A 224,619-nucleotide genomic window follows, 5' to 3' on the forward strand; every position below is an offset into this window, starting at 1 on the left:
CCCAAGGGTATGGCTGTTCGCCATTTAAAGTGGTACGCGAGCTGGGTTTAGAACGTCGTGAGACAGTTCGGTCCCTATCTGCCGTGGACGTTTGAGATTTGAGAGGGGCTGCTCCTAGTACGAGAGGACCGGAGTGGACGAACCTCTGGTGTTCCGGTTGTCACGCCAGTGGCATTGCCGGGTAGCTATGTTCGGAAGAGATAACCGCTGAAAGCATCTAAGCGGGAAACTTGCCTCAAGATGAGATCTCACTGGGATCTTGAATCCCCTAAAGGGCCGTCGAAGACTACGACGTTGATAGGTTGGGTGTGTAAGCGCTGTGAGGCGTTGAGCTAACCAATACTAATTGCCCGTGAGGCTTGACCATATAACACCCAAGCAATTTGCTAGCGCAGATTGCGGTGGTGAAGACGAAACAACCGAAAGTTCGCAACATCACAAATATCGCATATCCGAATTCGCTGGGCTGTCCATCTGGACATTCTGGCAACAGAATTTCTTGACGACCATAGAGCATTGGAACCACCTGATCCCATCCCGAACTCAGCAGTGAAACGATGCATCGCCGATGGTAGTGTGGGGTTTCCCCATGTGAGAGTAGGTCATCGTCAAGATTCATTTCGCAAAACCCCTATCTGCGCATGCAGGTAGGGGTTTTGTCTTTATGGTGCAAAAAATCCCAAGCATACGCCGCCCCTGTGGGAGCGGGTTCACCCGCGAACACCGGCATAGCCGGTGCCATCCACCACGTCGCCCGCTTCACGGCGGTTCGACACCTCGACTCGCCCGCCCAACAGGGGCCCGCGTAGCTCCGAAGGCAATCATGAAATGTGCGTCATTTATGCCTGACGAATCACAGGTCAATGCTACGCTCGCGGAAATACTCAGCACGGATACCCATCATGGAAATGAACTGGCACCAGGCCCTGCAAGAGAGCCTGAGCTGGCTGGCAATCGCTTCGTTCATCACCCTTGTCTGCTTCACAGCAGCCGCCACACTGGCCGTACGTTGTACGCGCTGGGGTAGCCAGTTCTGGCAGCTTGCCGGGCCTTATTTCAGTTTCAGGCGCAGTTGGCGGCCGTTACTGGTGTTCGCCCTGCTGCTGGTTCTGACGCTATTCTCGGTGCGTCTGAACGTGCTGTTCTCATTCTGGTACAACGGCTTCTACAGCGCCTTGCAGGGCCTTGACCAAGCGGCCTTCTGGTACCTGCTCGGTGTCTTTGCAGTATTGGCCACCATCCATGTACTGCGTTCGCTGTTCACCTTCTATGTAAGCCAGGCGTTCAGCATCCAATGGCGAGTATGGCTGACCGAGCGCCTGACCCACGACTGGATGCACGGCGATGCCTACTACCGTGGCCAGTTCCTCGCCGAGCCCGTGGACAACCCTGACCAACGTATCGAACTGGACGTCAACGCCTTTGTCAGCAACTCGGTGACCCTCGCCCTGGGCGCAGTCAGTGCGCTGGTTTCGCTGGTGGCGTTCACCGGCATCCTCTGGGGGCTGTCGGCGCCGCTGGCCGTTGCCGGCGTGGAGATTCCCCGGGCTATGGTGTTTGCCGTGTACCTTTACGTCATCGTTGCCACCTGGATCGCCTTCCGCCTCGGACGACCGCTGATCCGCCTGAACTTCCTCAACGAAAAGCTCACCGCCAACTTCCGTTACGCGCTGATGCGTCTGCGCGAAAATGCCGAGAACATCGCTTTCTACCAGGGCGCGCAGGTCGAGCGGGGCACGTTGCTGGGTCGCTTTGGTGCCTTGATCGTGAATGCCTGGGCGCTGGTGTTCCGGAACCTGAAATTCAGCGGTTTCAACCTGGGCGTGAGCCAGGTCGCAGTGGTGTTCCCCTTCATTCTGCAGGCACCGCGCTTCTTCAGCGGGGCGATCAAGCTGGGCGACGTCATGCAGACCTCCCAGGCCTTTGGCCAGGTGCAGGATTCGTTGTCGTTCTTCCGCGAGTCGTATGATGCGTTTGCCCAGTACCGGGCCACCCTCGACCGTCTGACCGGCTTCCTCGATGCCAATGAGCAGGCGAGCGCTTTGCCGCGCGTCATCACCGAGGACCAGGAGCATGCCTTGGCGATCAGCCGCCTGCAGGTGCTGCGCCCGGACGGGCATGCCCTTATCACCGACCTGGACCTTGACCTGCATGCCGGCCAGGCGCTGTTGATCAAGGGGCCGTCGGGCAGCGGTAAAACCACGCTGCTGCGTGCGCTGGCGGGACTCTGGCCGTACGCCGAGGGTGAGGTCAGGCGCCCGCTTGGCCACCAGGCGCTGTTCCTGTCGCAGCGGCCGTACCTGCCGCTGGGCGATCTGCGCACCGTCATCGCCTACCCGGCGGCCAGCAAGCCTGAGGATGAATCGCGGATGCAACAGGCCTTGCGCCAGGTCAACCTGGCCCACTTGGTCGAGCGACTGGAAGTCAGCTGTGACTGGTCACACATTCTCTCGGTCGGTGAGCAGCAGCGCCTCGCATTTGCCCGGGTGCTGTTCAACCGGCCACAGGTGGTGTTCCTTGACGAGTCCACTTCGGCCATGGACGAAGGGCTCGAGCATGCCCTGTATTCGCTGTTGCGTACGGAAATGCCGGGCGCGTTGCTGGTCAGTGTCGGGCACCGCAGTACACTGGCAGGTTTCCATACCCACCGGCTGGAGGTGGATGGACATGGCGGCTGGTCGCTACTGGAGCAGCAGCCAGCGCTGGCCTAGTTCGGATTGCCGGTGATCGGGCCCGATCTGAGCAATACGACCCCGATCAGGGTGCCGCCGGCACACGCTGCGCCAAGCAGGAATGTCGCCTTGAAGCCGACCCCGTCCCACAACAGCCCGGCCACCACGCTCGCCACCAGCAGCGCCATGCCGGTCAGCAGGTTGAACAGGCCGAAGGCTGTACCGCGCAGCGCCGCGGGGGCGCTGTCGGCGATCATGGCGGCAAAGATGCCTTGGCTGAAGCCCAGGTGCAGGCCCCAGGCAGCCACCCCCATGGCCAGCCCGGTCCAGCCCGGCAGCAGGGCCAGCAGCAGGTCGGCGGCGACCAGCAGCCCCAGCCCGGTCATCAGCACGCCGCGGCGGCCTACGCGGTCCGACAGCACCCCCGCGGGGTAGGCCGACAGCGAGTAGGCCAGGGCCATGAGCACCAGCACTGCCGGCGCCCACAGCGGCGCCAGGCCCATGTCCTGGGCGCGCAGCAGCAGAAACGCCTCGCTGAAGCGGGCGAGGGTGAACAGCGTGGCCAGGCCGATTAGCCGCCAGTAGGACGGGCCCAGGCGTGCCAATTCGTGCAGGGCCAGCGGTGAGCGCACCGGCCGGGTGGTGGCCGGCGTTTCAGGTTCGCGCACGAAGGCGATGAGGATGTACACCGCCACGAACGCCGGAAGCACCGCCACCCAGAACACCGTCTGGAAATGGCTCGCGGTCAGCCACATCAGCACGATCGCCAGCAACGGCCCAAGGACGGCGCCCACGGTATCCAGCGCCTGGCGCAGGCCGAAGGCTGTACCACGTAGTTCGGCGGGCGTGACATCGGCCACCAGTGCATCGCGCGGCGCCCCACGAATGCCTTTGCCGACCCGGTCGACGAAGCGTGCTGCGGTCAACCACCCCAGCCCGGAGGCCATGGGGAACACCGGCTTGGTCAACGCACCCAGGCCATAGCCCAGCACCGTAAGCAGCTTGCGCTTGCCCAGCCGGTCGCTGAGGGCGCCAGAAAACACCTTGGTGATCGAAGCGGTCGCTTCGGCAATACCTTCGATAAAGCCCACCGCCACTACCGAGGTGCCAAGCACGGTGACCATGTACAGCGGCAGCAGGGCGTGAATCATTTCCGAGGAAATGTCCATGAACATCGATACGAAGCCCAGCGCCCAGACGCTGCGGGGGATCTTCGACAGGGACCTGGTGGCGTTCATGGCGTGGCTTTCTTCGTGGCTGCGCATCAAGAGGCTCGGCAGAGGTGCTACGTTCGAAACTGTAGGAGCCGTCACGCAAGATGCAAATCGGACAGGTATATGCAAGCAACAGCGCGAATAGTCGGGCTGCGCCGGCAACGCTGTCGTGTCAGCAAAGTTCCGGTACAAACATGTAAACTTCGTAAATAAGATTTAAACACAATTGCGAATCACTATATTTACCATCCCTGTTGGCCACCAAACTGTGTTTGCGAGGCCGGTGGGCGAGGGCTCCCGGTCTCCGCCAGGGATGTGCCGTTTCGCTCATGAATCGCAGGAGATGTACCCATGCAGTGCAAGACTTCACCCAACAGCCTGGCCCTGGCGTTTGTCGCGCTGGCGTCACCGGCCATGGTGGCCACCGTGGCCCAGGCCGAAGAACAGCGTACGGGTGAGGTGCTGGAGATGCCGGTCGCCGACAACGCGCTGGTGATCCAGGACACCCTGGTCACCGCCGAGCGCGAGGCACGCCAGGCCTTGGGTACGTCGATCATCACCGCCGAAGACATCAAGCGCCACCCGCCGGCCAATGACCTGTCCGAAATCATCCGCCGCGAGCCCGGGGTCAACCTGACCGGCAACAGCGCCAGCGGCGCGCGTGGCAACAACCGGCAGATCGACCTGCGCGGCATGGGCCCGGAAAACACCCTGATCCTCATAGACGGCAAGCCATCCAGCGCACGCAATGCCGTGCGCTATGGCTGGAACGGCGACCGCGATACCCGCGGTGAAACCAACTGGGTTCCGGCAGAAGCGGTCGAGCGCATCGAGATCCTGCGTGGGCCGGCGGCCGCACGTTACGGTTCCGGCGCCATGGGCGGGGTGGTCAATATCATCACCAAACGGCCCACCGATGAACTCAAGGGCAGCGTCAGCCTGTACACCCAGCTGCCGGAAGACAGCGCCGAGGGCGCCAGCCGCCGGGCCAACTTCAACCTGGGCGGCGGCCTGACCGACAACCTCGGCTTCCGCCTGTACGGCGGCCTGGCCAAGACCGATGCCGACGACCTGGACATCAATGCCGGGCATGCCACCAGTGCGCTGGTGGCGGGCCGCGAAGGCGTACGCAACAAGGACATCAATGGCCTGCTGAGCTGGAAGCTGAACGACGAGCACCGCTTCGAGGCCAGTGCCGGCTACAGCCGCCAGGGCAATATCTTTGCCGGCGACACCATGAACAGCAACGGCGGTGGTGACGTCGAGTTCGTGTCCAGCTTGTACGGCCACGAAACCAATGTGATGCAGCGCAGTACCTACGACCTGACCCACCTGGGCGATTTCACCTGGGGTACCAGCAAGACCGTGCTGGCCTACGAGTACGTGCGCAACTGGCGTCTGAACGAGGGCCTGGCAGGCCGTACCGAAGGTGCTCCCAATGCTGAAGGCGCCGCCATGTCTCGCCTGCGCAACACGCGCCTGAGCAGCGAAGTGAACCTGCCATTCGCCATGGGCAGCACCGAGCATGTGCTGACCCTGGGCGGCGAGTACCTGTACGAAACGCTCAATGATCAGGGCTCGCTGCGCCCACAAAGCTCGGACCCCACGGGTAATGACGGGCTCGTCGGTTTCGACCGCAGCAGCTCGAAGACGACCGCCCGCAGCTATGCGCTGTTCGTCGAGGACAACATCATTGTCGGCGACACCACCATTACCCCGGGCCTGCGTTTCGACCACCACGAAACCTTCGGCGACAACTTAAGTCCCAGCCTGAACCTGTCGCACAAGCTGACCGAAGCACTGTCGGTCAAAGGCGGTATCGCGCGCGCCTACAAGACCCCGAACCTGTACCAGTCCAACCCCAACTACTTGTTGTACAGCCGCGGCAATGGTTGCAGCGTGCAGCAGACCAACAACGGTGGCTGTTACCTGCAGGGCAACGCCGACCTCAAGCCCGAGATCAGCGTCAACAAGGAAATCGGCCTGATGTACGACCGGGGTACCTGGCGCACCAGTGCCACGTACTTTCGCAACGACTACAAGAACAAGATCGTCGGTGATACCGATGTGTTGTACACCATCGGCACCGGCAGCCGCGTGACCCAGTGGGACAACGCCGGCAAGGCGCGGGTGGAGGGTATCGAAGGCAACCTGTTCATCGAGCTGACCCCGGCCCTGGACTGGAACACCAACCTGACCTGGATGCTCGACAACGACAACCGCGAGACCGGAGAGCCGCTGTCGGTGATCCCGGAATACACCGTCAACACCACCCTCGACTGGCGCGCCACCGAGAAGCTGTCGTTCCAGGTGGCGGGTACCTACTTCGGCAAGCAGAAGTCGCCGACCTTCAACGACCGCACCCAGCAAAGCTACGACAAGGCCGCGCAACAGGATGTGGAAGCCTACGGCCTGGTGGACGTGAGCGCCGGGTACAAGTTCAACGCCAACTACGACGTGCGGGTGGGGGTGAACAACGTGTTCGACAAGCAGATCCTGCGTGGTGGCAACGCCAGTACTTCGGGCGCCAATACCTATAACCAGCCAGGCAGGGCGGTGTTCGCTGCGCTGAATATCACCTTCTGACATCGGGGTGCTGTACGGCCCATTCACCGATAAACCGGGGAACACTGGCGCAGGCGGTGCCATATTTGTTGCGGCAAAAAGTGCCGCAGCATGCTAAACCTTGCGCCTCAACCCGCCATGAGAAAAAACCGGTGAAAGCCGTCCGCCTGACGCTGATCTGCCATGCCCTGACCCAAGCCCAGAAGTCCGGGCGACTGCACCATGCCGAAGACGGCATTCTTCCACTGGGCCAACAGCCTTTCGCCGACCTGTCCGGTGTGCCGGTGCTGACTGCACCAGAGCGGCGAGCCTGCGAGACAGCGGCGTGGTTTTCTGGGCCGGTGCAGGTCGAGCCGGCATTGGCCGATTGCGACCTGGGGCGTTGGCAAGGGCTGACACTGAAGCAACTGCAGGCCGAGCAATCGCAGGCGTTGACCGAATGGCTTCAGGACCCGGCCAGTGATGTTCACGGCGGCGAGTCGTTCGCCGTGCTTTGCCAGCGCATCGCCGCCTGGCTGGCGGCCTTCGACAGGCCTGGTGAATGGCTGGCAGTTACCCACCCGATGGTGATGCGCGCCGTGCTTGTACAAGTACTTTGCTGCCCGATGAGCGCCAGCCAGCGAGTCGACGTGTTGCCCCTGTCGCGCCTGGAGCTGAGCTTTACCGGGCAATGGCGTCTGCGCCTGGGCTGAAGGTCAGAACGCCAGCTTGTAGCCAATCAGCAACAGCATCGCCGCCAGGCACGGGCGCAGCACGCGGTCGGAAATCCGCCCGGTGAGGTGGCTGCCCAGGTAGATGCCTGGCAGCGAGCCCAGCAGCAGGTAACCCAGCAGCGACCAGTCCATGTTGCCCATCCCCGCATGGCCCAGCCCTGCCACCAGGGTCAGCGGCACGGCGTGGGCGATTTCGGTACCGACCAGGCGGCGGGTGACCAGGAACGGGTACAGCAGGAACAGCGCCACGGTACCCAGTGCGCCAGCGCCGATGGAAGTAAGGGTGACCATCACCCCCAGCACCACGCCGGTAAGCACGGTAAGGGTATTCAGGCTGCGGTCGCTGAGGTGATAGTGGTCACCGGCATGGCGGCTGGCGAAGGCCTGCAGACGCGATTTGAACAGGATGGCCAGCGCGGTCAGGATCAGGACCACCGCCAGGCCTTGCTTGATGACGGCGTTGAGCGCCGATGTGTCGGTGTGCAGGGTGCTGAGGAACCACAGGGTCAGTGCCGCGGCGGGCACGCTACCCAGGCTGAGCAGGCCGGTGATCTTCCAGTCGACGTTCTTGTTGCGCGCATGCACCCAGACGCCACTGGCCTTGGTGATGGCGGCATAGAGCAGGTCGGTACCGACGGCCGTTGCCGGGCTGATGCCGAACCACAACAGGATCGGGGTCATCAGCGAGCCGCCACCGACGCCGGTCATGCCGACGATGAAACCCACGACCAGGCCTGCAATGGTGAAACCGAAAGAACCTACATCCATACGCTACTCGACCGCCCAACTTTGCCCGTTATCGGATGCAGCCAGCATATAGATTTTTTTATAGCCAAATAGACTTGTTCGTTATTAGGTTATAACCAGGTGCTGCCTGCCAGGGCCCTATCAAGCCGGCTCCCACACCGACGCATCAACCTCAAGGCCTGTGCAGTACCTGTGGGAGCTGGCTTGCCGGCGATAGGCCTTGGCAGGCAGCACCGGGTCAGCGATCAGTCATCACCACCATCACATGCGCATCTGCGCCATCGTCACTTTCCGACAGGTAGATATGTCCCACCTGGCTGTCGAAATACGCCGTCTCCTGCGGCCCGATGCTCACCGCTTCCCCGGTTTCGAACTCGATACGAACGCGCCCGCTCAGTACCAGTGCGAACTCTTGGCCCGGGTGGCGGATAAAATCGTCGAACTGGCCACGTTCACGGGCAATGATGCGGGCATAGGCGGGTGTCATGCGCCGCTCAGGGAAGTCGCCGGCAATTGGGTGATAGTCATAGGTGCCGGTCGAGTAGCCCGCCGCCGCTGGCAGTGAATCGACCACCACCGTCACCGGCACTGGTGCGGTTACCGTGCCGCTGGCGCGCAACAGCTGGGCAATGTCGACGTTCAGCGCCCGGGCGGCGGCGGCGAGTTTTTCGTAGCTGACCGAGACCTGCGCCAGCTCCATCTTTGACAAGGTGGACAGCGGGACGCCACTGGCTTCGGACAATTGCTTGAGTGTCATCTGACGCGCCTTGCGCACCTGGCGCAGGCGCTGGCCGACTACGGCACGGTCCAGCAAGGGTAGGGCAGCGGGCATTCGGGGGTCTCGGCATGCGGCGTTGGTCGGGCATCTTACCTTGGACCCTTGCGTATTCGTAAATTCTCATATATTAGAATTCTCATATATGAAAATTCCCTGGCAGGAGCGTGCATGATCCCGATCTACGACACCCTCATCATCGGCGCGGGCATCGCTGGTGCATCCCTCGGTTATCGCCTGGCCGGCCGGCAGAAGGTGCTGCTGCTCGAGCGCGAGGCGCAGCCTGGCTACCATTCCACCGGGCGTTCGGCAGCCATGTTCATGGAGGCCTACGGCACTCCGCAGATACAGGCGCTGACCCGTGCCAGCCGGGCCTTCTACGAAGCACCACCGCAAGGGTTCTGCGAGCACCCGCTGCTGGAACCGCGCGGCTGCCTGTACGTCGCCAGCCTGGAACAGCGCACGCTGCTCGAGCAGACCCACGCACAGAACCTGGCCAACGGCACCGAAGTCAGCCTGCTCGACCGCGACGCAGCCCTGGCCCTGGTACCGAGCCTGCGTGCCGAGAACCTGGCCGGCGCGGTGCTTGAAGCGGGCGCAATGGACCTGGACGTACATGCCCTGCACCAGGGCTTCTTGCGCGGCTATCGCGCCGCTGGCGGTGAACTGCGCTGTAACGCCGAGCTGATCCAGGCCTGGTACCTGGATGACCTGTGGCAGGTGCAGCTGGGCGATGGCAGCCGGGTACAGACGCGCCAGCTGGTAAATGCTGCTGGCGCTTGGGCCGACCGAGTGGCCGAGCAGTGCGGGGTGGCGCGCATCGGCCTGCAACCCTGCCGGCGCAGTGCCTTCACTTTCCCAGGCCCGGCAGACCAGGATTTCGCCCGCTGGCCGGCGGTGATCGGCGTAGACGAAAGCTTCTACTTCAAGCCCGACGCCGGCCAGCTGTTGGGGTCGCCGGCCAATGCCGACCCGGTCGAACCCCAGGACGCCGCGCCCGAGGAGCTCGACGTGGCTTTGGGCATCTACAACATCGAAGCCATGACCACCCTCTCGATTCGCCGGCCGAGCCACACCTGGGCCGGGCTGCGCTCGTTCGTCGCCGACGGCGACCTGGTGATCGGTTTCGATGTGCACGCGCCAGCGTTCTTCTGGCTGGCGGCACAAGGTGGCTATGGCATCCAGTCGGCTGCGGGCGCCTCGCGCCTGGCTGCCGACCTGCTGCTGGGCCTGCCCCTGTGTCCCGGCCTTGTCAGCCAGGGGGTGGTGCCCGAGCGCCTGTCCCCGGCCCGTTTCCAGCAACCCTGAAAGGAGCATCCCATGAGCAATGATATCCAGCGTTTTCCCAGCAGCCTGCCGTTCCCGTTCTCCCGTGCGGTGAAAGCCGGCGGCTTCCTGTTCCTTTCCGGCCAGGTGCCGATGAGTGCTGGCGGCGAAGTGGTGCGCGGTGACATCCAGACCCAGACCCGCGCCGCCTGCGAGCGCATCTCCGAAAGCCTGGCTGCCTGCGGCGCGCGTTTCGACCAGGTAGTCAAGGCCACGGTGTGGCTCTCGGACATGAGCCACTTCGGCGGCTTCAACGAGGTGTACAAGGAATTCTTCGGCGCAGCGCTACCGGTGCGCTCGACCGTGGCCTCGGCATTGGCGCTGGGGGTGGATGTGGAGATCGAAGTGCAGGCGTTCGTCGGCGACGCCTGAGCGGGCAGAAATCTGCGCATGAACAACTGTCTTGCGCAAAACCTGGAAGATTGCCTGGCCCTGTGGGAGCGGGTTCACCCGCGAAAACCGGCGTAGCCGGTGCCATGCAGCGCGGTGCCTTCTTCGCGGGTGAACCCGCTCCCACAGGACCAGCGCTGCATTCAAGGACGGTGGATTACCTGTAGGAGCGGCGGACTGACTTGCCCGCCAAAAAGCAAAACAACAATAAATCCAGAGGTTCACATGCAAGAGCAGCTGAAGATTGCCGGCGCGTTTGTCGGCGTGATCGTGGGGGCGGGGTTCGCTTCGGGGCGGGAACTGTTGTTGTTCTTTGTCGATTTCGGTGTGTGGGGGCTGGTCGGTGCGCTGGTCAGCGCAGCCTTGTTCACCTTCCTCGGCATGGCCCTGGCGGGGCTGGGCAATCGCCAGCAGGCAACCTCGCACAAGGATGTGATCCAGGCCATCTGCGGCCGTCACCTGGGCTTGTTCGTCGACTGGCTGATCACCTTCTTCATGTTTGCCGTCACCGTGGTCATGCTGGCCGGAGGTGGTGCCTTGCTGGAGCAGCAGTTCGGCATCCCGGCGCTGACCGGCAGCGTGCTGGTGACGTTGGTGGTGGTGGGCATCGTATGCCTGGATGTGCGCAGGGTGATCCTCGCTATTGGTGCCATCACGCCGTTGCTGATCCTGGTGGCCTCGGCGATTGCGTTGTACGCCGTGTTCAGCCGGGAACAGAGCTTCGCCCAGCTCGACCAGCTGGCCAGCCAGCAACAGGCGGGCGCTCGTCACTGGCTGCTGGGGGCGTTCCTGTACGTGTCGTACAACATCGTTGCCGGCGCGCCGATCCTGGCCATCCTGGGTGGGTCGGCCAAGGGCGAGAGAACCGCTGTATGGGGTGGGCTGCTTGGTGGCGCTGCATTGGGTGGGCTGATGCTGGTGATGAGTGCCGGGCTGTTGTCGCGCCTGGACAGCGTGGCTGACCTGCCGATGCCGATGCTGTCGATCGCCAACGAAGTATCGCCACTGCTGGGGCTGGTGATGTGCCTGATTATCTTCGGCATGATCGTCAACACTGCGGTGGGTACGTTGTTCTCGTTTCTCTCGCGGCTGATGCCGGCGGGTACGGTGAGGTTTCGCTGGGGCTCGGTGGTGACCGGCGTGGCGGCGTTCGGATGCAGCCTGGTGGGGTTCATCAGCCTGGTGGGTGAGGTGTACCCACTGTTCGGCTACCTGGGCTTCGTGCTGATGGCGGCGGTGCTGCTGGCCTGGGTCCGGCGGAGCAAAGTGGTTAAAGCGGTGGTGGCGTAGGGGGCTGCTGCGCAGCCCGATCGCGACACAAGGCCGCTCCCACAAGGATCGCATGGCACCTGTGGGAGCGGCCTTGCGTCGCGATTGGGGCGCAGAGCGCCCCCCAGGGCCATCAGATCCTGAAGCTGCCTACCAGCTGCTTCAGGCGCCCGGCCTGCTGGGCCAGTTGGTCACAATGGCGCAGGGTCTCGTTGAGGTTCTCCACACCTTGCTGGTTCAGGGCGTTGATCTGGGTGATGTCCAGGTTGAGGCTCTCGACCACGGCGGTCTGTTCTTCGGTAGCGGTAGCCACCGACTGGTTCATGCCATCGATCTCGCCAATACGCTGGGTCACGCTGGCCAGGCGCTCGCCGGCCTGGTTGGCCACCTGCACGGTCTGCTCGCTGGAAACCTGGCTGGTGTTCATGGTGTGCACCGCTTCGCGCGAGCCTACCTGCAGGCTGGTGATCATGCGGTGGATTTCTTCCGCCGATTCCTGGGTGCGGTGCGCCAGGTTGCGTACCTCGTCGGCCACCACGGCAAAGCCACGGCCGGCCTCACCGGCACGCGCCGCTTCGATGGCGGCGTTCAGCGCCAGCAGGTTGGTCTGCTGCGAGATGCCCTTGATCACGTCGAGGATCTTGCCGATTTCGTCGGTGCTGGCGTTGAGCGTTTCGATTTGCGCGCAGGACTCGCTGATGCGCTGCGACAGGGCGGTCATGGCACTGATCGCTTCTTCGACCACTTCACGGCCACCGTGGGCCTGCTCGCTGGCACCGCTGGCATGCTGCGAGGCATCGGCGGCGTTGCGGGCGATTTCCTGGGTGGCAGCACCCAGCTCGTTGATCGCTGCGGCCACGCTGTTGGTGCGCATGCTTTGCTCTTCGGAACCGATGATCGAGGCATTGGAGGCATTGACCACCTTCTCCGACAGGTCGTGCACCAGGCGGGTTGCCGAGGACACTTCGCTGATCGAGGCATGAATGCGCTCGACGAAGCGGTTGAACGATGTGGCCAGTTCGCCGAACTCGTCCTTGTTCTGCACGGTCAGGCGGCGGGTAAGGTCACCTTCGCCCTCGGCGATGTCGCGCATGGCGCGGCCCATGGTGGTCAGCGGGCTCATCAGTATCGGGATCAGCAGGCCGAGCAGGCCGGCGATGGCAGCCACCGCAATCAGCATCGCGATGATCGCCGAGGTGCGGAACTGGCTGAGCGCAGCGTAGGCCTTGTCCTTGTCGATCGACAGGCCGATGTACCACTGTGCCGAAGGCAGGCCGGCCACCGGGGCGAAGGAAATGATGCGGTCCTGGCCATTGAGGGTGACATCCTGCATGCCGGCGGCGACTCGCAGGTTGCTGCCGGGGTAGATGTCCTTGAGGTTCTTCATCACTTGGTCTTTGTCGGGGCTGACGATCACCTGGCCGTTGCTGTCGGCCAGGAAGGCGTGGCCGATGCCGCCGAAATCGACTGAGTTGATGATCTCGACCAGGGTGTCGAGGGTGACGTCACCGCCGACCACGCCGATCAGCTCGCCATTGTTCTTGCTTTTCACTGGCGTGGCGATGGTTACCATCAGGCCGCCGACAGCCCCCTGGTACGGGGCAGTCAGCACGGTCTGCCCGGCGCTGGTCGCGGCGCCGTACCACGGGCGCTGACGTGGGTCGTAACCGGCGGGCATCTGCGCATTGGGGCGCTGGGTGAACGCACCGGTGGCCTGGCCCAGGTAAGTGAACAGAAAATTACGCGTATAGGATGGCTGCTCGATCAGTCCTTCCAGGGTATCGCCAGCGCCTTGCTGGGCGATGTCCTGGGCCAGGTTTTCCAGCACCAGGATGCGCCCGCTCATCCAGTTCTGCACACTACTGGCGGTCAGTGCGCCCGACTGCTGCACCGAAGCTTCGATGTTCTGGCGGATGGTATTGCGTTGCAGGTAGTCGTTGTAGAGCGTGAACAGGGCAAATGCCAGGACCACGACACCGCAGGCGCTGAGCAGGATCTTGTGGCGAAATTTCAGGTTCATGTTTCGAGACCTTGGGCCAATGAGGGGAGGGCGCAGTGCGCTCATGACGCATTGCGGAACCTATCGTTCGGGATATCGGCTCAAGGGTTAAAAGATTGAAGTGCTTACAGAAATTTCTTACGGTCATTTCGACGGACGGTATTCACTGGCTACACAACTGCTCGATCAACAGGCGTGCAGCCTGCTGCAACGGTTGTTGCTTGCGCCAGAAGATGTGTACCGGCAACTGCAGCTCGTTGCGGGTGTTGCGAAAATCCAGGCGCACCAGGCGCCCGCTGGCCAGCAGTGGCGCGACCCTCGACAGCGGCAAGTCGCCCCAGCCCAGGCCGGCCTCGACCATCTGCAGGGCGAGGTCGAAGCTGTCGGTTGACCAGTGCGTGGCGCCTATCAACGGGCGTGGGTCTGTCACCGGAAGGTCATGGCTACGCACCAGGATCTGGCGCACTCGGGTCAGGTCTTCGAGGTAGTGGATACGCCCCTCGCGCAAGGCCGGGTGAGCGGGGGACAGTGTGGCCACCAGCGATTCCATGCCGATGTGCTGGAAGCCGCGACGGGCATCGACCTGCAACCCGGCAAAAGCCACGCAGAGGTCGGCGCGGCCACTGTCCAGCAGGTGTACGGCCTCTTCCTGCGGGGCGCTGAGCAGGGCGATGTCCAGCAGCGGGTGCCGCTCACCCAGGTGAGCGATGGCCGCCAGCAGCGGGCGGTGGTCGATGTCCGGCACCACGGCCAGGGTCAGGCTGCTCTCCAGCCCCTGGGACAGTTCCAGGGCATGCACCTGCAGCAGCCCCAGTTGTTCGGCGATCAACCGGGCATGAGGTTCCAGCGCCTTGGCCTCGGCGGTGGGGCGGACTTCCCGTGGGCCGCGCTCGAACAGGGTGTAGCCCAGTTCGGCCTCGAGGTTGCCGATGGCCATGCTCACGGCCGAAGGCACCCGCTGCAGGGCCCGCGCAGCGGCGGAAAACGAACCGCGGTCGAGCACGGCGAGAAACAGCTGGATATTGTCGCTGGAAAAGTTCATGGCAGCCTCCTGTCAGAAGATCTGACAGCTGCTGACTTTTGCTGTCAAGCACGATGAAGCATGATCGCGCCCCATCGCTTTGTCATTGGAGGTAATCCCGGGTGCAGGGACTCAAACGCAAACTCGTCTACGTGACTTTCTATGAACTGATCGGGCTGTGCATGTCGACCCTCGGGCTGGCCTACCTGTCGGACACCCACGCATCGCATACCGGGCCTCTGGCGGTGATGATCACTACCATCGCCATGCTCTGGAACCTGATCTACAACACCCTGTTCGAGTGGTGGGAAAGCCGCCAGGCCAAGCGCGGGCGCAGTGTGGCACGGCGGGTGGCGCATGCCATCGGCTTCCAGCTGACCCTGGTGGTGTACCTGATCCCGCTGATTGCCTGGTGGCTGGACATGACATTGCTGGAGGCGTTGCTGGTGGACATGGCGTTTATCGTGCTGGTGCCGTGCTACACCTTTGCCTACAACTGGGCGTTCGACCGGATCTTTGGCTTGCCCAGCTCAGCCTTGGCAGCAGCCTGATTCAACCTGTTCCGGCCTTTTCGCAGCACAAGGCTGCTCCTACAGCGACCGCACAACCTTCAGGCGGGAGCGGTCCCTGTAGGAGCAGCCTTGTGCTGCGAAAAGGCCGACACAGTCAACCACTACGGCGGCAGGCGAATGATCAAAGGCTCCTGCTGCTGCTTCACCTGCTGCTCAACCGGTTGTTCCTCCGTCCTCGGTGCACTGGCCAGCAAGCTGTCCTCGACCTGCCCCGACAGGTAGTACACCCCCGACATGGCCCCGCTCTGGCGGTTCTCCATCAGCTCCTGCCATTCCTGGTTCAGCGCCACGTTGAGGATCACCCGCAACTGCTCGACCATCTGCGGGTGTTCGCGGTCATGGGTCATGACCCCATAGCCGGCCGCCGCAATAGAAATCATCGCCCCCGCCACTTTGCCCACTGCCGACGCCACGGCACTGGCGATGCCGCGCGGAGCCAGGGTGGCGCCGAGCTTTTCGCTGGCCTGGTTGGCCACCGAGTTCAGCCCGACATCGGTCTTGCCCGGGCCTTTGCTGGCCTGCTGGTGCAGATGCTGGCGCATGGCTTGCCAGGCAGGTTGCTGGGCCAGCGACTTGGCCCGCAGCAGCTGGTAAAGGCTGGCATTGCGCGCATCCGGTGGCCCCAGGGCGATGGCGGGAATGCGGTTGAGGCGTTGGCTGAACTGCTCGGGGGGAGCGTTGTAGCGGCTGATGATGGCCGGCAGCTGCTGGCCGAGCAGTTGCAGGTACAGCTCGCTGGCGCGGTCGCGAATGCCTTCGGGGTTGATCTGCTCGGCCACCGGTTCGATCACCCGCTTGTGGTACTGCTCCTGCAGGTACAGCGCCAGGCGCTTTTCCGCCGGCTCCCGGCCTTCACCGCTGTCGATCTTGTACCAGGCCACCTTGAGGGTCAGCCACTGCTGGGTCCAGTAGCCGGTAAACCAAGGGATGAAGTCGCTTTCGGTACGCTGCTGTACCTGTTCCTTCCACACCCGCATGGAACGGCGTGCATAGTCGTTGGCCGAGCTGCCGGCGCCGACCGAGGCTTCGATCAGTTCCTGGTCGATGCGTTGCCAGGTGGCGGTGGTGAGCACCACCGGTGGCGGCGGGACAGGTGGGGGCTTGCCTGCGCAACCGGCCAAGGCCAGCAGCAGGCACAGTAGCAGGAGGGCTCGAGTGCTCACGCAACCGCCTCCCTGATAGAGGCTGGGGTGGTTCTCGGAGTATAGGGTGGGGAGTGAAGGGCTGCCGTGCAGCCTATCGGCGGTTCAGGATCAACGCAGATTTCTGCGTGAACGCGGTCCCTGTGGGAGCGGCCCTTTCGCGACACAAGGCCGCTCCCACAGGGACCGCGTTCACCAGAAAGAGCGTGGGTCATTCCAGATCGAGCTTTTCTTCCAGGCGGTCGAGGTGCTTGTGCATCAGGCCCAGCGCCGCCTCGGCATCGCCATGCTCCACGGCATCGATGATCGCCGCATGTTCCTCCCACGCGCAGTGGTCGCAGCATGGCGACTCGTAGCGGGCGATGATCAGCGAGGTCATCGGCACCAGGCCGTTGAGGAACCGTGCCAGTGGCGCATTGGCGGCCACCTGCGCCAGTTTCAGGTGAAACTCGCCGCCCAGGCGGATCGCCGCACAACGCTCGCCGTTTTCATGGTGCTGGCGCTCGCGCTCCACCAGTTGCCGCAGCTGGCGAACCTGTACCGGCCGGGCGCGTTGCGCGGCCAGGGTGATCAGCGTGGTTTCGGCCAGGCGCCGGGCGCTGAGCACCTGGCGTGCCTGCTCCGGGTCGGGCACGGCCAGATGCGCAGTGTGGCTGGGGCGCTGCACCACCACCTGCTGGTCGGACAGGCGCCCGAGCACACGGCGGATCACTGTACGGCTGACACCAAAGGCATGGCCCAGCGCCTGTTCGGGCAACAGGCTGCCAGGTGGCAGGCGCTGTTCGAGGATGGCATCGAACAGCCGCGGGTAGATCTGCTCGGCCGACAGGCGGGTTTCGCCGGCCGCGAGCAGGGCCGGCAAGTGAGGGGCGGCGTTCATGGTCGCTCTCCTGGGGTCATGGATGCGGGTGTTCGTCCGGGATGTTCAACGGGATGCCCATGCGCAACCCTTCGGCCAGGATGTGCTGGCGCATCTGGGCACTGGCCTGGGCGCTGCTGCGCTCACGTATGGCGCGCACCACCGCTTCGTTTTCCTTCAGCCGCGCGGCCAGGTGCTCTGGCGAATTGCGCAGCATGTCGGCGCTCTGCTTGAGGGCATTGCCGGTCTGTTGCACCACGCTCTGGAAGATCGGGTTGGTGGTCAGGGCGAACAGCGCTTCATGGAAGGCGATGTAGGCCCTGACTCCGGCTTCGCTGTCATCGGCCTCCAGCGCTTCACGCATGTCCATCAGGGTAAGGCGCAGCTGGCCGATGTCCTGACTGTTGGCCGACTGTGCCACCAGGCCGACGATGAAAGGCTCAAGGGTGTAGCGCAGCTCCAGCACGTCGGCCAGGCTGGCTGCGGCGCTGGTGTCCAGGCCCGGTTCCTGGGTGGCGGCGTCGACATCCAGTACCAGCACACCCTTGCCTGGCAGCGAACGCACCAGGCCCAAGGTTTCCAGCACGGTCACCGCTTCGCGCAGGCTGGGGCGGCTGATGCCCAGTTGTTCGGCCAGTTCGCGCTGGCCTGGCAGCATGTCGCCGGTACGCCATTGGCCTCGGGCCAGGGCCTGGCGCAGTTTTTCCACCACTGAGTTGACGACGGTAGATGAGCTGATCACGGTTCGCTCCTGGAAGGGCCGGCGTCAGTGCCGGCCACGTTCGCTCAAAATTCCTGTTGATGGGGGTTGGGCTGCTTGCGTGGGGTGGGGGCGAAACCGGGCTTGCCGTCGAGCACGTTGTGCGCACGTTCCAGGTCGATGTCCTTCTCCCAGCGTGCGATGGCCACGGTGGCCACGCAGTTGCCGATCAGGTTGGTCAGCGCTCGGCCGATGCCCATGAACCAGTCCACCGCCAGTACCAGTACCAGGCCGACCACCGGGATCGCCGGCACGGCGGTCAGGGTAGCGGCGAGGATGACCAGCGCCGAGCCTGGGATGCCGTGAGCGCCCTTGGAAGTCACCAGCGATACCAGCAGGATGGTCAGCAGGTCGGTCATTGCCAGTGGCGTGCCGGTGGCGTTGGCGATGAACACGATGGCCAGGGTCAGGTAGATGGAGAAGCCATCGAGGTTGAACGAATAACCGGTGGGGATCACCAGGCCGACGGTGGAGCTGCCGATGCCCAGGTGCTCGAGCTTGCGCATGATCTGTGGCAGTACGGCGTCGGACGAGGCGGTGCCCAGCACGATGGTCAGTTCTTCACGCAGGTACTTGATCAGCGGCAGCAGCTTCAGCCCCGACAGGCGCATGACCGTGCCCAGCACGATCAGTACAAATCCGGCACAGGTCAGGTAGAACAGCGCCACCAGCCCGCCCAGGTGCTGCAGCGATTCCAGGCCGTACTTGCTGGTGGTGAAGGCGATGGCACCGAACACGCCGATCGGTGCCAGGCGCACGATCATGCCCATGATGCGGAAGATCACGTGGCTCAGTTCGTTGATCAGCCGCGAGATGCCGGCTGCCGAGTCACCCACCAGGTTCAGCGCGCTGCCGAACAGTACCGAGAACAGCAGCACCTGGAGGATGTTGTTGTCGGCAAAGGCGCCGATCACCGAGGTGGGGATCAGGTCCATGAAGAACGCCGTGGCGCCGTGGATGTGCTGGCCGCGCTCGGCCAGGCTGCTGGCGTCGGCGCTGGACAGTTGGTCCAGGTGGATGTTGGCGCCGCTGCCGATGCCGCTGGTGAAGGCGAACACCAGGCCGATCACCAGCGCCAGGGTGGTCAGTATCTCGAAGTAGATCACCGACTTCAGGCCGATGCGCCCGACCTTTTTCAGGTCGCCGGCGCCCGAGATACCGCTGACCACCACGCAGAACACGATCAGGCCGATGAGCATCTTGATCAGCTTGATGAAGCCGTCGCCAAGGGGTTTGAGTTGCAGGGAAAGGTCGGGGAAGCTGAGACCGCAGGCGATGCCGAGGGCAAGGCCGAGCACGACTTGAAGGAAGATCGAACGCGAGCACCATTTGAGCATGGGAGGGATCTCTGATCGGTGTCCTTGCTTCGGTAGCCGCACGGGGCGAAAGAGCGCAGGACTTAATTATTGTGGTCTTACCGGTTTGTTCAGCGCGAAGCCATGAAAGCGCGAAAAATCCGACATTGCAAGGATTTTTGGCCTTACCGGTCTGACCAGTTGTGGGGCAATCCAGCGTCTCTGGCTCTAATTCGGTGCATCTGGTTGGGTCGAGCCGCAGTGCGGCCGTTCACAGGTGAATCGCAGCGGGGAACCGCGTGCGCACATGAATCAGATCAGGCTTTGGCCAGTGCCTCGTGCAACATTGCAATCAGCTTGCCAAGCGCCATGCCGACCTCGATATTTTCGATAACGCTATGATTCGTAGGGTTTATTTGCATTCCTTGGCTGACCTCGTAGAATCCGCGCCCGACCGGGAAGTCACCAAAGGGTCGATTGCAGGGGTTCATCCTGATAATCGCCTCGCAAGCAGGCTCCCGGCGTTTGAATGAATGGAGTCTCATAGTGCGTCTCAACCTTCCGGTCACCCCGGTAGAGCAACGTTTTCCCCCCGATCAGCGATTGATTTCTGCTACCGACACCAGCAGCCTGATCACCTACTGCAACCCCGAATTCGCCGCCATCAGCGGTTACAGCGAGGCAGAGCTGATCGGCAGCCCACACAACCTGGTACGCCACCCGGACATGCCGCCGGCGGTGTACCAGTTGATGTGGAATTACCTGAAGGCCGGCAAGAGCTGGATGGGCATCGTCAAGAACCGCTGCCGCAACGGCGATTACTATTGGGTCAACGCCTACGTCACGCCTATTCTCGAAGCCGGGCGGGTGGTGGGCTATGAATCGGTACGGGTGTGCCCGACGCGTGAGCAGGTGGCCCGTGCCGAGGCCCTGTATGCGCGCATGCGCAACGGTCAGGCTGTGTTGCCCTGGTCACGGCGCGCGACCATGCTGGCGCGTGACCTGGCCGTACCGCTCGTGGGCGGGGGGCTGGCTTTGGGGGCCAACAATCTGTGGCCCGGCCTGGTCGCGCAGGGGCTGACCCTGGGGCTGTTCCTGGCCTATGGCCTGTTGGCACGCAATGCCGTTGGGCGGCAGATGGAGCGCATAGTGCAAGGCGCAGACGGCACCTTCGCCGACCCGATCGCCGCCTTGACCTACAGCGACCTGCCCGGTGCTGGCGGACAAATGCAATTGATGCTGATCAGCGAGGAGGCGCGGCTGAAAACCGCGCTGACCCGGTTAAGTGACTTGGCGGCCCAGATGGCCGTGGCTGCACATGATGCCGGGGCGTTGTCGCGCAGCACCGAGGCGGCATTGCTGGAGCAGCGTGCGGAAACCGACCTGAGCGCCACTGCCATGAACCAGATGGCCGCTTCCATCGGTGAGGTTGCCAACCATGTGCAACTGACTGCTGCCGAAGCCCACACTGCGCACCTGCTGGCCGAGCAGGGCAGCCTGGTGGCCGACGCCAGCGGAGCTGCAATCCGCACCTTGGCCGGTACCGTGGCCCAGATCAACCAGGCGGTCAGCCACCTGGCTGGTCAGACCGGTGCAATCGCCGAAGCCACCGGGATGATCCGCGGCATCGCCGAGCAGACCAACCTGCTGGCGCTAAATGCCGCCATCGAGGCGGCCCGTGCCGGCGAGCAAGGCCGTGGCTTCGCCGTGGTCGCCGATGAAGTGCGGGCACTGGCCGACAAGACCCGGCAGTCGACACTGCACATCCAGGCTATCATCGATGCTCTGCGCAGTGGCGCAGAGGAGGCCGTGGCGATTGCCAGCCAGGGCATCGACGGTGCCGAGCAGGGCGTTGCCCAGGTGCAGGAAGCGCGGCAGGCGTTGCGTGGCATTCGTGATGCGGTGCAGCGCATCAGTGACATGAGCCAGCAGATGGCTACGGCTTCGCAGCAGCAGGCGGCCGTCGCCGAAGACGTCTCGAGGCAGATCAATGGTGTGGCCGGCATAGCCCAGCACAGCGCACACAGCGCCAACGCCGCAGCCTCTCGCGGCGCCGAACTGGAAGAGGTGTGCGCCGGATTGCGTGCTCTTGTGGAGCGCTTCAACCGTTAAGGCAGGATGCTTTATGGATGACAACTATCGTGCAGCCGTTGACGCGGCTGCGATCTTTTCCGAAACCGACCTGCGTGGAACCATCACTTACGTCAACCAGCAGTTCTGCAGCATCTCGGGCTACAGCCGCGAGGAGCTGCTGGGCGCCAACCACCGCATCCTCAACTCCGGCCTGCACGAGCCGGAGTTCTTCGTCGGCATGTGGCGGGCGCTGGCCGCCGGCCGGGTGTGGAAGGGCGAGATCTGCAACCGCGCCAGGGACGGCTCGCTGTACTGGGTCGACAGCACCATGGTGCCACTGGTCGACCCGCTCACCGGAGAGGTGCGCAAGTACGTGTCGATCCGTTTCGACGTCACCGAGAAGCGCCAGCTGCTGCATACCTTGCAATGGCGTGTGGGCCATGACGTGCTAACCGGCCTGCCCAACCGCGCTTACCTGTCCGACCTGCTGAACCAGGCCCTGGCCTACTCGCGCCGTGAAGACATTCCGCTGGCTGTGTGCATGCTCGACCTGGATGGCTTCAAGGCAGTCAACGACGGCTACGGGCATGCCATGGGCGACCTGCTGTTGGTCGAGGTGGCGCGGCGCCTGAAGCACATCCTGCGCGATGGCGACGCAGTGGCCCGGTTGTCGGGGGACGAATTCGTGCTGATCCTGCGCAACGTCGAAGACCGCCAGTTGCATGCTGCGCTGCGCCGGGTGCTGCGGGCACTGGCGGCGCCTTATGTGGTACGCGAGCAGCGCCTGTCGCTCAGCGCCAGTATCGGCGTGACCCTGTACCCGCAGGACGACGAAGACGCCGACACCTTGGTGCGCCATGCCGACCAGGCCATGTATGTGGCCAAGCAGCGTGGGCGCAACCGCTATCACCTGTTCGACGTGACACAGGAACAGGAACTCAAGGCTACCCACCAGACCGTGGCGCGGGTGCGCCGGGCCCTGCACAACGGCGAGCTGTGCCTGTATTACCAGCCCAAGGTCAACCTGCGCAGCGGCCAGGTGCTGGGCTTCGAGGGCTTGCTGCGCTGGCAGCGGCCAGGCCGCGGGCTGGTGCCGCCTGGTGATTTCCTGCCGGCGGTGGAGCAGACCGACCTGATCGTGGAAATCGGCGAATGGGTGCTCGACCAGGCGCTGAACCAGTTGCAGGCATGGCAACGTCAGGGGCAGCCCTGGTCACTGAGCGTGAACATCGCCGCGCGGCATTTGCAGCGTGGTGACTTTGTCGAGCGCCTGCAGCAGTTGCTGGCGGCGCACCCGGAGGTGGACCCGGCGCGGCTGGACCTGGAAATCGTCGAGTCGGTGGCCATCGATAACCTGCAGCATGTCAGCTGCTGTCTCGATGCCTGCCGCGCACTGGGTGTGCGCTTCTCCCTGGACGACTTTGGCACTGGCTATTCGTCGCTGAGCTACCTGAAGCGCTTGCCGACACAGACGATCAAGATCGATCAGTCATTTGTGCGCGACATCCTGCATGACCAGGACGACCTGGCGCTGACCGAAGCGGTGATCGGCCTGGCCCGGGCGTTTGGCCGCGAGGTGATTGCCGAAGGGCTGGAGAGCGTCGAGCACGGCCGCGTGCTGATGGGCCTGGGCTGCGAACTGGCACAGGGTTACTGCATCGCCCGGCCGATGCCGGCCAGTGCGGTGCAAGCCTGGGCGCAGGCCTACCGGCAGCCGGAACAATGGCGTGACCCTTGATGCCGCGTCAGCGGGCCATTGGCTTGACCTCGGCCAGCACCGGGTGCGCCACCAGCTTGTCGATGTGCAGGGCGTCGTCGTTCATCCAGCTTTCGCTGAGCAGCCGGTAGTGTTCCATGTCGTGGCAACGCAGGCGCAGGCTGTAGTCGAAGTGGCCGCTGATCAGCTGGCACTCGTGCACTTCCGGGCAGTTGCGCAGGGTGGCTTCGAAGGCCTTCTGCGCGGCCCGCCCGCTTTGGTTGGACAGGGCGACCAGCACCAGCAGCGACACCCCGGGCGCGACCTTCTGCAGGTCGATGATCGCCCCGTAGCCGCGGATCACGCCACGGCGCTCCAGCTTGCGTACACGCTCCAGGCAGGGGCGCGGGGTGAGGTGGACGAGGCTGGAGAGTTTTTCGAAAGTGATGCGGCCGTCATGGCGCAGGATGTCGATGATCGCTTCGTCGATGCGGTCGAGGGGGGGGGCGTTGGCGTCCTTGGTGTCCATGCGCTTGGGCTTCTTTCAGAAGAGGGCATGGGACAGGTTAGGCGGTAAAGGGGGACGCTGCGCGGCCCCAGCATCTATCAGGCGCAGACAGAACCAGCCTTGGGCACCGCCCGCAACTCCACCACCTGCGGCTGCAACAGCCCATACAAATCCTTCGGATTTTCCAACACCGGCACCAGCCCGATGTCCGTGCCGATACCCAGTGCCTGCGCTGTATCCAGCACATAGCGCAATGCCGAGTAATCCTCCAGGGCAAACCCTACCGAGTCGAACAGCGTCACCTGTTCGGTGCGCTCACGCCCCTTGGCTTCCCCGGCGACCACACGCCAGAACTCGGTCACTGGCGAGTCTGCAGGCATCTGCTGGATCTCGCCTTCCACCCGGCTTTGCGGTTCGTACTCGACGATCACCCGGGCCCGCTCCACAATCGCCCGATGCAGCTCGGTCTTGCCCGGGCAGTCCCCCCCCACGGCATTCAGGTGCATGCCCGGCTCGATCATCTCCGGGGTGAGGATGGTGGCGCAGGCCTTGTCGGCGGTTACCGTGGTGACGATATCGGCCCCGCGCACCGCTTCGGCCACGGAGCTGGCGATGCTCAGCTTGAGGCCGGGGCGGTTGGCCAGGTTGGCGACCAGCTTGGCCGAGGCAGCCGGGTCGATGTCATACAGGCGGATTTCATCGATGCCCAGCAGGGCATTGAAGGCGATGGCCTGGAACTCGCTCTGCGAGCCATTGCCGATCAATGCCATGCTGCGGCTGTCTTCGCGCGCCAGGTAGCGGGCGGCCAGGGCCGAGGTGGCGGCGGTGCGAATGGCGGTGGTCAGGGTCATTTCGCTGAGCAGCAACGGTGCACCGGTATCGACGCTGGCCAGGGCGCCAAAGGCCATCACCGTGAGCAGGCCATGGCGAGTATTCTTCGGATGGCCGTTGACGTACTTGAAGGCGTAGCGGCAGGCGTCCGAGATTGGCATCAGCTCGATCACGCCGTCCGCTGAATGGTTGCCACCCGGGCGCATTTTTCGAAGGCGGGCCAGCGCAGGTAGTCCTGGCGGATGTACTCGGCCATTTCCAGCAGGCACGTGGGCAGGCCTTTGCGGTTGACCAGGCGGGCCAGGTCTTGCACATCGATATAACGGGTCATGAGGGGTCTCCCTGCGGTCGACGCTTCCAGAGTGGGCTCTGGTTTCATTGTGCGGCGGGTGGGGAGGCAAAGCTGGCTGTAATGGGCTGTGGCGGCAGCGGCTTTGGCTGATTTCGCTGCGCTGGCAGCCGAATCGGCTGTGGCTGGGCCGGCCCTATCGCCGGCAAGCCGGCTCCCACAGGGATATCACAGGCCTTGAGAGCGGCGCTGCAGGAGATAGCCCAGCCCTTTGGGCCGCACTGTCGCACAGATAACTGAATTCGCAAGCGATCCTCGTACCCTGTGGGAGCGGCTTTAGCCGCGAAGCATCCAACGCGGTGCATGGCACCGGCTGCGCCGGTGTTCGCGGCTAAAGCCGCTCCCACAGGGTCCCTGCTAATTCAATGAGTTATGTGCAGTTCTATGAGAGCTGGCTTGCCGGCGATGGGGCCAGTACAGGCCAGGGCAATCATCGCTCACGCAGCCGCTTGTACAGCGTGGTGCGGCTGATCCCGAGCCCGCGCGCCACCGCCGAGAGGTTGCCATTGGCTTGTTCCACCAGCTCGCGCAGGTCCGCCTCTTCGGTCGCAATCGGCACAGGCTCAGGCACAGGTACCTGCGCCTCGGCGAGAAAACCCGCAGGCAGGTGTTCCAGGCCAACCGGCTCATTACCCGCCAAGGCCAGCGCCACCTGCAGCACACTCACCAGTTCACGCATATTCCCCGGCCAGGGGTGCCGGTCTAGCAGCTCGATAATGGCCGCAGGCAGCCGCGCAGGCTGCCCGGGGTCACGGTAGCGCGCATGCACCTGCTCGATCAGCTGCCGGCGGTCATTGCGCTCGCGCAGCGGCGGCAAAACCACTGCCAGCCCGGCGATGCGGTAATACAGGTCCTGGCGAAAGCGCCCGGCGCGCACTTCTTCGGCCAGGTCGCGGTTGCTCGCCGACACCACGCGAATATCCACCGCCACCGGTTTGCCGCTGCCCAATGGCTGGATACTGCGCGTCTGCAGCACGCGCAGCAGGCGGGCCTGGGTGGGCAACGGCATGTCGCCAATTTCGTCGAGGAACAGGATGCCGTGGTGGGCCTTGCGAATTAGCCCCGGGTTGCCCTTCTGATGGGCGCCGGTGAACGCGCCCTTGTCGTAGCCGAACAGCTCCGACTCAACCAGCTCTGCGGGGATCGCCGCGCAGTTGACGGCTATGAGCGGCTGGCTGGCGCGGCTGCTGGCCCGGTGCAGGGTATCGACGAATACCTCCTTGCCTACGCCGGTTTCGCCCTGCACCAGCACGGGGATGTCCTTTTCCAGCAGCAGGCCGGCCTGCGCCAGGGCCTTCTCCAGGCGTGGCTCGGCGCTGATGGCGGCAGGGCGGGCGGGGGCCCCGCGCGGCGGCTGCCACTGGCAATGAAAGCGGTTGCGCCCGGTGGCTTGCAGGGCGAAGGGCTGTTGCCGGGGATGGCTGAGCAGTTGTTGCAGGGGCAACTGGAACAGTTGCTCGATGTTCTGCTGCAGCGGGTTGCCCCCGAGCAAGGTGTCGGCCCGGTGATTGGCGGCCAGCACCTGCCCCTGCTCATCGAACACCAGCAGGCCGGCCCAGGGGCTGTCGAGGTTGTCGGAGGCGCTGTTGAAGATCAGTTGCGCGTGCTGGTCGGCATGCTTGGCGAGGATCAGGCGGTTCTCCAGGCTCTGGCCCATCATGCGTACCAGGCCCAAGGTCTGGCTGGCGGGCAGGTAGCCGTCGCTGGCCACATCGAGCACCCCGACCAGCTGCCGTTCGGCGTCGAACAGCGGCGCGGCGGCGCTGGACATATAGCGGTTCTGGCGCAGGAAGTGCTCGTCCTGGCCAACATGAATCGCCTCGGCGCAGACCAGTGCGGTGCCCAGCGCATTGGTGCCGACACCGCGCTCGTGCCAGTGGGCCCCGGCGCTGAAACCATGCTGCTGGCGCGGCTCGATGAACCGCCGCGAGCCCCAGCTGTCGAGCAGGCAACCGCTGGCATCGGCCAGCATCACCAGGTAGCTGGCATTGCCCAGCAGGTGGGCATATTGCGGCAGCACCGCTTCGCGGGTCAGGCGCAGCAGGGCCTGGCGCCGCTCCAGCAGGGCGCTCAGCTCGGCGCGGGTCAGGCAGTCGAAGTCCGGGGCGTGTTGGGGTTGCAGGCCGTGGTCGCGGCAGCGGGCCCAGGAGGCCTGGATCAGTTGGGCATGGGGCGAAGCGGATGCGGCCATGGGCCTGTCCTGTGTGATTGTTGTCATGGGGCCGACCGCTGTTCAGTGTCGTGCACGGTTGTTCAATGTCAAACCGGCAAGTGTTCAGTTGTTCAGTGCTTGTGTTCAGTTGTGAACCTGCGATTGACCGGTGTTGCCGGCCAGGCCCCGGGCCAGACGGTTGCGGCGCATCTGGCACGAAACTGGCTGTGCCCGGCAGACAAAAACCACAAGAAGGCCACGCCATGTCCCTGGTGCTGGAACAGGTCAGTCGCAGCGTCGACAACCAGGCCTGGATCGTCGATGCCTCACTGCGTTTCGAACCCGGCTCGTTCAACGTGCTGCTGGGCCGCACCCTGGCCGGCAAGACCAGCCTGATGCGGCTGATGGCCGGGCTCGATCGCCCGGACCGGGGGCGGGTGCTGATGGATGGCCAGGACGTGACTGGCGTGCCGGTGCGCCAACGCAATGTGTCGATGGTGTATCAGCAGTTCATCAATTACCCGACCCTCAGCGTGTACGAGAACATTGCGTCACCGCTGCGCCAGGCACGCATGGACGAGCCCCAGATTCGCCGACGGGTGCAGGAAACCGCCGAGATGCTGCGCATCGAAGCCTACCTGCAGCGCCTGCCGCTGGAGCTGTCCGGTGGCCAGCAGCAACGCACGGCAATGGCCCGGGCGCTGGTCAAGGATGCCTCGCTGATCCTGTTCGACGAGCCGCTGGTCAACCTCGACTACAAGCTGCGCGAGGGCCTGCGTCAGGAGCTGCGCGAGCTGTTCGCGGCGCGCCACTGCATTGCCGTGTATGCCACCACCGAGCCCAACGAGGCGCTGGCTCTGGGCGGCACCACCACCCTGGTGCATGAGGGCCGTATCGTCCAGAGCGGGCCTACCGCCGAGGTCTACCAGCGCCCGGGCAGCGTGCTGGCTGCCGAGCTGTTTTCCGAGCCGCCGATCAACCTGGTGCCTGGCCGTATCAGCGGCAACGACGTGTGCCTGGCCCAGGCCGTGCACTTCGCCCGCAACGCCGACTTGCAGCCGCTTGCCGAGGGTGACTACCGCTTTGGCGTGCGGCCCAGCCACATCAGCCTGGTGCCGGCGCACGACGACGACCTGGAATTGTCGGTGCTGGTGGAACTGGCCGAGATCAGTGGTTCAGAGACCTTCCTGCATGTACGCAACGAACACTGGCGCATGATCCTGCACCTGCCAGGGGTACACGAATACCAGGTGGACACGCCGATCCGCGTGTTCATCCCCACCCACAAGCTGTTCGTGTTCGACAGTACCGGGGCGCTAGTGCAGGCCCCGGGGCTGCGCCAGGCAAGGAGAGGTTGATGGCCGAGATCCGCCTGCGCCAACTGGCGCACAGCTACAGCCGCCAGCCCGCCAGCGAGGCGGACTATGCCCTGCACGCGCTGGAGCATGTGTGGGAGCAGGGCGGTGCCTACGCCTTGCTCGGGCCGTCGGGCTGCGGCAAGTCGACCTTGCTCAACATCATCTCCGGGCTGCTGACTCCTTCCCACGGCGAGGTGCTGTTCGACGGCAAGCCGGTCAACCAGCTGTCACCGCAGGCGCGCAACATTGCCCAGGTGTTCCAGTTCCCGGTGGTTTACGACACCATGACGGTGTTCGACAACCTGGCGTTTCCCTTGCGCAACCAAGGGTTGGACGAAGCCCGGGTGCAGGCCCGGGTGGAAGAGATTGCCGAGGTGCTCGACCTGTCGGCCGTGCTGCGCAAGAAGGCGCGCAACCTCAGTGCCGACGAAAAGCAGAAGGTCTCCATGGGCCGTGGCCTGGTGCGCGATGACGTGTCGGCGATCCTGTTCGACGAGCCGCTGACGGTGATCGACCCGCACCTGAAGTGGAAGCTGCGGCGCAAGCTCAAGCAGATCCACGAGCAGTTCAACATCACCATGATCTACGTCACCCACGACCAGTTGGAGGCCTCGACGTTCGCCGACAAGATCGCGGTGATGCACGGCGGGCGCATCGTCCAGTTCGGCACCCCGCGCGAACTGTTCGAGCGGCCGCGGCATACCTTCGTCGGTTACTTCATCGGCAGCCCGGGGATGAACCTGATCGAGGTGCGCGCCGAAGCGGACGGGGTGGCGTTCGGCGATATTCACCTGGTGCTGCCCGGGCAAATGCGAGAGCACCTGCGAGAGCGCCTGGCGGTCACAGGCGGTGGTCGCCTGCAGCTGGGCATCCGCCCGGAATTCGTGCAGCTGTGGGAGAGCCCGTTCGATGATGCCTACCCGGCACGGGTGCTGGACGTCGAGGACCTGGGCACCTACCGCATCGTCACCCTCGAGCTGGGAGGTGTCGCGCTCAAGGCGCGCCTGGGCGAGGACCGTCCGCTGCCGGTGGCCCAGGCCTGGGTCAGCCTGCCGGCGCAGTGGCTGATGCTGTACCTCGACGATGTGCTGCTGGAGGCCGGGCCATGAACAAGGTGCCGAACAACAAGGCCTGGTGGCTGGTGCTGCCGGTGTTCCTGCTGGTGGCATTCAGTGCGGTGGTGCCGATGATGACGGTGGTCAACTACTCGGTGCAGGACATCTTCGACCAGTCCAACCGCTACTTCGTCGGCGCCGACTGGTACCGTCAGGTGCTGCGCGACCCGGCGCTGCACGATGCGCTGCTGCGTCAGTTCATCTATTCCGCCTGCGTGCTACTGATCGAGATCCCGCTGGGCATCGCCATTGCCCTGACCATGCCGACCAAGGGGCGCATGGCCTCGGTGTGCCTGATCGTCATGGCCATCCCGTTGCTGATCCCTTGGAACGTGGTCGGCACCATCTGGCAGATTTTCGGCCGGGCCGACATCGGCCTGCTCGGCGCCACCCTGGCCAAGCTCGGGGTCAGCTACAACTACGCTGGCGACCCGTTCGACGCTTGGCTGACCGTGCTGGTGATGGACGTGTGGCACTGGACATCGCTGGTGGCGTTGCTCTGTTACTCGGGGCTGCGCGCCATCCCCGACGTGTACTACCAGGCCGCTCGCATCGACCGTGCCTCGGGCTGGGCGGTGTTTCGCCATATCCAGTTGCCCAAGCTGAAGAACGTGCTGCTGATCGCGGTGATGCTGCGCTTCATGGACAGCTTCATGATCTACACCGAGCCCTTCGTGCTGACCGGTGGCGGGCCCGGCAATGCCACCACCTTCCTCAGCCAGACCCTCACGCGCATGGCCGTGGGGCAGTTCGACCTGGGCCCGGCGGCGGCGTTCTCGCTGGTGTACTTCCTGATCATCCTGCTGGTTTCCTGGCTGTTCTACACAGCCATGACCCATGCCGACAAGGACTAGGCCATGAGCACGCGCAAATCGCTGGCCCTGCTGCTGTACTTCTTCTTCCTGCTGGTGCCGATCTACTGGCTGCTGAACATGTCGTTCAAGAGCAACACCGAGATACTCGGCGGCCTGACCCTGTGGCCACAGGCGTTCACCCTCGACAACTACCGGGTGATCTTCACCGATGCCAGCTGGTACAGCGGCTACATCAATTCGCTGTACTACGTGTGCCTGAACACGCTGATTTCGCTGCTGGTGGCGCTGCCAGCGGCATATGCCTTCTCGCGTTACCGCTTCCTCGGTGACCGGCACCTGTTCTTTTGGCTGCTGACCAACCGCATGGCGCCACCGGCGGTGTTCCTGCTGCCGTTCTTCCAGCTGTATTCGTCGATCGGCCTGTTCGATACCCATATCGCCGTGGCCCTGGCCCACTGCCTGTTCAACGTGCCGCTGGCAGTGTGGATCCTCGAGGGGTTCATGTCTGGTGTGCCGAAGGAGATCGACGAAACGGCCTATATCGACGGCTACAGCTTCCCACGCTTCTTCGTGAAGATCTTCATTCCGCTGATTGGCTCCGGCATCGGCGTGACGGCGTTTTTCTGTTTCATGTTCTCCTGGGTGGAGCTGCTGCTGGCGCGCACCCTCACCTCGGTGAATGCCAAGCCGATCGCCGCGGTGATGACCCGTACCGTGTCTGCCTCGGGCATAGATTGGGGGGTACTGGCGGCGGCGGGGGTACTGACCATCTTGCCGGGCATGCTGGTGATCTGGTTCGTGCGCAACCATGTGGCCAAGGGCTTCGCCCTGGGCCGGGTGTGAGGAGGGCAAGGCATGGAGTGGATGGCCTGGACCTTGCCGACGGCGCTGTTCTTCGCCGCCGTCGGCGTGCTGCTGCTGGGCATGACCCTGCTCGAACTGCGCCGCCCCTGCGTGGAGCGACGCGGCTTCCTGCCGCTGGTCACCAGCCGTGGCGACCGTTTATTCATCGGCCTGCTGGCCAGCGCCTACCTGCATTTGCTGGTGGTTGGCGTCAGCGAGTGGCCATTGTGGGTGGCCTCGCTGCTTTCGCTGGCGTGGCTGGTGGTGGTGCTGCGCTGGGGCTGAGCGAGCGGCCCTGTGGGATAACTGAAACGGGAGATCACAATGTTCGACAACAAGTACAACAGGCGACATTTGACCCTGGCCGCGTTGCTGGTACTGGCCAGCGTGCAGGGCACAGCCTGGGCCGACCAGTACGAGGATGCGGCAAGGAAGTGGCTCGGCAGTGAGTTCAAGCCTTCGACCCTTACCCCTGAACAGCAGTTGGCCGAGTTGAAGTGGTTCATCAAGGCTGCCGAACCGTTCCGTGGCATGAAGATCAACGTGGTGTCGGAAACCATCACCACCCATGAATACGAGTCCAAGGTGCTGGCCAAGGCCTTCAGCGAGATCACCGGTATACAGCTGACCCACGACCTGCTGCAGGAAGGCGACGTGGTGGAAAAGCTGCAGACACAGATGCAGTCGGACAAGAACATCTATGACGGCTGGGTCAACGACTCCGACCTGATCGGTACGCACTTTCGCTACGGCAAGGTGGAATCGATCACCGACCTGATGGCCAACGAAGGCAAGGACTACACCTCGCCGACCCTGGACCTGAAGGACTTCATCGGCATTTCCTTCACCACCGCGCCGGATGGCAAGGTCTACCAACTGCCGGACCAGCAGTTCGCCAACCTCTACTGGTTCCGTGCCGACTGGTTCGAGCGGCCCGAACTGAAGGCCAGGTTCAAGGAAAAATACGGCTACGAACTTGGTGTGCCGGTGAACTGGTCAGCCTACGAGGACATTGCCAGGTTCTTTACCGAAGACGTCAAGGAAATCGACGGTAAACGCGTCTATGGCCACATGGACTACGGCAAGAAAGACCCGTCACTGGGCTGGCGCTTCACCGATGCCTGGTTCTCCATGGCGGGTGGCGGCGACAAAGGTTTGCCTAATGGTCTGCCGGTGGACGAATGGGGCATTCGCGTGGAGGACTGCCACCCGGTGGGGTCCAGCGTGACCCGTGGCGGCGACACCAACGGCCCGGCTGCCGTGTATGCCACGCAGAAATACGTGGACTGGATGCGTGCCTATGCGCCCAAGGAAGCCCAGGGCATGACCTTCTCCGAAGCCGGCCCGGTGCCGGCCCAGGGCAACATCGCCCAGCAGATCTTCTGGTACACCGCGTTTACCGCCGACATGACCAAGCCCGGTCTGCCGGTGGTGAATGCCGACGGCACGCCGAAGTGGCGCATGGCGCCTTCACCGAAGGGGCCGTACTGGGAGGAGGGGATGAAGCTGGGCTACCAGGACACCGGTTCGTGGACCTTCTTCAAGTCCACCCCCGAGAAGCAACGCCTGGCTGCGTGGCTGTATGCCCAGTTCGTCACCTCCAAGACCGTGTCGCTGAAAAAGACCATCGTCGGCCTCACGCCGATTCGCGAATCGGACATCAACTCCCAGGCCATGACCGAGCTGGCGCCCAAGCTGGGCGGGCTGGTGGAGTTCTACCGCAGCCCGGCACGGGTACAGTGGACACCGACCGGCACCAACGTGCCGGACTACCCGCGGTTGGCGCAGCTGTGGTGGAGCCACATCGCCGAAGTGGCCAGTGGCGAGAAGACCCCGCAGGAAGCGCTGGACGGCCTGGCCCGCGATCAGGACCGGATGATGGAGCGCTTGCAGCGGTCCAACGCCCAGGCCACCTGTGCACCGAAGCTGAACCCGGAGAAGGATGCCCAATACTGGTTCGACCAGCCTGGGGCGCCGAAACCGAAACTGGCCAACGAAAAGCCCAAGGGCGAGACAGTCAGCTACAACGAACTGCTGAAGTCGTGGGAGGCGGCCAGGAAGTGATCGGCTGAGTAACGCGCCGGCTTCTTCGCGGGTAAACCCGCTCCCACAGAGATATCGCCATCTTCTGGGACGGCGCGCAACCTGTGGGAGCGGGTTCACCCGCGAAGAGGCCGGTGAAGCCAATGCATTGATCACGGGCAAAAAAAACGGCACCTGCCAGAGGTGCCGTTTTCATATCACGCGGTATTACTTGTGCAGCTCTTCCGCCGCATACAGCGTGTTCTCCAGCAGGCATGCGCGGGTCATCGGCCCGACGCCGCCCGGCACCGGCGTGATCCAGCCGGCGCGCGGCAGGGCGGTCTCGTAGACCACGTCGCCGACCAGCTTGCCGTCTTCCTGGCGGTTGATGCCCACGTCGATAACGATGGCACCTTCCTTGATCCATTCACCCTTGACCAGGCCAGGCTTGCCGGCGGCCACTACCACCAGGTCGGCGCGGCCGACATGGCCGGCGAGGTCCTTGGTGAAGCGGTGGCAGACGGTCACGGTGCAGCCGGCCAGCAGCAGCTCCATGGCCATCGGGCGACCAACGATGTTGGACGCGCCGACGATGACCGCGTTCATGCCGTACAGGTCCTGGCCGGTGCTTTCCAGCAGGGTCATGATGCCCTTCGGTGTGCACGGGCGCAGCAGCGGGATGCGCTGGGCCAGACGACCGATGTTGTACGGGTGGAAGCCATCCACGTCCTTGTCCGGGCGGATGCGCTCGAGCAGCAGCGAGGCGTCCAGGTGCGCCGGCAGCGGCAACTGCAGCAGGATACCGTCGACGGCCGGATCGTCATTGAGGCGGTCGATCAGCTCGGTCAGGGCCTGCTGCGTGGTTTCGCTGGGCAGGTCGAACGCCTGCGAAATGAAGCCGACCTCTTCGCAGTCCTTGCGCTTGTGCGAGACATAGACTTGGGAGGCGGGGTCGGTGCCGACCAGGATCACCGCCAGGCCCGGCGTACGCAGGCCTTGCTGGCGACGCTCCACGACACGTTGAGCGATCTGCTGGCGCAGGCTGGCGGCGATCGCCTTGCCATCGATTAGGTGTGCAGTCATAGACGCGTGATTAACCATCGAGAAGGAAACAATTAAAGAGGGCGCATTCTCGCACGACATGGGCCAAGGGCAAAGGCGGGTGGTCGGGCAAATCCCCTAAGCCCTTAAATAATTTAAATTTTTTTGAGAAAGGTGTTGACGACTTTCAGGCTCGCCTATAAGATTCGCCGCACTTGTCGGGCACAGCCTAGCACTGGTTGGCGAAGTCGGGCAGAATGAGTGGTTTAGCAGTTAGCTGTTAAAGGTCTCGTTCGGTTAGGCTTCAAGCTTAAGCGCCCGTAGCTCAGCTGGATAGAGCATCCGCCTTCTAAGCGGATGGTCGCAGGTTCGAGTCCTGCCGGGTGCGCCATTTAGGCAGCTTTGGCAAGCAAGTAGGCTGTAATGCAATATGGTGGGCGTAGCTCAGTTGGTAGAGCGCTGGATTGTGATTCCAGTTGTCGTGGGTTCGATTCCCATCGTCCACCCCATATTCTTCAAAGGCGCCTCGATAGCATCTGGCGCCTTTGTTTTAAGCGTTACGCGGACGTGGTGAAATTGGTAGACACACTGGATTTAGGTTCCAGCGGCGCAAGCTGTAAGAGTTCGAGTCTCTTCGTCCGCACCATGCATCTGTAAGGTTGTACCGCAACATCGCAAGACCGCAATATGGTGGGCGTAGCTCAGTTGGTAGAGCGCTGGATTGTGATTCCAGTTGTCGTGGGTTCGATTCCCATCGTCCACCCCATATTTCTTCGAAGGCGCCTTGATCGTGAGATCGGGCGCCTTTTTGTTTTTGCTCTGTGTGTATGGTTTGAAGGTTCTAGCGCCTGTGAGATCGAGCGGCGCTGACAATTTCATGGCGAATCACCTCTCGGTCAAATCGCATCCCGGCCCTTGCAATCCTCTGGTGACACCCCAATAAAAGCTGTTAGATTTCAGCCGGTTGAAACGCCGGCCCATTTGGCCGGCAGAGGAACAGCCCGATGATCGCAAAAGAAGCCCGTCAGGCACTGGCGCTACAGCGCTTTGCCGAGGCCAACCCGCAGCTGCTAGAAGAGATCCGTGAGCTGGATGCGCGCGAGCAGGCCCAGCAGATCGAGTGGGCGTTCGAGGATGCGGCCGAGGAGCAGGGTATCCAGCCTTGGGAGTTGGCCCTGCAACTGATCGCCGAAACCCCCGAGCAACTGCAGGCCATGCGCCTGGAGACGCACCGTGAGGTGGCCGAGGCGCTGGGGATGGAGTGGGAGGAGTACTGCAAGTTCAACGAAATCGAACCTGAATAAAGGAAGCGAATTCGTTGGTGGCAGTTGTTTGACAAGGTATTTCGGCTGCAGGTCGCCTGGTGGCGTCGTGCGGCCCCATTGAAGCAGGCCCGGCGCTATGTCGTGCGGGCCGTGAAAGTTAATCGACCGGCGTGGTTTCCCGTCGTCCCGAGTGGGGTGACTTCTGCTGCGCGACTCACTAGAATGCTTGCCCTTGATTCTGGAGTCGGGCTAACGCCGGCTAACGTCTGTGCAACGAGGAATATCCATGCAAGTTTCTGTTGAAAACACTTCCGCTCTCGAGCGTCGCATGACCATCGCCGTTCCGGCCGAGCGCGTCGAGAACGAAGTCAACAAGCGTCTGCAACAGACTGCCAAGCGCGCCAAGGTTGCCGGCTTCCGCCCAGGCAAAGTGCCGATGAGCGTGATTCGTCAGCGTTTCGAAGCCGATGCCCGTCAAGAGGCGTTCGGTGACCTCGTCCAGGCTTCCTTCTACGAAGCCATCGTCGAGCAGAAGCTGAACCCGGCTGGCGCCCCTGCGGTAGAGCCGAAGTCCTTCGAAAAGGGCAAGGACCTGGAGTTCGTCGCCATCTTCGAAGTGTTCCCGGAGTTCACCGTTGGCGGCCTCGAGTCGATCAACGTCGAGCGCCTGAGCGCCGAAGTGGCTGATGCCGACCTGGACAACATGCTGGAAGTGCTGCGCAAGCAGAACACCCGCTTCGAGGCCGTCGAGCGCGCCGCGCAGAACGACGACCAGGTCAACATCGACTTCGTCGGCAAGGTCGACGGTGAAGTGTTCGCCGGTGGTTCGGCCAAGGGCACCCAGCTGGTACTGGGCTCCGGCCGCATGATCCCAGGCTTCGAAGACGGCCTGGTTGGCGCCAAGGCTGGCGAAGAGCGCGTTGTGAACGTGACCTTCCCAGAGGACTACCAGAACCTGGACCTGGCTGGCAAAGCCGCCGAGTTCACCATCACCGTCAACAGCGTTGCCGCTCCTGTGCTGCCAGAGCTGAACGAAGAGTTCTTCGCCCAGTTCGGCATCAAGGAATCGACCCTGGAAGGCTTCCGCACCGAAGTTCGCAAGAACATGGAGCGTGAACTGCGCCAGGCCATCAAGGCCAAGGTGAAGAACCAGGTCATGGACGGTCTGCTGGCTGCCAACCCGATCGAAGTGCCGAAAGCCCTGCTGGAAAACGAAGTCAACCGTCTGCGCGTGCAGGCTGTTCAGCAGTTCGGTGGCAACATCAAGCCTGAGCAACTGCCGGCCGAGCTGTTCGAAGAACAAGCCAAGCGCCGTGTGGTCCTGGGCCTGATCGTGGCCGAAGTGGTCAAGCAGTTCGAGCTGAAGCCGGACGAAGGCAAGGTTCGCGAAATGATCGAAGAAATGGCTTCGGCTTACCAAGAGCCTGAGCAGGTCATCGCCTGGTACTACAAGAACGACCAGCAACTGAACGAAGTCCGTTCGGTTGTGCTGGAAGAACAAGTTGTAGATACTGTTCTGCAGAAAGCGACTGTGACCGACAAGTCGGTCTCGTACGAAGATGCCGTTAAACCAGCACAGGCTCCAGCCGCCGCTGAGTAACAGGCTTCTCTCGTAGGAAACCCCCACAAGCCAGCCTTCGAGCTGGCTTGTGCGTATTCAAGCCATGACTATTTGGGAGTGAGCGCAGGACATGTCCCGCAATTCTTATATTCAGCAGAGCTCTGACATCCAGGCCGCAGGCGGTCTGGTCCCGATGGTTATCGAGCAGTCCGCCCGTGGCGAACGCGCTTACGACATCTACTCGCGCCTGTTGAAGGAGCGTGTGATCTTCCTGGTTGGCCCGGTAGAGGACTACATGGCCAACCTCGTCGTTGCGCAACTGCTGTTCCTTGAAGCGGAAAACCCGGACAAGGATATCCATCTGTACATCAACTCGCCGGGCGGTTCCGTCACCGCCGGCATGTCGATCTACGACACCATGCAGTTCATCAAGCCGGACGTCTCGACCATCTGCATCGGCCAGGCCTGCAGCATGGGCGCCTTCCTGCTGGCTGCTGGTGCCAAGGGCAAGCGTCACTGCCTGCCTAACTCGCGCGTGATGATCCACCAGCCGCTGGGCGGCTTCCAGGGTCAGGCCACCGATATCGAGATCCACGCCCAGGAAATCCTCAATATCAAGGCCCGCCTGAACGAGCTGCTGGCCTACCACACCGGCCAGGATCTCGAGACCATCAAGCGCGACACTGAACGTGACAACTTCATGAGCGCCTCGCGCGCGGCCGAGTACGGCCTGATCGACTCGGTCTACGACAAGCGGCAACTGGCCTCCTGAACCGGGGTGCCAGAGCAGGTAGGCGCGGAAAGCGCCTACCTGCGGACTTGAAAAAGCCCGCAATTGCCTTCATCTTGTGTTGCAAGCCTACCGGATTGGATCGATCGAATGACTGACACCCGTAACGGCGAGGACAGCGGCAAATTGCTTTATTGCTCCTTCTGCGGCAAAAGCCAGCACGAAGTGCGCAAACTGATTGCCGGGCCCTCGGTATTTATCTGCGACGAGTGCGTCGACCTGTGCAACGACATCATCCGTGAGGAGGTGCAGGAAGCCCAGGCCGAGAGCAGCGCGCACAAATTGCCTTCGCCGAAAGAAATCAGCGGTATCCTGGACCAGTACGTCATTGGTCAGGAACGCGCGAAGAAGGTGCTTGCCGTAGCGGTGTACAACCACTACAAGCGCCTGAACCAGCGTGACAAGAAGGGTGACGAAGTCGAACTCGGCAAGAGCAACATCCTGCTCATCGGGCCAACCGGCTCGGGCAAGACCCTGCTCGCCGAAACCCTTGCACGCCTGTTGAACGTACCGTTCACCATTGCTGACGCCACCACCCTGACCGAAGCAGGTTACGTGGGTGAGGACGTCGAGAACATCATCCAGAAGCTGTTGCAGAAGTGCGACTACGACGTGGAAAAGGCCCAGATGGGCATCGTCTACATCGACGAGATCGACAAGATTTCGCGCAAGTCGGACAACCCGTCCATCACCCGTGACGTATCGGGCGAGGGCGTGCAGCAGGCACTGCTGAAGCTGATCGAAGGCACCGTGGCCTCGGTTCCGCCGCAAGGCGGCCGCAAGCACCCGCAACAGGAATTCCTGCAGGTCGATACCCGCAACATCCTGTTCATCTGCGGTGGTGCCTTCTCGGGCTTGGAAAAGGTCATCCAGAACCGCTCCACCAAGGGTGGCATCGGTTTTGGCGCCGAAGTACGCAGCAAGGAAGAGGGCAAGAAGGTTGGCGAGTCCCTGCGTGAGGTCGAGCCGGACGATCTGGTCAAGTTTGGCCTGATCCCGGAATTCGTCGGCCGCCTGCCGGTGCTGGCAACCCTCGACGAGCTGGACGAGGCCGCGCTGATGCAGATCCTCACCGAGCCGAAGAACGCCCTGACCAAGCAGTATGCCAAGCTGTTCGAGATGGAAAACGTCGACCTCGAGTTCCGAAGCGATGCGCTCAAGGCCGTGGCGCGCAAGGCGCTGGAGCGCAAGACCGGCGCCCGTGGCCTGCGTTCGATCCTCGAAGGCGTTTTGCTCGACACCATGTACGAGATTCCTTCGAAGAAGGATGTCAGCAAGGTGGTGATCGACGAGAGCGTCATCGATGGCACTTCGCAGCCGCTGATGATCTACGAAAACAGCGAGCCGCAAGCCAAGGCCGCGCCGGACGCCTGATCCAGGTAATGGCCGGTTGATGGTTGCAAGCAAGAAGGGGCCTACGGGCCCCTTTCTGCTTTTCCTGCGCTAGCGCTTGTAATTTCCCAAGCCTGCCCCCACATTAGGTCCAAGCATCATTTCCACCGGTTTCCGGCCATAAGGCCGCTGTAGAGGCGAAATCATGAAGACCACCCTCGACTTGCCTCTTTTGCCATTGCGCGATGTCGTTGTTTACCCGCACATGGTCATCCCGCTGTTCGTGGGGCGCGAAAAATCCATTGAAGCCCTTGAGGCGGCGATGACGGGCGAAAAGCAGATTCTTCTGCTGGCCCAGAAAAACCCGGCCGACGATGACCCGGGCGAGGATGCACTGTACCGCGTAGGTACCGTTGCCACCGTGCTGCAATTGCTGAAACTGCCCGATGGCACCGTCAAGGTGCTGGTCGAGGGCGAGCAGCGCGGTGCTGTGGAGCGTTTCAGTGAAGTGGAAGGGCACATCCGTGCCGAAGTTTCCCTGATCGACGAAGCCGACGCCGCCGAGCGCGAGTCGGAAGTGTTCGTGCGCACGCTGCTGTCGCAGTTCGAGCAATACGTGCAACTGGGCAAGAAAGTCCCAGCCGAAGTGCTGTCGTCGCTGAACAGCATCGAAGAGCCAGGGCGCCTGGTCGACACCATGGCCGCACACATGGCCCTGAAGATCGAGCAGAAACAGGAAATTCTCGAAATCGTCGACCTGCCGACCCGTGTCGAGCACGTACTGGCGCTGCTGGATGCCGAAATCGACCTGCTGCAGGTCGAAAAGCGCATTCGCGGTCGGGTCAAGAAGCAGATGGAGCGCAGCCAGCGCGAGTACTACCTGAATGAGCAGATGAAGGCCATTCAGAAGGAACTCGGTGATGGCGACGAAGGCCACAACGAAGTCGAAGAGCTGAAAAAGCGCATCGAAGCCGCTGGCCTGCCCAAGGATGCACTGGCCAAGGCCCAGGCCGAGCTGAACAAGCTCAAGCAGATGTCGCCGATGTCGGCCGAGGCCACTGTGGTCCGTTCCTATCTCGACTGGCTGGTGCAGGTGCCGTGGAAGGCCCAGAGCAAGGTGCGTCTGGACCTGGCCAAGGCCGAGGAAATCCTCGATGCCGACCACTACGGCCTGGAAGAGGTCAAGGAACGCATCCTCGAGTACCTTGCCGTGCAAAAGCGCGTCAAGAAGATCCGCGGGCCGGTACTGTGCCTGGTCGGCCCACCCGGCGTCGGCAAGACCTCGCTGGCCGAGTCGATCGCCGCTGCCACCAACCGCAAGTTCGTGCGCATGGCCCTGGGTGGTGTGCGTGACGAGGCCGAAATCCGTGGTCACCGCCGTACCTACATCGGTTCCATGCCTGGCCGCCTGATCCAGAAGATGACCAAGGTGGGGGTGCGCAACCCGCTGTTCCTGCTGGACGAAATCGACAAGATGGGCAGCGACATGCGTGGCGACCCGGCCTCGGCACTGCTCGAAGTGCTCGATCCGGAGCAGAACCACAACTTCAACGACCACTACCTGGAGGTCGATTACGACCTCTCGGACGTGATGTTCCTGTGCACCTCGAACTCGATGAACATCCCGCCGGCGCTGCTCGACCGGATGGAAGTCATCCGCCTGCCGGGCTACACCGAGGACGAGAAGATCAACATCGCGGTCAAGTACCTGGTGCCCAAGCAGGTCAAGGCCAACGGCTTGAAGAAGGACGAGCTGGAAGTCGATGTCTCGGCGATCCGCGACATCATCCGCTTCTATACCCGCGAAGCCGGTGTGCGCGGCCTGGAACGGCAAATCGCCAAAGTCTGCCGCAAGGTGGTCAAGGAACATACCGGGCAGAAGCAGGTCAAGGTCAAGGTAGCCAGCGAGCAGCTGGAGCACCTGCTGGGCGTGCGCAAGTTCCGCTACGGCCTGGCCGAGCAGCAGGACCAGATCGGCCAGGTTACCGGCCTGGCCTGGACCCAGGTGGGCGGCGAACTGCTGACCATCGAAGCCGTGGTCATTCCCGGCAAGGGCCAGCTGATCAAGACCGGCTCGCTGGGCGACGTCATGGTCGAGTCGATCACCGCCGCGCAGACCGTGGTGCGCAGCCGTGCCCGCAGCCTGGGTATCGCCGCCGACTTCCACGAGAAGCACGACGTGCATATCCACATGCCTGAAGGCGCCACGCCGAAGGATGGCCCAAGTGCTGGTATCGGCATGTGCACCGCGCTGGTGTCGGCGCTGACGCAGATTCCGGTACGTGCCGATGTGGCCATGACCGGTGAAATCACCCTGCGTGGCCAGGTGCTGGCCATTGGCGGGTTGAAGGAAAAATTGCTGGCGGCACACCGTGGCGGGATCAAGACGGTGATCATTCCCGAGGAGAATGTTCGCGATCTGAAGGAGATTCCGGAAAATATCAAACAGGATCTGCAGATCAAACCAGTCAAATGGATTGACGAAGTCCTGCAAATTGCGCTGCAATACGCCCCGGAGCCCTTGCCAGATGTGGCTCCGGAGATTGTCGCGAAAGATGAAAAGCGCGACGGCGATGCCAAGGAAAGAATTAGCACGCACTAGTAGTTTTTGGCTGGGGGGCTTTCCTTGACAGTTTTTTCGGGGCCTTGCTATAAAGCGGCACGCTATTGTCATCAGGCCACCCAGCGCAGGTTTCATAAGCTTTTCATTACATACTTAGAAACAAACTCAATAGAGAAATAAGGGGACTTAGAGTGAACAAGTCGGAACTGATTGACGCTATCGCCGCATCTGCTGACATCCCGAAAGCTGTAGCCGGCCGTGCGCTGGACGCAGTCATCGAATCCGTCACCGGCGCCCTGAAGCAAGGTGACGATGTGGTACTGGTTGGCTTCGGTACCTTCTCGGTCAAGGAGCGTGCAGAGCGCACCGGCCGCAACCCGCAAACCGGTAACGCGATCAAGATCGCTGCCGCCAAGGTTCCAGGCTTCAAGGCTGGCAAAGGCCTGAAAGACGCCGTCAACTAAGTCGTCTCTTTCAGCCGGACCCGGCTTGGCCAGGTCCGAGCACGGTGATGGCGGGGCGCAAACGTTCCCGCCTGACACGTTTGCTAAGAAAAGGCGCATCCTCGGATGCGCCTTTCTTTTATCAGGTTTCTACCCACGCTCCGCGGTTGTCGACGCAGTGGTACAACCGTTTCTGGGGGACGCATGCTGCAAAATATCAGGGACAATTCACAAGGTTGGATTGCCAAGACCATCATCGGCCTTATCGTCGTGTTGATGGCGTTGACCGGTTTCGAAGCCATTTTCCAGGCCGCCACCCATAGCCAGGACGCCGCCAAGGTGAACGGCCAGACCATCAGCCAGAACGAGCTGAGCCAGGCGGCCGACATGCAGCGCCGTCAGCTGATGCAACAGTTGGGCAAGGATTTCGACCCGGCGCTGCTGGATGACAAATTGCTGCGCGAAGAGGCACTGAAGGGGCTGATCAGCCGCAAGCTGCTGCTGCAAGGCGCCGAAGATGCCAAATTCGCCTTCTCCGAGGCCGCACTGGATCAGGTGATCCTGCAGACGCCGGAGTTTCAGGTGGACGGCAAATTCAGTGCCGACCGTTTCGACCAGGTCATTCGCCAGATGGGCTATGGCCGCATGCAGTTCCGCGACATGCTCGCCGAGGAAATGCTCATCGGCCAACTGCGCACCGGCTTGGCCGGCAGCAGCTTCGTGACCGACCAGCAGGTCGATGCCTTTGCCCGCCTCGAGAAGCAGACCCGTGACTTCGCTTCCCTGACCTTCAAGGCCGACCCGGCCGCGGTCAAGGTCAGCGATGAAGAGGTCAAGGCGCACTACGACCAGCACGCCAAGGAGTTCATGTCGCCAGACCAGGTGGTGATCGACTACATCGAGCTGAAGAAGTCGGCGTTCTTCGATCAGGTCAAGGTGACCGACGAAGAGCTCAAGGCCCAGTACGAGAAGGAAATCGCCAACCTCGCCGAGCAGCGTCATGCCGCGCACATCCTCATCGAGGTCAACGACAAGGTCACCGACGCCCAGGCCAAGGCCCGCGCCGAAGAGATCGAGCAACGCCTGGCCAAGGGCGAAGACTTTGCCGCGCTGGCCAAGGAGTTCTCCCAGGACCCGGGTTCGGCCAATAGCGGCGGTGACCTTGGCTTCGCCGGCCCGGGTGTTTACGACCCGGCGTTCGAGGATGCGCTGTACAAGCTGCAGGACGGCCAGGTCTCGGCGCCGGTTCGCACCGAGTTCGGCTACCACCTGATCAAGCTGCTGGGCGTGCAGGCGCCGGAAGTGCCGAGCTTCGCCAGCCTGAAGGACAAGCTGACCCGTGACCTGAAGATCCCTCTGGTCGAGCAGCGTTACGTAGATGCCAGCAAGCAGCTGCAGGATGCTGCCTACGAAGCTTCGGACCTGGCCCAGCCGGCCCAGGACCTGAACCTGAAGGTGCAAACCTCCGCAGCCTTCGGCCGCGAGGGTGGCGAAGGCATCACTGCCAACCGTTCGGTAGTGCAGGCCGCATTCTCCGAAGAAGTGCTGGAGGAGGGTGCCAACAGCACCGCCATCGAGCTCGACCCGGAAACCACCGTGGTGCTGCGCGTCAAGGAGCACCGCAAGCCTGAGCAGCTGCCGCTGGAAGCCGTGGCCAAGAACATCAGCGAGCACCTGGCCAAGGAGAAGGCAACTGCCGAGCTCAAGGCCAAGGCGGACAAGCTGATTGCCGGCCTGCGTGACGGTTCCATCGCAGCGGGCAGTGTGCACGAAGGGCAGGGCTGGAAGGCCTATGAAGCAGTTACCCGCGGCGAGGACGGTATCGACCCGGCCGAGCTGCAGGCGCTGTTCCGCCTGGGCAAGCCACAGGCCAAGGACAAGCCGGTTTATGGCAGCGTCGTGCTGCGTGACGGTAGCCTGGTGGTACTGCAGCTCAAGGGTGTCAACGAAGGCGCTGCTGCCACCGATGAAGAGAAGCAGCAGATCCGCCGCTACCTCGCGTCGCGTGCTGGCCAGCAGGACTTCGCGGCATACCGCAAGCAGCTGGAAGCCAAGGCGGATATCACCCGTTACTAAGGTGATGGATGCATGAACGAACAGGCCGCCCAGTGCGGCCTGTTTCGTTTCTGTTGTCTGTGCCGGCCTCTTCGCGGGTAAACCCGCTCCCACAGGTCCAACACAGGTTTCAAGTACTGTGGTGAACCTGTGGGAGCGGGTTTACCCGCGAAGAGGCCGGCACCAGCAGCGCAGGGTCTAGCGTTTCACCCCTTCATGGATATCCAGCGTATCCCGCGCAATCTCCCGCCCCAGGGCAATCAGCTCCGGCGCCTTGTAGAACTCGAAAAACCGGCACACTCGTTTGGGCACGTTGATCAGCACATCCGGTGGATAGCCTGCGATCTTGTACTGTGCCAACGAGGTCTGCATGACCTCGAAGCTCTGGTTGATCAAGTCCAGCAGCGAAGCGGGCCCCACGTTGTCGATGATGAACGAGCCGGTCGCAGACTTTGGCGCACCCTCGCGCTCCGGTGCCGCCGCCGGTTGCTGGCCTTCCGGGTTGGCGGCATCGGCCAGCCACGGGTTAGGCGGCGCCAGCCCTTCGGCGACGATTTCCTGCTCGATACGTATCAGCTCCTCCGCCGGCTTGCGCCGGAACGGCAAGCGCGAACCCAGCGAACTGAGTAGCGCATCGAAACGCATCTTGAACGCCGCTGGGCGTTCGATCACCGGTAGCTGGTACTGCTTCTGGTTGGTGGCATTGAGGTTGACCGCGATGATCAGGTCGCAGTGGCTGGACACCACCGGCACGATCGGCAGCGGGTTGAGGATGCCGCCGTCGACCAGCATGCGGTTGCCTTGCATCACCGGGGTGAACAGACTGGGGATGGCTGCCGAGGCGCGCATGGCCTGGTGCAGGCAGCCCTCCTGGAACCAGATTTCCTGCTGGTTGGTGAGGTCGGCTGCAACCGCGGTGTAGGGGATGCGCAATTGCTCGATGTTGATCTCGCCGACGATCTTGCGGATTTGCCCGAACACCTTGTCGCCGCGAATTGCGCCGAGGCGAAAGCTGACATCGACCAGGCGCAACACATCCAGGTAGTCCAGGCTCTCGATCCATTTGCGGTAGTCTTCCAGCTTGCCCGCGGCGTAGATGCCGCCGATTACCGCACCCATCGAGCAGCCGGCGATACAGGCAATGTCGTAGCCGCGGCGCTCGATTTCCTCGATCACGCCGATGTGTGCATACCCCCGGGCTCCACCCGATCCCAGTACCAGTGCCACGCGTTTGCTCATGAACATTCCCCGGCCAGTGCAACCATGGTCCTACAATGCACCCATCGCCACCTGTGCTTCAATGTGCATCGTGCTGAGCTACTGTAATAAAACTGGCTGGGCCAAGCTGGCTGGGCAGGGCACTTTTCAGCTGCCGGGGCGTCGAACAGCCAATGTTTTTTCCATTGAGGTATTACCGATGAAAGCCTGGATCTGCCTTCCACTGATCGCCTTGGCCCTTGCTGGCTGCGCGGGCAAGACGGCCTACCGCGAGAGTTGCGCAACCCAACTGGATGCCGCCTGGAAGGAGCTGGACCTGGCCAAGGCCGAAGGCTTTGCCGGTGCCGTGAGCTACTCCAAGGCCTTGTCGCTGCTGACCGGTGCCAAGACCCAACAGCAGTTCGAAGGTTACGAAAGTTGTACCAGAAAAGCCGAAAAGGCCCGTTTCTACATTCGTGAGTCTCGCGCCGGGCGCTGACCAAGGAGCGTCTTTCAATGTCTGCCATGCTCGATCATGTGGTTGCCCAGATAGTGGCCTTGCAGGTGCGCCTGCTGGCCTGCCGCGAGCGCCTGGCTGCCGATACCGACAGCGAGGCCTTGCATGACCTGCGCACCACCCTGCGGCGCCTGCGCAGCCTGCTGCGGCCGCTGCGAGGGCTGCCGGGGGTGGAGCAGCTGGAGGAGGCCGCCACGTCGTTGGGTACCCTCACCACGCCGTTGCGCGACCGTGAGGTGCTGGCGGCCGAACTGATTGGGCATGGTTTTGCCGAGGCCGGGCAGCGGCGCCTGGAAGGGCGTGCCAGGACATTCGCCAGTGTTGCCGCCAGCCCCGAGCTGACGCGGGTGCTGGCGATTGTCGACGCGTTTCCGCTGTTCATGCGTGCAGCCGGTCGCGAGGGCCTGGTCAAGGCGCTGGAAAAGCGCATCGACAAACGCCTGGGCAAGCAGTGGCGCAAGTTGTACCAGGCACTGCAGGACCCGGCCCACGACCGCCACCGCCTGCGTTTGCTGATCAAGCGTGCGCGCTATGGCGATGAGGCCTATCCGCAGCTCGACCATGCGGGCAAGCAGTTGCGGCGCTTGCTGAAGCAGGCCCAGGGCGATTTGGGTGACTGGCATGATCGCCTGCAATGGCTGCTGCAGGCGCGCGAGCATGCCGACCTGGCGCCGTGCAGGGTCGCCTGGGAGCAGGAATTGCATGAGGCCGAGCGCCATTCGGATGCGACGCTGGATGCACTGCAGCAGGCGTTGGCGCGGCGAAAGCCCGAAAAATGACCGAAATGCGGGCTGATCGGCATGGGTTTGCTGGCTAGGATGGGCAGACCTTGTTCGCAGCAGGCAGGAGCCGGCCAATGAATTTCAACCAACTGCTCGACGCCGTGCGGGCCAACCCCGAAGCTGTATGTGTCCCGCCAAGCTGGGCCCAGGGGCGCGCCGCCTTTGGCGGGCTGATGGCGGCCATGGTGTATGAAGCCATGCGCCAGAAAATCTCCGATGACCGCCCCGTGCGTTCTTTGGCCATCAGCTTTGTGGCGCCAGCCGCGGCAGATGTGCCAATCCGCTTCGATGTAGAGGTGCTGCGTGAAGGCAAGGCTGTCAGCACCTTGCTGGGCCGTGCCGTTCAAGACGGCCAGGTAGTGACGCTGGTGCAGGGCAATTTCGGTGCAGGGCGGCCGTCGGTGGTCGATGTGCCAGCCTTGCCGGCCGAGGAAATGAAAGCGCTCGACGATGCAGCTCCCGAGCTACCCCATATCAAAGGCGTTACTCCTGAGTTCATGCAGCATGTGGCCTTGCGCTGGGCGGTGGGTGGATTGCCGTTCAGTGGCAATCAGTCGCGGCAAATGGGCGGCTGGGTACGTTTGCGCGGGGTGGCCGAAGAACCGGTCAACGAGGCGCACCTGCTGGCGCTGGTCGATGCCTGGCCACCAAGCCTGATGCCGTTTCTCAAGCAGCCGGCTGCCGGCAGCACGTTGACCTGGACCATCGAATTCATGCAGCCCAGGGCGCAGCTGTCGACCCTGGACTGGTGCCGTTATTGCGTGGAAACCGAGCATGCGCGGGATGGTTATGGGCATGCCGCCGCCGCGTTGAGGACGGCGCAGGGCGAGTTGCTGGCCTTGAGCCGGCAGACGGTTACCGTGTTTGCCTGACCGAGCCTGGGAGCGCGTTGCGCTCCGATCGCGACACAGGGCCGCTCCCACAGGATCGCGTAAATTTCAGGACATGTGCGGTTCTTGTGCGAGCGGCCTTGCGTCGCGATTGGGCTGCAGAGCAGCCCCAATGGCATCAGCGACGATGCTTGTGTCGTTCCCGCCAGGCCTTCCACCAGGCCCCGCTCAGCAAGAAGCGCGGAAAGGTGATGAACTGCTCGGTCAGCAGGCGTTGCACGGCATCCTTGCGGTTGGCGAAGGGTTCCGGTTGCTCTGCTTCCAGTCGATGGCCCTGGCGCTGCAGGCCCAGGCCGGCGATCAAGGCAATGATGCCAACGGCAATCTGGCCCAGGTCCAGGCCGAACAGGCCGGACAGAATCAGCAACGTGCCAAGGATGAACAAAGGCACGGCGATCAGGTGCAGCACCAGGTTGGTCGGGTGGCGGTGGTTGTGGTGGTAGCCGCGCCATTGCCAGGCGGGCAGGTTGGGCAGGCGTTTGCTCATGGGCATTTCCTCTCGGTCATGCCCAAAGCTTAGTGCGCCCCCCAGGCGGGGGCCAATCGAGGCTGGCTATGGTGACTATAGCTTGAGCTGGCCAATGGCCTTGTTCAGTTCACCGGCCAGGGTTGCCAGTTCGCTGCTGGTGGTTGCCGAGCCCACGGTCTGTTGCACGGTCTGTTCGGTGACATCGCGGATACTCACCACGGCGCGGTTCATTTCCTCGGCCACCTGGCTTTGCTGCTCGGCTGCCACGGCAATCTGGGTGTTGCTTTCGCGCATCTGCGCCACGGCACCGGTAATTTCGGCCAGTGCCTCGCCGGCCTCCTGGGCCTGGCGGACGCAGTCGTCGGCCTTGTACGAGCTCTCCTGCATGAATTCCACTGCATCCCGGGTGCCCGACTGCAGAGCCGAAACCATGGTGGTGATCTCGTCGGTGGAGTTTTGTACGCGCTTGGCCAGGTTGCGCACTTCATCGGCCACCACGGCAAAGCCGCGGCCCAGGTCGCCGGCGCGTGCTGCTTCGATGGCGGCATTGAGCGCCAGCAGGTTGGTCTGCTCGGCGATGCTGTGGATCACACTGACCACGCCATTGATCTTCTGACTGTCTTCGGCCAGTTGACGAATCATCTCGGCAGTTTGCTGCACGCCGCTGGACAGCCCGGAGATCGAGTCCTGTACCCGGCTGACCACCTCCTGGCCGCTACCGGCCAGGGCGTCGGCTGTTTGTGACAGGTCACGGGTGGCGCCGGCATGCTGGGCGATGTGGTGCACCGTTGCCGACATTTCGTTGATGGCGGTAGCGGCCTGGTCGGTCTCGCTCTGCTGGCCGAGCATGCCGTGGCGCACGTCGCTCATGCTCGCGGCCAGGCGCGCGGCACCGGAGTCCAGTTGCGCAGCGGTGTGGGCGACAGTACTGACCACGCGGTGGTAGGTCGCCTGCATGGCATTGAAGGCCCCGGCCATCTGGCCGACCTCGTCACCACAGGCCAACGGTACGCGGGCCGACAGGTCGCCGGTCTTTTCCACGTGCAGCATCACATCCTTGAGGGTGTTGAGCTGGCTGAGCAGGAAGCGGATCAGCAACTGCGAGGCGCCGAGCATGGCCAGCATCAGGATCAGTACGCATACCGCGTAGTTGCTGAATCGGTCGAAGAACACCTGGCGCAGGCTTGGCGACTGGGCCAGCACGGCCATTTGCTGATCACCGTTGCGCAGTACCTGCGCGCCCTGTAGCGGGTTGTTGCCCAAGAGCCGGGCGGCAGGCAGTTCGACCCAGCCTTGGGCATTGCGCAGGGCCTCCAGGGGTTCGCCCGCGAAGGTGGGCGTTTGCCCGGGCGACCAGCTGATGACGTTGGCCGGGCGGGGTAGCGGCTGGCCGGCCGGCCAGGCAGCAAGCAGTTGCGCCTGCGCGGCCGCCTGGGCCTGCGCGGCCTCGGCGCGGGCGCGCTGCTCCAGGTGCACGGCATAGAGCACCAGCAGCAAGGTCGTGACAAAGGCCACCGCGTTGACGGCCCAGAACTTGTACTTCAGGGAAACATTGCTAAGCCAGGCACCCATGGGCAGGTCTTCTCTGAGTTGAGCGGGAACAATATTGGCAAGGTGCCATCATTGTGCCTGCGCAAGCCAGGGCCTTTCTTGATGTGTATCAAGAAAATTCCGCCGCAAGTTCTGCCGCGCTTTTGTAGGAGCGGCCTTGTGTCGCGATAGGGGTGCGAAGCGCCCCCAGGTTTTCAGCTTCAGCGGATAGATTGCCGGGGCCGCGTTGCGGCCCTTTCGCGACACAAGGCCGCTCCTACAGGAGAACGCGTCGGGTTCAGGGGAGTTGGAAAAACGCCCGCGCCGTTGCCGTGGTATGTGCCGCCGTGTGTTCGGTCGACTCGCCCCGGTGCAAGGCCACTTCACGCAACACCTCCAGCAGGAACGCTGGTTCGTTGCGCCCGTTCTTCGGCTTGGGCCGCAGGCTGCGGGGCAGCAGGTAAGGCGCATCGCTCTCCAGCATCAGCCGCCCCTCGGCAATGTTGCCCACCAGCGGGTGCAGGTGGGTGCCACGGCGTTCGTCGCAGATCCAGCCGGTAATGCCGATGTGCAGGTCCATGTCCAGGTAGGCGAACAGCGCGTCGCGCTCGCCGGTAAAACAGTGCACTACTGCGCCGGCCAGGTGGTCGCGGTAATCCTTGAGGATCGCCAGCAGGCGTTCGCTGGCGTCGCGTTCGTGCAGGAACACCGGCAGACGCAGCTCGGCAGCCAGTGCCAGTTGTGCCTCCAGGGCTTTTTCCTGCAGCGGGCGAGGGGAGAAGTCGCGGTTGAAGTCCAGGCCGCATTCGCCCACGGCGCGCACGCGTGTTTCATTCAGCAACTGGCGCAACTGGCGCTCGCTGCCGGCATCCCAGGTTTTGGCATCATGAGGGTGTACGCCTGCCGTGGCGAACAGGTGCGCGCCGTTCGCATCCAGTTGCTGGCACAGTTCCAGCGCCTGTTCGCTGACCGCCAGGCTGGTGCCCGTCAGCACCATCTGCGTGACCCCGGCCTCAAGGGCGCGCTCGACGATTGCCGCCTGCTGGTCGTGGAAACTGCTGTTGGTCAGGTTGACGCCGATATCGATCAGTTGCATGGTGCTACCTCGTGCCGCGGGGCGGCCAGCATAGCAAAAACCTTGTTTTTCTGAAAAAGCCAAGAACTTCATGCTGTTGCCGTGGTCTTTTGCCGTCATTTCTCTTGGCGGCACAACCCACGGATGCCGCCCACCGACAACGGACACGTTTTCGCATGCAGCGATGCTGGCTTATTCTCCTGCTGACACTTGGGCTGACCCTGACCGGGCCTGCCCATGCGCGCGCGCCGGGGCCGCAGCAGAACATCGCGCCTGCCAAGGTCCGTGACCTGCAACAGATTCGCACCAGCCAGGTGCTGCGGGTGCTGGTCAACCAGAGCCGCAACAGCTCCGGTGAGGTCAAGGGCGAGCCGGTCGGTATCGAATACTACCGCCTGCGTGCCCTGGAGCATTACCTCAATGCCCGCGCCGACGATGGCCAGGAGATCCAGCTAAAGCTGATCCCGCGGGCCAAGGAGCAGTTGCTGGGCGCACTGGCCCGTGGCGAGGGCGACCTGGCCGCGCCGGGCGAGCTGCTCGACCCCGCCGTGGTGCGCGGGGTCAGCATCAGCGCACCAGTGCTCGACCAGGTGCCGCTGCTGCTGGTGGGGCGCAAGGGCGAGCGCAGTTTCAGCCATGTCGAGCAGTTGTCCGGGCGTACCGTGGCCCTGACCAGCGCCAGCGCGGCCGGCCCTTTGATCCAGCAGGTCAACCAGCAGCTGGCGCTGCGCAAGCGCGCGCCGATCAAGGTGGAGTGGGTCGACTCGACCTTGGCGGTGGAGGATGTGCTGGAAATGGTCCAGGCCGGCATCTATCACCTGACCGTGGTCGAGCAGCCGATCGCCCGGCGCTGGGCCCGGGTGATGCCGCGCCTGAGGCTGGACAGCCGCGTAAAACTGGGGGCGCCGCAAGCCATGCGTTGGTATGTGGGGCGCGATGCGCCGCAGTTGCTGGCCACAGTCGATCGCTTTCTGCAGGGCTACCGGGCGCCGGACAACCAGGACGCCGCGTTCGAGCGCATCTACCGCCGCCAGTACCGGGTGCACGACCCATTGGCCAGCAAGAATCGCCAGCGCCTGACCGCGCTGCGGGGGGTGCTGCAGAAACACGGCGAGGCGCAGCAGATCGACTGGCTCAACCTGGCCGCGCTGGCCTTCAAGGAGTCGACGCTCAACCCGGCAGCGCGCGGCACCGGAGGGGCCCATGGCCTGATGCAGATCACCCCTTCGGCGGCGCAGCGCGTGGGGGTGAGCAACACCGCCTCGGTGGATGGCAATGTCCAGGCCAGCGCCCGTTACCTGGCGCTGATCCGGCGCAAGTTCTTTGCCAGCGCCAAGATCAACGAGCGCGAGCGCATGGCCTTCGTCCTGGCGGCCTACAACCTGGGGCCCGAGCGGGTCCAGGCCATGCGTGCGGAGGCGCGGCGTCGCGGGCTGAATGGCGACCAGTGGTTCTTCCAGACCGAACGCATTGCCATGGAGCAGGTGGGCATGGGGCCAGTCAACTTCGTCAACAGCGTCAACAAGTACTTTGTAGCGTTCAATCGGGAACGTGCTGCGCTGGAGCGTGTGGCTAAACGCTAACAAATCGATATTGTCGATTGTTATGTTGGGTTTTTTGCGATTTTCATATCTATCGAATCGATTATGATGGCGCCCATCCCAACACAACTTTCCCGCTTCAAGGAGTCTTCGACGAGAACAACGCTACCCTCAACGCTCTGTTCTCCACCCGCGCCGGCGCTGGCCTGAGCGTCATCCGTATCCTGGTCGGCATCATCTTCATTGCGCATGGTGCGCAGAAACTGTTCGGCATGTTCGGCGGCTATGGCCTGGAAGGCACCGGCCAGTGGATGGAGAGCATCGGCCTGGCCCCGGGTTACCTGATGGCCCTGCTGTCCGGTAGTGCCGAGTTCTTCGGCGGCCTGGCCCTGGTGATCGGCCTGCTGGCCCGCCCGGCGGCCCTGGTGCTGGCGGTGACCCTGGTGGTGGCGATCCTCTCGGTGCACATCGGCAACGGCCTGTTCATGTCCAACAACGGCTATGAGTTCGGCCTGGCCCTGCTGGCTGGCACCGTTGCGGTGCTGATCGAAGGCGCTGGCCGCTTCTCGCTGGACCGCCTGATCGCCCGCTGATACACCGCAAATGCCAAGATACAAGCCTCAGGCCGATCACTTTCGGCTTGAGGCTTGTATCTTGCCGCTTGTAGCTCTAGCATACCGTCTGCGCCGATTTAAACAGCTACTTGCGGGGCGCAGGAAAGCCCCTCTCCGGGTCATCCGAAATACCGCTAAAGCGCTGGTTCGGTGACGCCTCCCACCGCTGCCCAGCGGGATTCGCGAGGCGGAGAGAAGCTCCATGAGTTGCCCACGTACCAGTGTCTGTTTGAGCCCCTTGCCTGCCAGCCAGGCGTCCCGCACACCGCGCATCCTGCTCGGCGGCCAGCATCAACCCACTCTTTTGCGTCACCTTGAAGGCCTGTCCAGGCGCAAGGGCCAGGCGCGTGCCTTTCTGATCCAGTTCGCCGACACCGGCTGCCACCTCGCGCAGTATGGCAATGACCGTTTCGACCTGGCCGTGATCCAGGCCCCGGCGCCGGACGAGGCCGCCGATATCATCGGCCACCTCACCCGTATCGCGCGCCAAGGCCTGATTACCCGCCGCTGAGGAGCGCGCTGTTGAGTACCAATATCATCACCACGGAAGGCTATGAGGCGCTGAAGAAAGAACTGGACCACCTGTGGCGGGTGTACCGCCCCGAGATTACCCAGAAGGTTACCTGGGCGGCCTCGCTGGGCGACCGCAGCGAGAATGCCGACTACCAGTACAACAAGAAGCTGCTGCGCGAGATCGACCGTCGGGTGCGTTATCTGCGCAAGCGTCTTGAAGATGTGAAGGTGGTGGCCTACTCGCCGCAGCAGGAGGGCAAGGTGTTTTTCGGTGCCTGGGTGGAGATTGAGAACGACGAGGGCGAGACCATGAAGTTTCGCATTGTCGGGTATGACGAGATCTATGGGCGCAATGACTACATCTCGATCGACTCGCCCATGGCTCGCGCCTTGCTGAAGAAGGAGGAGGGTGATGAGGTGGTGGTGCACACGCCTACCGGTGAAGCGACCTGGTATGTAAACAGCATCAGCTACGGGCAATGAGTCGATTTTGACTGTGCCGGCCTCTTCGCGGGCTTGCCCGCTCCCACAGGGTTACCACAGCATTTGACCGTTGTGTCGGACCTGTGGGAGCGGGTTTACCCGCGAAGAGGCCGGCACAGGCTGTCATCAACTCTCGCGTAAAACCGCCAGCGGGCTGGCATTCAACGCCCGCCGCGTCCCCAGCACCCCTGCACCACCTACCAGCAGCGCCCCTGCCAGCGGCAACAGCAGCAACCACACATGCGGGCTCCATTGCAGGTCGAAGGCATAGCGGTACAGCACCAAGGTAATCAGCTCACACCCGACCGCCGCCAGCAAGCCGCTGGCCGCACCCAGCAAGCCGAACTCGATCCGCCGCGCCTTGACCAGCAATGGCCGCGCCGCGCCCAGCGCACGCAGCAAGGCGCCCTGGCGGATACGCTCGTCCAGCGTCGCCTGCAAGCCAGCGAACAGCACCGCCAACCCAGCTGCCAGCACGAACAGCAACACATACTCGACCGCCAGGGTCACCTGGGCGAGGATGCTGCGCAGCTGATCGAGCAAGGCGTCCACCTGCAGGATGGTCACTGCCGGGAATGCCCGTGACAGCGCCACCACATCCAGGTCATGGCCCGGTGCCAGATAGAAGCTGGTCAGGTAGGTGGTCGGAAGCCCCTGCAGCGTGCCGGGTTGGAAGATCATGTAGAAGTTCGGCTGGAAGCTGTCCCAGTGCACGCTGCGCAGGCTGCTGACCCGTGCCTGGCGTTGCTGGCCGCCGATGTCGAAGGTTAGCAGGTCACCCAGTTGCAGCTTCAGGCTGTTGGCCAGTTCCGCCTCCACCGACACACCGGGGATTTCATCTTCGGCGGGCAACGCCTGCCACCAGTTGCCGCCTGTCAGTGCGTTGCCTTCGGGCAGCTCGGCCGCCCACGTCAGGCTGAGGTCGCGCTGAACGGCGCGCTCACCTGCCGAGTCCTTGCTGACCACCTGCTGCACCGGTTGCTCGTTGATTTTTACCAGGCGGCCGGGTGTCACCGGGTACAGCGGCGCCGAGGTGGCATTGACCTGCTGCAGGTGTTGGGCGAAGGGCTCACGATCATCCGGCAGGATGTTCAGGGCGAAATGGTTGGGTGCATCCTTGGGCAACTGCGCTTGCCAGGTGTCGAGCAGTTCCGCGCGCAGCAGCGCGACCAGGGCCATGGCCAGCAGGATCAGGCCGAAGGCCAGGGCCTGGCCGGCAGCGGCCATGGGGTGGCGCAGCAGTTGGCCCAGCCCCAGTCGCCAGGTCAGTGGTGCCCCGGCCAGCAATTGGCGCAGGCTGCGCAAACCGAGCAGCAGCAGGCCGCCGAGCAGCAGCGCGGCGACCAGGCCGCCACCGAGCAGGGCGAAGGTGAGCAGCAGGTCGAGGCTCAGGCGCCACATGATCAGGCCCAGGGCGAACAGGGCCGCACCGTACACCAGCCAGCTGCTGGGCGGTATCGGCAGCAGGTCGCGGCGCAGCACGCGAAGCGGCGGTACCTGGCCCAGCGCGGCAATTGGCGGCAGGGCGAAACCGGCCAGGGCTACCAGCCCGGTAGCGATGCCGGCCAGGGCTGGGACGATGCCGCCTGCAGGCACCACGCTTGGCAACAGGCCATGCAGCAGGCGGAACAGGCCCAGTTGCGCCAGCCAGCCGAGCAGGGCGCCGGCCAGCGCGGCGACCAGGCCGAGCATGGCCAACTGCAGGCAGTACAGGCCCAGTGCCTGGCGGCGCGAAAGGCCCAGGCAGCGCAGCAGGGCGCTGGCGTCCAGGCGGCGTGCGGCATAGCGGCTGGCCGACAGGGCCACGGCAACGCCTGCCAGCAGCACCGCCACCAGGCTGGCCATGTTCAGGTAGCGCTCGGCCTTGCCCAGCGCGCCGCCGACCTGCTGGTTGCCATCGCGGGTGTCGCGCAGGCGCTGGTTGGCGGCCAGGTCCTTTTTCAGTGCCCCGCGGTACTGGGCCAGCGCTTCGGCACCGCCGCGCCACAGGTCGCGGTAGGTGACCCGGCTGCCCGGCTGGATCACGCCGGTGGCTTGCAGGTCGGCCAGGTTCATCATTACCCGTGGGGTAAGGCTGTAGAAGTTGTTGGCGCGGTCCGGTTCGTAGGTCAGTACGCGGCTCATGCGCAGCGTCTTCATGCCCACGTCGATGCTGTCGCCAACCTTCAGCCCCAATGCCGCCAAAAGGCGTGGTTCGACCCATGCTTCGCCAGGTGCCGGGCCGCCGCCCGGGGTTTCTGTGGCATAGGGCTGCGCAGCACTGCGCACTTGCCCGCGCAATGGGTAGGCACCGTCGGCAGCCTTGACGCTGGACAGCTGGATGCCGTTGTCGCCGCCGACCACGCTGGTGAACTCGACGACCTGGGCGTGGCGCAGGCCCAGTGCCTTGCCGGCCTCGATCTGCTGGTCGCGGGCCGGGGCGCTGCCCTGCAGCACCAGGTCGGCACCAAGGAACTCGCTGGCGCGCAGTTGCATGGCGCCGTTGAGGCGGGCACCGAAATAGCCGATGGCAGTGCTGGCCGCGACCGCCACCAGCAGGGCGAAGAACAGCACGCGCACTTCGCTTGCGCGAATGTCGCGCAGCAGCTGGCGCAGGGCCAGGCCGCACAGGCGGGACAGCGGCATGTGGGTCATCAGGCCTCCGCCGGGGCCACCAGGCGGCCCGCATCCAGGCGAATCTGGCGGCGGCAGCGCCGGGCCAGGCGTTCGTCATGGGTAACCAGCACCAGGGTGGTGCCGCGCTCCTTGTTCAGTTCGAACAGCAAGTCGCTGATGCGCTCGCCGGTGTGGCTGTCGAGATTGCCGGTGGGTTCGTCGGCAAACAGCACTGCCGGTTGCGCGGCGAAGGCGCGGGCGATGGCCACCCGTTGTTGTTCGCCGCCCGAAAGCTGGCGCGGAGTGTGGCTCAGGCGCTTGCCCAGACCGACCCGTTCGAGCAGGGTGCGCGCGTGTTCGCGGGCATCGCGGCGGCCATCCAGCTCCAGCGGCAGCATGACGTTCTCCAGGGCATTGAGGCTGTCGAGCAACTGGAACGACTGGAACACGAAACCCACATGTTCGGCGCGCACCCGCGCGCGCTGGTCTTCATCCAGCGGCCCCAGGTCGTGGCCAGCAAGGATGACCTTGCCGGCACTGGGCTGGTCGAGGCCGGCGAGCAGGCCAAGCAGGGTCGACTTGCCCGAACCCGAGGCGCCGACGATTGCCAGGCTGTCGCCTTGGGCCAGGTCGAGGGACAGGGCGTGCAGGATGGTCAGGTCACCTTCCGCGCTGGGGACCACTTTGCTAAGGTTCTGCGCAACGAGAATGCTGGGGCCCATGGAGAATCCGATGCGAGTGTGGTGGTTGAGTGCCGGTCTGGCCCTGTATTGCCTGGCCCAGAGCGCGGCGGCGGGAACACTGCTGGTTGTCGGCGATAGTATCAGCGCCGGTTTTGGCCTGGATACCCGCCAGGGCTGGGTTTCCCTGTTGCAGACCCGCCTGCGGGACGAAGGTTTCGACGACAAGGTGGTCAATGCATCGATCAGCGGCGACACCAGTGCAGGTGGCCAGGCGCGGCTGCCGGCGCTGCTTGCAGCGCACAAGCCGAGCCTGGTGGTACTGGAACTGGGCGGCAATGATGGCCTGCGTGGGCAGCCGCCAGCGCAATTGCAACAAAATCTTGCCTCGATGATCGAGAGCTCGCGCAATGCCGGTGCCAAGGTGGTGCTGCTGGGCATGCGCCTGCCACCCAATTATGGCGTGCGCTACACCACCGCCTTCGCCCAGGTGTATGAACAGCTGGCGGCAGAAAAACAGGTCCCGCTGGTGCCGTTTTTCCTCGAGGGGGTAGGGGGCGTGCCTGAGTTGATGCAGGCGGATGGCATTCACCCGGCCCAGGCTGCCCAGCAGCGCCTGCTGGAAAATGCCTGGCCGGCGATAAAACCCTTGCTGTGACGCTTTAAACGGCGCCGGCTTTCGGCTAATGTTGCGCCCCCCGTTTCGAGTGCCACCGATGCCGCGCCCTGCCTGGTCCCTGTATGCCTACCAACTGATCGAGCCTGATGAGCAGCTCGACCTGTTCGCCTGCCAGGAAATCCGCGTCCACCTCGTGGCCCGCCAGCTGGAGCTGGGCGTACCGGCCGACCGCACCTTGTGCGGTGGCCTGCTGCCGGCGCAACCGCGCTGGTCGGGGGTGCCGCGCTCGATCTACCGCGACGGTCGCCTGTGCGACCTGTGCCGCGCCATCCTCGATGCCCAGCGGCGCGGCATGCGCCCGGTGTGGCCGGAGCTGCAGGGCGGCTGAACGCCGCACCTTTCATCATCTGAAACGCTTGCATGGCGCCAATGCCTCCCGCTTGCATCGGCGCGGGTGTACAATCGATTCTCTTGACCCACCTTTCGAAGGATTTACCGGATGTTGCCGCGCTTTCCTGCCGTCACCCGTAGCCTGTCCCTGGCCGCCCTGCTGGTAGCAGGCCCCGCTGCTGCGCTGGAGCTGCCCCTGCCACCACCCGGTGAAGACATCATCGGCCAGGTGCATGTGATCAAGGCAAAGTACGAGGACACGTTTGCCGATATCGGCACTGCCAACGACCTCGGCTATCTGGAAATGATCGCCGCCAACCCGGGCGTGGACCCATGGCTGCCAGGTGCCGGCACCGAGATCATCCTGCCGACCCGCTACATCCTGCCGCCTGGCCCGCGTGAGGGCATCGTCATCAACCTGGCCGAATACCGTATGTACTACTTCCCGAAAGGGCAGAACGTGGTGCATACATTCCCGCTGGGCATCGGTCGTGAAGGCTGGGGTTCGCCGATCGCCAATACCAAGATCACCGCCAAGACGCCAAACCCGACCTGGACCCCGCCAGCGTCCATCCGTGCCGAGCACGCGGCTGACGGCGACATCCTGCCGAGCGTGGTGCCGGCCGGCCCGGACAACCCGCTGGGGCCGTTCAAGTTCACCCTCGGCGTGCCGGGCTACCTGATCCACGGTTCGAACAAGAAGTTCGGCATTGGCATGCGTACCAGCCACGGTTGCTTCCGCATGCTCAACAACAACGTGCTGGAACTGTCGAAGATGGTGCCGGTGGGTACGCCGGTGCGCATCATCAACGAGCCCTACAAGTTCGGTATCAGTGGTGGCAAGGTCTATCTGGAGGCGCACACGCCGCTGGACGACCAGGGTAATCCGTCGGTGGTCGATAAACACACTGCTGTTATCAATGCCTTGCTCAAGCGAGAAGATCTGGCCAATAACCTACGCATGAACTGGGACATGGTGCGTGATGTGGTGGCCGCGGAAGATGGCATGCCGGTGGAAATTGCCGTACCGACCGAAAACCAGGGTGGTGCGCCGATGGTTTCGAGCATTCCGCCCGAACTGCAGTAAGGTAATTGCGACACACCCGGGCCTGCCTTAGTGCAGGCCTTTTCGTTTCTGCCTGGCGCGTTTGCCTTGTGCGCAGGCAATAAAAAAGCCGACCCACAAGTGGGTCGGCTTCATAACAATCCGTGAGGATTATTACTTGCGGCTGGCTTTGTCCAGCATACGCAGAGCGCGCTCGTTGGCTTCGTCAGCGGTCTGCTGAGCCTTCTGAGCGGCTGCCAGTGCGTCGTCAGCCTTACGGTAGGCTTCGTCAGCACGAGCTTGAGCGCGAGCTGCTGCGTCTTCAGTCGCAGTCAGACGAGCTTCGGTTTCTTTGGATACGCTGCTGCAACCGGTAGCCAGAACTGCGGCCAGAGCCAGAGCAGAGAATTTCAGAACGTTGTTCATCGTGTTCCCCTTCAAGGACTTTCTATTAAATAGCCATCTCTCGGAAAAGAGAAACTGGCCGGCGTACATAGTACCCATTACTTGTAGTAAGTAAACTGACTAAGCGCAAGAACTGCAAAAAAAATGTTGCTTGACGCCTTTCCGACAAGATTTGCGACACGCCCGTGAAAAAAACGTGCAGGCTTCGCAAGCGACTGTGGTACAGGAACTTTTTTGTTGAACTAAGGGTGACTCTAACTGTCTGCCAGCGTCTTAAGCCCTAGTACATCCGGTTGCAGCAGGGCGCGCCGTCAAGAATGGCATTTGGCCGCATTTTCGCCATTTTTAACCGCCACCACCTTGAGCAATCCCGCCTGCGACGCCTACTATCTTGTGAGTGCCAGAAGATCCGAACGATTGCAATCGTCCAGTGGTCGAAGTGGGCAACAGGTGGCGTAGAGGATTCTGTGCCGGATAAACCACCATCGGTTAAGGTATGGGTCTGCCGAGAAGACCTGCGAGGAGTAGTGATGAGCGAAGCGCTGACCATCCATCATGACCAGGCCGGTCATCAGTTCGAGACCAGCGTGGACGGTCATCGTGCCTATCTGACGTACATGGATCTGGGCAAACAGACGCTGGACATCTATCGCACCTTCGTACCCAACGCCCTGCGCGGCCGCGGGATTGCTGCCGCCCTGACCGAGCGGGCCCTGGAGTATGCTGAGCAGATGGGCTACACGGTGATTCCGTCCTGCTCGTACGTGGAACGCTACATGGAGCGCCAGCAGCGGCATTCGAGCAAGGTCTGATTCTGTAAAAAAAGCGGGGCCGCTTCGCGCCCCATTCGCGGCACAAGGCCGCTCCTACAGGAAATCGCATAACCCTGTAGGAGCGGCCTTGTGCCGCGAATGGGGCGCGAAGCGGCCCCGCTCTTTTATTGCATCAGCCGCGCTTACGCTGCGGCAGCACATCCTTAAGCTTGGCACGCATGCTGCGCAGGGTCTTCTCGGTAGCCGACCAGTCGATGCAGGCATCGGTAATCGACACGCCATACTGCAGCTCGTCCAGGTTCTTCGGAATCGACTGGCAGCCCCAGTTCAGGTGGCTCTCGACCATCAGGCCGATGATCGACTGGTTGCCCTCGAGGATCTGGTTGGCGACGTTCTCCATCACCAGTGGTTGCAGGGCCGGGTCCTTGTTGGAGTTGGCGTGGCTGCAGTCGACCATGATATTGGCCTTGATCTTGGCCTTGGCCAGGTCCTGTTCGCAGAGGGCGACGCTGACCGAGTCGTAGTTCGGCTTGCCGTTGCCGCCGCGCAGTACCACGTGGCCGTACGGGTTGCCCTTGGTGGTGACGATCGACACGCCGCCTTCCTGGTTGATGCCGAGGAAGCGGTGTGGCTTGGATACCGACTGCAGGGCGTTGATGGCAACGGTCAGGCCGCCGTCTGTGCCGTTCTTGAAACCGACTGCCGAGGAGAGGCCCGAAGCCATCTCGCGGTGGGTCTGCGATTCGGTGGTACGGGCGCCGATGGCCGACCAGCTGATCAGGTCCTGCAGGTACTGCGGAGAAATAGGATCGAGCGCTTCGGTGGCGGTCGGCAGGCCCATTTCGGCCAGGTCCAGCAGCAGCTTGCGGCCGATGTGCAGGCCATCCTGGATCTTGAACGAGTCATCCAGGTATGGGTCGTTGATCAGGCCTTTCCAGCCGACGGTGGTACGCGGTTTTTCGAAATACACGCGCATGACCAGGTACAGCGTGTCGGACACTTCCTCGGCCAGCACTTTCAGGCGCTCGGCGTACTCGTGGGCGGCCTTGATGTCGTGGATCGAGCAAGGGCCGACCACGACGAACAGGCGATGGTCCTTGCCGTCGAGAATATTGCGCACCACTTCACGGCCGGCAGTCACGGTCTGCAGGGCCTTGGCGCTGAGGGGGATTTCCTTCTTGAGCTGATCGGGTGTGATCAGGGTCTCGTTGGAGGCAACGTTCAAGTCATCGATCGGTAAATCAGCCATCGTGTTACTCGTCAGGTCACGGGTGCCGGCCGCCAACTATCCCCGTGCGGCCCAGCAGCAAGAATAATCGCAGCGGGGAGCCGAACCTTAGCGCGTTACAGGTGGCGCGACAATGGGCAGGGCCCAGTCCGTGTGGGGTTTTTCCGAGATGGCAGGTGTTTGCCGAGCATGGGCTGCCCAGCGCCGCGCAACCTGTGTAAAAAGAGGGCTGACTTTTACCAGGAGATCGGCATGCATCCGCACACACCACGTATCGGCATCATCGGCAGTGGCGCCATCGGCGGCTTCTATGGGTTGATGCTGGCCCGGGCCGGCTTCGATGTGCATTTTCTTTTGCGCAGCGAGTACGAGGTTGTCCGCGAGCAGGGGCTGGCCCTGGACAGTGCCGTGCATGGCAACTTGCAGATGAAGGTGCAGGCCTATGCCAGTGCCACCGACATGCCGCCCTGCGACTGGCTGCTGGTGGGGACCAAGGCCACCAGCAATGACCAGTTGGCGCCGCTGATCGTGCAGGCGGCTGCACCGGGCGCCAAGGTGGTGCTGTTGCAGAACGGTCTGGGCGTGGAGGAGCAGTTGCGTCCGGCCTTGCGCAGCGACATGCACCTGCTCGGCGGCCTGTGTTTCATCTGCGTCAACCGCCAGGCACCCGGCGTGATCCGCCACCAGGCCCTGGGCGCGGTCAACCTTGGCTACCACAGCGGGCCGGCCAACGATGGCGGTGCCGCGCTGGTCAATGAGGGGGCTGAGCTGTTCCGGGCTGCGGGCATCGACTCGCAGGCCATGCCCGACCTGGCCCAGGCACGCTGGCAGAAGCTGGTATGGAACGTGCCCTATAACGGCCTGTCGGTGCTGCTCGGTGCCAGCACCACGCCGTTGATGGCCGACAGTAATGGCCGTGCCCTGATCCAGGCCTTGATGGCGGAGGTAGTACAAGGCGCGGCGGCATGTGGCCATGTGTTGCCCGAGGGATATGCCGAGCACCTGTTCCAGGTGACCGAGCGCATGCCCGACTACTGGCCCAGCATGTACCACGACCATGTCCACAAGCGCCCGCTGGAGCTGCAGGCCATCTATGCCGAGCCGTTGGCACAGGCGCGTGCGGCAGGCTGCCACTTGCCGCGCATGGAGATGCTGTATCAGGCGCTGGCTTTCATAGACCGGGGCGAACAGCCCCGCTGAGGGTGGCTCTGGCCCCGTCGGGGCGCTCCAGCCCGCATTGGCAGCGCGCCGGACGGCAAAGCGTGCGTCCGGCGCGCTGCTAAGCTGAAGCTTGCTCTGCCGCAGCGGCAGTCGAGGAGGTCGAATGATCCACTCCATGCTGTATGCCACCGACCTCGGTGTCTACGCCCCTTTTGTCATGCAACACGCGCTGGCGCTGGCGCGCACATTTGGCGCCGAGTTGTATGTGATCCATGCGGTGGAGCCCATGGGCCAGTTCGCTGAATCTCTCCTGCAGAGCTACCTCGATGAACAGACGCTCGACCAGTTGCACAGCCAGGGGGTGAATACGGTGATGGCCAATATCGAGCAGCGTGTGCTGGAAAACTTTCGCGACGAACTTGGCGAGGAGGCTGACCTGGCAGTGATCAAGGCAGTGCGGGTACGTCAGGGCGACCCAGCGCAGGTGATCCTCGACCAGGCACAGCGGCTGAGCGTCGATCTGCTGATTTTCGGTAGCCACAGTACCGGCGCCGGCGTGGATGTGCCATTGGGGCGCACGGCGGTACGGCTGCTGCAGCTGTCGCCGGTACCGGTATACATGGTGCCGCTGGCGCAGCATTTGGGGCGTAGGAAAGCATGAAGATGGCCGTAGGCCATTTCGGGGTGGTATGTAACAAAATAGTTCTAGATTTATTTCCAGAACCACTAATATAGTTATATATCGTCGCCGCCTGCTGCCGCGGACTCATCGCTGAACCGAGGGAAACCTATGAAGCTTCAACAACTGCGCTACATCTGGGAAGTGGCGCATCATGACCTCAACGTCTCCGCGACGGCGCAGAGCCTGTATACCTCCCAGCCAGGTATCAGCAAGCAGATCCGCCTGCTCGAGGATGAGCTGGGTGTTGAAGTCTTTGCCCGCAGCGGCAAGCACCTGACCCGCGTTACCCCGGCGGGTGAGCGCATCATCAATACCGCCGGCGAAATCCTGCGCAAGGTCGAAAGCATCAAGCAGATTGCCCAGGAGTTCTCCAACGAGAAGAAAGGCACGCTGTCCATCGCCACCACCCACACCCAGGCGCGTTATGCCTTGCCGCCGGTGATCAGCAACTTCATCAAGCAGTACCCGGAAGTGTCCTTGCACATGCACCAGGGTTCGCCCATGCAGATTGCCGAAATGGCCGCGGACGGTACGGTCGACTTTGCCATCGCCACCGAGGCGCTGGAGCTGTTCGGCGACCTGATCATGATGCCGTGCTACAAGTGGAATCGCTGCGTGGTGGTGCCGCAGGGCCATCCGTTGACCAAGCTGCCAAAGCTTACCCTGGAAGCGGTCGCCGAATACCCGATCGTTACCTACGTGTTCGGTTTCACCGGGCGTTCGAAGCTGGACGAAGCGTTCAACCACCGCGGCCTCACGCCGAAAGTGGTGTTTACCGCGGCTGACGCCGACGTGATCAAAACTTATGTGCGCCTGGGGCTGGGCGTGGGGATCGTCGCCAAGATGGCGGTGGACACCAAACTCGACAGCGACCTGGTGGCCCTGGATGCCAGCGAGCTGTTCGAAGCCAGCATTACCAAGATCGGCTTCCGCCGCGGCACTTTCCTGCGTGGCTTCATGTGCGACTTCATCGAGAAGTTCGCCCCGCACCTGACCCGTGAAGTGATGGCCAAGGCCATCCAGTGCCACAACAAGCAGGAGCTGGAAGACCTGTTCGAAGGCGTCGAGCTGCCGGTGCACTGATTCGGAATTGCAGGGGCCTCACGGCCCCTGTGGGAGCGGGTTTACCCGCGAAGAAGGCGACGCGGTGTATGACACCGGCTTCGCCGGTGTTCGCGGCGGTTCGACGCCTCGATGAACCCGCTCCCACAACGGCCCAGCTGTTTATGCCTTGCTGATCAGGTTGCCCGCGTGCAACCCACATTCCTTCTGTGTCGACTCTTCCCACCACCAGCGCCCTTCGCGCTCATGCTGGTTTGGCAGCACCGGGCGGGTGCAGGGCTCGCAGCCAATGCTGATGAAGCCGCGCTCGTGCAGGCTGTTGTACGGCAGCTCCAGCATGCGGATATAACCCCACACTTCCTCGCTGGTCATCTGTGCCAGTGGGTTGAACTTGTACAGGGTGCGCTCGGGGGTGGAGAAGGCGCTGTCGATTTCCACTGCCGCCACCTGGCTGCGGGTACCCGGGCTCTGGTCGCGGCGCTGGCCGGTGGCCCAGGCGCTCACGGTGGCCAGCTTGCGACGCAGCGGCTCGATCTTGCGGATACCGCAGCACTCGCCGTGGCCGTCCTTGTAGAAGCTGAACAGGCCCTTTTCCTTGACGAACGGGTCGAGCTTGGCGCGGTCGGGGCTGAGGATTTCGATTGGCAGGTCGTACTGCTCGCGGACCTGATCGATGAACCGGTAAGTCTCCGGGTGCAGGCGGCCGGTATCGAGGCTGAACACCTTGACCTGCTTGTTCAGCTTCCAGGCCATGTCCACCAGCACCACGTCCTCGGCGCCGCTGAAGGAGATCCACAGGTCATCACCGAAGTGCTCGAAGGCAAGCTTGAGGATGTCCTGCGGGGACTTGTTGGCATAGGTCGCGGCCAGGGCGGCGACGTCGAAGGGTTGGCTCATCAGGCGGTTTCCATCTTGGCTGTGGCGCTGTGCGCTCGTAGTGAGGTGATGGTAACAAAAAATGCCGGGTTAGGCGGGCTTGCAGTCGGTGGCGCCTGCTCCCACAGGTACAGCGCACATCTGCCAGTTGTGGGAGCGGGCGAGCCCCCGAAGCAGGCGCCGCCGATCACAAGCCCTGCAAGGTCTCCATCAACACCCGCACCTTGGCAATCGACTCTTCATATTCGGCCTGCCACTCGGAGTCGGCCACCACCGCGCCGCCGCCCCAGCAACTGACTTGTCCGCCCTTGACCAGCAGGCTGCGAATGGCAATCGAGCTGTCCATCTCGCCGCGCACATCCACGTAGAGCAGTGAGCCGCAGTACAGCGCCCGGCGTGCCGGCTCCAGTTCGTCGATGATCTGCATGGCGCGGATCTTCGGCGCGCCGGTGATCGAGCCGCCGGGGAAGCTGTCGCCAATCAGGTCCAGGGCGTCCTTGTCGCTGGCCAGCCGGCCGGTGATGCTGCTGACCAGGTGGTGCACGTTGGGGTAGCTCTCCAGGCTGAACAGCTCCGGTACCTTCACCGAGCCGATCTCGCAGGTACGCCCCAGGTCGTTGCGCAGCAGGTCGACGATCATCAGGTTTTCCGAGCGATCCTTGGGGCTGTGCAGCAGCTCCTCGGCATTGCGCATGTCTTCTGCCGGGTTGCTGGCGCGCGGGCGGGTGCCCTTGATCGGCCGGGTTTCCACCTGGCGCTGGCTGACGCGGATGAAGCGTTCGGGCGAAAAGCTCAGCAGGGCGCTGCCGTCGGCCAGTTGCTGGTAGCCGGAGAAGGGGGTGGGGCAGGCTTTGCGCAGGGCCTGGTAAGCGTGCCACGGGTCGCCCTGGCAGGGCGCGCGGAAGCGCTGGGTAAGGTTGATCTGGTAGCAGTCGCCGGCCTGGATGTAGCGCTGCACCTGGTCAAAGGCGGCCTTGTACTGCTCGGGCTGCAGGTCGCCGGTCATCGGCGCGAGTAGCTGGAAGCTGCCGCTTTGCGCGTTGTCGACACCTTCGAACAGGGCGATCAGGCGTTCCCGTTCGCTGCCCGGCAGGCTCGGGTGGAACACCAGTTGGCTGGTCGCGCACTGGTGGTCGGTCACCAGCGCCCAGGCATACAGGCCCAGTTGCGCGTCTGGCAGGCCAAGGTCGTCCACGGCCAGGCTGGGCAGGTGTTCCAGGCGGCGGCCGAAGTCATAGCTCAGGTAGCCGATCAGGCCGCCAGCAAACGGCAGCTGCTCGCTGCCTGCGGGCAACTGCGCATGGCCCAGTCGTGCCAGGCCGGCGCGCAGGCGCTGGAGGAAGGTGCGGCCATCTTCGTCGGGCTGCGCTTGCAGGTGTTGCAGCGGCCAGGCGCTGAGCAGGTCGAAGCGCCCGCGTTCGGCGCCGGGTCGGGCGCTATCCAGCAGGATGGCACCGGGGGCCTGGCGCAGGCGGGCGAAATAGGCGGCAGGGTCGGGCTGGTAGGGCAGGGGGTGGAGCGTACAGGTCGGCATCAGTGTGGACGGCGATGTAAAAGCGAGGAGGGCGATTGTAGACCTGTGCAGGAAATGCGCCTAGCTTTGTGGCGACATTCAAGCACTGGGTTTCGCCCTTGGGGCCCTATCGCGACACAAGGCCGCTCCTAAAGGAGATCGGAGCGGCCTTGTGTCGCGATGGGCTGCGCAGCAGCCCCGGCGATTTCAGCGCGGATGCACGTGCCCGAACAAACCTTGCGATACCCGCACGCGCTGTTCGGCATCTTCGCTGATGCCATCCTTGGCCAGCGCTTCCAAGTGCGCCTCGATGGCGTGGGTGCGCTGGGTCAGGCCGCAGTCGTTGGCGATCTGGATGTTCAGGCCGGGGCGAGCGTTGAGCTCGAGAATCAGCGGCCCCTTGTCCTGGTCCAGCACCATGTCGACACCGATGTAGCCCAGGCCGCACAGCTCGTAGCAGCCGGCGGCCAGCTTCATGAAGCCGTCCCAGTTCGGCAGTTGCACGCCATCCACCGCGTTGGTGGTGTCCGGGTGCTTGCTGATGATGTTGTTCAGCCAGGTGCCGCGCAAGGTCACGCCGGTAGCCAGGTCGACACCCACGCCGATGGCGCCCTGGTGCAGGTTGGCCTTGCCGCCGGACTGGCGGGTCGGCAGGCGCAGCATGGCCATCACCGGGTAGCCCATCAGCACGATGATGCGGATGTCCGGCACGCCCTCGTAGCTGATGCTCTTGAAGATCTGGTCGGGGGTGACCCGGTACTCGATCAGCGCACGGTCGCGGTGCCCGCCCAGCGAGTACAGGCCGGTGAGGATGCTCGAGATCTGGTGCTCGATCTCCTCGTGGCTGATGATCTTGCCGGACACCGTGCGGTAGCGGTCCTCGAAGCGGTCGGCGATCACCAGGATGCCGTCACCGCCAGCGCCCTGCGCCGGCTTGATGACGAAATCGTTGCGGCCGCCGATGATCTGGTCGAGCTTCTCGATCTCTTTCTCGGTCTCGATGATGCCGTACATTTCCGGCACATGGATGCCGGCCGCCAGGGCGCGCTCCTTGGTGATGATCTTGTCGTCGACGATCGGGTACAGGTGGCGCTTGTTGTACTTCAGCACGTAGTCCGCGTTGCGCCGGTTGATACCCATGATGCCCCGGGCCTCCAGGGCTTTCCACGTCTTGATCAGGCCAAACATCAGGCGTCAGCCTTCTTCAGGAATGCCTTGAAGCGCACGAGCTCGGTCAGGCGGTAGCCGCGGTAGCGACCCATTGCCAGCATGAAGCCCACCAGGATCAACAGCACGGCCGGGAAGGTGAACACGAAGTACACCAGCTCCGGCACCATCATCAACAGGTGCGCCAGGGAAGCGGCGAACAGGGTGCCGATGGCCACTTTCATGGCATGACCGCCGCCACGCTCTTCCCAGGTGATCGACAGGCGCTCGATGGTCATGGTCAGGATCACCATCGGGAACAGCGCTACCGACAGCCCGCGCTCCAGGCCCAGCTTGTGGCTGAACAGGCTGATGGCGGCAATCAGTACCACGACGAAGGTCAGGACCACAGACAGGCGTGGCAGCATCTGCAGCTTCAGGTGTTCCAGGTACGAGCGCAGCGACAGGCCCAGGGCGGTGATTACCGTGAACAGCACGATACCGAAGCCCAGCTGGGTCTCGCGGAAGGCCAGGGCGATCAGTACCGGGGTGAAGGTACCCAGGGTCTGCAGGCCGACCAGGTTGCGCAGCACCAGGATCACCAGCACACCGATCGGGATCATCACCATGATCATGAAGGTTTGCTGGGTCTGCAGCGGCAGGCCGTACAGCGAATATTCGAGGAAATCGGCGTCGGTATTCTCGTCGGTCAGCTTGGCCAGGCGGATGGCGTTCATCTCGCTGTTGTTCATGCTGAAGGTAACGTTGGCCTTCTTGCCGCCATCGACGGTGATCAGGTTGTCGTCACCCGTCCACCACAGCAGGCGATCGCTGGGCAGGCCCTGCTCGCCGGTGTCGGGGTTGAAGTACAGCCAGTCGGTACCGTTGAAGCTGCGCAGCCACAGTTCCGGCGTTTGCGGGGTGTCGGCCACCAGGCGGATGGTGTGCACCTTCTCCATCGGTACGTGGGCGATCGACAGCAGCAGGTCGATGACCTGGGCCTTCTTCATGGCCGAGGTGTCGCCGGCCAGCAGCAGCTTGACGTTGTCGTCGTTGAGGTTGTTGACCCGCTTGATGGTCTCGCTGACGAAGGTCTCGACGTCGGCCGAGTGCTGGCGGATCGGCGCCATCAGGGCCTCGGCGGCGATCTTCTCGGGGCCTTCCACTGCCAGGCTGTCACGGAAGGTCGGGCCTTTGACCGTGGTCTTCTCGTTGCTGTAGCGCTTGGTCAGCACCAGGCGGTAGTAGAGGGTCTGGTTGCCGCTGGCGCGGCGGGCCGACCAGGTGACCTTGCGGTTGCCGTCGGCACGGTTGACGCTCACCCCGTAGTTGTTGGAGATGAAGCTCTCGTTGAGGCTGACGTAGTCGCGGTTCAGCGGTGGCACGAACATCTGCACCTTGACCGGGTCCTTGGTGCTGGCCACGAACTCGACCTTGGCGTCGATATTCCACAGGTCGTCGGTTTCATCCTCGGTTACCGGGATGCCGAGTACGAAGATCTGATAAGCCGTGACCGCCACGCCCAACAGCACCAGCACGGTGATCAGGACTTTCAGATGGAGGGTAAGAGAGCGCATCGGGATTACTCTGCTTTGGGAGCGTCGGTGGCACAGGCAGGTTTGCCGGCCGCGTATTTAAGGCTTGGGTCGACCAGCGCGTCGAAGTGCTTGAGCGCCTCGGAGCCGATCAGCAGCGGGAACTGGAAGGCGCTGCGGTCGGTGAGGTTGACTTCGATGGTGCGCATGGCCTGGCCCATGCAGATTTCAAGTTCGATGACCGGGCGCGCGGTGTAGGCCTTGCCCGATTCGGCATCATAGTCGCCGGCCCGGCGCTTGATCTTGCTTACGCGTGCCAGCGGGCGTTCGATGGGGTGCGAATGGGCGGCGTCGATGGCCAGGTAGAAGCGCACCCAGCTTTCGCCGTTGCGCTTGAAGCGCTTGATATCGCGGGCGCTGAGCGACGCGGTCTTGGCGCCGGTGTCGAGCTTGGCGGCCACTTCCAGGTCCAGGTCGCCCAGGCGTGCATATTCGTTGAGACCGTACACGGTCTTGCCTGCGGCCTGGCCAAGGGCCGGCAGCAGGGTGAGGCAGAGCAGCAATGATGCGGGTGTAAGTCTCATATTCCTGGCGCGGTGCAGTGCAAGGTTCGGGGCTGTTTTCAAAGCCATGTTCAGAGCCGTGTTCAGGGCAAGGCGACTGGCAGCGACTGCGCAAGCTTCCTCGTTAATCTGTCAACAGCATGAATGGATGACAGACAGGCTATCCATACTCCATCGGAGGCGCGGCATTCTATCACGCCGGCGCCTTGACGCCAGCGGTGCGCGATCTGACAGCACCGGGTTGGCATTAGTTCGTTCTTAGACGATTGTCGACAATATTGATTTTGTCTTTGACTGCTTCGGTCTAATTCGCTAATTTCTGGCAAAGAGATTTTCAAGGTGTCGACAATATGCAGGACCTATCCACCCCCAGCCCGGTGCTGACAGACGAAACGGAAACCTTGTCCGAAAACGTCTTCCGGCGCATCCAGGCGGCCATCGTCAAGGGCGATATCGCCCCCGGCAGCAAGATTTCCGAGCCGGAGCTGGCGCGTACCTATGGCATCAGCCGCGGGCCGCTGCGCGAGGCCATCCACCGCCTCGAAGGCCAGCGCCTGCTGGTGCGCGTGCCGCATGTGGGGGCGCGGGTGGTGTCGCTCAATCATGCCGAACTGATCGAGCTGTACGAAATTCGCGAATCGCTGGAAGGCATGGCTTGCCGCCTGGCCGCCGAACGCATGAGCCAGGCCGACATCGACGAACTGCGCCGGGTGCTCGACACCCACGAGCGCGATGCCGCGTTCCAGGCCGGCCTGGGCTATTACCAGCAGGAAGGCGACTACGACTTTCATTACCGGATCATCCAGGGCAGCGGTAACCAGACCCTGGTCAAGATGCTCTGCGGCGAGCTGTACCAGCTGGTGCGCATGTACCGCATCCAGTTCTCCGCCACGCCCAACCGGCCGCGCCAGGCCTTTGCCGAACACCACCGCATTCTCGATGCCATCGCCGACCGTGACGGCGAGCTGGCCGAACTCCTGATGCGCCGCCACATCGGCGCGTCCAAGCGCAATATCGAGCGTCACTATCTGGACGCCCACAACAACAGCCCACGAGGTGAGAAATGACTGTGAAGAGCACCCCCGGTCAGCGTTTCCGCGACGCCGTTGCCGCTGAACATCCGCTGCAGGTGGTTGGCGCCATCAACGCCAACCATGCCCTGCTGGCCAAGCGCGCCGGCTTCAAGGCCATCTACCTGTCCGGTGGCGGCGTCGCCGCCGGTTCGCTGGGCCTGCCGGACCTGGGCATCAGCGGCCTGGACGATGTACTCACCGATGTGCGCCGCATCACCGACGTGTGCGACCTGCCGCTGCTGGTGGATGTCGACACCGGTTTCGGTGCCTCTGCCTTCAACGTCGCCCGTACCGTGCGCTCGATGAGCAAGTTCGGCGCTGCCGCCATCCATATCGAGGACCAGGTTGGCGCCAAGCGCTGCGGCCACCGCCCGAACAAGGAAATCGTCAGCCAGCAGGAAATGGTCGACCGCATCAAGGCCGCAGTCGATGCCCGTACCGATGACAGCTTCGTGATCATGGCGCGTACCGATGCCCTGGCCGTCGAGGGCCTGAACGCCGCCCTGGACCGCGCCGCCGCCTGCGTCGAGGCCGGTGCCGACATGATCTTCCCGGAAGCCATCACCGAGCTGCAGATGTACAAGACCTTCGCCGACCGGGTGAAGGCACCGATCCTGGCCAATATCACCGAATTCGGCGCCACGCCGCTGTACACCACCGAGGAGCTGGCCTCGGTCGACGTGTCGCTGGTGCTGTACCCGCTGTCGGCGTTCCGCGCCATGAACAAGGCAGCCGAGAACGTGTACACCGCGCTGCGCCGCGACGGCACGCAGAAGAACGTGATCGACACCATGCAGACCCGCATGGAGCTCTACGATGCCATTGGTTACCACGCCTTCGAGCAGAGCCTCGATGCGCTGTTTGCCCAGAAGAAGGGCTGAAGGTCAAAGATTTGCGTTAGAGCGGCTGGCCTCTTTGCGGCGGCACCCGCTCCCACAGGGACCCCACAGGCATAGAGTGCCACACCGTCCCTGTAGGAGCGGGCTTGCCCGCGAAGAGGCCGGCACAGGCAAAACTGACTAGCCAGCTAGATTTCCATAACAAGTTCAAGAAAGGAGAAACACCATGGCCGAAGCAAAAGTACTCAGTGGCGCAGGCCTGCGCGGTCAGGTGGCCGGCCAGACCGCGCTGTCGACCGTGGGCCAGGCCGGTGCCGGGCTGACCTACCGCGGTTACGATGTGCGTGACCTGGCAGCCGGTGCCGAATTCGAGGAAGTCGCCTACCTGCTGCTGTGCGGCGAGCTGCCGAGCAAAGCCGAACTGGCCGACTACAAGCGCAAGCTCAAGGGCCTGCGTGACCTGCCGCAAGCCCTGAAGGAAGTGCTCGAGCGCATCCCGCGTGACGCCCACCCGATGGACGTGATGCGCACAGGTTGCTCGGTGCTGGGTACCCTGGAGCCCGAACTGACCTTCGAGGCCCAGCGTGACAAGACCGACCGCCTGCTGGCACTGTTCCCGGCGGTGATGTGCTACTGGTATCGCTTCACCCACGATGGCGTGCGTATCGACTGCACCAGCGACGAAGACACCCTCGGTGGCCACTTCCTGCACCTGCTGCACGGCAAGAAGCCGAGCGAGCTGCACGTCAAGGTCATGAACGTGTCGCTGATCCTCTACGCCGAGCACGAGTTCAACGCCTCGACCTTCACCGCTCGCGTCTGTGCCTCGACGCTGTCCGACCTGTACTCCTGCGTCACCGCTGCCATCGGCTCGCTGCGCGGCCCGCTGCACGGCGGTGCCAACGAGGCGGCGATGGAATTGATCGAGCGCTTCCAGAGCCCGCAGGAAGCCACTGCCGAGCTGCTGCGCATGCTCGAGCGCAAGGACAAGATCATGGGCTTTGGCCATGCCATCTACAAAGAGTCCGACCCGCGCAACGAGGTGATCAAGGGCTGGTCGAAACAGCTCGCCGACGAAGTCGGTGACAAGGTGCTGTACCCGGTCTCCGAAGCCATCGACAAGACCATGTGGGAGCAGAAGCGCCTGTTCCCCAACGCCGACTTCTACCATGCCTCGGCGTACCACTTCATGGGCATCCCGACCAAGCTGTTCACCCCGATCTTCGTCTGCTCGCGCCTGACCGGCTGGGCGGCGCACGTCTTCGAACAGCGCGCCAACAACCGCATCATCCGCCCGAGCGCCGAGTATGTCGGCGTCGAGCAGCGCCAGTTCGTGCCGATCGAGCAGCGCTGAGTCATAGATCGCTGGGGCTGCTGCGCAGCCCTTTCGCGACACAAGGCCGCTCCCACAGGGACGGCGCAGTACCTGTGGGAGCGGCCTTGTGTCGCGAAAGGGGCGCGTAGCGCCCCCAAGGCCTGAGCCGCACCTGCCCCCGAATACCGTGACCGAGCCTGATAACGATATGAACACTGCATTCCGCAAGCACCTGCCAGGCACCGACCTGGACTACTTCGATGCCCGCGCGGCGGTCGAGGCCATCAAGCCCGGCGCCTACGATGGCCTGCCTTACACCTCTCGCGTACTCGCCGAGAACCTGGTGCGCCGCTGCGACCCGGCTACTCTCGACGCCTCGCTGGGCCAGCTGATCGAGCGCAAGCGCGACCTCGACTTCCCGTGGTTCCCGGCCCGCGTGGTGTGCCACGACATTCTCGGCCAGACTGCACTGGTCGACCTCGCCGGCCTGCGTGACGCCATTGCCGACAAAGGCGGCGACCCGGCCCAGGTCAACCCTGTGGTGCCGGTGCAGCTGATCGTCGACCACTCGCTGGCCGTCGAGTGCGGTGGTTTCGACCCGCAGGCCTTCGAAAAGAACCGCGCCATCGAAGACCGCCGCAACGAAGACCGCTTCCACTTCATCAACTGGACCAAGAAGGCGTTCAAGAACGTCGACGTGATCCAGCCGGGCAACGGCATCATGCACCAGATCAACCTGGAGAAGATGTCGCCGGTGATCCACAACGACCGTGGCGTGGCCTACCCGGACACCTGCGTCGGCACCGACAGCCACACCCCGCATGTCGACGCCCTGGGCGTGATCGCCATCGGCGTGGGTGGCCTGGAGGCCGAGAACGTGATGCTCGGCCGTGCCTCGTGGATGCGCCTGCCGGAAATCGTCGGCGTCGAGCTGACCGGCAAGCTGGCGCCGAACATCACCGCCACCGACCTGGTGCTGGCCCTGACCGAATTCCTGCGCAAGCAGAAAGTCGTCGGCGCCTACCTGGAGTTCCACGGCGAGGGTGCACGTGCCCTGACCCTGGGCGACCGCGCCACCATTTCCAACATGGCCCCGGAATATGGCGCCACTGCGGCGATGTTCGCCATCGACCAGCAGACCATCGACTACCTGCGCCTGACCGGCCGCGAAGAGCAACAGGTCAAACTGGTGGAAACCTATGCCAAGGCCACCGGCCTGTGGGCCGACAGCCTGGGCGGTGCAGTCTACGAGCGCACCCTGAGCTTCGACCTGTCGAGCGTGGTGCGCAACATGGCCGGCCCGTCCAACCCGCATGCCCGCGTCGCCACCAGCGACCTGGCGGCCAAAGGCATCGCCGGCAGCTGGGAAGAAGTGCCAGGGCAGATGCCAGATGGCGCGGTGATCATTGCCGCCATCACCAGCTGCACCAACACCAGCAACCCGCGCAACGTGATTGCCGCAGGCCTGCTGGCGCGCAATGCCAACAAACTGGGGCTGGCCCGCAAGCCGTGGGTCAAGTCGTCTCTGGCGCCTGGTTCCAAGGCCGTGCAGCTGTACCTGGAAGAAGCCGGGCTGGAGAAGGAGCTGGAACAGCTCGGCTTTGGTATCGTCGCCTTCGCCTGCACCACCTGCAACGGCATGTCCGGCGCCCTGGACCCGGTGATCCAGCAAGAAATCATCGACCGTGACCTGTACGCCACCGCCGTGCTGTCGGGCAACCGCAACTTCGACGGGCGCATCCACCCGTATGCCAAGCAGGCGTTCCTCGCTTCGCCGCCACTGGTGGTGGCCTACGCCATCGCCGGTACCATTCGCTTCGACATCGAGAAGGATGTACTGGGCGTGGTCGATGGCAAGGAAATCCGCCTCAAGGATATCTGGCCCAGCGACGAAGAAATCGACGCGGTGGTACGTGCTGCGGTCAAGCCGGAGCAGTTCCGCAAGGTGTACATCCCGATGTTCGCCATCGAGGAAGACCGTGGGCCGAAGGTGGCGCCGTTGTATGACTGGCGTCCGATGAGCACCTACATCCGCCGCCCACCGTACTGGGAGGGTGCCTTGGCCGGTGAACGGACCCTGCGCGGCATGCGCCCGCTGGCAGTGCTGCCGGACAACATCACCACCGACCACCTGTCGCCGTCCAACGCCATCATGCTCGACAGCGCTGCCGGCGAGTACCTGGCGAAGATGGGCCTGCCGGAGGAGGACTTCAACTCTTACGCTACCCACCGTGGCGACCACCTGACCGCCCAGCGCGCCACCTTTGCCAACCCCAAGCTGTTCAACGAAATGGTGCGCAAGGAAGACGGCAGCGTGAAGCAGGGCTCGCTGGCGCGTATCGAGCCGGAAGGCAAGGTCACCCGCATGTGGGAGGCGATCGAGACCTACATGGAGCGCAAGCAGCCGCTGATCATCGTCGCCGGTGCCGACTACGGCCAGGGTTCGTCCCGTGACTGGGCGGCCAAGGGTGTGCGCCTGGCCGGTGTCGAGGCGATCGTCGCCGAAGGCTTCGAGCGTATTCACCGTACCAACCTGGTGGGCATGGGCGTGCTGCCGCTGGAGTTCAAGCCGGGCACCGACCGCAAGACCCTCGGCCTGGATGGCAGCGAGACCTATGACGTGCTGGGCGCGCGTACGCCGCGGGCGACGCTGACCCTGGTGGTTACCCGCGCCAACGGCGAGCGCCTGGAGGTGCCGGTGACCTGCCGCCTGGACACCGCCGAGGAAGTGTCGATTTACGAGGCCGGCGGGGTGCTGCAACGCTTCGCCCAGGACTTCCTCGAAGCGACCGCCTAATCAAGAGCAGCGCGGTCCTCTGTGGGAGCGGGTTTACCCGCGAATGCGTCAGCAGATACAACATTGTTTTCTGATCGGACGCTTTCGCGGGTGAGCCCGCTCCCACAGGGGGTGCGCAAGACAGGAATTGAACATGGCTCATGTACCGCAAGTAAAAATCCCCGCCACCTACATCCGTGGCGGCACCAGCAAAGGCGTGTTCTTCCGCCTGCAAGACCTGCCCGAGCAGGCGCAGATCCCCGGCCCGGCCCGCGACGCACTGCTGCTGCGGGTGATCGGCAGCCCCGACCCTTACGGCAAGCAGATCGACGGCATGGGCGGTGCCACTTCGAGCACCAGCAAGACCGTGATTCTGTCGCAGAGCATCAAGCCTGAGCACGACGTCGACTATCTGTTCGGCCAGGTCAGCATCGACAAGGCCTTCGTCGACTGGAGCGGTAACTGCGGCAACCTCTCCGCCGCGGTCGGTTCGTTCGCCATCAGCAGCGGCCTGGTCGACCCGGCACGCATTCCGCGCAATGGCATCGCCACCGTGCGCATCTGGCAGGCCAACATCGGCAAGACCATCATCGCCCATGTGCCGATCACCGAAGGTGAAGTACAGGAAACCGGCGACTTCGAGCTGGACGGGGTGACCTTCCCGGCCGCCGAGGTGCAGCTGGAATTCCTCGATCCGGCGGCCGACGAAGATGGCGACGGCGGGGCGATGTTCCCCACCGGCAACCTGGTCGATGACCTCGAGGTGCCGGGTGTCGGTACGTTCAAGGCGACCCTGATCAATGCCGGCATCCCGACCATCTTCGTCAATGCGGCGGATATCGGCTACACCGGCACCGAACTGCAGGACGCCATCAACGGTGACTCGCAGGCGCTGCTGCGCTTCGAGACGATTCGCGCCCATGGCGCCGTGCGCATGGGCCTGATCGACAACGTCGACCAGGCTGCCGGGCGTCAGCACACGCCGAAAGTGGCTTTCGTCGCGCCGCCGAGCACCTACACTGCGTCCAGTGGCAAAGCGGTGCAGGCAGGTGATATCGACCTGCTGGTACGGGCCTTGTCGATGGGCAAGCTGCACCATGCAATGATGGGGACGGCCGCGGTGGCCATCGGTACCGCGGCGGCCATTCCGGGCACGTTGGTCAACCTCGCCGCAGGCGGGGGCGAGCGCAGCGCCGTGCGTTTCGGCCACCCCTCGGGCACCCTGCGGGTGGGGGCCGAGGCGCGCCAGGTGAATGGTGAATGGACAGTGACCAAGGCAATCATGAGCCGCAGTGCTCGCGTGCTGATGGAGGGCTGGGTTCGCGTGCCTGGCGATAGCTTCTAACGCACCACTGGCGCTCGGCTTTAGTTCGTTGGGGCCGCTTTGCGCCCCTTCGCGGGCAAGCCCGCTCCTACACGGTTTGCGCGGTACCTGTAGGAGCGGCCTTGTGTCGCGAAGGGCTGCAAAGCAGCCCCGGCAATTCTGAAGGGAGCTGGATATGAGCGCCAACGTAGACCTCAACGCCCGCCCGGACTACGACCGGGTGCTGCAAACCCTCGCCGATTACGCCCTCACGTATCGGGTCGAATCCGCCGAAGCCCTGGATACCGCGCGCAACTGCCTGATGGATACCCTCGGCTGCGGCCTGCTGGCTCTGCGCTTCCCCGAATGCACCAAGTTGCTAGGCCCCCAGGTGGAAGGCACCCTGGTGCCCAACGGCGCCCGCGTGCCCGGCACCGCCTACCGCCTCGACCCGGTCAAGGCTGCCTGGGACATCGGCTGCACGGTTCGCTGGCTGGACTATAACGATACCTGGCTGGCCGCCGAATGGGCCCACCCGTCGGACAACCTCGGCGGCATCCTGGCCGTTGCCGATCACCTGTCGCAGAAGCGCGTGGCCGCAGGTGAAGCGCCACTGCTGATGCGCGATGTGCTCGAAGCCATGGTCATGGCTCACGAGATCCAGGGCGTGCTGGCGCTGGAAAACGCCTTCAACCGCGTTGGCCTCGACCATGTGATTCTGGTCAAGGTAGCCTCCACCGCCGTGTGCGCCAGGCTGATGGGGGCCAACCGTGAGCAGATGCTGAGCGCCTTGTCCCACGCGTTCGTCGATGGCCAGGCGCTGCGTACCTACCGCCATGCGCCCAACGCTGGTTCGCGCAAATCGTGGGCCGCCGGGGATGCTTCCAGCCGTGGCGTGCGCTTGGCCGACATTGCCCTGCGTGGCGAGATGGGCGTGCCTGGCGTGCTCACCGCGCCGCAGTGGGGCTTCTACGATGTGCTGTTCAGCCACACCAACAAGGACCTGGCGCTCAAGCCGTCCGAGCAGCAAGAGCTGCGCCTGCCGCAAGCCCTGGGTAGCTACGTGATGGAAAACGTGCTGTTCAAGGTCAGTTTCCCTGCCGAGTTCCACGCCCAGACCGCCTGTGAGGCTGCGGTAACATTGCATCCGCTGGTACGTAACCGCCTGCACGAGATCGACCGTATCGTCATTACCACTCAGGAGTCGGCGATCCGCATCATTTCCAAGAGCGGCTCGCTGGCCAATGCCGCCGACCGCGACCACTGCCTGCAGTACATGGTGGCAGTGCCACTGATTTTCGGGCATCTGGTGGCCGAGCATTACGAAGACGCCTTCCATGCCAACCACCCAAGCATCGACCGCCTGCGTGAAAAGATGGAGGTGGTGGAAGACCCGCGCTTCAGCCGTGAGTACCTGGAGCCGGACAAGCGCTCGATCGCCAATGCGCTGCAAGTGTTCTTCAAGGATGGCAGCAGTACCGAGCAGGTGGTGGTGGAGTACCCGATCGGGCATCGCCGGCGGCGAGGGGAGGGCATACCGTTGCTGGAGGCCAAGTTCAGGGACAACCTGGCGACGCGCTTTGCGCGGCAGCGGTGTGGGGAGATCGTGGATGTGTGCAAGGACCAGCAGAAGCTGGAGCAGATGGCGGTGCACAGGTTTGTCGACCTGTTCGTGATCTGAGGTTGCCTGTGCTGGCCTCTTCGCGGCTAAAGCCGCTCCCACAAGGTCTTGCGCAGCCCTCGAAAACTGTGGGGGCCATGTGGGAGCGGCTTTAGCCGCGAAGAGGCCGGTACAGGTGGAAACAAGAAAGCCCCGACATTTCTGCCGGGGCTTTCTTTTACGTCTTACAACTCAGCTTATGCCTGAACCACCGGGATCTTGGCGTTGGCTGCCGCTTCGCGGAACTCGGCGATCTGGTCGAAGCTCAGGTAGCGGTAAACGTCGGCAGCCATGCTGTCGATGTCCTTCGCGTACTGCATGTACTCTTCGACGGTCGGCAGCTTGCCGATGATCGAAGCGACAGCAGCCAGCTCGGCCGATGCCAGGTACACGTTGGTGGCGTCGCCCAGACGGTTCGGGAAGTTACGGGTCGAGGTGGAGACCACGGTCGAACCGGTCTGCACACGTGCCTGGTTACCCATGCACAGCGAGCAGCCTGGCATTTCCATGCGCGCGCCAGCCTTGCCGTAGATGCCGTAGTAGCCTTCTTCGGTCAGCTGGTGAGCGTCCATCTTGGTTGGCGGAGCCAGCCACAGACGGGTCGGGATACCGCCCTTGACCTTGTCCAGCAGCTTGCCGGCAGCGCGGAAGTGGCCGATGTTGGTCATGCACGAGCCGATGAACACTTCGTCGATCTTCTCGCCCTGTACCGAAGACAGCAGGCGGGCATCGTCCGGGTCGTTCGGTGCACAGAGCACAGGCTCTTTCACTTCGGCCAGGTCGATTTCGATGATCTCGGCGTACTCGGCATCAGCGTCGGCCGACAGCAGCTCAGGCTTGGCCAGCCAGGCTTCCATGGCCTGGGCGCGGCGCTCCAGGGTGCGGGCATCGCCGTAGCCTTCGCCGATCATCCAGCGCAGCAGGGTGATGTTGGACTGCAGGTACTCGGCGATGGCCTTCTCTGGCAGCTTGATGGTGCAACCGGCAGCGGAACGCTCGGCCGAGGCGTCGGACAGCTCGAAGGCTTGCTCGACGGTCAGCTCGTTCAGGCCTTCGATCTCGAGGATGCGGCCGGAGAAGATGTTCTTCTTGCCCTTCTTCTCGACGGTCAGCAGGCCCTTCTGGATGGCGTAGTAAGGGATGGCGTGGACCAGGTCACGCAGGGTGATGCCTGGCTGCAGTTTGCCCTTGAAGCGCACCAGCACGGATTCTGGCATGTCCAGCGGCATGACGCCGGTGGCGGCGGCGAAGGCCACCAGGCCGGAACCGGCCGGGAACGAGATGCCGATCGGGAAGCGGGTGTGCGAGTCGCCACCGGTACCCACGGTGTCAGGCATCAGCATGCGGTTCAGCCAGCTGTGGATGATGCCGTCGCCCGGGCGCAGCGACACGCCGCCACGGGTGCGGATGAAGTCTGGCAGGGTGTGGTGGGTGGTGACGTCGATCGGCTTCGGATAGGCCGCGGTGTGGCAGAACGACTGCATCACCAGGTCAGCGGAGAAGCCCAGGCACGCCAGGTCCTTCAGCTCGTCGCGGGTCATCGGGCCAGTGGTGTCCTGGGAACCGACGGTGGTCATCTTCGGCTCGCAGTAGGCACCTGGGCGCACGCCCTGGCCTTCCGGCAGGCCGCAGGCACGGCCGACCATTTTCTGTGCCAGGGTGAAGCCCTTGCCCGAATCGGCAGGCTGCTCCGGCTTCTTGAACAGGTCGGAGGCGCCCAGGCCCAGTTCGGCACGGGCCTTCTCGGTCAGGCCACGGCCGACGATCAGCGGGATACGGCCGCCAGCGCGGACTTCATCCAGCAGCACTTCGGTTTTCAGCTCGAAGGTGGTGACCAGTTCGTCGCTGCCGTTACGGCGCACTTCGCCCTTGAACGGGTAAACGTCGATGACGTCGCCCATGGCCAGGTTGGTGCAGTCGAATTCGATCGGCAGGGCGCCGGCGTCTTCCATGGTGTTGTAGAAGATCGGGGCGATCTTGGTACCGAAGCAGAAACCACCGGCGCGCTTGTTCGGTACGTACGGAATGTCGTCGCCGAAGAACCACAGCACCGAGTTGGTGGCGGATTTGCGCGAAGAACCGGTACCGACCACGTCACCGACGTAGGCAACCGGGTAACCCTTGGCCTTGACCGCTTCGATCTGGGCCAGCGGGCCGACCGAACCAGGCTGCTGCGGCTCGATGCCGTCGCGGGCCATCTTCAGCATGGCCAGTGCGTGCAGCGGGATGTCAGGGCGCGACCAGGCGTCCGGGGCAGGGGACAGGTCGTCGGTGTTGGTTTCGCCAGGGACCTTGAACACGGTCAGGGTGTACTTGTCGGCGATGGCCGGACGCGAGGTGAACCACTCGCCGGCAGCCCAGGATTCCAGCACGGCCTTGGCGTGAACGTTGCCGGCCTTGGCTTTTTCGGCCACGTCGTGGAAGGCATCGAACATCAGCAGGGTGTGCTTGAGCTGTTCGGCCGCGACGGCGCCCAGTTCGGCGTCATCCAGCAGTGCGACCAGCGTTTCGATGTTGTAGCCGCCCTGCATGGTGCCCAGCAGTTCGGTGGCGTGCTTGCGGTCGATCAGAGGCGACTTGGCTTCGCCTTTGGCGACGGCGGAGAGGAAAGCGGCCTTGACATAGGCAGCTTCGTCGACCCCTGGCGGTACGCGGTGGGTGATCAGGTCTACGAGGAAGGCTTCTTCGCCGGCCGGCGGGTTTTTCAGCAGCTCGACCAGGCCTGCAGTTTGTTCGGCGTTCAGCGGCTGGGGCACGATACCCAGGGCGGCACGCTCTTCGATGTGTTTGCGGTAGGCTTCAAGCACAGTTATTTCCCTCATCAGTGGTCCCTAAAGGGGGTCCGGGACGCTCATCCAGCATTCAATGCACCCATGCGCTGCCACGGCTTTGTGGGCCGCCCAGCCAGAGTCGCAAAGAATCCTTACAGAAGCTGCTTTCAAAGTTTTACGCCTGCAGAACGGGGAGCTGATGAGGGCTGGCACGGGCATGCGAGGGATGCATGGCCCGGGCCAACACCGTTCTACCGGATGAACTGTGCTCGTGACGCTTTGAAAACAGCTTCCAACGGACATTGTTGCCTTTGAAAAGGCGGGATGATTCTACGGCAAAAAAAGCCCGAAGGTAAGGCGGCGAAGATGACTTTAACGAGTGACCCTGGTTAGACAAAGGGCTAACATGGGTTCGTGTTCCATCGCCAAGCTGTTGTTTTTCATGTCCAACAAGTCCATCAAGACCCCTTGTGTCGGCCTGTGCTCCACGGTTTACGGAGACACGGTTTGCCGTGGCTGCAAGCGGTTTCACCACGAAGTGATCAGCTGGAACGGCTACGACGATGCGCAGAAGCGCGCCGTGTGGCTGCGCCTGGAGCAGCTGCTGGTGCAGGTGATGATGGCCAAGCTGGAGGTGTTCGACAAAGGCCTGCTGCGCCAGCAACTGGAGCAGCGTTCCATCCGCTTTGTCGAGCAGCAGTCGGAATATTGCTGGGCGTACCAGCTGATTGCCCGCGGGGCGCGGATGATCCGTGACCTGGAAGCCTACGGCATGGTGCTGTTGCCGGAATTTCGCGACTGGGAGCTGCCGCAGTTGCGCGACGCCATCGACCGCGAGTTCTTCCTGCTGTCCGAGGCGCATTACCAGCGCTACATCGCCCCCGGTTTCCTGCGCGATGCCTTGGAGGCGGGGCAGGGCTGAAGCTTTATTGGTGAAGCTGCCGGCCTCTTCGCGGGCACGCCCGCTCCCACAGGTGTATCACAGACCTCGAGAACGGTGGGCATCCTGTGGGAGCGGGCATGCCCGCGAATGGGCTGGTGCGTTTACCAAATCAGTCGCCGGTATATTCGCAACCGCTGGTGCAGGTTTCGTGGATGCGCACCTTCGACAGTTCCGGCAGCAGCGGCTTGACCTGGTCCCAGATCCACTTGGCGATCACTTCGCTGGTGGGGTTTTCCAGGCCCGGGATGTCGTTCAGGTAGTTGTGGTCCAGTTGCTCGTAGATCGGCTTGAAGATCGCCTTGATCTCGGCGAAGTCGCGGATCCAGCCGGTGTGCGGGTCGAGCGGGCCGGTCAGGTGCAGGCCGACCTTGAACGAGTGGCCGTGCAGGCGACCGCATTTGTGCCCGGCAGGGACGTGCGGCAGGCGGTGGGCCGACTCGAATGTAAATTCTTTAAAAATTTCCACGCTGTCATAACTCTGTGTGAATCAAGAATGCGCGCAGTCTACCAGCATGGCCGCTACAAGGCTTGCAGGCGTTCATGCAACCGCCCGGTGGCAATCAGCTCCAGCAGCTCGTCGCCCAGCCGCTGGCTCTCGGCAATGGCCTTGTACCAGTAGCGCTTGCGGCCAGGCGCATCGCCCATGAAACGCTTGAAGTCATTGCGGTCGGGCAGCTTGCCGTAGGGCAGGGCCGCCAGGTACTGCGGCGAGGGCGTCATCAGCAGCACGTTCTGCAGGCGCGTGGCATCGCCCTTGCGCCAGGGCAGGGCCTTGTCGAACCAGCCGGGTACGACCTTGTCGGTGAAGTGCGGGTACAGCACCAGGTCGTCGCCGCGGTAGGGCAGGTCGAGGTGGTAGTCGAGCAGGCCGCCGTCGCGGTAGGTGCCTGCACCTGCACCAGGGATGTCTTTCACGCCTTCCATGACCATGGGGATGGAGCCCGAGGCAAGCAGGGCATGGCGCAGGTTGGCCAGGTCCAGCGGCAGGCAGCGCGAGGGGAAGTCGGTCAGTGCGTCGAGCGGCGGCGTGGCGCGGCCGTCGTGCAGGATGACGCGCTCGAAGTGCCGTGCCAGGCGCGAGCGGCCGAGCAGGTTGCTGGCGATCACCGAACCCAGGCCGAGGCCCAGGCGGCCCCGATGGTCGTGGGCGAGCTGGCCATGGCTCTTCACCACCAGGATGTTCAGGCGATAGTGCGGGTTGGCCAGCAACTGGCTGTCGCGGCCTTGCAGCAGGTCATCGAGCATGTGTTGGCAACTGCGGCTGATTTCGGCCGGGGTGACGCCCTTGGTGAAATCCTGCTCGGTGTACAGTTCGCCCAGGCGACGGATGCCTGCGACCGGGTCGTCGAGGCAGGCACTGGCAAAGCGCCAGGCGCCGATCGAGGCGCCGATCAGCGCACGTTGGCGTGGTGCCGACGGCAGCCACTCACCGAACAGCGCCAGGTCCAGGCCCTGGATGCCCAGCGGCTTCGGCCCGCCAGCCGCACCCGGCAGCACACCGACATCGGCCGCCTGCAGGCCGCGCTCGCGGACCTGCCGCAGGGCGCGTTGGCCGGCCTTGAAGGTGAGGGCGGGGTATTTGATGTGAATGGCGTTCATGGCGGATCTCTTGGGCAGCAGGCGGTCATTATAAGGCTTCATGCGAATACCCTGTGGGAGAGGGTTCACCCGCGAAGCATGCAACATGGTGTATGGCACCGGCTGCGCCGGTGTTCGCGGGCAAGCCCGCTCCCACAGGGACCGCGCAGGATTCGGTGATCGCGAGACAGCAGCCTGACCTGCGCTATCATGGCGCCAGTTGTTTTCAGGTTGAATTAAGGACCGGTGGTTAATCTTAACCCCGTAGACAACTTGCACAGTTCTCAGGAGAGAAGAACGATGAAACGCATGACTGCCCTGTTCACCGTAGCCGCCGCCCTTGCCCTGGGCGCCCATTCCGCCATCGCCAAGGATGTGCAGCCCGACGAAGTGGTCAAGCTGGTCAATGCCAAGACCGTCAAGTCGCTGGACGAACTCAAGGCCGCCGCCGTGGCCAAGCACCCGGGTGCCACCGTCACCGACTCGGAACTTGAAGATGAGTACGGTCGCTACGTCTACAAGGTCGAGCTGCGCGACACGCAGAACGTCGAATGGGACGTGGCGCTGGACGCCAAGACCGGTGAAGTGCTGAAGGACGAGCGGGACAACTGATGATCCACCTACTGCGGCCGGCGCGCTACTTCGCGCTGGCGCTGCTGGCCGTCTGTTCCCTGGCCGTTGCCCGTGACCTTGATCAGGACGAAGCCCTGGAACTGCGCCAGAAGGGCATCATCCTGCCGCTCGAGCATCTGTTGGAGACCGCCCTGGGGCGTCACCCCGGGGCGCGCCTGCTGGAGGCCGAGCTGGAAGAAGACGACAATCGCTACGAATACGAAGTCGAGTTGCTGACAGCTGAAGGCGTGGTGCGCGAGATCAAACTCGATGCCAGCAGCGGTGCCCTGCTAAAAGACGAGGAAGACGACTGAATGCGCCTGTTGCTTGTCGAGGACAATGTACCGTTGGCCGATGAACTTACCGCAGGCCTGCAGCGCCAGGGCTACGCCGTGGATTGGCTGGCCGATGGCCGCGACGCGGTGTATCAGGGCCAGAGCGAACCCTACGACCTGATCATCCTGGACCTTGGCCTGCCGGGCCTGCCGGGCCTGGAAGTGCTGGCCCAGTGGCGTGCCGCCGGCCTGGCCACGCCGGTGTTGATCCTTACTGCCCGTGGCTCGTGGGCCGAGCGTATCGAAGGGCTGAAGGCCGGGGCGGATGACTACCTGAGCAAACCCTTCCACCCCGAAGAACTGCAGCTGCGCATCCAGGCGTTGTTGCGCCGTGCCCGTGGCCTGGCCAACCAGCCAACGCTGGAAGCGGCCGGCCTGCACCTGGACGAAAGCCGGCAGTGCGTGAACCGTGACGGCGTGGATATCCAGCTGACCGCCGCCGAGTTCCGCCTGCTGCGCTACTTCATGCTGCATCCGCAGCAGATCCTGTCCAAGAGCCACCTGGCCGAGCACCTCTACGACGGTGAAACCGAGCGCGACTCCAACGTGCTGGAAGTGCACGTCAACCACTTGCGACGCAAGCTGGGCCGCAGCGTCATCGAGACCCGCCGCGGGCAGGGCTACATCTACGCCGGGAGCGCCGCGTGAAGTCGATCCAGGCGCGCCTGAGCCTGGGCCTGGTGGCGGTGCTGGTGGTGGTCGGCCTGGTGCTGGCGCAGCTGACCCTGTGGTTGTTCGAGGTCGGCCTGCAGCGCTACCTGGAGAATGGCCTGCGCAAGGAAAGCGAAAACCTGCTGGTGGCCCTGGTGCGCGGGCCTTCGGGTCTGCAGCTGGATGAGCGGCGTATCTCGGCCGCCTACCAGCGGCCGTTTTCCGGCTATTACTTCCGCATCGATTTCGATAAAGGCACCTGGCGTTCCCGGTCGCTGTGGGATCTGGACATGCCCAAACCCGCCGCGCCGGGCCTTTCCGACAGCCACGAACTCGGCCCGGAAGGCCAGCAACTGCTTGCCCTGCGTGCCGACTACCGGCGCCTGGGCCAGGACATCTCGATCAGCGTGGCACAGGATTATTCACCGGTACGCGAAGGTTTCCGGCGCCTGCAGCAGATCGGCCTGGGCATGGGCCTGGTAGCGCTGATCCTGGTGCTGGTGTTGCAGCGCATCACCGTGACCCGCTCGCTGCGGCCGCTGGAGCGGGCACGCCAGCAGATCGCCCAGTTGCAGCAGGGCCAGCGCTCGCAGCTGGATGCCGAAGTGCCCAGCGAACTGGCGCCGCTGGTGGGGCAGATCAACCACCTGCTGAGCCATACCGAAGACAGCCTGCGCCGCTCGCGCAATGCCCTGGGCAACCTGGGCCATGCATTGAAGACGCCGCTGGCGGTTTTGCTGAGCCTGGCCTCCAGCGAGCGCCTGAAAGACCTGCCGGATGTTCGCGCGCAGATGCGCGAGCAACTGGAGCAGATTCAGCAGCGCCTGGCGCGTGAGCTGAACCGTGCGCGCCTGGCGGGGGATGCGCTGCCTGGCGCGCAGTTCGACTGCGACGTCGAACTGCCGGGGTTGCTGGGGACGCTGGGCATGATCCATGGCGAGGGCCTGCTGCTGGCCAGGGATGTGCCGCCCGGGCTGCTGCTGCCGTGGGACCGCGAGGACTTCCTGGAACTGCTCGGCAACCTGCTGGACAACGCCTGCAAGTGGGCCGACAGCGAGGTGCGGCTGGGTATCGCGCCGAGTGCCGATGGCTACCAGGTGTGGGTCGATGATGATGGCCCCGGTATCCCCGAGGGCCAGCGGCAGCAGGTGCTGGAGCGCGGCTCGCGGCTGGACGAGCAGGTAGACGGGCACGGGCTGGGGTTGGGCATCGTGCGCGATATCGTCGAGGCCTGGGGCGGGCGCCTGGCGCTGCTGGATAGCCCGTTGGGCGGGCTGCGGGTGAGCATCGACTTGCCGCGCAAGGCTCGGTAATACCAGGGCCCTGTGGGAGCGGGTTTACCCGCGAACACCGGCGAAGCCGGTGCCATGCACCGTGTCGCATTCTTCGCGGGTGAACCCGCTCCCACAAGTTGCGCGGCGCGCTTGAGGAATTTGCTGGCCATATCACCACTGCAAAAAAATTGCAGTACAGCCGCATTTTTTTGAATTAGCCCAATCTCACCCCACCCGGCAAAATTCCCCCACGAAACCTTGCGGTTTCCATCTCTCCACGGACGGAGCCCCTTGTGCTATTGCAACCGCAATACGAGGCCCAGGCCACCTCGGCTGGGCTTTCTTTTTAACCAGAAAAACTACAGATTCCGATTACCTACATGCCTGCCTCGCGTTTCGAAAGTCGTTTGCAGCGGCTGTTGCCAGCGCCCCTGAATATTCCCCCCAAAGAATGGTTGCGTGCCGGTATCGGCGCGTTGTTCGGCCTGTTCCTCGCCGGCTGGCTGACCAGCATGGCCTACGGCCCCAGCATTGCCTTGCACCTGCTCGGCCCGCTGGCGGCTTCGGCCGTGCTGGTGTTCGCCGTGCACTCCGGCCCGTTGGCCCAGCCCTGGCCTGTACTGGGCAGCTACGCCTTGGCCGGTGCGGTCGGCCTGGCCATGCGCCAGGGCTTCGGCCCGCAGCTGTGGGTTGCCGCTGCAGCCCTGGGTATCTCGATTCTGGTGATGTGCCTGCTGCGCTGCCTGCACCCGCCAGGCGGCGGGGTGGCGGTGAGCGCGGTGCTGGCCGACCCCGGGCTTACCGCCATGGGCGACCACCTGCTGGAGCCGGTGCTGCTCAACGCGCTGATCCTGGTAGCGGTGGCGATCCTCTACAACCACCTCACCGGCGTGCGCTACCCGAAAGGCGCGGTGCCGCGCAAGGACCTGCACCACACCCATGACCCGCTGCCCAGCGAGCGGGTCGGCATCCGTGGGGAAGACCTGGACCAGGCTCTGGAAGAACTGGGCGAGTTCGTCGATGTCACCCGTGACGAACTGGAGCGCATCATCCTGGCCACCGAGCAACACGCCCTGCAGCGCAGCCTCGGCGGCATCACCGCGGCCTCGGTGATGTCCCGCGACGTGCAGTTCGCCACGCCCGACACCACTCTGGAGCAGGCCTGGAAACTGCTGGCCAGCCACCACCTGAAAACCCTGCCGGTACTGCAGCAGGGCAAGTTGGTGGGAATAGTCAGCCTCAGCGACCTGGTCGGCCCGGCCATGCAGCGTGGCCGCTTCAGTTGGCGCGGGTTGTTCGGCCGCAAGGCGGTGCGCATGGAGCAGGTGATGAGCCGCCGGGTAATCAGCGTCAGCAGCCAGCACCCGCTGGAGCGCTTGCTGCCATTGCTGTGCGAACAGGGCCTGCATTGCCTGCCAGTGCTCGATGCCGACCAGTTGGTGGGGGTGATCACCCAGACCGACCTGATCGCCGGCCTCAAGCGCCAGCTGCTCAGCAACGCCGAGGTTTCAGATAAGCGGGTCCCAGCGTTGTGACCAGTCGCTGGCGCCGGCGGCTACCAGCCGGCGCAGGATGGCAAAGGCCTGTTGCAGGGCTTCGCTGTCGCGCTTGCGCGGGTACACCAGGAAGGTCGGGTAGGTGAATTCCGGCGCCTGCGGTACCCGCTCGAACACCCCGCTGTCCAGATAGGCCTGCACTACCCGCGTGCGGAAGTAGCCACTGCCGCCCTGGTCGAGTATGAACTGCAAGGCCAGCGGGCCCAGGTTGAAACTCAGCGCCGGGCGCGCGCAGTCGGGCAGGGCGGCATCGTGCTGGCGACGGAAGGCTTCGCCCCAGTCGATATAGATGTACGGGTCTGGCTGGGCGACCCGGCGCACACGGATCAGCTTTTCCTCCATCAGCTGCTCCACCTGCAGGCCCGGGCCGTAGGTCGGCTGGTAGACCAGCGCGGCATCCAGCAGGCCCATCTCGACCTTGCGCAGCAGCGATTCGCCGTCGCTCACCTCGCTGCGGATGGCATGGCTGGGCAGCTCGCGGTGCAGGGCACTGACCCAGTCGAGCAGCATCGGGTTGCCCAGGCTCACCTCAGCGCCCACGTGCAGCACTTGCTGGCAGCCTTCGGGCAGCGGCAGGTCGCGACGCGCCGCTTCCCAGGTTTGCACCATCTGGTTGGCATAACTGACGAATGCCTCGCCGTCGCTGGTCAGGCTGGCGCCGTTGCGGCTGCGCACGAACAGCTGGCAGCCCAGTTGCTGCTCCAGGCGCTGCACTCGCGCGGTGATCGCCGTTTGTGACACGAACAGGCGTTCGGCGGCGGCGACCAGGCTGCCGCAACGCACGATTTCCAGAAAGGTACGGGCCTGATCGATGTCCATGAGCTGCTCGGTGGCTGAAGGGGTGGCCTATTCTAGAGGCTTTGCACCGTTATGGGGCGTTTTTGCGTTGTCTGCAAATTTGCAGGTCGGTTGTGACTTTAGTCCCATGGCGGCGCGGGTGTAGCGGTCCATACTCAAGTTTCGCCCTTCAATAACAACAAGTACCGGGTTTCTTTCGATATGAGCTACCAGCACAGCTACGCCCATTCCATTTCCGACCCTGCCGCTTTCTGGGCGGAGCAGGCCGCGCACCTGGCCTGGCACCGCAAGCCGGCCCTCACGCTGCAAGAAAATGCCGACGGTACCCACCGCTGGTTTGCCGATGGCCGCCTGAACAGCTGCTACCTGGCCCTCGATCACCAGATCGAGCAGGGCCGTGGCGAGCAGCTGGCGCTGATTTACGACTCGCCGGTGACCGGTGTGCAACAGGCCTACACCTACCACCAACTGCGTGACGAGGTGGCGCGCCTGGCCGGTTTGTTACGCCAGTTGGGGGTGAACAAGGGCGATGGCGTGATCATCTACATGCCCATGGTGCCGCAGGCGGCCATGGCCATGCTGGCCTGCGCGCGGATTGGCGCAGTGCACTCGGTGGTGTTCGGTGGCTTTGCCGCCAACGAACTGGCCTTGCGCATCGACGATGCCCGGCCGACGCTGCTGCTGACGGCGTCCTGCGGGCTGGAGTTCGACCGGGTGATCGAATACAAGCCGCTGGTCGATCGTGCCCTGCAACTGGCCCGCCACCAGCCGCGCAACGTGCTGGTGCTGCAGCGCCCGCAGGCGCGTGCCCAGCTGCAGCCAGGCCGCGACCTGGACTGGCAGGCGGCATTGGCCAAAGCCGAGCCGGTGCCACCGGTGGAACTGGATGCGGGTGATCCGCTTTACATCATGTACACCTCTGGCACCACCGGCAAACCCAAGGGCATCGTGCGGGAAAACGGCGGCAATGCCGTCGCGCTGTGCTACGCCATGCGCCATATCTACGGCATGCAGGCCGGCGATGTGTGGTGGGGCATATCCGACGTGGGCTGGGTGGTTGGCCATTCGCTGATCGTCTATGGGCCGCTGATGAGCGGCTGCACCACGGTGTTCTACGAAGGCAAGCCGATCCGCACCCCGGATGCCTCGGCCTACTGGCGGGTGGTGGAGCAATACAAGGTCAACGCATTGTTCTGCGCCCCTACGGCCATGCGCGCCATCCGCAAGGAAGACCCTGAGGGCGAGCTGATCCGCAAGCACGACCTGAGCTCGCTGCGCCAGTTGTTCCTGGCTGGCGAGAAACTGGATTCCAGCACCCACGAATGGCTGGAACGGGTCAGTGGCAAGCCGGTGCACGACCATTGGTGGCAGACCGAGACCGGCTGGCCGGTCACCGCGCCCTGCGTAGGGCTGGAAGGCAGTGCGGCGAAGCCCGGGTCGAGCAACCGGGCGGTGCCGGGCTATCACGTGCGCGTGCTGGATGACGAGGGCAACCTGCTGGGGCCGAACCACCAGGGCTCGATCGTCATCTCCCTGCCATTGCCGCCCGGGTGCAGCCAGACGCTTTGGGGCGACCACGAGCGTTACCTGCAGGCTTACCTGCGGACTTACCCGGGGTATTACCACACGGGTGACGGTGGCTACCTGGACGATGACGGCTTCGTCTACATCATGGGGCGCACCGATGACGTGATCAACGTGTCCGGGCACCGGCTGTCCACCGGCGAGATGGAAGACCTGGTGGCACGCCACCCGGCGGTGGCCGAGTGCGCGGTGATTGGCGTGCATGACGAGATCAAGGGGCAGGTGCCGTTGGCGCTGGTGGTGCTCAAGGACGGCGAGGGCATTGCCGAGGCGCAGTTGCTGGTGGACCTGGTGGGCAGCGTGCGCGAGGAGATTGGCGCGTTGGCGTGTTTCAACCGGGTGCGGTTGGTGAAGCGACTGCCCAAGACCCGCTCCGGGAAGATTCTGCGGGCGGTGCTGCGCAAGATTGCCGACGGGCAGGACTATGTGCCGCCTTCGACCCTGGATGACCCGGCGGTGCTGGGGGAGATCGAGGCGGTGCTGGCGGATTTGCCCAGGGCTGGCTGAGGGTTTGACCTTGCTGGCCTCTTCGCGGGTAAACCCGCTCCTACAGAACTGTGCAATACCTGTGGGAGCGGGCGTGCCCGCGAAGAGGCCGGCCCGGGCAAAGCAGTTCTAGGGTCCTACCTGATGCAGCTGCCCCAACCGGCTGCGCGTACGCATCAGGTCGGCAAGCGGCCCGCCCAGGCTTTCTTCCAGTGGCCGCTTGCCGATCACCAGCACCTGCCGGTCCTGGTCATACAGCACATCCACCAGGTTGACGAAGCGCTGCTGCGCCGCCAGGGAACATTCCGACAAGTCATCCAGCCCATCGATGATCCACTCATCGAATTGCCCGGCCAGCACCAGGTAGTCGATCACTGCCGTGGCCTTTTCGCACAGGTCGTCAAAGCCCAGCACCACCCGCCGGCCGTCCACCGCCAGTGCGCGCAGCGGGCGCTTGTTCACTTCCAGCATCACCGGCTGCGGCTCGGGCACATTCAGCGCCTGGCGCTGCGCTGCATTGCCCGGCCAGACATAGTGGCCCCGGGTAAAGCGCTGATGTTCGCGGTTGGCCGGCAGGCTGCGGAAATCGGTATCGCCCCCCACTTCCAGCACTTCCATCGCGCTGTTGATCAGGCGGATCACCGGCAGGAAGCGCTCGTGGTACAGCGGGTTGGGCAGCAGCCCTTCGGGTGCATAGTTGGACGTCACCAGCAGGAATACGCCACGGCTGAACAACGCATTGAACAGCCGCGTGAGCAGCATGGCATCGCCAATGTCGTGCACATGGAATTCGTCGAAGCACAGCACCTGGCAATCACCCACCAGCTCGTCGAGGGTCGCGCCCAGTGCATCATCCAGCGCCCGGTGGCGGTGCATGCCCTGGTGCAGGCGCGCGAAGAAGTCATGGAAGTGCAGGCGCAGCTTGGCCTGCACCGGCACGGCCTGGAAAAAACCGTCGAGCAGCCAACTCTTGCCACGGCCCACCGAACCGTACAGGTACAGGCTGCGTGGCTGGCCTTGTTCGAGCTGCGCCAGCTGTTCGGCCATGCAGTGGATTACCCGGAGTTGGCCGTCGCTGAGTTGGTAACCGCGGCTGTGCGCCTTGTCCTCGAACCAGCCGAGCAATTCGCTCTGGTTGGCGGCGGCGCCGCGCAGGCGTTGGCCAAGCTGGCGTAGCGGGGTAGGGATCCAGGCAGGCAAAAGCAAAGCTCCTTGGGCGATGGCAGGGCAGGGTGCAGCTTGCCCGAGGGCAGCCATTTTGACTAATACAGAAAGTGCGCGGCAATCATCGCCTGACGAGATAGGTTCGCCATGCAGGCGTACAGTAAAGGCTGGAACCGGTGCGAGGAGGGGCGAGCATGCACGCCGACTTTGATCTGCAGCGCTTCGTAGAGGCGCAGAACCCTGTGTATGACCAGGTGATGCAGGAGCTGCAGGCCGGGCGCAAGCGCAGCCACTGGATGTGGTACGTGTTTCCCCAGCTCGATGGCCTGGGCCACAGCGCCATGGCCGAACGCTATGCGCTGGCCGGTATCGACGAAGCCCGTGCCTACCTGGCTCATCCGCTGCTCGGCCCGCGCCTGCAAGCGTGCGTGACTGCGCTGCTGCAGCACCATGACAAGAGTGCCCGTGAAATGCTCGGCAGCCCTGACTACCTCAAGCTGCGCTCGTGCCTGACCCTGTTCGCCCAGGCCGCGCCCGGCAACCCGTTGTTCCAGCTGGCGCTGGTGCAGTTCTACGACGGTGAGCCGGACGCCCTGACGCTGGCCATGTTGCAGGGTTAGTTCAGGCCTTTTGCTCCAGTTGGCGCTCGATCATGTACTTCACTGCCAGCCGACGTTCTTTAAGGCGGCGCAGGTCTTCATCCTCGAAGTTGCCCGCCGAAATCGACTCGGCGGCCAGCACCTGGTTGTCGATGTCCATGTATTCGTCCAGCAGACGGTCCAGTGCCTTGTCCTGCTGTCGGCGCTGCTGGACGATTTCGCGCGGGTAGTGCAAGTCCTGGTAAAGATCATGGGAGACAGGCATGGGGTCCTCCTTGGTCAATGCAGATGGCTCATCTGATTGGAAGGGAGGAATGCGATTGTGTTGAAGCCAAGCGGGCGGAAAGCGACGGATGGTCGCCTCGCCAACCGCGAAAATGACTAACTCGCTGTTTTTTGGTAATTTTTTTTCATCAGGGGGTTCACAGACCGAAAGTTTGTTGTTAAAGTGCCGCGCATTCCAAGACAACAACCCAGTTGTCACTCAGTTGGAATTGTCAGAGCAGCAGATGCTGCATCCGATACAGGGGCGTCGCCAAGCGGTAAGGCAGCAGGTTTTGATCCTGCCATGCGTTGGTTCGAATCCAGCCGCCCCTGCCATTTTCTTGCTTCAACGTATCTCGGTCCGGTGCTTGGAAATACAAGCGCTGGGCTTTGTCGTTTCCACAGGTTTTGCCGAAGGCTCTGTTCGGTCACCTGGCCGTTCCAAGCATCTCGTTCAGCAAGCGGGCCAGTTCATCGGCCTTTACCGGCTTCTGGATCACCAGGCTGCCCGGCAACTCCAGTCCCTGCAACTCTGCATAACCGGTAAGAAGCACCACCGGCAGGTGCGGGTAGCGCTCGCGCGCCGCCAGGGCCAGTTGCGCACCGTTGAACTCGGGCATGGCGAAATCGCTCAGTAGCAGGTCGATCTGCTCATCCAGCAAGGCCAAAGCCTGTTCGCCACTGTGCGCCTGGCGTACCTGGTAGCCGTACTGGCGCAACACATCACCAAGCATGTCGCGTACCAGATGGTCGTCATCCACCAGCAGCACGGTGCGATTACAACCGCTTTCGCTAGTCGAGTGGCTGAGCAGCGACGGCATCGGTTCGTTGACGGCTTCACCCTTGACTGCCGGCAGATACACGGCCACCTGCGTACCACGCCCCGGCGTGGTGTCGATGCGCACGCCACCCCCGGACTGTTTGGCGAAGCCGAATACCTGGGCCAGGCCCAGGCCCGAACCCTTGCCGATATCCTTGGTGGTGAAGAACGGTTCGAACACCTTGGCCAACACCTCTTCGCTCATGCCGCAGCCGGTATCGCGGATACTCAGCATCACGTACTCGCCAGGGTCCGGGTCTTCCGGGCGCTGTGGACGTGCGTCGATCCGGGTGTTGCGGGTCGACAGCGTCAGCTGGCCACCGTCGGGCATGGCATCGCGGGCATTGATCGCCAGGTTGAGAATGATCATTTCGGTCTGGGTCGGGTCGGTCAAGGCCTGCCACAGGGTTGGTTCCAGGTCCAGGCGCACCGAGACATTGCCGCCCAAGGTGCGGCGCAGCAACTCTTCCAGCCCGGCCAGGGTGCGGTTGAGGTTCAGCGCCACCGGCTCCAGGCGCTGGCGGCGGGAGAAAGCCAGCAACTGCGAGGTCAGCTTGGCGCCGCGCTCGCCGGCTTCGCGGATGTGCTTGAGCCGCGCACTGGCCTTTTCCAGGTCGGCTTTGGCCAGGTCGCGCTCAAGGAAGCTGGCGCCGGTGAGGATTACCGTCAGCAGGTTGTTGAAGTCGTGAGCCACACCGGCGGTCAGCTGGCCGACCGCTTCCAAGCGCTGCATCTGCTGCAGCGCGGCCTCGATGCGTTCGCGTTCGGCGATCTGCTCGCGCAGGCGGGCGTTGGCTTCGGCCAGGCCCAGGGCGGCCTCGCGCTCGCTGGTGATGTCGCGTGCCACCACATACAGCAGGGTGTCTTCCGGCACCACCACCCAAGACAACCAGCGCTGCAGACCACCGGCATCCAGGATACGCCCGACAAAGCGGGCGCTGGTGCGACCATGGGCGAGGGCGGCCAGTTCGGTGAGCATCAGTTCCTGGTCATGCTCGGGCAGCAGGTGCAGCAAGGACGACTGGCTCAGACGTTCGCGGGACAAGCCCAGGCTGGCTTCCCAGGCGGGGTTCAGCGCGACTGGGGTCAGGTCCTTGTTGAGCACGGCCAGCAAGTCTTGCGACAGCTCCCAGGCACGGTCGCGTTCGCGGGTGCGGCGCTCGACCCTTTCCCCCAGCATTTCGTTGAGCTGGCGCAGTGCCTGGGTGGCCAGGCGTTGGGTGTGGATGTCCTGCAACACCCCGGAAAAGCGCACGCACTGGTCGTTGACGAACCGGCTCTGGCCGCTGCTGAGCAACCAGCGCGGTTCCAGGCCGTCGGGTTGGGCGATGCGGAATTCGACCCGATACAGGCCGCCACCTTCCGGGCACATGGCCTGTTCCACCGCCTCGCGCACCTGCGGCAGGTCGTCGGGGTAGATGCCGGCGTAAAACACCTCGAGGCTCATTTCAGTATCGGTGGGTAGACCGAACAGGGTCTTGCAGCGGTCATCCCACAACAACAGGCCTTCCTGCGGGCGCATGTCCCATGTGCCCATGCCGGCAGCGTCGATGGCAATGCGTGCACGTGCCTCGACGTCTGCCAGGGCCTCTTCGGCGCGGCGCCGGCGCTGGCGCTCCTGCACTTCGGTCAGGGCCCGGCGCACGGCCTTGGGCAGTAGCGGCAGGTTCTTCTTCAGCACATAGTCGGTGGCGCCCAGGCGGATCATTTCCACCGCATGTTCTTCGCCATAGATACCAGACAGGAAAATGAACGGAATGTCGGGTGCCAGGCGCTGGGCGATGGCCAGCACATCGGTGCCGGACGAGCCCGGCAGCACGCAGTCGCACAAGATCAGGTCGTAGTGGGCCTCGCTCAGGGCTTGCTCGACACCGGCATGGTCGAACACCAGCTGCGCCTGCACCTGCAACCCGCTACGTTCCAGGCGCATCAGGGTCAGCTCGGCGTCCATCGAGTTGTCTTCGACCATCAGCAGTTTCAGCGGCGTTGGCTGCATCGTCGCGGCCACCTTAGATGCTGCCACGCCGGTTCAGGCGCAGCGAGCCGGGTGGGGGTTCGTTGAGTACCGCCCAGAACACCCCCAGGTCGGAAATGGCGGCGACGAATTCCTTGAACTCCACCGGCTTGACCACGTACGCGTTCACCCCCAGCTCGTAGGCGCGCAGCAGGTCGGGCTCCTCGCGCGAGGACGTCAGCATCACCGTCGGGATGCTGCGCAGCTCGGCGGTGGCGCGCACTTCCTTCAGCACCTCCAGGCCGTCGACCTTTGGCAGTTTCAGGTCCAGCAGCAACACGGCGGGGTTGCCATCGTCACGTTCGGCATAGGTATTGCGCCGTAGCAGGTAGTCGAGTGCCTCGGCACCGTCACGCAGCACGATGACCTCGTTGGCCAACTGGCTGCGTTCCAGCGCCAGGAGCGTCAGCTCCAGGTCCCGTGGGTTGTCTTCGACCAGCAGGATGGGTTTGAGCATGATGGTAGCGGTGCCTCAAGTGGTCGCGGGGTGGCGCGGGAGGGTGAAGTGGAAGGTAGCACCCTGGCCAACCTTGCCATGGGCCCAGACCCGACCGTCATGGCGTTCGATGATGCGACGAACACTGGCCAGGCCGATCCCTGTGCCTTCGAAGTCTTCCATGCGGTGCAGGCGCTGGAACACGCCGAACAGTTTGTTGGCGTAGGCCATGTCGAAGCCCACGCCGTTGTCGCGAATGCAGATCTCGGTTTCGCCCGGGTGTTGCACGGCGCTGATGCCGATGCGCGCCGGGGTGCGCCCACGTGTGTATTTGATGGCGTTGGCCAGCAGGTTGTGCAAGGCCATGTTGATGAACGCCGGGTCACCGACCACCTTGGGCAGTTGGGCGATGTCCCAGACAATTTCGCGGTTTTGGTAGTCGGGCGCCAGTTCGCTGCGAATGGCCTCGACCAGGGCGTTGAGGTCGACCTCGGACAGGCGCAGGGCAGAGCGGCCCATTTGCGAGAAGTTGAGCAGGTTGTCGACCAGGCTTCCGGCAAAATGCGCGGCTTCCTCGATGTGTTGCAGAAAGCGCCTGCCGCGCTCGCTGAGGCCCTGGCCCTCGATTTCGCCGAGCAGTTCGGAGTAGCCGGCAATATGGCGCAGGGGGGCGCGCAGGTCATGGGACACGCTGTAGGAAAACGCTTCGAGCTCCTTGTTCGAGCGACGCAGTTCGCCAGCCAGCTGCGCCAGTTCCTCGGCCTTGCGCAGGACAATCCCCAGCACTGCCGTGCGCAGCTCCTGCACGCCTTCGATGACCAGCGGGTGCCAGGGTTCGCAGTAGCCGCGCAGTTTTTCCTGCCAGCTATCGAAACTGTGCCGCGGGTCGAGGTTGCCCTGCGGCCCGACCTGTTTGTTCGGCTGCCCGGCCCAGTTCACCGTGCGCACCTGCTCGGGACGGAACCACAGCAGGTAGTGCGAGTGGATCTGCGAAATGGCCACTGCCAGCACACCGCCTGCATGGGCCGCGAGCTCGGGCAGTTCATCGATGTCGCGGCACAGGTTGTCGCTGTGGAACACGCTCTCTTCGCCACGCTGGGAGAGCCAGTGCACCAGGGCGTTTACCTGCGCGGCCGGAGGGGTCTTGCCGATCAGGTCGCAACGTTCGGCGGAAATGACCGCGGCACCTTGGGCGCCTGCGAAGGCCAGCAGTACTTCGGGCAAGTCGCGCAGGCCGTCGCCGACACTGTCATGGTCGGCCATGGACGAGATCATGCGCACGATGTGCTGGCGCAGCTCGAGCAACTGGCGAGTGTTGGCGTGGGACTCGCGCGATTCGATCTGCAGCGACAGCACACTGGCCAGCAGTTCGCAGGCGGTACGGGTGCGCAAGTCCACCGGGCGCGGCTGTTCGTGGTGGCAGGACACCAGGCCCCAGAGTTTCCCGTCGACCACGATCGACAGCGACATCGATGCCAGGGTACCCATGTTGCGCATGTACTGCAGGTGCACTGGCGACACGCTGCGCAGCGCGGCAAAGCTCAGGTCCAGCGGCTTGCCGGTGCGTGGGTTGGCAGCGGGCAGCAACGGCGAGGCCTGGTAGTTGGCGTCCTCGATCACGCGGATGCGGTTGATTCGGTACAGCTCGCGCGCCTGGCGCGGTATGTCCGAAGCGGGGAAACACAGGCCCAGGTAGCTCGGGTAGCCCGGGTCGGCCACCTCGGCCAGCACCTGGCCGTTGCCTTCGGCATCGAAGCGATAGGCCTTGACCCTGCCAAAGCCGGTGATGCGCTTGAGCTGCAGCACTGCTTGCTGCAGCAGTTCCTCGAGGCTGCCGGCCTGGTGCAGGCGGCCTACGAAGCTGCGCACCAGCGGGTAGTAGTCGCCTTGCCCGACAAGATCGGCCGGCAGGCGAGGGGGTTCGAATTCGGCGATCAGCACCTGGTCGTGACGATGGACCAGCAGGTGCAGGTTGCCACTATATGGAGCGTCCTGGCGCAGGTGCACATCGCTGATGTGGAACGGAAAGACCTCGTCCTGCGGCAGGCGGGCCAGGTGCAGGCGCAAGTCGAAGGCACCGCTGACCAGCTCGGCGAACTCGCGACCTATCAGTTCACTGGCCGGTATGCCCAGCCAATGCTCGACATTTTCACTGGCCTGGAGTACCCGCATGTCGGTTTCGTCCAGCACCAGCAGAAAACCGTGGGGCTGGATGCTGCCAGGTAGCTGGATCGGCTCCTGGGCGCAGCGCTCGAGGGCTTGGGTGAGCGTGCTGTCTGCAATCATCTATGAAAACGCTCCTGTCGTGTCCTTCCATGCATGCCGCATGAGTCTAGGCAGGATGAAGGGAATACACCTTAACAGAATACCCGCCGGGATAACGGCCCTTGGCCATTTGAGGAGAATGCCGGCGATGCGTTCTGTGTCGTGTGGTTTTTTTTTCAGGTGGTAGCGCTTTTTGGCTAATACAAAAAAATGGCTCGATGCCAGTACCGTGATGTCACGTCGCTGCTACGCTCAGGTCAGCAGACATCGACAAGGATAATAAGGTGACGGAGCGCTACCTGGCCGCCCTGTTGGGCCTTATGTTGAGCAGCAGCGCAATGGCGGCGGACTTCCTGGTGGAAGTGCGGGTGCTGGTGCAGCGTGGCTGCATGCTGGTCAACCAGCCCCGCGATGCTGGGGCGCAGGCGCTTGGGCGCATCGACCTGGGCGCTGCTGCACGGCTGGATGGCCCTGGTGCGCCGCTCACCGGCGCGCTGCTGAGCCAGCGCCCGCCACGCCTGGAATGCAATCCCCACACCCCCTATCAGGTCCGCGTCGATGGTGGGCAGCATGGCGGCGTCGGCGAGTTGCGCTTTCTGGCCAGTGACGATGACACGGCCCGGCTCATACCTTATCGCCTCTACCGCGACGCTGCCTGGCGCGAGCCGCTGGCGGTGAATGTGGCGCATTCGGCGCGGGTGCCGGACAGCGGTTCGGTCGAGCTGCCGTTGTATGCACGGATCGACAAGCTGGCCTGGGTACCGCCTGCAGGCCTGTACGCCGACCTGCTCAAAGTCACCGTCACCTGGTAGGGATGCAACCATGCTCAAGGACGCGACGCCATGAACCGCACCTCGATCCTGCTGCTTTCCCTGGGCCCGCTGCTGGTGCCCGGTGGTGCCGCGCATGGCACCAGCACCGGTTTCATCCAGGCGCGGCTGGTGATCAGCAGTGCTTGCCAGATCAGCAGCAACGAGACGCAACCGGCAACGGTGGGTAACCCCGGCGTGATGGACTTCGGCGAGCGCGGACCGAACTGGGACCAGCCGCTGCGCAGCCGGGTTGATGATGTGAGCGGCGAAGGCAGCCTGCAGATCAGTTGTACGCCCGAGGTGCGGGCGTTCAACGTGCGCATCAACGGCGGCCTGAATGGCAGTGACGGCATACGGCGGCTGAGCAACGGCCGCGAGCTGATCCCCTACCAACTGGCGATCGACCCAGGTGGTAACAGCCGCTACGGCATCGGCCAGGCGCGTGCCTTCACCATCAGCAGTACCCGGCAGATACCGATCCCCATCTACGGTGTGGTAGTGGCGCAACCGCGTGCGCTGCCAGCCGGCCTGTACCGTGACACCCTGAGGGTGACCCTGGACTGGTAACGACACAAGGAGACTTCGATGCGAACGAACCTTTCACGCTGCATCCTCGCCGGTCTGGGGCTGATGCTGACTTACCAGGCGCAGGCCGCCACCACCGGGACTATCGAGTCGACGCTGACCTTGACCGCAGCGTGTCAGGTCAACGGCAGCTCAGCCTCCTCGGGGGCCGACTTCGGTACCTTGGACTTCGGCACTCACGATGCCTTGTTCAACACCGCCGACGGCCAGGTAATCGGCGGCGGCGGTGGGGCGATCAGCATTCTCTGTTCGGCTGGCACGGTACCAGTCATCCGCGTGGGTGCAGGTTCCCACGATGGCCAGTCGGCCGGGGGCAGCCGTGCGCTGGCGGATGGCGTCGGCAACTTCGTGCCGTACGACTTCTACACCGATGCCGGGCGTACGCAGGTGTTGGCCATCAACGGCACCATCACCTTGCCGCTCAGCAGTGGTGTGGCCCAGACCGTCAACCTGTATGGCCAGGCGCGCGGCAAGGTCGGCCTGCCGGCGGGGGAGTACACCGACACAGTGTCCGTCGAGCTGTCGTTCTGAACCATGCGCAGCTGGCTGGCGGGCGGCATGAGCGTCCTTGGCGTGCTGCTGGCCGCGCCCCTGGATGCGGCGACCACCAGCAGCTTCCTGGTGACGGCGCAGATCGTCGCCGGGTGCCTGGTGGTGGGCGGCGTGACCAGCTACGGGACGCTCGACTACGGATCGCAGTCGGCACTGGCCACCGGAACTCTCGGCACCTCGTTGGGCGGTACCACGGTGACCTTCCAGTGCACCCCGGGCGTGGCCTTGAGCATGAGCGTGGATGGCGGGCAGAACAGTGCCAGTGGCACACGCAACCTCAAACGCACGGGCGGCACGCAGGTGCTGGCCTACCAGTTGTACCGGGACGCGGCGTACAGCCAGAGCCTGGGGATCGGCCAGAGCGTGGCCGTGAGCTATACCGACCCGACGGCGATCAAGCTGCCGGTGTACGGGCGGGTTCAGCTGACCGGCATGATGCCGGCGGGGACTTACACCGATGTGGTGCAAGTGACGGTGACCTGGTGAATGCATCGGCACTAATGACCAGTATCCAAGGAGAGCTTCATGGGGGCAGGCGCGAAGTGGGCGCGAGGATTGATCGGAGTATCGTGGCTGGCGAGCCTGCCAGCCTGGGCGGCCACCTCGGTGCTGATCTGGCCGATCGACCCGGTATTGGAGGCTGACCAGAAGGCTGGCGCACTGTGGCTGGAAAACCGCGGAACCGCACCGGCCAACCTGCAGGTGCGGGTGTTCGCCTGGCGCCAAGGTGACTACCAGGAACAGTACCAGGCACAGCGCGAGATCATTGGCAGCCCGCCGGTGGCCAACGTCGCCCCCGGGCAGAAGCAATTGATCCGCCTGACCCGCACCGGCCCCTCGCCAGTCGGCCAGGAGCAGGCCTACCGCATCATCATCGACGAAATCCCGCCCGCCATCCCGGTCGACAAGGCCGAGCCCGGCACCACCGCGGCGATCCGCCTGCAGATGCGCTACTCGGTACCCCTGTTCGTCTACGGCGAAGGCCTGTGGGGCAAGGCAGGCCCTGAGGGCAAGGGCAATGCCGAGGGCGTCGGCAAGCCGCAACTCAGCTGGCGCGCAGTGACCGTGCAGGGCAAGCCGTACGTGGAACTGCGCAACACCGGCCCGGTGCATGCACGCCTGACTGATGTGGTGGTGCAGCAGGGCAGCCAGAGCAAACCACTGGCCGATGGCTTGCTGGGTTATGTGCTGCCGGGGGCCAGCATGCGCTGGCCGGCACCGTTGGCACCGAGTGCCGGGAGTGTGCTGAAGGGGAGGGTAAACGGCCAGAGCAGCGCGGACGCCATCCGCCAAAGCCAATGAGCCTGCGCCTGAATGCCGCGCAGAGGCCGTGGAGAATCCGGCAATGGTTGGACACCGTGTGTGAGGTGGCTGACCCACCGTTGTTGCCTGGGGCTCGCCCTGGTCGGCCCAGGCCTGGTGCTGGCCGACGACCTGCCGCCACCACCCACGGAGATGTCTGCCATCGCCGATGCCACGTTGTACCTCGAGTTGCTGGTGAACCAGGTGCCCAGGGCTGAGCTGGTGCCGGTGCAGCAGCGCGCCGGGCAGTTGTACCTGGACAGCGAGGTGTTGCGGGCGGCCGGCGTCTCGCTGCCAGGCAACCCGCAGGGCGAGGTGGCCCTGGAGGCCATCGTGGGGATGCATGCCGACTACGACAGCCAGAACCAGCGCCTGCTGCTGCAAGTGCCGCCGGCCTGGCTGCCCGACCAGCAACTGGGCGACCGCAACCTGTACCCGGCCAGCGATGCACGCAGCAGTTTCGGCGCCTTGTTCAACTACGACCTGTACCTGAACGACACCGATGACGGCGGCAGCTACCTGGCGGCCTGGAACGAACTGCGCCTGTTCGACAGCTGGGGAACGTTCTCCAGCAGCGGGCAGTGGCGCCAGTCGTTCAATGGTGCGCCGACCGACGATATGCGCCAAGGCTTCTTGCGCTACGACACCACCTGGCGCTTCACCGACGAGCAGCGCCTGCTGACCTACGAAGCTGGTGACCTGGTAACCGGGGCCTTGCCCTGGACCAGCTCGGTGCGGGTCGGTGGCCTGCAGTTGTCGCGCGATTTCGCTGTACGCCCTGACCTGGTCACCTATCCGCTGCCGGCGTTCTCCGGTGAAGCGGCGGTACCGACCTCGCTGGACCTGTTCATCAATGGCTACAAATCCAGCACCAGCGAATTGCAGCCGGGTCCCTACACCTTGACCAACGTGCCGTTCATCAACGGCGCCGGGGAGGCGGTGGTGGTCACCACCGATGCCCTTGGCCGGCAGGTGTCGACCACCTTGCCGTTCTACGTCACCAGCAGCCTGCTGCAGCAGGGCCTGGCGGATTATTCGGTAGCGGCCGGCAGCCTGCGGCGTGACTACGGGGTGCGCGATTTTGCCTACGGCCCCGGGGTTGCTTCGGCCAGCCTGCGCTACGGGGTCAGCGACGTCTTCACCCTGGAGACCCATGCCGAAAGCGCCGAATCGCTGATGCTGGGAGGCCTGGGTGGCAACATGCGGCTGGGCAACTTCGGCGTGCTAAATGCGGCGCTGGCGCAGAGCCGGTTCGACGGCGACAAGGGCCACCAGGTCGCCCTCGGCTACCAGTACAACAGCCAGCGCATCGGCTTCAGCTACCAGCGCCTGCAACGCCATGGCGACTATGCCGACCTGACCCGGGTCGACAGCCGGGACATACAGCTGAGCCAGCGCAGCGAGCAGGTCACGCTGAGCCTGAACCTGAACGAATACGGCAACATCGGCGCCGGCTATTTCGATGTGCGCGCCGGCGACGGCACACGTACCCGGCTGATCAACCTGAGCTACAGCAGGCCGCTGTGGGGCAACAGCAGCGTTTATCTGTCGGCCAACCGTGAAGTGGGGGACAGCCAGTGGGCAGTGCAGGCGCAACTGGTGATCCCGTTCGACCTGCACGGCACCCTGGCCCTGGGCATGGAGCGCAGCCAGCAAGGCGAAACCCTGCAGCGGGTCAACTACAGCCGCGCGACGCCGGTGGGGGGTGGTGTCGGTTACAACCTGGGCTACGCCGCCGGTAGCGAGCGCGATGCCTACCGCCAGGCCGATGTCACCTGGCGCCTGCAGTCGGTGCAGTTGCAGGCCGGTTTGTATGGCAGCAGTGGAGAGATGACCCGCTGGGCCGACGCCAGTGGCTCGCTGGTTTGGATGGATGCTGGGCTGTTCGCTGCCAACCGTATCGACGATGCCTTCGTGTTAGTCAGCACCAGTGGTTACGCCGACGTGCCGGTGCGCTATGAAAACCAGGAGGTCGGCCGTACCGATGCCGATGGTCACCTGCTGGTGCCGTACAGCAGCGGTTACTACCGCGGCAAGTACGAGATCGACCCCATGGGCTTGCCGCCGGACATCCTCGCGCCGGAAGTGGAACAGCGGGTGGCGGTGCGCCGGGGCAGCGGCTACTTGCTGGAGTTTCCGCTCAGGCGCGTGCTGGCGGCCAGCCTCGAACTGGTGGACGCCGAACAGCAGGTACTCAAGCTGGGCAGCCGTGTCACCCATGCAGAAAGTGGCAGCCAGGCGGTGGTCGGTTGGGATGGCCTGGTTTATCTGGAGAACCTGACGCCGCATAACCGACTGCTGGTTGAGTTGCAGGGGGGCGGGCATTGCCAGGTGGCGTTCGACCTGCCTGAGTCGCAAGGTTCGATCCCGTTGATTGGCCCGTTGGTGTGCAAGTGAAGGCCTGCTGGCGTGGTTTGTGGGCATGCGCCTTGTTGTTGTGGGCGGGCTCGGCCTGGGCCAAGTGCACGTCAGTGTTGACTGCGCCGGCGGCGTTTGGTTCGCTCAACTCGACTCAGGTACGTGGCACGGTCCAGACAGCTTCCAGCACCAACTCGGGCCTGCAATGCAACGGTTCGGTGATCAGCGTGCTCAGTAGCACCGACTCCTTCAAGATCAAGATCACCTCCACCACCAGCGGCCTGGTAGGGCCTACCGGGGATGTGATCCCCTACACCCTCTATGCCGACGCCACAACCAACTATCCGATCACCCGTGGCACCCCCTTCGAATTCAGGACCACCGGCATCCTCGACTTGCTCGGGTTGCTCAACGGTACACCGAAGAATGTGCCTATCTACATGCGCACGCAGGTGGGCAGCAACGTATCGGCGGGGCTATATCAGGAAATCCTCGATGTCGAGTGGACCTGGGACTATTGCGACGGGATTGGTGTTGGCGGGCTTTGCATAGGGCGAGACAAGGGCTCCGGTACCAGGACCCTGCTGGTAAGCATGACGGTGACCAACGACTGCCAGATCACCACGCCCAGCATCAACTTCGCCAGCGCGCCGGTGGTGGCGGGGTTCGGCACGGTGAGCCAGAGCCTGAGCGTGTCGTGCACCAAGGGCAGCAACTACACGGTGGGCCTGGATGACGGGCAGAACGTGGCCAATGGTCGACGGCGGATGAAGTCTTCGGCCAACAACTACCTGGCCTATGACATTTTCAAGGGCGCCGGTGCGGTGCGCTGGGGTTCGACAGGGGCTGCGCGGCGGGCCAGTGCCGATGCCGATGTGAACCCCGGCACGGGGACCGGCACCGGTAGCCAGGTGTTCAACTACAACGCCAAGGTCTACACCGACCAGGCTACACCCCCGGCTGCGACCTATACCGACAGCGTGATTCTGGATGTGCAGTTCTGAGCGCAGGGACCTTGTGGGAGCGGCGGTCCGCGTAACCTGTGGGAGCGGCTTTAGCCGCGAAGAATCCAACGCGGTGCATGGCACCGGCTACGCCGGTGTTCGCGGCTAAAGCCGCTCCCACAGGGGCCCTGCTAATTCCATGAGTCATGTGCAGTCCTGTGAGAGCCGACTTGCCGGCGATGGGCCGTTTCAGTCAGCGCAAATCGCCAACCATCTTCGCCAAGGTCTCAAGCACCGCCCCGGCCAACGCCTTCGAGCGCGCCCCCGACCACCCGGTGACGGCATCCGGCGCGTCGTCATGGTCCTTGAACGGCATTTCCAGGGTCAGTGACAGGCAGTCATGCGCCATCCCCACCGCATTGCAGGCCAGCGTCGTGTTGGCTTGCCCCGGTTCGTCGCGGGTATAGCCATGCACGGTCTGGAAGTCGCGGGTCAGGCTGCACAGGGTGCTGCGGAACTGCTCCTCCAGTTTGGCCAGACGCGGCGTGTAGCCCGGGTTGCCCTCGCAGGCCGCGGTGAACACATGGGGAATCTCTTCGTCGCCATGCACGTCGATGAACGCATCCACGCCGTGTTGCTTCATCTGTGCCTGGGCGAAGAAGACCTCGGGGCTGAGCTCGACGCTGGCGTCCTGCCAGGCACGGTTGAGGTCCTTGCCCTTGAAGTTGGTGCGCAGGTGGCCGAGGAAGGCACCGTCGGGGTTCATGTTGGGGATCAGGTACAGGTCGGCCTTGGTCAGCAACTGCCGGATCACCTCGTCGTTGGCCTGCAGGCGGTCGATCACGCCCTCCATGAACCATTCGGCCATGTGTTCACCCGGGTGTTGCTGGGCAATCAGCCACAGCTTGCGCTTGCCTGCGGCACCATCACCGGCACGCAGCAGGGGAATGTCGCGACCCTGTACGCTGCGGCCACTGGCGAGCAATTCCACCCCCGGCAGTTGCCGTGCACGTTCGATCAGCTGGTTGTGACGAGCGCGCGGGTAGGGCTCGAAGTAGGCGAACCAGATGTGCGGCTGTTCGGCCTTTATCTCGAACGACAGCGCCGTGCCGTCGAACTGGCTGGGGACGCGGAACCAGGTTTGCTGGTCGTAGGAGGCCACGGCGTTGTAGCCGCTCCAGGCGTTCTTGTAGGAGGAACCGGAGGCATTGTCGAGGCTGAAGCGATGGACCTGGCCTGGCGTCAGCCCGCTGACCTTGAAGTGGAACCACTGGTAGTGGCCGCTGTGGGTGTCCGGGCGGATGGCCAGGTGCACCTGGGCCGGGTTGCTGGCATCCAGCACCTGGATGTTGCCGGAGTCGAAATCGCAGTCGATCTGCAGGGGGGACAGCGTCACGGTCATGTGCCGGGCTCCTTCTGGGGGCTTTGTTGTGAGGGTACTGTACACGGCTTGACAGGGTTGCTGTGCGAGATCAGGCGACGCGGGGCGATCTCATATGTTTCCTACAGGCTATTTGAAGAACTGACTCGGCGTGATACCGAACTGGCGCTTGAACATGCTGGCAAAGGCACTGGGGCTGTCATACCCCAGCGTCCCCGCCACATCGATGATCCGCTCGCCCAGGGCGATCAGCTCCAGTGCCTGCATCAACCGCGCCTGCTGGCGCCACTGGCCGAAGGTCATGCCGGTTTCCTTGCGGAACAGGCGCTGGATGGTCTTTTCGTCCACTCCCAGCTGCTGGCCCCAGTCGGCCACGGTGGCGTTATCGTCAGGCCGCTCGTGCAGCGCGGAGCAGATCGCCTGCAGGCGCTTGTCGCCGGGCTGCGACAGCTTCAGCGGCAAGGTCGGCAGCACGCAGATCTCGTCGAGGATCAGGCGCATCACCCGGGCTTCACGCGAGTCTTCGGCAAACGGCGCGGTAAAGCCTACGGAGGCCTTGATCAGTTCGCTGAGCAACGGCGAGATGCTGATCGCCTTGCTCTGCAGGGGCAACTGCACTGCCGCGTCGGCGCGCACGAACACACTGCGCATCTTCACCTCGCCCACGCAGCGTATCGCGTGCACCTGGCCGCAAGGCATCCATACGCCGCGGCTGGGAGGCACGGTCCAGCGTTCGTTACCGGACTCGACGATCATCAGGCCTTTGGTGGCATAGATCAGTTGATGCTTGGCATGGCTGTGGGGCTCGATGAACCAGTCGGTCGGGTAGTCCGTCGCACGGCTGCCCACCTCCCAGCTCCACTCATCCACCTCCACCAGCAATTCGTGCTGCGGCTTCAGCATTTCGACCTCTTGTACGGGCAGCCTGGCACGCCCACTTTAACAGCAGCGGCTGGGGCGGGCTTGCGAGCGGGTTGCCGGCAGCAGCGCGGTGGCCAGCCCCAGCAGCGGCAGGAACGAGATGATCTGGTACACCCACTCGATGCCATGCCGGTCGGCCAGTTCGCCAAGCCCGGCGGCGCCGATGCCGCTGATACCGAACATCAACCCGAACATCACCCCCGACACCATGCCGACCCGGCCCGGCACGGCCTCCTGGGCATACACCACCAGGGCGGCGAAGGCCGAGGACATCACCAGGCCGATGGCCACCGCCAGTACCGCCGTCCAGGCCAGGTTGGCGTAGGGCAGGGCGAGGGCGAAGGGCGCCACGCCGAGGAACGAGACCCAGATCACCGCCTTGCGCCCGATACGGTCACCCACCGGGCCACCAGCGAAGGTGCCCAGGGCCACGGCCGCGAGGAACACGAACAGGTACAGCTGGCTGTGCTGCACGCTCAGGCCGAAATGCTCGATCAGGTAGAAGGTGAAATAGTTGGTGAACGAGGCGATGTAGACGAACTTGGCGAACATCAGCACGGCGATGACCGCCACGGCGCGCCACATGGCGCCACGCGACAGGCCGGAGGCCTGCTGGCCGGCGAAGGTCTTGAGCCGGGTCTGGCCGTGACGCACGGTCCAGCCGGTCACCCGCAGCAGCACGAATACCGCCAGCGCGGCCGCCAGCATGAACCAGGCGATGGCCGGCTGGCCGTGCGGAATGACGATGGCAGCGGTCAACAGCGGGCCGAGGGCCGAGCCAGTGTTGCCACCGACCTGGAAGGTCGATTGCGCGGTGCCAAAGCGCCCACCGGAGGCCATCCTGGCCAGTCGCGAGGCTTCGGGGTGGAAGGTCGCCGAGCCCACGCCGACCACCGCGGCAGCCACCAGCAGCATTTCATAACTGCTGGCGAAGGCGAGCAGGGCGATGCCCACCAGCGTCACCAGCATACCGGCCGGCAGCAGGTAGGGCTGCGGGCGCTTGTCGGTGTACAGGCCGACCCAGGGTTGCAGCAAGGACGCGGTCACCTGGTAGATGAGGGCGATCCAGCCGATCTGGGCAAAGCTGAGTGCGAAATCGCTCTTGAGCATCGGGTAGATGGACGGCAGCACGGCCTGGATCAGGTCGTTGAGCAGGTGGGCGAATGCCGCAGCGCCGACGATGCGGACCAGAAAGCCCTGGGGTTGGTCGGCAGGTGTGGTGGCGGCCATGGAGGCGGTGGAGGTCGTCATGGGCGATCTTCTTCTGGCGAAAGGGAACAAGGCATTTGCCGAAGAAGGGTAGCCAGTGCCCGGTTTGCCTGTCTCACGCCGAACAGGCAGCCACTGTCGCGTTTCGGACATCCCGGGCCTGACGCCCTGAATTCGCAGGCGGTCCGCGTACCCTGTGGGAGCGGGTTCACCCGCGAAGAATCCAGCGCGGTGCATGGCACCGGCTGCGCCGGTGTTCGCGGCTAAAGCCGCTCCCACAGGGTCCCTGCTGACACTTGGCCGCCCTCGAATTCATCGTTCGTGCCGCGCCACCCAGCGCAGCAATGCTGCAATCGGTACGCTGCGGTGAGCCTCGTGTCGGTAGGGCTTGCCCTCGGCGGTAAAGCGTTCGCGATAGCGGCTCAGCACCAGGCTCCGGCCATCGGCCGAAACCCGGGCCTCCAGTTCATGCAGCAACAGCGGTTGCCGGGCAGCGCCTTCCAGGCGCCTGAACAGCAGCATGGCGCCTTGGGCATCATTCTTCATGGGCACCCCCTGCGCAATTCACTGGCCAGGTGCCCGGCTCGCCGGCCTTGCCTTCTGCCACCCGGTTGCTGCGCCGCTGCGCGGTGTAGTCACGCATCGCAACGTAGTAGTCAGGCCAGGTGCGCAGCAGGTCGGTCAGCGGCAGTGCTTCGGCCCGTGCATCGACGATGCCGCCGGCCGTGGCTACGTTGCCCATGGTTTCGACGGTATCGCTGTTGCCGCCAAACGGGTCCAGTGCCAGGCCCAGCAGCGTGCCTGTGGCATCACGCAGGTTGTGGGTGCCCAGCAGCGGCAGCTCGACGATGGGGCCAGAGGCGATGTTCCACACCCCGAAAGTCTGGCCAAAGTCCGAGCGATGCTGGCTCAGCCCCATCTTGCCAGACACGTCGACCAGCCCTGCCACACCCAGGGTGGTGTTGAAGATGAAGCGGGAGAGGCTGGTCATCGCCCGTTCGCCGTTGCCCTGCAGCAGGTCGTTGACGAACACCTTCGGCTCACCGAAGTTGCTGGCGAAGTTGTGCATGCCCTGCTGGGCAAAATCGGGCAGCGCGGTGTAGCCCCGTGCGACGGGGGCCAGCAGATAGTCGTCGACCGTGCGGTTGAAGGCGAATACGGCGCGGTTGGCGGGCTCCGCCGGGTCACTGACCTGATAGGCGACATTGCCGCAGGCCGCCGTGGCCGGTGCGCGTTGGCTGCAGCCTCCCGCCGCAAGCAGCGACAAGGCCAGCGCGGCTGAGCGCGCTGAGCGGGAGGCGGATGATGAACGGGACATAGATACATTCCTGGCAAGAACTGGCAGCGATGCTGCGCAGTTTTCTTTGCCTGGTAATGTCCGGATTGTCTCGGCGTCGACACTTTGTTTCCGGGTTGAAATATATGACGGCTACGTGGGGATGGCCTTAAAGTACGGCTTGATAACCTTGTTTTGCGGTGCTTTTTTGTGAGCCATTTGCTGATAGTCGACGATGATGTCGAGGTGCTCGACCTGCTGCAGAAGTTTCTCTGCCAACATGGCTACGAGGTTGATGTGGCCAGGGATGGCAAGGCGCTGTGGCAGGCCGTCGAGCGGCGGGTGCCGGACCTGGTCATCCTGGATGTGATGCTGCCTGGCGACAGTGGCCTGGTGTTGTGCCAGCGCCTGCTGGCCGAGCACAAGGTGGCAGTGATCATGCTCACCGCCATGGGCGAGTTGAGTGACCGGGTGGTTGGCCTGGAGCTGGGGGCAGACGACTACCTGACGAAGCCGTTCGCCGCCCGTGAACTGCTGGCCCGGGTGAGGGCAGTGCTGCGCCGTGCCGGCGAAGCGGCCGGGAGCGCGGCGGGCCATGCCTGCGCGACCCTGGAGTTTGCCGGCTGGCGGCTGGATGTGGTGCGGCGCGAGCTGCGTTCGCCGGACAACGTCATGATCCCCTTGTCCAACGGTGAGTTCGAGCTGCTGCTGGTGTTCGCCGAACATCCGCGGCGGGTGCTCAGCCGCCAGCAGTTGCTGGACATGGCCCGTGGCGATGCCTACGACGCCTATGATCGCAGTATCGACGTCCAGGTCAGCCGGCTGCGCCGCAAGCTTGAAACCGACAACGGCAACGAGCCCTTGATCCGTACCCTGCGCAACGCCGGTTACCTGTTCACGCCCACGGTCGCGAAGCGATGAAGCTGCTCGCCTGGGTTCGCCAGGCCCTGCCACGGCCCAGGATCACCATTGCCCGCTGGATCGCGCTGACCACCCTGACGGCGATGCTGTTCCTGTTGCTGCTCAAGGGGCTGTTCAGCCTGTTGCTGAGTGTCTGGGCGCAGCCACCGCTGCTGGAGAGCGGGGTGATCGAGAAGGTTGCAGCGGTCACTCGCATCCTCGACGTCGCGCCCATGGCGCAGCGCGCCAACATCGCCAGTGCGGCGGGCGACGGCTCATACTCCGTGCGCTGGCTGCGCCGCCATGACGAAGCGGGCGTACCCGTGCTGGTCGATGCCGAGTTCAGCGAGGGCACGCCTATCCTGCGCGCATTGCTCAAGCGCCCGGATGCCAGGGTCGAGGCCTTCGCACCGTCCGACATGCCGGAGTACGCACCTGAGCGTGGTTATGCGCTGATGATCGAGCTGACCGACAAGTCCTGGGTGCTGTTCCGTGCCACCAACCGTAGCTGGGGCCTGGACGAACTGCCGCGCAACCTGATCATCCTCGGGCTGATGCTGGTTTCCAGCCTTGTCGTCGCGCTGCTGGCCACCCGCTACCTGGCCAAGCCGCTGGAGCGCTTTGCCGAAGGTGCGCGGCGTTTTGGCAAGGACTTCAACGCCCCGCCCATTCCGGTGGTTGGCCCGCACGACCTGCGTCAGACCATTCTTGCGTTCAATGCCACCCAGGCGCAGCTCAAGCATTTTCTCAACGACCGCACCCAGATGCTCGCGGCCATCTCCCATGACCTGCGTGCACCGCTGACGCGCATGCGCTTGCGCGCCGAGTTCATCGACGATGCCCAGCTACAGGCCAAGTTGTTCAAGGACGTCGACGAGATGCAGGCGATGGTCGATGCGGCGTTGGGGTTCTTCCGTGATGACGCGCGGCTGGAACAGACGACCGTATTCGATCTGGGCGAGCTGCTGCTGACCGTTGTGGACGACTTCAAGGACGCGGGGGTCGAGGTCGGCCTCAGCGGGCCGCGTCGCTGTGTGTATACGGGGCGGCCGGTGGGTATCAAGCGGGTGCTGGTCAACTTGATCGACAATGCAGCGAAATACGGCTGCGAGCCCACGGTGGTGTTGGCGGTAAACGCCAGGCAGATCGAGATTACCGTGCAGGATCGCGGGCCGGGCATCGCGCCGGAGCTGCACGAGCAGGTATTCGCGCCGTTCTACCGTATCGAAGGTTCACGCAACCGCAATACCGGTGGCGTGGGGCTGGGCCTGCCCGCAGCACGTGCCATCGTGCTGGAGCAGGGGGGCAGCATGTCCCTGGGCAACCGCCCGGGTGGCGGGCTGGAAGTCAGGATCATGCTGCCGCAGGGCTGATCAGAGCCCCAGTTCGCTGAGCCCGGGGTGATCATCCGGGCGCCGGCCCAGCGGCCAGTGGAACTTGCGCTCGGCTTCACTGATAGGGTGCTCGTTGATGCTCGAATGGCGGTTCTGCATCAACCCGTCCTCGGCAAACTCCCAGTTCTCATTGCCATAGGCGCGGTACCACTGGCCACTGTCGTCGTGGTACTCGTAGGCATAGCGCACGGCAATGCGGTTGCCGGTGAAGGCCCAAAGCTCCTTGATCAGGCGGTACTCCAGTTCATGGTTCCATTTACGCGTCAGGAACGCCTCGACCTCGGCACGACCGCGCGGGAACTCGGCGCGGTTGCGCCACACGGTGTCGATGGTATAGGCAAGCGCGACCTTGGCCGGGTCGCGGCTGTTCCAGCCATCCTCGGCCAGGCGGACCTTTTCGATGGCGCTTTCGCGGGTGAAGGGCGGCAGGGGTGGGCGGGACATCGCGATACTCCTCAGTTCGATTGGCTGGTAGGAGAGTAGTAGCCGCTGGCCGAATAGAGAATGGGTGTGCCTGGCACATCATAATTGCAGTGCGTGGAACAATGAAGACCGCCGGAGATGGGGCAAGGGGGCTCTATCAGGCTGTGTCGGCTGGTACTCCACCTGCCGGTCACCACTGGCCACGCCCAGCAGCAGGCGGTTACCACTGAGGCACTGCACGCTGTTGGCCGATTTCAGGGTCAGCAGCGGTTCGCGAATCGGCAGCACCACGGCGGCCGTGCCAAGCAGGATGTCGCGGGTTACCCCGGCCAGGTAGCCGAGGTAGGCAAACACCTCGAACACCTGGGCGGCATCGCCGAACGACGGATCGTACAGCGGCACATCGCGGACCCACAGGGCGCGGTAGCCCAGGCGATCGGCCAGTTGTGCCAGTTCTGCGTGGCGGGCCAGGTCCGGCTCGCCGAACTGGCGGCCATCGCGGCGCCGCGCCTGGTCGCCGGCGGGCGTCCAGTCGTGGTCCAGCGGCGCTTCCAGGCCGATGCTGAAGCCGCCAGCGGTCAGGCGTTCGAGGGGCGTGGTCATGGCATCAATCCCAGATTGGCGCCAGTCCGTCAGGGCTGACTTCACGGCCGTTGCGCTCGAGCTTGGCGATGCGTGCCATGTCGTCAGCGTCCAGCTTCAGGTCACGTGCGAGCAGGTTGCTGGCCAGGTTTTCCCGCTTGGTCGACGACGGGATCACCGCGTAGCCCAGCTGCAGGGCCCAGGCCAGGGCAACCTGGGCCACGGTGGCCTTGTGCTTGGCGGCGATGTCGGCCAGTACCGGGTCTTTCAGCACCTTGCCGTAGGCCAGGGTCATGTACGAGGTGACGGTGACGCCTTGTTCCTTGAGGAACGCGGTCAGCTTGCTGTTCTGCAGGTACGGGCTGAGTTCGATCTGGTTGGTGGCGATTTCGCCTTCGCCAACCACTTCGATGGCCTGGCGGGTCAGTTCGATGTTGAAGTTGGACACACCGATCTGGCGGGCCAGGCCCAGCTTCTTGGCTTCGGCCAGGGCGGCCATGTACTCGGGCAGCGCAACGCCGTTGCCTGGGGCCGGCCAGTGGATCAGCAGCAGGTCGACGTAGTCGGTACGCAGTTTTTGCAGGCTGTCGCGCAGGCTGGGGACCAGCTTGTCGGCGGCGTAGTTTTCGACCCAGATCTTGGTGGTGATGAACAGCTCGCCGCGCTTGACGCCGCTTTCGGCGATGGCCTGGCCGACGTCGGCTTCGTTCTTGTAGATCTGCGCGGTGTCGATGACGCGGTAGCCAAGTTCCAGGGCCGACTTGACCGAATCGATGACGGCTTGGCCGGTTAGGCGAAAGGTGCCGAGGCCGAAGGATGGAACGCTCATGGATCTGCTCCTGGTGAGTGAGGGGGTGAGCCGAATCGAGCCTGGTCGCTCGGGTTCGATCGCTCTTCGTGTGGGGAGCAGTGTGCGGCTTTGAGGGGGATTGATTAAGGTGGGGCGGGGCCAAGGTCATTTGACTGGGAGGCAAGAATAGGTCGCTGTGCCGTGACTGTTGCTGGGGGAATGCAGGGTAAACCTGTACCGGCCTCTTCGCGGGTGAACCCGCTCCCACAGGGACCGCGCCGCACTCAAGAACGGTGCAGTACCTGTGGGAGCGGGTTCACCCGCGAAGAGGCCGGTACAGGAAAACGAAACGGCCCGCCATATAGGCGGGCCGTCTGGCATTGCAAGGTGACGATCAGCGGCGGCGGAACAGCGGCAGCGGCTCGTCGGTGGCGGCCTGGTAGGTCACCGAGAAGTCCTTCAGGCTTTGCAGCGCGTCTTCCGGGTCCTTGTCGGCGCGGATGGCGAACGCGTCAAAGCCGCAACGGGCCATGAAGAACAGTTGGTCGCGCAGCACGTCGCCGATGGCGCGCAGTTCGCCCTTGAACTTGTAGCGGTCACGCAGCAGGCGCGCATTGGAGTAGTTGCGCCCGTCGGTGAACGCCGGGAAGTTCAGTGCGATGACCTGGAAGTGCTGCACGTCTTCGCCGATTTCTTCGGCTTCTTCGTCACTGTCCAGCCATATGCCCAGCCCACCGTCACGGGCTTTGAGCGCATGGGCATGGTCGCGCCACATCTGCAGCGGGACGATGTAGTCGTCGCAGTTGGTCAGCTCGTCAAAGGACGTTTCCTTGGGCAGCAGATGCCAGGTTTCGTCGACGATCTGGTTGTTCTTAATGATTCGCTGCATAGACGCGTTCCTTGAAGGGGTCGATGCCGATACGCTGGTAGGTGTCGATGAAACGCTCTTCCTCGGTACGTTGCTCGACGTACACGGCGATCAGCTTCTCGATCACATCGGCCATGTCATCCTGGGCAAAGGACGGGCCGAGAATCTTGCCAAGGCTCGCGCCACGCGCGGCATTGCCGCCCAGCGACACCTGGTAGAACTCCTCACCCTTCTTGTCCACGCCGAGGATGCCGATGTGGCCCACGTGGTGGTGGCCGCAGGCGTTCATGCAGCCGGAGATGTTCAGGTCGATCTCGCCGATGTCGAACAGGTAGTCCAGGTCGTCGAAGCGGCGCTGGATGGATTCGGCAATCGGGATCGACTTGGCGTTGGCCAGCGAGCAGTAGTCACCGCCCGGGCAGCAGATGATGTCGGTCAGCAGGCCGATGTTCGGGGTAGCGAAGCCGTTTTCGCGCAGCTCCAGCCACAGGGCATGCAGCTGACGCTGCTCGACGTCGGCAAGAATGATGTTCTGCTCGTGCGACGTGCGCAGGAAACCGAAGCTGTAGCGCTCTGCCAGGTCGGCCACGGCGTCGAGCTGCTTGTCGGTCACATCGCCCGGGGCAACGCCGGTGGGCTTCAGCGACAGGGTCACGGCCACGTAGCCAGGGCGCTTGTGGGCGCGGGTGTTGCGCGAGCGCCAGCGGGCGAAGCCTGGGTACTCGGCGTCCTGCGCGGCGTAGTCGACGTTGTCCAGGGCCAGGTAGGCCGGGTCGACGAAGTGGCGCGATACACGCTGCACTTCGGCTTCGGTCAGGGTGGTGCTGCCGCCGCGCAGGTGGACCATTTCGGCCTCGACCTTCTCGGCGAACACTTCCGGGGTAAGGGCCTTGACCAGGATCTTGATCCGCGCCTTGTACTTGTTGTCACGGCGACCGTAACGGTTGTACACGCGCAGGATGGCGTCAAGGTAGCTGATCAGGTCCTGCCACGGCAGGAACTCGTTGATGAACGAGCCCACCACCGGGGTACGGCCCAGGCCGCCACCGACCAGCACACGGAAGCCCAGCTCGCCAGCGGCATTGCGCACCGGCTCCAGGCCGATGTCGTGCACTTCGATGGCGGCGCGGTCTTCCTGCGAGCCGTTGATGGCAATCTTGAACTTGCGCGGCAGGTAGGCGAATTCCGGGTGGAAGGTGGTCCACTGACGGACGATTTCGCACCACGGGCGCGGATCGACGATTTCGTCTGCGGCCACACCGGCGAACTGGTCGGTGGTGGTGTTGCGCAGGCAGTTGCCGCTGGTCTGGATCGCGTGCATCTGCACGGTGGCCAGTTCGGCGAGGATGTCCGGGATGTCCTCCAGGGCCGGCCAGTTGAACTGCACGTTCTGGCGGGTGGAGATGTGGGCGTAGCCCTTGTCGTAGTCGCGGGCGATCCTGGCCAGGGTGCGGACCTGGGTGGCGTTCAGCTGGCCGTACGGCACGGCGACGCGCAGCATCGGCGCGAAACGTTGGATGTAAAGGCCGTTCTGCAGGCGCAGAGGGCGGAATTCTTCTTCGCTCAGCTCACCGGCCAGATAGCGGCGGGTCTGATCACGGAACTGCTTGACGCGGTCCTCGATGATCCGCTGATCGTACTCGTCGTATACGTACATAAAAGTCCTGTCTCAGGCATGCAGCTATTCGCGCGCACGGCCGCGCACTCCGCTTCGGAGCCGGGGAACGATAGCAGGTTGCGTTTATGCGCTAAAGTGATGTTTTTGCATATGAAAAGAACCAAATGGACTATGTGAGACTGACTGCCATTTGTGCGCTGGGCGTGGCTTGGCGTTTATAATCCGGCGTTTGCTTCGCAGGGATGTCAGCCCATGCTCAAGGCGTTGTGCCAAAGCTTGTGTCTTGCCTTGCCGCTGGCGGCAAGTGCGCAACCGGCTTCGGTGGTTTTCCTCAACCCGGGGCTGTCCACCGAGACGTTCTGGACCAGTTATACCCGCTTCATGCAGGCCGCCGCGGATGAGCTGGGCATGACCCTGCGCGTGGAGTACAGCGAACGCCGCGCCGACCTGGCGCTGACCCAGGCCAGGGCGATTCTGGGCGGACCGCAGCGGCCGGATTACCTGGTCCTGGTCAATGAGCGGTACGTGGCGCCGGAGATCATCCGGCTGTCGCGTGGCACCGGCGTCAAACTGTTCCTGGTCAACAACGGCCTGACTGCCAGCCAGGCCCGTAGCATCGAGGCCCAGCCGGGCAAGTATGCCGAGCTGCTGGGCACCTTGACGGCCAACGACGAGCAAGCGGGTTTTGAGATGTTGCACCAGATGGTCGCGCAATTGCCCCGCGACAGTGGGCCGGTGGACCTGCTGGCGTTTGCCGGGGTCAAGACCACCCCGGCCTCGCAGCTGCGCGAGGAGGGCATGCGCCGCGCCCTGGCCGACTTCCCCCAGGTGCGTCTGCGCCAGGTGGTATATGGTGGTTGGAGCCGCCAGCGCGCCTACGAGCAGGCGCAGCAACTGGTGGAGCGCTACCCGGCCACCCGCCTGGTATGGTCGGCCAACGACGAAATGGCCTTTGGTGCCATGCAGGCGTTCGAAGAGGCAGGGCGAAAGCCGGGGCGCGATGTGCTGTTCAGCGCCATCAACAGCTCGGCCGAGGCCCTGCGTGCACGTATCGACGGGCGTCTTAGCGTGCTGATGGGCGGGCATTTTACCCTCGGCGGCTGGGCCATGGTGATGCTGCACGATGATGCCCAGGGGCTGGCGGTGAACCGCGACGGCCTGCGCGAGCATCGCATCCCGGTGTTGCAGTCGATTGACCAGGCCAAGGCAACCCGTTGGCTGAAACTACTGGAACGGCCCGACTACGGTATCGATTTCCAGCATTACAGTGCCGAAGGGCGGCCGCCCGACTATAAGTACCCATTTCTGACATCACCGATCAATTATTGAAAGACCCTGCTTGAGGGAAGGGCATTGCTCGTCTTAACTGCTGGTGGTGAAGTGCATTCCCATAACCACTACAAGAGGCAATGCAATGGGAAACTCAACAAAGGTCCGCAAAGCTGACAGCAGCGTCGATGCCTGGGCGATCCTCTGCCTGATCGTTCTGGTGGTGGTCACTGCCGTGTATTGGGTCAGCCACCAGTAGACTTGTATTCAAGACCGTGATGCAGCCAGAGCGCCTGCGGGAGGGAGTCCCGCAGGCGTTTTTGCTAGCGCGCAAGGTGCAGGGCCAATTGCACCAGGCCGATCAGTATGGCAATGAACACCAGGGTGAACAGCGTCCCCAGCGCAATGAAATGGCTGGCCTTGCCGTGGGTGAAGTCGCGGGCGCGGTTCTTGCCGCTTTGCACGCCGAAGGCGGCAGCGAGGATGCTGTGCAGCATCTGCCAGAAGGTAGGGGGCTTGCCCTGGCTGGAATCGTCCATGGTGGCTCCTGAGGAAATCAGAGGCAATCAGGGACAGTGTAGGTGGCTATTGGGGCTGCTGTGCAGCCCATTGCGACACAAGGCCGCTCCTACAAAGGATTGCATTCTCCTGTAGGAGCGGCCTTGTGTCGCGATGGGCCGCAAAGCGGCCCCAAGGGTCTTAGCTGTCGTAACCCAGGTTAGGCGCCAACCAGCGCTCGCTGACGCTCACATCCTGGCCCTTGCGCGCGCTGTAGCGCTCGATCTGGTCCTTGTCGACCTTGCCCACCGCAAAGTACTGCGCCTGCGGGTGGGCAAAGTACCAGCCGCTGACCGCCGCCGCCGGGAACATCGCAAAGTGGTCGGTGAGGAACACGCCGCTCGGCCCGGTCTCACCGATGGCAGTGCCATCAAGCAGGCGGAACAGGGTTTCCTTCTCGGTGTGGTCCGGGCAGGCCGGGTAGCCGGGGGCCGGGCGAATACCGCGGTACTGCTCCTTGATCAGCGCCTCGTTGTCGAGGTGTTCGTCGCGGGCATAACCCCAGTGCTCTTTACGCACCTGCTCGTGCAGCCATTCGGCACAGGCCTCGGCCAGGCGGTCGGCCAGGGCCTTGACCATGATCGAACTGTAGTCGTCGCCCTTGTCCTGGTAGGCCTTGGCCACTTCCTCGGCACCGATGCCGGCGGTAGTGATGAAACCGCCCACGTAGTCGGTAACGCCACTGGCCTTCGGCGCGACGAAGTCGGCCAGCGACCAGTTGGGCTTGCCGTCCGGCTTGATGGTCTGCTGGCGCAGGTGGTGCAGGGTAGCCAGGGCCTGGCCGTCCTCGCCGTACACTTCGATATCGTCATCGGCTACCTGGTTGGCCGGCCAGAAGCCGAACACTGCGCGGGCGCTGATGAGTTTTTCGTCGATCAGTTTGTCGAGCATCTCGCGGGCATCTTTGTAAAGCGCCGTCGCCGCTTCGCCGACCACTTCGTCGGTGAGGATGCGCGGGAACTTGCCGGCCAGGTCCCAGGAGATGAAGAACGGGGTCCAGTCGATGTACTCGGCCAGCGTGCGCAGGTCGATGTCTTCCAGCACCTTGACGCCGGTGAAGGAGGGCACCGCTGGCTGGTAGCCAGCCCAGTCGTACTGCGGCTTGGCGGCGATAGCCTGGGCGTAGCTCAGGCGCTCGGTGCGGGCACTGCGGTTGGCGGTGCGCTCGCGTACTTCTTCGTATTCCTGGCGGGTCTTCTCGACGAAGCCGGCTTTCAGCTCCTTGGACAGCAACTGGGTGGCAACACCTACCGCGCGCGAGGCGTCGGTGACGTAGACCACGGCGTCGTTGCTGTACTTGGGCTCGATCTTGACTGCGGTGTGCGCCTTGGAGGTGGTGGCGCCGCCGATCATCAGCGGCAACTGGAAGCCCTGGCGCTGCATTTCGCGGGCCACGTGGACCATCTCGTCCAGCGACGGCGTGATCAGGCCGGACAGGCCGATGATGTCGCACTTCTCGTCGCGGGCGGTTTGCAGGATCTTCTCGGCCGGCACCATCACGCCGAGGTCGACGATGTCGTAGCCGTTGCAGCCCAGCACCACGCCGACGATGTTCTTGCCGATGTCGTGCACGTCGCCTTTTACTGTGGCCATCAGGATCTTGCCCTTGGCTTCCGGCTTGTCGCCTTTCTCGGCTTCGATGAACGGAATCAGGTGCGCTACCGCCTGTTTCATCACGCGGGCCGACTTGACCACCTGGGGCAGGAACATCTTGCCCGCGCCGAACAGGTCGCCGACCACGTTCATGCCATTCATCAGCGGGCCTTCGATCACTTCGATCGGGCGGGCGCACTGCTGGCGGCATTCCTCGGTGTCTTCGACGATGAACGCGGTAATGCCCTTGACCAGCGCGTGCTCCAGGCGTTTTTCCACCGGCAGCGAGCGCCACTCTTCGTTTTCCACTTCCCTGGTTGCGCCGCCGCCCTTGTAGTCGTCGGCAATGGCCAGCAGTGCGTCGGTGCCATGCGGGGTGCGGTTGAGCACCACGTCCTCGACCTTTTCACGCAGGGCAGGCGGGATCTCGTCGTAGATCTCCAGCTGGCCGGCGTTGACGATACCCATGGTCAGGCCGTTCTGGATCGCGTGGTACAGGAACACCGAGTGGATGGCTTCCCGCACCGGGTTGTTGCCACGGAACGAGAACGACACGTTGGACACACCGCCCGAGCTCAGGGCGTGCGGCAGGTGGTCGCGGATGTAGGCGCAGGCCTCGATGAAATCGACGGCGTAGTTGTTGTGCTCTTCGATGCCGGTGGCGACGGCGAAAATGTTCGGGTCGAAGATGATGTCTTCCGGCGGGAAGCCCACTTCATTGACCAGGATGTCGTAACTGCGTTGGCAGATCTCTTTCTTGCGCGCGGCCGTGTCGGCCTGGCCGACTTCGTCAAAGGCCATCACCACTACGGCAGCGCCATAGCGCTTGCACAGGCGGGCGTGGTGCTTGAACTGCTCGACGCCTTCCTTCATGGAAATGGAGTTGACGATGCCCTTGCCCTGAATGCACTTGAGGCCCGCTTCGATCACTTCCCACTTGGACGAGTCGATCATGATCGGCACGCGCGAGATGTCCGGCTCGCCGGCGATCAGGTTAAGGAAGCGGACCATGGCGGCCTGGGAGTCGAGCATCCCTTCGTCCATGTTGATGTCGATCACCTGGGCGCCGGCCTCGACCTGCTGCAGGGCGACTTCCAGGGCTTCGGTGTAGTTCTCTTCACGGATCAGCCGGGCGAACTTGGCAGAGCCCGTGATGTTGGTGCGCTCGCCGACGTTGACGAACAGCGACTGGCGGTCGATGGTGAACGGCTCCAGGCCCGACAGGCGGCAGGCCTTGGCGATTTCCGGAATCTCGCGCGGCTTGTACTTGGCCACGGCCTCGGCAATGGCCTGGATGTGGCCCGGCGTGGTGCCGCAGCAGCCGCCGATGATGTTGAGGAAGCCGCTGGCGGCGAATTCCTCGACCACCACGGCCATTTCGGCCGGGGTTTCGTCGTATTCACCAAAGGCGTTTGGCAGGCCGGCGTTGGGGTGGGCCGAGACATGGGTGTCGGCCTTGGTCGCCAGCTCTTCCAGGTACGGGCGCAGGTCCTTGGCGCCGAGGGCGCAGTTCAGGCCCACGGAAATCGGCTTGGCGTGGCGTACCGAGTTCCAGAACGCTTCGGTAGTCTGGCCCGACAGGGTACGGCCCGAGGCGTCGGTGATGGTGCCGGAGATCATGATCGGCAGTTCGATGCCGTCTTCCTCGAACACCTGCTGCACGGCGAAGATCGCCGCCTTGGCGTTGAGGGTGTCGAAGATGGTCTCGATCAGCAGCAGGTCGGCGCCGCCCTCGATCAGGCCGCGGGTGGCCTCGATGTAGTTCGTTACCAGCTCATCGAAAGTGACGTTGCGGTAGCCTGGGTCGTTGACGTCCGGGGAAATCGAGCAGGTGCGGCTGGTAGGGCCGAGCACGCCAGCGACGAAGCGCGGCTTGTGCGGGGTTTCCAGGGTCTTGGCATCGGCCACCTGGCGGGCGATGCGCGCGCCCTCGACGTTCAGCTCGTAGACCAGCGATTCCATGCCGTAGTCGGCCTGGGAAATCTGCGTGGCGTTGAAGGTGTTGGTTTCGAGGATATCGGCGCCGGCATCCAGGTAGGCCTTTTCGATGGCGGCGATCACATCCGGGCGGCTGAGCAGCAACAGGTCGTTGTTACCTTTGACATCGCTTGGCCAATCGGCGAAACGCGTGCCACGATAGTCGTGTTCCTCGAGCCGGTAGCTTTGGATCATAGTACCCATGCCGCCGTCGAGGATCAGGATGCGCTCCTTGAGTGCGTTCTGGAGTGCTTGGAGACGAGCGCTGCGGTCGGACATAGGAACTACCTGGTCGGGCAAATTTCAGAAGGTGCAGAATCATAACAAAGCTGCGCGGTTTTTAGGCGCATCGCCCATTTGCATGAAAATGGCTCATGTTGGGCGGGCGTCGGCGAAGCAGAGCACCCAAGGACGACCAGGCAACAAATCGTGATGGCTTTCAATACCCAGGACTTTCCGCACATGGTGCATCGTATTCTTGCCGGCGTTTTCGCCCTGCTCATCTGCAGTGTGGCGTTCGGGCAAGCCCCCCAGTCGAGCCCGGCTATTTCCTACACCCGGGACATTCAACCGATCTTCACCGAGAAATGCGTGGCCTGCCACGCCTGCAACGACGCCGCCTGCCAGCTGAAGCTGGAAAGCCCCGAAGGCGCGGTGCGCGGCGCCACCAAGGTGCCGGTGTATCAGGGCGAGCGCAGCAAGGCAGTGCCCACCACGCGGCTGTTCTACGACGCCCACAGCGAGGGCGAGTGGCGCAAGAAGGGCTTTTACTCGGTGCTCGACAACCAGGGCAGCCAGGCCGCGCTGATGGCGCGCATGCTCGAGCTGGGGCACAAGACCCCGCTCACGCCCAATGCCAAGCTGCCCGAGGAAATCGTCCTGGGCCTGAATCGCAACAACATGTGCCCGTTGCCGCAAGAGTTCGATGCCTATGCCGGCGCCCACCCCAAGGAAGGCATGCCACTGGCGGTAACCGGCCTGACCGACAAGGAATACGACACCATGCGCCGCTGGCTGGCCGCCGGTGCGCCGGTCGAGTACCAGCCGATCAAGCCAAGCGCGGCCGAAGCCAAGCAGATTGCCGACTGGGAAGAGCTGCTCAACCGCCCGGGTTCCACCGAGGCGCTGGTCGGCCGCTGGCTGTACGAGCATCTGTTCCTGGCGCACATCTACTTCGTCGGTGGCGAGCAGGGCCACTTCTTCCAATGGGTACGTTCGCGTACACCGAGCGGTCAGCCGGTCGACCTGATCGCCACGCGCCGCCCCAATGACCCGCCGGGCACCGATTTCTACTACCGGTTGATCCCGGTGCAGGGCGTGATCGTGCACAAGACGCACATCACCTACCCGATGGGGCCGCAGAAGCTCAAGCGGGTCAAGCAACTGTTCTATGCCGGCGACTGGCATGCCGCCGCACTGCCAGGCTATGGCCCGCGCCACCGGGCCAACCCGTTCGAAACCTTCGAAGCGATCCCGGCAGTGGCGCGCTACCAGTTCATGCTGGATAACGCCGAATACTTCGTGCGCACCTTCATCCGCGGCCCGGTATGCCGTGGGCAGATTGCCACCGACGTGATCCGCGACAACTTCTGGGCGTTGTTCCAGGAGCCGGCCCACGACCGCTACATCACCGATGCCAAGTACCGTGGGGAGGCCACGCCGCTGCTGGCCATGCCTGGGCAGATCGATGACGTGGGCAGCGTGCTGAGCCTGTGGCACGCCTACCGTGACAAGCGCAACGAGTATGAAAAACTGCGCCGCGAAGCCTATGCCGACATGCCGGCCCCGGGCTGGGCGACGCTATGGGCCGGTAACGACAACGCGTTGCTGAGCATTTTCCGCCACTTCGACAGCGCCTCGGTGACCAAGGGCCTGATCGGTGATGTGCCGCTGACCGTGTGGCTGTTCGACTACCCATTGTTCGAGCGCACCTATTACCAGCTGGCGGTCAACTTCGATGTGTTCGGCAACGTCTCGCACCAGTTGCAGACGCGCCTGTACTTCGACCTTATCCGCAACGGCGCCGAGGTCAACTTCCTGCGCCTGATGCCGGCCGACCAGCGCAAGGCGATCCTCGGCGACTGGTACCAGAACAGCGGCAAGGTAAAGATGTGGATGGATTATGAAGAAATCGACACCGATACCCCGAGCGGCATCCAGCTCGACCCGCGCAACCCCAAGCGCGACTTCGGCCTGAAGCTTCTGCAGCGTACCGGCAGCCTGAATGCCGCGCCTGACCCCATCAACCGCTGCCAGGGCGCGTTCTGTTCACGGCCGCAGGTCAGCGAAGAGTTCCGCAATGCCGAGCAGTCGCTCAGCCGCCTGGTGTCGCGCCCGGCTGCCGGGTTGAAGGTGATCAACCAGCTGCCCGAGGCAACCATGCTGCGCATCGAAGGGCAGGGCGGCCAGCGCCAGGTGTACAGCCTGCTGCGCAACCGCGCGCACAGCAACGTGGCGTTCCTGCTGGGCGAGGCGTACCGCTACCAGCCGGGGCTGGATACCTTGACCCTGTACCCGGGCGTGCTCAGCAGCTACCCCAACTTCATCTTCAACATCCCGACCAAGGATGTGCCCGAGTTCGTCGAGGACATGGAGTATGCGAAAGATGACCCGGCCAGGTTCGAGCGCATCGTCATGCGCTGGGGTGTGCGTCGCAGCCACCCAGAGTTCTGGCGCTACTTCCATGACCTGAACAGCTTCATCAAGGAGACCGAACCGGTCGAGGCGGGCGTGCTGGACATGAACCGCTACGAAAACCTCTGATCGGTTGGGCTGACCTTTCCGATTACCCTGCGGTCGGACTTGCTGGGTGGTCCTGATCGATTGCAAGGGGGCTGCTTTGCAGCCCTTCGCGGGTAAACCCGCTCCCACAGGTATGGCACCGCTCTCGAGGTCAGCGCTAACCCTGTGGGAGCGGGTTCACCCGCGAACGAGCGCGTAGCGCTCGCCCCTGCATTCGAGCCTGGGCCTCAATGCACCGGCAATTGCAGGGTTCTCCATGCTGTATTCGCTTCAGGCACTGCGGGCGTTCGCCGCCTGGGTGGTGGTCTGCCACCATTTCATGCAGATCTTCTTCGACTTCCAAGCCTCCGGCCCCATCGGCCAACTGCTCACCGACCGCGGCGCCGCAGGCGTCGACATCTTCTTCGTCATAAGCGGGCTGGTCATCTACCTGTCGACCCGCGACAAGGCCATCGAGCCCCGCCAGTTCCTGCTCAACCGGGCGCTGCGTATCGTTCCGGCCTACTGGTTCTACACGGCGCTGATGGCAACCCTGCTGTTGGCCTTCAGCCAATGGATGCCGCACCAGGCATTCACCTGGCACCACCTGCTGCTGTCGCTGCTGTTCATCCCGGCGGAAAACCCCGGTGGCTATGGCTTGTACCCGACCCTGAACGTGGGCTGGACGCTGAACTTCGAGATGTTCTTCTACCTGCTGTTCGGCCTGGCCTTTCTGGTGCGCCAGCGTCATCACCAGCTGCTGGTCACCGCCGCGCTGCTGCTGGCCAGCGAGATACTGGGCGGGCTGGGCGTGCTCAGCCGCTTCTACAGCAACGACATCATCTACGAATTCCTGCTAGGCATCGGCCTGGGCGTGCTGCACCGTCGCGGGCTGATTCACCAGGGCCGCTGGATGCCGTTGGCGTTGCTGGCGGTGGCAGGCCTTGCCATCTACCACCTGGACGCTTCCCGGCGCTTGCTGCACTGGGGCGTGCCGAGCGCAATGATCGTGCTGGCCTTCGTCGCCCTGGAGCCGGTGTTCCGCGGCAACCGGCTGCTCAAGGCGCTGGGCGACTGTTCGTATTCGGTGTACCTGGTCCATGTGCTGGTGCTGTACGCCGGCTGGTTCGCCAGCCAGCGCCTGCAGTTGAACCCGTACCTGGTGTTCGCCCTGTGCGTGCCGTCCATTGGACTAATGTCGTGGTTCAGCTACCAGTGGCTGGAGCGCGGCCTGTACCGGCGCATGCAGGCCTGGCTGGCGGCGCCACGGGGGCGGGCCCCTGAATATGCGCTTTCCCGAGTCAAATACTAGGACTTTGTTCGAAGGCCGGGTTGGCGTACACTTGGCCGCAAGTCTGTGAGGAACCTACATGAGCGCTATAACCATTACCGACGCCGCCCATGACTACCTGGCCGATCTGCTCTCCAAGCAGAACACGCCTGGCATCGGCATTCGCATTTTCATCACCCAGCCGGGCACCCAGTACGCCGAAACCTGCATCGCCTACTGCAAGCCGGGAGAAGAGAAGCCTGACGACACCGCCGTGGGTCTGAAGAGCTTCACCGCTTACCTGGACGCGGTCAGCGTGCCGTTCCTGGAAGACGCACTGGTCGACTATGCCACCGACCGCATGGGTGGCCAGCTGACCATCAAGGCGCCGAATGCCAAGGTGCCGATGGTCAACGAAGACAGCCCGATCAACGAGCGCATCAACTATTACCTGCAGACCGAGATCAACCCCGGCCTGGCCAGCCACGGCGGCCAGGTGAGCCTGGTGGATGTGGTCGACGACGGTATTGCCGTGCTGCAGTTCGGTGGTGGTTGCCAAGGCTGTGGCCAGGCCGACGTGACCCTGAAGGAAGGCATCGAGCGCACCCTGCTCGAGCGTATTCCCGAACTCAAGGGCGTGCGTGACGTGACTGACCACAGTCAGAAAGAGAACGCCTACTACTGAGGATGACGCGCTCCTACAGGGATCGCGTTGAACACACTCCCTTAGCAACAAAGTGTTACTGTTTCAACCCCTGCGACAACAGGCCGCAGCCCGTATTCAAAGGGCTGCAGCCGATCCTTGCCTTCGTCGGGTAGAACCCCTCGGGGTGTCGTGCCAGAATGCCCCGGTTTTTCGACCGGCCCGTCCCGAGGGCCGGCACCTTCCCTGTAAAGGATGGTTTCATGAATGATCTATATACCCGGCGCGCAGTTGTCGCCGGGATGGGCGTTCTCGGGCTTGGCCTGCTCGCAGGCTGCAGCCCGGCCCGGGGGCTCGAGTTCAAGTACGGCAAGAACATGAGCAACGAAATCCTTGGGCGCAAGTTCAGCCTCAAGGACACCCAAGGCAATGTGCGCACCCTGTCGAGTTTCTACGGCAGCATGCCGATGATCTTCTTCGGCTTCACCCAGTGCCCGGCCGTGTGCCCGACCACCCTGGCGCGCGCGGCGCAAATCCGCAAGCTGCTGCGCGGCCGCGATCGCGACCTGTTCCAGGTGGTGTTGATTACCTTGGACCCGGAACGTGACACCCCCGAAGTGCTCGATGCCTACGTGAAGGCGTTCGACCCGTCGTTCACCGCGCTGACCGGCACCCCCGAGGAAATCGCCGCGGTGGCCAAGGAATTCAAGGTGTTCTACGAGAAAGTCCCGGCCGGTGATACCTATACCGTCTCTCACTCGTCCACCAGCTACGTCTACGATACGCGTGGCACCCTGCGCCTGAGCCTGGGCCATTCCCTGACCGCCCAGGAATGCGCCGAAGACCTGGTCACTCTGATGGAGATCTGCTGAATGTCGATGCAACCGATCAAGCACGGCCTGGCTGCCCTGGTCCTGATGGGCCTGGCGCTGCCGGCCCTGGCCCAGACCACCGTAAGTGACGCCTGGGTGCGTGCGACCGTGCCGCACCAGCAGTCCACCGGTGCCTTCATGACCCTGACCGCCAGCAGCGACAGCAAGCTGGTGGGTGTGGCTTCTCCTGTGGCCAAGACTGTGCAGGTGCACGAGATGACCATGAACGGTGATGTGATGGGCATGCGTGAGGTCAAGGCGGTCGAGTTGCCGGCCGGCAAGGCGGTGACCCTCGACCCGAACAGCCTGCATGTGATGCTGATGGGCCTGAACAACCAGGTGAAGGAAGGCGAGAAAGTGCCGCTGACCCTGACCATCGAAGATGCCAAGGGGGCCAAGGAAACCCTGGACGTGCAGGCCGAAGTGCGTGCGCTCAACGCCGAGGCGGGCGGTGGGCATGATCACATGCACATGAAGCACTGATCAGGCTGAACCCTTTGGGGGCGCTTTGCGCCCCATCGCGACACAAGGCCGCTCCCACAGGAGAACGCGTATCCCCTGTGGGAGCGGCCTTGTGTCGCGATGGGCTGCCAGGCAGCCCCCGGTTCAATCAGCTGCGAAACTTGGGCAGCGGTCTGTCTAGGGTCAGCGAGGTCAGGGTCTTGCGGACCTGGGCCTCATCAGCCTCCAGAGCCTTGAGGCTTGCGCGGATCTTGCCGGCGGCGGGTACGTCGCCCTGCCGGTCGATCCAGTCGGCTATCTCCTTGCAGGCACTGCTCAGGCAGGCCTGGCGCTGGTTCATCAGCGACAGGAGGGTGGTGAGCTCTCTTTCGGACATGGCAGGATCCTCCATTCAGCCTTGTCAGTGTAGCAGTGGCTGGCCGGCCTGCCTGAGGCCGGCTGTCGCAGCTCAGCCTTGCAGGCAGGCGCTGCGATAAGCCCCTGGCGTTACCCCGTAGGCCTGCTTGAACTGCCGGCTCAAATGGCTCTGGTCGGCAAAGCCCAGGTCGAACGCCACTTCCGAGGCCACCCAGCCACGCTTGAGCATTTCCCGCGCACGGGCCAGGCGCCGCTGTTTCAACCAGGCATGTGGCGGCAAGCCGGTGGCCTGGCGGAACACCCGGGCGAAGTGGAACGGTGACAGGTTGACAGCCGCCGCCAGAGCTTCGAGCGAGGGTGGGTCGGCCAGCTGGCTTTCCAGCAGCTCACGGGCGCGGGCCACTGCCAGCGGTTCGTGGCCAGGGGCGGCAGGTTCGGCGCATTGCCCGTGCCGTTGCACCAGGGCCAGCACCGCCTGGCGCCAGGCGGTCTGCTGCTGCAGGGCGCTGGCGCCGGCTTCGGACAGCTGGTGCAACTGGCTGAAAGCAAGCGCCAGGGCCGGGTCGTGGATCACGCTGTCCTTGAAGCTGGGCATGCCGTGGCGGCCCAGTTCCAGTTCGTCGAGCACCCCGGTTACCCGTTCATGTTCCGGGTAGAACCCTCGGTAGCGCCAGCCCGCTTCGTGGGCGGTGGCCCCGGTGTGCAGCTCGTCGGGGTTGATCAGCACCATGCTGCCGACCGGCGCCAGGTGCTCGCTGCCGCGATGCCAGAAGCGCTGGGCGCCCGACTCGATCACGGTGAACACATAGCCTTCATGCACATGCGGGGCGAAGCGCTGCTGGAAATAGCGCGCGTGCAGCATCTCGACGTCGCCCAGTGCCGGCGCCTGCCAGAGGTGTGTCTGTTCGCGCAGGGGCGTGCTCATGCCAGCCAGCTGCGCAAGAGGAAGAAGATCAACATGCTCACCAGCATGCTCAGCAACACGCTGCGGGTCAACAGCACCAGGGTGATGGCCACCAGCGAACCCAGCAGGTAAGGGTTGAGCAGGCTCAGGTCCAGCTGGTGCTCGGGCATGAAGATGATCGGGCCGCATATCGCGGTGAGCATGCCTGGCACGGCAAAGCCGAGGAACTGCCTGGCGTTGGAGCTCAGACGCAAGGGCAGGCGCGGCTCCAGGAACGCATAGCGGTTGAGGAACACGATGGCGCCCATGGCAAAAATCAGGACCCAGGTCATGCGCGGGCTCCGGCGAATTTCTGGCAGACGAAACCGGCGCTCATGCCCAGCAGGCCTGCGGCCACCAGGGCGGTTTCCCAGTGCCAGTAGCTGAACAGCACCGAACAGAACAGCGACACTGCCACGCACACCAGCGTGGCCAGGTTGCGCACCAGCGGCGCGATCAGAGCGACGAAAGTGGCGACAATGGAAAAGTCCAGGCCGAGCTGGTCCAGGTGCGGAATGTTCTGCCCCAGCAGGATGCCGGCCAGGGTGAACAGGTTCCAGGCGACGTAGAAGGTCAGGCCCACGCCCAGGGCGTACCAGCGGTTGAACTGCTGCTGGTCGTACTGGCTGGTCAGGGCGAAGAACTCGTCGGTGAGCAGGAAGCCCAGGCCCAGGCGCCAACGCAGCGGCTGGCTGGACAGCACCGGGCGCATCGTCAGGCCATACAGCAGGTGCTGCGAGGTCAGCAGCAGGGTAGTCAACAGGATCGACGCCAGGTTGGCGCCGCCCTTGAGCATGCCGATCGCCACCAGTTGCGCGGCACCGGCGAAGACGATGGCCGAAAGCCCTTGCCCCTCCCAGGCGCTGAGGTTGGCCTCGATGGCCATGGAGCCAGCCAGCAGGCCCCAGGGGGCAACGGCCAGGGACAACGGGAGAATGGCGATGGCGCCGTGGAGAAAGGCTTGGCGGGCGATGTGGGGCATGGTGGCTGCAGTGCGTGTACTTGGCAGGCCAGCATGCCAGACGGGGCGGGGGATGGCTTGAACGATCTTGCTGGTCTCGACCTTGTGGGAGCGGCCTTGTGTCGCGAAAGGGCCGCAGAGCGGCCCCGGCAATATTTGCAGCGAAGCTGAAATCGTGGGGCCGCTGCGCGCCCCTTTCGCGACACAAGGCCGCTCCCACAGAGGTTCGCGACTGCTGATGGTCAGGGATGGCTGGTCAGGTGCTGCTGCGCCGTCACGCAGCCGTTGGTATCCACAGCCTTCTGCAGCAGGCTCTGGCGGTGCTGCGGGTCCAGGTCGCCGAGCAGGCGGTATACCTCGGCCTGGTAGTCGCGCTGGCGCCCCCACTGCATTTCCAGGCCTTGTGGCCGGTTGCGGTTGCAGGCCAGGTGCGTGGCCGGTTGCGGGTAGTAGGGCGCATACACGGTGGCCATGTTGGGGATGGCCTCCAGCGCAGTACGGTACTCGCTGCTGGCGTTGTAGGGAGGGCACCAGGTGGCGATGGCCGGCGCCGGTGCGGCAAAGCCCTGCCTGAGGCTGGCTTCGAGCAACGGGCAGGCGGCATCCGGGATTTGCGCGGCGGGCAGGTAGGTCATGTAGTACAGCGCCAGGCGGTACTGTGCGACCGGGTGGCCCAGCTCCACGGACTTTTTCAGCAAGGCGACCGCGGTCGGCAGGGTGTGGGCCATGGCCTGGCCCTGGCGGCTGAGCTCCGGGTCGCCGCCGACGGTCGTACGCAGCGTGCTGGCGCCGTCGTCCTGGTTGTCGGCCTGCTCCAGCAGGGGCAAGGCCTGGCGGTAGAGCAGGTCGGCATGAGGGTCGATGCGCACTTCCAGCGAGTGCGCAGCCAGTGGCATCAGGGCGATCAACAGTGGGGGCAAGCGAAGCATGCGGCTCACAGGCAAGCCCCAAGGGGTGCCAGGTACTGATGGATGGCTTCGATGTTCATGGCGGTCAAGCGTGCGCCTCGGGCAGATCGGAACGACGGCCTATTCTAGCCACCCAAAGGGCCTGGCCGGAAGACCACCCGGCAACTGTCAGACGAGCTTGATCGGTGTGACCTTGCGCTGGGCATGTTTTTCTTGGGCCAGGCCAAGCTTGGCGGTAATGACCTTGGCCAGGGCATTGTTGCCCAGATCGTTCAGATGCAGGCGATCGATGAACAGGTCGGCGCCGAACACCGGTGAGCTGCTGAGCATGCAATTCATGTCGTAGCAAGGCACCGGGTCGGCCTGGCTCTTGATGCGGCGGAAGAAGGCCGAGTGCAACTGGCTGTCGAATGCGCCGTCCAGCAGCCGGTCGAAATTCGCCGGTTGCCGCTGCAGCGCATTCAGCATTGCCTCCTCGCCAGCGGGCAGGCTATCCCGGCACCAGGGCAGCAACGGCTGCAGGATGAAGGTGAGGGTGGAATGGCTGTCTGCCAGCAGCCGGTCCCATTGGCGCAAGGTCCGGCCAATGTTGTCGGCGGCCCGGGTGAGGCGCTTTTCCGGAGGCGACAGCGACCAGGCGGCAGGTGTCACGGCCGGGGGCGTGGCCAACGCCTGACCGATGCGCCGCCACAGCGATTGCCGACGTGGCGTTGTAGTGGGCTGCATGCCTTCGCTGAAACTGTTGAGAAAGTCCTGATAGGCCTTGGCTTGCCGCGGGTCGTTCAGGCTGGCGAGGACTTCGCAGAGGGCTTCGTGGGCCAGGGTGTTGAGGCCGCTTAGCACCACCACATGGCCAAGCTGGCCAAGGCGGTGCTGGTGGGTCAGGAACATCAGCAGCTCCTGGCTCGCATTGAGCCCGCAGCCGGCCAGGCTCAGCCAGACTTCGCCAGTAAGCATCGACAGGTGCGAGGCCACCGTGTGTTCGTCTGAGCTGGCTCCGATGCCCAGCGCGGCGGAACCGCCGACCAGCAGGTTGATACGTGATGCACCACCGCGTTCGGCTACCGAAAAACGCTTGCCGGCGCAATGGCTGTAACGCAGGCCCAGGGCATCGGTGTTGATGGTGCCGGAGCGGTAGCCGGTTTCGTGCACATGCACGGTGTGCGGGGCACGCCGGCTGCCCAGCAGCAGAAAGCGCTGGTAGTCCTGTTGCAACGGCGAAGGTGAAGGGCTCGTGTCAATCGCAGTCATGGGTTCTCCTTCTCTCGCAGCGGGCACCGTGCATCACATTCAGGCCGCCAGCTCCCTGACGTTGTACAGCAGGCCGCCGGCGGCAATCAGCAGCAGGGCGACCCCCGAGGCCAGGCTGATCATGCGGTTGCTGCGTTGCGAGGCGATCTTGCCGATGGCGAAGATGTAAAGGCTGAGCACGGCAAAATCGATGGCCACCCACAGCAACGACAGCACCACCATGCTCTTGCCGAATGACTCGGTAATCTGGATGAACTGCGGGAAGAAGGCGATGAAGAAGATGATGTCCTTCGGGTTGGAGATGCCCACCATGAAACCTTGCAGCAGCCCGCCGCGGCCAGGCTTGGCGAGGTCGCTTGGCGCCTCGGCTGCAGGCGCCTGCAGGGCTTCCCGCAACGTGCCGACGGCGATGTAGCCGATGAACAGGCAACCCAGCAGGCTCATGGCACTGAGCCAGGCCTTGTCGATGGCGGCGCTGGTGAGAATGATCCAGGCCGCTGCGCCGATCAGCACCAGTGATGCCCAGTTGGTGCCGACAGCGGTGAACATGGCCTTGCGTGAGCCGGAGGAGGCCGCGGTGTTGACGATCAGTGCCACCACCGGGCCGGGGGTGGCGATCAGTAGCAGGACAGTAAGGGCATAGGTAGCGGTGAGTGCGGTATTCACGGTCAGGTCTCGATCAGTATGTCGGGTGTTGCCGGCTGTACGGCATGGGCGTGGAACGGGCAGCGGGACGGGTTGAGCGACCCTGCCTCCTGCAGTTGGTACTGCTTCCACTCGTAGTTGTCGGCATCGCCGAAGAAGCCAAGGGTGTCGGGCATGACGCCGTCGTTGTAGTGGTGCACGCGCTCGCGGATGCGTTCGCGGATACGATGGCCGCTTTCGGTGTTGACGTTGGCCACTTCGTCGAAGTTCGCCCGCGGGTTGATGACGAAGGTGATGTGTGGCCCCAGGTTGCGGCTTTTCATCTGCTGGTGGCCGGGGAAGTTCATGTTGATGAACAGCGGCATGCCGGCAAAGCAGAACGACCAGGCATTGTCGTCGGGGTCGGTCGGGATGCCCTGCGGCCAGGGATGCGGGTCGCGCGCGTGCACGCCACGCAACACCTTCCAGGCCAGCGCCTGTTGCTCGGCCAGGGTGTAGTCGGCGGCAGTTTCGAGAAACACCACCAGTGGGCTGCCGATACGCTGCTTGGGTGGGATAGGTGCGACGGTGCGCACGTAGTCGGCCAGGCCCATGGCGATGTCATCGGCCAGCTGCCCGGCGCGGGCGAAGAGGATGTGGCAGGTTGCGCCGTTTACCGCCTTGCGGCCGAACAGGCAGGGGAACTCGGGGTTGGCGAGGACACTGCGAAAATGTTCTACGGCTTTGTAGGTCCAATGTCGCGCGTTGCGCACATGGTCAGCGGCCAGCTCTAGCGCATCCAGGCGATAGCAAGTTCCATAACCCGTCGACATGATTTCCCCAGGCGTAAATTTGATGAACGTTCAAGTCACATGCAGGCAGGATCTTGGTTATGTTTATTATTTACCCGCATTTTCCGAGACGTCCTTGGCGTTGTAAAACGCGTGGAACTATGACCTACTATTAGTCTTACTCATGCTCGGGGCGTCGCCATGTCGGAACGGATTCAGGCTTTGCACGCGCTGCGTGCCTTCGAGGTGGCCTCTCGCTATGGCTCATTTACCCGTGCAGCGGAAGAGCTGGCCCTGACCCAGGGCGCCGTCAGCCACCACATCAAGACCCTCGAAGCCATGTTCGGCTGCGACCTGTTCGAACGCCGCGGGCCGAAGCTGGCCCTGACCGAGCACGGCCGCCTGCTGGCGCAGGAACTCAAGGTTGGCTTCAAGATCATCGAAAATGCCTGCGCCCTGCTGCGTCAGGACCGCTACGGCCTGCGCCTGAAGGCGCCGTCCACGCTCACCGTGCGCTGGCTGCTGCGGGCGCTGGATGCGTTCAAGAAGACCGAGGACAACTGCAGCGTGCAGCTGTCCAGCGTGTGGATGGACATCGACAGCGTGGACTTCTATTCCGAGCCCTACGACTGTGCGATCCTCCTGGCCAACGGGCGTTTTCCCGCCGATATCGAGAGTTTCAAGCTGTTCGATGAATGGCTGATCCCGGTGTGCCACCCGGATTACATGGCCCAGGCACAACCGGACCTTGCCGACCTGGCCCAGTGCGAATTCCTGCACCCGTCCCCTGACCGACGAGACTGGCGGCGCTGGCTGGCTCGCATGGACGCGCTGGACATCAGCATCGATCACGGGCAAGTGTTCGATACCCTCGACCAGGGCATCTCGGCCGCACAGCAAGGCCTGGGTATATCGGTGGTCGACCTGGTGCTGGCCAGCGCCGACCTGTTGGCCGGGCGCCTGGTCACGCCGTTCAAGCACGCGGTGGCCACCGGCGACGGCTATTACATGACCTGGCTCAAGGCCAGCCCCAAGGCGCGGCAGATGCACAAGCTGCGCGAGTTCCTGCTTGGCCAGGTGCCACCGCTGCCCTGCAAGGACATCAATTACCTGTACGGTTGAACACGCGTTCGAGCAAGCGCCCGGCGCTGACAATATTTCGGCAAACACCTGCTGGCCCCAACAAAATGCGCTGCGACGGTGCGTCAGCGGTAGAATCCCGCAATCAGCACAACAAACGATTCAGAGGTCGACGCGGTGGAGTTGCAGCAGGGCTTTGTCCTGACCCGACATTGGCATGACACGCCCGAAGGCACCTGCGTGGAATTCTGGCTGGCCACCGACCAGGGGCCACGGCAGCTGCGCCTGGCGCCACAGGTATCGGTGGCATTCATCCCCCAGGCGCAGGAAGCGCACGCGCGGGTGCTGCTGGCCAACGAAGCCGGTGTCGAGTTGCGGCCGCTGCAGCTGAAGGACTTTGACCAGCGCCCGGTGTTGGGCCTGTACTGCCGCCAGCACCGGCAACTGATGCAGTTGGAGCAACGCCTGCGCACGGCCGGTATCGAGGTGTTCGAAGCCGATATTCGCCCGCCCGAGCGCTACCTGATGGAGCGCTTCATCACCGCCCCGGTGCAGTTCACCGGCCAACCGGATGCCCAAGGCGTGCTCTGCGATGCCCAGCTCAAGCCCCTGCCGGGTTATCGCCCGCCGCTGCGCCTGGTGTCGCTGGACATCGAGACCAGCGAGCGGGGCGAGCTTTACAGCATTGCCCTGGAAGGCTGTGGCCAGCGCCAGGTGTACATGCTCGGGCCGGCCAATGGCACGGCTGATGTCCTGGATTTCGACCTGCACTACTGCACCGACCGCGCCGACATCCTGGCCTGCCTCAACCAGTGGATGGCCGAGCACGACCCGGATGCAATCATCGGCTGGAACCTGATCCAGTTCGACCTGCGCCTGCTGCACGAGCACGCCAAGCTGCTGCAGGTACCGCTGGCACTGGGGCGCAATGGCGCGCCGATGACCTTGCGCAGCCATGCCGGTGGTGGCCACGTGTTCGCCGATGCCCCGGGGCGGCTGCTGATCGACGGCATCGAGGCGCTGCGCTCGGCGACCTGGAGCTTCCCGTCGTTCAGCCTCGAAAGTGTCGCCCAGACCTTGCTCGGAGAAGGCAAGGCCATCGACACGCCGTACCAGCGCATGGATGAAATCAACCGCCGCTTCGCCGAGGACAAGCCGGCGCTGGCGCGCTACAACCTCAAGGATTGCGAGCTGGTGACACGCATCTTCGCCCACACCCGCCTGCTCGAATTCCTGCTGGAGCGGGCCTCGGTCACCGGCCTTGCGGTGGACCGCAGCGGTGGCTCGGTGGCTGCGTTCTGCCACTTGTACATTCCGCAGATGCACCGCCTTGGCTTTGTCGCGCCCAACCTTGGTAGCCGCCCCGACGAAGCCAGCCCCGGTGGCTTCGTCATGGATTCGCGCCCGGGCCTTTACGACTCGGTGTTGGTGCTGGACTACAAGAGCCTGTACCCGTCGATCATTCGTACCTTCCTGATCGACCCGGTGGGGCTGGTCGAAGGCTTGCGCCTGCCCGACGATGAACACTCAGTGGAAGGCTTCCGCGGTGGGCGTTTTTCCCGTAGCGAGCATTGCCTGCCGGCCATCGTCGAGCGGGTATGGCAGGGCCGGGAAGCAGCCAAGCGCGAGGGCAACGCGCCGCTGTCGCAGGCGCTGAAGATCATCATGAATGCCTTCTACGGGGTGCTGGGTTCGAGCGGCTGCCGCTTCTTCGACCCGCGCCTGGCTTCGTCGATCACCATGCGCGGCCACCAGATCATGCGCCAGACCCGTGCGTTGATCGAAGCCAGGGGCTACGAGGTGATCTATGGCGATACCGACTCCACTTTCGTCTGGCTCAAGGGCGCCCACGGCGAGGAGGCTGCAGCGCGCATCGGCCGTGAGCTGGTGGCCGAGGTCAACCTGTGGTGGTGCGAACACCTGCGCGAGCAGCTGAACCTGGAAAGTGCGCTGGAGCTGCAGTTCGAGGTGCATTACCGGCGCTTCCTGATGCCCACCATCCGCGGCACGGACGAAGGCAGCAAGAAGCGCTACGCCGGGCTGGCGCAGCGGGCCGATGGCAGCGAGCAGATGGTCTACAAGGGCCTGGAGTCGGTGCGTACCGACTGGTCGCCGCTGGCCCGGGAGTTCCAGCAGGAGCTTTATGGCCGGATATTCCGCGGGGAGCCTTACCAGGCGTATGTGCGCGATTATGTACGGCGCACCCTGGCGGGCGAGCTCAATGAGCTGATGGTGTACCGCAAGCGTTTGCGCCGGCCGCTAGCCGATTACCAGCGCAATGTGCCGCCGCACGTGCGTGCGGCCCGGCTGGCCGATGACTACAACCGCCGTCTTGGCCGCCCGTTGCAATACCAGCGCGGCGGCTGGATCAGCTATCTGATCACCCTGGCGGGCCCAGAACCCCTGGAAAACCTGCAAGCGCCGGTGGACTACGAGCATTACCTGACGCGGCAGCTGCAGCCGGTGGCCGATGCCATCCTGCCTTTCGTTGGCGACAGTTTCGAAGGGTTGACCGGCCAGCAGCTGGCGCTGTTCTGAAGAGGTGGTAGCTATCTAGCTGATCGCTTGGCAAGCCTGCGTCTAGTGTCGGGCCTTTTGATCAGCCCGAGGCGCAACATCGTGACTACACCCAGCAAGGAACAACCGCCAACTGCCGATACGCTGGCCATGGAGCAGGCCTATCAGGACAACCTCATCGTCAAGCGACTGCCCAGATGGATTCGCCGGCTGCGTATCGTATCGCCGACCGAGCAGAACATCCCGGCCAACGGTCTGTATGAATCGCAGCATGCTGCATTGCGCGAGGCGTTGAAAGACAGCCTGGCCTGTCGACAGTGGCTGGAAAAGGAGCTTGCGCGCATCCAGGGCATCGACCGTTTCGTCAAGCCGCTGCTGCAACACGCCATGCAGGAAGAATTCGGCACCAGGGAAAATGTCGATGGCCTGTATTTCAGGCGCTGGTACACCTACACCGCTCCCAGCCAGGGCACCGTGTGGGGGCGCTATCCGGTTTTGGAAAAGGACTATTTCGACGTACCGCTGATCGAGGCGGCACTGGACAACTTCACGCCGGGCGAGGGGCGGAACGAGCAGCACAAGGATAACTGCATCGTCGACAGCCTGTCGCGACGGCTCGCCTCACCAACCGCACCAGCCTTCGCACGCTTGTGCCGCCAGCTGGATCTGGGCAAGCGCTATCAACAGCACCTGGACAGCGTGCTCAAAGCGCCGAGCAGCCAGGCAAGCGGCTGGCGCAGCATGGCTTCGACACTTGCCCAGCTTTACAGCTCGGTCATGCTGATCGATGCCTGCAAGGCTAAAGGTGATGGAGTCCTGAGTGCTGCCGAACTGGACCTGGTGCTAGAGCTATGCAAGCACGGCAGACCTGGCACGTTGTACGAGTCGAAAGTGGTGGCCCGGCAACTCAAGGCGTTCGGCTGCGATTTGCAACAGATCGTGATACTCGATCTATTTCATGACAAAGTCAGCCGCAAGATCCTTGTCTACATTCCCGATGACCCCCACGGTCCCTGGACCGCAAGCCGCGACCTGGAAAGCTTCACCCGTAAGGTCTTGGGCAAGCGTCTGCGAGACAAGCGCTATCAGGATTTCTTCAAACGCTTCGTACGCCGGCGCGACAGCCAGCAGTTCTTCTCCAGGGTTGCCAAGGACCTGGTGAGCGTCGCCGATTGGGCAACCCGGGAAATGGACCAGCACATACGGGACTACCCGCTACCCTTGTTCGCCCACCTTGCCGACGAGCGCATTGCCCATATCAAGGACGATGCTGCGCTGATTGCCACGCCGGTGTCAGAACTGGATCGCAAGGCCCAGGAAGCCCATCAACAAAGGTTGGTTGCCGAGGGTTGGACACTGGCCACCGTGGCGGGCGTGTTCATCCCCGCACTCAATGCACTGCTGCTGGCGGTAATGGTCTGGGACCTGCTGGGCGAGTTGTTCCAGGCCGTGGAAGACTGGCGCGAGGGCGATACCAGCGCCGCAATGGACCATGTACTCAACGTGACCAAAGACCTGGCCGTGATCGGAGTAACCGCTGTGGTATGGCGGGAAGCGAGCCGGGCCTGGGCCGCATTGGACCAGTGGGTGCCAGCGCGCCTGGAAGACGGCAGCGAGAAGCTCTGGAATGGAGACCTGGTGCCGTTTCGCAGCGCTGCACCTCCCGCTGGGGAAGTGGCCGATGAAATGGGCATCTACCGTGCCCAGGACAGAAGCTGGATGACCATGGACGGCCACAACTATGAAATCGTCCAGCGCGCAGATGAAGAGTGGCAACTGGCACCACGAGATGGTCATGGGCCTTTGTTGCGTCACAATGACGCCGGTGCCTGGCGGCTATGGACCGAGCAACCGGCCAGCTGGACAGACAAGCACCGGATGTTCCGTCGCCTTGGTGAGCGTTTCGCTCGCCTGGATGATGAACAGATTGACCAGGCCATGGCCGTCCATGCCCTGGATGCAGACCATCTTCGGGCGCTGCATGTGTACGGCCGGCCACCTGAGGCCGAGCTGGTCGATACCGTAGAGCGCCTACTGATCGACCGCCGGCTGCAAACCCTGCTGGACGATCTGAAGCTTGGGCGGGTGCCGGAGGACGCGCCGTTGCTGGCGAAGGCCCGCGCCTTGCCTGGCGTCACCGAGCAGGGCGGGCCAGCATTGGCGGCGCAGGTCTCGGCAAAGCGGCGCCAGCTGTTTCAACAGGTGTATGACGGGCAGCAGGAGCCAGACGATGCGGCGGTGGCAACCTTGCGCAAGGCATTCCCGAGCCTGCATCGCCGAGCGGCGCGCGAGCTTGTGGGTGAGCTTTCGGCAGAAGGTGCGGAGTTTCAGGCACTGGTCAGCGGCACGGTGCCGTTTCGGCTGGTCGAAAGGGCCAGGCTGAGCGTACTGCGCATACGTGTTGCGCGTGCCTGCGAGGCGCTGTTCATCGAGACGCCCCAAACCCTGGACCAGGCCAAGGTCGCGCTGACGCTGCTGGAGACTCTGGATGTCAGGGAGGCCAGGCCGCGCTGGCGGCTGTACGATGGTGATAGCCCGCAGCCGATAATGACTACTGCTGGCGACGGGCAGAACTACAGGCTTTTGCATGACGACGGGCAGTTCGAGCTTGAAGATGCGCTAGGCATCGAGCTGCGCGGCCCCGGCGAGCTGTTCGAGACCTTGGCGGCTGCGTTTGCCCCGGCCGATCATGCTGCACTCGGTATCACTGAACCCTACGCCCCGGGTTTGAGAGCAGTGTTGGCCCGGCAAATGCCCGGGCACAGCAGGGTACTCGCTCAGGTGTTGGGCAAAAACCCTCGACAGCCATGGATGCTGGCGCCGCTGCGCCTGGAGGATGGCAGGGTCGGCTACCCGCTGGGCGGCAGCCAGGGACGCTTTGCCCGGCCTGCGTCCCGACCCCGGGCGTTCGAGGCGCGTCTGCGCGACCTTTACCCAGCGTACAGTGACGAGCAGATCGAAGCCTGGCTGACCGCCTTGCATGTTTTGGGGCGTGATACCGACACCGAGCTCGGTGTGCTCGAAGAGCAGGCCCGCCGTTTGAGCGAGCACCTGAAAAGCTGGGAGCGGCGAGGGTTGCTGGTCGGCGAACGAGCCGAGCGCAAGCGGTTTCGCAAAGCACTCATGCAATGCTGGCGGGCACGGGTACCCGGTCTGGTTGCACCTGAAGATGAACCTCCGGCTTTGGTGTGGCATTACGAACCGCGCGACCTGTGCTCATTGCCTGAATTGGGCCCACTCTTCAGCTTCCCGCATATTACCGAACTTTCCCTGCGTAGCCTGTTGCTGAAAGAAGTGCCAGAGCAATTCCTGCTTTCATTCCCCAATTTGACCTCGCTGGAACTGAGTTACAACCAATTGCGACGTCTACCAGAGAGCCTGTCGTTGCTCAATGACCTGCGCATACTCGACTTGTCCGGCAATCGCATCTCACTGGACGAACCCCAGGCTCGAGCGCTTGGGCTCTGCAGCCGGTTACGTTACCTGAACCTTTCGGACAACCGCTTGAACATGACCTTTTCTGTGGCGGGGATGAGCCAGTTGGCCGAACTGCGTCTGCGCAATGCCGGGTTGGTATTGCTGCCAGAGGGCATCACGGATTGTCAGATGTTGTACATGCTCGATGCTTCCCACAATTCCATCTCTCTATTGCCCCCTAACTTCATCCTGTCAACGTTGTGGCAACACGGTTACGTGGCGCTGTCAGGCAATTCTGTGCTTCTGCAACAGGCTGAAGATGCGCAGGCGGCCTGGAACATTCCGGAGGATAGTTCAGTTCCTCAAAAGTTTATGTGGATGGACCGCCTGCACCCCCTGGACCCCCTGAACCGCCTGCAAGACGATAGGCGCGAAATTCTGGGTATCCTGTGGAGCAGTATCGAGCAAATGGATGGAGTGACGAACTTCATGCGACTGCTGAAACAGCTCACGCGCTCGCGAGACTTCACCCATCCTCGATATGGGGAATTGCTGGCCTCACGCGTTCTGACCATGATGGAAAAGGTGGACAACTCTCCAGCACTGGCCAATGAAATTTTCCCCTTTGCACTGGTTGAGAACTGCCCCGACAATGCCACGGTTGTCTTCCAGCAGCTTGAAATTCGATACTATGTGTGGGAAGCCGAGCAGGCTGCCCCTTCTGGCAACAAGGAACAAGTCCTGGTGAAACTGGCGCGGCAGTTGTGGAGGCAAAGGGAACTTGACTTCATCGCTTTGCGCGAGGCTGAGGCTGCTGGTTGGGCGAGCGAGTCCATCGAGTGGGTGCTTGCCTACTCGATCCGCTTGCGCGAGAGGCTGGACCTGCTTGACAACGCGCGAAGCATGCTCCACCCCGCGATCCCGCACCTGGATGACGCTTCGGTCATGCGCGCCGCTGAGCAGGTAAGACTTAACGAGCCTGGATCGCTGCCGGTGTGGATGGCCCAGCAACCGTTCTGGAAAAATTATCTCGAGCGACGTTATGTACGCGAACTGGAAGTGCCGCAGCGTTTTTACGACCAGTTGGCGGAAGATGCTGATGCAAAGTCCTCCGAAAGGTTGCAGGCGCAGGTCAATGAGTGGACGGAACAAACCGAACTCCAACTGACCAACGAGGCTCTGCGACGGTGGGTATGACAAGGGCGCATTGGACTATGCTCAATTTACGCGTGATAGACGTATTTTGGGGGCTCGGGACAGGGAATGAGCGTACTTGGTAACCGCCGGTTACTGTTCATTCAAACATGGAGGCCTTTTGCTGGTTTACGCTCGCTCGTCGGATCTTTCGCCCTGATCTGTAGTCTTCTGGTTTATCGAGAGAATAAGGAGATACGCATGCTCGTCCGGTCATTGACCCTCGCCACCTTGCTCGCGCTTGTCGGCCCAGTGTTTGCCGCCGACAGTGACGCACCGCTGGCCAAGGAACTGGGCAAGGCCAGGCCCTTGGTCGTCATTGCACCCAGCAGCGCCGACCCGACATTGCGTGGGTTGAACGAGGCCCTCAAGGACCCGGCCACCCAGGCCGCCTTCAAAGAGCGCAACCTGGTGGTGTATAGCGTTGCCAACATGATGGGCAAGCGTGAGGACAAGAACCTCGAGCAGCAGACCACCATGGCCCTGATCCGCGAGTTGAAGCTGGGTGCCAGCAAAGGCACCAAGGTGATCCTGGTGGGCAAGGACGGTGAGCGGCACATGCTCAAGGACGACGAAGAGGGAGGGGCCATCGACCCGCAGGTGATCCTCAAGGCGGTCGATGATCTGCCCGCCAGCGAAAAAGCCGTGACGGCGCCGGAGCCTGTGGCAGCGGCGGCACCGGAACCCAAGGCCAAGGACAGCAAGCCTGCCAAACCCGCCAAGCCGGCCGCGCCACCCAAGCCGCTGGAAGACTGACCCTGCACGACGGCCCCGAGGCACCTTGGGGCCGTCGTGTATCCCACTGTATCTGCCCACGCTGCAGACCCATTCCCATACAAAACCGCACCCCGCGCGATACATCCACGACATACCGCAACGGCCTAATGGCTCCACATTCCAACCACAGTGGAGCGACACCATGACTCAAGTACGAAACACCCTCGGCCTGCTCGGCGCTGCCCTGATCGGCAGCATGGCACTGAGCAGCAGCGCCTTTGCCGTCGAGCCGTTGGCCCAGGGTTACCAGCTGGCTTCGGCCAAGGTGGCCGGCGAGGGCAAGTGTGGTGAAGGCAAATGTGGTGGCAGCGCCAAGGCCACCCAGGGAGAAGGCAAATGCGGTGAGGGCAAGTGCGGCGCCAGCGCCAAGGCCGGTGCCGAAGGCAAGTGTGGCGAGGGCAAGTGTGGTGATGCCTCGTTCGCCAAGACCGACAGCAACCACGACGGCAAGGTCTCGCGCGACGAGTTCCTGGCGGTGGCCAAGGACCGTGCCGGCGACTTCGACAAGATCGACAGCAACCATGATGGCTTCATCTCCGAACAGGAGGCGGCGGATCACCTCAAGGCGATCTACCAGGCTAATGGCAAGGCCATGCCCGAAGGCTTGTTCAGCCACCTGACCGGCAAGTCCTGACCTTCTGCCCCATGAACCGCGCAACGCCCCTCCTGCTGGTCAGGCGGGGCGTTGTGCCTGTTGCGGAGACCTTTTCATGCACCCCACATCTTTGTCCCCTGTACCTTTAGAGGCAGGGCTAGGCCTGCGTCGCGGCCTGCTGCCGGAACTGCTGGCCATGGAGGCTGGCGCCGTGGACTTCCTGGAATGCGCACCGGAAAACTGGGTTGCCGTGGGCGGTGCCTACGGCAAGGGCCTGGCGCAGTTGGCCGAGCGTTTTGCCATTACCTGCCACGGGCTGTCGTTGTCGCTGGGTGGCAGCGAGCCGCTGGACCGCCATTTCCTTGGCCACACCCGCCAGTTTCTCGATCGCCACCAGGTGCGCCTGTACAGCGAGCACCTGAGCTACTGCAGTGATGACGGGCACCTGTACGACCTGATGCCCATTCCATTCACCGACGAAGCGGTGCGCCATGTGGCCGCGCGGATTCGCCAGGCCCAGGAATACCTGGAGCGGCGCATTGCCGTGGAAAACATCAGCTACTACGCCGCACCGTACCAGGCGATGAGTGAACTCGAGTTCATCCGCGCGGTACTCGATGAGGCCGACTGCGACCTGCTGCTGGACGTCAACAACGTCTTCGTCAATGCCTGCAATCACGGCTACGACGCCCGCGAGTTCCTTGCGGGCTTGCCCCAGGCGCGGGTGACCGGCATGCACGTGGCTGGCCATTACGATGAAGCGCCGGACCTCAAGGTAGACACCCATGGGGCTGCGGTGAAGGAGGATGTGTGGGCGCTGTACGCGGTCGCCTGTAAGCGTTTCGGTGTGCAACCGACGGTACTCGAGCGTGATTTCAACTACCCGCCGCTGGTCGAACTGCTCGCCGAAACGGCGCGCATCCGTACTGTGCAGCGTGCTTCTGGAGGGCATGCAGATGAATGAGACCTTGCGTGAGCAGCAGTACACCTTGGCCCGACACCTGCGTGACCCGCAGCGCCATGCACCGCCGCCGGGCGTGGAGGCCCGGCGCCTGAAGGTTTACCGCGAGCTTTTCTATGGTGCTATCGAAGGTTTGCTGGCCGGCAGTTTTCCGGTGATGCGCCAGGCGTTGGGCGAACCGCGCTGGCATGCCCGAGTGCGAGACTTCTATGCCAACTATCGCAGCCAGACACCGTTGTTCACCGAGATTGCCGAGGCGTTCGTCGACTACCTGCAGGGTGTCGAGCTGGATGCGCCCTGGCAGCTGGAGCTGGCGCACTATGAGTGGGTCGAGGCGCAGTTGTATCTGAGCGATGCGCAGGACCCGGCCCATGACCCGGCAGGCGACCTGCTGGAAGGGGAGCCACTGTTGTCGTGTGTGGCGCGGGTGTTGGCCTATCGCTGGCCGGTGGAGCGGATCGGGGCGGATTACCAGCCAGCGGTGGCGCCAGAGGCGCCGACCTTGTTACTGGTTTATCGCGATGCAGGGCTGAAGGTGCGCTTCGCGCGCCTGGCGCCGCTGGCGTACCGGTTGCTGGCGCTGGAGCAGGGCAGTGGGCGGGCGCGGTTGCAGGCGTTGGGCGGTGCTGTGGGAGAGGGGTTGGCCTTGCTGGAGGGGCTGCGCGAGCAGGGAGTCATCATCGGTACATGTTGAGTGCGGGTACGGGGGGCGCCTTGCGCCCCTATCGCGACACAAGGCCGCTCCTACAGAGGTACGCGATCCCCTGTGGGAGCGGCCTTGTGTCGCGATGGGCTGCAAGGCAGCCCCGGCAATATCACCTGCAGAACCGCCCTCTGAGCCAGTGATCCAGGCTCAACCGCCCAGCCCCGTTCAGCAGCAGTGGCAGCAACGCCACCAGGTAGATCAGCGGCAACTTGAAGTTGCCAAAGCCTTGGTCGGTAATCGCATACCCTTGGGCCAGTTCGGCCAGGCTCGACCAGTGCGCCGGCCAATGCACCGCGGCAATCGCCACCACGGTCACCACCATCAGCCCCAACGAGGCCAGCCGGGTACCTAGCCCCAACAACAGCAGTAACGGCAGGATCAGCTCCGCCCACATCGACAGCTGCCAGTTCAGCTCTGCAGGCAGCAGGTTGAAGGGGAACGGGAAGTTCGCCTGCAGGTCGGCGAACCAGTTGCTGCCATTGAATTTCTCCCAGCCGGATTCGAAAAACTCCCAGGCCAGAAACAGCCGCAACGGCAGGTCGGCGCTCCAGGTACCGAAGCGGTCGAAGGTGGTCAGGGTGCGGGTCAAGGTGGTCATGCTGGTTTCTCTCTTCAGGAAAGGGCACGGGCGTTACGGCGTTGCTGACGGGCCAGCTTGGCGGTGAGCTTGACGGCGATGGCGCTGAACATCAGGGCGAACGCCAGCGGGTACCAGCCGCCCATGGGGATGCGTTTGTAGAACGACAGGCAGAACACCGCGGCCAGTACCCACATGCCGGTACTGTGCAGGGCCTGCCAGGCACGGCCACCCAATAGGCGCATCGGGGCCTTGAACGAGGTGATGGTGAGCAGCAGCAGGAACAGGTAGCCGAGGGTGCCGGGCAGGCTGGAAGTGAACGTGCGGCCGGCCCAGAACAGCTCGGGGAATTGCTGGGCATAGCGGTAGATCAGTACGCCGTGCACGGTGTGGGAAAAGGCGAATGCCAACCCCAGATAGCGCCGTTCCTGGAGGATGCGGCGGCTGCTGGTGCCAGGCAGCAAGGTCACCAGCGACGAGGCCAGAAAGGCCAGCAGGAATAGCGCGAAGGAGCTGCGCGCAGTGGCACGGATCGCGCTGCGCAGGCCGTCCGGATCAGGTTGGCTGGCCAGGACCACGGCGGTCATTGCCAGGGTCAGGCCGGCGAGCGTGGCGAACAGCTTCCAGCCGGAGGGAAGGGTGAGGGGGTTCATCAGGGAGGCTCCCGGGTGTGGTTGTGTGACCGGGAGTGTGTCGGGGTGGGGTATCTGCAGTGTGTCGGCGGTGGTGGGGTTGTGTATCGGAGTGTACTGATACCTCAAGCGCCACCTGCTTTTTGTGGGAGCGGCCTTGCGTCGCGAAAGGGCCGCAAAGCGGCCCCGGCAATTCATGCGACGAAGCTGAAAACCTGGGGCTGCTGCGCAGCCCTATCGCGACGCAAGGCCGCTCCCACAAACTGTCATTTGAGCTCGATCTGCGCGCACAGCCCACCGCCTGCGCGGTTGCTCAGGGTCAGTCGGCCGCCCATGGCCTGGATCAGCTGGTGGGCAATCGCCAATCCCAGCCCGGTGCCGCCGGTGCTGCGGTTGCGTGAACCTTCCACGCGATAGAACGGCTTGAGCACTTCATCCAGTTCGCCGCCGGGTATGCCTGGCCCGTTGTCGAGCACGCGGATCACGGTGCTGTCGCCCTCGCGGCACACCTCCAGTTCGGCAGCACCGGCAAACTTGAGGGCATTGTCCACCAGGTTCACCAGCACCCGGCGCAGGGCATGCGGGCGGGTTTCCAGCAGGCTGCCGCTGCTGCCATGGCGCTCGACCTGGGCGCCACTGTCCTGGTAGTCGAACACCAGGCTGTCGAGAAAGGCATCGAGGTTGACCCGGCACGGGGCCTCGGTGCTGGTGTCCATGCTGCGGGCATAAGCCACGCCTTCGCGCACCAGGTGTTCCATTTCACCCAGGTCGCTCCACAGCTTGTCCTTTTCCACCCCTTCGTCCATCACTTCGACACGCAGCTTCATGCGCGTGATCGGTGTTTGCAGGTCGTGGGAAATGGCCGCCAGCAACTGCATACGTTCCTTGAGGTAGGCTGCGATGCGCGCCTGCAGGGCGTTGAAGGCCACGGCGGCGTAGCGCACCTCGCGCGGGCCGCTTTCATCCAGCTGCACGCCAGGCTTGTCCGGGTCGAGGTTGTCCACCGCACGGGCCAGGCGGGTCAGCGGGCCGATCGCCAGTCGTACCGCCAGCCAGGTGCATAGCAACAGCACGGCCAACTGGATCAGCAACACCACGGGTAGCCAACGTGCCACCGGGACCGGCGATGGGGTAACGTCGATGGTCAGCGGTGCGCCATCGGCCAGGGTCAGGTGTGCCTGGAAGTGCGCATTCGGGCCGGGGATTTCCTGGAAGGAAAGCCGATAGTCGGCACCAATGGCCTTGACGATCGAGTCGGCGGCCATGGGCGGGTCGCTGGTCGGCATGGCTTCGCCCGCCAGGCCCTGGTCCAGCCGGTAGCGGTAGGTACGCCGCTCCAGACGCGGCAGCCAGGCGGCGCGCTCGGCCGCGGGCAGGCGGTCGAGGATGGCCACCGAGGTGGCCACGTCCTGCTCCAGGGTGCTGAGCATCATCGAGCGGCTGCTGATGTAGCGCTCGTACGCTTGCAGGCCGAACGACAGGCCGTAGGCCAGCACCAGGCCGGTGAAGAAGATCAGTGCCAGGCGCGAGGCCAGGGTACGTGGCCACTTCATGATGGCGACTCGAGCAGTTGCACTGGCAGCGAGAACACGTAGCCCTCGCTGCGCACGGTCTTGATGCAGCTGGGTTCGCGGGCGTCGTCACCCAGGCGCTGGCGCAGGCGGCTGACCAGCAGGTCGATGGAGCGGTCGAAGATGTCGGCTTCGCGGCCCTGGGTCAGGTTGAGCAACTGCTCACGGCTGAGCACCCGCTGCGGGTGGTCGAGAAACACCCGCAGCAGGCGGTATTCGGCACCGCTCAGGGCTACCAGGGTGCCTTCGCTGTCGAGCAGGTGGCGCGCGGTGGTGTCCAGCCGCCACTGGCCGAAGCCGAGCAGGCGGCTGCTTTCGCTGATGGTCAGGTTGGGCGGCAGCATGCGCGTGCGGCGCAGCACGGCGTTGATGCGGGCCAACAGTTCGCGGGCCGAGAACGGCTTGGTCAGGTAATCGTCGGCGCCCATTTCCAGGCCGATGATGCGGTCGGTTTCGTCGTTGCGGGCGGTCAGCATCAGCACCGGGGTATTGCGGTGCTTGCCGGCGCGCAGCTCGCGGCACAACAGCAGGCCGTCGTCGCCGGGCATCATGATGTCCAGGACGATCAGGTCGACGCTGTTGGCTTCGAGAAAGGCGCGCATCTGCCGGCCGTCGGCGACGATGCTGGTGCGCAGGCCGTTCTTCTTCAGGTAGTTGCCGACCAGTTCGCGGATTTCGCGGTCGTCGTCGACGATCAGGATGTGATCGACGTGTTCCATGCGCTGCGTTCCTGTGCAAGAGGGGATGGGCGCAGTGTACCGAGCGCGTTCGCGCTTGCCTGCGGGGGTTTGTATTGCAGTGTATCTGGCATGTGTACAGACACAGGAGGAAGCACATCACAGCTTCGGGCGACACATACGGGATACCTGGCCGGCGTGAAATGGCTCTCGACCGGGGAGCACAACTCCCCACCCTCAAGCGTTACACAGGAGAGATGCCATGAACTTCAATACCTTCGCCCGTGCCAGCCTGTTCGCCGTGCTCAGCTTCGGCGCCATTGCCGCCCAGGCCTCCACCATGCCGATGGACGACAGCGGGGTCATGCAGTACCGCTACGGTGACCACCTGGATGTGAAGAAAGTGCTGTCGATACAGGATGACCAGAGCGACGCCTGCGGCCTGGTGAACACCCGCATGGACTACCTCGACTCCAAGGGCCAGCAGCAGAGCGTGCAGTACCGCACCTATGCCACCGGCGGTTGCCATGAGAATTGATCGCCGCTTGTTGTTGAAGGTTGGCGGCATTGCCCTGGCGCTGGCCGGCCTGGGTCTGGGCGGGCACCTGATGGCCCGCGACAGCTACGGTGCCATGCCGTCGCTGTCCGGCGCCAGCCAGTGGCTGAACTCGGCACCGCTGGATGGCCCCGGGCTCAAGGGCAAGGTGGTGCTGGTGGACTTCTGGACCTGGGACTGCATCAACTGCCGGCGCAGCCTGCCGCATGTGAACGAATGGGCGCGGCGCTATGCCGACCAGGGCCTGGTGGTGGTCGGTGTGCACACCCCGGAGTACGACTACGAGCACGATGTAGGCACCTTGCGTGACAAGGTGGCCAGGCTGGGGATCGCTTACCCGGTGGCGGTGGATAACGACTACAAGGTGTGGAATGCCTGGGGCAACCAGTTCTGGCCGGCACACTACTTTGTCGACCGCAAAGGGCAGGTGCGCCATGTGCACTTTGGCGAGGGGGATTATGGTGGGCAGGAGCAGGTGATACAGGCGTTGCTGGATGAAAAAGGGTGAGTTGTCTGTGCCGGCCTCTTCGCGGGCAAGCCCGCGAAGAAGCCGACACCTGTCTGTCAGGTAAAACTGGCAAAGTGCGCCTGCATCCGCGCCGCATCCGCCTGGCGCCCGCTGAACAGCTCGAACGCCTTCACCGCCTGGAACACGGCCATGTTGCTGCCATCCAGGGTGCGGCAGCCCAGTGCCCGGGCGGCGCGCAGCAGTTCGGTCTCCAGCGGGAAGTAGATGATCTCCGCCACCCACAGGCGAGCATGCAGCAGCTCCACCGGCAGCGGTGTGCCCGGCAGCTTGGCCATGCCCACCGGCGTGGTGTTGACCAGCCCGTCCGCCTCGGCCAGGGCCGTGGCCAGGTCGGTGCCGACAACGGCGCGCCCGGCACCGAAATGGGCATTCAGGTTGTCCACCAGGGCCTGTGCACGGGCCACGTCCACTTCGAACAGTACCAGCCGCTCGACCCCTTCACCCAGCAGGGCATGGGCCACGGCCGAACCTGCGCCACCGGCACCCATCTGCACTACCTGGCGCCGTGCCACATCCGGCAGGCCACGGCGCAAGCCTTCGGCAAAGCCCAGGCAGTCGGTGTTGTGGCCGACCCGCTTGCCGTCCTTGAGCACCACGGTGTTCACCGCACCGATGCCGCGGGCTTCGTCCGACAGTTCGTCGAGCAGCGGCAGGATCGCCTGCTTGAACGGGTAGGTGATGTTGAGCCCGGTGAAACCGGTGTGCTGGGCGGCATCGAGCAGGCCGGGCAGGGCGCTGTCATCCAGTTGCAGCTGGTCGGCATCGATCAGCCGGTACAGGTAGCGCAGCGCCTGGGCATCACCTTCGTGTTCGTGCAGGGCAGGGGTGCGCGACAGCTGGATGCCGCGGCCGATCAGGCCGGCGAGGATGGCTTGCTGGCTCATGCGCTGCGCTCCTGCAACATTTCGGCAAAGTGGCTGATGGCCATGCGATAGCCATGGCTGCCCAGGCCGCAGATGACCCCGACGGCGATGGACGATATGAACGACAGGTGACGGAACGGTTCGCGCTTGTGCACGTTGGACAGGTGCACTTCGATAACCGGCACTTCGCCGGCCACCAGGGCATCGCGGATGGCCACCGAGGTGTGGGTCCAGGCGCCGGGGTTGATCACGATGCCGGCGCAGCGGCCACGGGCGGCATGGATCCAGTCGATCAGTTCGCCTTCGTGGTTGGTTTGGCGGAATTCGATTTCCAGGCCGAGGGAATGGGCGGTGTCGGCACAACCCTGGGCCAGGTCGGCGAGGGTTTCGTGGCCGTACTGGGCAGGCTCGCGGGTGCCCAGCATGTTCAGGTTGGGGCCGTTGAGTACGAGAATAAGGGGCTTCATGACGGGCATCGCTTTGTTGTTGTTGGATGCTTCCTAGTTTTGTACCGACTGGTTAGTTTAGTCAATTGGACTAAACCGCTGTACCCGGAAAGTGGGCGATTATCGAACCCTCAGCAACTCAGACTGGATTACAAAATTGTAATTCTCCCGCCACCGCCCCGATAAGCGCAGCTTTCTACAGTCCCTCGGCAAATCTCGCCGACGAGGACCTGTTTCGTGCCCATCCCCCGCAAGACCGCCTTGCTCTGCCTGTTGCTGGCTGGCGCCGGCACTGCCCAGGCCAGCCAGAGCCTGAGCCTGCCCCAGGCGCTAGACGCCGCCTTTGCCCAGAACCCGGAGCTGGCCGCAGCCGGACGGGAAATCGGCATTGCCGATGGCGAACGGCGCCAGGCCGGGCTGATCCCCAACCCGGAGCTGTCCTGGGAGGTCGAGGACACCCGCCGTGACACCAGCACCACCACGGTCACCCTTAGCCAACCGCTGGAGCTGGGCGGCAAGCGCGGCGCACGTGTCGCCGTGGCCGGTGCTGGCCAGGCCATTGCCCAGTTGGACCTGGAACGCCAGCGCAACGGCCTGCGCGCCGATGTGATACAGGCCTTCCACGCGGCCCTGCGCGCACAGACCGCGCTGGATTTGGCGCAGCAATCGCAGGCGTTGACCGAGCGCGGGCTGCGAGTGGTGCAGGGGCGGGTGACCGCTGGCCAGTCATCGCCCGTTGAGGCCACCCGGGCCCAGGTGCAGTTGGCCCAGGCCCAGGCTGAAGTGCGCCGTGCGCAAACCCAGCGCAGTGTGGCCTACCAGGCCCTGGCACGGTTGACCGGCAGCCCGCTGGCAAGCTTCGACCAGTTGCAGGCAGCCAACCTGTCCCCCGGTGATGCGCCCAGCGCCGATGCCCTGCTAGACCAGGTCGAGCAAACGGCCGAATGGCGCCTGGCCGCCGCCCAGGTCGAGCGCGGCGAAGCGTCCCTGGGTTCGGAAAAGGCCCTGCGCATTCCCAACCTCACCGTCAGCCTTGGCAGCCAGTACAGCCGCGAAGACCGCGAGCGGGTCAATGTGGTGGGCCTGTCGATGCCCTTGCCGCTGTTCGACCGCAACCAGGGCAACGTGCTGGCCGCGGCCCGCCGTGCCGACCAGGCGCGTGACCTGCGCAACGCCGTGGAGCTGCGCCTGCGCAGCGAAACCCGCAGCGCCGTCAGCCAGTGGGCCACGGCCATGCAGGAAGTGCAGGCCTATGACCGCACCATCCTGCCCTCTGCCCAGCAGGCCGTGGACACCGCCACACGCGGTTTCGAAATGGGCAAGTTTGCCTTTCTCGATGTGCTCGACGCCCAGCGCACGCTGATCGAGGCGCGCGGGCTGTACCTCGAGGCGCTGGCCTCGGCGACCGACGCGCGGGCGCAGGTCGAGCGGATCTATGGCGACCTCGATGGCCTGCGCAACAAATTGAACAGCAGGAGCAACAATGACTAATCCACGCAAGATAGCCCTTCTGGCTGCCGCCATTGCCGCGCTCGGCCTCGGTGGCCTGGCCTGGACCGGCAACCTCGGCAACGCATCGAGCACTGAAGCCCGGCACGACGACCACGGCGAAGAAAGCCATGGCCACGGCGAGGAACAGGCCGGCGAAGGTCACGAAGAAGAGGCGGGCAAGCTGCACCTGTCCATCGCCCAGATCGAAGCTGCTGGTGTGCAACTGGCCGATGCCGGCCCTCGTGAACTGGGCACCGCCATCAGCTTCCCGGGTGAAATCCGCTTCGACGAGGATCGCACTGCCCACGTCGTGCCACGCGTGCCCGGTGTGGTCGAGTCGGTGCAAGCCGAGCTAGGCCAGGCGGTCAAGCGTGGTCAGGTGCTGGCGGTAATTGCCAGCCAGCAGATTTCCGACCTGCGCAGCGAACAGCAGGCTGCCCAGCGCCGCCTGGAACTGGCGCGCCTGACCTTCCAGCGCGAACAGCAGCTGTGGCAGGAACGCATCAGCGCCGAGCAGGATTACCTGCAGGCCCGCCAGGCGTTGCAGGAAGCGGAGATTGCCTTTGCCAACGCCCGGCAGAAGGTCGCCGCCGTGGGCCCGGCCGGCGCCGGCAACCGCTATGAACTGCGCGCGCCGTTCGATGCAGTGGTGGTGGAAAAGCACCTGACCGTGGGTGAGGTGGTCGACGAGACCAGCAATGCCTTCACCCTGTCTGACCTGAGCCGGGTCTGGGCCACCTTCGCCGTCGCCCCGCGCGACCTGGACAAGGTGACCACCGGCCGCAATGTCACGGTCAGCGCGCCGGACCTGGGCGCCCGGGTCGAGGGCAAGGTCAACTACGTCGGCAGCCTGCTCGGCGAGCAGAACCGTGCCGCCACTGTCCGCGCCACGCTGGCCAACCCCAACGGCGCCTGGCGCCCTGGGTTGTTCGTCAACGTCGCGGTCAGCGTCGAACGCTTCAACGCCGCCGTGGTGGTACCGGAAAGCGCCCTGCAATCCTGGGAAGAGCAGACCGTGGTGTTTGCCCGTACCGAGGAAGGCTTCGAAGCCCGTCCGGTGAAGGCCGGCCGCCGCGACGCCGGCCTGGTGGAAATCACCACCGGCCTTGCCGCCGGAACCCAGGTGGCCGCTGCCGGCAGCTTTGTCCTCAAGTCCGAGCTGGGCAAGGGCTCGGCCGAGCACAGCCATTGATCACGGGGACGCCTGCATGTTCGAACGCCTGATCCAATTCGCCATCGAGCAGCGCCTGGTGGTGATGCTGGCCGTGGTCCTGATGGCCGCGGTGGGTATCCACAGCTACCAGAAACTGCCGATCGACGCTGTACCGGACATCACCAACGTCCAGGTGCAGATCAATACCGCCGCGCCCGGCTATTCGCCGCTGGAGACCGAGCAGCGCATCACCTTCGCCATCGAGACCGCCATGGCCGGCCTGCCGGGGCTCAAGCAGACCCGCTCGCTGTCGCGCTCGGGCCTGTCGCAGGTCACGGTCATTTTCGACGACGGCACCGACCTGTTCTTCGCCCGCCAACTGGTCAACGAGCGCCTGCAAGTGGCGCGTGAGCAGTTGCCCGCCGGCATCGAAGCGGGCATGGGGCCGATTTCCACCGGGCTGGGTGAAATCTTCCTGTGGACGGTGGAAGCCGAGCAGGGCGCGCTGAAGGAGGACGGCACACCCTACACCCCGACCGACTTGCGGGTGATTCAGGACTGGATCATCAAGCCGCAGTTGCGCAACGTGCCCGGGGTGGCCGAAGTCAACAGCATCGGCGGCCATGCCAAGCAGTACCTGATTGCGCCGGAGCCCAAGCGCCTGGCGGCCTACAAACTCACCCTCAACGACCTGATCGCGGCGCTGGAGCGCAACAACGCCAACGTCGGCGCCGGCTACATCGAGCGCAATGGCGAGCAGTTGCTGATTCGCGCGCCAGGCCAGGTGGCGTCAGCCGAGGACATCGCCAATATCGTCATCTCCAGTGTCGATGGCACGCCAATCCGCGTCAGCCATGTTGCCCAGGTCGGCCTGGGCGAAGAGCTGCGCTCGGGCGCGGCCACCGAAAACGGCCGGGAAGTGGTGCTGGGCACGGTGTTCATGCTGATTGGCGAGAACAGCCGCACGGTGGCCCAGGCGGTCGCCGCCAAGCTGGTCGAGATCAACCGCAACCTGCCCAAGGGCGTGGTCGCGGTGACGGTTTACGACCGCACCAACCTGGTGGAAAAGGCCATCGCCACGGTGAAGAAGAACCTGGTCGAGGGCGCCATCCTGGTCATCGCCGTGTTGTTCCTGTTCCTGGGCAACATCCGCGCTGCATTGATCACCGCCATGGTCATTCCGTTGTCGATGCTGTTTACCTTCACCGGCATGTTCAGCAACAAGGTCAGCGCCAACCTGATGAGCCTGGGCGCACTGGACTTCGGCATCATCGTCGACGGCGCGGTGGTGATCGTGGAAAACGCCATCCGCCGCCTGGCCCACGCCCAGCAACGCCATGGCCGCATGCTGACCCGCACCGAGCGTTTTCATGAAGTGTTCGCTGCCGCCCGTGAGGCGCGCCGGCCGCTGATCTACGGCCAGCTGATCATCATGGTGGTGTACCTGCCGATCTTTGCCCTGACCGGGGTGGAGGGCAAGATGTTCCACCCTATGGCCTTTACCGTGGTCATCGCCCTGCTTGGTGCCATGATCCTCTCGGTTACCTTCGTGCCGGCGGCCATTGCCCTGTTCGTCACCGGCAAGGTCAAGGAAGAGGAAGGCCTGGTAATGCGCACGGCGCGTCAGCGCTATGCCCCGGTGCTGGCCTGGGTGCTGGGCCGGCACAAGCTAGCATTCGCTGCCGCCGCAACCTTGGTGTTGTTGTCCGGGGTGATGGCCAGCCGCATGGGCAGCGAGTTCATCCCCAGCCTCAGCGAAGGCGACTTTGCCCTGCAGGCCCTGCGCGTGCCGGGCACCAGCCTGTCGCAGTCGGTCGACATGCAGCAGCGCCTGGAGCAGGCGATCATCGCCCAGGTGCCGGAAGTGGAGCGGGTGTTCGCCCGCACCGGCACCGCCGAGATCGCCTCCGACCCGATGCCGCCGAACATTTCCGACGCCTATGTGATGCTGCGCCCGCGCGGGCAATGGGCCGACCCGGGCAAGCCGCGTGAAGAGCTGATCGCCGAGGTACAACGCGCCGCCGCCAGCGTGCCGGGCAGCAACCACGAGCTGTCGCAGCCGATCCAGCTGCGCTTCAACGAGCTGATTTCCGGTGTGCGCAGCGATGTAGCGGTGAAGCTGTTCGGTGATGACATGGACGTGCTCAACCGCACCGCAGCGCAGATCGCCAGCAGCCTGCAAGGCGTGCCGGGCGCGTCCGAGGTAAAGGTCGAGCAGACTACCGGCCTGCCGGTGCTGACCATCGATATCGACCGCGACAAGGCGGCCCGCCATGGCCTGAACGTGGGCGATGTGCAGGACGCCATTGCCATTGCCGTGGGTGGCCGCACGGCCGGCACGCTGTACGAAGGTGACCGCCGTTTCGACATGGTGGTGCGCCTGTCGGAAACCCTGCGCACCGATGTCGACGGGCTGGCCAGCCTGCTGATTCCGGTGCCGGCCAGTGCTGCTGCGGGTGCCGGGCAAATCGGCTTCATCCCGCTGTCGCAGGTAGCCACGCTTAACCTGCAGCTGGGGCCGAACCAGGTCAGCCGCGAGGATGGCAAGCGGGTGGTGGTGGTCAGTGCCAACGTGCGCGGGCGTGACCTGGGCTCGTTCGTCGAGGAGGCAGAACAGACGCTGATCCAGCAGGTGCAGATACCACCGGGTTACTGGACCCGCTGGGGCGGCCAGTTCGAGCAGCTGCAGTCGGCGGCCGAGCGCCTGCAGGTGGTGGTGCCGGTGGCCTTGCTGTTGGTCATGGCGCTGTTGCTGATGATGTTCAACAACCTCAGGGATGGCCTGCTGGTGTTCACCGGCATCCCGTTCGCCCTTACCGGTGGGGTGCTGGCGCTGTGGTTGCGGGACATTCCGTTGTCCATATCCGCTGGCGTGGGGTTCATTGCCTTATCAGGGGTGGCGGTGCTCAACGGGCTGGTGATGATCGCCTTTATCCGTAGCTTGCGGGAGGAGGGGCGCACGCTGCGGGCAGCGGTCGAGGAGGGCGCGCTGACGCGCTTGCGGCCGGTGCTGATGACGGCCCTGGTGGCGTCGCTGGGGTTCATCCCGATGGCCTTGGCTACCGGGACCGGGGCCGAGGTGCAAAGGCCGCTGGCGACCGTGGTGATTGGCGGGATTCTGTCGTCCACCGCACTGACTTTGCTGGTGTTGCCGGCGTTGTATCAGTGGGCGTATCGGCGCGAAGAGGTGCAGGAGGGTTGAGAATCCTGGGGCCGCACAGCGGCCCCAAAATCCTAAACGGTACGACGAGCCCCAGCCCTTGCACCGTCGCCCCCAGCCTCATCATGCAACGAAATCCGCGAAGTCTCCGGCAACGCCAACCCACCCACCAACGCCACCAGCGCAATCACCACCAGGTAGAACGCCGGTGCCAGGCTGCTGCCGGTCTGCCCGATCAGCCAGGTCGCCACCAGCGGCGCGGTGCCGCCAAACAGTGTATAGGCCACGTTGTAGGTAATTGCCGAAGCGGTATAGCGGGTGCGGGTGGGGAAGCTTTCCGACAGCAATGCCGCCGTGACCACGCCACTGCACAGCGCTCCGACCGCCAGCAGGATCACTCCCAGCAGTGCACCGGGCATCGAGCCGGAACTGGCCAGCCAGTACGCGGGGAACACGCACAGCATCACCCACAGGCAGGTAAAGCCGATGGTCTTGCGTCGCCCCACGCGGTCCGAGAACGCCCCGGCCAGCGGGCAGCCGACTGCGGCGAACAGCAGGGCCACGGTGGTTACCAGCAGCGATTGCGCGCGGGTCAGGTTGCCGACCAGTTGCAGGTAGGTGGCGAAGTAGGTGGTGAACATGTAGAACGACAGCGCGGTCAGCGAGATGAAAGCCCCCAGGTTGCGGATCGCCCGACCATGGTTGCGCAGGGTTTCCTTGAGCGGCGAATGTTCATGCTCCTTGCCTTGGGCGATGGCTTCGCGGAACGCCGGTGTTTCTTCCATGCGCCAGCGCAGGTACAGGCCGACCAGCCCCAACGGCGCGGCGATCAGGAACGGGATGCGCCAACCCCATGCATTCATCGCCTCGGCCGACAGGCTGGCTTCCAGGCCATAAGCGATCACCGCCGCGCAGGCAAAGGCGGAAAAGGTCGACACCGGCACGAAGCTGCCATAGAAGGCGCGCTTGTCGTTGGGCGCGTGCTCCATCAGGTAGGCGCAGGCCCCGGCATACTCGCCACCGGCAGAAAAGCCCTGCAGGCAGCGCGCCAGGGTCAGCAGCGCGGGGGCTGCCAGGCCGATGCTGGCGTAGGTCGGCAGCAGGCCGATGAGGGTAGTGGAGCCGGCCATCAGCAGGATGGTCAGCGACAGGATGCGCTTGCGCCCCAGGCGGTCACCCAGCGCGCCGAACACGATGCCGCCCAGCGGGCGCAGGGCGAAGGCCACGGCGAACACCGCAAAGGTCTTGAGCAAGGCCACGCTGGCGTCTTCGCTGGCGAAGAACTGGCTGGCGATCAGGGTTGCGAGAAAGCCGTAGACGGCGAAGTCGAACCATTCGACGAAATTGCCGATGGCCGAGGCGGCGATCACCCGGCGCAGGGTGGCGGGGGATACCTCGTGAGGTGTGGGCATGCGAGTGCTCTCCGGTTCCATTGGCAGGCATGATGAAAGTGGCGCTGTCGTGCAGCGCCATCATTGTTGTGCTTGCCAGTAGATCGCCGGGTGCTGGAGGACGCTTTGTCGAGGGCGACCTCGGGATACCTGATTCAACCGCGAGCTGTTCGCTTGGCACGGTCCACTGTGGGAGCGGCCTTGTGTCGCGAAAGGGCTGCGCAGCAGCCCCTCGATTGCAGCTTCGCCACTGACATCGCCGGGGCCGCTTTGCGGCCCTTTCGCGACGCAAGGCCGCTCCCACAAGAGCCAATGCAGGCCGGGATGTTCATGCAAGACAGGCCATGCGCTCAGAAACGCATGTCCAGCGCCAGTTCGAAGGTGCGCGGCGGCCCCATGTAGTACTGGCTGTTGTAGGCCTGCTTGGCATACACCTCGTCGGTCAGGTTGCGTACCCGACCGGTGAGCGTGGTGTGTTCATCCAGCCGGTAGCGGGCGAACGCGCCGAACAGGGTGTAGGCCGGGGCCTTGAGGCTGTTGGCATTGTCGGCATACACCGAACCCACGTAGCGCCCGTCTGCCCCCACCGACCACGCCGGGGTCAGGCTGTAGGTCAGCCACAGGTTGGCGACGTTGGCCGGTACGTTCACCGGTGCGTTGCCCTTGCGCGATACCGACACGCCGTTGACCGCCTCGTTGAACTCGTCGTACTGCGCATCGACATAGGCATAGTTGGCCTCGGCCAGCAGCTTCGGCGTCACCTGCAGACGCCCGGACAGCTCGACGCCACGCGAGGTCTGCTGCCCGGCCTGGACCGTGAGGTTGGCGTCGTTGGAGTCGCGCACGGCAAAGTCCTTGCGCACGATCTGGTACAGCGCCAGCGTGGCCGCACCGCGCCCGTCGAGAAAGTCGAACTTGCTGCCCACTTCCCACTGCTCGCCCTTGGACAGGTCGAACATCCCGACGTTGGAATAGGTCGCCGCCGCCAGCGAGCCTGCCGGCAGGTCGGCAGAGGTACTGTACTGCGCATAGACGCTGGCGGACGGGGTCAGCGCATAAGTCAGGCCGATACGCCCGGAAAGCGGTTCCCAGCGGCGTTCGAAGAACGCCGGCGAGGTTGGCGTCACCGCGCCGTAGTTGGTCACCTGCATGTCCAGGTAGTCGTAGCGCAGGGCGGTCAGCAGGGCCAGGCGTTCGGTGAGTTGCAGGCGGTTTTCGGCAAACACCGCGCGGTTGGTCACCTCGTGACGGCGTTGCTTGGTCAGGCCGGCATTTACCCCGGGGATGTCGTCGAAGCTGCCGGGGGCGAAGTGCTCGGCATCGACCACGTCGCTCCAGCTGCTTGAGGTGGGGTAGAGGGTCTGGCGCATGCGCGAGTACTCCAGCCCCAGCGACCACTGGCTGGCCAGGCCGAACAGCTGGTTGTCGTGGCGCAGCTCGATGCGGTCACCCAGCAGGTTCTGGTCGTGGCGCTGCAGGTAAGGGCTGCTGCGTCGTACCTTGCCATCGCTGGTGTAGCTGTAGCGTTCGAGGTTGCGGTAGTCGCGCTGGGCGTTGTAGTGGTACAGCGTGTTCTGCACGCTGGTGTTGTCGCTGAGCTGGTAGTCGAGGATCGAGCGTAGCCAGCGTACCCGCTGCTCATAGCGGCCGTCGCCGACGTTGTAGTTTTCGAAGCGGCGGCTGTTGTCGATCTTCATCGTGCTGCGCCCGGGCAGGATCGGCGAGCCCCAGTAAGGGCTGTCTTCGCGGTCTTCCTGGTATTCCAGGGCCAGGGTGTGGGTGAGGTTGGGCGTGAGGTCGCTCAGCAACGAAAAAGCCAGGCTGTCTGTGTGCCGTTCGTTGCGGTCGATGTAGCCGTTGCCATGCCCGCGGCTGAAGTCCAGGCGCATGAAGTGGCGGGCATCGGCGGGGTTGCCGGCCAGTGCCTGGTTGATGCCGAACGCCACTTCGCTGTCGTCGAAGCTGCCATGGCGGATACGGCCGTCGATGGTCTGCTGATCGCGGCTGGCCAACTTGGTGATGTAGTTGATCGAGCCGCCGACCGCGCCGGCACCATGCAGGAACGACGACGGCCCGCCGATCAGTTCGACGCGGTCGAGTACCCAGGCATCCACTGGCCGGGTGGCGCTGCTATAGCCCAGGTTGATGCCGTTGTACAACTGGGTGACTTGGTTCTGGGTGAAGCCGCGGTAGGCGACGAAGCCGCCAAAGCCCGGGTTGGCCGAGGCGTTGACGCCGGTCATGGCGTTGATCACGTCCTGGCTGTCCTTGGCGCCGCGCTCTTCGATCAGGCGGCGGTCCGAGACGCTGACCGAGGCTGGCGTTTCCCGCGCGGTGAGGCCCAGGCGCGAGCCAGTGCGGATCGGCTCGTCCAGTTGCACGCCGCTGGGGGCGTCGCGTTCACCGTCGATGGTGGTGGCGCTCAGTTCTACCGGGGCAGCATCCGCCCAGGCAAGGTTGCAGGTGCCCATGAGGAGCACCAGGGAGGTTTTGCGAAGCATGTTGGTGTGTCTTCCACGCAAAGGTCATGGCTGACCGCGAGCGCGCGCAGTCAGGCGCGCCCGGCTGGGGTCAGGCGAAATGAGGTACGGCTGCGGGGAAGGTGGCAGGGGAGGCGCGGGGGTTGAGGGCGGGGCGTTGATAACGCGGCGGCGGTTGCGCCCAGCTGCGCACCACGATGGGCGAGGTGGCCACGGCTTGCGCCGGGGTGAACGACCAGCCGCTGCTGCTGAGCGGCACGGCCAGGCCGAACGAGGAGCACACCGGGCAATCGAGCTGGGCCATGTGCTGGTCGCCGCCAGCGCCTTCCAGGTCGATGGCTACGCCGTGTTCGCTGTTGATCGAGCAGAAACCGCCTTCCAGGCCGGCCAGGCGCAGGCCACCCATCTGGCCATGGTGCAGGCCACACAGAACCAGGCTGAACAGGACGCTGGCGTAGAGCGTCCAGGCGGTCAGCGTGCGGGTATGCCGGGTGGTTTTCATGGCGGCGAATCTACCATCCGGACGAACGGTCGGGTAGTGCTTCGGCCTTGATATTTTGCGGCACTTTGCGCCCCGGGGTTCTGTCAGGCCGCACGCTCCAGTACATCCAGCAAATCGACGAACTCCAGCGCCAATTTGTGCCGCGGCGCCAGGTGCACCAGCGGCACCGAGGTATGGTGCGACTCACGCATCTTGATCGAATGGCTAAGGTATACCGGCAGCACCGGCATGCCCTCGCTGCGCAATTGCTCGACCAGTGTCTGGTGCAGTGCGGTGCGCCCGGCGAACTGGTTGACCACCACACCTTCCACCTGCAACGCCGGGTTGTGGTCCTGGCGCAGTTCTTCGACCTCGGCCATGACGTTGTGCAGGGCCTGGCGCGAGAAACTGTCGCAGTCGAACGGAATCAACAGCCGCTCGGCCGCTACCAGCGCGCTGAAGGTATAGAAGTTGAGCGCCGGTGGGGTGTCGATGTAGATCCGCTCGTAGTCCTCGCCCAGCTCCACCAGCAGCTTGCGCAGCTTGTTGATCTTGAACTTGCGATCCAGCTTGCCTTGCAGGTCGCTGAGGTCGGGGCTGGCGGTGACCAGGTGCAGGTTGCGGTAGCGGGTCTCGGTGATCGCCACCCGGTGCTTCTTGCCGGCAGCGGTGACCGGCGACAAGGTCTGGCGGAAGAAATCGGCGATGCCGGAAGGAATGGCGTCATTGACCAGCCCGGTCAGGTAGTAGGTGGCATTGGCCTGCGGATCGAGGTCGACCAGCAAGGTCCGGTAGCCTTCGGCGGCACTGGCTGCGGCCAGGTTGCAGGCGATGCTGGACTTGCCGACGCCACCTTTCTGATTGAAAACCACACGACGCATCAGACGTTCATCCATGAAGTGAAAATGTCAGGTTGGGGTCAATCCTATGACTGGAACAAGACAGTTTCATGACAATGAATGTTACAACCTGCCCATTCATTATTGTGTGTTCCGGCCCTTTCGCGGGTGAACCCGCTCCTACAGGTTATGCACCGCCCTTGAGGGCTACGGGGTACCTGTGGGAGCGGGTTTACCCGCGAAGAGGCCGGAACAGGCAAGCAAGGGCGCTCAGGCAACAACCACCCGATTGCGCCCCTCCTGCTTGGCCCGGTAAAGCGCCCGGTCAGCCTCGCTGAACGCATCCCCCGGTTCGCTCTCGGCCTCGCCATCCCAATGTGCCACCCCCAGCGACACCGTCACCGCGCCCACCGGCTCCACAGGCGTATCCTGCACCGTTAGCCGCAGCCGCTCGGCCACCCCTGCCGCAACGTCCAGGCTAGCCCCCGGCAGCAGCATCAGGAACTCCTCGCCGCCGGTGCGGCACAGCAGGTCACCCTCGCGGCAGCAGCGGCGCATCAGCTCCGCCAACCGGCGCAACACCTGGTCACCCACCTCGTGCCCGTGGCAGTCGTTTACCCGCTTGAAATGGTCGACATCCAGCACGATGGCCGCAAACGGCCGGCCTTCGGCTTCCAGCAACGACAGGCTGAACTCCAGGCTGCGGCGGTTGCCCAGGCCGGTCAGCGGGTCGGTCTGGGCGTCTCGGTTGAGCCGACCGATGCGCTCATGCAGCAGGTTCAGCCCGAACAGCAGCGCACGCTTCAACTCGGCCGCCTCGAAATACCAGGCCGGTACCCGATGCAGGCGTTCGGCAGTGCCGGCCCGATCCATCGAGCGGGCGCCGGCGGCCAGCTGCCACAGCGGCCGAGCGATGGTCATGGCCAGCCACCACAGCAGCATGCTGCCCACGAGTGCCAACGGCGCGGAGGTGCCGACCACGTTGAGGATCAGATGGCTCAGTGGCATCACCGTCTGGGTCAGCGGCTGCTGCGCCACCACGCCCCAACCGGCGCTTGGCACGGTGGCGTATCCGGCGAGCATTTCCACCCCGAGGCTGTTGGTCAATTGCCGGGTACCATTGCCCAGGCCCGCCAGCTGGTCGATCAGTGCATTGCCCTCAACCACCGTACCCACCCGCTGACTGTCGGGGTGGTACAGCAGACGGCGGTTGCGGTCGACCACGTACAGGTAGGAACCGTCCTTGTAGAAATGCTCGCCCAGCAGGCTGTTGAGAATGTTGCGTTCACGCAGGTACAGGCTGCCGCCGACATACCCCAGGTAGCGGCCGTTGCTGTCGTAAATGGGTTGCGACAGCGCCACCACCAGGTTGTTGGCCGCCGAAATGTAGGGCGTCGACACCAGTGGGCGGCGCGCCTGTAGCGCCTCCTGGACACCGGGAGAATGCATGTGCCTGCCGACCAGGTGCCGCAAGGGGGCGGGAGAAATCGCCAGCAGCACCCCGTTGGCATCGATCACGAACGTGGAATTGAAGGCCATGCTCTGGCTCAGGACACGCTCGGCCTCCGCCTGCAGGGCGACGGCGTCACCCAGCTGGCGGCCTTGCACGCCCGCGCTGAACGACAGCTGTTGCAAGGCGTTGCCGATAAAAGTCTCGGTAATGCTGGCCAGCTTCATCGCATACACCCGGTTGGCTTCCAGGGCGTGGTCGATCAGCAATTGGCGTTGCACCCGGTAGCTGGCGAAATAGCTGGCGCACAGCATCACCACGGCGGTAAGGGCGCAAAGCACCAGAATGAGTGTGCGTAGATCCAGGCGCAATCCGTGCTTGGTGTGTGACAATCCTGACCTCGAGTGATCAAAAACCGGCTACGAAATGTGGGCAACATTACGCGTTATGGGCGCAGTGGGGAACTGCGTTCAGGAGCCTGCGTTTTCCAGCGCGTCCAGCTCGTCTTCAACCTGTTGCATGCGCTGCTGCGCCAAGGCCTGCACCTTTGCGTCGCGGGCCGATTCGCGCATTAGGGCAGTGAGCTTCTCGCTCAGGCGCTTGCCGGCCTCGGTGTCTTCCAGGGCGTGGGCCTTCGCCGGGTCCTGGGTGGCCTCGACGATGGTGGCGAACTCGGCATCGCTGAAGTTCTTTTCGCTGTACAGGCGGAACAGGTCCTGGCGCTGGTCCTCGACCGTCAGGTGCTTGCGCAGCACGCCCTGGATGGTCGCCTGCGATAGCTGCGGGTGCGTGCGGCCGAGCAGCGCGGCCATGCGCTCGATGTTGTGCGTGTAGGCATCCTGCAGCGGCAGCTGGGCCAGGATCTGTTCTTCGCGGGAGGGTTTCTGGTCGCAGGCGGTGAGGGCTGCAGTCAGCAGCAGGGGCAACAGCAACTTCTGGAGGCGAGGCATGGTGTGGCCTGGTTGGGCAGTGAGTGCTGCCGATTATACGGCAGTTGTGGTTGCCTGATGTATTTTGGGGGCCGCTGTGCGGCCCATCGCGACACAAGGCCGCTCCCACAAGGCCGTCACAGGTTTCTGAAGGTGCATTGCACCTGTGGGAGCGGCCTTGTGTCGCGAAAGGGGCGCGCAGCGGCCCCAGGATTTTTCAGGTCACGAGAAACATCAGAACCCACCCCCCAACGGCCATTCCACCGCCAAGCGTATCTGGTCCCCATCCAGCTCCGCCTGTGCCGTATTGCCCCGATGCACGTTATGCCGCAGCGAAAACGCGGTGCCTTTGGCCTTGCCGCTCTGCACCACATAGCGTGCCTCCAGGTCGCGCTCCCAATGCTTGCCCCCCTTGCCATACCCCAGGTAGGCATACCCTCCCGCAGGGTCGACATGGGTACCGTCGATATCGAACCCGCGCACGTACAACGCCGTCAGGTTCAACCCCGGCACGCCGTAGGCGCCCATGTTCAGGTCATAGCGCGCCTGCCACGACTTTTCGTTCGGCGCGTTGAAGTCCGACATCTGCACCGCGTTGGCAATGAAGATCGCCCCTCGCGTCACGTAGTCGAATGGCGTGTTGCCGTCCACCTGCTGCCAGCCCAGGCTGAAACCGTGCGGCCCATGGTCGTAACGCGAGACCAGGCTCCAGGTGGTGTTGTCGATGCGCCCGGACAGCGCCTTGCCGGTGTCGGTGGTGCGGTAAAGGTTGAGGTCGAGGGTGAGGCTGCGGCGCTCATCCAGGGCATGGCTTAGGGTGCTGCCCAGGTAATGCTGGTTCCAGCTGTCCTGGTAACGTGAGGTGTACAGGCTGCCGCTGAAGGCGGCGCCGGGGTTCCACACCACGCCGGCCAGGTCGAAGCTGTTGCCTTGGCGGCCATTGGAGTAGTTCACCACGAAGCCCTGGTCGTGGCTGGATGCATTGCGGTCGGTGTTTTCATTGAAGTGCCCGGCCACCAGCCTGAGGTCGTCGAACTCGGTGCTGTCAAGGAAGAACCCGGTCGCTGTCTCGGGTAGCAGGCGGCTGTCGGATGAACTGAACACCGGGGTCTTGACCCGTTGCTCACCGTAGGACAGCACGGTATCGGCCATGCGCAGTTTCAATGCTGCGCCGGCACGGCTGTATTCGTTCTTCGGGTGCCCCTCGTTATCCACCCCGAGCAAGCGTGCCTTGCCCACGCGCCCGCCGCCGCTGTCGAGTTGCACGCCCAGGTAGGCGTGGGCGTCGACCCCGACACCGATCAGCCCCTGGGTGAAACCGGACCGGAAGGTGCCCATCAGGCCATAGGCCCATTCCTCGGCCTTGCCGCTACGTTCATCGCGCGGCTTGTAGGCGTTGCGCCCGGCACTGTTGCGCCCGCCATGCTTGTAGTCGCGCTGGTCGAATACGCTGCGGTTGAGCAGGCTCCAGCGGCCATCCTCGACAAAACCGTTGCTTTGCGATTGGGCGGAGTCGGCCAGCGCAGGGGGCGCGAGCAGGGCGCTGGCGAGCAGCAGGGCGACAGGGCGCGGCATAGGCAGAACTTCCTGTTCAGGGGGCGCGCAAACGCAAGATGTGCGCGCCGTCGAAGGGGTCGATGAGGTAGTGGGCATGCACGCCGAAAGTGTTCAGCAGGCGCTCGGGGGTGAGCACCTCGAGCGGTTTGCCGAGGGCGACCAGTCGGCCTTTGTCGAGCACCGCTACGCGGTCGCAGGTGAGCGCCTGATTGAGGTCGTGCAGGGCCACCAGGGTGGTCACCGGCAAGGCCTGCACCTGTTGCAACAGGCTCAGCTGGTGCTGGATATCCAGGTGGTTGGTCGGCTCGTCCAGCAGCAGCACCTGCGGCCGCTGTGCCAGGGCTCGGGCGATGTGCACCCGCTGGCGCTCGCCCCCGGACAGCGACCCCCAAAGGCGTGCGCGCAGGTGCAAAGCGTCGAGGTCGGCCAGGGCCTGCTCGACGATCGCGCGGTCTTCCCGGGAGAACGGCGCCAGCACCGACAGCCAGGGGGTGCGGCCCAGGGCAACGGCATCGAACACGCTGATCGCATCGAGGGTGTCGGCCTGCTGTTCGACCAGCGCCAAGGCCTGGGCTACACGGCGGCGGGGCAACTGTGCCAGCGGTTCGCCCAGCAACTGCACGCTGCCGTTGCCTGGCTTGCGCAGCCCGGCCAGCACCTTCAGCAGCGAGGACTTGCCGGAACCGTTGGGGCCGACGATGCCCAGGGTTTCACCGGCGACAACGCTCAGTTCGATATCGCTGAGCACGGTATTGCCGGCCAGTTGCAGCCCCAGGTTCTGGCAACTCAAGGGGGCCAGCTGTAGCGCCGTCATGACCGTCATGGGCGCCCCCGGCGGCTGACCAGGATCAGCGCGAAGACCGGTGCGCCGAGCAGAGCCGTGACTACGCCCACGGGGATCACCTGGCCAGGGATCAAGATGCGCGACAGGATGTCGGCGGCAATCAGGAACAGTGCTCCGCCCAGTGCGCTGGCGGGCAGCAGGCGGCTGTGCCCGGGGCCGAGCAGCAGGCGCAGGGCATGGGGGATCACCAGCCCGACAAAACCGATGGCGCCGACGATGGACACCATCACCGCGGTCACCAGCGCCGCGCAGCTGATCAGCAGCAACTGGGTACGCCGCACCGGGATGCCCAGCGACGCCGCCGAGTCGGCACCGAAGGTGAAGGCATCCAAGGCACGGCGATGCCACAGGCACACCAACAGCCCGAACAGTACAACTGGCACGGCCAGCCACACCGAAGGCCAACGTACGCCACTGAGGTTACCCAGCAGCCAGAACAGGATGCCGCGCGCCTGCTCGGCGGTGGCCGACATGGTGATGAGGAAGGCGGTAAGGGCGTTGAACAGTTGCGAGCCGGCGATCCCGGCAAGGATCACCTGGGCATTGTTGCTGCTGGGGCCGGCTGCCCGGGCCAGCAACAGTACCAAAGCGAACGCTGCCAGGGCACCGATGAACGCGCCGCCGGACATGCTCAGCGCCAGGCTGCCGAAGCCCAGCAGGCCCACCAGCACCGCACCGGTCGAGGCGCCGGCAGACAGCCCCAGCAGGTAAGGCTCGGCCAACGGGTTGCGCAACAGTGCCTGGAGGATCACGCCGCAGGTGGCCAGGCCGGCGCCGCAGGCCGCGGCAACCAGGGTGCGGGGCAGGCGGTAGTTCCAGACGATGCCGGCGTCGATCGGGTCGACCGGGTAGCCGGCCTGCCACAGTTGGTTGGCCAGTACCTGGCCGACCACGCCGGGCGACAGGTTGGTTTCGCCGATGGCGGTGCCGGCCAGCAGGGCCGCCAACAGGGCGGCCAGGGCAACGGCGATGCAGGGTAGCAGGCGCATCATCACTGGGCTGCTTTGCCGCTGGCGAAGGCGGCGGCCAGTGTCTGCAGGCCGCTGAACAAGCGAATGCCGGCCTGCATGGCGTCGGCGTCGAGGATGATGATGCGGTCGTGCTTCACCGCGTCCATGTTGCGCGTTACCGGGTCGCTACGCAGGAATGCCAGCTTCTTCTGGTAGTCGTCGGCGGGGTAGCGGCGGCGGTCCATGCGGGCAATGATCAGCCAGGTGGGGTTGGCCTTGGCCAGGGTTTCCCAGCCTACGGTCGGCCATTCTTCGCTGGACTCGACCACGTTGCGCACGCCAAGGGTGCGCAGCATGAAGTCGGCAACCCCCTGACGGCCCGCCACATAGGGGTCGATGTGCAGATCGGCGCTGGAGAACCAGAACAGCGCCGAGGTGGCGGACAGGTCCTTGTCGGCCAGTTGCGCCTTGGCACTGTCCAGGCGGCCTCTGAGCTCGGCATTCAGGGCCGTGCCACGGTCCTGCACGTCGAAGATTGCCGCCAGCTGGCTGACGCTCTTGTAGATAGTGTCGACCTGGAACGCCTGCAGGCGGGTGCCATCGGCACCCACCAGGTTGTCCTTGCCTTCGCAGTCCGATGGCAGCAGGTAGGTGGGGATGCCCAGTTCATCGAACTGTTCGCGGGTGGCGACCGCCCCCTGGGCACCGACCATCCATTCGAACTGCACCGTCACCAGTTGCGGGCGCTTGCCCACTACCGCCTCGAAGCTGGGCTCGTTGTCGGCCAGGCGCGGCACCTTGGCGTTCTGCACCTGATACTCGGGCAGCACATTGTTGAACCACAGCGAGGTGGCCGCCAGTTTGTCGCCCAGCCCCAGCGCGTAGAGCATCTCGGTACTGGCCTGGCCAATGGTGACCGCGCGTTGCGGCGCCTGGGCGAAGGTTTGCGGCTTGCCGCAGTTGTCGACCGTCAGCGGGTAGTGGGTGGCAGCAGCCTGGGCCAGGCCGGTGAGGCCGAGGCCGGCGAGCAGGGTGGCAAAACGGGGCAGCATGCTGGGCGATCTCCTATCGGACAGTTCGGGTGAGGAACGCACGGACAGGCATCGCCGAGCCCCCGCTGGCGGCAGGGGCAACACTGATGGCCAATCCCGGACACCCCGCCGGTTGGTGAATGTAGGCCGGCAGGTCTCCTGACTGGTGCGTCATGGCCTGGCTCCGGCCTTCCCGGGTTCGTGGCCCAGTGGCATCGATGGAGCAGGCTCGGCACCTACAGTTGCGGGGGCAGTTCCGTTTGGCCCGAATTGGCGGGCCTGGGATTCCCTATTGATTCCGTGGTGGAAACCGGCGGCCGGCATGGTAGACCATCGTGCCGCCGGGTGAAAACGCTTTTCAGAAGTACTTCAGCCAGGTGATGTCGCGCCGCCGCGCCTTCAGGCGGGCGAACCAGCGCACCGGCAGGTACAGCGAAACCGCCAGCAGCACTGCCCCCAGCCACACGGCGGCGATGCCGTCGAAGCCGAAGTAGTCGCCATGGTTGCGGCCGAACAGCGCCACGCTGGCCAGGTACAGCAGCTTCAGCACATACAGGTGCAGCAGGTAGAAGAACATCGGTGCCGCGCCGAACACCGCCAGGGCACTGATCCAGCGAGCCTGGCCGGCGCGTTCGAAGGCGCGCAGCAACAGCAGGCCACAGCCCAGGGTCAGGGCCAGGAACAGCAGCGATGGCGGGTACTTGGTGATGTTGAAGAAGCTCATCAGGGTTTGCGTGACGGTCGGGTAAACGCTCCATGGCGCCTCGCCGTAGCCGTTGACCAGGCGCAACACGACAAAGCCCAGCAGCGCGATCAGCCCGGCCAGCAGCAGGCGATGCTGGCGTTGGCCGGCCTCGCTCGCGCGGGCGAACCAAGGGCCCAGGCCGTAGCCCAGGGCGATGACCCCGATCCACGGCAGCACGGGGTAGGAGGTGCGCAGGCGCAGGCTTTCGGAGAACTCCAGCCAGCCCCGGTCATGCAGGATCGCCCATGGCACGTGCAGGGCGGATTCGACGCCGAAGTGCAGACCATCGAGCAGGTTGTGGCCGGCGATGATGATTGCGCCCACGGCGATCAGGGCGGCACGTGGCAACCACACCAGCAGCGACAGGGCGATCATGCTCACGCCGATGGCCCAGATCACTTGCAGGTAGATGACGCTGGGCGGCAGCTGGAAGGTCCAGGCGAAATTGACCAGGGTGAACTCCAGCACCACCAGGAACAGCCCGCGCTTGAACAGGAACGCCGAGACATCGCCGCGGCCCTGGTGTTTCTCGCCGTACAGCCAGGCTGAAAGGCCGGTCAGCAAGACGAACACCGGCGCGCACAGGTGGGCCAGGGTGCGGCTGAAGAACAGCGTGGGCTCGGTGGTATCGATGGCCATCGGGTCACTGACCTGGCGGTGCAGAAAGAAGGTTTCACGAACGTGGTCCAGGAGCATGAACAGGATTACCAGGCCGCGCAGGGCGTCGATGCTCTGCAGGCGCTGGGTGAGCAGGGTGGGGGTGGCACTGGCGCTTGTCATGGGAGGTCGCTGATAGGAATGGATGTCAACTGAAACGTTATCTTATAACTAAAGTGTGACGGGACGGTAGATGTTTTTGTGCTACCTGTGCCGGCCTCTTCGCGGGTAAACCCGCTCCCACAGGTACATCACCGTATTCGAATTCTGTGATATCCCTGTGGGAGCGGGTTTACCCGCGAAGAGGCCGGTGCAGGCAGGCCAGATCAGAAGCTGTAATCCACCGTCGCAAAGTACGATCGTGGCATCCCCATCAGCCACTGCTGGCCACTGAACGCCGACTGCACATACTCACGGTCGAACAGGTTGTTCAACTGCAACCCTAGCCGCACATCCGGCAACACCTGCCAGCCGATGTCGGCATCCACCACGGTGTAGCCGGGGGCGCTCTGGGTGTTGGCGGTATTGGCATAGCGCTCGTCCACATAACGCGCGCCAATGCCGGCCTTTAGCCGCTGGCCGAAGCCTTTGCTCAGCCACAGGTTGGCGGTACGCCGCGGGACATTGGCCGGGCGATTGCCCGCACGGTCCTGCGCCACGGCACCGACCATTTCGTCGAAGTCGTCGTACCTTGCGCGCACGATCGCCGCATTGGCCGACACCTGCCACTGGTGCGCCAGCGCCAGTTCCAGGGTTGCCTCCAGGCCATCGGACGTCTGCTGGCCAGCCTGCTGCTTCTCGTGGGTGACCGGGTCATCCACCAGCAGCTTCTTCTTGACGATGTGGTAGGCCGCCAATGTCCATTCGCCACGCCCTTCCCAGAAGCGCTGCTTCAGGCCCACTTCGGTCTGCCTGGCCTCGGTCAGGTCATAGTGCATCTGGTTGGCGCTGAGGCTGATGAGGTTGTCGACCCCATCCTCGCTGGTGGAGTACTGGCCATACAGCGACAGGTCGTCGCTGACCGCAAACACCAGCCCGGCACGCCAGTTGCCGCCTTGCAGGCTGCGGTCGCTGCGGCTGTCGGTGGTCAGTTTTTCCTGGTCGATGTGGTTCTGGTCGCGGCGCACGCCGGTGACCAGCGACAGGCGATCGCTCAACTGCAGGCGGTTTTCGGCAAACAGGGCAAAGGTGTGGGTGGTGGACAGCGTTTGCGGGCGTAACGGCGAGGCGCTGTGGAACCAGCCTGGTTGCGGCTGCCACGGGTCGACGTAGTCACCGCCCACATCGTTGTAGGGCGCGTTGCTGTCGACGTTGAAGCGGACCTTGTTGTACTCGGCGCCGACCACGGTCTTGCTGGCCAGGCCAAACAGCCTGTGGTCGAGGGTGAAGGCCTGTCGGTCGCCGAACTGTTCCTGGTTGTGCTTGATCTGCAGATAGCTGCCGCGCAGCAGCTGCTGGCGCCCTGCATCCCAGCTGTACTCCTCGGCATTGCGCCAGTGACGGCGGCTCTTGATGTAGTACAGCTGGTTGCTGGCGCTGAGGTGATCGTTCAACGTCCAGTCGGTATTCAGGCGGGTCCATTCATCGACGTAATGCTGCACGTCGTCCTGCACGTTGTAGTTCTTCTTGCGCAGGCTGCTGCGGTAGTGGCCGTCGATCAGCGGGGTGCCGTAGTAGTTGGCAGGCTGCGCATCGCCGCGGTCGTGGGCGAGGGTGAAGCTGAGGTCGTCGCTGGCATCGAAGCGCAGCGCGGCGCTCAGCGCCAGGCTGCGTGACGGGGTGCGGTCGACCCAACCGTTACCGGTTTGCTGGTTCAGGGCCAGGCGGTAGCTCAGGCGCTCACCGAGGCTGCCGCCGCTGTCCAGGCCGAGCTGCTGGCGGTCCCACGAACCGTAGCCCAGGCGCAGGTAGTTGCGTACCTCGCCGGCAAACGGCTTTTTCGGGATCACGTTGACCACTGCCCCGGTGGCGCCTTCGCCATACAGCACCGAGGCCGGGCCGCGAATGACATCGATGCGCTCGACCATCCACGGGTCGACCGGGAACGTCTGGGTGCCGGCACCGGTGTACAGGCGTGCGCCGTCGAACAAGGTCATCACCGAGCCGTGCCCGGTAAAGCCGCGGGCGGACAGCCCCGTGCCGCCGTCGCCCGGGGAGCCGATGTAGCTGATGCCCGGTGAGCGGGTCACCGCGTCCTGCACGGTGAGGTTGTTGCGCTGCTGGATCTGCTCGGCGCTGATGCTGCTGGTGCTGGCCGGTGTCTCCAGGGCGCTGAGGCCCAGGCGCGAACCAGCCTGGGTCGGTGTGGCCAGGTCGATGGCGTGGCTGTCGAGCGTGTCGGTGATGGCCGTGGAGGGCAGGGCCAGTGGTTGTCGCTCGAGGTCATCGGCCAGGGCCGGCAGGGAAACGGCCAGGCAGGCCGCCAGGGGGTGAAGCTTGAAGATACGGGACATGTCGTTCCACTACTGCAGGAATGAATGGATCCCGGTGGAAAACACGCAAAGGCGCACCGTGCACGCAGGCGCACGCACGGATACCGGCCTGCGCCCGCCCACCGCGGGTTGCCAAGTGAAGCTCCAGGCCGGTCTCCGGGCTTGCGAGGGGCATGAAACCTTCACCTTCCCATGCAAGTGCACAGTGGTATCTCGAAGGGTTCGCTCGCTTACCGTTGCGGGGGCAGCGCCGGACTTATCGTGGGCAACACGACGCACCGGCTTCCCGTTTCACCCTGCGCGCGGCGGCGCAGGGCACCTGAAACTGGCGGGCATATGACCATTGAAACGCGGGAGGCGTCAAATCTGCCTGCTACCAATGAAACAACTCTCGTCGCGCCCCCTCGGTAATCGCCACGATCCCCGGGTGCTTGACCTTGCGCTCCACTGAAATGGCATAGAACGACTCGTGCACCGCCTCGGTCTGCCCGATCAGCTCCACGCCATACTGGCGGCACACTTCCTCGGCGATCACGCTGGGCGCGACGAAGATGCCGCTGCCCGACTGCCCGAATGCCTGCATCAAGGCACTGTCATCGAACTCGCCCACGATTCGTGGCTGCACCTGCTGCTCACCCAGCCAGCGCAGCAGGCGGCTGCGTACCACGGTTTCCTGCCCGGGGATAAGCAATGGCGCATCCTGCAGGCAGGCGGGGAAGGGGCCTTCCAGGCGGTGTGCCAGCGCCGGGGTGGCGAAGAAGCTCAACCCGCATTCGCCCAGTTTCTGGCTATAGCCCTTGATGTCCAGGTGGCTGGGCATGGGGCTGTCGGAAATCACCAGGTCCAGGCGCTGGATCGCCAGGTCGGCCAGCAGCCGTTCGAGCTTGTCTTCGCGGCAGTTGATGCGCAGCACGTCGTCCAGCTCCATGGTCGGTGCCAGCAGGCGGTAGACGATGGACTTGGGTACCACGTCCGCCACACCCACGCGGAACAGGATCTGCTCCTGCGGGCCGGCCCGCAGCATGGCCTCCAGTTCGCTTCCCAGCTGGAACATCTGCTCGGCATAGATCAGCGTCTGGCGCCCGGTTTCGGTCAGTTCCAGCTGGCGCCCCACGCGCTGGAACAGCTCCAGGCCATAGGTCTGCTCGAACAGGCTGATCTGACCGCTGATGGTTTGCGGGGTCAGGTTCAACTGTTCGCTGGCGCGGGCGATGCTGCCGGTCTTGGCCACGACCCAGAAGTAGTGCAACTGCCGATAGTTGAGCATCGGTATCGTTCCGGATTCGTAAAAACCGAAGTATAACCGCTGAAAATACGAATTTTCCGGATGTGTTGCGCTCTTTAGAATGCGACTCCATCAGGCGCCGTGTGCGCCGCCGGAACATGAAAAGCGAGGAACCCATGCTGCAACTAAAATCCATCGGCACGCCGCTGGTGCTGGCCTTGGCCCTGTTCACCCTGGCCGGTTGCGAGCAGGCCGAGAAATCCGCCCAGCAGATGCTCGACCAGGCCGCACAGTCGGCCAAGCAGGCCATCGACGACACCAACAAGGCCGCACAGCAGGCGTTGAGCGAGGCCATCGGCAGCGAAGGGCACAAGCCCAAGGACGCCGACAAGAAAGAAGACACCCAGGAAATCTGACCCCCAACCGCTGCTGCAGGATTTGAACAATGGAATACTTGCTGGAACTCGTCGCTAGCCCTACCGCCTGGGTTGCCCTGGCTACGCTGGTGGCCATGGAAGTCGTGCTGGGCATCGACAACCTGATCTTCATCTCCATCCTGACCAACAAGCTGCCGGTGGAGTACCGCTCCAAGGCGCGCCGTATCGGTATCAGCATGGCCCTGGTCATGCGCCTGGCCTTGCTCAGCACGGTGGCCTGGATCGTCCAGCTGACCGACCCGGTGTTCGAAGTGTTCGGCAATGCCTTCTCCTGGAAGGACGTGATCCTGATTGCCGGTGGCCTGTTCCTGCTGTGGAAGGCGACCAAGGAAATCCACGAGAACGTCGACCCGCACGGGGCCAAGGAAGAAGCCAAGGTGTCGTCGACGGTTACCCTGGGCTTTGCCGCGGCGATCTTCCAGATCCTGCTGCTGGACATCGTCTTCTCGGTCGACAGCATCATCACCGCCGTGGGCATGACCGAGCACCTGCCTATCATGATCATTGCCGTTATCACTGCCGTGATCGTCATGATGGTGGCCGCCGACCCGTTGGCCAACTTCATCAACGACAACCCGACCGTGGTGATGCTGGCCCTGGGCTTCCTGATCATGATCGGCATGACGCTGATCGCCGAAGGTTTCGGCGCCCATGTACCGAAGGGTTATGTGTACGCGGCCATGGCCTTCTCGACGGCGATCGAGATCCTCAACATCCTGGCCCGTCGGGCACGGTTGAAGCGTGAGGCGGCTGAAGGTTGATGTGAAAAAGCGGGGCGCTTGCGCCCCGTTCGCGGGTGAACCCGCTCCCACAGGTCCCCGCCGTTTCTGAAGGCAGCGGAGGACCTTGTGGGAGCGGGTTCACCCGCGAATGGGCCTCGGAAATCTCTGAATCAGTGCACCCCGGCATGCCGCCGCGACCGGCGCACAGGCTGTGGCTTGGCGGGGGCCTGCGGTGGCAGGTGGTGGTGGGAATGACGCCGCACGATACGCAGTACACCCCATAGCATGGCGGCTGCAACGCTCAGCCACATGCCAACCAGCATGAGGATTGCCATGGTCAGGCTCATCTGTGCCTCCATCTCTACGGGCCGCGCTCGGTCGCCGACGCTGGCCTTCCAGACACTGCTTTAGTCTAGTCTTTCGCCTGTGACGTTCCATTGACCAAAGGTCTATTGCTTGGTCCGATTTGCTCCTAAGCGGTGTCGGACTATACCCGCGCCGCTGTCCGACCTATGATCGGTGGCCAGAGCCGGGCGCTGCCTGCCCGGCGTTGGAGCAAGCGAGTGTCCATGCAGCAACCTTCCTTCAAGACCATCCCTCGTCGGCTGCTGGCTGCCTGCCTGGTTGCAGCCAGCCTGGCCGGTTGCGCCAGCGCACCCTCCGGCAACCTCAAGGGCCTGCCGCAGCGGGTCGAGATCAGCAGCGTGCCGTTCTACCGTGGCAACGCCAACCACAGCGGGGCCATGGCATTGGCGGCGGTGCTGTCGCAACAGGGGGCTCCGATCACGCCGGGGCTGCTGGACAAGCCGCTGAACCTGCCGCAGGGCGCCGAGGCGCTGGACACCGGCATCCCACGGGTGGCGCGCGACTACGGCATGGTGGTGTATCCGCTGGACAAGCAGCTGGACGCGCTGTTGACCCAGGTGGCGGCGGGCAACCCGGTGCTGCTGCGTTACGAGGATGGTTCGGCCTGGTGGAGCGAGCCACGCTACGCCGTGCTGATCGGCTACGACCGCTACAAGCAGCGGGTGCTGTTGCGCTCGGGCATGCACCGGCGGCAGTTGATGGCGTTCGATGACTTTGCCTCGGCGTGGGCGAAGCTTGGGAGCTGGGCGGTGCTGGTGCAGCCACCTCGGCAGCTGCCAGCCCAGGTGGACCGCCAGCGCTGGTTGCAGGCTGCCGATGAACTGGCCCGGGCGGGGCAGGAGATTGCGGCGAAGCAGGCTGTGAGTAGCCTGAACAAATAGCTTTGTCTGTACCGGCTCTTTCGCGGGTAAACCCGCTCCCACAGGAAACCCGCTGCCCTCAGGTCCAGTGATGTCCCTGTGGGAGCGGGTTTACCCGCGAAGAGGCCAGCCCTGCCTACATCAGAAGCCCAGGCGATCGCGCAGGCTGTAGTACCAGGCGCCAATGGCGCTGAACGGCACGCGCAGCATCTGGCCACCCGGGAACGGGTAGTGCGGCAGGCCGGCGAAGGCGTCGAAACGCTCGGCCTGGCCACGCATGGCCTCGGCCAGCACCTTGCCCGCCAGGTGGGTGTAGGTCACGCCGTGACCCGAGCAGCCCTGGGAGTAGTAGATATTGTCGCCGATACGGCCAACCTGTGGCAGACGCGACAGGGTCAGCAGGAAGTTGCCGGTCCAGGCGTAGTCGATCTTCACGTTTTTCAGTTGCGGGAAGGCCTTGAGCATCTTCGGACGGATGATCGCCTCGATGTTGGCCGGGTCACGCGCGCCGTACACCACGCCACCACCGAAGATCAGGCGCTTGTCGCTGGTCAGGCGGTAGTAGTCGAGCAGGTAGTTGCAATCCTCGACGCAGTAGTCCTGCGGCAGCAGGGTGCGCGCCAGTTCGTCGCCCAGCGGTTCGGTGGTGATCACCTGGGTGCCGCATGGCATGGACTTGCTGGCCAGCTCCGGCACCAGGTTGCCCAGGTAGGCGTTGCCGGCGACGATGATGAACTTGGCGCGGACCTTGCCCTGCGGGGTGTGCACCACCGGGTTGGCGCCGCGCTCGATGCGTACGGCCGGGGTTTGCTCATAGATGATGCCGCCCAGCGACTCGACCGCAGCGGCTTCGCCCAGGGCCAGGTTCAGCGGGTGGATGTGGCCGCCGCTCATGTCCAGCATGCCGCCCACATAGTTGTCGCAGGCGACCACTTCGCGGATGCGCTTCTGGTCCATCAGCTCCAGCTGGTTGTGGCCGAAGCGTTCCCACAGGCGCTTTTGCGACTCCAGGTGGCCCATCTGCTTGCTGGTGAGGGCAGCGAACACGCCACCGTCCTTCAGGTCGCACTGGATGTTGTACTTGGCCACGCGCTCACGAATGATGCGCCCGCCTTCGAAGGCCATGTGGCCCAGCAGTTGGGCCTGCTTGGGGCCGACGGTGCGCTCGATGACGTCGATGTCGCGGCTGTAGCTGTTGACGATCTGGCCGCCGTTGCGGCCCGATGCGCCGAAGCCGACCTTGGCTGCTTCGACGATGCTGACCTTGAAGCCGTTCTCCAGTAGGAACAGGGCGCTGGACAGGCCGGTGTAGCCGGCGCCGATGATGCACACATCGGTTTCCACCTCACCCTGCAGCGCCGGACGTGGCGGCACCGGGTTGGCCGAGGCGGCGTAGTAGGACTGGGGGTAGGGGGTGTTAGCCATGCTGCAGGAACCTCGTGTTTTATATTTTTAACGAATGTACCGATGCTATCAATAATAATAAACACCCGCTAGTCGTCCGTTGAAAATCCTTTACTCGGTCCCCGCCAGCGCACTTTTCTATAAAGAGTTTAAGATTCAGTAAGTTAGCGCGAAAAAAAGTGTTGACAGGGTTTTTGGAATGGGTAGAATGCGCACCACACGACAGGCACATAGCTCAGTTGGTTAGAGCACCACCTTGACATGGTGGGGGTCGTTGGTTCGAGTCCAATTGTGCCTACCAAATCGAAGAAGGGGTGATCCGCAAGGGTCACCCCTTTTTTCATTGGGTTCTCGCGGCCTGGTGCTGCGCAGCAGGCCCTTATGCACGAATTCGCAAAGTTTTTGATTTTTCTGAAAAAAACGCTTTACAGGTACGCATTTGATCACTAATATGCGCACCACACGACAGGCACATAGCTCAGTTGGTTAGAGCACCACCTTGACATGGTGGGGGTCGTTGGTTCGAGTCCAATTGTGCCTACCAAATCGAAAAAGGGCGATCAGTAATGATCGCCCTTTTTGCTGTGCGCATGAAGCAGCGTGTAACGTTTGGTCGCGGTTCGGGGCATTGCCCGGCGTGCTAGAATCCGCCCCTTCGAATCTGGAGGTACACGCGTGCGCAAACTGGCTGTGGTAATGGCAGTGCTCGCCCTGGCGGGCTGTGAGAACGAGGTCGAAGGCGTGCACAAACAGGTGGCCGAACACCTGCACAACCCCAAGACCGCCAAGTTCGGCAACGTTCGGATCGACACCCAGGGCACCATTTGTGGCCAGGTCCGTGGCAAGGATGATGCCGGGCAGTACGAGGCCTACCGCAGCTACGTGGCCATCAAGCGCGATGGCCAGTACGAAATCATCGTCGACGACAGCGGCAACAACCTGCGCATCCGCGAGATGTGCGGCGGCGCCGAGCTGCAGCGCCGCGCCGAGGCCCTGGCTGGCCAGCCGGCCCCGCAAGGCTGGGATGTGGAAGTGATTCAGGGTGCAAACATGGGCGCGCTCAGCGACATGACCGCACGCCTGATCGAAAAGGGCATTCCGTCCTCGGTGGAGTACCGCGACGGCAAGCCGGTGGTGCTGATGGGGCCATTCCCCACCCGTGAGGAAGCCGAAGCGCGCAAGGCCGAGGTGATGGCCAAGCTGGGTACCGATTCGGTGGTGATTCAGCACGGCGCAGCGCGATAAACCCGGTTTCTGCAGGCGCGGCCTTTTGTGGGAGCGGCTTCCACAAGGCTGCTTGTGCAAGGTCGGCACGGCATAGTCACACGCGCGCTAGACATTGTCCGCACAGTTTTGGCTATGCTTGTCAGGAAGAAGCCGAACGGGGAGGGCCTCATGTCTACACTGGAGCGGGCCATTGCCGTGGCCGCCAGGGCGCATGAAGGGCAATACGACAAGGGTGGGGCCGCTTATATCCTCCACCCGCTACGCGTGATGATGCGGGTTTCCACAACCGAACAACGGATTGTCGCTGTGCTGCACGATGTGATCGAAGACACCCCGCTGACCCTGTCCGACCTGGCGCGCGAGGGTTTCGCGCTGAAAATCCTTGCCGCCTTGCTGGCGCTCAGCCGCCGTGAGGGCGAGGCCTACCAGGACTTCGTGGTGCGCCTGGGCGGTGACCCGCTGGCGCGCACCGTCAAGCTGGCCGATCTGGCCGACAACAGCGACCTTTCGCGCATCCCGTGCCCAGGCCCCACCGACCTGGCGCGGCTGGCGCGTTACCGCGAAGCCAGCGCCTACCTGCAGGCCTTGGCTTGAGGCTGAATGCAGTCAGTCTTCCTTCGGTACCGTCCAGAAAATCTGCACGCCGCCATCGTCGCGGTGGGCGAGGGTGACGTTATCGTTTTCGGCGATTTCCTCTAGCAGGGTTTCCCAATCTTCCGGGGTTTCCTGCTCCAGACGGAAGATCAACGCCGCACGGCTGCGCTGGGCAGTGGGGCTGTTGATGATTTTCTGAATGCGCATACCCAGTTGTTCATAGCTGCTTGGGGTGGCGGAGGCGGTGCTGGACACAAGTGTTTCCTTGTTTTTGCTGTATGCGCATACAGTATTTCACTGTAAGTAATTTCGCAACAGTCAGACAGCAAACGCCCCGCCAGGGCAGCGGGGCTGTTTGCATTTCAGGGGGGGCGGCTGGCGATCAGTACTCCCAGAAGATGCGCTGCAGCTCCTTGCTGTCCTGGGTCCTGGTCATCGCCACCATCGCCAGAATCCGCGCTTTCTGCGGGTTCAGGTCATGGGCCACGACCCAGTCGTTCTTGTCATCCGGCTGCTCGGCGTTGCGCAGCACGAAGCCACCCTGGTTGACGTGCGACGAGCGAATGATCTGCACGCCGTTCTTGCGCAGCTCCTGCAGCGCCGGCACCACGCGCGACGACACCGAACCGTTGCCGGTACCGGCATGGATCAGTGCCTTGGCGCCATTCTGCGCCAGTGCCTTGTAGGCGGTGTCAGTGACGTTGCCATAGCCATAGGCGATATCCACCTGCGGCAGGCTGCTGATCTGCTTGATGTCGAACTCGGAGTTGACCGTGTGGCGCTTGGCCGGCAGGCGGAACCAGTACGACTTGCCTTCCACCACCATGCCCATCGGGCCCCAGGCGCTCTTGAAGGCTTCGGTCTTGATGTTCACTGCCTTGCTGACATCGCGCCCGGACTGGATCTCGTCATTCATGGTCACCAGCACGCCCTTGCCGCGCGACTGCTTGTCGCTGGCCACGGCCACGGCGTTGTAAAGGTTGAGCATGCCGTCGGCGGACATGGCGGTACCCGGGCGCATCGAACCGACGACCACGATCGGCTTGTCGGTCTTTTCCACCAGGTTGAGGAAGTAGGCGGTCTCTTCCAGGGTGTCGGTGCCGTGGGTAATGACGATGCCGTCGACGTCCTTGCTTTCGGCGAGTTCGGCAACGCGTTTGCCCAACTTGAGCAGGTCGTCGTTGGAAATGCTCTCAGAGGCGATCTGCATGACCTGCTCGCCGCGTACGTTGGCCAGGTCGGCCAGCTCCGGTACGCCGGCGATCAGCTTGTCGACGCCCACCTTGGCGGCCTGGTAGGTGGCGCTGTTGGCAGCGCTGGCGCCAGCGCCGGCAATGGTGCCGCCGGTGGCGAGAATGACCACGTTGGCCAGCTTCTGCTGGGTTTCAGCCTCTTTGGCCGAAACGGTGGCTGGAACGGCCAGCAGTACGGCGAGTGCGCTGGGGGCGAAGATTTTCAGTGCGGCATTCATCGTTATTGTTCTCTCTCTTCCTAATGAGATGGTTGTTTTGTCGCACAGGGTGCAAGGCAGGTTTCGTACCAGTTGCGCGCACGGCCCTTGTGGGAGCGGCCTTGTGTCGCGAAAGGGGCGCGCAGGGGCCCCGGATTCCGGCGCAACAACACACATTGCCGGGGCCGCCTTGCGGCCCTTTCGCGTCACAAGGCCGCCCCCCACATGAAGGTGCGTTCCATTCGAGATTCCGAACAAACGCAGGAAAAGACGTTCGGCTTTTCGGAAAAAATCCGGATAAACTGCGCCAAGCTCGACTTGACCTCCGACAGCCAAACGGATTTGACAAACCCCGGTCCTGTTTCCATAGTTAGGCAACGCAAACGTTTGCGATCCGACAAAAAACACAAGATTCGGAGTCATCGTCCATGAAACTGCCGTTCCCCGGTCGTCTGCTGGCCCTCGCGGTCATTTCCTCGCTGTCCCTGGCCCTGCCATTTTCTCCCGCCCATGCCGAAGACAAGCCCAAGGTCGCCCTGGTCATGAAGTCGCTGGCCAACGAGTTCTTCCGCACCATGGAAGACGGCGCCAAGGACTACCAGAAAGCCCACGCCGATGAATTCGAACTGATCGCCAACGGCATCAAGAACGAGACCGACACCGGCGAGCAGATCCGCATCGTCGAGCAAATGGTCAACGCGGGCGCCAAGGCCCTGGTCATTGCCCCGGCGGACTCCAAGGCGCTGGTATCGGCGGTGAAGAAGGCCATGGACCAGGGCGTTGTGGTGATCAACATCGACAACCGCCTGGACCCTGAACTGCTCAAGAGCAAAGGCATCAGCGTACCCTTCGTGGGCCCCGACAACCGCAAGGGCGCGCGCCTGGTGGGTGACTACCTGGCCAAAGAGAAGCTCAAGGCCGGCGACCAGGTCGGCATCATCGAAGGCGTGCCGACCACCACCAACGCCCAGCAGCGTACCGCTGGCTTCAAGGACGCCATGGACGCCGCGCAGATCAAGATCGTATCGGTGCAGAGCGGCAACTGGGAAATCGACAAAGGCAACGCCGTCGCCGCCTCCATGCTCAACGAATACCCTGACCTGAAAGCCCTGCTGGCCGGCAACGACAGCATGGCCCTGGGCGCGGTCTCGGCCGTGCGTGCCGCCGGCAAGACCGGCCAGGTGCAAGTGGTGGGCTACGACAACATCAACGCCATCAAGCCGATGCTCGCCGATGGCCGTGTGCTTGCCACCCTCGACCAGGCGGCCAGCCAGCAGGCGGTGTACGGCATCCAGGCGGCGCTGAAAATGGTCAAGGGCGAGAAACCCGACGTGGATGCCGACAACGTCATCCAGACCCCGGTCCAACTCATCACCAAGCCCTGATCGCTGGCAGGAGAAACGGCCATGCCTGCATCGGCCAACGAAGTAGTGCTCGCCGCCAGCGGCCTAGGCAAGACCTACGCCCAGCCCGTGCTCGGCGAGGTCAGCCTGAACCTGCGTGCCGGCGAAGTGCTGGCCCTGACCGGCGAGAACGGCGCCGGCAAAAGCACCCTGTCCAAGCTCATCAGTGGCCTGGAAACCCCCACCACCGGGCACATGCGCTACCGCGGCCAGGCCTACGCGCCTGGCAGCCGCAGCGAGGCTGAGCGCCTTGGCGTGCGCATGGTCATGCAGGAACTCAACCTGCTGCCCACGCTGACCGTCGCGGAAAACCTGTTCCTCGACAACCTGCCCGGCCGCTTCGGTTGGATCAGCCAGAAGCGCCTGCGCCAACTGGCCACGGCCGCCATGGCCCAGGTCGGCCTCGACGCCATCGACCCGGACACCCCGGTCGGCGAGCTGGGCATCGGCCATCAGCAGATGGTCGAGATCGCCCGCAACCTGATTGGCGACTGCCATGTGCTGATCTTCGACGAGCCCACCGCCATGCTCACCGCGCGCGAAGTGGAGCTGCTGTTCACCCAGATCGAGCGCCTGCGCCAACGTGGCGTGGCCATCGTCTACATCTCCCATCGCCTGGAAGAACTGCAGCGCGTGGCCCAGCGCATCGTCGTGCTGCGCGACGGCAAGCTGATGTGCGACGAACCGATCCAGCGCTACAGCAGCGCCGAACTGGTCAACCTGATGGTCGGCCGCGAGCTGGGCGAGCATATCGACCTGGGCCGCCGGCAGATCGGCACGGCGCTGCTCAAGGTCGACAGGCTCAGCCGTGCCGACAAGGTGCGTGAAGTGTCGTTCGAGGTCAGGGCAGGGGAGATCTTCGGCATTTCCGGCCTGATCGGTGCCGGCCGTACCGAACTGCTGCGCCTGATCTACGGCGCCGACCGTGCCGACAGCGGCAGCATCGCCCTCGGCCAGCCGCCCAAGGCTGTCACCATCGACTCGCCCAAGGCTGCGGTGCAGGCCGGTATCGCGCTGATCACCGAAGACCGCAAAGGCGAGGGCCTGCTGCTGACGCAGTCGATCAGCGCGAATATCGCCCTGGGCAACCTCGGTGCGGTATCACGGGCCGGGGTGCTCGATGGCGAAGCCGAAGCGGCATTGGCCGAACGCCAGATCCAGGCCATGCGCATTCGCAGTGCCGGCCCGCAGCAGGTGGTAGGCGAGCTGTCTGGCGGCAATCAGCAGAAGGTGGTGATCGGCCGCTGGCTGGAACGCGATTGCCAGGTGCTGCTGTTCGACGAGCCCACCCGTGGCATCGACGTCGGCGCCAAGTTCGACATCTATGGCCTGCTGGCCGAGCTGGCGCGCCAGGGCAAGGCCCTGGTGGTGGTGTCCAGCGACCTGCGCGAGCTGATGCTGATATGCGACCGCATCGCCGTGCTGTCGGCCGGTCGCCTGATCGACACCTTCGAGCGGGACCATTGGAGCCAGGACCAGTTGCTGGCCGCGGCCTTTGCCGGTTATCAGAAACGTGACGCACTGCTGCATGAAGCAGCTCCCAGGATGGATGCATGAAAACCACCCCGTTCGACAGCCAAGGCGCCGCACCGGTGCGCCGCAGTGGCACCTATCTTGGCCTGGGTACCTACCTGGGCCTGGCCGGCGCCTTGCTGGCGATGATCGTGCTGTTCTCGTTCCTTAGCAGCCACTTCTGGTCGTACAACACCTTCAGTACCCTGGCCAACCAGATCCCCGACCTGATGGTACTGGCGGTGGGCATGACCTTCGTGCTGATCATCGGCGGCATCGACCTGTCGGTGGGCTCGGTACTGGCGCTGGCGGCGTCCACGGTCAGTGTGGCGATCCTCGGCTGGGGCTGGGGCGTGCTGCCTTCAGCCCTGCTGGGCATGGCCGTGGCCGCGATGGCCGGCAGCATCACCGGCGGCGTCACCGTGGCCTGGCGCATTCCGTCGTTCATCGTTTCGCTCGGGGTGCTGGAAATGGCCCGCGGCCTGGCCTACCAGTTCACCGACTCGCGCACCGCCTATATCGGCGATGCCTATGCCTGGTTCTCCAACCCCATCGCATTCGGCATCTCGCCGGCGTTCATCATCGCCTTGCTGGTGATCGTGCTGGCCCAGTTGGTGCTGACCCGCACGGTGTTCGGCCGCTACCTGATCGGCATCGGCACCAACGAAGAGGCCGTGCGCCTGGCCGGCATCGACCCGCGCCCGTACAAGGTGCTGGTGTTCGCCCTGATGGGCCTGCTCGCCGGCCTGGCCGCGCTGTTCCAGATCTCGCGCCTGGAAGCCGCCGACCCCAATGCCGGCTCCGGCCTGGAGCTGCAGGTGATCGCCGCCGTGGTGATTGGCGGCACCAGCCTGATGGGCGGGCGCGGCTCGGTCATCAGCACCTTCTTTGGCGTGCTGATCATTTCGGTGCTGGCCGCAGGGCTGGCGCAGATCGGTGCCAGCGAACCGACCAAGCGCATCATCACCGGGGCGGTGATCGTCATCGCCGTGGTGCTCGACACTTACCGTAGCCGGCGTGCAGGCCGGCGGAACTGAAAACATGGCAACCATCAAAGACGTCGCGGCACTGGCGGGCATTTCCTACACCACCGTGTCCCATGTGCTGAACAAGACCCGACCGGTCAGCGAGCAGGTGCGGTTGAAAGTCGAAGCCGCCATCGCCGAACTCGACTACGTACCCAGCGCCGTGGCCCGCTCGCTGAAGGCGCGCAGCACGGCCACCATCGGCCTGCTGGTACCTAACAGCGTCAACCCGTACTTCGCCGAGCTGGCGCGGGGCATCGAAGACGCCTGCGAACGCAACGGCTACTGCGTGATCCTGTGCAACTCCGACGACAACCCGCAAAAGCAGCGCAGCTACCTGCGCGTGCTGCTGGAAAAGCGCATCGACGGCCTGGTAGTGGCTTCGGTCGGGCAGGACAGCGACCTGCTGCAAAGCCTGGCTGGTGTGCGCACGCCCATGGTGATCGTCGACCGCGAACTGGACGGTGTCGATGCCGACCTGGTGCGCATCGACCACGAGCAGGGCGCCTTCCTGGCCACCCAGCACCTGCTGGAGCTTGGTCACCATGACATCGCCTACATCGGCGGCCCCGCCGAGACCGGTGTGACCCAGCTGCGCCTGAGCGGCTTCCGCCGCGCCATGGCCGAAGCCGGTGTGCCGGTGCGCAACGACCGCGTGCTGCACTGCGACTTCACCAGCCCCGGCGGCCATGCAGCCGCAGGCCGGCTGCTGGAGGGCAAGCGGCCTACGGCGATTTTTGCCGGCAACGACATGATCGGCTTCGGTGTGCTGCGTGCCGCGGCCGAACGCAATATCAACGTGCCCGGCGAGCTGTCGGTGATCGGCTTCGACGACATCGAGCTCAGCCGTTACGTGTACCCGCCGTTGACCACGGTGGGCCAGTCGATTCGCGAGCTGGGCGAGAGCGCCGCGTCGCTGTTGCTGGCGCGTATCGGCACCCCCCGGCAGGGCGCGGCAGAGCAGCGCATCGTCGCCCCGCGTATCGTGCTGCGCGAGTCCACCGGGCCGCGCCCGGACCTGTTCAACGATTACCGCTGATGCTAAGGAAATGTCATGAATGCCAAGGTTGTGGTAGTCGGTAGCCTCAACATGGACCTGGTGGCCCGCGCGCAGCGCCTGCCCCGGGCCGGCGAAACACTCCCCGGCGAAAGCTTTTTCACCGTGCCGGGCGGCAAGGGGGCCAACCAGGCAGTGGCCGTGGCGCGCCTGGGCGGCAGCGTTGCGATGATCGGCAACGTTGGCGACGATGACTATGGTCGACAACTGCACCGGGCCCTGTATGTGGAAGGCATCGACTGCCAGGGCGTCACCACCTGCCAGGGCGTGTCGAGCGGGGTGGCGCTGATCACCGTGGATGCCGCCAGCCAGAACTGCATCGTCATCATCCCCGGTGGCAACGGCCTGCTGACGCCGCAGTCGGTGCAGCGGTTCGATGCGCTGCTGCAGGCGGCCGAGGTGATCATCTGCCAGCTGGAAGTACCAGCCGACACCGTGGCCTGGACCTTGGCCAGGGGGCATGAACTGGGCAAGCGGGTGATCCTGAACCCAGCGCCGGCGACCGGCCCCTTGCCGGCGGACTGGTTCGCCCACATCGACTACCTGACGCCCAACGAAAGCGAGGCCGAAGCCCTGACCGGCGTGGCGGTGGCTGATCTGGACAGTGCCCGGCGCGCCGGCGAGCGCTTGCTGCAACTGGGGGCGGGCAAAGTGATCATCACCCTGGGCGCGCAAGGGGCTTTGCTGCTCACCCCTCAGGGCCACCAGCACTTCCCCGCGCCGGTGGTGCAACCGCTGGACACCACGGCAGCCGGCGACACCTTCATCGGCGGCTTTGCCGCTGGCCTGGTGTGCGGCCTGGAGGAGGGCGAAGCCATCGCCTTCGGCCAGCGCGCCGCGGCCCTGTCGGTTACCCGCGCTGGCGCCCAGCCGTCGATTCCCTACCTGGCGGAGCTTGCGCCATGAAGAAAACACCACTGCTGAACGTCGCCCTGTCGCGGACCATCGCCGGCATGGGGCATGGCGACATCCTGGTGATCGGCGATGCCGGGCTGCCGGTGCCGCCGGGTGTCGAACTGATCGACCTGGCCGTCACGCCCGGCCTGCCGGACTTCGCCAGCGTGTTACGGGTTGTGCTGAGCGAGTTGCAGGTAGAGCGCCACGTGCTGGCCGAAGAGATGCAGAAAGTGGTGCCGCCGGCGCTGGTCGAGATCGAGCGGCTGAAGGGCAAGCTGGGCAAGCGCGAATGGCTGAGCCATGAAGATTTCAAGGCATTGACACGCAGTGCCCGTGCGGTAGTGCGTACTGGCGAGTGCCAGCCCTACAGCAACATCGCGCTGATTTCCGGCGTGACTTTCTAGCTCGTCGTCCCCTGTGGGAGCGGGTTCACCCGCGAACACCGGCGAAGCCGGTGCCAGCCACCGCGTTGCCTTCTTCGCGGGTAAACCCGCTCCCACAGGGATTTGCGGTGTATCAGGAATACCAATCCAGGCAACAGGAGTGCCACCCATGCTCAAACCCCTGCTACAAGGAATCGCCCTCATGGCCGCAGCCACCACCCTCCAGGCCGCCCCCATCGACCTGATCATCGACACCGACCCCGGCGCCGACGATGTGGTCGCGCTGTTCCTGGCCATGGCCTCGCCCGACGAGCTCAACATCCGCGCCATCACCACCGTGGCCGGCAACGTGCGCCTGGAAAAGACCTCGCGCAACGCCCGCCTGGCCCGCGAATGGGCCGGCCGCGAAGACATCCCCGTGTACGCCGGCGCCGCTCGCCCGCTGGTGCGCAAGCCGATCTACGCCGCCGAGGTGCACGGCGAAGAAGGCCTCACCGGCATCCAGGTCCACGAACCGAAAGCGCCGCTGGCCCAAGGCAATGCCGTGCAATACCTGGTTGACACCTTGGGCGCCGCCAAGCCCCACAGCATCACCATCGCCATGCTCGGCCCACAAACCAACCTGGCCCTGGCGCTGATCCAGCGCCCGGACATCGCCAAAGGCATCAAGCAAGTGGTGGTCATGGGCGGTGCCCATTTCAACGGCGGCAATATCACCCCGGCTGCGGAGTTCAACCTCTATGCCGACCCGCATGCCGCCGAAGTGGTGCTGGCCAGCGGCGTGCCGCTGACCTACCTGCCGCTGGACGTCACCCACAAGCTGCTGACCAGCGACGCCCGCCTCAAGCAACTGGCAGCGGTGAACAACCAGGCCAGCAAACGGGTGGTGGATATCCTCAACGCCTACATCACCCACGACATGGACCTGTACGGCATGCCCGGCGGCCCGGTGCACGACGCCAGCGTCATCGCCTACCTGCTCAAGCCCGAACTGTTCAGCGGCCGGCGTATCCACATGACCATCGACAGCCGCGAAGGCCCCAGCTTCGGCCAGACCCTTGCCGACTGGTACGGCGTGCTCAAGCAGCCAGCCAACGTGATGTGGGTGGACGAGGGCGATGCCCAGGGCCTGTTCGACCTGCTCAGCGCCCGTTTGGCGCGATTGGAATAGCCGTGTGCGGCGCGTAGCGCTCGAACACCTGGTCGAAGAAGCTGCGTGCCGCCTCGGCGCCGCGATCGCGCACCAGCAGGTCGATGGCAATCAGCAGCAACTCCTCCGGCGTGCCAGGGCTGTACGCGCTCTGGCCTTCGGCCCATTTGACCTTGATATCGGCTTCGATGCTGTGGCTGCTCATGAAAGGCTCTCGCTTGGGGCCCGGGACGAAGGGGCGAACACCTGACCCTGGTGTTCGATGGAGGCGGGGTGCGCTCCACTTCTTGCACTAAATCATGACTTTGCGTCAGTGACCTAGCGGCTTAAGCATATGGCAAACGCAGCGGGTTGTGCAAAATCCGGTCACGATTGCGTTTTCGCCTCGGCTGGCGAGTTCAGGCAGACTTGACCGGTTTTGCAACAAAAGATCAGCGGAACTGTCGGATCAGACAGTTCCCGGACCGATTTAGGAGGCTTCATGTTCCGTACCCGTGCTTACCTGGCAACCCTGGCGGTGGCTGCTGTCCTGGCTGGTTGCAGCACTGGTGGCAATTCTGCTGGTGGCGCTGCGCCAGCCACGCCGGCAGGCAACGATGGCCGCTGCGAAGCCAGCGGCGCCGATTTCGCCATTGGCAAGCCGGCCAGCGCCGAGCTGCTGGAGCAGGCGCGCAAGGCCAGTGGCTCGCAGATGGCCCGCATTCTCAAGCCGCACGACGTGGTTACCCTGGAGTACCGCTCCGAGCGCTTGAACCTGAATGTGGACGAGCAGGGCAAGGTGGTTCGCGTCAACTGCGGTTGATACGCGGTCCTTGTGGGAGCGGCCTTGTGTCGCGAAAGGGCCGCAAAGCGGCCCCGGCATTATAGGCTGCAGAGCTGAAACCCTGGGGCCGCTACGCGCCCCTTTCGCGACACAAGGCCGCTCCCACAAAAAAAGCCGCGCCCGCATGGGCCAACCCCTTCAACCCATGCAGCACCCATAAAAAAACCCGCCACAAGGGCGGGTTTTTTTACAGCTATCCGAATTACTCCGGACGAACCTGTGCAGCCTGCATGCCCTTCTGGCCGCGCTCGGCGACGAAGGAAACAGTCTGGCCTTCTTTCAGGCTCTTGAAGCCGTCAGATTCGATGGCCTTGAAGTGAACGAACAGGTCGTCGCCGCCGCCTGCTGGGGTGATGAAGCCGTAGCCTTTCTCATCATTGAACCATTTGACGGTGCCTTGTTGGCGATTGGACATGGGTGAATCTCCAGAACATTTAGTTTTTTCAGTGGTGCAATGCGGCCGAGGCTACGGAGCACGGAACACATCATAGTCTAATTCTGCGCATCTAGCGCCTTTTACCTTCGCAGGATGTTGATCCAGCTCAAAGAATGGCTGGTCTGCTCTGGCTTTAACGTTTCAGCTCTTCGGTGCACAGGCCTGTTTCACGACCATCTGGGCCTTCTGCATCAGCTTGGCGTCCACGCCATCGTTGCTGTCGAGGTCGGCAATTTCCGCGTCGGTGAAATTCTTTTTGATGGTTTGCGCGCCACAGTCGCAGTGTTTTTTCGCGGCCGCAGCGTCAACGCCTTGGCCTTGAGCCACTTGCGTGCACTGGGTCATGTAGGCAGCTTCCTTCCCGGCCGGGAAGTTGCCGGCGTTCGCAGCCATGGGCAGCAGCAGGGCCCCAGCGGCCGCCAGGGCCAGAAGAGACGGAACTCGCATAACCAGTTACTCCTTGGGTTAAGGTCTCATCAAGAGTAGGTTGCTTCCCAAAGTCTGATAGGAATTTTTCCGCGTTAGTTCACCGCTGCGGCGTAATTTCCAAATATTTCTGCCTGGCGTGCAACCCGCGTGCTAGCATGCCCGGCTTGCAGCTGACAACTTGCAGCTTGCAGCTATCTTTTTTCTTTCCAGTCACTCTGGTTCGTCCCTGGCAAGCCGAAAGGCTTCTGCCACTGTGAGGCAGGCTTCCCGTTGCGGGAAGGCAGGTCGGATCTTGTACTGGCTCATCCCAACCCACGTGACCTTTGGTAGGGGTCACCACTAGGAGAGGAGGCGCCATGCCCGTTATTACTCTTCCCGATGGCAGTCAACGTTCGTTCGATCATGCCGTATCCGTAGCCGAAGTCGCCGCTTCCATCGGCGCCGGCCTGGCCAAGGCCACCGTGGCCGGCAAGGTCGACGGCAAACTGGTCGATGCCTGCGACCTGATCAGCAACGACGCCACCCTGCAGATCATCACCCCTAAAGATGAAGAGGGACTGGAGATCATCCGTCACTCGTGCGCCCACCTGGTCGGCCACGCGGTGAAGCAGCTGTACCCGACCGCCAAGATGGTGATCGGCCCGGTCATCGATGAAGGCTTCTACTACGACATCGCCTACGAGCGCCCCTTCACCCCTGAAGACATGGCCGCCATCGAAAAGCGCATGATGGAGCTGATCGACAAGGACTACGACGTCATCAAGAAGGTGACCCCGCGCGCCGAAGTCATCGACGTGTTCAAGGCCCGTGGCGAAGACTACAAGCTGCGCCTGGTCGAAGACATGCCGGACGAGCAGGCCATGGGCCTGTACTACCACGAAGAATACGTCGACATGTGCCGCGGCCCGCACGTGCCGAATACCCGCTTCCTCAAGGCATTCAAGCTGACCAAGCTGTCCGGCGCCTACTGGCGCGGCGATGCCAAGAACGAACAGCTGCAACGCGTGTACGGCACCGCCTGGGCCGACAAGAAGCAGCTGGCTGCGTACATCCAGCGCATCGAAGAAGCCGAAAAGCGCGACCACCGCAAGATCGGCAAGCAGCTCGACCTGTTCCACCTGCAGGAAGAAGCCCCGGGCATGGTGTTCTGGCACGCCAACGGCTGGACCGTGTACCAGGTACTCGAGCAGTACATGCGCCAGGTCCAGCGCGTCAACGGCTACCAGGAAATCAAGACCCCGCAGGTTGTCGACCGCATTCTGTGGGAACGTTCCGGCCACTGGTCCAACTACGCCGAGAACATGTTCACCACTTCGTCGGAAAGCCGTGACTACGCAGTCAAGCCGATGAACTGCCCGTGCCACGTGCAGGTGTTCAACCAGGGCCTGAAGAGCTACCGCGACCTGCCGCTGCGCCTGGCCGAGTTCGGTGCCTGCCACCGTAACGAGCCGTCCGGCGCCCTGCACGGCATCATGCGCGTGCGTGGCTTCGTGCAGGACGACGCGCACATCTTCTGCACCGAAGAACAGGTAAAGAAAGAAGCCGCCGACTTCATCAAGCTGACCCTGGACGTGTACAAGGACTTCGGCTTCACCGACATCGCCATGAAGCTGTCGACCCGCCCGGCCAAGCGCGTGGGTTCCGAAGAGCTGTGGGACCGTGCCGAAGGCGCACTGGCCGACGCCTTGAACGAATCGGGCCTGGAGTGGGAATACCAGCCGGGCGAGGGCGCCTTCTACGGCCCGAAGATCGAGTTCACCCTGCGCGACTGCCTCGGCCGTAACTGGCAGTGCGGTACCCTGCAGTACGACCCGAACCTGCCAGAACGCCTGGATGCCAGCTATATCGCCGAAGATAACAGCCGTGTTCGCCCGGTCATGCTGCACCGCGCCATCCTCGGTTCGTTCGAGCGCTTCATCGGCATGCTGATCGAGCACTACGCCGGCGTGTTCCCGGCCTGGCTGGCCCCAACCCAGGCCGTGATCATGAACATCACCGACAAGCAGGCCGATTTCGCCCTCGAGGTGGAAAATACCCTGAACGGTAGCGGTTTCCGTGCCAAGTCGGACTTGAGAAATGAGAAGATCGGCTTTAAAATCCGCGAGCATACTTTGCTCAAGGTCCCGTACCTTTTGGTTATAGGGGATCGCGAAGTCGAAACGCAGACCGTCGCCGTACGCACCCGTGAAGGCAAAGACCTCGGCTCCATGCCGGTGGCTGAATTCACGCAGCTGCTCAACAGCGCTGTTGCCCAGCGCGGTCGCCTAGAATCGGAGTAATGACTATTAAGCGTGAAATGAGAAACGATAAACGAACTGCACCGAAAGCCCCGATCAACGAGAATATCTCGGCACGCGAGGTTCGGTTAATTGGCGCTGACGGCGAGCAGATTGGCATCGTCTCGATTGATGAAGCGCTTCGTATCGCTGATGAAGCGAAGCTGGATCTGGTGGAAATCTCCGCCGACGCGCAACCGCCCGTCTGCAAGGTGATGGACTACGGCAAGCACCTCTTCGAGAAGAAGAAACAGGCCAACGAAGCCAAGAAAAACCAGAAGCAGATCCAGATCAAAGAAATCAAGTTTCGTCCAGGGACGGAAGAAGGGGATTACCAGGTAAAACTACGCAACCTGGTACGTTTCCTTACCGATGGGGACAAGGCCAAGATCTCTCTGAGATTCCGTGGCCGTGAGATGGCCCACCAGGAGCTGGGCATGGAGCTGTTGAAGCGGGTCGAAGCCGACCTCGCCGAATACGGCTCCGTTGAGCAGCATCCGAAGATGGAAGGACGCCAGCTTATGATGGTCATCGCCCCCAAAAAGAAGAAGTAATCTCCCGGGCACGGCAGGCCTGATGATTATTGTGTAATTTTATCGAATGCGGAGTTCCAACATGCCAAAAATGAAAACCAAGAGCGGTGCTGCGAAGCGCTTCCTGAAGACCGCTTCCGGCTTCAAGCACAAGCACGCTTTCAAGAGCCACATCCTGACCAAAATGTCGACCAAGCGTAAGCGTCAACTGCGCGGTGCCAGCCTGCTGCACCCGTCTGACGTGGCAAAAGTCGAGCGCATGCTGCGCGTACGTTAATTCTGGTTTAGATAGAGGAAGTTACTCATGGCTCGTGTTAAGCGTGGCGTCATCGCTCGTAAGCGTCACAAGAAAATTCTGAAACTGGCTAAAGGCTACTACGGTGCACGCTCGCGCGTATTCCGCGTTGCCAAGCAGGCTGTCATCAAGGCAGGTCAATATGCCTACCGTGACCGTCGTCAGAAGAAGCGTCAGTTCCGCGCACTGTGGATCGCTCGTATCAACGCCGGTGCCCGCACCAACGGTCTGTCCTACAGCCGTCTGATTGCTGGCCTGAAAAAGGCTTCGATCGAAATCGACCGTAAGGTTCTGGCCGATCTGGCAGTGAACGAAAAAGCGGCGTTTGCTGCGATTGTCGAGAAAGCTAAAGCCGTTCTGGCTTAAGTACCCGCGACAATCACCCGGCGGCGCTAGCGCCGTCGGGCATTGAACGTCATCGATAGGGGAAGAGCCTTCAAAGCTCTTCCCCTATTTTCGTATCTGGAGTCTGTACATGGAAAACCTGGATGCGTTGGTCTCCCAAGCCCTAGAGGCCGTGGAGCGCGCTGAAGACATCAATACCCTGGAACAGATCCGGGTGAATTATCTCGGCAAGAAAGGCGAGCTGACCCAGGTGATGAAGACCCTGGGCAACCTGCCAGCCGAAGAGCGGCCGAAAGTCGGCGCGCTGATCAACGACGCCAAAGAGCGCGTTACTGTTGTGCTCAATGCCCGCAAGGCCGCCTTCGAAGAAGCCGAGCTCAGCGCTCGCCTGGCTGCCGAATGCATTGACGTCACCCTGCCAGGCCGCGGCCAGGCCACCGGTGGCCTGCACCCGATCACCCGTACACTCGAGCGCATCGAGCAGTTCTTCACCCACATCGGCTACGGCATCGCCGAAGGCCCAGAGGTGGAAGACGACTACCACAACTTCGAAGCGCTCAACATCCCCGGCCACCACCCGGCCCGGGCGATGCACGACACCTTCTACTTCAATGCCAACATGCTGCTGCGCACCCACACCTCGCCGGTGCAGGTGCGGACCATGGAGTCCACCCAGCCGCCAATCCGCATTGTCTGCCCGGGCCGCGTATACCGCTGCGACTCGGATATCACCCACTCGCCGATGTTCCACCAGGTCGAAGGCCTGCTGATCGATCGCGATATCAACTTCGCCGACCTCAAGGGCACCATCGAAGAATTCCTGCGCGTGTTCTTCGAAAAAGAACTGGCGGTACGTTTCCGCCCATCGTTCTTCCCCTTCACCGAGCCGTCCGCCGAAGTCGACATCCAGTGCGTGATGTGTTCCGGCAAAGGCTGCCGCGTGTGCAAGCAGACCGGCTGGCTGGAAGTGATGGGCTGCGGCATGGTGCACCCGAACGTGCTGCGCATGTCCGGCATCGACCCTGAAGAGTTCCAGGGCTTCGCCTTCGGCATGGGCGCCGAGCGCCTGGCCATGCTGCGCTACGGCGTCAACGATTTGCGTCTGTTCTTCGATAACGACCTGCGGTTCCTTGCCCAATTCCGCTAGGCCCAATCGACGCACATTCTAGGAGAACAGCATGAAATTCAGTGAACAGTGGCTGCGCGGTTGGGTAAACCCGCAAGTCTCCCGTGACGAACTGGTCGCCCGCCTGTCCATGGCCGGCCTCGAAGTCGACAGCGTTACCCCCGCTGCCGGCCAGTTCAGCGGCATCGTCGTGGGCGAAATCCTCGCCACCGAACAACACCCGGACGCCGACAAGCTGCGCGTGTGCCAGGTAAGCAACGGCCAGGAAACCTTCCAGGTCGTGTGCGGCGCCCCTAACGCCCGCCCAGGCATCAAGATCCCGTTCGCCATGATCGGCGCCGAACTGCCAGGCGACTTCAAGATCAAGAAGGCCAAGCTGCGCGGCGTCGAGTCCTTCGGCATGCTGTGCTCGGCTGCCGAGCTGCAGATCAGCGAAGAGAACGACGGCCTGCTGGAACTGGCTGCAGACGCCCCGGTTGGCGAAGACATTCGCCAGTACCTGAGCCTGGACGACGCCAGCATCGAAATCGGCCTCACCCCCAACCGCGGCGACTGCCTGTCCATCGCAGGTCTTGCCCGTGACGTCAGCGCCCTGTACGACACCCCGGTCACCCGCCCGGTAGTGCCAGCCGTACCGGCTGCCCACGACGAAGTGCGCCCGGTCGAAGTCAGCGCCCCGGCTGCCTGCCCACGCTACCTGGGCCGCGTCATCCGCAACGTCGACCTGAGCAAGCCGACCCCGCTGTGGATGGTCGAACGCCTGCGCCGCAGCGACGTGCGCAGCATCGACGCCGCCGTCGACATCACCAACTACGTGATGCTCGAACTCGGCCAGCCGATGCACGCCTTCGACCTGGCAGAAATCAACGGCGGCATCCGCGTACGCATGGCCGAAGAGGGCGAGAAGCTCGTCCTGCTCGACGGCCAGGAAGTTGCCCTGCGCGCCGACACCCTGGTAATCGCCGACCACACCCGCGCCCTGGCCATCGCCGGCGTCATGGGTGGCGAGCACAGCGGTGTGAACACCGAAAAAACCCGCGACCTGTTCCTGGAAAGCGCCTTCTTCGAGCCGATCTCCGTCGCCGGTAAAGCCCGCTCCTACGGCCTGCACACCGACGCCTCGCACCGCTACGAGCGCGGCGTGGACTCGCAGCTGGCCCGCGAAGCCATGGAGCGCGCCACCCAGCTGCTGCTGGACATCGTCGGCGGCGAAGCCGGCCCGGTTGTCGAAGCCGTCAGCGAACAGCACCTGCCGCAAGTGGCCCCGGTTACCCTGCGCGCCGAACGCATCACCCAGATGCTCGGCATGGAAATGGACCCAGCCCAGGTCGAGCAACTGCTCAACGCCCTGGAGCTGACCACCACCAAAAATGGGGAAGGGCAGTGGACCGTCAATGTCCCAAGCCACCGCTTCGACATCAGCCTGGAAGTGGACCTGATCGAAGAGCTGGCCCGCCTGTACGGCTACAACAACCTGCCGGTTCGCTACCCGCAAGCCCGCCTGGCCCCCCAGGGCAAGCCGGAAACCCGCGGTGACCTGCCGACCCTGCGCCGCCTGCTGGTTGCCCGCGGCTACCAGGAAGCCATCACCTACAGCTTCATCGACCCGAAACTGTTCGAACTGTTCAGCCCGGGCGTAGAGCCGCTGCTGCTGGCCAACCCCATCTCCAGCGACATGGCCGCCATGCGCGCGTCCCTGTGGCCGGGCCTGGTCAAGGCACTGCAGCACAACCTGAACCGCCAGCAAGACCGCGTGCGCCTGTTCGAAAGCGGCCTGCGCTTCGTCGGCCAGCTTGGCGACCTGAAGCAGCAGCCGATGATCGCCGGCGTTGTCACCGGCAGCCGCCTGCCAGAAGGCTGGGCCAACGGCCGTGACGGCGTCGACTTCTTCGACGTGAAGGCCGACGTGGAAGCCCTGCTGGGCTACTCCGGCGCCCTGAGCGACTTCACCTTCAGTGCCGGCAAGCACCCAGCCCTGCACCCAGGCCAGACCGCCGCCATCGAGCGTGACGGCAAGCTGGTCGGTTACCTCGGCGCCATCCACCCAGAGCTGGCAAAAGCCCTGGACCTGGACCGCCCGGTGTTCCTGTTCGAGCTGGTGCTGGGCGACGTTGTCGAAGGCCGCCTGCCGAAATTCAGCGAGCTGTCCAAGTTCCCGGAAACCCGCCGCGACCTGGCTTTGATCGCAGGACGTGATGTAGCTTCTAGCTCGGTGCTTGAAGTAATTCGTGACAATGCAGGCGAATGGCTCACAGACCTCAGGCTGTTTGATGTCTACCAAGGTAAAGGCATTGATCCTGATAGAAAAAGCCTTGCCGTCGGCTTGACCTGGCAGCATCCATCGCGCACTCTTAACGACGATGAGGTGAACGCCGCACTGCAAAACATCCTCACCTCGCTCGAACAAAGGTTGAACACCACGTTAAGGAAATAACGGCATGGGTGCTCTGACGAAAGCTGAGATGGCCGAAAGGCTGTACGAGGAGCTGGGGCTTAACAAGCGTGAGGCCAAGGAGCTGGTCGAGCTGTTTTTTGAAGAAATTCGGCACGCACTTGAAGAGAACGAGCAGGTCAAGCTGTCCGGTTTCGGCAACTTCGACCTTCGCGACAAACGCCAGCGGCCGGGCCGCAACCCCAAGACAGGGGAAGAAATCCCGATCACTGCACGGCGCGTCGTCACCTTTCGTCCAGGGCAGAAGTTGAAGGCCCGGGTTGAGGCCTATGCTGGAACCAAGCCATAACGACGAACTGCCCCCCATACCGGGCAAAAGGTACTTCACCATTGGTGAGGTGAGTGAGCTTTGTGCGGTAAAACCGCACGTGCTGCGGTATTGGGAGCAGGAGTTCGATCAGCTCAATCCCGTGAAGCGGCGGGGGAACCGGCGGTATTATCAGCGGCAGGATGTGCTGATGATTCGCCAGATTCGTGCGCTGCTTTATGACCAGGGGTTCACCATTGGCGGGGCTCGGTTGAGGCTCTCCAGTGATGAGGCCAAGGATGAGTCTAGCCAGTACAAGCAGCTGATTCGGCAGATGATTGTCGAGTTGGAGGATGTGTTGGTGGTGTTGAAGAAGTGACCTGGGTTTTTGATGAGTGAAATTTTTTGAGAAAAAGCTTTCATTTATCAGGAGGTTAGGGTAGATTCTTCATCGTTCTCAGAGGTTATGAGAATGTAGTCGGGGCGTAGCGCAGCCCGGTAGCGCACTTGCATGGGGTGCAAGGGGTCGAGTGTTCGAATCACTCCGTCCCGACCAATATATTCAACAACTTAGCCACCTTCGGGTGGCTTCGTTGTTTCTGGGGATAGTGACTTTTCGAGTGACTTCGCCTTTTTCCTCATCCGATCCTCCTCTTCAAAATTGTCAGCACCGGTCCGCGCGAGTCGGTCGCTGATACCTTGTTTGCTGCTTCTATCAGTTGACCAAGCTCCGCGCCGGAGTAGTGACTGGTCACGCTTCCGTTCTTATGGCCCAATAGCGACTTGCGGTCCTCTTCACTAACGCCTGCTGCTTTCAGCCTCCTGCCGAAAGTGTGCTTGAGGTCATGAATGCGTATGGATGCGAACCCGGGGTGTGCCGGCCGCAAGTGTTGCTCCTGCCAGAGCTTCGCCGCGCGCACCCGTGCTTTCTTCCAGGCTGAGTCGTTCATGCGATGCATAGCCGTGCCGTTGTAGGGGAATACCCATTCCCGACTGATGCCTCGCTGACTATCGATTATCGACTTCGCCACGCTGTTCAGCACTACCAGGCGCTCGTCCCGGTTCTTGACCCCCGAGTTTTCATGTCGGCCGCCAAACTCGGCCGGTATCAGAAACACGCTAGTGCCAAGCTCCGGTACAAAGATTTCCCAATCCCATCTCAGCTTGCAGACCTCTTGCTCGCGGCAACCGGTGTTCACCTTGAACAGAGCCATGCGCTGCAGGTGGTCCGGTAACTCCCCGAAGAGGATCGACTGTTCTTCCCAGGTCATGGGGTAGGGCTTTCGGCTCGCCTTCTTCTCTTCCAGCTTGGTCAGCAGCGGTACGCTATCGAGCCAAGGCCTGCGCTCTTCGTCACGCCACTTCCTGCAAGCCAGCGACAACACGCGAATCGCACGCTCGATCGCGATGTTGATCGTCCGATTGCTCACTCCCTTCTTTATCGTCCCGTCCGGCAGAACGCTGTCGGCCTTTCGGTCCCGGATGAATGGCGCCAATGCCTCATCATCAATATGCGTCAGAGGCAGGTGGCCGATGTAGTCATCCAGCTGATTTAGGTAGGTGGCAGTGACGTTGAATGACGGCTGGTCCTTGTGCTCAATCAGGTACCGCGCTGCCGCGGCACTGAAGGTCTTGATCTCTCGCACGCCATACACTTTGCGCAGCCGCATCTTCTCCAGAATGTGGATCAGGTACTGCTCAGCCTCTACCCGGTCAGTAGTGCCAGTGCTCTCTTGAATTCGTTCCCCCCTGTAGACTTTGTCGATTTTCCAGATGCCGTTTGGCATTTTCTGGAGCCCTGTGATTGCCTTTTTGGCCATGGAGTCTCCTTGGATTCCCCGGCCGTACTTCCGCTGCGGGGTCGATTGTTGTCCTGATTGCTGGCCTTTTCAACGGCCATGGCCTCGATGTAGGCGTCAGCCCAGGCATCCAACTCGAGGCGGTCGAAGCCGACGCCCTGCTTCCCGATAGGGAATTCACGGACATGCGGCCTGACGGTGTTCTTGAATTCGTCCTTGCACATGCCGAGGTAGCCCGGCGCGTCTTTCGCGCGCAGGAACCTAGGCTGCAAGGCTGTCGGTGCAGCTGCAGTGGCGTTTGCCATGTGTGTCTCCTGCGGCCAGATCAGGCCGTGAAGTGGTATCCGACCTTCGCCGCGCGGGCGGCTTCCTCGGTGCGGAACATGAGCTGGGTTTTGCTGATCCGGCCATAGGCCTCGTATTCCGCATCGACCCACCAGGCGCCGAACTTGCGGTACGGCTCTCCGAGGATCTTCGTGACGTAGCAGTCGATCAGGTTCATGGATGGTCTCCACGCCGCCGGTGGCGGCAGGTTGGTGGTCAGTCGCGGTGCAGCCTGATAATTTCGCGGGCATGCTCGAGGGATGCCAGGTGTTCTTCCTCGGCACCGATTTGGCCATTGGCATCAGGCGTGGTCACGGCAACCAGGTGCTCAAGAGCGGCCACAAGCTCATCGCGCTGTTTGCCCTCGGCCCGGCCGATATCCCAGAACTCTTTGCCCCAATGGCCTTCCGGCGGCGGGTTGCTGTTCTGCTTGCCGAAGGCCAAGCGGCATGCCCAAGTACGCACCGAGGTACTGGTCTTCGGTGTAGACCGGGCGCTTCTTGAACTCCAGGCGAGCAGAGAACCGCCAGCGCTTGATCTGCGCCAGTTCGCCACCGGTGTAGATGCCTTTGAAGTGCACCAGGTGCACCTGCATCCCCAGCGGGGTCTGAAGCGGCATCTCGAACCACTCGACGCCAAGGTTCAAAGCCCATGTATACCAACCCTCGAAAAGGGCGGCTTCCTCTTGGCTGAAGTTGAATGTGAACTGAGCGGAGGCCGGAGGATTGCTGGTTACCCGTCGGTACCGCGACCGCCCGGTGACCATCGGCGTAGCCCGCATCGGATCAACCGTGCTCAGGCCATACCCCTCCTGAAGAGGAAGTGGCAATTCTGCCGGGTATTGAATCATTGCCGTTCCTCAGCTGAGGTTTGCGTTTAGGTGAGAGGGCTGGGCGCTGGATTGATGAGAGGTATCAGCTGTGAGCAGCACGAATTGGAACGTCGCACCTCGCGATGCTCAGGCATGGGCACCCAGCACTCCCAAGTTCATGGCCGGCTGGTACAAGACAGACGCAGAAGGCCGCTGGTATTTCTCGCTATCGCGCAGTTCTGGTTGGTGGGGTATCGAGCGGCCATCGACATATCGCCAGCGCCAAATGGAGCGGCGACCATGACCGACCTGATCGAACTGCGGGTATCCAACCTGGTCGGCGAGGCCTTGGGCTGGGCAGTAGGCAAGGCCGAAGGGCTGGACGTGTACTTGGAGCCGCCCGGATACAACGGCGTGCCCTGGCGGGTGTTCGCACGGTTCCAGGGCGAGGCCATCGCGCACACCAAGCGCTACAACCCTTGGGAAGACTGGACGCTGGGCGGGCCGATGATTGAGAAGCACATGGTCAGCCTGCATTGCCCGCAGAGCACCGACGATGTCTGGGCTGGCTGGGTCATCACCGACAAGGGCGAGTTTTGCCAAGCCGGTGACAGCGCCCCGATCGCCGCGTGCCGCGCCATCGTCTCCGCCAAGCTCGGCGATACCGTCCAGGTGCCGAAGGAGCTGCTGCCATGAAAGCGCGCATGACCTACTGGAACGGCTCCTGGTGGTGCCGCCGCATGGGCTGCACCGGCCAGGGCGCCACCATGAAGGAAGCCTGGGACGACATGTGGAACCTCTACTTCGAGGCTGTCCGCCCAGCTCGCACGCAGACGCTCCACTCGCCGCGCGTCCGCTGCGGCTGATTCCAGCCTAACCCCTCCCCCAACTACTCAAGCCCGCCGACATGCGCGGGCGAGGATTCCCTATGTCCGCAACTCAGCAATTTCATCAAACCGCCAATGACTGCCTGGAGCGCATCGCGGCGGACCTCTGGCCAGGCGCCAAGCTGGCCCTGGTCATCTACACCCCGGATAAGCCAGAGCTCGACATCGTGCTCAAAGACAGCGGCCTGAAAGTCGACGAGGTCGTCAACACTCTGCGCCGACGCGGTGGCCTGGGTCTGGATGGCGAGAACATCTACAAGCGGCTGCTCTGTGACGCCATTCTCGGCGCCATGGGGGGGGGATTCACGCCGGAAAACCAGGACCGCATCGCGCTGCAGCAAATCCGAGAGCGGCGCGCGCTGGAGGACATCAAGGCGGGCCGCATCGCGCTGGCCATCTCCAAGTGCTCGAACATCTGGGCATCGCTGCCAGGGAACAATTATGGGCAGAACCCGCATCGCCTGGACAAGCTGCTCGGGCGCTGGGTTGAGCTTGGCGGGGTGCTGGCATGACCATCAAAACGATAGGCCGCTGCCTGGGCCAGGCCCATGACGGGTCGCTGTGGTTCTTCTGCAGGGGCTGTGACCAACCGCACAGCCTGAAGGTCGACTCGGGACCGGGCCCGCGCTGGGGCTACAACGGCAACGCCGATTCCCCGACATTCACGCCATCGGTCCTGGTTCGATGGGATCAGTGGGAGCCGCCAGCTACCACGCTGGAGGACCACGACAAGATCATGCGCGGCGAGATCGTGCAGACCAAGGTCGCCAAGGTCTGTCATTCCTTCGTCACTGACGGCCGCATCCAGTACCTGGGCGACTGCACACATGGGCTGGCTGGCCAGACGGTCGATCTTCCGGACTGGGAGGCGTCATGGAGCAGCTGGTGATACGGGCGATTGGCCCCGGTCTTCTGGTGCTGGCCGGTATTGCGGTTGGCGCCTGGGCTACCACCGGTCACTTCCGGCCGCTACTGGACGCCGAGCAGAACCAGGTCGCCAGTTGCAAGGCTGCCCGCGACAACCTCAGCGGGCTGGCGGCGGAGCAGGGCAAGGCCTTGGGCGACCTGACCCTGGCGGCAAAGGCTCGCCAGGCCTGGGCTGAGCAGGCGGTTGGCAAGGCGAAGGCCAGCGCGGAGGTCGACTACGCCGCGGCAAACCGCCTGCAGCAGGAGCGCACCGGCGGCGACCAGTGCGCAGCAGCCACCTCGATTATCGACAAGGAGCTTGGGCTATGACGGTGGTGGTGAACTCGCTGACCTGTGGGAGCGGAATGGGCATTTTCTGGTCTGTACGCCGCGTAATTCGGGATCTTGCCTGTGGGATCGGGGTGGTGGTAACCCTGCTGTACCTTGCCGGTTGCGCGACAAAGGCGGAGACAGAGATCCGCTATGTGCGCGTCGAGGTGCCGGTGCCGGTACCGTGCCGTGCACCCCATGTTGCTACCCCGCCTTGGGCATCTGCTGGCCTGCGCAAAACTGACAGCTTGGACCTAAAGGTGCGGGCGCTGCTGGCTGAGCGACGGCAGCGCATTGGATATGAAAAACTCTTGTCGGCCGCATTAATTTCCTGTCAGTAGTGGCGTCGACTTCCCAGGCTTCTTAGTGGTGGGTACTCTCGGGATTAATGACTTAGTAAACCTGGAAACCCTGGCGATTACACTTGCTCCTACATAATGATTTATAATCCACTTGCTTGGGCAGGCTATTCTAACGCCCATTATCCTTCTATCGTCATTCAGCTTCAAGCTATACGGTGAATGTACCGTATTTACAAATATGTCGATAGTTGTGCTATGACCACAATTTTCGAACGTCAGCATGCCTTTGCGAACCCTGACGCCTATCCACCGGTCGTCAACTAAATATCTAGCCCTAATGCTTTGCTTCGATCTTGAAAGACATGACACTGGTATTGATATTGAGCGGGTTTTTCCAGTCAATAGGGTTGACTTGATAAATATTCTCGACCGGGTTGCTGCGCCCCATCGCCCCCATGACTCCTCAGCATGCCACCCAAAGCCAAAAGAAATGTTCTCAGAGAATGGTGTTGTTTTCTTGTTTTGGATGGTGGATTTTTTATCCAGATCGGAAACCAAGCGAAGAATGGATTTGCTTGCCCCTTCCTGTTGAGACCACTCTGCCCCGTAGCTTTTGGCGAGATCTAGCTTGTCAGTAGCGATCAACGCTCGAAGGAGAATCAGCTTCACACCTTGACTGGCGTTTGGCAGAAAACGCTCGACGTTATCTGCGAGATAGTCCAGTGCACATGAAATGAAGAGGTTTCGAACTAGGCCTGGTGTCACATCTGATGTGAGAGGGCCTTCGTAGTCATCGACCAGTTTTGTCGCGGTGTCTTTGTTGCGTAAGGCCAGATCACGAGCTAGGAATATTTTCCTAGCTGGCCATTTACGTTTGGATTTTCTGACGGATTTGAAAATTCCTGGCAAGTCGCTGGTAGCAGCGTATCGTATGATGTCCCCGATAGCTTCACTATTTGCAATGGCTCGAACGGACTGGTGCCCTGTACCAAACATCTCAATTTTTCTGACGTTCCTGATTGTGTCGCGGATGTGAGTAAAATTGATTTTGTCTAGGTAGTCCTTCGGGTCGTAGAATACATACGATATACAGTTTTCGCCTTGATCACTCTCGATGATCTCGCGGTGGTCCACGGTGTTTTTCAAATATAGAGAGAATCGCTTATCAACTCCTCCCATGCTATTTTGCGCAATAGAGTATTGAGGGCAAAATGATATAGTTGCAGAGGCGCCAAATGTAGATGCATATCTTATCGATGCATAACCGCCTTGAGAATGACCGTAGGTGATAATTTTGGCGAACCGTTCAATTACTTCTGAAAGAGCCTTTCGGGCTGCAGTCACACTACTTTCAGGAAACCAGTTAGGTAGCTTTGAGACAAAGCCAAGGTAGGAGAATCCGTTCTTGCGCAGTGCTCCACCACCCCAAGATCCTCTGCCTGGCTTAGTGCCCATCTCATTGAAAGTAACTACAAGAAGATCAGATTTCCCCTGGGAAAAATATACCTCTAAGTGGCTGTCCTTAAATACAATCTCTTCCATTAGCTGCGCTTCTTTTCCTGTTTGGCTGTGTAACCTAAGTTGTTTATATTGCTTTCCAAGTTACTTGGTGGATGCCAACTGCTGCCAGTGCTTCCCTGGCACCCTCAATAGTTAGGTTGTCGGACTTTGATTTGTCGCCATCATTGACCTCGACAGATACAACATGACGCAATATATCTATCTCTCCAGAATCCATAGGCATATTGAATTCTGACAGAACTTGGGGGTCGCCATATTGATCATATTGGATGTGAAGATAGCCTTGTGCCATTATCTAGAGTCCTTCATATTCAAAAAATTGTCTTAGAATACCATTGGTTTTGAGCTGTGGTAAGTAGATCCGCGCTCGGGGGTGGCTGCGCTCCGCCTCCCACAGGGCCGAGAGGAAGAAACAGCGAATCGGCGTCTCCCGCGGCTAACTCCTATAATGCGCTCATCTCTTGATTGGGGAAGGGAAGCGGGCAATGGACAAGCGCACCGTCATTGGGATGGTCGAGGCCGGCGAGCCGCTGATTCAGCAGGCTATCGATGCGATGCGTGACTATCACCAAGCTCAGGATCGTTGTGCGCCGCCTGAAGAGGTCGAACGTCTACGCCTATTGGCGCATTCGCTATACCAAGCGGTTCTCGATTACCAGTTAATCCAAGCAGGTCGGGCACCGGCTACTATTCAGTGATGGCCTTCTCAGGATGGAGCCCGATGAAGTGTAAGCCGCCGATGCTTTACCCTGACCATCCCATGTACACCGACGCCGTGGACGCTATGAAGCGTTATCACGAAGCCCAGGCTTCGGGTGAGCCGGCGGAAGAGGTGGAGCGTCTGCGGCTGATTGCCGAATCGCAATTCCAGGCGGTCACCGACTACCAGCTCAAAGCGTTAGGCGGCCCTGCGGGCCCGATTCACTGATCGGGCCGCATGTGTCGAACTCTTTCCTGAGCAACCACGCATAGTCCGCCGAGCGGTACTGGCGCGCTTGCGTTTCCTGATGCTGAAATACTGTATCCATATACAGTATTTGGTGCAGCATGTACTTCCTCCTCGTTCGCCGCCGCGTGAATGGCGTGGCCATCCCTTCCGATCAGCTCAAGAAGGTCCAGCCCCTGCGGGCCGACATCCACATCGGTGACCACCACAGTGAGCCGCTGGGCCGGGTTTCGACCCAGGCCTGGGTGTTCAACCCATCACCCGGGCCGGACATCATCCCCCGTCTGCACGACGCCAAGCTCAACGGCATGGCCCAGCTCGGTATCAACATCAACGGAGTCGAGGAAATCGACGGGGTGCTGTATGCCCAGTCGTGGTGGTGCCGGGCGGTGGGCGACTATGGCAACTGAGCTTCCCCAGGCCTGGCTGGCCGAGCTGAACGATCAGGCTGCCCTGGTGGCTGACCCTGATGGGCGCGCATCGGTGCTCGATGAGATGGCCTATGCCGCGCGCCGACGGCGAGAGGTCAATGACGGCGACCTGGTCGACATGCTGGAGATCGTCGAGTCGGCCAGGCTTTGGGCGCTGGAAGGCGCCGATCTGTGAGGAGCTATATAAAGGAAGGGAATCGATCGGCAGAACGCCGTGGGCGGGCTGGCCTGGGCCAGTGACTTTTGAAGTGACTTCGCTAGGATGCGTCCGGACGCGTGAGGCTTCGTTGCAGCGAAAGCAGGGCCGGAAATCCTGTGTTATCATGCCTTTAGGTTGGCTTGGCATGCATGGGGTGCAAGGGGTCGAGTGTTCGAATCACTCCGTCCCGACCAAAAATCCCTAAAAATCCAGCCACTTAGCGGTGGCTGGATTTTTTTTGTTCACCGTTTATCGAGCTATTTATTTTGGGCTTTCCGGTTGCCGATTGAGATTCGGTTGCTCAAACCTCGGCGATTGCATACTGCAATAATTTTTATAGCTCCATCTCAACGAAGCCCGGATCGCAGGGATCAGCATCATGACACCGGAATCTAAAGTACGTCAGCAAATTGACCAGAAGCTCCAGCAGGCTGCCTAGGTCATCTATGATGCGGCGTGTGGCGTGGCTGTGCGAGAGTTTCACATTGGTTCCGGGCTTGCGAATTTTATGCTTTTTGTAGATCGAGTCCCTGTAGGGATAATTGAAGCTAGAAAGCGCTTTGAATGTGAGGTTCATGGAGCACTTACTCCTAAACGGCCTGGGCTTTGACCGGTCGGATAGGAGCTTCGTTGGCGCATGGGATCCTAGCGATAAGGGCGATCGCGTCCGCTTAAAATTACGCGGACACCAACGGCCTTAATGCTGGCATTCGGAAGGTGAGTTGGCCGGACGCTTACCAAGGGGTGAGGTTGTGGGACGCTTATGGCGCTTTGCTATATAAGGTCTCCGCTAGCCCCTGTTGGTACAGGGGCTCTGCGCTCGGAGCTCAAGGCTGTAAATAGCTGCTTTACTGCCCTTGCAGCGCGTCTGGTTAAAAAGCTCTATCAGCTTTTCGGAGCGTACTGCTTGGCCATCAAAGGCGAGGGGAGCTGAAGGTTATAGGTTGCCTTGGATTGGGGAGGAGTATTTAGTGTCTCTTACCATCCACCAGCACTCGGTTTTTTTGGCCCATTCAGAGATCATTTTTCCTCCCGCACTTCGATGTAGCGCTTCGTTAACTTCCTCCGCCCAAATCGCGATTTGTCGATGAAGCTGCGGTGATATTGATTGTTCCTGCCAGATATGGTCCAGATCAAGGGTCGGCCCTAGCTTGAGTGCCAAAATCGAGACTGTATAGGACGTTATATTAGCTTGGAAAGCTGGGAACATAGGGCGTATGATTTTTTGGGCAGACTTAAAAAGTATCGCCTTTGCAATCATCTGTTTGTATATGGCCAGGTCTGGTATCACGTTTTCACCAGCGGTTTCTCTATCGGCAAGCTCATCCATGAATGCTTGGAAGTTTTTCTGGCTACCGAGGCTAACGATATGGGGTTTTTGATCCCATGCAAATAGGAACTTTGCCAAATCAGGCTTGGTGAGTTTTCTGTAGGGTGGAATTGCCGTTTGAAGCTTCTTCTTCTGCGCGGAGGTGCTGGCTTCCTTTTCAAGCATGACCTTATAACTTCCAGCTGAGCGCTCGTAAAACCAGCGGCCGACCCCATCAGGGCAGTAGGTGCGCATGGATAGCTTTTCAAGCTCCCGATGGAAGGGCTTGTTGGCGGAGAGATCGGACTGTTTGACTACGTTCTGGCTGTTGGCATAACGTGAAATATTGGCAATGAGTTCCTCGTCATCGGCTTGTCCAGAGCGGAGCACGATAATCTTGGCCGGAACACGCACGCTGGAAAGGTCGATGTCCGGATGTTTTTTCTTGGCAAAGTAGATAGATGCAGTGGTCTGTCCGCCGTTGACAATCTGCATGCCTTGTAGCCAGAGGAGACCTATTGAGCCATCTGCGGCGGTGTCGAGCTTGGCATGGTCGGCTACTACAACAATGCCGTTGTTGTAGGCCATGAAGCGGTCGGGCTGATTGCGCAGGCTGTCGCGAATTCCCTTGTTGACTCCCTTGCTACTCACACCCAAAAAGGAGCGCACGTTAGCTTCCAAGATGCGAGGGCCGTACTTTTCGTATAGGAACCGTAAAGCGTCGCCAGGTACTGCGGTCAGGGCATAGTCATATTCTTCGTCCCCTGATCCAGGTACCCATACGCTAGGCAAGGCAGTCCCACAAATTTCCTTGAAGTTAACTACTAGCTCATCCCGTGGACGACCTTGCTGCCAGTGGTTGAATAGGCGCTGTACGTCCATGACCTCTAGGCGGACCTGCTTACCTTGGACCTCCTGTGGTGCATAGTTCCTCGTCTTGGCCAATGCGTCGGTGATAATGAAAATACGGATGCTATCAAGCGTTCCGAAGATTCGCTCGACTTCGGTAACAAGAGCGTAAGCGTCATTGGTTTCATCTAGCTTGTCAGACAGCTGGCCGGTTGCGCAGAACCTTAGGAACTGAAGTCCCTCCTTGGCAGCCTTGCCGACCTCTGGGTCTGGTAGTGACTCGATTTCATCGAGTCCCTTGTACAGGCTGACAAAAAGGTCTAAGCGGTCTGGGTTGCCCGTCTCGTCGGTGGTGTCTGATACGGCGTACCCGCTGATCTTGACCTTGTAGTTTGAGCCTCTGCCTCCAAAGCTTCCGGGTACTAATGCTTCGTAGTGGCAGACCATAGGTTCGAAGGTTATTCCCTCATCTGACATATGTTGCATCACATGTTCAGTGAATACGGCTTCAGGGGGGATAGGGGCTTCCCCAGGGCCTATATCTTTCTCCACTTCCTCACGGATAGCGGCCTGCGTTTCACGCAGAAAATCGACAAGTTCCATCAAGCGATTCCTAACTGTTGGAGTACATCACTCAGTGAGTGGTTGGCTGCCGTAACAAGAGCGAGGTCCAACTCATATGATGCATGGCGGATTGCTGGAGAGACATTAAAGGGAGCTAATCTGGGAAACGTCCCATCCACTAAGTGAAACTTTGCTTCGGTGAGAAGGAAGCGTCGTGTATAGCTTGCAGCATGCATGTCCAAGTATCCGGCTTGGTGGATAGCTAGCTCGAATAGGCGCATCGCAGCCGGGTCTGCTTCAAGGCGGTGCCGAGTGATATCTACTAGCTCGGTGAGCGTCTTACCTGTCTCCTGAAGGCTGAACCGAAGACCGCCAAGAAAGAGTGGTGGGCAGCTGGTGTCGTCAAGCTGCTCAAGTGAGCCGATTCGAATAGGGAATCCTTCCAGAGCCAACGTTGACTTGATTTCGACACTGCCAAAGCCGATGCGGAAATCGTGTAGCCCTCTCTCAGGGCCTTTCCAGCTCTCTACTGCAGCAAAATCCAAGACCTTGGCATCAATCAGGAGGTTGAGAAAGCTGAGCTCCCCGATCAATCCTAACTCCTTCTCGGGTCCTAGTCCTTCTCTTCCTTGGCGCATGAACTCCTGCCACCCACGCACACGTCCAAGGAAGCGTTGGAACAACATTTCCTCGGGAAGGGTGTTGGATGATTGGATCAGGCTTACGATATCGGAAACTACCTTCGCAAATAGTTCAAGGTTTCCTTCGGGCTGCCGGATAACAGCTAGCCAACGGTGGTAGCTACCGAGCTCGCCAAGTGTGGTGCGCTCAATGCGGAAGCCTTGCCCGTGGGGAAGTTGTGTCCCAGGTGCAATTTTTGTAGTTGCAAAGCCAACCAGTATCGCCTCTTCGTTACTCGGCGATAGTCGAGCTGCCTTTAGTCGGCAGGAGTTTGTTTGCTGAATAAGATCGATTGTTCGCCATCCGGGAGTGGAGGCGTTGCCGGACAGCGCTTTCCATACCCCCAAAATCTCAATGTCACTCACTTGCGCCATACTGCTGCTCCCAGAGCACATTGGTAACAAGATAGGGCACGGACTTCCCAGCACTGCTAGATGGGAAGCTTATGGCAAATGCCACTACAGGTGTGGTTACACCATTTACGTTTGAGTCCTTGGGATCCAGCAATGAAATGATTAGTAGCCCCTTTTCCGGCTGGGGCTCTACTCCATCAGCGCCTAGACCTTTCACGTGTCTGATTGCTGGGCCGTTGGGCGTCTCGGGAGGTTCTTTGCGCCTTGAGCGCGCTGGGTCTTTCACCCATGCTCGCTGAGTTAACTCAAGTGCAGCATTCCATCCATCCTCATCAAGATCCATAGACTCGTCTTGAGGAGAAAGAAGCCGTCCTATGGAATACTTGCCTTCCCCTTCGCCCGCCTTGTTCTGTCGTTTCATAAGTTTGACGGGGCTGCCGCCAAAACTATGCGTCCTGTCGGCGCCACCTGCAACAACTGCGACTGTCCAGGATGTAAGTTCTCCTGAGAGACTCATTTCCTCGATGAAATCAGCTAGGAGGTCACTCTTGACCTTTCTTGAGTCGGGATGGGTCTGATAACCGCGCAAGAAGCTGGTTACCAATGGTGCTGAGACATCAGTCCACTGGATGCCGCTCCAGTTATCCGTTTTGTCATTACGTTTCTGCGAGGGGATCGGGGAGGGAAGTCCAAGTTCACTTGCAAGGGTTGTGAGAGCTGCCAAATTCGTTTCTAGAATTTCCTTGTCAGTGTGGAAACTGACGGTCTCTACCACGTCACCACTGAACGAGAGATAAAGAGTTTTAGCTGTGCGCATTTTCAGTGGTGAAGTGACCATCAGCACTGGGTGAGAGCGCACCTTGAGGCCGTACTCCCTAGGTGTAAGTCTGCTTTCCATCATGAAGTCGAACTCGGCCCGCAGCTCCTCCGCGGCATCGGCAATATGCTCGAACCATTCAACCAGGTCACCAGTTGTATAGAGGCGACATAGATCAAGATAGCCAGGTCGATAGCCGAACCACCGGCCCATCTGCATCAGGGTGTCGTACATTTTAGATGCGCGCAGGAAGTAGCTGGTGCATAGCCCTTCAAGGGTCAAGCCCCGAGCAAGCTTGTCTCCGCCGATGGCAATGACCTTAAGTCCGGTTGCGCTGTCGGCGTAATCGAGAGCATCTGTAGCCTTGCCGTTGATCATGCGTACATCAATTTCTTCGAGCGTATCCATTAGCAAGACCTCGATGTCCTGCCAGGTTGTGCCGAGGTGGCCGGACACTTCTGCTACTTCTGCTTCGATTGCAAGACTGGTACCGACAAAATCTTTTTCCCAGAGATCCTTCAGTTCTGCCAATGCGCTCAGGTGATCTGTGCACCTCCTGAAACGTTGCTTCAGGCCGTGAACATAGCCTTGGACCTGACGGTGGACATGCTCTTGAACCAGATTGAACCTAGTGACGTGAATCAGCATCGAGCAGTGTTGGGAGCCCTGACCACGCAGTCCTCTTATGGTGCATGAGAGAATGAAGGAATGTATAGCTTCGGTCAGAGAGGCTGGCATTGCGTCTTGACCGTTGATCAGTGGGACATGGTTGCTCCTATGGCTGACTGGCATCCAGCCACTCTTGCGGTCCTCATTACACTGATCTTCAACAATTCGCACTAGGTTCAGCGCACCCACGCGTCCGCTTTCTCCTGCAAGTCCGAATACTCTCGATGGACCCACGTAACTGGACGGTGCCGAGAGATTGGTAATAAAGGCGGAAGGGAACAGATCCGGGCCTTCTTGAGCCGTTTCGCCATGCTCGTGGATGTAGATGTTGGCAAAGGGGGTCGCGGTATAGCCGACATACGCCTTTCTCGAGAATGCATGGAGAATTTGGCGGATCAGGCTGTTAATGGCAGTTGGTTCGTGATCCAAGTCTGGATTGCCGGTTTCGTCAACCACTCTTTCGCCTGTGTCGACTGAAGCGTGGTCAGCCTCGTCATCAACTATGAGCAATGGTAAGTGTGTAACAATAGGGCGACCGCTTTCCGGGTCTTTGGTTTCCGCTACATGTGTATGGATCCAGTTCAGCAAGCGTGTCAGAACCGTCCTGTTTTTTTTGACGACAAAAAGCCAAGGGCGTTGTTCCGGAGATACTCCCAGATTCCTAGCGAACCTTGTATTGAAGTCACCTGTTTCGGATCTGTTGGTTACATATTGCGGGCGAAGCGATGGCGAAGGATCGATTTTACCGACCCCTATCAGTGTGTTTCCCTCTCCCTCGATTGCTCTTGTCTCATACCCCAAAAAACCTTCATCTAAGCGCATTTGAGTCTGCGCACGAAGGTTGTTGTGAAGGCCTGCAAGCACGATGATGATCTTGTATCCGGCATCTGCTGCTTTGCAGATCAGGCCGGTGTAATTCCCTGTCTTGCCCGATTGTACATGGCCGACCACCATTCCTCTGCGGTCCCAGGCGCCATCGCGCTTTGGGTCTTCGAGCATCGATAGAACATTGTCTGTAGTCTTGTCCAAAGACTCCATAGCGCTTAGCGGCAGTTTCAATTCCTGCCATTCACGATATCGCTGCCAGTACCGCCAGTCCTTTTTGCGTTCGTTGGTGAGCCATGGTTCGTGTCCGGTTAAGTCTACCAGCGAGGAGTCATCACCTACCCAGACGCTACAGCGTCTAATCAGTTCTTCGGTAACCGACGCTCGATCTAGGCCCTCGCCCTTGCCCGGCATGATCTTGAGAACCATGTCGATTTTTTCTGAGATCAGGTGAGGGGTTATTGCGGACTTGTCTTTCTCTTCAGCCAGCATTTCCTGGACGAACTTGACCACACTCCATTTGTTCTCCTCAGACATGAGGCGTTACTCCTTTTGGGTTTCTGGCAAGGCACTGATGAGGGCAGGGTATGCGTGGAACGGTTCCATATTTTTCAGCTGCTCCTTAGCTGCTGTTGAGGAATAGCCTTTCCTTTCAATCATGCTGCGATACATAACCATCATTATGTCGCTGACCTCCTGTGGAGGTGTCTTTTCGAAACCGGTGCAAGGAGTGTCCTTGTTTTCAGCGGTATCTATCCAGATTCGTTGCACCGGCACCGTTTCTTCGATTACGCGGAGCATTGCCTTGAGCAGGGGAAGAAGGCTGCCTGCTTCATCTAGAGCCGCTCTTACTGCCGGATGTTCTGTGTCGATCCGATATCGCATTCCATCTGAGAGTCGCTCGACCTTCCAGGCTTCCGCAATCTGTCTTTTCCCCACCATGACAGGCCTGCCTCTGTGGGCAAAAGCTCTTCTTGCACGGGCGCGGGTCACTTCAGCAAGGCGTGTCAGCCAGTCTCGAAGATATACTGGTGGTCGCGCAGTCGATTTCCGAATGTCGATCTTCCAGTCCGCATCTGCGTTGTTGGGAATATCGAGTCGGATTCGGGCGAGGCGATGAGCTTCATCCTTGGTCCAAGAGCGTCCGATACCAAGGCCCAGCCAGCTGCCAGCGACAAGCAGTCGCTCTTTTCGATAGATGTAGAAACCCTGCTGTGCTGTCCAGCCCTCTGGGCCAGCCAAGCGCTCAAACTCTAAAGTGGATAGCATGTCCTTATGTGGCAGGACGTGACACTCTGTCTCGATATTCTTGCGGTTTGGGTGTTTGAATACCGGAGGGTTGTACGGCTTTCCAGGGTGATCCGACATGAAGGGGTCCCAAGGCTTGACTGGTTGGCCGTTCAAAAGAATTCGTAACCGGGGCCTGGTGCCTTCTAGATATCTATGAAAAACCATCCCCAAATGCTGTTCGACCTTGTCGACCAGATTGAGAAAGTCCTGCACAGTGGTTCCTGGCGTGACGATGCGATCCAGGTTTTCCCAGAGAACCAATGTGCCGGTTGCACTAGTAAGCCTCTCTAGGAATTTTTCCGAGCCGGGATGAGCGCCCTCTAGAAGGTGCCATCCATCGTCGGCACTGTTTGCCAGAAAGTCAAGATCCCATCGGAGTGTATGAAGGTCTTCACCTCCACGGGTGGCGACGGTCATCCTTCGGCATTGAGAAAAGGAAGCTGTCTTGAGGCCAAGACCGAAACGGCCCAAGTCGTCTGCTGATCTCTCCTCTAGGGGGTTTCTATCTCCCAAGCGCATCGCCCGGTCGAGCCCTTCGGCGGTCATGCCGGTACCATTATCGATGCAAAGCACGCAACTTTCTTGATCGGCCCAGACGAACTCGATATGTACTTCATTCGCACCAGCAGCAATGCTGTTGTCTATGATGTCAGCTAGTGCTGTCTGAGTGTTATATCCCAGTCCGCGCAATGCCTCGACCATCGCGCTTGCTTTGGGCGGAGCACTGCGACTTTTGAATGAGGGATGGTCCACATCAACTCTCCGTTTCGAACATGCGGAACTGCTTTATCGGCAGTCTTACTGAATTACCGGAGTTTTTTCCGCTTATTAGAATTCGTGCAACGATATCGGCAATCTGGTGCGCTAGAAGTGGCGGCACGGCGTTACCTACCTGATGGAATTGCTGCGTTCGGTTACCCAAGAAAAAATAGTTGTCCGGGAATGTCTGCAGTCGCGCAGCTTCGCGAACAGTCAGGCTGCGGCATTGCTTGGCATCGTAATGGATGAAATAGTGGCCATCCTTTGCGATGTGGCTGGTAATCGTTGTCGATGGAATTCCAGCACGCTGTACTCTGAAGCGATCGCTGAACTTCCCTGTCTTCCAGTTCTTGTGGTCAGGTTCAAGGCCTGGCAAATCGAAGTCCTGATGGCCCTTGGGGGAGCCCTTCTTGACATCGGCAAAGACCGCTGCATAGACGTAGCGACGAAGGTCGGAGCTCATGTGCCCTCGGGCTTCGTGATTGAGCCAGAAGCGAAGTCGAGGATCATGAAGCCATGCATCGAGATGAGTTCCGGTTTCGCCACTCCATTCCGGGCGTTTCAGCATTCGCAGGCCACCATTTGTCCAGCCGTTGCTGCTAAAGCTGTCAGCCATTATGCCAAGTCGGCGCGCCAGCATGACGCCGCTTGCAGTGTCATGGTTCTTGTCATCGCATGATTCGGCCAGCTCTGCGAGATGTTGCTTGACCACGTCAGCCCAGAGCTCAGGGGAATCTGCCTGGCGAGTCAATGTGCTGCGCAGGGGAGGCAGATTTCCGATGACCTGGTCAATGCTGGGAGACGCGGTCTCGAGCAGCTTGTGATCAGCTACTGCGCCCAGATACTCCTCGGAAACACCTAGCAGAATCACTCGATGTCGGGCTTGAGGTATTCCGAATCTCTCTGCATGGATGATGTAATTTGCAGGGGATACGCTGTCCGGATCCGCCCCGCTTTCATAGATGTCATCAGTGACAAGCGAGCAAATGCGATACTTCGGCCCAGTAGTGCTTTCACCGAAGGCGGCATCCGGATCTGCCAGATCGCGCAAGATCTGCGGAAACATCTGATTGCCACCCACCGTCGATGACAAGATGCCTTTGACGTTTTCCATCACGAAAATGGCGGGGCGTTTGCGCTGAATGATCCTCAGATACTCTCTGTACAGGAAGTGCCTGTGATCATTTTCTGCTCTGTAATCGGACTTGGCCTGGTTTCGGGCTCGCCCCATGATCGAATATGCTTGGCAAGGTGGGCCGCCAATCAGGACCCACGGCTTGGACTCATCGAGGCGATGCTCCAAAAGACCATCCAGCTTGTTGTTGCCTTCTGGAGTTCCCAGTTCAATTTGCTGTGCTTCATTGTCAGCGTGTTTCCAGGCGGAATGGCTTCGTCTGGTGTAAGGATTCTCCACATCTGCGGTCTCGCAGAAGTGATAATAGTCCTCAAGAGCTTCCGGGAATTCGCGCTTGAGAAGTCTGTAGAACGCCCGAAGTCGCAGTGTCGATCTTGCGGATGTCTCCATTTCGGCTGAAACCTTGATTTCAAAGGTTTCAGCGCCATCGCTCAGGTGAGAGGAAAAACCTTCTCCAAGGCCTCCAGGCCCTGCAAACAGATCCACTACCTGGATGGGATAGGTACGACTCATGAATTCACGCTGCTGTAAAAGGGAGATGAATGGATATCGTTGACACGGCAACCCGATCTCGCATGATGGCTGGTATCAAGGGGCGAAACACACGACCTGAGATGATCGTACGGCGCTTCCTCCATGCCAACGGTTACCGATTTCGGCTTCATCGTCGGGACCTTCCGGGAAGCCCGGACATTGTACTCCCCAGATTCAGAACCTGTATATTTGTCCATGGATGTTTCTGGCACCGCCATGATGGCTGTCGTTACGCTACTACCCCCAAGACTCGCGCAGACTTCTGGCAAGCGAAATTCACCCAGAATGTCGAGAGAGACGCTCGTGTCAGGCGCGCGCTCAGAGCAGATGGATGGAAAGTGCTCACAATCTGGGAGTGCGAGCTCAAAAGCCCGGCCAGAGTTCTCGGACATGTGTTGGAGTTCCTCCGAGTCCAAGGAAAGGGACTTGACAATCTCTGACGTCACTCGAGGTTGCCGTCCATGACGGCAAGAACATCCTGCACCCACGTATGGCATGCCCAGCCACCTGACCTGGTTTTTTCCACATAGCGGCTCAGCGTTCCTGTAAGGAGGGCGTTGATCATTCCGCGCGGAATACCGGTGAACTCCTCTGCATGTGAGCTTTTGTCATCGGGGTTGTCGGCAAAATACCTTAGTACCTCAAGGGCTGCCTCGCCTAGTCCCGCAGTTTTCTCGACAATAAAAGCTAAGTGTGGCGAAGGTAACGCCGAGCTTCTAGCTGCTGTGGGAGGCGCGGACGCCTGAGGTGCAGGATTATCTTTCAAGGGTAACGAAGACTCGGGTTCAGCATCGCTGAGAACGTTCCTGTCACCGGTGGTAGGCGCAATAAGCTGCCAGTCGTCAGCAGCGGGTAGATCGACCAGGCTTTCGATGCGAAGTCCAGTTTCTAATGCTACATGAGAGCCGATCAGCTTTTGTGTTTTTGTAGCAAGGTCGCGCAGCTCGGAGTCGTCTGCCTCGGTTGCATTCCACCCAAGCTCAGGCTGCCAGTCGAATGACCAGTCTTCATCTCCCGCTCTCGTGTCTGGCAGCTCTCCGAAATTGATGTCTGCTGAGTCGAAAAATGAAGCGTCTTCTGCCTCAGCATGATTGTGCTCGGAGGTGGAAGGAGTTAGGTCGGCATGTGACCGGCACTGATGATGCAGCTCAAGGAAGTCCATGAGAACTTCCTTTGCAACAAGCTTGAGTCCCAGCTGCACGAGCGTTGCTATGGATATCACGGTAGCATCAGGCACTTCTGGAAATCTGGACCGCAGCAGAGCTGTACAGTCAGTCAGACCTACGGTCAGAGGTTTTTCGATGAGGTCTAGGAACGGCCTGAGGTCAGCAAGAAGGGCTGCATTCTCCAAAGTCGCAGGCATTTCAGGCAATGCATCGACATGGATGCAACCATCTTCAACGGGCCATTCTCTCCGTCGGTACCAAACGAAGGATTCCCCATCGACGTTCTTATGCGCCCGCGTTATTCGGTCAATCTCACGACCGGCCATCATGACCCGCACCGTCAATTCCATATCCAACTGCCTGAAACAAGAAAGTTTGCGCTGTGGTGGCGTTGTGCCAATAATGCCAACGATAGCTTTCCGAGTACAGCGGTCCGCTCTCGTGAGCGATCAAAGGCAACCGCTGGAGGGCGGTCATGGCAGGTCAGAAATGAGCTTTGGCATCAAATGTCTGAGTAGTGCTCCATCCTGGCTGTCCAGCGTCGGGCTATTTGTACCAAGGACAATCAGGTGCCTGTGGGGCAGGGGCGGGGGAAGTGTGGGGCTTGCGTTGGACAGACCTACCTCGAACGTCCCACGAAAAACTCGAAATCACTTTTTTTCGTAGGAACATGGATGCCAATCGATCAAAAAAATCAGCTTCAATCCATCAGCCAGGCTCAGGCTCTGATCTCAGATTGGATCATTCCCGATGCTACTAGCCAGCACAATCAACTTTCACAGTTGTTGAGTCTTTTGGAGACGACTGATATCACCAGTCAAGGGCAACCCTCTCTGGAGATTGATTCGAGCTTGTTGCCACCAGCCCAGAAGGTTGCTTATGACCTGCTGCGCAAATACAAGGTCCTTATTGACCCGAGTACGCTGAGCGAGTCGGCAATAGCTCGGCTTAGAGCGCGAAAAAACTATCCTCGTGGGGATGAGAAGGCGACGCTGCGAGAGTGGGGGGATGCAGTGCTCGGTTATGGGGAGCAAGTGAATTTCTTTCTGCCATGCGAGCTCCGACGAAATACTCAGTTGGGTACCGTGCAGCGGATGACTCGCAGGGCCGGTGACTTGATAGGCGCCCTCGTGGCGTCCGTACAGCCAAAGGCTGTGGGAGTTGCTTGCGGGGAGCAAGGTGAGGGGCTCGCGACTTCGTCAGCCAGTCAGGAAGAGGAGCGCAAATCAGCTTTTCAGGCGGAAAGGGATGTGATCATGGACGCAGACTACGGTGGGCTGCAGTTGCTGGAATCGCTGAAGCAGCAGGCAGAGCAGCGCTGGTCTCCAGTAATTCAAGCTTGCATCAACGAAGTCGCCCAATCTGGGGGCATGGGGAGCGAGTCGGAAATGATGATCCGCTTGTTGGACTGTCTCGATCATTTCAATCGGCGCAATGTATAGCTTTGTTTCTCGTAGTATGACTATTCACTTGAAGGTCTCGGAATGGGAGGGTGAGATGCCTCCGGCGCTGGGCTTTGCCCAACTATCGAAGGCGGTGCTGAGATAGTTGACTCTTCAGCGCATCATTCCCAGCTCGGCATCATCCATCAGCGCCTTAGCCAATGCGCAGAGGTAATGCGAAGCCCAGATCAGCTGGGGTTTGTCTTCCATCAAGCCGTCCAGGGTCATATCCCGTGCGTAGCCCATAAGCTCTGAGGCTTGTTCGCGGGCGCTTTGGCAGGGGATGCCTGCTTCGATGCGGAACAGCGGATGGGTCTGGTTTTCACCTTGATAGAAGGTGGTTTTGCCGACGGTGAATTTGGTTTCTTCTGTGGTCATTGTTCAATCTCCCCGAGATCTCTAGTGCCTGGTCTGGCCTCATCGCCGGCAAGCCAGCTCCCACAAATACCGCATAGGCCTCGAGATCTGTGGTGCAGCTCAGATCCATGCGGGAGCCCGGCTTGCTGGCGATAGGGGCAGCCCAGGCGACACATAAATGAAGCCTTAGTGCAAAGTCCTAGGCTCAGTGGGCATCTGCACCTGGATCAGTGCGGACTCAAGCAAAGCTCGCAGCGTCTCCAGCTCATGCATCGAGGCCATCATCAGAATCGACGCTGGTGACTTGGGCTGAAGCAGCATTGCCTGATGCACAACGGTCGCCGCGCATAGTGCGTAGTCCGTGGCTTGGATCAGGGTGTCTTCAAGGCAGAGAGAATTTTGGGGTGGATCTGGGACTATCTTCAGCATGCTTACGCTCCAACAATGGTTGAGCTGCTATCCACCTCGCTGTCAAACGGGAGGGTGGCAGCTGTACGCGGGTTGACAGACCGAGATTGTTGGCACTCGGCGCACACGAGGGTGCCCGCACGTACAGCCGCCATAAGCGTATGCACACGGACAACAATCGACGGCCTGTCAAAACCGGTCGCTGAATTGGCAGCGACGGGGCGAGACTAGGGCTCACGATTTCCATGTGCAACGAAAAACAGGCGCAGGGAGTATCTTTGGGAAATGGCCTACAAGGAAGGGGCTAATTCTGACTTTTTTTGCCTATTCACCCTCACAGCCTGCAACGCCGGCTGCTCTGTTAACGGTTTGTGGCTCTCAAAAAGCTTTCCCCTCACGAATCCCTGTATCCAGTTATGTCGCGATGCCAACAAACGGCCCAGCATGGACTTTCGCCACTCAAGCCTTGAAACTGACCCGCTCGCATCTGGACCAAGGCAGGTCACGGGCCAGCCTCTGACAACGGACGCCAAGTCACAGCCCATGGAATGCACCGAAGATGACTATCGAAGCTTTTACCCCTTTCCAGCGCTTTGCCGCAGACCTGCTGAAGTATCTACCGGCTGACCAGGCAGATGGCTCCCACGACCTGTCCCACATCCATCGCGTATGGGTCAACGCACAACGGATACAGCGCGTAGAAGGCGGCGACCTGGAAGTGCTGCTTGCAGCGACTGTGCTGCATGATTGTGTCGCAGTAGAAAAGAACTCGCCCTTGCGTGGGCAGGCGTCAACGCTGTCCGCACAAAGGGCGGCGTCAATCCTGGCTGATAGGGGCTGGCCCTTGCAGCGCATCGAGCAGGTGGCGCATGCAGTCAAAACCCACAGCTACTCGGCTGGCTTCGAACCACTCACCCTTGAGGCCAGGATTCTGCAGGATAGTGATCGCCTGGACGCCATAGGTGCAGTGGGTATCGCCCGGTGTTTTTACGTTTCCGGGCGAATGGGGTCGGCGCTTTACGATTTCGAGAACCCCGCGGCGCGGGGGAGGGAGTATCAGGACAAGGCGTATGCGGTCGAGCACTTTCATACCAAGCTGCTCAAACTTGCGTCAGGGTTTAAAACTGCTGAAGGGGCTCGGCTGGCTGGTGAACGCCATGCTCGGCTTGAAGTGTTTCTTGCGGATTTCATGGATGAGATTGGGGCTGGCGGGGCAGGGGCAAGTGGGTAGGCTCCGAGATCTTCGGCAGTTTGTATGCGCTAAATCGGTCTCATGGAATAGCATATGACTGATTGATGTAGCAGGGACTCTGTGGGAGCGGGCGTGCCCGCGAACACCGGCGCAGCCGGTGCCAGCCTCCGCGTTGAGTTCTTCGCGGGCATGCCCGCTCCCACAGGCGCCGCGTCGCGCTTGCGAGTTGAGCTCTCTGCGCGATAGCGCAACCCTAAGGGCCGGGCGATCTCTTACAGATCGTGTACTTGCCTCGAAAACGAAGCTGGCCAGGTGGTCGGTATCTCGGGCGCAACCAGTCGATTCACTAGAGGGATGCGGCGGGGACGCAAAGTTGTCACGCGCTTCAAGTGCGATGCCTAGGGATAGATAATTGGCTTGGCTGTTTGTCGTGTGTCTATGTGGCCATGTACTTGTCCAGACTTTCCTCTCGGGTGTCTTCCTCTGGCATCCAGTAGCAGGCCTAAACGGATTGGTGATGAGTTAGAACAGGCGCACTGTGGCTGGTACCGAAGCTGGCGTTAATGCAATAGTCTCTAACAAAGCAAGGCGTGGGTTTCGGAACGGTCCTACATACTCGGCGATATTTTTTCTATAACCTCCAAGCCTCTCCCTTACAAGGAGTTGGCGAAATGGCCTATTGTCTCCGAAATTTTATACATGTTGACAGGTGATCAAGTAAGAGTCGAACTGAGGGATAGGTGATGGCATGGTTATTCATTTTGTGCACCGTGTTCAGTGTGTGCGGTGCATTCATTTTGCGTGCCAAGTGCTCGGGGCCTCATCTCGGTTATGGGCTGTTCTGTCTGTGCTTGCTATACAATATCTTCTTCGTTGTTACATATATGAGGATATTGGAGTTTCAGCAGTTTTTGTTTTTGGGGTATCAGCCTGAATTCCTCAAGAAAAATATAATGGTGGGGTGGGTTGCTCTGGTAGGTGTGTTCTTGCACTGTGGGGCAATGCCTACTAGGGGCGCTACGTAGAGCAACTGGGTTGCGCATGACCAGTTGACTCGGTCCAGGTTGAACGCTTCGCGGGCACACCTGCTCTCACAGGGTGCCGTGTAATAGGTTTGAAGCCCGAACCATGCCCGTCTCAGAATGGCGGCGCCACATACACAACCCGGTTCCGACCATTCTGTTTGGCGTCATAAAGCCCTTTGTCAGCGCGTTCCAGCGCGTCATCCAGCGTTTCTCCTTTGGCAAACAGGGTGCACCCGATGCTCAGGGTTACGTTCAATTGGCCACAGGGCAACTGCATCGGGCTGGCACCCACCTGTTCGCGAATCCGCTCAGCAATCCGGGTCAGCTCTTCGCTGTCCTTCACCTGCAAAATTGCAACAAACTCCTCACCCCCATGGCGCACCACCAGGTCATCGGGGCGCAGTGCCGCGCGCAGGCGACGGGCCGTTTCGCACAGCACCTTGTCACCGCCGCCATGGCCGTATTTGTCGTTGATGGACTTGAAGTGGTCCAGGTCGGCATAAACCGCACCCAGTTGTAAGCCGTTCACCTCGGCCAATCGCCGTTCATGCGCTTCAAACGCCGACAACGCGCCGCGGTTCCACAGTTGTGTCAAAGGGTCGAGCAGGGCTTTGCGCTGCTCGCGATCCATTTCAAGCCGCAGATCGCGGTTCACCTGGGCCAAGGTACGCAGCTGCAGATACCCCTCGGCGAGCGTGGCCAGGTCCCTGAAGTTCGCTTGTTGAGCCTCGCTGAGCACGCGCGGGCGCGGGTCGAACATGCACAGCGTACCGATGGCTTTACCGTTGCCAGCACGCAAGGGGTGGCCGGCGTAAAAGCGGATGTAGGGCGCGTTCAGCACGAGCGGGTTGTCGACGAATCGTTCGTCGCACAGGGCGTCGGGCACCGTCAGGGTATCCTCGCCGAGAATGGCGTAGCCGCAGAACGAAACACTGCGCGTCGTCTCGCTTGCCTCAAGGCCTATGCGGGCCTTGAACCACTGCCGGTCCTGGTCGATCAGGCTGATCAGCACAGTGTCCACATGGGCCAGGTCCTGGGTGAGCCGCACCAGGGTATCCAGGTAATGCTCGGCTGGCGTGTCGACCAGGTTCATGTCGTCGAGCGTGCGCTGGCGCAGCGCTTCGTCAGCGGGCAAGGGGCAAGCTGGCATTGTGGGTCCTCCGTTCCTTGGTTGGCTTGGGTACCTGGCGGGTGCGCGGGCTGTATACCGTCGAAACAAGCACAGCATAGGCCATGGCGTGATGCACGGTCGGCCGACAATTTCTTGCCGGGAGTGTGATTTCTTTCGCTCGATCTTCGTCAAGGATGCTACCCCTTAGCCGTCGTCTGGGGACTGATACAGGGCCTTCCATGCAAACGCTGTTGAACGAGATTCTCGAAGAAGTACGTCCCTTGATCGGCAAGGGCAAAGTGGCTGACTACATTCCCGCGCTGGCCGATGTGCCGGCGAACCAGCTGGGCATCGCGGTCTATGGCAACGATGGCAGCTATTACTGTGCAGGCGACGCGCTGGTGCCGTTCTCGGTGCAGAGTATTTCCAAGGTGTTCAGCCTGGTGCAGGCGATTGGGCACTCCGGGGAAGCCATTTGGCAGCGGCTTGGCCATGAGCCTTCCGGCCAGCCGTTCAACTCGCTGGTGCAGCTGGAGTTCGAACGCGGTCGGCCGCGCAACCCCTTTATCAATGCGGGTGCGTTGGTGATCTGCGACATCAACCAGTCGCGCTTCGCTGCACCCACGTTGTCGATGCGCGATTTCGTGCGGCGGCTATCGGGCAATCCCCATATCGCGATCGATGCCCGCGTTGCCGACTCGGAGTATCAGTTCCGTGCGCGTAACGCGGCCATGGCCTACCTGATGCAGTCGTTCGGCAACTTCCATAACGAGGTGGAAACGGTACTGCGCAGCTATTTCAGTTACTGCGCGCTGCAAATGAACTGCCTTGATCTGGCTCGGGCGTTCTGTTTCCTGGCCAATGATGGGTTCTGCAAGCACAGTGGTGAGCAGATTCTGACCCGGCGTCAGACCCAGCAGGTGAACTCGATCATGGCCACTAGCGGGTTGTATGACGAAGCAGGGAATTTCGCCTATCGGGTGGGGTTGCCGGGCAAGAGTGGCGTGGGGGGCGGGATTGTGGCCATCGTGCCGGGGCAATTCACTGTGTGCGTGTGGTCGCCGGAATTGAATGCGGCGGGTAACTCCCTGGCCGGGATGGCGGCGCTCGAACTGCTCAGTTCGCGGATCGGCTGGTCGGTGTTCTGATCGGCGGGCCCGGTGGCTGAGGTGGGCCCGGTTGATACCTCAGCTCGTTGGGTCCTGCCCCAGTACCTTGGCCAGGGCCACGCGGGCATCTTCAAGCTGTACCAGTGAAGCATGCCGCGCGCCCAGCGCGTCACCGTTCTGGATAGCGGTCAGAATCGCCTTGTGCCGGGGCAGGGCGAGTTCGTCGAAATTCGCCCGCTGGTTGGAGTAGCGCACCGACTCGCGCAGCGCCATCGACAGCATGTTGCACAGGTAGGCCAGCAGGTCGTTGTGGGTGGCGTCGGCGATGCGGGCGTGGAAGTCCAGGTCCGGTTGCAGGCGCTCTTCATGGTTGCGGGCGGCTTCCATGCGCTGGTAGGCCTCGGCGATCGAATCGACGTCGTCGGCGCTGGCGTTGGTGGCGGCCAGTGCGGCGGCGGCGGGTTCGATGACCCAGCGTACGCTGCTCAGCATGTTGAAGAATTCCTGTTGCGGCGTGGCCTGCATCAGCCAGTGCAGCACGTCCGGGTCGAGCATGTGCCAGTCATGGCGCGGCCGAACCAGGGTACCCACCCGCGGGCGGGCCTCGATCAGGCCCTTGGCGGTAAGGGCGCGCATCGCCTCGCGGAACACCGGCCGGCTGATCGCGTAGGCTTCGCACAGGCTGGCCTCGGAAGGCAGCTTCTGCCCGGGTGCGAGTTGGCCGGATACGATCTGTACGCCAAGGTCCTGGACCAGGGTGGCGTGCATGCTCTTGCGCGTGGTGGGTTGGCGGTAGTTCATGTGGGGCGGGGCGGATCCTTCGGGCGGGGGCAGCATCATAGCATTAGCGCGTCGACGCGGTGCATGGCACCGGCTGCGCCGGTGTTCGCGGCCACGGCCGCTCCCACAGGTACCGCGTGAGCCTGAAGCCTGTGCCGTCCCTGTGGGAGCGGGTTCACC

Annotated in this window: 207 protein-coding genes, 8 tRNA genes, 2 rRNA genes, 5 pseudogenes and 2 riboswitches (1 of these 224 running past the window's edge); of the genes and pseudogenes, 123 read left to right on the forward strand and 99 right to left on the reverse strand. The window is 62.8% G+C overall.

What is annotated here, in order from left to right; all coding sequences use genetic code 11:
* The 3 genes from QN085_RS08910 to QN085_RS08920 form a co-directional block, all read left to right on the forward strand.
* A 23S ribosomal RNA gene (locus QN085_RS08910) occupies positions 1–367 on the forward strand (it extends 2,525 nt beyond the left edge of the window).
* A 131-nt stretch (positions 368–498) separates the two neighbouring features.
* Positions 499–614, forward strand: a 5S ribosomal RNA gene (gene rrf / locus QN085_RS08915).
* Positions 615–902: 288 nt separating this feature from the next.
* Positions 903–2,711 carry an ABC transporter ATP-binding protein/permease gene (locus QN085_RS08920; RefSeq protein ID WP_023662878.1) on the forward strand — a complete coding sequence of 603 codons (1,809 nt, stop codon included), beginning with the start codon at positions 903–905 and terminating at the stop codon, positions 2,709–2,711.
* On the opposite strand, the gene QN085_RS08925 is transcribed toward QN085_RS08920, so the two are convergent.
* Complete coding sequence (locus QN085_RS08925) at positions 2,708–3,937, reverse strand: MFS transporter (RefSeq protein WP_285690458.1); 1,230 nt, start codon at positions 3,935–3,937, stop codon at positions 2,708–2,710. The two genes, QN085_RS08920 and QN085_RS08925, sit on opposite strands and share 4 nt — an antisense overlap.
* A gap of 300 nt (positions 3,938–4,237) precedes the next feature.
* Here QN085_RS08925 and QN085_RS08930 point away from each other — a divergent pair, with 300 nt between their 5' ends.
* Positions 4,238–6,472: a TonB-dependent siderophore receptor gene (locus QN085_RS08930; protein WP_023661952.1), complete on the forward strand. Its 2,235-nt coding sequence runs from the start codon at positions 4,238–4,240 to the stop codon at positions 6,470–6,472.
* A 131-nt stretch (positions 6,473–6,603) separates the two neighbouring features.
* The gene (locus tag QN085_RS08935; protein ID WP_013971854.1) at positions 6,604–7,143 is read left to right on the forward strand and encodes a histidine phosphatase family protein; all 540 of its coding nucleotides are present in this window, start codon (positions 6,604–6,606) and stop codon (positions 7,141–7,143) included.
* Between the two features lie 3 nt (positions 7,144–7,146).
* On the opposite strand, the gene QN085_RS08940 is transcribed toward QN085_RS08935, so the two are convergent.
* Entirely contained in the window at positions 7,147–7,932 is a 786-nt protein-coding gene (locus QN085_RS08940; RefSeq protein ID WP_013971855.1) for a sulfite exporter TauE/SafE family protein, read from the reverse strand.
* Positions 7,933–8,149: 217 nt separating this feature from the next.
* A complete protein-coding gene (locus QN085_RS08945; RefSeq protein ID WP_015269673.1) occupies positions 8,150–8,743 on the reverse strand; it encodes a helix-turn-helix domain-containing protein in 594 nt (197 codons plus the stop codon).
* A 114-nt stretch (positions 8,744–8,857) separates the two neighbouring features.
* On the opposite strand from QN085_RS08945, the gene QN085_RS08950 reads away from it, so the two are divergent.
* The 3 genes from QN085_RS08950 to QN085_RS08960 all read left to right on the forward strand — a co-directional run bounded on the left by QN085_RS08950 (position 8,858) and on the right by QN085_RS08960 (position 11,692).
* On the forward strand, positions 8,858–9,994 hold the full coding sequence (locus tag QN085_RS08950; RefSeq protein WP_004375949.1) for an NAD(P)/FAD-dependent oxidoreductase: 1,137 nt from the start codon (positions 8,858–8,860) through the stop codon (positions 9,992–9,994).
* Positions 9,995–10,006: 12 nt separating this feature from the next.
* A complete protein-coding gene (locus QN085_RS08955; protein WP_023661953.1) occupies positions 10,007–10,384 on the forward strand; it encodes a RidA family protein in 378 nt (125 codons plus the stop codon).
* 243 nt (positions 10,385–10,627) lie between these two features.
* The gene (locus QN085_RS08960; RefSeq protein ID WP_023661954.1) at positions 10,628–11,692 is read left to right on the forward strand and encodes a YkvI family membrane protein; all 1,065 of its coding nucleotides are present in this window, start codon (positions 10,628–10,630) and stop codon (positions 11,690–11,692) included.
* A gap of 112 nt (positions 11,693–11,804) precedes the next feature.
* Here QN085_RS08960 and QN085_RS25960 read toward each other — a convergent pair whose 3' ends face one another.
* The 3 genes and pseudogenes from QN085_RS25960 to QN085_RS08970 form a co-directional block, all read right to left on the reverse strand.
* Positions 11,805–12,545, reverse strand: coding sequence for a methyl-accepting chemotaxis protein (locus QN085_RS25960; protein ID WP_370290711.1), 741 nt, complete (start codon positions 12,543–12,545; stop codon positions 11,805–11,807).
* A 162-nt stretch (positions 12,546–12,707) separates the two neighbouring features.
* Positions 12,708–13,736, reverse strand: a pseudogene (gene mcpA / locus QN085_RS25965) (methyl-accepting chemotaxis protein McpA); the annotation flags it as partial.
* Positions 13,737–13,833: 97 nt separating this feature from the next.
* Positions 13,834–14,712, reverse strand: a complete 879-nt coding sequence (locus QN085_RS08970; protein WP_023661323.1) for a LysR family transcriptional regulator — start codon at positions 14,710–14,712, stop codon at positions 13,834–13,836.
* 101 nt (positions 14,713–14,813) lie between these two features.
* Between QN085_RS08970 and QN085_RS08975 the strand changes: the two genes are divergently transcribed.
* Positions 14,814–15,242: a PACE efflux transporter gene (locus tag QN085_RS08975; RefSeq protein WP_013971862.1), complete on the forward strand. Its 429-nt coding sequence runs from the start codon at positions 14,814–14,816 to the stop codon at positions 15,240–15,242.
* 122 nt (positions 15,243–15,364) lie between these two features.
* On the opposite strand, the gene QN085_RS08980 is transcribed toward QN085_RS08975, so the two are convergent.
* From QN085_RS08980 to QN085_RS09000, 5 genes are all read right to left on the reverse strand, one after another.
* On the reverse strand, positions 15,365–16,426 hold the full coding sequence (locus QN085_RS08980; protein WP_013971863.1) for a hypothetical protein: 1,062 nt from the start codon (positions 16,424–16,426) through the stop codon (positions 15,365–15,367).
* A 190-nt stretch (positions 16,427–16,616) separates the two neighbouring features.
* Positions 16,617–17,285 carry a GntR family transcriptional regulator gene (locus tag QN085_RS08985; RefSeq protein WP_013971864.1) on the reverse strand — a complete coding sequence of 223 codons (669 nt, stop codon included), beginning with the start codon at positions 17,283–17,285 and terminating at the stop codon, positions 16,617–16,619.
* A gap of 16 nt (positions 17,286–17,301) precedes the next feature.
* A complete protein-coding gene (locus QN085_RS08990; RefSeq protein WP_015269682.1) occupies positions 17,302–18,006 on the reverse strand; it encodes a FadR/GntR family transcriptional regulator in 705 nt (234 codons plus the stop codon).
* A 44-nt stretch (positions 18,007–18,050) separates the two neighbouring features.
* A complete protein-coding gene (locus tag QN085_RS08995) occupies positions 18,051–19,361 on the reverse strand; it encodes a C4-dicarboxylate transporter DctA (protein ID WP_013971866.1) in 1,311 nt (436 codons plus the stop codon).
* Positions 19,362–19,636: 275 nt separating this feature from the next.
* Positions 19,637–19,810 (reverse strand): hypothetical protein, encoded by a 174-nt coding sequence (locus QN085_RS09000; RefSeq protein WP_156155248.1) that lies wholly within the window; start codon positions 19,808–19,810, stop codon positions 19,637–19,639.
* A gap of 55 nt (positions 19,811–19,865) precedes the next feature.
* Between QN085_RS09000 and QN085_RS25970 the strand changes: the two are divergent.
* From QN085_RS25970 to QN085_RS09010, 3 genes and pseudogenes are all read left to right on the forward strand, one after another.
* Positions 19,866–20,147: pseudogene (locus QN085_RS25970) on the forward strand (PAS domain-containing protein); the annotation flags it as partial.
* Positions 20,148–20,306: 159 nt separating this feature from the next.
* Positions 20,307–21,431: a methyl-accepting chemotaxis protein gene (locus tag QN085_RS09005; protein WP_431194257.1), complete on the forward strand. Its 1,125-nt coding sequence runs from the start codon at positions 20,307–20,309 to the stop codon at positions 21,429–21,431.
* 13 nt (positions 21,432–21,444) lie between these two features.
* Positions 21,445–23,130 (forward strand): putative bifunctional diguanylate cyclase/phosphodiesterase, encoded by a 1,686-nt coding sequence (locus QN085_RS09010; RefSeq protein ID WP_013971868.1) that lies wholly within the window; start codon positions 21,445–21,447, stop codon positions 23,128–23,130.
* A 7-nt stretch (positions 23,131–23,137) separates the two neighbouring features.
* On the opposite strand, the gene QN085_RS09015 is transcribed toward QN085_RS09010, so the two are convergent.
* The 3 genes and pseudogenes from QN085_RS09015 to QN085_RS09025 all read right to left on the reverse strand — a co-directional run bounded on the left by QN085_RS09015 (position 23,138) and on the right by QN085_RS09025 (position 26,967).
* Entirely contained in the window at positions 23,138–23,617 is a 480-nt protein-coding gene (locus QN085_RS09015; protein ID WP_013971869.1) for an Lrp/AsnC family transcriptional regulator, read from the reverse strand.
* Between the two features lie 77 nt (positions 23,618–23,694).
* Positions 23,695–24,758 (reverse strand): annotated as a pseudogene (gene ocd / locus QN085_RS09020) (ornithine cyclodeaminase).
* 448 nt (positions 24,759–25,206) lie between these two features.
* Positions 25,207–26,967: a sigma-54-dependent Fis family transcriptional regulator gene (locus QN085_RS09025; protein ID WP_041506163.1), complete on the reverse strand. Its 1,761-nt coding sequence runs from the start codon at positions 26,965–26,967 to the stop codon at positions 25,207–25,209.
* 224 nt (positions 26,968–27,191) lie between these two features.
* Here QN085_RS09025 and QN085_RS09030 point away from each other — a divergent pair, with 224 nt between their 5' ends.
* From QN085_RS09030 to QN085_RS09055, 6 genes are read left to right on the forward strand one after another with little or no spacing between them, the layout of a single operon-like run.
* A complete protein-coding gene (locus QN085_RS09030; RefSeq protein WP_024086619.1) occupies positions 27,192–28,286 on the forward strand; it encodes an ABC transporter ATP-binding protein in 1,095 nt (364 codons plus the stop codon).
* Positions 28,286–29,395, forward strand: a complete 1,110-nt coding sequence (locus QN085_RS09035; protein ID WP_013971874.1) for an ABC transporter ATP-binding protein — start codon at positions 28,286–28,288, stop codon at positions 29,393–29,395. Before QN085_RS09030 ends, QN085_RS09035 begins: the two co-directional genes overlap by 1 nt.
* Positions 29,392–30,255 carry a carbohydrate ABC transporter permease gene (locus QN085_RS09040; protein ID WP_013971875.1) on the forward strand — a complete coding sequence of 288 codons (864 nt, stop codon included), beginning with the start codon at positions 29,392–29,394 and terminating at the stop codon, positions 30,253–30,255. Before QN085_RS09035 ends, QN085_RS09040 begins: the two co-directional genes overlap by 4 nt.
* 3 nt (positions 30,256–30,258) lie before the next feature.
* Positions 30,259–31,059: a carbohydrate ABC transporter permease gene (locus tag QN085_RS09045; RefSeq protein WP_013971876.1), complete on the forward strand. Its 801-nt coding sequence runs from the start codon at positions 30,259–30,261 to the stop codon at positions 31,057–31,059.
* Between the two features lie 12 nt (positions 31,060–31,071).
* Complete coding sequence (locus tag QN085_RS09050; protein WP_013971877.1) at positions 31,072–31,344, forward strand: DUF2160 domain-containing protein; 273 nt, start codon at positions 31,072–31,074, stop codon at positions 31,342–31,344.
* A 39-nt stretch (positions 31,345–31,383) separates the two neighbouring features.
* A complete protein-coding gene (locus QN085_RS09055; RefSeq protein ID WP_013971878.1) occupies positions 31,384–33,123 on the forward strand; it encodes an ABC transporter substrate-binding protein in 1,740 nt (579 codons plus the stop codon).
* 186 nt (positions 33,124–33,309) lie between these two features.
* On the opposite strand, the gene folD is transcribed toward QN085_RS09055, so the two are convergent.
* A complete protein-coding gene (folD, locus tag QN085_RS09060; RefSeq protein ID WP_013971879.1) occupies positions 33,310–34,164 on the reverse strand; it encodes a bifunctional methylenetetrahydrofolate dehydrogenase/methenyltetrahydrofolate cyclohydrolase FolD in 855 nt (284 codons plus the stop codon).
* 272 nt (positions 34,165–34,436) lie between these two features.
* Here folD and QN085_RS09065 point away from each other — a divergent pair.
* The 11 genes from QN085_RS09065 to QN085_RS09115 all read left to right on the forward strand — a co-directional run bounded on the left by QN085_RS09065 (position 34,437) and on the right by QN085_RS09115 (position 44,152).
* A tRNA-Arg gene (locus QN085_RS09065) sits at positions 34,437–34,513 on the forward strand.
* A 42-nt stretch (positions 34,514–34,555) separates the two neighbouring features.
* Positions 34,556–34,631, forward strand: a tRNA-His gene (locus QN085_RS09070).
* Between the two features lie 52 nt (positions 34,632–34,683).
* Positions 34,684–34,768: transfer RNA gene (locus QN085_RS09075), tRNA-Leu, on the forward strand.
* Positions 34,769–34,812: 44 nt separating this feature from the next.
* Positions 34,813–34,888 (forward strand) — tRNA-His (locus QN085_RS09080).
* A 238-nt stretch (positions 34,889–35,126) separates the two neighbouring features.
* Positions 35,127–35,426, forward strand: a complete 300-nt coding sequence (locus QN085_RS09085) for a DUF6388 family protein (protein ID WP_013971880.1) — start codon at positions 35,127–35,129, stop codon at positions 35,424–35,426.
* A 247-nt stretch (positions 35,427–35,673) separates the two neighbouring features.
* A complete protein-coding gene (gene tig / locus QN085_RS09090) occupies positions 35,674–36,987 on the forward strand; it encodes a trigger factor (protein ID WP_024086620.1) in 1,314 nt (437 codons plus the stop codon).
* Between the two features lie 91 nt (positions 36,988–37,078).
* On the forward strand, positions 37,079–37,720 hold the full coding sequence (clpP, locus tag QN085_RS09095) for an ATP-dependent Clp endopeptidase proteolytic subunit ClpP (protein WP_003259400.1): 642 nt from the start codon (positions 37,079–37,081) through the stop codon (positions 37,718–37,720).
* 108 nt (positions 37,721–37,828) lie between these two features.
* Entirely contained in the window at positions 37,829–39,112 is a 1,284-nt protein-coding gene (gene clpX / locus QN085_RS09100; RefSeq protein WP_013971882.1) for an ATP-dependent Clp protease ATP-binding subunit ClpX, read from the forward strand.
* A gap of 163 nt (positions 39,113–39,275) precedes the next feature.
* The gene (lon, locus tag QN085_RS09105; protein WP_013971883.1) at positions 39,276–41,672 is read left to right on the forward strand and encodes an endopeptidase La; all 2,397 of its coding nucleotides are present in this window, start codon (positions 39,276–39,278) and stop codon (positions 41,670–41,672) included.
* A 152-nt stretch (positions 41,673–41,824) separates the two neighbouring features.
* Positions 41,825–42,097, forward strand: a complete 273-nt coding sequence (locus tag QN085_RS09110; RefSeq protein WP_003259401.1) for an HU family DNA-binding protein — start codon at positions 41,825–41,827, stop codon at positions 42,095–42,097.
* A 183-nt stretch (positions 42,098–42,280) separates the two neighbouring features.
* Positions 42,281–44,152: a SurA N-terminal domain-containing protein gene (locus tag QN085_RS09115; RefSeq protein ID WP_013971884.1), complete on the forward strand. Its 1,872-nt coding sequence runs from the start codon at positions 42,281–42,283 to the stop codon at positions 44,150–44,152.
* 177 nt (positions 44,153–44,329) lie between these two features.
* Here the strand turns inward: QN085_RS09115 and QN085_RS09120 are convergent, their stop codons facing one another.
* Positions 44,330–45,370 carry a patatin-like phospholipase family protein gene (locus QN085_RS09120; protein WP_031324433.1) on the reverse strand — a complete coding sequence of 347 codons (1,041 nt, stop codon included), beginning with the start codon at positions 45,368–45,370 and terminating at the stop codon, positions 44,330–44,332.
* A 178-nt stretch (positions 45,371–45,548) separates the two neighbouring features.
* Here QN085_RS09120 and QN085_RS09125 point away from each other — a divergent pair, with 178 nt between their 5' ends.
* The 3 genes from QN085_RS09125 to QN085_RS09135 all read left to right on the forward strand — a co-directional run bounded on the left by QN085_RS09125 (position 45,549) and on the right by QN085_RS09135 (position 47,499).
* A complete protein-coding gene (locus QN085_RS09125) occupies positions 45,549–45,827 on the forward strand; it encodes a hypothetical protein (RefSeq protein ID WP_003259403.1) in 279 nt (92 codons plus the stop codon).
* 17 nt (positions 45,828–45,844) lie between these two features.
* Entirely contained in the window at positions 45,845–46,624 is a 780-nt protein-coding gene (locus QN085_RS09130; protein ID WP_023661056.1) for a CHAD domain-containing protein, read from the forward strand.
* Positions 46,625–46,701: 77 nt separating this feature from the next.
* The gene (locus QN085_RS09135) at positions 46,702–47,499 is read left to right on the forward strand and encodes an acyl-CoA thioesterase (RefSeq protein WP_013971888.1); all 798 of its coding nucleotides are present in this window, start codon (positions 46,702–46,704) and stop codon (positions 47,497–47,499) included.
* 136 nt (positions 47,500–47,635) lie between these two features.
* Here the strand turns inward: QN085_RS09135 and QN085_RS09140 are convergent, their stop codons facing one another.
* The 3 genes from QN085_RS09140 to QN085_RS09150 all read right to left on the reverse strand — a co-directional run bounded on the left by QN085_RS09140 (position 47,636) and on the right by QN085_RS09150 (position 50,612).
* Positions 47,636–48,004 (reverse strand): Mpo1-like protein, encoded by a 369-nt coding sequence (locus QN085_RS09140; protein WP_023661057.1) that lies wholly within the window; start codon positions 48,002–48,004, stop codon positions 47,636–47,638.
* 75 nt (positions 48,005–48,079) lie between these two features.
* Positions 48,080–49,558, reverse strand: coding sequence for a methyl-accepting chemotaxis protein (locus QN085_RS09145; RefSeq protein WP_013971890.1), 1,479 nt, complete (start codon positions 49,556–49,558; stop codon positions 48,080–48,082).
* Between the two features lie 256 nt (positions 49,559–49,814).
* Positions 49,815–50,612 carry a TatD family hydrolase gene (locus QN085_RS09150; RefSeq protein WP_023662628.1) on the reverse strand — a complete coding sequence of 266 codons (798 nt, stop codon included), beginning with the start codon at positions 50,610–50,612 and terminating at the stop codon, positions 49,815–49,817.
* A gap of 155 nt (positions 50,613–50,767) precedes the next feature.
* Between QN085_RS09150 and QN085_RS09155 the strand changes: the two genes are divergently transcribed.
* The 4 genes from QN085_RS09155 (at position 50,768) to greB (ending at position 53,742) form a co-directional block, all read left to right on the forward strand.
* A complete protein-coding gene (locus QN085_RS09155) occupies positions 50,768–52,174 on the forward strand; it encodes an MltF family protein (RefSeq protein WP_038409219.1) in 1,407 nt (468 codons plus the stop codon).
* 137 nt (positions 52,175–52,311) lie between these two features.
* Positions 52,312–52,725 carry a DoxX family protein gene (locus tag QN085_RS09160; protein ID WP_031324761.1) on the forward strand — a complete coding sequence of 138 codons (414 nt, stop codon included), beginning with the start codon at positions 52,312–52,314 and terminating at the stop codon, positions 52,723–52,725.
* A gap of 223 nt (positions 52,726–52,948) precedes the next feature.
* Positions 52,949–53,257, forward strand: a complete 309-nt coding sequence (locus QN085_RS09165) for a hypothetical protein (RefSeq protein ID WP_023661930.1) — start codon at positions 52,949–52,951, stop codon at positions 53,255–53,257.
* A gap of 11 nt (positions 53,258–53,268) precedes the next feature.
* A complete protein-coding gene (gene greB / locus QN085_RS09170; protein WP_285690502.1) occupies positions 53,269–53,742 on the forward strand; it encodes a transcription elongation factor GreB in 474 nt (157 codons plus the stop codon).
* A 126-nt stretch (positions 53,743–53,868) separates the two neighbouring features.
* Here the strand turns inward: greB and QN085_RS09175 are convergent, their stop codons facing one another.
* Together QN085_RS09175 and QN085_RS09180 are read right to left on the reverse strand one after the other, a co-directional pair.
* Entirely contained in the window at positions 53,869–56,376 is a 2,508-nt protein-coding gene (locus tag QN085_RS09175) for an ABC transporter permease (RefSeq protein ID WP_041506161.1), read from the reverse strand.
* On the reverse strand, positions 56,376–57,059 hold the full coding sequence (locus QN085_RS09180) for an ABC transporter ATP-binding protein (RefSeq protein WP_003259775.1): 684 nt from the start codon (positions 57,057–57,059) through the stop codon (positions 56,376–56,378). The genes QN085_RS09175 and QN085_RS09180 overlap by 1 nt, the downstream gene beginning before the upstream one ends.
* 10 nt (positions 57,060–57,069) lie before the next feature.
* On the opposite strand from QN085_RS09180, the gene QN085_RS09185 reads away from it, so the two are divergent.
* The 3 genes from QN085_RS09185 to QN085_RS09195 all read left to right on the forward strand — a co-directional run bounded on the left by QN085_RS09185 (position 57,070) and on the right by QN085_RS09195 (position 59,113).
* The gene (locus QN085_RS09185) at positions 57,070–57,675 is read left to right on the forward strand and encodes an arylesterase (RefSeq protein WP_023663107.1); all 606 of its coding nucleotides are present in this window, start codon (positions 57,070–57,072) and stop codon (positions 57,673–57,675) included.
* Between the two features lie 58 nt (positions 57,676–57,733).
* The gene (locus QN085_RS09190) at positions 57,734–58,024 is read left to right on the forward strand and encodes a hypothetical protein (protein WP_013971899.1); all 291 of its coding nucleotides are present in this window, start codon (positions 57,734–57,736) and stop codon (positions 58,022–58,024) included.
* 111 nt (positions 58,025–58,135) lie between these two features.
* Complete coding sequence (locus QN085_RS09195; protein ID WP_003259779.1) at positions 58,136–59,113, forward strand: L,D-transpeptidase family protein; 978 nt, start codon at positions 58,136–58,138, stop codon at positions 59,111–59,113.
* Between the two features lie 132 nt (positions 59,114–59,245).
* Here the strand turns inward: QN085_RS09195 and oprI are convergent, their stop codons facing one another.
* Entirely contained in the window at positions 59,246–59,497 is a 252-nt protein-coding gene (gene oprI, locus QN085_RS09200) for an outer membrane lipoprotei OprI (protein ID WP_003259780.1), read from the reverse strand.
* A gap of 509 nt (positions 59,498–60,006) precedes the next feature.
* Between oprI and QN085_RS09205 the strand changes: the two genes are divergently transcribed.
* Positions 60,007–60,288: a GNAT family N-acetyltransferase gene (locus QN085_RS09205; RefSeq protein ID WP_003259781.1), complete on the forward strand. Its 282-nt coding sequence runs from the start codon at positions 60,007–60,009 to the stop codon at positions 60,286–60,288.
* A 133-nt stretch (positions 60,289–60,421) separates the two neighbouring features.
* Here the strand turns inward: QN085_RS09205 and QN085_RS09210 are convergent, their stop codons facing one another.
* Positions 60,422–61,498, reverse strand: coding sequence for a 3-deoxy-7-phosphoheptulonate synthase (locus tag QN085_RS09210; protein WP_013971901.1), 1,077 nt, complete (start codon positions 61,496–61,498; stop codon positions 60,422–60,424).
* A gap of 231 nt (positions 61,499–61,729) precedes the next feature.
* Here QN085_RS09210 and QN085_RS09215 point away from each other — a divergent pair, with 231 nt between their 5' ends.
* The 3 genes from QN085_RS09215 (at position 61,730) to cysB (ending at position 64,403) form a co-directional block, all read left to right on the forward strand.
* Positions 61,730–62,677 carry a putative 2-dehydropantoate 2-reductase gene (locus QN085_RS09215; RefSeq protein ID WP_013971902.1) on the forward strand — a complete coding sequence of 316 codons (948 nt, stop codon included), beginning with the start codon at positions 61,730–61,732 and terminating at the stop codon, positions 62,675–62,677.
* Positions 62,678–62,801: 124 nt separating this feature from the next.
* Positions 62,802–63,299, forward strand: coding sequence for a universal stress protein (locus tag QN085_RS09220; protein WP_013971903.1), 498 nt, complete (start codon positions 62,802–62,804; stop codon positions 63,297–63,299).
* 129 nt (positions 63,300–63,428) lie between these two features.
* Entirely contained in the window at positions 63,429–64,403 is a 975-nt protein-coding gene (cysB, locus tag QN085_RS09225) for an HTH-type transcriptional regulator CysB (protein ID WP_013971904.1), read from the forward strand.
* A 141-nt stretch (positions 64,404–64,544) separates the two neighbouring features.
* Here the strand turns inward: cysB and QN085_RS09230 are convergent, their stop codons facing one another.
* The 5 genes from QN085_RS09230 to rloA all read right to left on the reverse strand — a co-directional run bounded on the left by QN085_RS09230 (position 64,545) and on the right by rloA (position 70,036).
* Entirely contained in the window at positions 64,545–65,279 is a 735-nt protein-coding gene (locus QN085_RS09230; RefSeq protein ID WP_003259694.1) for a phosphoadenylyl-sulfate reductase, read from the reverse strand.
* Positions 65,280–65,445: 166 nt separating this feature from the next.
* Positions 65,446–66,792, reverse strand: coding sequence for an aminodeoxychorismate synthase component I (pabB, locus tag QN085_RS09235; RefSeq protein ID WP_041506159.1), 1,347 nt, complete (start codon positions 66,790–66,792; stop codon positions 65,446–65,448).
* Positions 66,793–66,978: 186 nt separating this feature from the next.
* Positions 66,979–67,959 (reverse strand): alpha-L-glutamate ligase-like protein, encoded by a 981-nt coding sequence (locus QN085_RS09240; RefSeq protein ID WP_013971907.1) that lies wholly within the window; start codon positions 67,957–67,959, stop codon positions 66,979–66,981.
* The gene (rloB, locus tag QN085_RS09245; RefSeq protein WP_013971908.1) at positions 67,959–69,494 is read right to left on the reverse strand and encodes an osmotic stress tolerance membrane protein RloB; all 1,536 of its coding nucleotides are present in this window, start codon (positions 69,492–69,494) and stop codon (positions 67,959–67,961) included. Before rloB ends, QN085_RS09240 begins: the two co-directional genes overlap by 1 nt.
* Before the next feature lie 5 nt (positions 69,495–69,499).
* Entirely contained in the window at positions 69,500–70,036 is a 537-nt protein-coding gene (gene rloA / locus QN085_RS09250) for a retropepsin-like aspartic peptidase RloA (RefSeq protein ID WP_023662146.1), read from the reverse strand.
* 329 nt (positions 70,037–70,365) lie between these two features.
* On the opposite strand from rloA, the gene QN085_RS09255 reads away from it, so the two are divergent.
* The 6 genes from QN085_RS09255 to prpD all read left to right on the forward strand — a co-directional run bounded on the left by QN085_RS09255 (position 70,366) and on the right by prpD (position 79,002).
* Positions 70,366–71,082 carry a GntR family transcriptional regulator gene (locus tag QN085_RS09255; RefSeq protein ID WP_013971909.1) on the forward strand — a complete coding sequence of 239 codons (717 nt, stop codon included), beginning with the start codon at positions 70,366–70,368 and terminating at the stop codon, positions 71,080–71,082.
* The gene (gene prpB, locus QN085_RS09260; RefSeq protein WP_003259689.1) at positions 71,079–71,969 is read left to right on the forward strand and encodes a methylisocitrate lyase; all 891 of its coding nucleotides are present in this window, start codon (positions 71,079–71,081) and stop codon (positions 71,967–71,969) included. Before QN085_RS09255 ends, prpB begins: the two co-directional genes overlap by 4 nt.
* 184 nt (positions 71,970–72,153) lie before the next feature.
* Positions 72,154–73,281: a bifunctional 2-methylcitrate synthase/citrate synthase gene (prpC, locus tag QN085_RS09265; protein WP_285690542.1), complete on the forward strand. Its 1,128-nt coding sequence runs from the start codon at positions 72,154–72,156 to the stop codon at positions 73,279–73,281.
* A 169-nt stretch (positions 73,282–73,450) separates the two neighbouring features.
* Positions 73,451–76,039 (forward strand): Fe/S-dependent 2-methylisocitrate dehydratase AcnD, encoded by a 2,589-nt coding sequence (gene acnD / locus QN085_RS09270; protein WP_015269715.1) that lies wholly within the window; start codon positions 73,451–73,453, stop codon positions 76,037–76,039.
* Positions 76,040–76,172: 133 nt separating this feature from the next.
* Positions 76,173–77,363: a 2-methylaconitate cis-trans isomerase PrpF gene (gene prpF / locus QN085_RS09275; protein ID WP_013971913.1), complete on the forward strand. Its 1,191-nt coding sequence runs from the start codon at positions 76,173–76,175 to the stop codon at positions 77,361–77,363.
* 154 nt (positions 77,364–77,517) lie between these two features.
* Positions 77,518–79,002 carry a 2-methylcitrate dehydratase gene (prpD, locus tag QN085_RS09280; protein WP_013971914.1) on the forward strand — a complete coding sequence of 495 codons (1,485 nt, stop codon included), beginning with the start codon at positions 77,518–77,520 and terminating at the stop codon, positions 79,000–79,002.
* Positions 79,003–79,178: 176 nt separating this feature from the next.
* Here the strand turns inward: prpD and acnB are convergent, their stop codons facing one another.
* The gene (gene acnB / locus QN085_RS09285) at positions 79,179–81,788 is read right to left on the reverse strand and encodes a bifunctional aconitate hydratase 2/2-methylisocitrate dehydratase (protein WP_023661205.1); all 2,610 of its coding nucleotides are present in this window, start codon (positions 81,786–81,788) and stop codon (positions 79,179–79,181) included.
* Positions 81,789–82,194: 406 nt separating this feature from the next.
* On the opposite strand from acnB, the gene QN085_RS09290 reads away from it, so the two are divergent.
* Positions 82,195–82,674, forward strand: coding sequence for a DUF1289 domain-containing protein (locus tag QN085_RS09290; protein ID WP_015269719.1), 480 nt, complete (start codon positions 82,195–82,197; stop codon positions 82,672–82,674).
* Between the two features lie 130 nt (positions 82,675–82,804).
* Here the strand turns inward: QN085_RS09290 and queD are convergent, their stop codons facing one another.
* Together queD and QN085_RS09300 are read right to left on the reverse strand one after the other, a co-directional pair.
* Entirely contained in the window at positions 82,805–83,161 is a 357-nt protein-coding gene (queD, locus tag QN085_RS09295) for a 6-carboxytetrahydropterin synthase QueD (protein WP_003256551.1), read from the reverse strand.
* A gap of 53 nt (positions 83,162–83,214) precedes the next feature.
* Complete coding sequence (locus tag QN085_RS09300) at positions 83,215–84,294, reverse strand: hypothetical protein (RefSeq protein WP_041506158.1); 1,080 nt, start codon at positions 84,292–84,294, stop codon at positions 83,215–83,217.
* A gap of 279 nt (positions 84,295–84,573) precedes the next feature.
* Between QN085_RS09300 and QN085_RS09305 the strand changes: the two genes are divergently transcribed.
* From QN085_RS09305 to QN085_RS09325, 5 genes are all read left to right on the forward strand, one after another.
* Positions 84,574–84,885, forward strand: coding sequence for a PepSY domain-containing protein (locus QN085_RS09305; RefSeq protein ID WP_003256549.1), 312 nt, complete (start codon positions 84,574–84,576; stop codon positions 84,883–84,885).
* The gene (locus QN085_RS09310; protein WP_013971918.1) at positions 84,885–85,199 is read left to right on the forward strand and encodes a PepSY domain-containing protein; all 315 of its coding nucleotides are present in this window, start codon (positions 84,885–84,887) and stop codon (positions 85,197–85,199) included. Before QN085_RS09305 ends, QN085_RS09310 begins: the two co-directional genes overlap by 1 nt.
* A complete protein-coding gene (locus QN085_RS09315) occupies positions 85,200–85,868 on the forward strand; it encodes a response regulator transcription factor (protein WP_013971919.1) in 669 nt (222 codons plus the stop codon).
* Complete coding sequence (locus QN085_RS09320) at positions 85,865–87,184, forward strand: ATP-binding protein (RefSeq protein WP_013971920.1); 1,320 nt, start codon at positions 85,865–85,867, stop codon at positions 87,182–87,184. Before QN085_RS09315 ends, QN085_RS09320 begins: the two co-directional genes overlap by 4 nt.
* Before the next feature lie 341 nt (positions 87,185–87,525).
* Positions 87,526–88,680: an HPP family protein gene (locus tag QN085_RS09325; protein ID WP_041506157.1), complete on the forward strand. Its 1,155-nt coding sequence runs from the start codon at positions 87,526–87,528 to the stop codon at positions 88,678–88,680.
* Here QN085_RS09325 and QN085_RS09330 read toward each other — a convergent pair.
* Positions 88,654–89,520 (reverse strand): LysR family transcriptional regulator, encoded by an 867-nt coding sequence (locus QN085_RS09330; protein WP_023663489.1) that lies wholly within the window; start codon positions 89,518–89,520, stop codon positions 88,654–88,656. The two genes, QN085_RS09325 and QN085_RS09330, sit on opposite strands and share 27 nt — an antisense overlap.
* 180 nt (positions 89,521–89,700) lie before the next feature.
* On the opposite strand from QN085_RS09330, the gene QN085_RS09335 reads away from it, so the two are divergent.
* Entirely contained in the window at positions 89,701–91,590 is a 1,890-nt protein-coding gene (locus QN085_RS09335; RefSeq protein ID WP_041506156.1) for a propionyl-CoA synthetase, read from the forward strand.
* A 108-nt stretch (positions 91,591–91,698) separates the two neighbouring features.
* On the opposite strand, the gene zapE is transcribed toward QN085_RS09335, so the two are convergent.
* On the reverse strand, positions 91,699–92,769 hold the full coding sequence (gene zapE, locus QN085_RS09340) for a cell division protein ZapE (RefSeq protein WP_031324969.1): 1,071 nt from the start codon (positions 92,767–92,769) through the stop codon (positions 91,699–91,701).
* Positions 92,770–92,927: 158 nt separating this feature from the next.
* Between zapE and QN085_RS09345 the strand changes: the two genes are divergently transcribed.
* Positions 92,928–93,353, forward strand: a complete 426-nt coding sequence (locus tag QN085_RS09345) for a DUF1810 domain-containing protein (RefSeq protein WP_003256418.1) — start codon at positions 92,928–92,930, stop codon at positions 93,351–93,353.
* A gap of 1 nt (position 93,354) precedes the next feature.
* Here the strand turns inward: QN085_RS09345 and QN085_RS09350 are convergent, their stop codons facing one another.
* Positions 93,355–93,597 carry a DUF465 domain-containing protein gene (locus QN085_RS09350; protein WP_013971925.1) on the reverse strand — a complete coding sequence of 81 codons (243 nt, stop codon included), beginning with the start codon at positions 93,595–93,597 and terminating at the stop codon, positions 93,355–93,357.
* A gap of 260 nt (positions 93,598–93,857) precedes the next feature.
* Here QN085_RS09350 and QN085_RS09355 point away from each other — a divergent pair.
* A tRNA-Gln gene (locus QN085_RS09355) sits at positions 93,858–93,932 on the forward strand.
* 92 nt (positions 93,933–94,024) lie between these two features.
* On the opposite strand, the gene QN085_RS09360 is transcribed toward QN085_RS09355, so the two are convergent.
* From QN085_RS09360 to QN085_RS09370, 3 genes are read right to left on the reverse strand one after another with little or no spacing between them, the layout of a single operon-like run.
* The gene (locus QN085_RS09360) at positions 94,025–96,412 is read right to left on the reverse strand and encodes a PAS domain-containing hybrid sensor histidine kinase/response regulator (protein WP_013971926.1); all 2,388 of its coding nucleotides are present in this window, start codon (positions 96,410–96,412) and stop codon (positions 94,025–94,027) included.
* Positions 96,413–96,425: 13 nt separating this feature from the next.
* The gene (locus QN085_RS09365; protein ID WP_013971927.1) at positions 96,426–96,887 is read right to left on the reverse strand and encodes a response regulator; all 462 of its coding nucleotides are present in this window, start codon (positions 96,885–96,887) and stop codon (positions 96,426–96,428) included.
* A 15-nt stretch (positions 96,888–96,902) separates the two neighbouring features.
* Entirely contained in the window at positions 96,903–99,152 is a 2,250-nt protein-coding gene (locus QN085_RS09370) for an ATP-binding protein (protein WP_013971928.1), read from the reverse strand.
* Positions 99,153–99,415: 263 nt separating this feature from the next.
* Here QN085_RS09370 and QN085_RS09375 point away from each other — a divergent pair, with 263 nt between their 5' ends.
* The 7 genes from QN085_RS09375 to QN085_RS09405 all read left to right on the forward strand — a co-directional run bounded on the left by QN085_RS09375 (position 99,416) and on the right by QN085_RS09405 (position 105,744).
* Positions 99,416–99,943 (forward strand): Csu type fimbrial protein, encoded by a 528-nt coding sequence (locus QN085_RS09375; RefSeq protein WP_024086641.1) that lies wholly within the window; start codon positions 99,416–99,418, stop codon positions 99,941–99,943.
* 30 nt (positions 99,944–99,973) lie between these two features.
* Positions 99,974–100,510 (forward strand): Csu type fimbrial protein, encoded by a 537-nt coding sequence (locus QN085_RS09380; RefSeq protein WP_003256412.1) that lies wholly within the window; start codon positions 99,974–99,976, stop codon positions 100,508–100,510.
* Between the two features lie 18 nt (positions 100,511–100,528).
* Positions 100,529–101,059, forward strand: coding sequence for a Csu type fimbrial protein (locus QN085_RS09385; protein ID WP_023662547.1), 531 nt, complete (start codon positions 100,529–100,531; stop codon positions 101,057–101,059).
* Positions 101,060–101,062: 3 nt separating this feature from the next.
* On the forward strand, positions 101,063–101,566 hold the full coding sequence (locus tag QN085_RS09390) for a Csu type fimbrial protein (protein ID WP_013971931.1): 504 nt from the start codon (positions 101,063–101,065) through the stop codon (positions 101,564–101,566).
* 39 nt (positions 101,567–101,605) lie between these two features.
* Positions 101,606–102,382 (forward strand): fimbrial biogenesis chaperone, encoded by a 777-nt coding sequence (locus tag QN085_RS09395; RefSeq protein WP_023662546.1) that lies wholly within the window; start codon positions 101,606–101,608, stop codon positions 102,380–102,382.
* Between the two features lie 99 nt (positions 102,383–102,481).
* Positions 102,482–104,779, forward strand: coding sequence for a fimbria/pilus outer membrane usher protein (locus QN085_RS09400; RefSeq protein WP_031325352.1), 2,298 nt, complete (start codon positions 102,482–102,484; stop codon positions 104,777–104,779).
* On the forward strand, positions 104,776–105,744 hold the full coding sequence (locus QN085_RS09405; protein ID WP_023662544.1) for a Csu type fimbrial protein: 969 nt from the start codon (positions 104,776–104,778) through the stop codon (positions 105,742–105,744). Before QN085_RS09400 ends, QN085_RS09405 begins: the two co-directional genes overlap by 4 nt.
* A 193-nt stretch (positions 105,745–105,937) precedes the next feature.
* Here QN085_RS09405 and QN085_RS09410 read toward each other — a convergent pair whose 3' ends face one another.
* The 5 genes from QN085_RS09410 to QN085_RS09430 all read right to left on the reverse strand — a co-directional run bounded on the left by QN085_RS09410 (position 105,938) and on the right by QN085_RS09430 (position 110,513).
* Complete coding sequence (locus QN085_RS09410) at positions 105,938–107,086, reverse strand: M14 family metallopeptidase (protein WP_023662543.1); 1,149 nt, start codon at positions 107,084–107,086, stop codon at positions 105,938–105,940.
* Between the two features lie 108 nt (positions 107,087–107,194).
* Positions 107,195–107,968, reverse strand: a complete 774-nt coding sequence (locus QN085_RS09415; RefSeq protein WP_023662542.1) for an AraC family transcriptional regulator — start codon at positions 107,966–107,968, stop codon at positions 107,195–107,197.
* A 36-nt stretch (positions 107,969–108,004) separates the two neighbouring features.
* Positions 108,005–109,237: an MFS transporter gene (locus QN085_RS09420; RefSeq protein ID WP_041506155.1), complete on the reverse strand. Its 1,233-nt coding sequence runs from the start codon at positions 109,235–109,237 to the stop codon at positions 108,005–108,007.
* Between the two features lie 270 nt (positions 109,238–109,507).
* The gene (locus tag QN085_RS09425) at positions 109,508–109,741 is read right to left on the reverse strand and encodes a hypothetical protein (protein ID WP_013971936.1); all 234 of its coding nucleotides are present in this window, start codon (positions 109,739–109,741) and stop codon (positions 109,508–109,510) included.
* Positions 109,731–110,513, reverse strand: a complete 783-nt coding sequence (locus QN085_RS09430) for an MlaA family lipoprotein (protein WP_041506154.1) — start codon at positions 110,511–110,513, stop codon at positions 109,731–109,733. Before QN085_RS09430 ends, QN085_RS09425 begins: the two co-directional genes overlap by 11 nt.
* Positions 110,514–110,681: 168 nt before the next feature.
* Here QN085_RS09430 and QN085_RS09435 point away from each other — a divergent pair, with 168 nt between their 5' ends.
* Together QN085_RS09435 and QN085_RS09440 are read left to right on the forward strand one after the other, a co-directional pair.
* Positions 110,682–111,392: a response regulator gene (locus tag QN085_RS09435; RefSeq protein WP_003256403.1), complete on the forward strand. Its 711-nt coding sequence runs from the start codon at positions 110,682–110,684 to the stop codon at positions 111,390–111,392.
* Entirely contained in the window at positions 111,389–112,744 is a 1,356-nt protein-coding gene (locus QN085_RS09440; protein ID WP_023663402.1) for an ATP-binding protein, read from the forward strand. Before QN085_RS09435 ends, QN085_RS09440 begins: the two co-directional genes overlap by 4 nt.
* On the opposite strand, the gene QN085_RS09445 is transcribed toward QN085_RS09440, so the two are convergent.
* The 5 genes and pseudogenes from QN085_RS09445 to QN085_RS09465 form a co-directional block, all read right to left on the reverse strand.
* Entirely contained in the window at positions 112,745–113,209 is a 465-nt protein-coding gene (locus QN085_RS09445) for a nuclear transport factor 2 family protein (protein ID WP_013971940.1), read from the reverse strand.
* 153 nt (positions 113,210–113,362) lie between these two features.
* Positions 113,363–113,791: pseudogene (locus QN085_RS09450) on the reverse strand (LLM class flavin-dependent oxidoreductase); the annotation flags it as partial.
* A 4-nt stretch (positions 113,792–113,795) separates the two neighbouring features.
* On the reverse strand, positions 113,796–114,599 hold the full coding sequence (gene dkgB, locus QN085_RS09455) for a 2,5-didehydrogluconate reductase DkgB (RefSeq protein WP_023662335.1): 804 nt from the start codon (positions 114,597–114,599) through the stop codon (positions 113,796–113,798).
* A gap of 355 nt (positions 114,600–114,954) precedes the next feature.
* Entirely contained in the window at positions 114,955–115,449 is a 495-nt protein-coding gene (locus QN085_RS09460; RefSeq protein ID WP_013971943.1) for a DUF934 domain-containing protein, read from the reverse strand.
* A complete protein-coding gene (locus QN085_RS09465; protein WP_013971944.1) occupies positions 115,433–117,085 on the reverse strand; it encodes a nitrite/sulfite reductase in 1,653 nt (550 codons plus the stop codon). Before QN085_RS09465 ends, QN085_RS09460 begins: the two co-directional genes overlap by 17 nt.
* Positions 117,086–117,298: 213 nt before the next feature.
* Between QN085_RS09465 and QN085_RS09470 the strand changes: the two genes are divergently transcribed.
* Positions 117,299–118,375: an ABC transporter substrate-binding protein gene (locus QN085_RS09470; protein ID WP_024086648.1), complete on the forward strand. Its 1,077-nt coding sequence runs from the start codon at positions 117,299–117,301 to the stop codon at positions 118,373–118,375.
* 263 nt (positions 118,376–118,638) lie between these two features.
* On the opposite strand, the gene QN085_RS09475 is transcribed toward QN085_RS09470, so the two are convergent.
* Together QN085_RS09475 and metH are read right to left on the reverse strand one after the other, a co-directional pair.
* Entirely contained in the window at positions 118,639–118,854 is a 216-nt protein-coding gene (locus tag QN085_RS09475; RefSeq protein ID WP_024086649.1) for a DUF2970 domain-containing protein, read from the reverse strand.
* Positions 118,855–119,014: 160 nt separating this feature from the next.
* The gene (metH, locus tag QN085_RS09480; protein ID WP_013971946.1) at positions 119,015–122,722 is read right to left on the reverse strand and encodes a methionine synthase; all 3,708 of its coding nucleotides are present in this window, start codon (positions 122,720–122,722) and stop codon (positions 119,015–119,017) included.
* A gap of 183 nt (positions 122,723–122,905) precedes the next feature.
* Here metH and QN085_RS09485 point away from each other — a divergent pair, with 183 nt between their 5' ends.
* The 5 genes from QN085_RS09485 (at position 122,906) to QN085_RS09505 (ending at position 128,432) form a co-directional block, all read left to right on the forward strand.
* A complete protein-coding gene (locus QN085_RS09485) occupies positions 122,906–125,206 on the forward strand; it encodes a fatty acid cis/trans isomerase (protein WP_031324515.1) in 2,301 nt (766 codons plus the stop codon).
* A gap of 235 nt (positions 125,207–125,441) precedes the next feature.
* A complete protein-coding gene (locus tag QN085_RS09490; protein ID WP_023661227.1) occupies positions 125,442–126,476 on the forward strand; it encodes an acyltransferase family protein in 1,035 nt (344 codons plus the stop codon).
* 58 nt (positions 126,477–126,534) lie between these two features.
* On the forward strand, positions 126,535–127,119 hold the full coding sequence (gene nfuA / locus QN085_RS09495; protein WP_003250416.1) for a Fe-S biogenesis protein NfuA: 585 nt from the start codon (positions 126,535–126,537) through the stop codon (positions 127,117–127,119).
* A gap of 221 nt (positions 127,120–127,340) precedes the next feature.
* Entirely contained in the window at positions 127,341–127,949 is a 609-nt protein-coding gene (locus QN085_RS09500) for an SCO family protein (protein WP_024086651.1), read from the forward strand.
* Entirely contained in the window at positions 127,950–128,432 is a 483-nt protein-coding gene (locus QN085_RS09505) for a copper chaperone PCu(A)C (protein ID WP_013971950.1), read from the forward strand.
* Between the two features lie 127 nt (positions 128,433–128,559).
* On the opposite strand, the gene QN085_RS09510 is transcribed toward QN085_RS09505, so the two are convergent.
* The 8 genes from QN085_RS09510 to QN085_RS09545 all read right to left on the reverse strand — a co-directional run bounded on the left by QN085_RS09510 (position 128,560) and on the right by QN085_RS09545 (position 134,288).
* Positions 128,560–128,787, reverse strand: coding sequence for a hypothetical protein (locus QN085_RS09510; protein WP_003260451.1), 228 nt, complete (start codon positions 128,785–128,787; stop codon positions 128,560–128,562).
* A 72-nt stretch (positions 128,788–128,859) separates the two neighbouring features.
* Positions 128,860–129,693 (reverse strand): AraC family transcriptional regulator, encoded by an 834-nt coding sequence (locus QN085_RS09515; RefSeq protein ID WP_023661230.1) that lies wholly within the window; start codon positions 129,691–129,693, stop codon positions 128,860–128,862.
* Positions 129,690–130,004 (reverse strand): AzlD domain-containing protein, encoded by a 315-nt coding sequence (locus QN085_RS09520; protein ID WP_023661231.1) that lies wholly within the window; start codon positions 130,002–130,004, stop codon positions 129,690–129,692. Before QN085_RS09520 ends, QN085_RS09515 begins: the two co-directional genes overlap by 4 nt.
* Positions 130,001–130,693 carry an AzlC family ABC transporter permease gene (locus QN085_RS09525; RefSeq protein ID WP_013971958.1) on the reverse strand — a complete coding sequence of 231 codons (693 nt, stop codon included), beginning with the start codon at positions 130,691–130,693 and terminating at the stop codon, positions 130,001–130,003. The genes QN085_RS09520 and QN085_RS09525 overlap by 4 nt, the downstream gene beginning before the upstream one ends.
* A gap of 221 nt (positions 130,694–130,914) precedes the next feature.
* The gene (locus tag QN085_RS09530) at positions 130,915–131,610 is read right to left on the reverse strand and encodes an SEL1-like repeat protein (RefSeq protein ID WP_013971959.1); all 696 of its coding nucleotides are present in this window, start codon (positions 131,608–131,610) and stop codon (positions 130,915–130,917) included.
* A gap of 138 nt (positions 131,611–131,748) precedes the next feature.
* Entirely contained in the window at positions 131,749–132,831 is a 1,083-nt protein-coding gene (locus tag QN085_RS09535; protein WP_023661420.1) for a hypothetical protein, read from the reverse strand.
* A 39-nt stretch (positions 132,832–132,870) separates the two neighbouring features.
* Complete coding sequence (locus tag QN085_RS09540) at positions 132,871–133,497, reverse strand: LysE family translocator (protein WP_013971961.1); 627 nt, start codon at positions 133,495–133,497, stop codon at positions 132,871–132,873.
* A gap of 2 nt (positions 133,498–133,499) precedes the next feature.
* The gene (locus QN085_RS09545) at positions 133,500–134,288 is read right to left on the reverse strand and encodes a YqcI/YcgG family protein (RefSeq protein WP_013971962.1); all 789 of its coding nucleotides are present in this window, start codon (positions 134,286–134,288) and stop codon (positions 133,500–133,502) included.
* Between the two features lie 159 nt (positions 134,289–134,447).
* Between QN085_RS09545 and QN085_RS09550 the strand changes: the two genes are divergently transcribed.
* The 7 genes from QN085_RS09550 (at position 134,448) to QN085_RS09580 (ending at position 145,481) form a co-directional block, all read left to right on the forward strand.
* Positions 134,448–135,368, forward strand: a complete 921-nt coding sequence (locus QN085_RS09550) for a LysR substrate-binding domain-containing protein (protein ID WP_003260436.1) — start codon at positions 134,448–134,450, stop codon at positions 135,366–135,368.
* 135 nt (positions 135,369–135,503) lie between these two features.
* Complete coding sequence (locus QN085_RS09555; RefSeq protein WP_285690587.1) at positions 135,504–137,864, forward strand: DNA polymerase II; 2,361 nt, start codon at positions 135,504–135,506, stop codon at positions 137,862–137,864.
* An 81-nt stretch (positions 137,865–137,945) separates the two neighbouring features.
* Positions 137,946–142,457, forward strand: a complete 4,512-nt coding sequence (locus QN085_RS09560) for an NEL-type E3 ubiquitin ligase domain-containing protein (protein ID WP_041506475.1) — start codon at positions 137,946–137,948, stop codon at positions 142,455–142,457.
* A 198-nt stretch (positions 142,458–142,655) separates the two neighbouring features.
* Complete coding sequence (locus tag QN085_RS09565) at positions 142,656–143,210, forward strand: DUF4174 domain-containing protein (RefSeq protein WP_031325877.1); 555 nt, start codon at positions 142,656–142,658, stop codon at positions 143,208–143,210.
* A 163-nt stretch (positions 143,211–143,373) separates the two neighbouring features.
* Entirely contained in the window at positions 143,374–143,865 is a 492-nt protein-coding gene (locus tag QN085_RS09570; RefSeq protein ID WP_013971966.1) for an HvfA family oxazolone/thioamide-modified RiPP metallophore, read from the forward strand.
* A 76-nt stretch (positions 143,866–143,941) separates the two neighbouring features.
* Complete coding sequence (locus tag QN085_RS09575) at positions 143,942–144,790, forward strand: HvfB family MNIO-type RiPP peptide maturase (protein ID WP_023663502.1); 849 nt, start codon at positions 143,942–143,944, stop codon at positions 144,788–144,790.
* Positions 144,783–145,481 (forward strand): HvfC family RiPP maturation protein, encoded by a 699-nt coding sequence (locus QN085_RS09580; RefSeq protein WP_013971968.1) that lies wholly within the window; start codon positions 144,783–144,785, stop codon positions 145,479–145,481. Before QN085_RS09575 ends, QN085_RS09580 begins: the two co-directional genes overlap by 8 nt.
* A 121-nt stretch (positions 145,482–145,602) precedes the next feature.
* Here QN085_RS09580 and QN085_RS09585 read toward each other — a convergent pair whose 3' ends face one another.
* The 4 genes from QN085_RS09585 to QN085_RS09600 all read right to left on the reverse strand — a co-directional run bounded on the left by QN085_RS09585 (position 145,603) and on the right by QN085_RS09600 (position 148,992).
* The gene (locus QN085_RS09585) at positions 145,603–146,091 is read right to left on the reverse strand and encodes an HvfX family Cu-binding RiPP maturation protein (RefSeq protein WP_013971969.1); all 489 of its coding nucleotides are present in this window, start codon (positions 146,089–146,091) and stop codon (positions 145,603–145,605) included.
* A 14-nt stretch (positions 146,092–146,105) separates the two neighbouring features.
* Complete coding sequence (locus QN085_RS09590; RefSeq protein ID WP_023662394.1) at positions 146,106–146,723, reverse strand: ferric reductase-like transmembrane domain-containing protein; 618 nt, start codon at positions 146,721–146,723, stop codon at positions 146,106–146,108.
* Between the two features lie 245 nt (positions 146,724–146,968).
* Complete coding sequence (locus tag QN085_RS09595) at positions 146,969–148,255, reverse strand: sensor histidine kinase (protein ID WP_024086661.1); 1,287 nt, start codon at positions 148,253–148,255, stop codon at positions 146,969–146,971.
* Entirely contained in the window at positions 148,252–148,992 is a 741-nt protein-coding gene (locus QN085_RS09600) for a response regulator (protein WP_003250463.1), read from the reverse strand. Before QN085_RS09600 ends, QN085_RS09595 begins: the two co-directional genes overlap by 4 nt.
* Positions 148,993–149,212: 220 nt before the next feature.
* Between QN085_RS09600 and QN085_RS09605 the strand changes: the two genes are divergently transcribed.
* A complete protein-coding gene (locus QN085_RS09605; RefSeq protein ID WP_023662927.1) occupies positions 149,213–149,488 on the forward strand; it encodes a DUF2790 domain-containing protein in 276 nt (91 codons plus the stop codon).
* Positions 149,478–150,014 carry a thioredoxin family protein gene (locus QN085_RS09610; protein WP_223998088.1) on the forward strand — a complete coding sequence of 179 codons (537 nt, stop codon included), beginning with the start codon at positions 149,478–149,480 and terminating at the stop codon, positions 150,012–150,014. Before QN085_RS09605 ends, QN085_RS09610 begins: the two co-directional genes overlap by 11 nt.
* 56 nt (positions 150,015–150,070) lie before the next feature.
* On the opposite strand, the gene QN085_RS09615 is transcribed toward QN085_RS09610, so the two are convergent.
* Both QN085_RS09615 and aroQ read right to left on the reverse strand, forming a co-directional pair.
* Positions 150,071–150,919, reverse strand: a complete 849-nt coding sequence (locus tag QN085_RS09615) for a shikimate dehydrogenase (RefSeq protein WP_015269766.1) — start codon at positions 150,917–150,919, stop codon at positions 150,071–150,073.
* The gene (aroQ, locus tag QN085_RS09620; protein WP_013971975.1) at positions 150,916–151,365 is read right to left on the reverse strand and encodes a type II 3-dehydroquinate dehydratase; all 450 of its coding nucleotides are present in this window, start codon (positions 151,363–151,365) and stop codon (positions 150,916–150,918) included. Before aroQ ends, QN085_RS09615 begins: the two co-directional genes overlap by 4 nt.
* A 216-nt stretch (positions 151,366–151,581) precedes the next feature.
* Here aroQ and QN085_RS09625 point away from each other — a divergent pair, with 216 nt between their 5' ends.
* From QN085_RS09625 to QN085_RS09635, 3 genes are read left to right on the forward strand one after another with little or no spacing between them, the layout of a single operon-like run.
* A complete protein-coding gene (locus QN085_RS09625) occupies positions 151,582–152,835 on the forward strand; it encodes a TolC family protein (protein ID WP_041506153.1) in 1,254 nt (417 codons plus the stop codon).
* Positions 152,828–154,027, forward strand: a complete 1,200-nt coding sequence (locus QN085_RS09630) for an efflux RND transporter periplasmic adaptor subunit (protein WP_041506152.1) — start codon at positions 152,828–152,830, stop codon at positions 154,025–154,027. Before QN085_RS09625 ends, QN085_RS09630 begins: the two co-directional genes overlap by 8 nt.
* 16 nt (positions 154,028–154,043) lie before the next feature.
* The gene (locus tag QN085_RS09635) at positions 154,044–157,190 is read left to right on the forward strand and encodes an efflux RND transporter permease subunit (protein ID WP_023662526.1); all 3,147 of its coding nucleotides are present in this window, start codon (positions 154,044–154,046) and stop codon (positions 157,188–157,190) included.
* 32 nt (positions 157,191–157,222) lie between these two features.
* Here the strand turns inward: QN085_RS09635 and QN085_RS09640 are convergent, their stop codons facing one another.
* The 13 genes from QN085_RS09640 to nhaR form a co-directional block, all read right to left on the reverse strand.
* The gene (locus QN085_RS09640; protein ID WP_023662525.1) at positions 157,223–158,560 is read right to left on the reverse strand and encodes an MFS transporter; all 1,338 of its coding nucleotides are present in this window, start codon (positions 158,558–158,560) and stop codon (positions 157,223–157,225) included.
* Positions 158,561–158,889: 329 nt separating this feature from the next.
* Positions 158,890–161,040: a TonB-dependent receptor gene (locus QN085_RS09645; protein ID WP_031324333.1), complete on the reverse strand. Its 2,151-nt coding sequence runs from the start codon at positions 161,038–161,040 to the stop codon at positions 158,890–158,892.
* Positions 161,041–161,110: 70 nt separating this feature from the next.
* Positions 161,111–161,521 carry a DUF2946 family protein gene (locus tag QN085_RS09650; RefSeq protein ID WP_013971980.1) on the reverse strand — a complete coding sequence of 137 codons (411 nt, stop codon included), beginning with the start codon at positions 161,519–161,521 and terminating at the stop codon, positions 161,111–161,113.
* 83 nt (positions 161,522–161,604) lie between these two features.
* The gene (locus QN085_RS09655; RefSeq protein WP_024086669.1) at positions 161,605–162,381 is read right to left on the reverse strand and encodes a ParA family protein; all 777 of its coding nucleotides are present in this window, start codon (positions 162,379–162,381) and stop codon (positions 161,605–161,607) included.
* A gap of 228 nt (positions 162,382–162,609) precedes the next feature.
* On the reverse strand, positions 162,610–164,181 hold the full coding sequence (locus QN085_RS09660) for a sensor domain-containing diguanylate cyclase (protein WP_031324451.1): 1,572 nt from the start codon (positions 164,179–164,181) through the stop codon (positions 162,610–162,612).
* 78 nt (positions 164,182–164,259) lie between these two features.
* Positions 164,260–164,739, reverse strand: coding sequence for a DUF2059 domain-containing protein (locus QN085_RS09665; protein ID WP_023661090.1), 480 nt, complete (start codon positions 164,737–164,739; stop codon positions 164,260–164,262).
* Between the two features lie 213 nt (positions 164,740–164,952).
* Positions 164,953–166,293: an OprD family porin gene (locus QN085_RS09670; RefSeq protein WP_013971984.1), complete on the reverse strand. Its 1,341-nt coding sequence runs from the start codon at positions 166,291–166,293 to the stop codon at positions 164,953–164,955.
* Between the two features lie 16 nt (positions 166,294–166,309).
* Positions 166,310–167,098 (reverse strand): ABC transporter ATP-binding protein, encoded by a 789-nt coding sequence (locus QN085_RS09675; RefSeq protein ID WP_024086673.1) that lies wholly within the window; start codon positions 167,096–167,098, stop codon positions 166,310–166,312.
* Positions 167,095–168,111: a FecCD family ABC transporter permease gene (locus tag QN085_RS09680; RefSeq protein WP_024086674.1), complete on the reverse strand. Its 1,017-nt coding sequence runs from the start codon at positions 168,109–168,111 to the stop codon at positions 167,095–167,097. Before QN085_RS09680 ends, QN085_RS09675 begins: the two co-directional genes overlap by 4 nt.
* Positions 168,111–169,121: an ABC transporter substrate-binding protein gene (locus QN085_RS09685; RefSeq protein WP_013971987.1), complete on the reverse strand. Its 1,011-nt coding sequence runs from the start codon at positions 169,119–169,121 to the stop codon at positions 168,111–168,113. Before QN085_RS09685 ends, QN085_RS09680 begins: the two co-directional genes overlap by 1 nt.
* 111 nt (positions 169,122–169,232) lie before the next feature.
* A riboswitch (cobalamin riboswitch) is annotated at positions 169,233–169,430 on the reverse strand.
* A gap of 28 nt (positions 169,431–169,458) precedes the next feature.
* Positions 169,459–170,625, reverse strand: coding sequence for an acetyltransferase domain-containing protein (locus tag QN085_RS09690; protein ID WP_023662580.1), 1,167 nt, complete (start codon positions 170,623–170,625; stop codon positions 169,459–169,461).
* A 203-nt stretch (positions 170,626–170,828) separates the two neighbouring features.
* Positions 170,829–172,955 carry a TonB-dependent receptor gene (locus QN085_RS09695; RefSeq protein ID WP_013971989.1) on the reverse strand — a complete coding sequence of 709 codons (2,127 nt, stop codon included), beginning with the start codon at positions 172,953–172,955 and terminating at the stop codon, positions 170,829–170,831.
* A 109-nt stretch (positions 172,956–173,064) separates the two neighbouring features.
* A riboswitch (cobalamin riboswitch) is annotated at positions 173,065–173,272 on the reverse strand.
* Between the two features lie 35 nt (positions 173,273–173,307).
* Positions 173,308–174,201 carry a transcriptional activator NhaR gene (gene nhaR, locus QN085_RS09700; RefSeq protein ID WP_023662681.1) on the reverse strand — a complete coding sequence of 298 codons (894 nt, stop codon included), beginning with the start codon at positions 174,199–174,201 and terminating at the stop codon, positions 173,308–173,310.
* A 134-nt stretch (positions 174,202–174,335) separates the two neighbouring features.
* Here nhaR and QN085_RS09705 point away from each other — a divergent pair, with 134 nt between their 5' ends.
* Both QN085_RS09705 and QN085_RS09710 read left to right on the forward strand, forming a co-directional pair.
* A complete protein-coding gene (locus QN085_RS09705) occupies positions 174,336–174,575 on the forward strand; it encodes a hypothetical protein (protein WP_025338519.1) in 240 nt (79 codons plus the stop codon).
* A gap of 29 nt (positions 174,576–174,604) precedes the next feature.
* On the forward strand, positions 174,605–175,357 hold the full coding sequence (locus QN085_RS09710; RefSeq protein ID WP_003260907.1) for a TerC family protein: 753 nt from the start codon (positions 174,605–174,607) through the stop codon (positions 175,355–175,357).
* Between the two features lie 131 nt (positions 175,358–175,488).
* Here QN085_RS09710 and QN085_RS09715 read toward each other — a convergent pair whose 3' ends face one another.
* A complete protein-coding gene (locus tag QN085_RS09715) occupies positions 175,489–175,665 on the reverse strand; it encodes a hypothetical protein (protein ID WP_015269782.1) in 177 nt (58 codons plus the stop codon).
* A gap of 165 nt (positions 175,666–175,830) precedes the next feature.
* Between QN085_RS09715 and QN085_RS09720 the strand changes: the two genes are divergently transcribed.
* Positions 175,831–176,565: a peptidase C39 family protein gene (locus QN085_RS09720; RefSeq protein WP_013971993.1), complete on the forward strand. Its 735-nt coding sequence runs from the start codon at positions 175,831–175,833 to the stop codon at positions 176,563–176,565.
* A gap of 120 nt (positions 176,566–176,685) precedes the next feature.
* Here the strand turns inward: QN085_RS09720 and QN085_RS09725 are convergent, their stop codons facing one another.
* A complete protein-coding gene (locus QN085_RS09725) occupies positions 176,686–177,969 on the reverse strand; it encodes an NAD(P)/FAD-dependent oxidoreductase (RefSeq protein ID WP_013971994.1) in 1,284 nt (427 codons plus the stop codon).
* A 203-nt stretch (positions 177,970–178,172) separates the two neighbouring features.
* Here QN085_RS09725 and QN085_RS09730 point away from each other — a divergent pair.
* From QN085_RS09730 to QN085_RS09745, 4 genes are all read left to right on the forward strand, one after another.
* Positions 178,173–178,249, forward strand: a tRNA-Val gene (locus QN085_RS09730).
* Between the two features lie 166 nt (positions 178,250–178,415).
* Positions 178,416–178,492: transfer RNA gene (locus QN085_RS09735), tRNA-Val, on the forward strand.
* Between the two features lie 131 nt (positions 178,493–178,623).
* Positions 178,624–179,193 (forward strand): SPOR domain-containing protein, encoded by a 570-nt coding sequence (locus QN085_RS09740; protein ID WP_003260952.1) that lies wholly within the window; start codon positions 178,624–178,626, stop codon positions 179,191–179,193.
* Between the two features lie 150 nt (positions 179,194–179,343).
* A complete protein-coding gene (locus QN085_RS09745) occupies positions 179,344–179,769 on the forward strand; it encodes an HD domain-containing protein (protein ID WP_003260953.1) in 426 nt (141 codons plus the stop codon).
* Between the two features lie 12 nt (positions 179,770–179,781).
* On the opposite strand, the gene QN085_RS09750 is transcribed toward QN085_RS09745, so the two are convergent.
* Positions 179,782–180,024: a DUF1654 domain-containing protein gene (locus QN085_RS09750; protein WP_003260955.1), complete on the reverse strand. Its 243-nt coding sequence runs from the start codon at positions 180,022–180,024 to the stop codon at positions 179,782–179,784.
* 127 nt (positions 180,025–180,151) lie between these two features.
* Positions 180,152–181,240 (reverse strand): asparaginase, encoded by a 1,089-nt coding sequence (locus QN085_RS09755; protein WP_023662762.1) that lies wholly within the window; start codon positions 181,238–181,240, stop codon positions 180,152–180,154.
* A gap of 407 nt (positions 181,241–181,647) precedes the next feature.
* Here QN085_RS09755 and QN085_RS09760 point away from each other — a divergent pair, with 407 nt between their 5' ends.
* The 7 genes from QN085_RS09760 (at position 181,648) to QN085_RS09790 (ending at position 188,667) form a co-directional block, all read left to right on the forward strand.
* Positions 181,648–182,604: a sugar ABC transporter substrate-binding protein gene (locus QN085_RS09760; RefSeq protein WP_023662761.1), complete on the forward strand. Its 957-nt coding sequence runs from the start codon at positions 181,648–181,650 to the stop codon at positions 182,602–182,604.
* 21 nt (positions 182,605–182,625) lie between these two features.
* Entirely contained in the window at positions 182,626–184,179 is a 1,554-nt protein-coding gene (locus QN085_RS09765; protein WP_013971997.1) for a sugar ABC transporter ATP-binding protein, read from the forward strand.
* Positions 184,176–185,171, forward strand: coding sequence for an ABC transporter permease (locus tag QN085_RS09770; RefSeq protein ID WP_013971998.1), 996 nt, complete (start codon positions 184,176–184,178; stop codon positions 185,169–185,171). Before QN085_RS09765 ends, QN085_RS09770 begins: the two co-directional genes overlap by 4 nt.
* A gap of 4 nt (positions 185,172–185,175) precedes the next feature.
* Entirely contained in the window at positions 185,176–186,198 is a 1,023-nt protein-coding gene (locus tag QN085_RS09775) for a LacI family DNA-binding transcriptional regulator (protein WP_015269787.1), read from the forward strand.
* A 15-nt stretch (positions 186,199–186,213) separates the two neighbouring features.
* Positions 186,214–187,122, forward strand: a complete 909-nt coding sequence (rbsK, locus tag QN085_RS09780; RefSeq protein WP_280044748.1) for a ribokinase — start codon at positions 186,214–186,216, stop codon at positions 187,120–187,122.
* On the forward strand, positions 187,119–187,517 hold the full coding sequence (rbsD, locus tag QN085_RS09785) for a D-ribose pyranase (RefSeq protein ID WP_024086739.1): 399 nt from the start codon (positions 187,119–187,121) through the stop codon (positions 187,515–187,517). The genes rbsK and rbsD overlap by 4 nt, the downstream gene beginning before the upstream one ends.
* Positions 187,518–187,665: 148 nt before the next feature.
* Entirely contained in the window at positions 187,666–188,667 is a 1,002-nt protein-coding gene (locus tag QN085_RS09790; protein WP_285690625.1) for a nucleoside hydrolase, read from the forward strand.
* On the opposite strand, the gene QN085_RS09795 is transcribed toward QN085_RS09790, so the two are convergent.
* On the reverse strand, positions 188,639–188,851 hold the full coding sequence (locus QN085_RS09795; protein WP_003260960.1) for a hypothetical protein: 213 nt from the start codon (positions 188,849–188,851) through the stop codon (positions 188,639–188,641). The two genes, QN085_RS09790 and QN085_RS09795, sit on opposite strands and share 29 nt — an antisense overlap.
* A 276-nt stretch (positions 188,852–189,127) precedes the next feature.
* Here QN085_RS09795 and QN085_RS09800 point away from each other — a divergent pair, with 276 nt between their 5' ends.
* Positions 189,128–189,448, forward strand: coding sequence for an I78 family peptidase inhibitor (locus tag QN085_RS09800; protein ID WP_003260961.1), 321 nt, complete (start codon positions 189,128–189,130; stop codon positions 189,446–189,448).
* A 223-nt stretch (positions 189,449–189,671) separates the two neighbouring features.
* Here QN085_RS09800 and QN085_RS09805 read toward each other — a convergent pair whose 3' ends face one another.
* Positions 189,672–189,884, reverse strand: a complete 213-nt coding sequence (locus QN085_RS09805) for a cold-shock protein (RefSeq protein WP_003250656.1) — start codon at positions 189,882–189,884, stop codon at positions 189,672–189,674.
* Positions 189,885–190,046: 162 nt separating this feature from the next.
* Positions 190,047–190,352, reverse strand: coding sequence for a hypothetical protein (locus QN085_RS09810; protein ID WP_015269791.1), 306 nt, complete (start codon positions 190,350–190,352; stop codon positions 190,047–190,049).
* A gap of 338 nt (positions 190,353–190,690) precedes the next feature.
* On the opposite strand from QN085_RS09810, the gene thrS reads away from it, so the two are divergent.
* From thrS to QN085_RS09855, 9 genes are all read left to right on the forward strand, one after another.
* A complete protein-coding gene (gene thrS / locus QN085_RS09815) occupies positions 190,691–192,613 on the forward strand; it encodes a threonine--tRNA ligase (protein ID WP_013972004.1) in 1,923 nt (640 codons plus the stop codon).
* Positions 192,613–193,164 carry a translation initiation factor IF-3 gene (gene infC / locus QN085_RS09820; RefSeq protein ID WP_013972005.1) on the forward strand — a complete coding sequence of 184 codons (552 nt, stop codon included), beginning with the start codon at positions 192,613–192,615 and terminating at the stop codon, positions 193,162–193,164. Before thrS ends, infC begins: the two co-directional genes overlap by 1 nt.
* 61 nt (positions 193,165–193,225) lie before the next feature.
* A complete protein-coding gene (gene rpmI, locus QN085_RS09825; RefSeq protein ID WP_003250667.1) occupies positions 193,226–193,420 on the forward strand; it encodes a 50S ribosomal protein L35 in 195 nt (64 codons plus the stop codon).
* 27 nt (positions 193,421–193,447) lie between these two features.
* Positions 193,448–193,804 carry a 50S ribosomal protein L20 gene (gene rplT, locus QN085_RS09830; RefSeq protein ID WP_003250671.1) on the forward strand — a complete coding sequence of 119 codons (357 nt, stop codon included), beginning with the start codon at positions 193,448–193,450 and terminating at the stop codon, positions 193,802–193,804.
* Between the two features lie 109 nt (positions 193,805–193,913).
* The gene (pheS, locus tag QN085_RS09835; RefSeq protein WP_013972006.1) at positions 193,914–194,930 is read left to right on the forward strand and encodes a phenylalanine--tRNA ligase subunit alpha; all 1,017 of its coding nucleotides are present in this window, start codon (positions 193,914–193,916) and stop codon (positions 194,928–194,930) included.
* Between the two features lie 31 nt (positions 194,931–194,961).
* A complete protein-coding gene (gene pheT / locus QN085_RS09840) occupies positions 194,962–197,343 on the forward strand; it encodes a phenylalanine--tRNA ligase subunit beta (protein WP_061302661.1) in 2,382 nt (793 codons plus the stop codon).
* 4 nt (positions 197,344–197,347) lie between these two features.
* A complete protein-coding gene (gene ihfA, locus QN085_RS09845; protein ID WP_003250679.1) occupies positions 197,348–197,650 on the forward strand; it encodes an integration host factor subunit alpha in 303 nt (100 codons plus the stop codon).
* Positions 197,631–197,987: a MerR family transcriptional regulator gene (locus tag QN085_RS09850; RefSeq protein WP_003250681.1), complete on the forward strand. Its 357-nt coding sequence runs from the start codon at positions 197,631–197,633 to the stop codon at positions 197,985–197,987. Before ihfA ends, QN085_RS09850 begins: the two co-directional genes overlap by 20 nt.
* A 100-nt stretch (positions 197,988–198,087) precedes the next feature.
* A tRNA-Pro gene (locus QN085_RS09855) sits at positions 198,088–198,164 on the forward strand.
* 82 nt (positions 198,165–198,246) lie between these two features.
* On the opposite strand, the gene QN085_RS09860 is transcribed toward QN085_RS09855, so the two are convergent.
* The 3 genes from QN085_RS09860 to QN085_RS09875 form a co-directional block, all read right to left on the reverse strand.
* On the reverse strand, positions 198,247–199,428 hold the full coding sequence (locus tag QN085_RS09860; protein ID WP_285690634.1) for a tyrosine-type recombinase/integrase: 1,182 nt from the start codon (positions 199,426–199,428) through the stop codon (positions 198,247–198,249).
* Between the two features lie 304 nt (positions 199,429–199,732).
* Entirely contained in the window at positions 199,733–199,909 is a 177-nt protein-coding gene (locus QN085_RS09870) for a hypothetical protein (protein ID WP_170976275.1), read from the reverse strand.
* 168 nt (positions 199,910–200,077) lie between these two features.
* Complete coding sequence (locus QN085_RS09875) at positions 200,078–200,581, reverse strand: transposase (protein ID WP_285690639.1); 504 nt, start codon at positions 200,579–200,581, stop codon at positions 200,078–200,080.
* A gap of 261 nt (positions 200,582–200,842) precedes the next feature.
* On the opposite strand from QN085_RS09875, the gene QN085_RS09880 reads away from it, so the two are divergent.
* From QN085_RS09880 to QN085_RS09905, 6 genes are all read left to right on the forward strand, one after another.
* Entirely contained in the window at positions 200,843–201,238 is a 396-nt protein-coding gene (locus QN085_RS09880) for a DUF2591 domain-containing protein (RefSeq protein WP_285690641.1), read from the forward strand.
* Positions 201,235–201,408, forward strand: a complete 174-nt coding sequence (locus tag QN085_RS09885) for a hypothetical protein (protein ID WP_196183910.1) — start codon at positions 201,235–201,237, stop codon at positions 201,406–201,408. The genes QN085_RS09880 and QN085_RS09885 overlap by 4 nt, the downstream gene beginning before the upstream one ends.
* Before the next feature lie 62 nt (positions 201,409–201,470).
* Positions 201,471–201,941, forward strand: coding sequence for a lysozyme family protein (locus tag QN085_RS09890; protein WP_285690643.1), 471 nt, complete (start codon positions 201,471–201,473; stop codon positions 201,939–201,941).
* A complete protein-coding gene (locus QN085_RS09895) occupies positions 201,938–202,318 on the forward strand; it encodes a ubiquitination-like system serine protease family protein (RefSeq protein ID WP_285690645.1) in 381 nt (126 codons plus the stop codon). The genes QN085_RS09890 and QN085_RS09895 overlap by 4 nt, the downstream gene beginning before the upstream one ends.
* Positions 202,303–202,665 carry a hypothetical protein gene (locus QN085_RS09900; protein WP_285690648.1) on the forward strand — a complete coding sequence of 121 codons (363 nt, stop codon included), beginning with the start codon at positions 202,303–202,305 and terminating at the stop codon, positions 202,663–202,665. Before QN085_RS09895 ends, QN085_RS09900 begins: the two co-directional genes overlap by 16 nt.
* Positions 202,662–203,006, forward strand: coding sequence for a hypothetical protein (locus QN085_RS09905; RefSeq protein ID WP_285690650.1), 345 nt, complete (start codon positions 202,662–202,664; stop codon positions 203,004–203,006). The genes QN085_RS09900 and QN085_RS09905 overlap by 4 nt, the downstream gene beginning before the upstream one ends.
* Here QN085_RS09905 and QN085_RS09910 read toward each other — a convergent pair.
* Both QN085_RS09910 and QN085_RS09915 read right to left on the reverse strand, forming a co-directional pair.
* On the reverse strand, positions 202,989–204,509 hold the full coding sequence (locus tag QN085_RS09910; RefSeq protein ID WP_285690652.1) for a hypothetical protein: 1,521 nt from the start codon (positions 204,507–204,509) through the stop codon (positions 202,989–202,991). The two genes, QN085_RS09905 and QN085_RS09910, sit on opposite strands and share 18 nt — an antisense overlap.
* 43 nt (positions 204,510–204,552) lie before the next feature.
* Complete coding sequence (locus tag QN085_RS09915) at positions 204,553–204,780, reverse strand: hypothetical protein (protein WP_285690654.1); 228 nt, start codon at positions 204,778–204,780, stop codon at positions 204,553–204,555.
* A gap of 193 nt (positions 204,781–204,973) precedes the next feature.
* Between QN085_RS09915 and QN085_RS09920 the strand changes: the two genes are divergently transcribed.
* The 4 genes and pseudogenes from QN085_RS09920 to QN085_RS09935 all read left to right on the forward strand — a co-directional run.
* Positions 204,974–205,186, forward strand: coding sequence for a hypothetical protein (locus QN085_RS09920; protein ID WP_285690656.1), 213 nt, complete (start codon positions 204,974–204,976; stop codon positions 205,184–205,186).
* A 23-nt stretch (positions 205,187–205,209) separates the two neighbouring features.
* Entirely contained in the window at positions 205,210–205,416 is a 207-nt protein-coding gene (locus tag QN085_RS09925) for a hypothetical protein (RefSeq protein ID WP_285690659.1), read from the forward strand.
* 119 nt (positions 205,417–205,535) lie between these two features.
* Positions 205,536–205,844 (forward strand): hypothetical protein, encoded by a 309-nt coding sequence (locus tag QN085_RS09930; protein ID WP_285690662.1) that lies wholly within the window; start codon positions 205,536–205,538, stop codon positions 205,842–205,844.
* A pseudogene (locus QN085_RS09935) lies at positions 205,834–206,022 on the forward strand (hypothetical protein); the annotation flags it as partial. The gene QN085_RS09930 and the pseudogene QN085_RS09935, both read left to right, overlap by 11 nt.
* 376 nt (positions 206,023–206,398) lie before the next feature.
* Here the strand turns inward: QN085_RS09935 and QN085_RS09940 are convergent.
* The 6 genes from QN085_RS09940 to QN085_RS09965 form a co-directional block, all read right to left on the reverse strand.
* Complete coding sequence (locus QN085_RS09940) at positions 206,399–206,641, reverse strand: hypothetical protein (RefSeq protein WP_208209607.1); 243 nt, start codon at positions 206,639–206,641, stop codon at positions 206,399–206,401.
* 360 nt (positions 206,642–207,001) lie between these two features.
* A complete protein-coding gene (locus QN085_RS09945) occupies positions 207,002–208,825 on the reverse strand; it encodes an AIPR family protein (RefSeq protein WP_285690674.1) in 1,824 nt (607 codons plus the stop codon).
* A complete protein-coding gene (locus tag QN085_RS09950) occupies positions 208,825–209,841 on the reverse strand; it encodes a PD-(D/E)XK motif protein (protein ID WP_285690677.1) in 1,017 nt (338 codons plus the stop codon). Before QN085_RS09950 ends, QN085_RS09945 begins: the two co-directional genes overlap by 1 nt.
* On the reverse strand, positions 209,825–212,668 hold the full coding sequence (locus QN085_RS09955) for a Z1 domain-containing protein (protein ID WP_285690679.1): 2,844 nt from the start codon (positions 212,666–212,668) through the stop codon (positions 209,825–209,827). The genes QN085_RS09950 and QN085_RS09955 overlap by 17 nt, the downstream gene beginning before the upstream one ends.
* 6 nt (positions 212,669–212,674) lie before the next feature.
* On the reverse strand, positions 212,675–214,123 hold the full coding sequence (locus tag QN085_RS09960; protein WP_285691254.1) for an ATP-binding protein: 1,449 nt from the start codon (positions 214,121–214,123) through the stop codon (positions 212,675–212,677).
* A 52-nt stretch (positions 214,124–214,175) separates the two neighbouring features.
* A complete protein-coding gene (locus QN085_RS09965; protein WP_285690681.1) occupies positions 214,176–215,828 on the reverse strand; it encodes a DNA cytosine methyltransferase in 1,653 nt (550 codons plus the stop codon).
* Positions 215,829–215,857: 29 nt separating this feature from the next.
* Between QN085_RS09965 and QN085_RS09970 the strand changes: the two genes are divergently transcribed.
* Positions 215,858–216,289, forward strand: coding sequence for a very short patch repair endonuclease (locus tag QN085_RS09970; RefSeq protein WP_285690683.1), 432 nt, complete (start codon positions 215,858–215,860; stop codon positions 216,287–216,289).
* A 2-nt stretch (positions 216,290–216,291) separates the two neighbouring features.
* Here the strand turns inward: QN085_RS09970 and QN085_RS09975 are convergent, their stop codons facing one another.
* Entirely contained in the window at positions 216,292–217,365 is a 1,074-nt protein-coding gene (locus tag QN085_RS09975) for a hypothetical protein (RefSeq protein ID WP_285690685.1), read from the reverse strand.
* 324 nt (positions 217,366–217,689) lie between these two features.
* Here QN085_RS09975 and QN085_RS09980 point away from each other — a divergent pair, with 324 nt between their 5' ends.
* A complete protein-coding gene (locus QN085_RS09980; RefSeq protein ID WP_285690687.1) occupies positions 217,690–218,457 on the forward strand; it encodes a hypothetical protein in 768 nt (255 codons plus the stop codon).
* A gap of 114 nt (positions 218,458–218,571) precedes the next feature.
* Here QN085_RS09980 and QN085_RS09985 read toward each other — a convergent pair whose 3' ends face one another.
* Positions 218,572–218,835 carry a DUF3077 domain-containing protein gene (locus tag QN085_RS09985; RefSeq protein ID WP_003256566.1) on the reverse strand — a complete coding sequence of 88 codons (264 nt, stop codon included), beginning with the start codon at positions 218,833–218,835 and terminating at the stop codon, positions 218,572–218,574.
* Between the two features lie 165 nt (positions 218,836–219,000).
* The gene (locus QN085_RS09990) at positions 219,001–219,243 is read right to left on the reverse strand and encodes a hypothetical protein (protein WP_189121752.1); all 243 of its coding nucleotides are present in this window, start codon (positions 219,241–219,243) and stop codon (positions 219,001–219,003) included.
* 538 nt (positions 219,244–219,781) lie between these two features.
* Here QN085_RS09990 and QN085_RS09995 point away from each other — a divergent pair.
* Positions 219,782–220,453: an HD domain-containing protein gene (locus QN085_RS09995; protein ID WP_285690694.1), complete on the forward strand. Its 672-nt coding sequence runs from the start codon at positions 219,782–219,784 to the stop codon at positions 220,451–220,453.
* A 1,098-nt stretch (positions 220,454–221,551) separates the two neighbouring features.
* On the opposite strand, the gene QN085_RS10000 is transcribed toward QN085_RS09995, so the two are convergent.
* Positions 221,552–222,589, reverse strand: a complete 1,038-nt coding sequence (locus QN085_RS10000) for a GGDEF domain-containing protein (protein WP_047934898.1) — start codon at positions 222,587–222,589, stop codon at positions 221,552–221,554.
* A gap of 200 nt (positions 222,590–222,789) precedes the next feature.
* Here QN085_RS10000 and glsB point away from each other — a divergent pair, with 200 nt between their 5' ends.
* Positions 222,790–223,698 (forward strand): glutaminase B, encoded by a 909-nt coding sequence (glsB, locus tag QN085_RS10005; RefSeq protein WP_015269909.1) that lies wholly within the window; start codon positions 222,790–222,792, stop codon positions 223,696–223,698.
* Between the two features lie 39 nt (positions 223,699–223,737).
* On the opposite strand, the gene QN085_RS10010 is transcribed toward glsB, so the two are convergent.
* Positions 223,738–224,460, reverse strand: a complete 723-nt coding sequence (locus QN085_RS10010; RefSeq protein WP_024086746.1) for a FadR/GntR family transcriptional regulator — start codon at positions 224,458–224,460, stop codon at positions 223,738–223,740.
* Between the last annotated feature and the right edge of the window lie 159 nt (positions 224,461–224,619).

The sequence above is a fragment of the Pseudomonas sp. M2(2023) genome (genome assembly GCF_030263955.1).
Lineage (GTDB): Bacteria > Pseudomonadota > Gammaproteobacteria > Pseudomonadales > Pseudomonadaceae > Aquipseudomonas > Aquipseudomonas asiatica.

What these genes read in the sequence shown, in the direction of transcription:
- QN085_RS09990 (WP_189121752.1), bottom strand. Translation starts at nt 219,243, where the DNA reads ATGCTGAAGATAGTCCCAGATCCACCCCAAAATTCTCTCTGCCTTGAA.
- prpD (WP_013971914.1), top strand. Translation starts at nt 77,518, where the DNA reads ATGAGCGCCAACGTAGACCTCAACGCCCGCCCGGACTACGACCGGGTG.
- infC (WP_013972005.1), top strand. Translation starts at nt 192,613, where the DNA reads ATGACTATTAAGCGTGAAATGAGAAACGATAAACGAACTGCACCGAAA.
- QN085_RS09380 (WP_003256412.1), top strand. Translation starts at nt 99,974, where the DNA reads ATGAACCGCACCTCGATCCTGCTGCTTTCCCTGGGCCCGCTGCTGGTG.
- QN085_RS09040 (WP_013971875.1), top strand. Translation starts at nt 29,392, where the DNA reads ATGAACAAGGTGCCGAACAACAAGGCCTGGTGGCTGGTGCTGCCGGTG.
- ihfA (WP_003250679.1), top strand. Translation starts at nt 197,348, where the DNA reads ATGGGTGCTCTGACGAAAGCTGAGATGGCCGAAAGGCTGTACGAGGAG.
- QN085_RS09125 (WP_003259403.1), top strand. Translation starts at nt 45,549, where the DNA reads ATGAAAGCCTGGATCTGCCTTCCACTGATCGCCTTGGCCCTTGCTGGC.
- QN085_RS09150 (WP_023662628.1), bottom strand. Translation starts at nt 50,612, where the DNA reads ATGCAACTGATCGATATCGGCGTCAACCTGACCAACAGCAGTTTCCAC.
- acnD (WP_015269715.1), top strand. Translation starts at nt 73,451, where the DNA reads ATGAACACTGCATTCCGCAAGCACCTGCCAGGCACCGACCTGGACTAC.
- QN085_RS09965 (WP_285690681.1), bottom strand. Translation starts at nt 215,828, where the DNA reads ATGAGTCGTACCTATCCCATCCAGGTAGTGGATCTGTTTGCAGGGCCT.
- QN085_RS09695 (WP_013971989.1), bottom strand. Translation starts at nt 172,955, where the DNA reads ATGTCCCGTATCTTCAAGCTTCACCCCCTGGCGGCCTGCCTGGCCGTT.
- QN085_RS09685 (WP_013971987.1), bottom strand. Translation starts at nt 169,121, where the DNA reads ATGCTGCCCCGTTTTGCCACCCTGCTCGCCGGCCTCGGCCTCACCGGC.
- QN085_RS09360 (WP_013971926.1), bottom strand. Translation starts at nt 96,412, where the DNA reads ATGCAGCCAACGCCGCTGAAACTGCTGATGGTCGAAGACAACTCGATG.
- QN085_RS09850 (WP_003250681.1), top strand. Translation starts at nt 197,631, where the DNA reads ATGCTGGAACCAAGCCATAACGACGAACTGCCCCCCATACCGGGCAAA.
- pheT (WP_061302661.1), top strand. Translation starts at nt 194,962, where the DNA reads ATGAAATTCAGTGAACAGTGGCTGCGCGGTTGGGTAAACCCGCAAGTC.
- rloB (WP_013971908.1), bottom strand. Translation starts at nt 69,494, where the DNA reads ATGCGCTCTCTTACCCTCCATCTGAAAGTCCTGATCACCGTGCTGGTG.
- prpC (WP_285690542.1), top strand. Translation starts at nt 72,154, where the DNA reads ATGGCCGAAGCAAAAGTACTCAGTGGCGCAGGCCTGCGCGGTCAGGTG.
- QN085_RS09135 (WP_013971888.1), top strand. Translation starts at nt 46,702, where the DNA reads ATGAATTTCAACCAACTGCTCGACGCCGTGCGGGCCAACCCCGAAGCT.
- QN085_RS09705 (WP_025338519.1), top strand. Translation starts at nt 174,336, where the DNA reads ATGCTGCAACTAAAATCCATCGGCACGCCGCTGGTGCTGGCCTTGGCC.
- prpB (WP_003259689.1), top strand. Translation starts at nt 71,079, where the DNA reads ATGACTGTGAAGAGCACCCCCGGTCAGCGTTTCCGCGACGCCGTTGCC.
- QN085_RS09120 (WP_031324433.1), bottom strand. Translation starts at nt 45,370, where the DNA reads ATGAGCAAACGCGTGGCACTGGTACTGGGATCGGGTGGAGCCCGGGGG.
- QN085_RS09670 (WP_013971984.1), bottom strand. Translation starts at nt 166,293, where the DNA reads ATGCCGCGCCCTGTCGCCCTGCTGCTCGCCAGCGCCCTGCTCGCGCCC.
- QN085_RS09870 (WP_170976275.1), bottom strand. Translation starts at nt 199,909, where the DNA reads ATGAACCTGATCGACTGCTACGTCACGAAGATCCTCGGAGAGCCGTAC.
- QN085_RS09190 (WP_013971899.1), top strand. Translation starts at nt 57,734, where the DNA reads ATGCCGCGCCCTGCCTGGTCCCTGTATGCCTACCAACTGATCGAGCCT.
- QN085_RS08995 (WP_013971866.1), bottom strand. Translation starts at nt 19,361, where the DNA reads ATGCTCAAATGGTGCTCGCGTTCGATCTTCCTTCAAGTCGTGCTCGGC.
- QN085_RS09240 (WP_013971907.1), bottom strand. Translation starts at nt 67,959, where the DNA reads ATGTTTGGCCTGATCAAGACGTGGAAAGCCCTGGAGGCCCGGGGCATC.
- QN085_RS09215 (WP_013971902.1), top strand. Translation starts at nt 61,730, where the DNA reads ATGCATCCGCACACACCACGTATCGGCATCATCGGCAGTGGCGCCATC.
- QN085_RS08950 (WP_004375949.1), top strand. Translation starts at nt 8,858, where the DNA reads ATGATCCCGATCTACGACACCCTCATCATCGGCGCGGGCATCGCTGGT.
- QN085_RS10000 (WP_047934898.1), bottom strand. Translation starts at nt 222,589, where the DNA reads ATGCCAGCTTGCCCCTTGCCCGCTGACGAAGCGCTGCGCCAGCGCACG.
- QN085_RS09975 (WP_285690685.1), bottom strand. Translation starts at nt 217,365, where the DNA reads ATGGAATTGACGGTGCGGGTCATGATGGCCGGTCGTGAGATTGACCGA.
- QN085_RS09725 (WP_013971994.1), bottom strand. Translation starts at nt 177,969, where the DNA reads ATGGCTAACACCCCCTACCCCCAGTCCTACTACGCCGCCTCGGCCAAC.
- QN085_RS09760 (WP_023662761.1), top strand. Translation starts at nt 181,648, where the DNA reads ATGAAACTGCCGTTCCCCGGTCGTCTGCTGGCCCTCGCGGTCATTTCC.
- QN085_RS08925 (WP_285690458.1), bottom strand. Translation starts at nt 3,937, where the DNA reads ATGCGCAGCCACGAAGAAAGCCACGCCATGAACGCCACCAGGTCCCTG.
- rbsD (WP_024086739.1), top strand. Translation starts at nt 187,119, where the DNA reads ATGAAGAAAACACCACTGCTGAACGTCGCCCTGTCGCGGACCATCGCC.
- QN085_RS09115 (WP_013971884.1), top strand. Translation starts at nt 42,281, where the DNA reads ATGCTGCAAAATATCAGGGACAATTCACAAGGTTGGATTGCCAAGACC.
- QN085_RS09010 (WP_013971868.1), top strand. Translation starts at nt 21,445, where the DNA reads ATGGATGACAACTATCGTGCAGCCGTTGACGCGGCTGCGATCTTTTCC.
- rplT (WP_003250671.1), top strand. Translation starts at nt 193,448, where the DNA reads ATGGCTCGTGTTAAGCGTGGCGTCATCGCTCGTAAGCGTCACAAGAAA.
- QN085_RS09520 (WP_023661231.1), bottom strand. Translation starts at nt 130,004, where the DNA reads ATGACCTGGGTCCTGATTTTTGCCATGGGCGCCATCGTGTTCCTCAAC.
- QN085_RS09805 (WP_003250656.1), bottom strand. Translation starts at nt 189,884, where the DNA reads ATGTCCAATCGCCAACAAGGCACCGTCAAATGGTTCAATGATGAGAAA.
- QN085_RS09995 (WP_285690694.1), top strand. Translation starts at nt 219,782, where the DNA reads ATGACTATCGAAGCTTTTACCCCTTTCCAGCGCTTTGCCGCAGACCTG.
- QN085_RS09055 (WP_013971878.1), top strand. Translation starts at nt 31,384, where the DNA reads ATGTTCGACAACAAGTACAACAGGCGACATTTGACCCTGGCCGCGTTG.
- glsB (WP_015269909.1), top strand. Translation starts at nt 222,790, where the DNA reads ATGCAAACGCTGTTGAACGAGATTCTCGAAGAAGTACGTCCCTTGATC.
- QN085_RS09430 (WP_041506154.1), bottom strand. Translation starts at nt 110,513, where the DNA reads ATGTCCCGTTCATCATCCGCCTCCCGCTCAGCGCGCTCAGCCGCGCTG.
- QN085_RS09535 (WP_023661420.1), bottom strand. Translation starts at nt 132,831, where the DNA reads ATGACTGCGATTGACACGAGCCCTTCACCTTCGCCGTTGCAACAGGAC.
- QN085_RS09255 (WP_013971909.1), top strand. Translation starts at nt 70,366, where the DNA reads ATGCAGGACCTATCCACCCCCAGCCCGGTGCTGACAGACGAAACGGAA.
- QN085_RS09465 (WP_013971944.1), bottom strand. Translation starts at nt 117,085, where the DNA reads ATGTACGTATACGACGAGTACGATCAGCGGATCATCGAGGACCGCGTC.
- QN085_RS09420 (WP_041506155.1), bottom strand. Translation starts at nt 109,237, where the DNA reads ATGACGACCTCCACCGCCTCCATGGCCGCCACCACACCTGCCGACCAA.
- QN085_RS09955 (WP_285690679.1), bottom strand. Translation starts at nt 212,668, where the DNA reads ATGTCTGAGGAGAACAAATGGAGTGTGGTCAAGTTCGTCCAGGAAATG.
- QN085_RS09605 (WP_023662927.1), top strand. Translation starts at nt 149,213, where the DNA reads ATGAACTTCAATACCTTCGCCCGTGCCAGCCTGTTCGCCGTGCTCAGC.
- QN085_RS08930 (WP_023661952.1), top strand. Translation starts at nt 4,238, where the DNA reads ATGCAGTGCAAGACTTCACCCAACAGCCTGGCCCTGGCGTTTGTCGCG.
- QN085_RS09165 (WP_023661930.1), top strand. Translation starts at nt 52,949, where the DNA reads ATGAGTTGCCCACGTACCAGTGTCTGTTTGAGCCCCTTGCCTGCCAGC.
- QN085_RS10010 (WP_024086746.1), bottom strand. Translation starts at nt 224,460, where the DNA reads ATGAACTACCGCCAACCCACCACGCGCAAGAGCATGCACGCCACCCTG.
- folD (WP_013971879.1), bottom strand. Translation starts at nt 34,164, where the DNA reads ATGACTGCACACCTAATCGATGGCAAGGCGATCGCCGCCAGCCTGCGC.
- QN085_RS09680 (WP_024086674.1), bottom strand. Translation starts at nt 168,111, where the DNA reads ATGATGCGCCTGCTACCCTGCATCGCCGTTGCCCTGGCCGCCCTGTTG.
- QN085_RS09810 (WP_015269791.1), bottom strand. Translation starts at nt 190,352, where the DNA reads ATGCGAGTTCCGTCTCTTCTGGCCCTGGCGGCCGCTGGGGCCCTGCTG.
- QN085_RS09220 (WP_013971903.1), top strand. Translation starts at nt 62,802, where the DNA reads ATGATCCACTCCATGCTGTATGCCACCGACCTCGGTGTCTACGCCCCT.
- QN085_RS09715 (WP_015269782.1), bottom strand. Translation starts at nt 175,665, where the DNA reads ATGAGCCTGACCATGGCAATCCTCATGCTGGTTGGCATGTGGCTGAGC.
- prpF (WP_013971913.1), top strand. Translation starts at nt 76,173, where the DNA reads ATGGCTCATGTACCGCAAGTAAAAATCCCCGCCACCTACATCCGTGGC.
- QN085_RS09370 (WP_013971928.1), bottom strand. Translation starts at nt 99,152, where the DNA reads ATGATTGCAGACAGCACGCTCACCCAAGCCCTCGAGCGCTGCGCCCAG.
- QN085_RS09445 (WP_013971940.1), bottom strand. Translation starts at nt 113,209, where the DNA reads ATGTCCCGCCCACCCCTGCCGCCCTTCACCCGCGAAAGCGCCATCGAA.
- QN085_RS08920 (WP_023662878.1), top strand. Translation starts at nt 903, where the DNA reads ATGGAAATGAACTGGCACCAGGCCCTGCAAGAGAGCCTGAGCTGGCTG.
- QN085_RS09920 (WP_285690656.1), top strand. Translation starts at nt 204,974, where the DNA reads ATGGACAAGCGCACCGTCATTGGGATGGTCGAGGCCGGCGAGCCGCTG.
- QN085_RS09195 (WP_003259779.1), top strand. Translation starts at nt 58,136, where the DNA reads ATGTTGCCGCGCTTTCCTGCCGTCACCCGTAGCCTGTCCCTGGCCGCC.
- QN085_RS08945 (WP_015269673.1), bottom strand. Translation starts at nt 8,743, where the DNA reads ATGCCCGCTGCCCTACCCTTGCTGGACCGTGCCGTAGTCGGCCAGCGC.
- QN085_RS09795 (WP_003260960.1), bottom strand. Translation starts at nt 188,851, where the DNA reads ATGAGCAGCCACAGCATCGAAGCCGATATCAAGGTCAAATGGGCCGAA.
- QN085_RS09515 (WP_023661230.1), bottom strand. Translation starts at nt 129,693, where the DNA reads ATGAGCACGCCCCTGCGCGAACAGACACACCTCTGGCAGGCGCCGGCA.
- QN085_RS09860 (WP_285690634.1), bottom strand. Translation starts at nt 199,428, where the DNA reads ATGGCCAAAAAGGCAATCACAGGGCTCCAGAAAATGCCAAACGGCATC.
- QN085_RS09550 (WP_003260436.1), top strand. Translation starts at nt 134,448, where the DNA reads ATGTCGGAACGGATTCAGGCTTTGCACGCGCTGCGTGCCTTCGAGGTG.
- QN085_RS09570 (WP_013971966.1), top strand. Translation starts at nt 143,374, where the DNA reads ATGACTCAAGTACGAAACACCCTCGGCCTGCTCGGCGCTGCCCTGATC.
- QN085_RS08985 (WP_013971864.1), bottom strand. Translation starts at nt 17,285, where the DNA reads ATGAACGCCGCCCCTCACTTGCCGGCCCTGCTCGCGGCCGGCGAAACC.
- QN085_RS09500 (WP_024086651.1), top strand. Translation starts at nt 127,341, where the DNA reads ATGAATGATCTATATACCCGGCGCGCAGTTGTCGCCGGGATGGGCGTT.
- QN085_RS08960 (WP_023661954.1), top strand. Translation starts at nt 10,628, where the DNA reads ATGCAAGAGCAGCTGAAGATTGCCGGCGCGTTTGTCGGCGTGATCGTG.
- tig (WP_024086620.1), top strand. Translation starts at nt 35,674, where the DNA reads ATGCAAGTTTCTGTTGAAAACACTTCCGCTCTCGAGCGTCGCATGACC.
- QN085_RS09575 (WP_023663502.1), top strand. Translation starts at nt 143,942, where the DNA reads ATGCACCCCACATCTTTGTCCCCTGTACCTTTAGAGGCAGGGCTAGGC.
- QN085_RS09580 (WP_013971968.1), top strand. Translation starts at nt 144,783, where the DNA reads ATGAATGAGACCTTGCGTGAGCAGCAGTACACCTTGGCCCGACACCTG.
- QN085_RS09365 (WP_013971927.1), bottom strand. Translation starts at nt 96,887, where the DNA reads ATGCTCAAACCCATCCTGCTGGTCGAAGACAACCCACGGGACCTGGAG.
- QN085_RS08955 (WP_023661953.1), top strand. Translation starts at nt 10,007, where the DNA reads ATGAGCAATGATATCCAGCGTTTTCCCAGCAGCCTGCCGTTCCCGTTC.
- QN085_RS09790 (WP_285690625.1), top strand. Translation starts at nt 187,666, where the DNA reads ATGCTCAAACCCCTGCTACAAGGAATCGCCCTCATGGCCGCAGCCACC.
- QN085_RS09505 (WP_013971950.1), top strand. Translation starts at nt 127,950, where the DNA reads ATGTCGATGCAACCGATCAAGCACGGCCTGGCTGCCCTGGTCCTGATG.
- QN085_RS08940 (WP_013971855.1), bottom strand. Translation starts at nt 7,932, where the DNA reads ATGGATGTAGGTTCTTTCGGTTTCACCATTGCAGGCCTGGTCGTGGGT.
- QN085_RS09600 (WP_003250463.1), bottom strand. Translation starts at nt 148,992, where the DNA reads ATGGAACACGTCGATCACATCCTGATCGTCGACGACGACCGCGAAATC.
- QN085_RS09230 (WP_003259694.1), bottom strand. Translation starts at nt 65,279, where the DNA reads ATGAGCCAACCCTTCGACGTCGCCGCCCTGGCCGCGACCTATGCCAAC.
- QN085_RS09335 (WP_041506156.1), top strand. Translation starts at nt 89,701, where the DNA reads ATGAGCTACCAGCACAGCTACGCCCATTCCATTTCCGACCCTGCCGCT.
- QN085_RS09395 (WP_023662546.1), top strand. Translation starts at nt 101,606, where the DNA reads ATGGGGGCAGGCGCGAAGTGGGCGCGAGGATTGATCGGAGTATCGTGG.
- QN085_RS09720 (WP_013971993.1), top strand. Translation starts at nt 175,831, where the DNA reads ATGATCGGTGGCCAGAGCCGGGCGCTGCCTGCCCGGCGTTGGAGCAAG.
- QN085_RS09210 (WP_013971901.1), bottom strand. Translation starts at nt 61,498, where the DNA reads ATGGCTGATTTACCGATCGATGACTTGAACGTTGCCTCCAACGAGACC.
- QN085_RS09925 (WP_285690659.1), top strand. Translation starts at nt 205,210, where the DNA reads ATGAAGTGTAAGCCGCCGATGCTTTACCCTGACCATCCCATGTACACC.
- rpmI (WP_003250667.1), top strand. Translation starts at nt 193,226, where the DNA reads ATGCCAAAAATGAAAACCAAGAGCGGTGCTGCGAAGCGCTTCCTGAAG.
- QN085_RS09390 (WP_013971931.1), top strand. Translation starts at nt 101,063, where the DNA reads ATGCGCAGCTGGCTGGCGGGCGGCATGAGCGTCCTTGGCGTGCTGCTG.
- nhaR (WP_023662681.1), bottom strand. Translation starts at nt 174,201, where the DNA reads ATGCTCAACTATCGGCAGTTGCACTACTTCTGGGTCGTGGCCAAGACC.
- QN085_RS25960 (WP_370290711.1), bottom strand. Translation starts at nt 12,545, where the DNA reads ATGCGCACCAACAGCGTGGCCGCAGCGATCAACGAGCTGGGTGCTGCC.
- QN085_RS09290 (WP_015269719.1), top strand. Translation starts at nt 82,195, where the DNA reads ATGTCCAACAAGTCCATCAAGACCCCTTGTGTCGGCCTGTGCTCCACG.
- QN085_RS09940 (WP_208209607.1), bottom strand. Translation starts at nt 206,641, where the DNA reads ATGAACCTCACATTCAAAGCGCTTTCTAGCTTCAATTATCCCTACAGG.
- QN085_RS09310 (WP_013971918.1), top strand. Translation starts at nt 84,885, where the DNA reads ATGATCCACCTACTGCGGCCGGCGCGCTACTTCGCGCTGGCGCTGCTG.
- rloA (WP_023662146.1), bottom strand. Translation starts at nt 70,036, where the DNA reads ATGAGACTTACACCCGCATCATTGCTGCTCTGCCTCACCCTGCTGCCG.
- QN085_RS09635 (WP_023662526.1), top strand. Translation starts at nt 154,044, where the DNA reads ATGTTCGAACGCCTGATCCAATTCGCCATCGAGCAGCGCCTGGTGGTG.
- QN085_RS09890 (WP_285690643.1), top strand. Translation starts at nt 201,471, where the DNA reads ATGTCCGCAACTCAGCAATTTCATCAAACCGCCAATGACTGCCTGGAG.
- QN085_RS09910 (WP_285690652.1), bottom strand. Translation starts at nt 204,509, where the DNA reads ATGGAAGAGATTGTATTTAAGGACAGCCACTTAGAGGTATATTTTTCC.
- QN085_RS09510 (WP_003260451.1), bottom strand. Translation starts at nt 128,787, where the DNA reads ATGTCCGAAAGAGAGCTCACCACCCTCCTGTCGCTGATGAACCAGCGC.
- QN085_RS09460 (WP_013971943.1), bottom strand. Translation starts at nt 115,449, where the DNA reads ATGCAGCGAATCATTAAGAACAACCAGATCGTCGACGAAACCTGGCAT.
- QN085_RS09765 (WP_013971997.1), top strand. Translation starts at nt 182,626, where the DNA reads ATGCCTGCATCGGCCAACGAAGTAGTGCTCGCCGCCAGCGGCCTAGGC.
- QN085_RS09085 (WP_013971880.1), top strand. Translation starts at nt 35,127, where the DNA reads ATGATCGCAAAAGAAGCCCGTCAGGCACTGGCGCTACAGCGCTTTGCC.
- QN085_RS09970 (WP_285690683.1), top strand. Translation starts at nt 215,858, where the DNA reads ATGGATATCGTTGACACGGCAACCCGATCTCGCATGATGGCTGGTATC.
- QN085_RS09595 (WP_024086661.1), bottom strand. Translation starts at nt 148,255, where the DNA reads ATGAAGTGGCCACGTACCCTGGCCTCGCGCCTGGCACTGATCTTCTTC.
- dkgB (WP_023662335.1), bottom strand. Translation starts at nt 114,599, where the DNA reads ATGAGCGTTCCATCCTTCGGCCTCGGCACCTTTCGCCTAACCGGCCAA.
- QN085_RS09675 (WP_024086673.1), bottom strand. Translation starts at nt 167,098, where the DNA reads ATGACGGTCATGACGGCGCTACAGCTGGCCCCCTTGAGTTGCCAGAAC.
- metH (WP_013971946.1), bottom strand. Translation starts at nt 122,722, where the DNA reads ATGTCCGACCGCAGCGCTCGTCTCCAAGCACTCCAGAACGCACTCAAG.
- QN085_RS09745 (WP_003260953.1), top strand. Translation starts at nt 179,344, where the DNA reads ATGTCTACACTGGAGCGGGCCATTGCCGTGGCCGCCAGGGCGCATGAA.
- QN085_RS09315 (WP_013971919.1), top strand. Translation starts at nt 85,200, where the DNA reads ATGCGCCTGTTGCTTGTCGAGGACAATGTACCGTTGGCCGATGAACTT.
- QN085_RS09585 (WP_013971969.1), bottom strand. Translation starts at nt 146,091, where the DNA reads ATGACCACCTTGACCCGCACCCTGACCACCTTCGACCGCTTCGGTACC.
- QN085_RS09030 (WP_024086619.1), top strand. Translation starts at nt 27,192, where the DNA reads ATGTCCCTGGTGCTGGAACAGGTCAGTCGCAGCGTCGACAACCAGGCC.
- QN085_RS09545 (WP_013971962.1), bottom strand. Translation starts at nt 134,288, where the DNA reads ATGTCGACGGGTTATGGAACTTGCTATCGCCTGGATGCGCTAGAGCTG.
- QN085_RS08970 (WP_023661323.1), bottom strand. Translation starts at nt 14,712, where the DNA reads ATGAACTTTTCCAGCGACAATATCCAGCTGTTTCTCGCCGTGCTCGAC.
- QN085_RS09930 (WP_285690662.1), top strand. Translation starts at nt 205,536, where the DNA reads ATGTACTTCCTCCTCGTTCGCCGCCGCGTGAATGGCGTGGCCATCCCT.
- cysB (WP_013971904.1), top strand. Translation starts at nt 63,429, where the DNA reads ATGAAGCTTCAACAACTGCGCTACATCTGGGAAGTGGCGCATCATGAC.
- QN085_RS09305 (WP_003256549.1), top strand. Translation starts at nt 84,574, where the DNA reads ATGAAACGCATGACTGCCCTGTTCACCGTAGCCGCCGCCCTTGCCCTG.
- QN085_RS09490 (WP_023661227.1), top strand. Translation starts at nt 125,442, where the DNA reads ATGCTGTATTCGCTTCAGGCACTGCGGGCGTTCGCCGCCTGGGTGGTG.
- rbsK (WP_280044748.1), top strand. Translation starts at nt 186,214, where the DNA reads ATGAATGCCAAGGTTGTGGTAGTCGGTAGCCTCAACATGGACCTGGTG.
- QN085_RS09300 (WP_041506158.1), bottom strand. Translation starts at nt 84,294, where the DNA reads ATGAACGCCATTCACATCAAATACCCCGCCCTCACCTTCAAGGCCGGC.
- QN085_RS09915 (WP_285690654.1), bottom strand. Translation starts at nt 204,780, where the DNA reads ATGGCACAAGGCTATCTTCACATCCAATATGATCAATATGGCGACCCC.
- QN085_RS09440 (WP_023663402.1), top strand. Translation starts at nt 111,389, where the DNA reads ATGAAGCTGCTCGCCTGGGTTCGCCAGGCCCTGCCACGGCCCAGGATC.
- QN085_RS09590 (WP_023662394.1), bottom strand. Translation starts at nt 146,723, where the DNA reads ATGAACCCCCTCACCCTTCCCTCCGGCTGGAAGCTGTTCGCCACGCTC.
- QN085_RS09755 (WP_023662762.1), bottom strand. Translation starts at nt 181,240, where the DNA reads ATGAATGCCGCACTGAAAATCTTCGCCCCCAGCGCACTCGCCGTACTG.
- QN085_RS09485 (WP_031324515.1), top strand. Translation starts at nt 122,906, where the DNA reads ATGGTGCATCGTATTCTTGCCGGCGTTTTCGCCCTGCTCATCTGCAGT.
- QN085_RS09175 (WP_041506161.1), bottom strand. Translation starts at nt 56,376, where the DNA reads ATGACCCACATGCCGCTGTCCCGCCTGTGCGGCCTGGCCCTGCGCCAG.
- QN085_RS09615 (WP_015269766.1), bottom strand. Translation starts at nt 150,919, where the DNA reads ATGAGCCAGCAAGCCATCCTCGCCGGCCTGATCGGCCGCGGCATCCAG.
- QN085_RS09035 (WP_013971874.1), top strand. Translation starts at nt 28,286, where the DNA reads ATGGCCGAGATCCGCCTGCGCCAACTGGCGCACAGCTACAGCCGCCAG.
- QN085_RS09525 (WP_013971958.1), bottom strand. Translation starts at nt 130,693, where the DNA reads ATGCCCCACATCGCCCGCCAAGCCTTTCTCCACGGCGCCATCGCCATT.
- QN085_RS09945 (WP_285690674.1), bottom strand. Translation starts at nt 208,825, where the DNA reads ATGGAACTTGTCGATTTTCTGCGTGAAACGCAGGCCGCTATCCGTGAG.
- QN085_RS09565 (WP_031325877.1), top strand. Translation starts at nt 142,656, where the DNA reads ATGCTCGTCCGGTCATTGACCCTCGCCACCTTGCTCGCGCTTGTCGGC.
- QN085_RS09630 (WP_041506152.1), top strand. Translation starts at nt 152,828, where the DNA reads ATGACTAATCCACGCAAGATAGCCCTTCTGGCTGCCGCCATTGCCGCG.
- QN085_RS09155 (WP_038409219.1), top strand. Translation starts at nt 50,768, where the DNA reads ATGCAGCGATGCTGGCTTATTCTCCTGCTGACACTTGGGCTGACCCTG.
- QN085_RS09900 (WP_285690648.1), top strand. Translation starts at nt 202,303, where the DNA reads ATGGAGCAGCTGGTGATACGGGCGATTGGCCCCGGTCTTCTGGTGCTG.
- QN085_RS09800 (WP_003260961.1), top strand. Translation starts at nt 189,128, where the DNA reads ATGTTCCGTACCCGTGCTTACCTGGCAACCCTGGCGGTGGCTGCTGTC.
- QN085_RS09025 (WP_041506163.1), bottom strand. Translation starts at nt 26,967, where the DNA reads ATGGCCGCATCCGCTTCGCCCCATGCCCAACTGATCCAGGCCTCCTGG.
- QN085_RS09345 (WP_003256418.1), top strand. Translation starts at nt 92,928, where the DNA reads ATGCACGCCGACTTTGATCTGCAGCGCTTCGTAGAGGCGCAGAACCCT.
- QN085_RS09385 (WP_023662547.1), top strand. Translation starts at nt 100,529, where the DNA reads ATGCGAACGAACCTTTCACGCTGCATCCTCGCCGGTCTGGGGCTGATG.
- QN085_RS09875 (WP_285690639.1), bottom strand. Translation starts at nt 200,581, where the DNA reads ATGATTCAATACCCGGCAGAATTGCCACTTCCTCTTCAGGAGGGGTAT.
- thrS (WP_013972004.1), top strand. Translation starts at nt 190,691, where the DNA reads ATGCCCGTTATTACTCTTCCCGATGGCAGTCAACGTTCGTTCGATCAT.
- QN085_RS09980 (WP_285690687.1), top strand. Translation starts at nt 217,690, where the DNA reads ATGCCAATCGATCAAAAAAATCAGCTTCAATCCATCAGCCAGGCTCAG.
- QN085_RS09950 (WP_285690677.1), bottom strand. Translation starts at nt 209,841, where the DNA reads ATGGCGCAAGTGAGTGACATTGAGATTTTGGGGGTATGGAAAGCGCTG.
- QN085_RS09410 (WP_023662543.1), bottom strand. Translation starts at nt 107,086, where the DNA reads ATGACCGTGACGCTGTCCCCCCTGCAGATCGACTGCGATTTCGACTCC.
- oprI (WP_003259780.1), bottom strand. Translation starts at nt 59,497, where the DNA reads ATGAACAACGTTCTGAAATTCTCTGCTCTGGCTCTGGCCGCAGTTCTG.
- QN085_RS09905 (WP_285690650.1), top strand. Translation starts at nt 202,662, where the DNA reads ATGACGGTGGTGGTGAACTCGCTGACCTGTGGGAGCGGAATGGGCATT.
- QN085_RS09015 (WP_013971869.1), bottom strand. Translation starts at nt 23,617, where the DNA reads ATGGACACCAAGGACGCCAACGCCCCCCCCCTCGACCGCATCGACGAA.
- QN085_RS09665 (WP_023661090.1), bottom strand. Translation starts at nt 164,739, where the DNA reads ATGCCTCGCCTCCAGAAGTTGCTGTTGCCCCTGCTGCTGACTGCAGCC.
- clpX (WP_013971882.1), top strand. Translation starts at nt 37,829, where the DNA reads ATGACTGACACCCGTAACGGCGAGGACAGCGGCAAATTGCTTTATTGC.
- QN085_RS09960 (WP_285691254.1), bottom strand. Translation starts at nt 214,123, where the DNA reads ATGGTCGAGGCATTGCGCGGACTGGGATATAACACTCAGACAGCACTA.
- QN085_RS09690 (WP_023662580.1), bottom strand. Translation starts at nt 170,625, where the DNA reads ATGACAAGCGCCAGTGCCACCCCCACCCTGCTCACCCAGCGCCTGCAG.
- QN085_RS09985 (WP_003256566.1), bottom strand. Translation starts at nt 218,835, where the DNA reads ATGACCACAGAAGAAACCAAATTCACCGTCGGCAAAACCACCTTCTAT.
- QN085_RS09000 (WP_156155248.1), bottom strand. Translation starts at nt 19,810, where the DNA reads ATGAACCCCTGCAATCGACCCTTTGGTGACTTCCCGGTCGGGCGCGGA.
- pabB (WP_041506159.1), bottom strand. Translation starts at nt 66,792, where the DNA reads ATGCCGACCTGTACGCTCCACCCCCTGCCCTACCAGCCCGACCCTGCC.
- QN085_RS09610 (WP_223998088.1), top strand. Translation starts at nt 149,478, where the DNA reads ATGAGAATTGATCGCCGCTTGTTGTTGAAGGTTGGCGGCATTGCCCTG.
- QN085_RS09350 (WP_013971925.1), bottom strand. Translation starts at nt 93,597, where the DNA reads ATGCCTGTCTCCCATGATCTTTACCAGGACTTGCACTACCCGCGCGAA.
- QN085_RS09885 (WP_196183910.1), top strand. Translation starts at nt 201,235, where the DNA reads ATGAAAGCGCGCATGACCTACTGGAACGGCTCCTGGTGGTGCCGCCGC.
- QN085_RS09775 (WP_015269787.1), top strand. Translation starts at nt 185,176, where the DNA reads ATGGCAACCATCAAAGACGTCGCGGCACTGGCGGGCATTTCCTACACC.
- QN085_RS09770 (WP_013971998.1), top strand. Translation starts at nt 184,176, where the DNA reads ATGAAAACCACCCCGTTCGACAGCCAAGGCGCCGCACCGGTGCGCCGC.
- nfuA (WP_003250416.1), top strand. Translation starts at nt 126,535, where the DNA reads ATGAGCGCTATAACCATTACCGACGCCGCCCATGACTACCTGGCCGAT.
- QN085_RS09425 (WP_013971936.1), bottom strand. Translation starts at nt 109,741, where the DNA reads ATGAAGAATGATGCCCAAGGCGCCATGCTGCTGTTCAGGCGCCTGGAA.
- aroQ (WP_013971975.1), bottom strand. Translation starts at nt 151,365, where the DNA reads ATGAAGCCCCTTATTCTCGTACTCAACGGCCCCAACCTGAACATGCTG.
- QN085_RS09880 (WP_285690641.1), top strand. Translation starts at nt 200,843, where the DNA reads ATGACCGACCTGATCGAACTGCGGGTATCCAACCTGGTCGGCGAGGCC.
- QN085_RS09185 (WP_023663107.1), top strand. Translation starts at nt 57,070, where the DNA reads ATGCGAGTGTGGTGGTTGAGTGCCGGTCTGGCCCTGTATTGCCTGGCC.
- QN085_RS09895 (WP_285690645.1), top strand. Translation starts at nt 201,938, where the DNA reads ATGACCATCAAAACGATAGGCCGCTGCCTGGGCCAGGCCCATGACGGG.
- QN085_RS09180 (WP_003259775.1), bottom strand. Translation starts at nt 57,059, where the DNA reads ATGGGCCCCAGCATTCTCGTTGCGCAGAACCTTAGCAAAGTGGTCCCC.
- QN085_RS09050 (WP_013971877.1), top strand. Translation starts at nt 31,072, where the DNA reads ATGGAGTGGATGGCCTGGACCTTGCCGACGGCGCTGTTCTTCGCCGCC.
- QN085_RS09130 (WP_023661056.1), top strand. Translation starts at nt 45,845, where the DNA reads ATGTCTGCCATGCTCGATCATGTGGTTGCCCAGATAGTGGCCTTGCAG.
- QN085_RS09710 (WP_003260907.1), top strand. Translation starts at nt 174,605, where the DNA reads ATGGAATACTTGCTGGAACTCGTCGCTAGCCCTACCGCCTGGGTTGCC.
- pheS (WP_013972006.1), top strand. Translation starts at nt 193,914, where the DNA reads ATGGAAAACCTGGATGCGTTGGTCTCCCAAGCCCTAGAGGCCGTGGAG.
- QN085_RS09140 (WP_023661057.1), bottom strand. Translation starts at nt 48,004, where the DNA reads ATGAGCAAACGCCTGCCCAACCTGCCCGCCTGGCAATGGCGCGGCTAC.
- QN085_RS09005 (WP_431194257.1), top strand. Translation starts at nt 20,307, where the DNA reads ATGCTGGCGCGTGACCTGGCCGTACCGCTCGTGGGCGGGGGGCTGGCT.
- QN085_RS09415 (WP_023662542.1), bottom strand. Translation starts at nt 107,968, where the DNA reads ATGCTGAAGCCGCAGCACGAATTGCTGGTGGAGGTGGATGAGTGGAGC.
- QN085_RS09205 (WP_003259781.1), top strand. Translation starts at nt 60,007, where the DNA reads ATGAGCGAAGCGCTGACCATCCATCATGACCAGGCCGGTCATCAGTTC.
- clpP (WP_003259400.1), top strand. Translation starts at nt 37,079, where the DNA reads ATGTCCCGCAATTCTTATATTCAGCAGAGCTCTGACATCCAGGCCGCA.
- QN085_RS09655 (WP_024086669.1), bottom strand. Translation starts at nt 162,381, where the DNA reads ATGCGTCGTGTGGTTTTCAATCAGAAAGGTGGCGTCGGCAAGTCCAGC.
- QN085_RS09045 (WP_013971876.1), top strand. Translation starts at nt 30,259, where the DNA reads ATGAGCACGCGCAAATCGCTGGCCCTGCTGCTGTACTTCTTCTTCCTG.
- QN085_RS09325 (WP_041506157.1), top strand. Translation starts at nt 87,526, where the DNA reads ATGCCTGCCTCGCGTTTCGAAAGTCGTTTGCAGCGGCTGTTGCCAGCG.
- QN085_RS09640 (WP_023662525.1), bottom strand. Translation starts at nt 158,560, where the DNA reads ATGCCCACACCTCACGAGGTATCCCCCGCCACCCTGCGCCGGGTGATC.
- QN085_RS09470 (WP_024086648.1), top strand. Translation starts at nt 117,299, where the DNA reads ATGCTCAAGGCGTTGTGCCAAAGCTTGTGTCTTGCCTTGCCGCTGGCG.
- QN085_RS09145 (WP_013971890.1), bottom strand. Translation starts at nt 49,558, where the DNA reads ATGGGTGCCTGGCTTAGCAATGTTTCCCTGAAGTACAAGTTCTGGGCC.
- QN085_RS09330 (WP_023663489.1), bottom strand. Translation starts at nt 89,520, where the DNA reads ATGGACATCGATCAGGCCCGTACCTTTCTGGAAATCGTGCGTTGCGGC.
- QN085_RS09645 (WP_031324333.1), bottom strand. Translation starts at nt 161,040, where the DNA reads ATGCTTCGCAAAACCTCCCTGGTGCTCCTCATGGGCACCTGCAACCTT.
- lon (WP_013971883.1), top strand. Translation starts at nt 39,276, where the DNA reads ATGAAGACCACCCTCGACTTGCCTCTTTTGCCATTGCGCGATGTCGTT.
- QN085_RS09475 (WP_024086649.1), bottom strand. Translation starts at nt 118,854, where the DNA reads ATGGACGATTCCAGCCAGGGCAAGCCCCCTACCTTCTGGCAGATGCTG.
- QN085_RS09650 (WP_013971980.1), bottom strand. Translation starts at nt 161,521, where the DNA reads ATGAAAACCACCCGGCATACCCGCACGCTGACCGCCTGGACGCTCTAC.